216 protein-coding genes, 4 tRNA genes and 3 pseudogenes (2 of these 223 only partly in view) are annotated in these 227496 nt (G+C 63.7%); 131 read left to right on the plus strand and 92 right to left on the minus strand.

Translation table 11 applies throughout. The features are described from left to right. Positions 1 to 61 carry the beginning of a hypothetical protein gene (locus NLN62_RS36960; RefSeq protein ID WP_027523029.1) on the minus strand. The gene continues 689 nt to the left of window position 1, outside the view, so the window shows 61 of its 750 coding nt (coding positions 1–61); the start codon lies at positions 59 to 61; the stop codon falls past the left edge of the window. A 78-nt stretch (positions 62 to 139) separates the two neighbouring features. Continuing rightward, positions 140 to 991: a pantoate--beta-alanine ligase gene (gene panC / locus NLN62_RS36965; protein WP_027523028.1), complete on the minus strand. Its 852-nt coding sequence runs from the start codon at positions 989 to 991 to the stop codon at positions 140 to 142. Positions 992 to 1262: 271 nt separating this feature from the next. On the opposite strand from panC, the gene NLN62_RS36970 reads away from it, so the two are divergent. From NLN62_RS36970 to NLN62_RS36985, 4 genes are all read left to right on the plus strand, one after another. Next, positions 1263 to 2186, plus strand: a complete 924-nt coding sequence (locus NLN62_RS36970; RefSeq protein WP_027523027.1) for a division plane positioning ATPase MipZ — start codon at positions 1263 to 1265, stop codon at positions 2184 to 2186. Positions 2187 to 2514: 328 nt separating this feature from the next. Then, positions 2515 to 3375 carry an alpha/beta fold hydrolase gene (locus NLN62_RS36975; protein WP_027523026.1) on the plus strand — a complete coding sequence of 287 codons (861 nt, stop codon included), beginning with the start codon at positions 2515 to 2517 and terminating at the stop codon, positions 3373 to 3375. Positions 3376 to 3506: 131 nt separating this feature from the next. Further along, complete coding sequence (locus NLN62_RS36980) at positions 3507 to 4262, plus strand: hypothetical protein (RefSeq protein WP_027523025.1); 756 nt, start codon at positions 3507 to 3509, stop codon at positions 4260 to 4262. Positions 4263 to 4329: 67 nt separating this feature from the next. Continuing rightward, complete coding sequence (locus NLN62_RS36985; protein WP_027523024.1) at positions 4330 to 5055, plus strand: DnaJ domain-containing protein; 726 nt, start codon at positions 4330 to 4332, stop codon at positions 5053 to 5055. 223 nt (positions 5056 to 5278) lie between these two features. Here the strand turns inward: NLN62_RS36985 and NLN62_RS36990 are convergent, their stop codons facing one another. Next, the gene (locus NLN62_RS36990; protein WP_254112043.1) at positions 5279 to 7096 is read right to left on the minus strand and encodes a serine hydrolase; all 1818 of its coding nucleotides are present in this window, start codon (positions 7094 to 7096) and stop codon (positions 5279 to 5281) included. 437 nt (positions 7097 to 7533) lie between these two features. Here NLN62_RS36990 and NLN62_RS36995 point away from each other — a divergent pair, with 437 nt between their 5' ends. After that, complete coding sequence (locus NLN62_RS36995) at positions 7534 to 7872, plus strand: phasin family protein (RefSeq protein WP_027523022.1); 339 nt, start codon at positions 7534 to 7536, stop codon at positions 7870 to 7872. A gap of 75 nt (positions 7873 to 7947) precedes the next feature. Here NLN62_RS36995 and NLN62_RS37000 read toward each other — a convergent pair whose 3' ends face one another. Further along, positions 7948 to 8121 (minus strand): hypothetical protein, encoded by a 174-nt coding sequence (locus tag NLN62_RS37000; RefSeq protein ID WP_254112044.1) that lies wholly within the window; start codon positions 8119 to 8121, stop codon positions 7948 to 7950. A 507-nt stretch (positions 8122 to 8628) separates the two neighbouring features. On the opposite strand from NLN62_RS37000, the gene clpS reads away from it, so the two are divergent. Continuing rightward, positions 8629 to 8961: an ATP-dependent Clp protease adapter ClpS gene (gene clpS, locus NLN62_RS37005; RefSeq protein ID WP_027523020.1), complete on the plus strand. Its 333-nt coding sequence runs from the start codon at positions 8629 to 8631 to the stop codon at positions 8959 to 8961. 269 nt (positions 8962 to 9230) lie between these two features. Next, entirely contained in the window at positions 9231 to 11645 is a 2415-nt protein-coding gene (clpA, locus tag NLN62_RS37010) for an ATP-dependent Clp protease ATP-binding subunit ClpA (protein WP_027523019.1), read from the plus strand. A gap of 75 nt (positions 11646 to 11720) precedes the next feature. Here the strand turns inward: clpA and NLN62_RS37015 are convergent, their stop codons facing one another. The 7 genes from NLN62_RS37015 to NLN62_RS37045 form a co-directional block, all read right to left on the minus strand. Continuing rightward, complete coding sequence (locus NLN62_RS37015; RefSeq protein ID WP_254112046.1) at positions 11721 to 12320, minus strand: hypothetical protein; 600 nt, start codon at positions 12318 to 12320, stop codon at positions 11721 to 11723. 252 nt (positions 12321 to 12572) lie between these two features. Next, positions 12573 to 13022 carry a PEGA domain-containing protein gene (locus tag NLN62_RS37020; RefSeq protein WP_254112048.1) on the minus strand — a complete coding sequence of 150 codons (450 nt, stop codon included), beginning with the start codon at positions 13020 to 13022 and terminating at the stop codon, positions 12573 to 12575. Between the two features lie 258 nt (positions 13023 to 13280). Continuing rightward, on the minus strand, positions 13281 to 13619 hold the full coding sequence (locus NLN62_RS37025) for a cytochrome c (RefSeq protein WP_027523017.1): 339 nt from the start codon (positions 13617 to 13619) through the stop codon (positions 13281 to 13283). A gap of 5 nt (positions 13620 to 13624) precedes the next feature. Then, positions 13625 to 13786: a hypothetical protein gene (locus NLN62_RS37030; RefSeq protein ID WP_254112050.1), complete on the minus strand. Its 162-nt coding sequence runs from the start codon at positions 13784 to 13786 to the stop codon at positions 13625 to 13627. 106 nt (positions 13787 to 13892) lie between these two features. Further along, entirely contained in the window at positions 13893 to 14126 is a 234-nt protein-coding gene (locus NLN62_RS37035) for a hypothetical protein (RefSeq protein WP_156944287.1), read from the minus strand. Positions 14127 to 14253: 127 nt separating this feature from the next. Continuing rightward, positions 14254 to 15414 (minus strand): transporter substrate-binding domain-containing protein, encoded by a 1161-nt coding sequence (locus NLN62_RS37040; RefSeq protein WP_156944286.1) that lies wholly within the window; start codon positions 15412 to 15414, stop codon positions 14254 to 14256. Positions 15415 to 15489: 75 nt separating this feature from the next. Next, a complete protein-coding gene (locus tag NLN62_RS37045) occupies positions 15490 to 16446 on the minus strand; it encodes a helix-turn-helix domain-containing protein (protein WP_027523016.1) in 957 nt (318 codons plus the stop codon). Between the two features lie 190 nt (positions 16447 to 16636). Here NLN62_RS37045 and NLN62_RS37050 point away from each other — a divergent pair, with 190 nt between their 5' ends. Continuing rightward, positions 16637 to 17653 (plus strand): carbon-nitrogen hydrolase family protein, encoded by a 1017-nt coding sequence (locus tag NLN62_RS37050; RefSeq protein WP_027523015.1) that lies wholly within the window; start codon positions 16637 to 16639, stop codon positions 17651 to 17653. Between the two features lie 30 nt (positions 17654 to 17683). Here NLN62_RS37050 and NLN62_RS37055 read toward each other — a convergent pair whose 3' ends face one another. Continuing rightward, entirely contained in the window at positions 17684 to 18331 is a 648-nt protein-coding gene (locus tag NLN62_RS37055; protein WP_027523014.1) for an HAD family hydrolase, read from the minus strand. Positions 18332 to 18417: 86 nt separating this feature from the next. Between NLN62_RS37055 and NLN62_RS37060 the strand changes: the two genes are divergently transcribed. The 4 genes from NLN62_RS37060 to tsaA all read left to right on the plus strand — a co-directional run bounded on the left by NLN62_RS37060 (position 18418) and on the right by tsaA (position 21238). After that, complete coding sequence (locus NLN62_RS37060; protein WP_254112051.1) at positions 18418 to 19389, plus strand: transglycosylase SLT domain-containing protein; 972 nt, start codon at positions 18418 to 18420, stop codon at positions 19387 to 19389. Between the two features lie 244 nt (positions 19390 to 19633). After that, positions 19634 to 20374: an AzlC family ABC transporter permease gene (locus tag NLN62_RS37065; protein ID WP_254112052.1), complete on the plus strand. Its 741-nt coding sequence runs from the start codon at positions 19634 to 19636 to the stop codon at positions 20372 to 20374. Beyond that, on the plus strand, positions 20371 to 20715 hold the full coding sequence (locus tag NLN62_RS37070; RefSeq protein WP_254112053.1) for an AzlD domain-containing protein: 345 nt from the start codon (positions 20371 to 20373) through the stop codon (positions 20713 to 20715). Before NLN62_RS37065 ends, NLN62_RS37070 begins: the two co-directional genes overlap by 4 nt. A gap of 31 nt (positions 20716 to 20746) precedes the next feature. Next, positions 20747 to 21238: a tRNA (N6-threonylcarbamoyladenosine(37)-N6)-methyltransferase TrmO gene (gene tsaA, locus NLN62_RS37075; protein ID WP_027523010.1), complete on the plus strand. Its 492-nt coding sequence runs from the start codon at positions 20747 to 20749 to the stop codon at positions 21236 to 21238. Positions 21239 to 21346: 108 nt separating this feature from the next. On the opposite strand, the gene NLN62_RS37080 is transcribed toward tsaA, so the two are convergent. From NLN62_RS37080 to NLN62_RS37095, 4 genes are all read right to left on the minus strand, one after another. Further along, positions 21347 to 21775 carry an HIT family protein gene (locus tag NLN62_RS37080; RefSeq protein WP_254112054.1) on the minus strand — a complete coding sequence of 143 codons (429 nt, stop codon included), beginning with the start codon at positions 21773 to 21775 and terminating at the stop codon, positions 21347 to 21349. A 50-nt stretch (positions 21776 to 21825) separates the two neighbouring features. Beyond that, a complete protein-coding gene (locus tag NLN62_RS37085) occupies positions 21826 to 23067 on the minus strand; it encodes a GNAT family N-acetyltransferase (protein ID WP_254113812.1) in 1242 nt (413 codons plus the stop codon). Between the two features lie 233 nt (positions 23068 to 23300). Next, positions 23301 to 24047: a glycerophosphodiester phosphodiesterase gene (locus NLN62_RS37090; RefSeq protein ID WP_254112055.1), complete on the minus strand. Its 747-nt coding sequence runs from the start codon at positions 24045 to 24047 to the stop codon at positions 23301 to 23303. Between the two features lie 16 nt (positions 24048 to 24063). After that, positions 24064 to 24531, minus strand: a complete 468-nt coding sequence (locus NLN62_RS37095; protein WP_254112056.1) for a RidA family protein — start codon at positions 24529 to 24531, stop codon at positions 24064 to 24066. 248 nt (positions 24532 to 24779) lie between these two features. Between NLN62_RS37095 and NLN62_RS37100 the strand changes: the two genes are divergently transcribed. From NLN62_RS37100 to NLN62_RS37110, 3 genes are all read left to right on the plus strand, one after another. Then, positions 24780 to 25628, plus strand: coding sequence for a cell envelope integrity EipB family protein (locus tag NLN62_RS37100; protein ID WP_027523005.1), 849 nt, complete (start codon positions 24780 to 24782; stop codon positions 25626 to 25628). A 225-nt stretch (positions 25629 to 25853) separates the two neighbouring features. Further along, on the plus strand, positions 25854 to 26366 hold the full coding sequence (locus tag NLN62_RS37105; protein WP_371933066.1) for a dual specificity protein phosphatase family protein: 513 nt from the start codon (positions 25854 to 25856) through the stop codon (positions 26364 to 26366). 100 nt (positions 26367 to 26466) lie between these two features. After that, entirely contained in the window at positions 26467 to 26868 is a 402-nt protein-coding gene (locus tag NLN62_RS37110) for a RidA family protein (protein WP_254112058.1), read from the plus strand. 96 nt (positions 26869 to 26964) lie between these two features. Here NLN62_RS37110 and NLN62_RS37115 read toward each other — a convergent pair whose 3' ends face one another. From NLN62_RS37115 to NLN62_RS37125, 3 genes are all read right to left on the minus strand, one after another. After that, positions 26965 to 27372 (minus strand): ACT domain-containing protein, encoded by a 408-nt coding sequence (locus NLN62_RS37115; protein ID WP_027523003.1) that lies wholly within the window; start codon positions 27370 to 27372, stop codon positions 26965 to 26967. 232 nt (positions 27373 to 27604) lie between these two features. Continuing rightward, complete coding sequence (locus tag NLN62_RS37120) at positions 27605 to 28894, minus strand: DNA polymerase IV (RefSeq protein ID WP_027523002.1); 1290 nt, start codon at positions 28892 to 28894, stop codon at positions 27605 to 27607. Then, the gene (locus NLN62_RS37125) at positions 28891 to 29190 is read right to left on the minus strand and encodes a DUF3572 domain-containing protein (RefSeq protein WP_027523001.1); all 300 of its coding nucleotides are present in this window, start codon (positions 29188 to 29190) and stop codon (positions 28891 to 28893) included. The genes NLN62_RS37120 and NLN62_RS37125 overlap by 4 nt, the downstream gene beginning before the upstream one ends. A 231-nt stretch (positions 29191 to 29421) precedes the next feature. Here NLN62_RS37125 and NLN62_RS37130 point away from each other — a divergent pair, with 231 nt between their 5' ends. Then, positions 29422 to 29787 (plus strand): response regulator, encoded by a 366-nt coding sequence (locus tag NLN62_RS37130; protein ID WP_027523000.1) that lies wholly within the window; start codon positions 29422 to 29424, stop codon positions 29785 to 29787. A gap of 13 nt (positions 29788 to 29800) precedes the next feature. Further along, the gene (locus tag NLN62_RS37135; RefSeq protein WP_254112059.1) at positions 29801 to 31174 is read left to right on the plus strand and encodes a PleD family two-component system response regulator; all 1374 of its coding nucleotides are present in this window, start codon (positions 29801 to 29803) and stop codon (positions 31172 to 31174) included. On the opposite strand, the gene NLN62_RS37140 is transcribed toward NLN62_RS37135, so the two are convergent. After that, the gene (locus NLN62_RS37140) at positions 31162 to 31512 is read right to left on the minus strand and encodes a hypothetical protein (protein WP_254112060.1); all 351 of its coding nucleotides are present in this window, start codon (positions 31510 to 31512) and stop codon (positions 31162 to 31164) included. The two genes, NLN62_RS37135 and NLN62_RS37140, sit on opposite strands and share 13 nt — an antisense overlap. 392 nt (positions 31513 to 31904) lie before the next feature. Between NLN62_RS37140 and NLN62_RS37145 the strand changes: the two genes are divergently transcribed. The 4 genes from NLN62_RS37145 to NLN62_RS37160 all read left to right on the plus strand — a co-directional run bounded on the left by NLN62_RS37145 (position 31905) and on the right by NLN62_RS37160 (position 35778). After that, positions 31905 to 33302, plus strand: coding sequence for an ammonium transporter (locus tag NLN62_RS37145; protein WP_371260486.1), 1398 nt, complete (start codon positions 31905 to 31907; stop codon positions 33300 to 33302). 173 nt (positions 33303 to 33475) lie between these two features. Continuing rightward, positions 33476 to 33820, plus strand: coding sequence for a hypothetical protein (locus NLN62_RS37150; RefSeq protein WP_051389742.1), 345 nt, complete (start codon positions 33476 to 33478; stop codon positions 33818 to 33820). Continuing rightward, positions 33810 to 34925, plus strand: coding sequence for a DUF6745 domain-containing protein (locus NLN62_RS37155; protein WP_254112061.1), 1116 nt, complete (start codon positions 33810 to 33812; stop codon positions 34923 to 34925). The genes NLN62_RS37150 and NLN62_RS37155 overlap by 11 nt, the downstream gene beginning before the upstream one ends. Positions 34926 to 35301: 376 nt before the next feature. Next, a complete protein-coding gene (locus NLN62_RS37160) occupies positions 35302 to 35778 on the plus strand; it encodes a hypothetical protein (protein ID WP_027522994.1) in 477 nt (158 codons plus the stop codon). A gap of 196 nt (positions 35779 to 35974) precedes the next feature. On the opposite strand, the gene NLN62_RS37165 is transcribed toward NLN62_RS37160, so the two are convergent. From NLN62_RS37165 to NLN62_RS37185, 5 genes and pseudogenes are all read right to left on the minus strand, one after another. After that, positions 35975 to 36316: a hypothetical protein gene (locus tag NLN62_RS37165; RefSeq protein WP_027522993.1), complete on the minus strand. Its 342-nt coding sequence runs from the start codon at positions 36314 to 36316 to the stop codon at positions 35975 to 35977. 35 nt (positions 36317 to 36351) lie between these two features. Next, positions 36352 to 38801: pseudogene (locus NLN62_RS37170) on the minus strand (arylsulfatase). A gap of 333 nt (positions 38802 to 39134) precedes the next feature. Next, positions 39135 to 39344, minus strand: coding sequence for a hypothetical protein (locus tag NLN62_RS37175; protein ID WP_027522991.1), 210 nt, complete (start codon positions 39342 to 39344; stop codon positions 39135 to 39137). Next, positions 39341 to 39532 carry a hypothetical protein gene (locus NLN62_RS37180; RefSeq protein WP_254112062.1) on the minus strand — a complete coding sequence of 64 codons (192 nt, stop codon included), beginning with the start codon at positions 39530 to 39532 and terminating at the stop codon, positions 39341 to 39343. Before NLN62_RS37180 ends, NLN62_RS37175 begins: the two co-directional genes overlap by 4 nt. A 351-nt stretch (positions 39533 to 39883) precedes the next feature. Next, on the minus strand, positions 39884 to 40423 hold the full coding sequence (locus NLN62_RS37185; RefSeq protein ID WP_254112063.1) for a DUF2867 domain-containing protein: 540 nt from the start codon (positions 40421 to 40423) through the stop codon (positions 39884 to 39886). 312 nt (positions 40424 to 40735) lie between these two features. Between NLN62_RS37185 and NLN62_RS37190 the strand changes: the two genes are divergently transcribed. The 4 genes and pseudogenes from NLN62_RS37190 to NLN62_RS37205 all read left to right on the plus strand — a co-directional run. Continuing rightward, positions 40736 to 42088, plus strand: coding sequence for a PDZ domain-containing protein (locus tag NLN62_RS37190; RefSeq protein WP_254112064.1), 1353 nt, complete (start codon positions 40736 to 40738; stop codon positions 42086 to 42088). A gap of 360 nt (positions 42089 to 42448) precedes the next feature. Further along, positions 42449 to 43303: an ABC transporter substrate-binding protein gene (locus NLN62_RS37195; RefSeq protein WP_254112065.1), complete on the plus strand. Its 855-nt coding sequence runs from the start codon at positions 42449 to 42451 to the stop codon at positions 43301 to 43303. A gap of 37 nt (positions 43304 to 43340) precedes the next feature. Continuing rightward, a protein-coding gene (locus NLN62_RS37200) for an IS3 family transposase (protein WP_254095161.1) occupies positions 43341 to 44470 on the plus strand; the annotation gives its coding sequence in 2 pieces (ribosomal slippage) (positions 43341 to 43593 and positions 43593 to 44470; 1131 coding nt in all). A gap of 165 nt (positions 44471 to 44635) precedes the next feature. Then, positions 44636 to 44806, plus strand: a pseudogene (locus tag NLN62_RS37205) (ABC transporter substrate binding protein); the annotation flags it as partial. 147 nt (positions 44807 to 44953) lie between these two features. Here NLN62_RS37205 and NLN62_RS37210 read toward each other — a convergent pair. From NLN62_RS37210 to NLN62_RS37220, 3 genes are all read right to left on the minus strand, one after another. Next, positions 44954 to 45472, minus strand: a complete 519-nt coding sequence (locus tag NLN62_RS37210) for a hypothetical protein (RefSeq protein ID WP_254112066.1) — start codon at positions 45470 to 45472, stop codon at positions 44954 to 44956. A gap of 112 nt (positions 45473 to 45584) precedes the next feature. Beyond that, positions 45585 to 45752 (minus strand): 50S ribosomal protein L33, encoded by a 168-nt coding sequence (rpmG, locus tag NLN62_RS37215; RefSeq protein ID WP_027522986.1) that lies wholly within the window; start codon positions 45750 to 45752, stop codon positions 45585 to 45587. Between the two features lie 126 nt (positions 45753 to 45878). Then, positions 45879 to 47204 (minus strand): LLM class flavin-dependent oxidoreductase, encoded by a 1326-nt coding sequence (locus NLN62_RS37220; RefSeq protein ID WP_254112067.1) that lies wholly within the window; start codon positions 47202 to 47204, stop codon positions 45879 to 45881. Between the two features lie 294 nt (positions 47205 to 47498). Between NLN62_RS37220 and NLN62_RS37225 the strand changes: the two genes are divergently transcribed. Then, complete coding sequence (locus NLN62_RS37225) at positions 47499 to 48059, plus strand: hypothetical protein (protein WP_027522984.1); 561 nt, start codon at positions 47499 to 47501, stop codon at positions 48057 to 48059. Between the two features lies 1 nt (position 48060). On the opposite strand, the gene NLN62_RS37230 is transcribed toward NLN62_RS37225, so the two are convergent. Genes NLN62_RS37230 through topA form a run of 4 tightly spaced genes read right to left on the minus strand, consistent with a single transcriptional unit; the run spans position 48061 to position 54374 of the window. Next, positions 48061 to 48810, minus strand: a complete 750-nt coding sequence (locus NLN62_RS37230) for an NUDIX hydrolase (protein ID WP_254112068.1) — start codon at positions 48808 to 48810, stop codon at positions 48061 to 48063. A 32-nt stretch (positions 48811 to 48842) separates the two neighbouring features. After that, positions 48843 to 49283, minus strand: coding sequence for a DUF983 domain-containing protein (locus NLN62_RS37235; RefSeq protein WP_027522982.1), 441 nt, complete (start codon positions 49281 to 49283; stop codon positions 48843 to 48845). After that, positions 49271 to 51613 carry a ribonuclease R gene (gene rnr / locus NLN62_RS37240; RefSeq protein WP_254112069.1) on the minus strand — a complete coding sequence of 781 codons (2343 nt, stop codon included), beginning with the start codon at positions 51611 to 51613 and terminating at the stop codon, positions 49271 to 49273. The genes NLN62_RS37235 and rnr overlap by 13 nt, the downstream gene beginning before the upstream one ends. A 7-nt stretch (positions 51614 to 51620) precedes the next feature. Then, a complete protein-coding gene (gene topA / locus NLN62_RS37245; protein ID WP_254112070.1) occupies positions 51621 to 54374 on the minus strand; it encodes a type I DNA topoisomerase in 2754 nt (917 codons plus the stop codon). A gap of 227 nt (positions 54375 to 54601) precedes the next feature. Between topA and NLN62_RS37250 the strand changes: the two genes are divergently transcribed. Continuing rightward, positions 54602 to 54841: a hypothetical protein gene (locus NLN62_RS37250; RefSeq protein WP_027522979.1), complete on the plus strand. Its 240-nt coding sequence runs from the start codon at positions 54602 to 54604 to the stop codon at positions 54839 to 54841. 37 nt (positions 54842 to 54878) lie between these two features. Here NLN62_RS37250 and NLN62_RS37255 read toward each other — a convergent pair whose 3' ends face one another. Further along, the gene (locus NLN62_RS37255; protein ID WP_027522978.1) at positions 54879 to 55868 is read right to left on the minus strand and encodes a ketopantoate reductase family protein; all 990 of its coding nucleotides are present in this window, start codon (positions 55866 to 55868) and stop codon (positions 54879 to 54881) included. 270 nt (positions 55869 to 56138) lie between these two features. Continuing rightward, on the minus strand, positions 56139 to 57584 hold the full coding sequence (locus tag NLN62_RS37260) for an adenylate/guanylate cyclase domain-containing protein (protein WP_254112071.1): 1446 nt from the start codon (positions 57582 to 57584) through the stop codon (positions 56139 to 56141). 380 nt (positions 57585 to 57964) lie between these two features. Between NLN62_RS37260 and NLN62_RS53715 the strand changes: the two genes are divergently transcribed. Continuing rightward, positions 57965 to 59368, plus strand: a complete 1404-nt coding sequence (locus NLN62_RS53715; RefSeq protein WP_371933067.1) for an invasion associated locus B family protein — start codon at positions 57965 to 57967, stop codon at positions 59366 to 59368. Between the two features lie 82 nt (positions 59369 to 59450). Then, positions 59451 to 59909 (plus strand): OpgC domain-containing protein, encoded by a 459-nt coding sequence (opgC, locus tag NLN62_RS37275; protein ID WP_256576097.1) that lies wholly within the window; start codon positions 59451 to 59453, stop codon positions 59907 to 59909. A 94-nt stretch (positions 59910 to 60003) separates the two neighbouring features. On the opposite strand, the gene NLN62_RS37280 is transcribed toward opgC, so the two are convergent. Further along, positions 60004 to 60471, minus strand: a complete 468-nt coding sequence (locus NLN62_RS37280; RefSeq protein WP_254112072.1) for a helix-turn-helix domain-containing protein — start codon at positions 60469 to 60471, stop codon at positions 60004 to 60006. 105 nt (positions 60472 to 60576) lie between these two features. Here NLN62_RS37280 and NLN62_RS37285 point away from each other — a divergent pair, with 105 nt between their 5' ends. Both NLN62_RS37285 and NLN62_RS37290 read left to right on the plus strand, forming a co-directional pair. Beyond that, positions 60577 to 61350: an SDR family NAD(P)-dependent oxidoreductase gene (locus NLN62_RS37285; RefSeq protein WP_254113815.1), complete on the plus strand. Its 774-nt coding sequence runs from the start codon at positions 60577 to 60579 to the stop codon at positions 61348 to 61350. A 164-nt stretch (positions 61351 to 61514) separates the two neighbouring features. Further along, entirely contained in the window at positions 61515 to 61697 is a 183-nt protein-coding gene (locus NLN62_RS37290) for a hypothetical protein (protein ID WP_254112073.1), read from the plus strand. Between the two features lie 72 nt (positions 61698 to 61769). On the opposite strand, the gene NLN62_RS37295 is transcribed toward NLN62_RS37290, so the two are convergent. Next, positions 61770 to 62375: an FMN-dependent NADH-azoreductase gene (locus NLN62_RS37295; RefSeq protein ID WP_027522971.1), complete on the minus strand. Its 606-nt coding sequence runs from the start codon at positions 62373 to 62375 to the stop codon at positions 61770 to 61772. An 83-nt stretch (positions 62376 to 62458) separates the two neighbouring features. On the opposite strand from NLN62_RS37295, the gene NLN62_RS37300 reads away from it, so the two are divergent. Beyond that, positions 62459 to 62869, plus strand: coding sequence for a helix-turn-helix domain-containing protein (locus NLN62_RS37300; protein WP_027522970.1), 411 nt, complete (start codon positions 62459 to 62461; stop codon positions 62867 to 62869). Between the two features lie 133 nt (positions 62870 to 63002). Here NLN62_RS37300 and dprA read toward each other — a convergent pair whose 3' ends face one another. Further along, on the minus strand, positions 63003 to 64145 hold the full coding sequence (dprA, locus tag NLN62_RS37305) for a DNA-processing protein DprA (RefSeq protein ID WP_254112074.1): 1143 nt from the start codon (positions 64143 to 64145) through the stop codon (positions 63003 to 63005). Between the two features lie 91 nt (positions 64146 to 64236). Between dprA and NLN62_RS37310 the strand changes: the two genes are divergently transcribed. Then, positions 64237 to 65478, plus strand: coding sequence for an amidase (locus NLN62_RS37310; protein ID WP_254112075.1), 1242 nt, complete (start codon positions 64237 to 64239; stop codon positions 65476 to 65478). Here NLN62_RS37310 and NLN62_RS37315 read toward each other — a convergent pair. The 4 genes from NLN62_RS37315 to NLN62_RS37330 all read right to left on the minus strand — a co-directional run bounded on the left by NLN62_RS37315 (position 65470) and on the right by NLN62_RS37330 (position 69722). Further along, entirely contained in the window at positions 65470 to 66684 is a 1215-nt protein-coding gene (locus NLN62_RS37315; protein WP_254112076.1) for a patatin-like phospholipase family protein, read from the minus strand. The genes NLN62_RS37310 and NLN62_RS37315 overlap by 9 nt on opposite strands. 142 nt (positions 66685 to 66826) lie before the next feature. Beyond that, positions 66827 to 67423, minus strand: a complete 597-nt coding sequence (plsY, locus tag NLN62_RS37320; RefSeq protein WP_254112077.1) for a glycerol-3-phosphate 1-O-acyltransferase PlsY — start codon at positions 67421 to 67423, stop codon at positions 66827 to 66829. A gap of 38 nt (positions 67424 to 67461) precedes the next feature. Then, positions 67462 to 68763 carry a dihydroorotase gene (locus NLN62_RS37325; protein WP_254113816.1) on the minus strand — a complete coding sequence of 434 codons (1302 nt, stop codon included), beginning with the start codon at positions 68761 to 68763 and terminating at the stop codon, positions 67462 to 67464. 5 nt (positions 68764 to 68768) lie between these two features. After that, the gene (locus NLN62_RS37330; protein WP_027522965.1) at positions 68769 to 69722 is read right to left on the minus strand and encodes an aspartate carbamoyltransferase catalytic subunit; all 954 of its coding nucleotides are present in this window, start codon (positions 69720 to 69722) and stop codon (positions 68769 to 68771) included. Positions 69723 to 69938: 216 nt separating this feature from the next. On the opposite strand from NLN62_RS37330, the gene NLN62_RS37335 reads away from it, so the two are divergent. The 3 genes from NLN62_RS37335 to NLN62_RS37345 all read left to right on the plus strand — a co-directional run bounded on the left by NLN62_RS37335 (position 69939) and on the right by NLN62_RS37345 (position 73215). Continuing rightward, positions 69939 to 70688, plus strand: coding sequence for a M15 family metallopeptidase (locus tag NLN62_RS37335; protein WP_254112078.1), 750 nt, complete (start codon positions 69939 to 69941; stop codon positions 70686 to 70688). A gap of 20 nt (positions 70689 to 70708) precedes the next feature. Beyond that, positions 70709 to 72352 carry an acyl-CoA dehydrogenase family protein gene (locus NLN62_RS37340; protein ID WP_254112079.1) on the plus strand — a complete coding sequence of 548 codons (1644 nt, stop codon included), beginning with the start codon at positions 70709 to 70711 and terminating at the stop codon, positions 72350 to 72352. 92 nt (positions 72353 to 72444) lie between these two features. Further along, entirely contained in the window at positions 72445 to 73215 is a 771-nt protein-coding gene (locus NLN62_RS37345; protein ID WP_254112080.1) for a CPBP family intramembrane glutamic endopeptidase, read from the plus strand. 32 nt (positions 73216 to 73247) lie between these two features. Here the strand turns inward: NLN62_RS37345 and NLN62_RS37350 are convergent, their stop codons facing one another. Both NLN62_RS37350 and ruvX read right to left on the minus strand, forming a co-directional pair. Further along, positions 73248 to 74171, minus strand: coding sequence for an AEC family transporter (locus NLN62_RS37350; RefSeq protein ID WP_254112081.1), 924 nt, complete (start codon positions 74169 to 74171; stop codon positions 73248 to 73250). A 3-nt stretch (positions 74172 to 74174) separates the two neighbouring features. After that, positions 74175 to 74666, minus strand: a complete 492-nt coding sequence (gene ruvX, locus NLN62_RS37355; RefSeq protein WP_254112082.1) for a Holliday junction resolvase RuvX — start codon at positions 74664 to 74666, stop codon at positions 74175 to 74177. 47 nt (positions 74667 to 74713) lie between these two features. On the opposite strand from ruvX, the gene NLN62_RS37360 reads away from it, so the two are divergent. Next, a complete protein-coding gene (locus NLN62_RS37360) occupies positions 74714 to 74929 on the plus strand; it encodes a hypothetical protein (RefSeq protein ID WP_254112083.1) in 216 nt (71 codons plus the stop codon). Here NLN62_RS37360 and NLN62_RS37365 read toward each other — a convergent pair. Beyond that, positions 74916 to 75806, minus strand: a complete 891-nt coding sequence (locus NLN62_RS37365) for a LysR family transcriptional regulator (protein ID WP_254112084.1) — start codon at positions 75804 to 75806, stop codon at positions 74916 to 74918. The genes NLN62_RS37360 and NLN62_RS37365 overlap by 14 nt on opposite strands. Before the next feature lie 95 nt (positions 75807 to 75901). On the opposite strand from NLN62_RS37365, the gene NLN62_RS37370 reads away from it, so the two are divergent. The 6 genes from NLN62_RS37370 to NLN62_RS37395 all read left to right on the plus strand — a co-directional run bounded on the left by NLN62_RS37370 (position 75902) and on the right by NLN62_RS37395 (position 80461). Continuing rightward, positions 75902 to 76882 carry a nitronate monooxygenase family protein gene (locus NLN62_RS37370; protein ID WP_254112085.1) on the plus strand — a complete coding sequence of 327 codons (981 nt, stop codon included), beginning with the start codon at positions 75902 to 75904 and terminating at the stop codon, positions 76880 to 76882. A gap of 16 nt (positions 76883 to 76898) precedes the next feature. Further along, on the plus strand, positions 76899 to 77975 hold the full coding sequence (locus tag NLN62_RS37375; RefSeq protein ID WP_254112086.1) for a nitronate monooxygenase family protein: 1077 nt from the start codon (positions 76899 to 76901) through the stop codon (positions 77973 to 77975). A 194-nt stretch (positions 77976 to 78169) separates the two neighbouring features. Then, positions 78170 to 78457 (plus strand): Asp-tRNA(Asn)/Glu-tRNA(Gln) amidotransferase subunit GatC, encoded by a 288-nt coding sequence (gatC, locus tag NLN62_RS37380; protein ID WP_027522955.1) that lies wholly within the window; start codon positions 78170 to 78172, stop codon positions 78455 to 78457. Between the two features lie 20 nt (positions 78458 to 78477). Continuing rightward, positions 78478 to 78702, plus strand: a complete 225-nt coding sequence (locus NLN62_RS37385) for a hypothetical protein (protein ID WP_254112087.1) — start codon at positions 78478 to 78480, stop codon at positions 78700 to 78702. Further along, a complete protein-coding gene (gene gatA / locus NLN62_RS37390) occupies positions 78699 to 80174 on the plus strand; it encodes an Asp-tRNA(Asn)/Glu-tRNA(Gln) amidotransferase subunit GatA (RefSeq protein WP_254112088.1) in 1476 nt (491 codons plus the stop codon). Before NLN62_RS37385 ends, gatA begins: the two co-directional genes overlap by 4 nt. 2 nt (positions 80175 to 80176) lie before the next feature. Continuing rightward, a complete protein-coding gene (locus tag NLN62_RS37395) occupies positions 80177 to 80461 on the plus strand; it encodes a hypothetical protein (RefSeq protein ID WP_198031754.1) in 285 nt (94 codons plus the stop codon). Between the two features lie 34 nt (positions 80462 to 80495). Here NLN62_RS37395 and NLN62_RS37400 read toward each other — a convergent pair whose 3' ends face one another. Together NLN62_RS37400 and NLN62_RS37405 are read right to left on the minus strand one after the other, a co-directional pair. Next, complete coding sequence (locus NLN62_RS37400) at positions 80496 to 81140, minus strand: hypothetical protein (protein ID WP_027522951.1); 645 nt, start codon at positions 81138 to 81140, stop codon at positions 80496 to 80498. A gap of 23 nt (positions 81141 to 81163) precedes the next feature. Next, on the minus strand, positions 81164 to 81361 hold the full coding sequence (locus NLN62_RS37405) for a hypothetical protein (RefSeq protein ID WP_027522950.1): 198 nt from the start codon (positions 81359 to 81361) through the stop codon (positions 81164 to 81166). On the opposite strand from NLN62_RS37405, the gene gatB reads away from it, so the two are divergent. Further along, on the plus strand, positions 81360 to 82841 hold the full coding sequence (gene gatB / locus NLN62_RS37410; RefSeq protein ID WP_027522949.1) for an Asp-tRNA(Asn)/Glu-tRNA(Gln) amidotransferase subunit GatB: 1482 nt from the start codon (positions 81360 to 81362) through the stop codon (positions 82839 to 82841). The genes NLN62_RS37405 and gatB overlap by 2 nt on opposite strands. Positions 82842 to 84350: 1509 nt before the next feature. Beyond that, positions 84351 to 84617: a hypothetical protein gene (locus NLN62_RS37415; protein WP_254112089.1), complete on the plus strand. Its 267-nt coding sequence runs from the start codon at positions 84351 to 84353 to the stop codon at positions 84615 to 84617. Positions 84618 to 84687: 70 nt separating this feature from the next. Here the strand turns inward: NLN62_RS37415 and NLN62_RS37420 are convergent, their stop codons facing one another. Further along, complete coding sequence (locus tag NLN62_RS37420) at positions 84688 to 86697, minus strand: tetratricopeptide repeat protein (RefSeq protein ID WP_254112090.1); 2010 nt, start codon at positions 86695 to 86697, stop codon at positions 84688 to 84690. A 359-nt stretch (positions 86698 to 87056) separates the two neighbouring features. Between NLN62_RS37420 and NLN62_RS37425 the strand changes: the two genes are divergently transcribed. The 3 genes from NLN62_RS37425 (at position 87057) to NLN62_RS37435 (ending at position 89774) form a co-directional block, all read left to right on the plus strand. Beyond that, positions 87057 to 87150: transfer RNA gene (locus tag NLN62_RS37425), tRNA-Ser, on the plus strand. A 631-nt stretch (positions 87151 to 87781) separates the two neighbouring features. Next, the gene (locus NLN62_RS37430) at positions 87782 to 89326 is read left to right on the plus strand and encodes a porin (RefSeq protein WP_027522945.1); all 1545 of its coding nucleotides are present in this window, start codon (positions 87782 to 87784) and stop codon (positions 89324 to 89326) included. 133 nt (positions 89327 to 89459) lie between these two features. Further along, positions 89460 to 89774, plus strand: a complete 315-nt coding sequence (locus tag NLN62_RS37435) for a DUF3551 domain-containing protein (protein ID WP_371933068.1) — start codon at positions 89460 to 89462, stop codon at positions 89772 to 89774. A 75-nt stretch (positions 89775 to 89849) separates the two neighbouring features. On the opposite strand, the gene NLN62_RS37440 is transcribed toward NLN62_RS37435, so the two are convergent. Together NLN62_RS37440 and NLN62_RS37445 are read right to left on the minus strand one after the other, a co-directional pair. Further along, the gene (locus NLN62_RS37440; protein WP_254112091.1) at positions 89850 to 90122 is read right to left on the minus strand and encodes a DUF3551 domain-containing protein; all 273 of its coding nucleotides are present in this window, start codon (positions 90120 to 90122) and stop codon (positions 89850 to 89852) included. A 147-nt stretch (positions 90123 to 90269) separates the two neighbouring features. Further along, a complete protein-coding gene (locus NLN62_RS37445; RefSeq protein ID WP_254112092.1) occupies positions 90270 to 92663 on the minus strand; it encodes a transglycosylase SLT domain-containing protein in 2394 nt (797 codons plus the stop codon). Positions 92664 to 92944: 281 nt separating this feature from the next. Here NLN62_RS37445 and dapA point away from each other — a divergent pair, with 281 nt between their 5' ends. The 4 genes from dapA to NLN62_RS37465 are packed head-to-tail and all read left to right on the plus strand — an operon-like array spanning position 92945 to position 95424. Continuing rightward, on the plus strand, positions 92945 to 93835 hold the full coding sequence (gene dapA, locus NLN62_RS37450) for a 4-hydroxy-tetrahydrodipicolinate synthase (protein WP_027522941.1): 891 nt from the start codon (positions 92945 to 92947) through the stop codon (positions 93833 to 93835). Between the two features lie 52 nt (positions 93836 to 93887). Then, positions 93888 to 94304, plus strand: coding sequence for a large conductance mechanosensitive channel protein MscL (gene mscL, locus NLN62_RS37455; protein ID WP_027522940.1), 417 nt, complete (start codon positions 93888 to 93890; stop codon positions 94302 to 94304). Between the two features lie 60 nt (positions 94305 to 94364). Next, entirely contained in the window at positions 94365 to 94838 is a 474-nt protein-coding gene (gene smpB, locus NLN62_RS37460) for an SsrA-binding protein SmpB (protein ID WP_027522939.1), read from the plus strand. Positions 94839 to 94842: 4 nt separating this feature from the next. After that, positions 94843 to 95424, plus strand: coding sequence for a peroxiredoxin (locus tag NLN62_RS37465; protein WP_254112093.1), 582 nt, complete (start codon positions 94843 to 94845; stop codon positions 95422 to 95424). Here the strand turns inward: NLN62_RS37465 and NLN62_RS37470 are convergent. After that, positions 95421 to 96095, minus strand: coding sequence for a uracil-DNA glycosylase (locus NLN62_RS37470; RefSeq protein WP_027522937.1), 675 nt, complete (start codon positions 96093 to 96095; stop codon positions 95421 to 95423). The two genes, NLN62_RS37465 and NLN62_RS37470, sit on opposite strands and share 4 nt — an antisense overlap. Continuing rightward, on the minus strand, positions 96076 to 96720 hold the full coding sequence (locus NLN62_RS37475) for an NYN domain-containing protein (RefSeq protein ID WP_027522936.1): 645 nt from the start codon (positions 96718 to 96720) through the stop codon (positions 96076 to 96078). The genes NLN62_RS37470 and NLN62_RS37475 overlap by 20 nt, the downstream gene beginning before the upstream one ends. Before the next feature lie 326 nt (positions 96721 to 97046). On the opposite strand from NLN62_RS37475, the gene rpoZ reads away from it, so the two are divergent. The 11 genes from rpoZ (at position 97047) to parC (ending at position 108009) form a co-directional block, all read left to right on the plus strand. Next, the gene (gene rpoZ, locus NLN62_RS37480; protein ID WP_027522935.1) at positions 97047 to 97439 is read left to right on the plus strand and encodes a DNA-directed RNA polymerase subunit omega; all 393 of its coding nucleotides are present in this window, start codon (positions 97047 to 97049) and stop codon (positions 97437 to 97439) included. Positions 97440 to 97659: 220 nt separating this feature from the next. Further along, complete coding sequence (locus NLN62_RS37485) at positions 97660 to 99945, plus strand: bifunctional (p)ppGpp synthetase/guanosine-3',5'-bis(diphosphate) 3'-pyrophosphohydrolase (protein WP_027522934.1); 2286 nt, start codon at positions 97660 to 97662, stop codon at positions 99943 to 99945. Between the two features lie 39 nt (positions 99946 to 99984). After that, positions 99985 to 100737, plus strand: coding sequence for a pyridoxine 5'-phosphate synthase (locus NLN62_RS37490; protein WP_254112094.1), 753 nt, complete (start codon positions 99985 to 99987; stop codon positions 100735 to 100737). Further along, on the plus strand, positions 100734 to 101153 hold the full coding sequence (gene acpS / locus NLN62_RS37495) for a holo-ACP synthase (protein WP_254112095.1): 420 nt from the start codon (positions 100734 to 100736) through the stop codon (positions 101151 to 101153). The genes NLN62_RS37490 and acpS overlap by 4 nt, the downstream gene beginning before the upstream one ends. A 250-nt stretch (positions 101154 to 101403) precedes the next feature. Continuing rightward, the gene (lepB, locus tag NLN62_RS37500) at positions 101404 to 102165 is read left to right on the plus strand and encodes a signal peptidase I (RefSeq protein WP_027522931.1); all 762 of its coding nucleotides are present in this window, start codon (positions 101404 to 101406) and stop codon (positions 102163 to 102165) included. Beyond that, positions 102162 to 102977 carry a ribonuclease III gene (gene rnc, locus NLN62_RS37505; RefSeq protein ID WP_027522930.1) on the plus strand — a complete coding sequence of 272 codons (816 nt, stop codon included), beginning with the start codon at positions 102162 to 102164 and terminating at the stop codon, positions 102975 to 102977. The genes lepB and rnc overlap by 4 nt, the downstream gene beginning before the upstream one ends. Then, positions 102967 to 103893, plus strand: a complete 927-nt coding sequence (gene era, locus NLN62_RS37510) for a GTPase Era (protein WP_254112096.1) — start codon at positions 102967 to 102969, stop codon at positions 103891 to 103893. The genes rnc and era overlap by 11 nt, the downstream gene beginning before the upstream one ends. A 19-nt stretch (positions 103894 to 103912) precedes the next feature. Further along, positions 103913 to 104293, plus strand: a complete 381-nt coding sequence (locus tag NLN62_RS37515; RefSeq protein WP_254112097.1) for a hypothetical protein — start codon at positions 103913 to 103915, stop codon at positions 104291 to 104293. A gap of 148 nt (positions 104294 to 104441) precedes the next feature. Further along, positions 104442 to 105191, plus strand: coding sequence for a DNA repair protein RecO (gene recO, locus NLN62_RS37520; protein ID WP_254112098.1), 750 nt, complete (start codon positions 104442 to 104444; stop codon positions 105189 to 105191). A 92-nt stretch (positions 105192 to 105283) separates the two neighbouring features. Beyond that, positions 105284 to 105562, plus strand: a complete 279-nt coding sequence (locus NLN62_RS37525; RefSeq protein ID WP_027522926.1) for a hypothetical protein — start codon at positions 105284 to 105286, stop codon at positions 105560 to 105562. Positions 105563 to 105750: 188 nt separating this feature from the next. Continuing rightward, entirely contained in the window at positions 105751 to 108009 is a 2259-nt protein-coding gene (parC, locus tag NLN62_RS37530) for a DNA topoisomerase IV subunit A (RefSeq protein WP_254112099.1), read from the plus strand. A gap of 237 nt (positions 108010 to 108246) precedes the next feature. Here the strand turns inward: parC and NLN62_RS37535 are convergent, their stop codons facing one another. Continuing rightward, positions 108247 to 109050 carry a hypothetical protein gene (locus tag NLN62_RS37535; protein WP_254112100.1) on the minus strand — a complete coding sequence of 268 codons (804 nt, stop codon included), beginning with the start codon at positions 109048 to 109050 and terminating at the stop codon, positions 108247 to 108249. After that, positions 109034 to 110431 carry a hypothetical protein gene (locus tag NLN62_RS37540; RefSeq protein ID WP_254112101.1) on the minus strand — a complete coding sequence of 466 codons (1398 nt, stop codon included), beginning with the start codon at positions 110429 to 110431 and terminating at the stop codon, positions 109034 to 109036. The genes NLN62_RS37535 and NLN62_RS37540 overlap by 17 nt, the downstream gene beginning before the upstream one ends. 168 nt (positions 110432 to 110599) lie before the next feature. On the opposite strand from NLN62_RS37540, the gene NLN62_RS37545 reads away from it, so the two are divergent. From NLN62_RS37545 to NLN62_RS37555, 3 genes are all read left to right on the plus strand, one after another. Then, positions 110600 to 111025 carry a hypothetical protein gene (locus NLN62_RS37545; RefSeq protein WP_254113818.1) on the plus strand — a complete coding sequence of 142 codons (426 nt, stop codon included), beginning with the start codon at positions 110600 to 110602 and terminating at the stop codon, positions 111023 to 111025. Between the two features lie 114 nt (positions 111026 to 111139). Then, complete coding sequence (locus tag NLN62_RS37550) at positions 111140 to 112855, plus strand: SulP family inorganic anion transporter (protein ID WP_254112102.1); 1716 nt, start codon at positions 111140 to 111142, stop codon at positions 112853 to 112855. 490 nt (positions 112856 to 113345) lie between these two features. After that, entirely contained in the window at positions 113346 to 114155 is an 810-nt protein-coding gene (locus tag NLN62_RS37555; RefSeq protein WP_051389738.1) for a hypothetical protein, read from the plus strand. A 320-nt stretch (positions 114156 to 114475) separates the two neighbouring features. Here NLN62_RS37555 and chrA read toward each other — a convergent pair whose 3' ends face one another. Together chrA and NLN62_RS37565 are read right to left on the minus strand one after the other, a co-directional pair. After that, on the minus strand, positions 114476 to 115861 hold the full coding sequence (gene chrA / locus NLN62_RS37560; RefSeq protein ID WP_254112103.1) for a chromate efflux transporter: 1386 nt from the start codon (positions 115859 to 115861) through the stop codon (positions 114476 to 114478). Continuing rightward, positions 115861 to 116679, minus strand: coding sequence for a chromate resistance protein ChrB domain-containing protein (locus NLN62_RS37565; RefSeq protein ID WP_027522920.1), 819 nt, complete (start codon positions 116677 to 116679; stop codon positions 115861 to 115863). The genes chrA and NLN62_RS37565 overlap by 1 nt, the downstream gene beginning before the upstream one ends. Positions 116680 to 116882: 203 nt before the next feature. Here NLN62_RS37565 and dmeF point away from each other — a divergent pair, with 203 nt between their 5' ends. From dmeF to NLN62_RS37595, 6 genes are all read left to right on the plus strand, one after another. Further along, positions 116883 to 117845, plus strand: coding sequence for a CDF family Co(II)/Ni(II) efflux transporter DmeF (dmeF, locus tag NLN62_RS37570; protein ID WP_254112104.1), 963 nt, complete (start codon positions 116883 to 116885; stop codon positions 117843 to 117845). A 281-nt stretch (positions 117846 to 118126) separates the two neighbouring features. Then, a complete protein-coding gene (locus NLN62_RS37575) occupies positions 118127 to 119959 on the plus strand; it encodes an adenylate/guanylate cyclase domain-containing protein (RefSeq protein WP_254112105.1) in 1833 nt (610 codons plus the stop codon). A 39-nt stretch (positions 119960 to 119998) separates the two neighbouring features. Continuing rightward, entirely contained in the window at positions 119999 to 121144 is a 1146-nt protein-coding gene (locus NLN62_RS37580) for a phosphatase PAP2 family protein (protein ID WP_254112106.1), read from the plus strand. A gap of 39 nt (positions 121145 to 121183) precedes the next feature. Beyond that, positions 121184 to 123202, plus strand: coding sequence for a hypothetical protein (locus tag NLN62_RS37585; protein ID WP_254112107.1), 2019 nt, complete (start codon positions 121184 to 121186; stop codon positions 123200 to 123202). 246 nt (positions 123203 to 123448) lie between these two features. Further along, the gene (locus tag NLN62_RS37590) at positions 123449 to 124279 is read left to right on the plus strand and encodes an N-acyl homoserine lactonase family protein (RefSeq protein ID WP_254112108.1); all 831 of its coding nucleotides are present in this window, start codon (positions 123449 to 123451) and stop codon (positions 124277 to 124279) included. A gap of 122 nt (positions 124280 to 124401) precedes the next feature. Beyond that, a complete protein-coding gene (locus NLN62_RS37595) occupies positions 124402 to 125280 on the plus strand; it encodes a DMT family transporter (protein ID WP_254113819.1) in 879 nt (292 codons plus the stop codon). Here NLN62_RS37595 and NLN62_RS37600 read toward each other — a convergent pair whose 3' ends face one another. The 3 genes from NLN62_RS37600 to NLN62_RS37615 all read right to left on the minus strand — a co-directional run bounded on the left by NLN62_RS37600 (position 125281) and on the right by NLN62_RS37615 (position 127955). Next, a complete protein-coding gene (locus tag NLN62_RS37600) occupies positions 125281 to 125472 on the minus strand; it encodes a hypothetical protein (protein WP_027522914.1) in 192 nt (63 codons plus the stop codon). It abuts the gene before it with no gap. A gap of 41 nt (positions 125473 to 125513) precedes the next feature. Continuing rightward, on the minus strand, positions 125514 to 126671 hold the full coding sequence (locus NLN62_RS37605) for an MFS transporter (RefSeq protein WP_254113820.1): 1158 nt from the start codon (positions 126669 to 126671) through the stop codon (positions 125514 to 125516). 294 nt (positions 126672 to 126965) lie between these two features. Beyond that, entirely contained in the window at positions 126966 to 127955 is a 990-nt protein-coding gene (locus NLN62_RS37615; protein WP_254112109.1) for an AraC family transcriptional regulator, read from the minus strand. Between the two features lie 472 nt (positions 127956 to 128427). Between NLN62_RS37615 and NLN62_RS37620 the strand changes: the two genes are divergently transcribed. Next, a complete protein-coding gene (locus NLN62_RS37620; RefSeq protein ID WP_254112110.1) occupies positions 128428 to 131616 on the plus strand; it encodes an autotransporter domain-containing protein in 3189 nt (1062 codons plus the stop codon). On the opposite strand, the gene NLN62_RS37625 is transcribed toward NLN62_RS37620, so the two are convergent. Then, positions 131613 to 131873, minus strand: a complete 261-nt coding sequence (locus NLN62_RS37625; protein ID WP_254112111.1) for a hypothetical protein — start codon at positions 131871 to 131873, stop codon at positions 131613 to 131615. The genes NLN62_RS37620 and NLN62_RS37625 overlap by 4 nt on opposite strands. A gap of 7 nt (positions 131874 to 131880) precedes the next feature. Here NLN62_RS37625 and NLN62_RS37630 point away from each other — a divergent pair, with 7 nt between their 5' ends. Beyond that, positions 131881 to 132105 carry a hypothetical protein gene (locus tag NLN62_RS37630; RefSeq protein WP_254112112.1) on the plus strand — a complete coding sequence of 75 codons (225 nt, stop codon included), beginning with the start codon at positions 131881 to 131883 and terminating at the stop codon, positions 132103 to 132105. On the opposite strand, the gene NLN62_RS37635 is transcribed toward NLN62_RS37630, so the two are convergent. Beyond that, a complete protein-coding gene (locus NLN62_RS37635; protein ID WP_254112113.1) occupies positions 132094 to 132447 on the minus strand; it encodes a hypothetical protein in 354 nt (117 codons plus the stop codon). The two genes, NLN62_RS37630 and NLN62_RS37635, sit on opposite strands and share 12 nt — an antisense overlap. A gap of 78 nt (positions 132448 to 132525) precedes the next feature. On the opposite strand from NLN62_RS37635, the gene NLN62_RS37640 reads away from it, so the two are divergent. Next, positions 132526 to 133485, plus strand: coding sequence for a DUF3592 domain-containing protein (locus tag NLN62_RS37640; RefSeq protein WP_254112114.1), 960 nt, complete (start codon positions 132526 to 132528; stop codon positions 133483 to 133485). Between the two features lie 70 nt (positions 133486 to 133555). On the opposite strand, the gene NLN62_RS37645 is transcribed toward NLN62_RS37640, so the two are convergent. After that, positions 133556 to 134419: an AraC family transcriptional regulator gene (locus tag NLN62_RS37645; protein ID WP_254112115.1), complete on the minus strand. Its 864-nt coding sequence runs from the start codon at positions 134417 to 134419 to the stop codon at positions 133556 to 133558. A 446-nt stretch (positions 134420 to 134865) separates the two neighbouring features. Between NLN62_RS37645 and NLN62_RS37650 the strand changes: the two genes are divergently transcribed. Then, the gene (locus NLN62_RS37650) at positions 134866 to 135708 is read left to right on the plus strand and encodes an outer membrane protein (protein ID WP_156944279.1); all 843 of its coding nucleotides are present in this window, start codon (positions 134866 to 134868) and stop codon (positions 135706 to 135708) included. 139 nt (positions 135709 to 135847) lie between these two features. Beyond that, complete coding sequence (locus tag NLN62_RS37655) at positions 135848 to 137107, plus strand: adenylate/guanylate cyclase domain-containing protein (RefSeq protein ID WP_027522911.1); 1260 nt, start codon at positions 135848 to 135850, stop codon at positions 137105 to 137107. Positions 137108 to 137215: 108 nt separating this feature from the next. Here the strand turns inward: NLN62_RS37655 and NLN62_RS37660 are convergent, their stop codons facing one another. After that, on the minus strand, positions 137216 to 138460 hold the full coding sequence (locus NLN62_RS37660) for an MFS transporter (RefSeq protein ID WP_254112116.1): 1245 nt from the start codon (positions 138458 to 138460) through the stop codon (positions 137216 to 137218). Positions 138461 to 138628: 168 nt separating this feature from the next. Between NLN62_RS37660 and NLN62_RS37665 the strand changes: the two genes are divergently transcribed. From NLN62_RS37665 to NLN62_RS37685, 5 genes are all read left to right on the plus strand, one after another. Further along, positions 138629 to 139981: an Nramp family divalent metal transporter gene (locus NLN62_RS37665; RefSeq protein WP_027522909.1), complete on the plus strand. Its 1353-nt coding sequence runs from the start codon at positions 138629 to 138631 to the stop codon at positions 139979 to 139981. A 698-nt stretch (positions 139982 to 140679) separates the two neighbouring features. Further along, a complete protein-coding gene (locus NLN62_RS37670; RefSeq protein ID WP_256576030.1) occupies positions 140680 to 143835 on the plus strand; it encodes an adenylate/guanylate cyclase domain-containing protein in 3156 nt (1051 codons plus the stop codon). An 8-nt stretch (positions 143836 to 143843) separates the two neighbouring features. Then, entirely contained in the window at positions 143844 to 145115 is a 1272-nt protein-coding gene (locus NLN62_RS37675; protein ID WP_254112118.1) for a cytochrome P450, read from the plus strand. 18 nt (positions 145116 to 145133) lie between these two features. Beyond that, a complete protein-coding gene (locus NLN62_RS37680; RefSeq protein WP_027522905.1) occupies positions 145134 to 146945 on the plus strand; it encodes a hypothetical protein in 1812 nt (603 codons plus the stop codon). Then, positions 146942 to 148390, plus strand: a complete 1449-nt coding sequence (locus NLN62_RS37685; protein ID WP_027522904.1) for a Dyp-type peroxidase domain-containing protein — start codon at positions 146942 to 146944, stop codon at positions 148388 to 148390. The genes NLN62_RS37680 and NLN62_RS37685 overlap by 4 nt, the downstream gene beginning before the upstream one ends. Before the next feature lie 21 nt (positions 148391 to 148411). On the opposite strand, the gene NLN62_RS37690 is transcribed toward NLN62_RS37685, so the two are convergent. From NLN62_RS37690 to hemB, 3 genes are all read right to left on the minus strand, one after another. Beyond that, positions 148412 to 149188, minus strand: a complete 777-nt coding sequence (locus NLN62_RS37690) for an arginyltransferase (protein ID WP_027522903.1) — start codon at positions 149186 to 149188, stop codon at positions 148412 to 148414. Between the two features lie 105 nt (positions 149189 to 149293). Then, the gene (locus tag NLN62_RS37695) at positions 149294 to 149851 is read right to left on the minus strand and encodes an RDD family protein (protein ID WP_027522902.1); all 558 of its coding nucleotides are present in this window, start codon (positions 149849 to 149851) and stop codon (positions 149294 to 149296) included. A gap of 233 nt (positions 149852 to 150084) precedes the next feature. Further along, positions 150085 to 151155 (minus strand): porphobilinogen synthase, encoded by a 1071-nt coding sequence (hemB, locus tag NLN62_RS37700; protein ID WP_254112119.1) that lies wholly within the window; start codon positions 151153 to 151155, stop codon positions 150085 to 150087. 212 nt (positions 151156 to 151367) lie between these two features. On the opposite strand from hemB, the gene NLN62_RS37705 reads away from it, so the two are divergent. The 12 genes from NLN62_RS37705 (at position 151368) to NLN62_RS37760 (ending at position 162133) form a co-directional block, all read left to right on the plus strand. Further along, complete coding sequence (locus NLN62_RS37705; RefSeq protein WP_027522900.1) at positions 151368 to 151853, plus strand: DUF6163 family protein; 486 nt, start codon at positions 151368 to 151370, stop codon at positions 151851 to 151853. Between the two features lie 503 nt (positions 151854 to 152356). Beyond that, positions 152357 to 152875 (plus strand): transcriptional regulator LdtR, encoded by a 519-nt coding sequence (ldtR, locus tag NLN62_RS37710; protein ID WP_027522899.1) that lies wholly within the window; start codon positions 152357 to 152359, stop codon positions 152873 to 152875. A gap of 201 nt (positions 152876 to 153076) precedes the next feature. Then, positions 153077 to 153313 (plus strand): hypothetical protein, encoded by a 237-nt coding sequence (locus NLN62_RS37715; protein WP_254112120.1) that lies wholly within the window; start codon positions 153077 to 153079, stop codon positions 153311 to 153313. Between the two features lie 37 nt (positions 153314 to 153350). After that, positions 153351 to 153572 (plus strand): hypothetical protein, encoded by a 222-nt coding sequence (locus NLN62_RS37720; protein WP_027522897.1) that lies wholly within the window; start codon positions 153351 to 153353, stop codon positions 153570 to 153572. A 304-nt stretch (positions 153573 to 153876) separates the two neighbouring features. After that, complete coding sequence (glyA, locus tag NLN62_RS37725) at positions 153877 to 155175, plus strand: serine hydroxymethyltransferase (protein ID WP_027522896.1); 1299 nt, start codon at positions 153877 to 153879, stop codon at positions 155173 to 155175. Positions 155176 to 155192: 17 nt separating this feature from the next. Beyond that, positions 155193 to 155675: a transcriptional regulator NrdR gene (gene nrdR, locus NLN62_RS37730; protein WP_027522895.1), complete on the plus strand. Its 483-nt coding sequence runs from the start codon at positions 155193 to 155195 to the stop codon at positions 155673 to 155675. Continuing rightward, a complete protein-coding gene (gene ribD, locus NLN62_RS37735; RefSeq protein ID WP_254112121.1) occupies positions 155672 to 156820 on the plus strand; it encodes a bifunctional diaminohydroxyphosphoribosylaminopyrimidine deaminase/5-amino-6-(5-phosphoribosylamino)uracil reductase RibD in 1149 nt (382 codons plus the stop codon). Before nrdR ends, ribD begins: the two co-directional genes overlap by 4 nt. Then, positions 156821 to 157444: a riboflavin synthase gene (locus NLN62_RS37740; protein WP_027522893.1), complete on the plus strand. Its 624-nt coding sequence runs from the start codon at positions 156821 to 156823 to the stop codon at positions 157442 to 157444. It begins immediately after the preceding gene. Positions 157445 to 157633: 189 nt separating this feature from the next. Continuing rightward, positions 157634 to 158125, plus strand: a complete 492-nt coding sequence (ribH, locus tag NLN62_RS37745) for a 6,7-dimethyl-8-ribityllumazine synthase (protein ID WP_027522892.1) — start codon at positions 157634 to 157636, stop codon at positions 158123 to 158125. 3 nt (positions 158126 to 158128) lie between these two features. Then, positions 158129 to 158620 (plus strand): transcription antitermination factor NusB, encoded by a 492-nt coding sequence (gene nusB / locus NLN62_RS37750; RefSeq protein WP_027522891.1) that lies wholly within the window; start codon positions 158129 to 158131, stop codon positions 158618 to 158620. 174 nt (positions 158621 to 158794) lie between these two features. Then, the gene (gene thiL, locus NLN62_RS37755) at positions 158795 to 159793 is read left to right on the plus strand and encodes a thiamine-phosphate kinase (protein ID WP_027522890.1); all 999 of its coding nucleotides are present in this window, start codon (positions 158795 to 158797) and stop codon (positions 159791 to 159793) included. Positions 159794 to 160012: 219 nt separating this feature from the next. Next, positions 160013 to 162133: a sodium-translocating pyrophosphatase gene (locus NLN62_RS37760; protein ID WP_027522889.1), complete on the plus strand. Its 2121-nt coding sequence runs from the start codon at positions 160013 to 160015 to the stop codon at positions 162131 to 162133. Between the two features lie 153 nt (positions 162134 to 162286). Here the strand turns inward: NLN62_RS37760 and NLN62_RS37765 are convergent, their stop codons facing one another. Both NLN62_RS37765 and NLN62_RS37770 read right to left on the minus strand, forming a co-directional pair. Next, entirely contained in the window at positions 162287 to 163288 is a 1002-nt protein-coding gene (locus NLN62_RS37765) for a tripartite tricarboxylate transporter substrate binding protein (RefSeq protein ID WP_254112122.1), read from the minus strand. A 93-nt stretch (positions 163289 to 163381) separates the two neighbouring features. Beyond that, on the minus strand, positions 163382 to 163858 hold the full coding sequence (locus NLN62_RS37770) for an outer membrane protein assembly factor BamE (protein ID WP_254112123.1): 477 nt from the start codon (positions 163856 to 163858) through the stop codon (positions 163382 to 163384). A 98-nt stretch (positions 163859 to 163956) separates the two neighbouring features. On the opposite strand from NLN62_RS37770, the gene NLN62_RS37775 reads away from it, so the two are divergent. The 7 genes from NLN62_RS37775 (at position 163957) to NLN62_RS37805 (ending at position 168678) form a co-directional block, all read left to right on the plus strand. Then, positions 163957 to 164508, plus strand: coding sequence for a ubiquinol-cytochrome C chaperone family protein (locus NLN62_RS37775; protein WP_254112124.1), 552 nt, complete (start codon positions 163957 to 163959; stop codon positions 164506 to 164508). Further along, complete coding sequence (locus tag NLN62_RS37780) at positions 164505 to 165077, plus strand: DUF177 domain-containing protein (protein ID WP_027522885.1); 573 nt, start codon at positions 164505 to 164507, stop codon at positions 165075 to 165077. The genes NLN62_RS37775 and NLN62_RS37780 overlap by 4 nt, the downstream gene beginning before the upstream one ends. Before the next feature lie 311 nt (positions 165078 to 165388). Then, positions 165389 to 166450, plus strand: a complete 1062-nt coding sequence (gene plsX / locus NLN62_RS37785) for a phosphate acyltransferase PlsX (RefSeq protein ID WP_254112125.1) — start codon at positions 165389 to 165391, stop codon at positions 166448 to 166450. Continuing rightward, entirely contained in the window at positions 166447 to 167424 is a 978-nt protein-coding gene (locus tag NLN62_RS37790; protein WP_027522883.1) for a beta-ketoacyl-ACP synthase III, read from the plus strand. The genes plsX and NLN62_RS37790 overlap by 4 nt, the downstream gene beginning before the upstream one ends. Positions 167425 to 167563: 139 nt before the next feature. Further along, positions 167564 to 167905: an integration host factor subunit alpha gene (locus tag NLN62_RS37795; RefSeq protein ID WP_027522882.1), complete on the plus strand. Its 342-nt coding sequence runs from the start codon at positions 167564 to 167566 to the stop codon at positions 167903 to 167905. Between the two features lie 24 nt (positions 167906 to 167929). After that, a complete protein-coding gene (locus NLN62_RS37800) occupies positions 167930 to 168502 on the plus strand; it encodes a MerR family transcriptional regulator (RefSeq protein WP_027522881.1) in 573 nt (190 codons plus the stop codon). A gap of 98 nt (positions 168503 to 168600) precedes the next feature. Further along, positions 168601 to 168678: transfer RNA gene (locus NLN62_RS37805), tRNA-Pro, on the plus strand. A gap of 336 nt (positions 168679 to 169014) precedes the next feature. Here NLN62_RS37805 and NLN62_RS53065 read toward each other — a convergent pair. From NLN62_RS53065 to NLN62_RS37815, 3 genes are all read right to left on the minus strand, one after another. Next, complete coding sequence (locus NLN62_RS53065) at positions 169015 to 169146, minus strand: hypothetical protein (RefSeq protein ID WP_256576032.1); 132 nt, start codon at positions 169144 to 169146, stop codon at positions 169015 to 169017. A 34-nt stretch (positions 169147 to 169180) separates the two neighbouring features. Then, on the minus strand, positions 169181 to 172378 hold the full coding sequence (locus NLN62_RS37810) for an ABC transporter substrate-binding protein (RefSeq protein WP_254112126.1): 3198 nt from the start codon (positions 172376 to 172378) through the stop codon (positions 169181 to 169183). 891 nt (positions 172379 to 173269) lie between these two features. Further along, positions 173270 to 173509, minus strand: a complete 240-nt coding sequence (locus tag NLN62_RS37815) for a hypothetical protein (protein ID WP_027522876.1) — start codon at positions 173507 to 173509, stop codon at positions 173270 to 173272. 313 nt (positions 173510 to 173822) lie between these two features. On the opposite strand from NLN62_RS37815, the gene NLN62_RS37820 reads away from it, so the two are divergent. Then, positions 173823 to 174734, plus strand: a complete 912-nt coding sequence (locus NLN62_RS37820) for a dihydrodipicolinate synthase family protein (protein WP_254112127.1) — start codon at positions 173823 to 173825, stop codon at positions 174732 to 174734. Between the two features lie 150 nt (positions 174735 to 174884). Then, entirely contained in the window at positions 174885 to 175856 is a 972-nt protein-coding gene (locus tag NLN62_RS37825; protein ID WP_254112128.1) for an SDR family oxidoreductase, read from the plus strand. 141 nt (positions 175857 to 175997) lie between these two features. Here the strand turns inward: NLN62_RS37825 and NLN62_RS37830 are convergent, their stop codons facing one another. The 3 genes from NLN62_RS37830 to NLN62_RS37840 form a co-directional block, all read right to left on the minus strand. Further along, entirely contained in the window at positions 175998 to 176489 is a 492-nt protein-coding gene (locus NLN62_RS37830) for a GcrA family cell cycle regulator (RefSeq protein ID WP_254112129.1), read from the minus strand. Positions 176490 to 176559: 70 nt separating this feature from the next. Then, positions 176560 to 176757, minus strand: coding sequence for a hypothetical protein (locus NLN62_RS37835; protein ID WP_007603456.1), 198 nt, complete (start codon positions 176755 to 176757; stop codon positions 176560 to 176562). Positions 176758 to 176954: 197 nt separating this feature from the next. Continuing rightward, the gene (locus NLN62_RS37840; RefSeq protein ID WP_254112130.1) at positions 176955 to 177896 is read right to left on the minus strand and encodes an acetamidase/formamidase family protein; all 942 of its coding nucleotides are present in this window, start codon (positions 177894 to 177896) and stop codon (positions 176955 to 176957) included. A 156-nt stretch (positions 177897 to 178052) separates the two neighbouring features. Here NLN62_RS37840 and NLN62_RS37845 point away from each other — a divergent pair, with 156 nt between their 5' ends. The 3 genes from NLN62_RS37845 to NLN62_RS37855 all read left to right on the plus strand — a co-directional run bounded on the left by NLN62_RS37845 (position 178053) and on the right by NLN62_RS37855 (position 180969). Further along, positions 178053 to 178856, plus strand: coding sequence for a YdcF family protein (locus NLN62_RS37845; RefSeq protein ID WP_254113821.1), 804 nt, complete (start codon positions 178053 to 178055; stop codon positions 178854 to 178856). 40 nt (positions 178857 to 178896) lie between these two features. Then, positions 178897 to 179679, plus strand: coding sequence for a DUF169 domain-containing protein (locus NLN62_RS37850; RefSeq protein WP_254112131.1), 783 nt, complete (start codon positions 178897 to 178899; stop codon positions 179677 to 179679). A gap of 108 nt (positions 179680 to 179787) precedes the next feature. Further along, entirely contained in the window at positions 179788 to 180969 is a 1182-nt protein-coding gene (locus tag NLN62_RS37855) for a trans-acting enoyl reductase family protein (protein WP_254112132.1), read from the plus strand. A 109-nt stretch (positions 180970 to 181078) separates the two neighbouring features. Here NLN62_RS37855 and NLN62_RS37860 read toward each other — a convergent pair whose 3' ends face one another. Continuing rightward, positions 181079 to 182275 carry an FAD-dependent monooxygenase gene (locus NLN62_RS37860; RefSeq protein WP_254112133.1) on the minus strand — a complete coding sequence of 399 codons (1197 nt, stop codon included), beginning with the start codon at positions 182273 to 182275 and terminating at the stop codon, positions 181079 to 181081. A 148-nt stretch (positions 182276 to 182423) separates the two neighbouring features. Here NLN62_RS37860 and NLN62_RS37865 point away from each other — a divergent pair, with 148 nt between their 5' ends. Further along, the gene (locus tag NLN62_RS37865; protein WP_254113822.1) at positions 182424 to 182900 is read left to right on the plus strand and encodes a MarR family transcriptional regulator; all 477 of its coding nucleotides are present in this window, start codon (positions 182424 to 182426) and stop codon (positions 182898 to 182900) included. On the opposite strand, the gene NLN62_RS37870 is transcribed toward NLN62_RS37865, so the two are convergent. From NLN62_RS37870 to NLN62_RS37880, 3 genes are all read right to left on the minus strand, one after another. Further along, the gene (locus tag NLN62_RS37870; RefSeq protein WP_254112134.1) at positions 182869 to 184125 is read right to left on the minus strand and encodes an O-antigen ligase; all 1257 of its coding nucleotides are present in this window, start codon (positions 184123 to 184125) and stop codon (positions 182869 to 182871) included. The two genes, NLN62_RS37865 and NLN62_RS37870, sit on opposite strands and share 32 nt — an antisense overlap. A gap of 167 nt (positions 184126 to 184292) precedes the next feature. Further along, the gene (locus NLN62_RS37875; RefSeq protein ID WP_254112135.1) at positions 184293 to 185837 is read right to left on the minus strand and encodes an undecaprenyl-phosphate glucose phosphotransferase; all 1545 of its coding nucleotides are present in this window, start codon (positions 185835 to 185837) and stop codon (positions 184293 to 184295) included. Positions 185838 to 185960: 123 nt separating this feature from the next. Next, positions 185961 to 187094 carry a glycosyltransferase family 4 protein gene (locus NLN62_RS37880; protein WP_254112136.1) on the minus strand — a complete coding sequence of 378 codons (1134 nt, stop codon included), beginning with the start codon at positions 187092 to 187094 and terminating at the stop codon, positions 185961 to 185963. A gap of 199 nt (positions 187095 to 187293) precedes the next feature. Between NLN62_RS37880 and NLN62_RS37885 the strand changes: the two genes are divergently transcribed. Continuing rightward, positions 187294 to 189528, plus strand: coding sequence for an exopolysaccharide transport family protein (locus tag NLN62_RS37885; protein ID WP_254112137.1), 2235 nt, complete (start codon positions 187294 to 187296; stop codon positions 189526 to 189528). A 25-nt stretch (positions 189529 to 189553) separates the two neighbouring features. Here NLN62_RS37885 and NLN62_RS37890 read toward each other — a convergent pair whose 3' ends face one another. Then, a complete protein-coding gene (locus tag NLN62_RS37890; protein WP_254112138.1) occupies positions 189554 to 190741 on the minus strand; it encodes a GNAT family N-acetyltransferase in 1188 nt (395 codons plus the stop codon). Positions 190742 to 190873: 132 nt separating this feature from the next. Between NLN62_RS37890 and NLN62_RS37895 the strand changes: the two genes are divergently transcribed. Further along, complete coding sequence (locus tag NLN62_RS37895) at positions 190874 to 191926, plus strand: polysaccharide deacetylase family protein (RefSeq protein ID WP_254112139.1); 1053 nt, start codon at positions 190874 to 190876, stop codon at positions 191924 to 191926. A 74-nt stretch (positions 191927 to 192000) separates the two neighbouring features. On the opposite strand, the gene NLN62_RS37900 is transcribed toward NLN62_RS37895, so the two are convergent. Then, the gene (locus NLN62_RS37900; protein WP_027522860.1) at positions 192001 to 192210 is read right to left on the minus strand and encodes a DUF2842 domain-containing protein; all 210 of its coding nucleotides are present in this window, start codon (positions 192208 to 192210) and stop codon (positions 192001 to 192003) included. A 96-nt stretch (positions 192211 to 192306) separates the two neighbouring features. Here NLN62_RS37900 and NLN62_RS37905 point away from each other — a divergent pair, with 96 nt between their 5' ends. Continuing rightward, positions 192307 to 193389: a COX15/CtaA family protein gene (locus tag NLN62_RS37905; protein WP_254112140.1), complete on the plus strand. Its 1083-nt coding sequence runs from the start codon at positions 192307 to 192309 to the stop codon at positions 193387 to 193389. On the opposite strand, the gene NLN62_RS37910 is transcribed toward NLN62_RS37905, so the two are convergent. The 4 genes from NLN62_RS37910 to NLN62_RS37925 form a co-directional block, all read right to left on the minus strand. Continuing rightward, positions 193390 to 193785 (minus strand): hypothetical protein, encoded by a 396-nt coding sequence (locus NLN62_RS37910; RefSeq protein ID WP_027522858.1) that lies wholly within the window; start codon positions 193783 to 193785, stop codon positions 193390 to 193392. A gap of 187 nt (positions 193786 to 193972) precedes the next feature. Beyond that, on the minus strand, positions 193973 to 195253 hold the full coding sequence (locus NLN62_RS37915; protein ID WP_254112141.1) for an O-acetylhomoserine aminocarboxypropyltransferase: 1281 nt from the start codon (positions 195251 to 195253) through the stop codon (positions 193973 to 193975). A 152-nt stretch (positions 195254 to 195405) separates the two neighbouring features. Continuing rightward, entirely contained in the window at positions 195406 to 195990 is a 585-nt protein-coding gene (locus NLN62_RS37920; protein WP_254112142.1) for a CoA-binding protein, read from the minus strand. A gap of 100 nt (positions 195991 to 196090) precedes the next feature. Beyond that, complete coding sequence (locus NLN62_RS37925; RefSeq protein ID WP_027522855.1) at positions 196091 to 196915, minus strand: enoyl-CoA hydratase; 825 nt, start codon at positions 196913 to 196915, stop codon at positions 196091 to 196093. Positions 196916 to 196999: 84 nt separating this feature from the next. Here NLN62_RS37925 and NLN62_RS37930 point away from each other — a divergent pair, with 84 nt between their 5' ends. From NLN62_RS37930 to NLN62_RS37955, 6 genes are all read left to right on the plus strand, one after another. Beyond that, positions 197000 to 197428 (plus strand): PaaI family thioesterase, encoded by a 429-nt coding sequence (locus tag NLN62_RS37930; protein WP_027522854.1) that lies wholly within the window; start codon positions 197000 to 197002, stop codon positions 197426 to 197428. A 158-nt stretch (positions 197429 to 197586) separates the two neighbouring features. After that, on the plus strand, positions 197587 to 198051 hold the full coding sequence (gene rplM / locus NLN62_RS37935; RefSeq protein WP_027522853.1) for a 50S ribosomal protein L13: 465 nt from the start codon (positions 197587 to 197589) through the stop codon (positions 198049 to 198051). Between the two features lies 1 nt (position 198052). Continuing rightward, positions 198053 to 198529: a 30S ribosomal protein S9 gene (gene rpsI / locus NLN62_RS37940; RefSeq protein ID WP_027522852.1), complete on the plus strand. Its 477-nt coding sequence runs from the start codon at positions 198053 to 198055 to the stop codon at positions 198527 to 198529. 225 nt (positions 198530 to 198754) lie between these two features. Further along, entirely contained in the window at positions 198755 to 199969 is a 1215-nt protein-coding gene (locus NLN62_RS37945; protein ID WP_254112143.1) for a GGDEF domain-containing protein, read from the plus strand. A gap of 57 nt (positions 199970 to 200026) precedes the next feature. After that, entirely contained in the window at positions 200027 to 200263 is a 237-nt protein-coding gene (locus tag NLN62_RS37950) for a hypothetical protein (protein ID WP_254112144.1), read from the plus strand. Between the two features lie 98 nt (positions 200264 to 200361). After that, positions 200362 to 200661 carry an antibiotic biosynthesis monooxygenase gene (locus NLN62_RS37955; protein WP_027522849.1) on the plus strand — a complete coding sequence of 100 codons (300 nt, stop codon included), beginning with the start codon at positions 200362 to 200364 and terminating at the stop codon, positions 200659 to 200661. Between the two features lie 6 nt (positions 200662 to 200667). Here the strand turns inward: NLN62_RS37955 and NLN62_RS37960 are convergent, their stop codons facing one another. Then, complete coding sequence (locus NLN62_RS37960) at positions 200668 to 201798, minus strand: AI-2E family transporter (RefSeq protein WP_254112145.1); 1131 nt, start codon at positions 201796 to 201798, stop codon at positions 200668 to 200670. Between the two features lie 303 nt (positions 201799 to 202101). Here NLN62_RS37960 and NLN62_RS37965 point away from each other — a divergent pair, with 303 nt between their 5' ends. Together NLN62_RS37965 and NLN62_RS37970 are read left to right on the plus strand one after the other, a co-directional pair. Beyond that, a complete protein-coding gene (locus NLN62_RS37965) occupies positions 202102 to 202875 on the plus strand; it encodes a gamma-glutamyl-gamma-aminobutyrate hydrolase family protein (protein WP_254112146.1) in 774 nt (257 codons plus the stop codon). Between the two features lie 284 nt (positions 202876 to 203159). After that, a complete protein-coding gene (locus NLN62_RS37970; RefSeq protein WP_254112147.1) occupies positions 203160 to 203918 on the plus strand; it encodes a S9 family peptidase in 759 nt (252 codons plus the stop codon). 57 nt (positions 203919 to 203975) lie between these two features. Here NLN62_RS37970 and NLN62_RS37975 read toward each other — a convergent pair whose 3' ends face one another. The 4 genes from NLN62_RS37975 to NLN62_RS37990 all read right to left on the minus strand — a co-directional run bounded on the left by NLN62_RS37975 (position 203976) and on the right by NLN62_RS37990 (position 207088). Then, positions 203976 to 204545 (minus strand): hypothetical protein, encoded by a 570-nt coding sequence (locus NLN62_RS37975; RefSeq protein ID WP_254112148.1) that lies wholly within the window; start codon positions 204543 to 204545, stop codon positions 203976 to 203978. Between the two features lie 154 nt (positions 204546 to 204699). Then, a complete protein-coding gene (locus NLN62_RS37980) occupies positions 204700 to 205050 on the minus strand; it encodes a hypothetical protein (protein WP_254112149.1) in 351 nt (116 codons plus the stop codon). Between the two features lie 137 nt (positions 205051 to 205187). Beyond that, on the minus strand, positions 205188 to 206597 hold the full coding sequence (glnA, locus tag NLN62_RS37985; protein WP_027522845.1) for a type I glutamate--ammonia ligase: 1410 nt from the start codon (positions 206595 to 206597) through the stop codon (positions 205188 to 205190). A 152-nt stretch (positions 206598 to 206749) separates the two neighbouring features. After that, positions 206750 to 207088: a P-II family nitrogen regulator gene (locus NLN62_RS37990; RefSeq protein WP_007603495.1), complete on the minus strand. Its 339-nt coding sequence runs from the start codon at positions 207086 to 207088 to the stop codon at positions 206750 to 206752. Positions 207089 to 207467: 379 nt separating this feature from the next. On the opposite strand from NLN62_RS37990, the gene NLN62_RS37995 reads away from it, so the two are divergent. Together NLN62_RS37995 and NLN62_RS38000 are read left to right on the plus strand one after the other, a co-directional pair. Continuing rightward, a complete protein-coding gene (locus NLN62_RS37995; RefSeq protein WP_254112150.1) occupies positions 207468 to 208967 on the plus strand; it encodes an NAD(P)H-hydrate dehydratase in 1500 nt (499 codons plus the stop codon). Next, entirely contained in the window at positions 208967 to 209404 is a 438-nt protein-coding gene (locus tag NLN62_RS38000) for an N-acetyltransferase (RefSeq protein ID WP_254112151.1), read from the plus strand. The genes NLN62_RS37995 and NLN62_RS38000 overlap by 1 nt, the downstream gene beginning before the upstream one ends. Before the next feature lie 5 nt (positions 209405 to 209409). Here NLN62_RS38000 and NLN62_RS38005 read toward each other — a convergent pair whose 3' ends face one another. Beyond that, positions 209410 to 210714, minus strand: coding sequence for a multicopper oxidase family protein (locus NLN62_RS38005; RefSeq protein WP_254113823.1), 1305 nt, complete (start codon positions 210712 to 210714; stop codon positions 209410 to 209412). A gap of 155 nt (positions 210715 to 210869) precedes the next feature. Here NLN62_RS38005 and NLN62_RS38010 point away from each other — a divergent pair. The 7 genes from NLN62_RS38010 (at position 210870) to NLN62_RS38040 (ending at position 218467) form a co-directional block, all read left to right on the plus strand. Beyond that, positions 210870 to 210954: transfer RNA gene (locus NLN62_RS38010), tRNA-Leu, on the plus strand. Positions 210955 to 211133: 179 nt separating this feature from the next. Beyond that, on the plus strand, positions 211134 to 212495 hold the full coding sequence (gene tig, locus NLN62_RS38015) for a trigger factor (RefSeq protein ID WP_027522841.1): 1362 nt from the start codon (positions 211134 to 211136) through the stop codon (positions 212493 to 212495). Positions 212496 to 212763: 268 nt separating this feature from the next. Continuing rightward, on the plus strand, positions 212764 to 213399 hold the full coding sequence (locus NLN62_RS38020) for an ATP-dependent Clp protease proteolytic subunit (protein WP_027522840.1): 636 nt from the start codon (positions 212764 to 212766) through the stop codon (positions 213397 to 213399). Between the two features lie 448 nt (positions 213400 to 213847). Further along, on the plus strand, positions 213848 to 215119 hold the full coding sequence (gene clpX, locus NLN62_RS38025; protein WP_254095610.1) for an ATP-dependent Clp protease ATP-binding subunit ClpX: 1272 nt from the start codon (positions 213848 to 213850) through the stop codon (positions 215117 to 215119). Positions 215120 to 215439: 320 nt separating this feature from the next. Then, positions 215440 to 217863, plus strand: a complete 2424-nt coding sequence (gene lon, locus NLN62_RS38030; protein ID WP_027527445.1) for an endopeptidase La — start codon at positions 215440 to 215442, stop codon at positions 217861 to 217863. A gap of 59 nt (positions 217864 to 217922) precedes the next feature. Then, positions 217923 to 218327 carry a GFA family protein gene (locus tag NLN62_RS38035; RefSeq protein WP_027527444.1) on the plus strand — a complete coding sequence of 135 codons (405 nt, stop codon included), beginning with the start codon at positions 217923 to 217925 and terminating at the stop codon, positions 218325 to 218327. A gap of 63 nt (positions 218328 to 218390) precedes the next feature. Next, positions 218391 to 218467: transfer RNA gene (locus NLN62_RS38040), tRNA-Val, on the plus strand. Positions 218468 to 218587: 120 nt separating this feature from the next. Here the strand turns inward: NLN62_RS38040 and NLN62_RS38045 are convergent. Further along, a complete protein-coding gene (locus tag NLN62_RS38045; protein WP_027527443.1) occupies positions 218588 to 220450 on the minus strand; it encodes a caspase family protein in 1863 nt (620 codons plus the stop codon). Positions 220451 to 220867: 417 nt separating this feature from the next. On the opposite strand from NLN62_RS38045, the gene NLN62_RS38050 reads away from it, so the two are divergent. The 4 genes and pseudogenes from NLN62_RS38050 (at position 220868) to NLN62_RS38065 (ending at position 224261) form a co-directional block, all read left to right on the plus strand. Further along, complete coding sequence (locus NLN62_RS38050) at positions 220868 to 221059, plus strand: hypothetical protein (RefSeq protein ID WP_156944805.1); 192 nt, start codon at positions 220868 to 220870, stop codon at positions 221057 to 221059. A 290-nt stretch (positions 221060 to 221349) separates the two neighbouring features. Next, positions 221350 to 221847, plus strand: a complete 498-nt coding sequence (locus tag NLN62_RS38055; RefSeq protein ID WP_051390169.1) for a hypothetical protein — start codon at positions 221350 to 221352, stop codon at positions 221845 to 221847. A gap of 113 nt (positions 221848 to 221960) precedes the next feature. Next, positions 221961 to 223292: pseudogene (locus NLN62_RS38060) on the plus strand (cytochrome P450); the annotation flags it as partial. 108 nt (positions 223293 to 223400) lie between these two features. Then, positions 223401 to 224261 carry a class I SAM-dependent methyltransferase gene (locus NLN62_RS38065; RefSeq protein WP_027527447.1) on the plus strand — a complete coding sequence of 287 codons (861 nt, stop codon included), beginning with the start codon at positions 223401 to 223403 and terminating at the stop codon, positions 224259 to 224261. Between the two features lie 142 nt (positions 224262 to 224403). On the opposite strand, the gene NLN62_RS38070 is transcribed toward NLN62_RS38065, so the two are convergent. Together NLN62_RS38070 and NLN62_RS38075 are read right to left on the minus strand one after the other, a co-directional pair. Further along, a complete protein-coding gene (locus NLN62_RS38070) occupies positions 224404 to 225390 on the minus strand; it encodes a cation diffusion facilitator family transporter (protein WP_027527441.1) in 987 nt (328 codons plus the stop codon). A gap of 2 nt (positions 225391 to 225392) precedes the next feature. Beyond that, positions 225393 to 227496: the 3' portion of an efflux RND transporter permease subunit gene (locus NLN62_RS38075; RefSeq protein ID WP_254112152.1), read on the minus strand. The gene runs 1115 nt beyond the window's last position; only the last 2104 of its 3219 coding nucleotides appear in the window; the start codon falls outside the window, past its right edge — the gene reads right to left on this strand; it ends in the stop codon at positions 225393 to 225395.

A 227496-nucleotide genomic window follows, 5' to 3' on the forward strand; every position in this document is an offset into this window, starting at 1 on the left:
CGGCGCCGCTGGCGGCGAGCGCCAGCACACAGCTCGCGATGATCGTGCGGATGGATGACATGCCCCTGCCGGTCGGCTTTCCGTACTCGCGCCGATCATCCATGCGGGCGAGGGACCACGCAAGCGCAACCTGGGCGTCCTACACCGCGATATTGTCGATCAGGCGGGTGGTGCCGAGCCGGGCCGCCACCAGGATGCGCAGCGGCCCGTCCTTGCGCGAGGTGACCGGCGCCAGCGTCTCGGCATGGCGGGCTTCAAAATAGTCGAGCGCAAAGCCGGCCTTTTCGATCATCCGGGCGCCATCGGCCATCACCGGCCCGATCGCTTCGCCGGCGCGGATCCGCCCGGCGCTCTCCTTCATGGCGCGATAGAGGGTTGCGGCGCGCTGGCGCTCCTCGGCCGACAGATAGACGTTGCGCGAGGACATCGCGAGCCCGTCGCGCTCGCGCACCGTGCGCGAGCCAACCACCTTGATGCCGAGGTCGAGATCCCCGGCCATCTGCGTCACCACCCGCAACTGCTGAAAGTCCTTCTCGCCGAAGATCGCGACATCCGGGCGGCATTGCGTGAACAGCTTGCCGACGACGGTGGCGACGCCGCCGAAGAAATGCGGCCGGAAGCGGTCCTCGAGCCCGGCGAGCGCCGGTCCCTCCGGCACGATGCGGGTTGCAAAGCCATCCGGATACATCGCCTCGACCGTGGGGTGCCAGACGAGGTCGACGTCCTCCGCCGCAAGTTTCGCGATATCGGCGTTCCAGGTGCGCGGGTAGGCGCCGAAATCCTCGGTCGGCGCGAACTGCGTGGGATTGACGAAGATCGAGACGACGACCCGGCTCGCGCGTCGCCTGGCGAGGCGCACCAGCGACATATGCCCGTCATGGAGCGCACCCATCGTCGGCACCAGCGCGACCGTGGCCTTCCGCTTGCGAAGAGCATCGAGGCTGCGCCGCAGGGCAGGGACCGTGCGGGCGATCAGGGGGCTTCGTGGCATCTGGACTCTAGGCTCTGGAGATGCGGCTGATGCGGCGTTCCGCGGGCAGGGGCTAACCTTAACAAGCGGCACGGGTAGACGCCATGCACCTGCTGGAGTCAGAGAATGTTTCGCGTGAGCAACAATGTGGGCTCGACCAGAGACGCGAAACACGCGCGCGATTCATGCTTAAGAACGGCGCGTCGCGATTTGCATTTCCTGTCACGCATTTCACTTGACCGCAGACGCGGTCAACTTGAAGATAATTATTCGGGGCGTCGAGGATTCCTACATGCTTGTGCAGGCTAGCCAAGGCCAATTGGGCTCGGCGCACGTTGTCGTGCTCGGCAATGAGAAGGGTGGCTCCGGGAAATCCACCACTGCCCTGCATATCGCGGTCGCGTTGCTCAAGGCCGGCCAGCGCGTCGCCACCATCGACCTCGACTGCCGCCAGCAGAGCTTTACCCGCTACATCAACAACCGTTCCGCCTGGGCGCGCCGCACCGGCCTCGCCCTCGAGTTGCCGGTGCATCGCTGCATCAAGCTCGGGGAGACCATGCAGATCGCCGACAACGAGAACTCCGAGTTCCTGCAGTTCATGGAGGCGGTCTCGGCGGTCGAGAGCGACTTCGATTTCATCGTCATCGATACGCCAGGCACCGACAGCTACCTGATGCGGCTCGCGCATTCGATGGCGGACACGCTGGTCACCCCGATCAACGACAGCTTCCTCGACTTCGACGTGCTCGGCACCGTCGATCCCGCCAACTATGCGGTGACCGGCGAGAGTCATTATGCCGAGATGGTCCGCGACAGCCGCCGCAAGCGCCGCCAGCTCGACGGTTCGACTACCGACTGGATCGTCGTGCGCAACCGCCTGTCGATGCTGGGCTCACGCAACAAGCAGCTCGTCGCCGACGGGTTGAAGGAATTGTCGCTGCGGCTCGGTTTCCGCTATGTCGACGGCTTTGCCGAGCGTGTCGTCTACCGCGAATTTTTCCCGCGTGGCCTGACAGCCCTCGACGATATCGACGAAGCAACCCTCGGCATGCGGCCCAATCTCGGCCACGTCACCGCCCGCGAGGAGGTGACGAGCCTGCTCCGCCAGCTCAAGCTGCCGCTCGACGAGCGCGGACGACGCCGCGCCGCCAACCGCGCCGAATGGTTCAGCCAGGTCGACAAGCCGCTCGAGCTTCACGACATCCTCGGCGCCTGACCAGGCGCGGTACGCTGCTACTTCCACTCAAGATTTTTCGATCGAGCCGCCGGTTCCACGGGAACCGGGCGGGGCAATTGCGATTGAACCCTGCGCAGACAGGTTGCGTCTGAAGGACAATTGTACCTAACGTAGTGGTCCTGGAATACCGTGCCCACAAAACGAGTGCAGTGCACAATGAAAGGGCTGCCGGTTCACAATTTTTGGTCTTCCCGTCACGACGCTGTGACATATATTAAGGAATAACCGACAAGGGGCCCAAGAGCCTTCAAGCAACACGATTTCAACTGGGATTTCAGGCCAGAGAAGCCTGAGGCTGAGGACGAAAATGAAGCGTGGAATTGCCGTACTGGTTTCGGTCACCGCCCTTGCGGGCATCGCCTATTTCACGGCGAACAAGTGGGCCATCAAGCACGAGACCATCACCTTCTACGATGCCTCGCGCGACAACCGTCCGGTGCCGGTTGACATCGCTGTTCGTCGCGATCGCGAGATGCAGGCGAACGCTGGCTTGATCACGCTGCCGGTCGCAGTCCTCAATCACGGCAACACCGTCAAGAACACCGAGTACGGCTTCCTCTCCACCGTCTTCGCGATGCGCGGCTATCTCGTGATGAGCCCGCAGCATGACCTGCCGACCGATCCGCCCATGGTGACCAAGCCGGGCGAACTCTATGTCGGCCGCCTGCCGCAGATCCTGCGCGGCGTGGCCAACATCCATCTGGCGCTGCATGACATGAAGGCCGTCCAGCCCAATGCCGACTACGCCAGGGTGACGATGGTCGGCCATTCCATGGGCGGCGACATCTCGATGTATTTCGCTAAGCAGTATCCGGACGAGGTCAAGAAGGTCGTGACCCTCGATAACCTGCGCGTTCCGTTCGTCACTGCCGGCAAGTTCAAGATCCTGTCGTTCCGCTCGAAGGATCCACAGTTCAAGACCGATCCCGGTGTGCTCCCGACCGACGAGGAGTGCGAGAAGGCGGGCATCACCGTCGTGAAGACGGACTTCCAGCACAACGATATGCGCGACACCGGTCCGGATGACGCGAAGAACTCGATCCAGGGCATGCTCGACAAGTTCCTGGCCGACACCGACAGCGAAGTGGCGCCCGTCGATACCCTCAGCGCGCCGCCCAAGGTGCTCGAGCCCGGTCCGGTCGCTTTGATGAAGCCCGCCAAGAGCTGACGTTTTTCCGTCGACCTCCGAATTTTTGACCTGCCAGGCCTCCGCTGCTGACCGCCGCGGAGGCCTTTGCACATTGACCGATCACGGTGCGCTCGCCAAATATTGGCCGTGTAGTCCAGCGTGAGAGCAGGATGTCCGGCGAACCGACCAAACCACGCAGCGGCGATGCCGTGTCGGCGCGGGCCGAGAAAGACGGCAAGTTGCCGCAGGCCAAGACCTCCACCAGCGACGACATCGCGGCCTTCGTCGCCAAGGCGCGCGCGATGTCGCCCCATGCGCCGGGCGCGAAGGGCCGGTTGATTTTCGCGCTCGACGCCACGATGAGCCGGCAGCCGACCTGGGACATGGCCTGTGCGCTCCAGGCCGACATGTTCCGCGAGGCGGCGGCGCTCGGCAGCCTCGATATCCGGCTGGTCTACTACCGCGGCTTCAACGAGTGCCGTGCGACGGGATGGATCTCCGACAGCACCAGGCTCGCGAGCCTGATGAGCAAGATCGATTGCCGCGGCGGCGACACCCAGATCGGCAGGGTGCTTTCGGAGGCGCGGCGCGAAGCGGCATCCTCCGGCGTGCGCGCGGTGGTTTTCGTCGGCGACGCCATGGAGGAGCAGGTCGACGAACTCTGTGCCAAGGCGGGCGAACTCGGCATGCTCAAGGTCCCCGTCTTCATGTTTCAGGAAGGCCATGATGCGACGGCCGAGCAGGCCTTTCGCGAGATCGCACGGCTGACCGGCGGGGCCTGGTGCAGGTTCGATCCGGGCGCCGCGGCTCAACTGCGCGAACTCCTGCGCGCGGCAGCCGCCTACGCCGCCGGTGGCCGCGAGGCGCTGCTCAGGCTGGCCAAGACGACAAGCGGCGCGGCCAAGCTGATCGGGCAGATGAAGTGAGGCGCTGGCCGTCCACAACGAAGTCCGGCCGCATGCTTTTTGCGAGCGAGGCGACTATATTGCGCTCATGCCGACCCTGATCGCAGGCGCTGTCGCCGTCGTTACACTTTACCTGCTGCTGCAGATGTTCCGTTCCGCCAATCCGGCGGTGCTCGCGCGCGCCATCAAGGTCGGCGGCGGGGTCGTGGCGCTGGCGGTCGCGGCCTTCACGGGGCTGCGGGGCGAATTGGCGGTCGCGATCCCGCTCGGCATCTTCGGTGCCGGCCTGCTCGGCTGGACGCCGCTCGCGAACTCCAGCTTCGGCAATATCGGCGGGCTGTTCGGTGGCGCGACGCGCTCGCCCGGGCAGACCTCGCGCGTTCGCTCGCAATTTCTGGACATGCGGCTGGACCACGAGTCCGGCCAGCTTGCAGGCGAGATCGTCGCCGGGCCTTACGCCGGGCGTTCGCTCGACGAGTTCGATCTCGCCGCGCTGCTTGCGATGTGCCCCGCCTTCGATGCCGAGAGCGTCGCGTTACTTGAAAGCTATCTGGACCGCCGGTTTCCCGCCTGGCGTCAGAACGCGCAAGGAGATGCGGCAGGGCGGCAGAGCCGCGCGGCGCCGAGCGGCAAAATGACGGCGGAGGAGGCCTATCAGATCCTTGGCCTGCAGCCGGGAGCGGGGCGCGACGAGATCGGACGGGCCCACAAGACCCTGATGAAGAAACTGCATCCCGACCAGGGGGGCTCGACGTATCTCGCTGCCCGGGTAAACGAGGCCAAGGATACTCTGCTTCGCACGCATAACAGCTAACTCCGGCAACCAACGCTACAAACGCCCGTACCGCGTCAGCTCCGTATTGCTCTGTCTGCCGTCGCCCCGATGCCCGCCATTATCGGCGTGGTCGATCCCTTGAGCAAAATCTTAACCGTAAATCGTTGACGAGAGGTTGTTGCGAGACGGTCTTCGTGCCTGCCTGAAACGATAATGCCCGCGCATGAGGCGCGGGCATCGGACCGGATCGATTTGCTCGCCGTCAGTTGCGGACGGTGATGCAGGAGATTTCGGCCCGCTTCAGCGTGCGGCAGACGGCTTCCGCCTGATCGCGCTCCAGGCCGGCAAAGCGGGCGCGGAACAGCTTGCGATTGTCCTTGGCGACGACCTCGGTGAAGGGATCGGCCTTGCTGAGCAGGCCGCGGGCCGAACTGCGGGCGGCTTCGATGCGCTGCTGCGCCTCGTTCTCGCTCTCCAGCGCTCCGACCTGAACGATCCAGCCGCTGTGCGTGACCGGCCTGGTCGTTGCGCTCGTCTGGATCGGCTGCGGGGCCGGCTCGACCGAGGCGAGTTTTGCGGTAGGTGCGGGCGCGGACGCCGCAGCGCCGGAAGCCGGCAGGACACCGAGGATGCCGTTGCCGGTACCAAAGCCCGGCGGCTGCGGCGGCAGGTCGCTGCGGACCGCTTCAGGCTTGGCGATGACGTCCGGCTTGTTGACGATGTCGGCCTTGGCGACGACGGCGCCGGAGGTTTCCGCGACTTCGGCGCGCGCGGTGGAGATCGTGTTGGTGATCGGCGGGGCCGGTTGCGACGGGGCGGCGGACGCGACCTTCACGGCGCCGGCCTTGACCTGGACCGTCTTCACCTTGACCGGCTTCATCGGCTCGGACGAGCCCGGAATGATCGAGAGCGGCTGGCTCGAGATCACGCCATTGGTCAGCGGCGCGGGTTCGACCTTGGATTCGACTGCCTTGGGCTCCGGCTTGGCGGCCGGCGGCATCGCCGCGGTGGCGGCGGCAAGCGTGGCGAGGCGCGAGGCGGGCCGTGGCGCGGGCGCTTCGGGAGCGGGGGCGGAGGCCTGGACCTGCGGTGCCGCTCGCGCCGGTGTGTCGGAGGCGTCGGCGACGTCGGTGCTGGTGTCGGCGCCATTGCGCTCGGTGATGGCGGCCACGGTGCGGCTGCCCGCGCCCTTCTCGAGGTTCTCCGCGAGCAGGTTGCGCATGATGGCGTCGCGCGAGCCGCCGCTGCGGCCGCCCAGGACCACACCGACCAGGAAGCGGTTGCCGCGGTGAATCGAGCTCACGAGATTGAAGCCGGAGGCGCGGGTGTAGCCGGTCTTGATGCCGTCGACGCCCTCGACGCTGCCGAGCAGGTGATTGTGGCCCGTGATCGTCCGGCCACGGAAATTGAAGGCCGTGGTCGAGAAGTAGCGGTAGTAGCGTGGGAAGCGATCCTGGATCGCACGGCCAAGGGTGGCCTGGTCGCGCGCCGTCGTGTTCTGTTCGTCGTTGGGCAAGCCCGAGGCGTTGCGATAGACCGTCCTGGACATGCCGAGCGCGCGCGCCTTGCGCGTCATCATGCTGGCAAAATCGTCTTCGGTGCCGCCGATATATTCGGCGATGACGACTGCGGCGTCGTTGGCGGAACGGGTGACGAGGCCCTTGATCGCGTCCTCGACCCGGATGGTCTGGCCGGGGCGCAGGCCCAGCTTGGTGGGATCCTGATCGGCGGCGTGTTCGGACACCGGCATCTCGGTGTCGAGCTTGACCTTGCCGGACTCCAGACGCTCGAACAGCAGATAGAGCGTCATGATCTTGGTGAGCGAAGCGGGGTGACGAATTCCGTCGGGGCTCGTCGCTTGCAGCGTCGCGCCGGAATTGCCGTCGACGATGATCGAGGCGAATTGCGGGCTGTAGCTCTCGCCGGAGTCGCGATGCACGCGATGATGCGCATAGTGCCGGCCGCGGTGGCGGCGCGCTTCGGCAGCATCGCTGGTGAAGATGACCGCGGTGGTGACTGTAAGAAGCCCGAAGACTCCAGCCCGCGCCAAGCGCGAGGAAGACCAGTTCTTACGAAGCATGAAACCCCGTCCCCGTTTCTGACTTGATCACCGGCTCGTGAGGCAAAATTGTGCCCTCCAGATCCGGGACCATGACCTGCTTGAACCGCCAATCCGCCAGCGCTCATCGCCGGCAATCGAAGCTCAAGCCGCTGTTCTGGCTAAGGCGATGTTCGCAAACGGCTTTTGACCGCCTGTCGGAAGCTGAACACGTCCAGGGAATCAGGGTAGGGGCGCCCGGTTTCCAAAAGCTTAAGGAACCCTTGCGTAGATAGCCCGGAATCACTTCAAGTTGCATGTATTATTGTGCGTCGCACAAATATTCTTGACTTTTTTGTGCGTTGCACTAATTATGGGCAGCGTCAGGTGGCCCCAAGGAGAAATCCAAGGCTTGAGATATCCAAGGCTTGAAAAATCTAAGGCTTCCGGACGAGAGCCAGGGAAAAAAGGATTCCATGATGTTCAAGGTTGAAGACTTTCAGAACTACGGGAAAGAGCAGTTCGAGCAGTGCGTCGCCTCTGCGAGTTCGGTGCAGCACGGCCTCCAGGCGATCGCCAGCGCCTATGGCGACTACACCAAGAAGTCGTTCGAGGACACCAAGTCCTTCGTTGAGAAGCTTTCCGGCGTGAAGTCGCTGGACAAGGCGCTGGAAGCGCAGACCGATTTCGCGCGCTCCGCCTACGAGACCTTCGTTGCGGAATCGCAGAAGATCGCCGGCCTCTACAACGACCTCGCCAAGCAGGCGTTCAAGCCGGTCGAGACCATCGTCTCGAAGTTCACCCCGGCCGCTCACTAACTCTTCGTCAAGTCTTGGAATCGGAAAAGCCCGGCTGGTTCAGCCGGGCTTTTTTCGTGGACGCGTTTGCGGGGGCTATTGCGAGCCCCCGAGCTTGCCGAGCGCAATGCCGATCGTGTCGAAGTCGTCACGATCCGGGTCGAGCTCGTCAGCATGAAGAACTTGTTCGAGCGGCTCGCGCAGTTCTGCAGATGGTGTCAAATCGTCGTCGACTGGATTGTCGAGACCGTCGAGCTGTTGCTTGCGCACGTTGGCTTGATGGTCGCTGCGGTTCGTGACAGCGCCGGCGAGGCTTCGTCGGTGAAGAGCGCGCAATTGAGTGGTTGGTTAATTCGACCGTAGAAGACCGGACGTGCCGGCCTGCGAACTGGTCGCCGCGGGTCGACGTCGGGTTCCTGGTTGAGGGCGGAGAAACCTGCCGATCGGATTTTTTTGTCAAACGGGTCCGGATTGATTAACCTTGGTCAGGATCGCCAGGGACCGGGAATCGGGACCGCCGTGCGGCCGCATCGCTCCAGCCTCTGCACGCTTGCGGCGGGCCGGGGGCGGGCCCATATTCACCGTTGCCGTTCCGGTGAGGACCGGACCGGTCGGGAGCGGCGATCGAACAAGACGGCTCGCCTATGCGAGGCTCCGATGGCGGGGCAGCGCGGCGGGCTGCCATACGCTTCCGTGGGGATTTTGAACGCCTGTGCCATGCCGCAACTAACTTCCAGCCTCGATCTGCCCGCGTCAGCCGTCGCCTATGCTCCCCGGATGAGCAATGACGAGAACCGTTCTAATGGTCCGTCCGGCCCGAGCACCTCGGTCATCACCAAGGTCAAGCCCAAGACTAAGCGGCCCAACCTGTACCGGGTGCTGATCCTGAACGACGACTACACGCCGATGGAGTTCGTGGTTCTCGTGCTGGAGAAGTTCTTCAACAAGGACATCGAGGCAGCGACCAAGATCATGCTGCATGTCCACCATCACGGCATCGGCGAATGCGGCGTCTTCACCTACGAGATCGCCGAGACCAAGGTCACACAGGTGATGGACTTTGCCCGCAAGCACCAGCACCCGCTGCAATGCGTGATGGAAAAGAAGTAGGCGCGTCCCGAGTTACTGCGTGTTCTGACATTCGTGTCACCCCGTTCGTCATCCTCACGGCCGCCATGGCCGGCGAACTACGGGGAGTAGGGGGACTGGCGCCAACCCTGCCCAAATAGGAACGGGTTTTGCATCGAAAATACCGCGCGTGAGTCCAGTGTCGCGGAACCGATCTTTTGCCGCGATCTTGTATAACTATATGTGACAAAGGTTGTTGTTGCCTGACCGGGCGATGGCGATCATGATGGTGGGGGCCACAGAGGACGCGAATGCCGACTTTTTCTCAAAGCCTTGAACAATCCCTGCATCGTGCACTGGCGATCGCAAATGAGCGTCATCACCAATACGCGACGCTCGAACATTTGCTGTTGTCGCTGATCGATGACTCCGACGCAGCAGCCGTGATGCGGGCCTGCAGTGTCGATCTCGACAAGCTGCGCACCAGTCTCGTCAACTATCTTGAGACCGAATTCGAAAATCTGGTGACGGATGGCGCCGACGACGCCAAGCCGACGGCCGGTTTCCAGCGCGTGATCCAGCGCGCGGTGATTCATGTGCAGTCATCCGGTCGCGAGGAAGTGACCGGTGCGAACGTTCTGATCGCGATCTTCGCCGAGCGCGAGAGTCACGCCGCGTATTTCCTGCAAGAGCAGGACATGACGCGCTACGACGCGGTCAACTACATCAGCCACGGCATCGCCAAGCGGCCGGGCGTCTCGGAAGCGCGCCCCGTTCGCGGCGTCGACGAGGAGACCGAGACCAAGGGCAACGAGGACTCCAAGAAAAAGGGCGAGGCGCTCGAGACCTACTGCGTCAACCTCAACAAGAAGGCGCGCGACGGCAAGATCGATCCGGTGATCGGTCGCAATTCCGAGATCAATCGCGCCATCCAGGTGCTATGCCGCAGGCAGAAGAACAACCCGCTGTTCGTGGGCGAGGCCGGTGTCGGTAAGACCGCGATCGCGGAAGGCCTTGCAAAGCGCATCGTCGACAGCGAGGTGCCGGAGGTTCTGGCGGCTGCAACCGTGTTCTCGCTCGACATGGGCACGCTGCTCGCGGGCACGCGCTATCGCGGCGACTTCGAGGAACGCCTGAAGCAGGTGCTGAAGGAGCTCGAGGCGCATCCCAACGCCATCCTGTTCATCGACGAGATTCACACCGTGATCGGTGCGGGTGCGACGTCGGGCGGCGCGATGGATGCGTCGAACCTGCTCAAGCCGGCGCTCGCCTCGGGCACCATCCGCTGCATGGGCTCGACCACCTACAAGGAATACCGCCAGCATTTCGAGAAGGACCGCGCATTGGTGCGGCGCTTCCAGAAGATCGACATCAACGAGCCGACTGTCGAGGACGCGATCGCGATCCTCAAGGGGCTGAAGCCGTACTTCGAGGATTACCACCGGCTGAAATACACCAACGAGGCCATTGAGGCCGCGGTGCAGCTCTCCTCGCGCTACATCCACGATCGCAAGCTGCCGGACAAGGCGATCGACGTGATCGACGAATCCGGTGCGGCGCAGATGCTGGTTGCCGAGAACAAGCGCAAGAAGACGATCGGCATCAAGGAGATCGAGACCACGATCGCCTCGATGGCGCGGATCCCGCCGAAGAGCGTGTCGAAGGACGATGCCGAGGTGCTCAAGCATCTCGAGCAGACCCTGAAGCGCGTCGTGTTCGGCCAGGACAAGGCGATCGAGTCGCTGTCCGCCTCGATCAAGCTGGCGCGTGCCGGCCTGCGCGAGCCGGAGAAGCCGATCGGTTGCTACCTGTTCTCTGGTCCGACCGGGGTCGGCAAGACCGAGGTCGCAAAGCAGCTTGCCTCCAGCCTCGGCGTCGAGCTGTTGCGCTTCGACATGTCCGAATACATGGAGCGGCACACCGTGTCGCGCCTGATCGGCGCGCCTCCGGGCTATGTCGGCTTCGACCAGGGCGGCCTGCTCACCGACGGCGTCGACCAGCATCCGCATTGCGTGGTGCTGCTGGACGAGATCGAGAAGGCGCACCCCGATCTCTACAACGTGCTGCTCCAGATCATGGACCATGGCCGGCTCACCGATCACAACGGCAAGCAGGTCAACTTCCGCAACGTGATCCTGATCATGACCACGAACGCCGGCGCGGCCGATCTCGCCAAGCAGGCCTTCGGCTTTACACGCTCCAAGCGGGAAGGCGACGACCACGAGGCGATCAACCGGCAGTTCGCGCCGGAATTCCGCAACCGCCTCGATGCCATCGTCTCTTTCGCCCATCTCAATGCCGACGTGATCGGCATGGTGGTGGAGAAGTTCGTGCTCCAGCTCGAGGCGCAACTCGGCGACCGCGACGTTACGATCGAGCTGTCCGAGGAAGCCAAGGCCTGGCTTATCAAGCACGGCTATGACGAGCAGATGGGTGCGCGGCCGATGGCCCGCGTGATCCAGGAGCACATCAAGAAGCCGCTCGCCGACGAGGTGCTGTTCGGCAAGCTCAAGGGCGGTGGCCATGTCCGCGTCGTCCTGGTCAAGGACGAGGCCGACGCCGAGAAGGACAAGATCGGCTTCGAGTTCGTCGAGGGCCCGGTCACGCCGAAGCAGGAGAAGCTGCCCGGCGCCCGCAAGCGCCCGCCGTCAGGTAAGTCCAAGCCGGGTGGTCCCGGCGGCCCCTCCAAGGGGCCGACCTCCAAGGGACCGCTGGTCAAGGTTTGATAGGGAGCGTCATGAACTGAAAAAAGGCCGGCTGTGAAGCCGGCCTTTTTTGTTGCGAACGAGCGAGCGTCGCGCTCATATTTGGGGACGGGCCAGTGCAAGAAAGCCGGCTCGCCGTGTGGTTGCGGACTCGAGACCATCTGGCAAGAAGCTCAGCACCTCGTCCAACGTGTCATCAGATACGCTGCAGCGGCAAAACCGCCTGGCTGCGGCGAGCAGTTCCTCGCGCGACACGCCCTCATAGACCTGTCTCGTCGTCTCAAGCGCTGACTCGACCTCGGACGGAGAAAGCAACAAGTTTCCCATCTGCCCCGGCAATGCTTGGGCACGCTCAAAACCGAGCGCGTGCCAGAGGATACTGACGGTCGGATGACGGTCTGTGATCGCCATCCGGAAGACATGTTGTTCATTGACGAGGTCGTCCGGAAACGTGCCCATCGTCACCAACCCTCTTGCGAGCTGAACGAAGCCCGCGCGATTGAACGCGCGGAAAAATTCATGGACCCGCAGGACCAACTGGTCGCTCGCGTCCAGCCATGCTTCTTCCTCATATTCGGACGGATGCGCCCGCCAATCGTCGATCGCCTGCCATGCCTCCGCAGGCAACGCGCTCTTCGCCGCGGCCGCCGCAAAATGCGGCTGAATGCGTGCATGCTCGCGCTCGTCGACGAACAAACCGATCCACCAATATGCGAAGGCCACGCGTCACCCCAATGCAGTCTCTCGGATTGGCGCGTCAGATGGCCGATGGGTCGTGTTGCCAAGCGCCGGCCGTCTTCAGGACTGCGTGTTGGTCGCGGCTGGCGAGCGACCGGTTCACGTCAAATCGTCTTCGCGCTCGAGTTCATTGTTTGAGCACGGTCTCCGCGCAAACGCCTTCCGCGTTTGTCGCGAGGGAAAACCGCTTCGCACTTTCCGGATCATGCTTTATGTGCCGGCCTCCGGCGCCCGCTTTGGCCGCGGCTTGCGTGGGGTGGGCGGCGGAGGAGGAGCGGCCTTCGGCTGCATCGTGACGATGACGGGATTGGGCTTGTGGTCGGTCGCCGCGCCCGTGACCGCGTCGACGCCCATGCCCACGACACCTCCCAGCAGCAGATTGCCGGCGAAGCCGGCGGCTCCGGCCCCCGGTATGTCGCGTTGCAGCTGCACGACCTGCGACTCGTAGCCGGGCTTCTCGAAGGTAATGGAAATGTCGGCGTTGCGCTTGGCGACGACCGAGCATGGCGTGGTGCAGGTGGTCGGCACTTCAAGTCCGGAAACCACGGCCTCGACGCCAGATGGTGTTGATGAAATGGCGATATTTTCCGTCGTGCCGCGCGTCACCGACGCGCAGCCGCCCAGCATGACGCCGAGCGCCACAATTCCAAAGATACGCATGAAATGCCCCTAAATCCCCGCTGCAATCAAGCGCAACCAACGCGCGCGGGCAAGTGGCAGACACGCCAAATGGTTAAGCCACGCACAGGTTGTGCCGCGGACGCGCGGGGGGCGGCGCGCTAGTCCCCCTTCATTCGCTGCCGTCCTGAATCCGCGGGCGCTCCGCGCCACGGGCACCGGCGGGTGACAGTCTCAGGTTGGTCCGACCCGGGACAGTTCCAGCGCGAGCCCAATGCGCGTCCGGGCGCTGTGTCCGCGTTAGTTCGGCTTGCGCGGCTCCTGAATCGCCTTGAGATAGTTGACCACGGCCTCGGCATCGGCACGCTCGAAACGGAAGGTCGGCATGAAGCGGTGAATGCTGCTGTAGCCATCCTGCAGCCGCTGCACAAAGTCGGCGTCGTAGAGCTTGTTCTCGCCGAGGGTACGGAACGCCGGGGCTCGTCGGTTTCGGCTCGCGCCGGACGTGCCCACCGCGTGACAACGTGCGCACATCCTTTGCAGGAGAGCCTGGCCGTACTGCTGCTCGGCATCCAGCGCGTGGCTCGGCGTGGCGGACAGTGCGGCGACGATCGCAAGTAAGGGCAGCGATCGCTTCATGCGTCCTACCAGCGCGCCGTCGCCTTGCCGAGGACATAGAGCGCGATCAGACCCGCAGTCACCGCCGTCGAGAAGATCAGAACGTTGCGATCCCAATCGATCCGCTTTCCCTCCTCTCTGTTGAGGCTGAGGGCGGTAAACAGTGCCTTCATGGCAAACCGGCGCATCGGCGATCCTCGCTCATGGACGATGGCACGTCCGGCGAAGATCGGCTTGATGCACGTCAATGCGTCACGCGCATGCAACCGGGGGACCGGCTGCACGCGATGTCAGCTAGCCGCCCCAGTTCTTGTAGGGACTGTCATACGTTGCATCGGGTTGATAGCTCGGCGCGGAAAGATAGGGGGCCGGTGCCCGAGGCGGCGCATAGCCAAAACTCGACATGGGATCCCTGTACACGCGAGTGGCAGGGTCAACGGCATAGTGCCGGTGCGTGCGATGCGCCGGAGCGGCGTTGGCAGCACTCGATAGCGCGATCAGAAGGCTCAAGAGCAAGACGGGACGCATTGCGTTCTCCCCGGGTGGAACCTGATACCGACCTTAGGTGAGGTTCGCCTTGCGGCGCCGCAATCTCTCCCGGCTTCACGATCAGTCACATCGGCGGCATCGGGGGCGGCGCTGTGGCGTCATCGGCCTAGTGCTTGCCGAACCATTCCTCGTAAATCCGCTGATACGCATCGCTCTCGCGCAGCGCGAGAAGCGCCTCATTCACGTGCTTACGCAGCGGGCTGCCGGTCGGGAAAACGATGCCGTAGTCCTCCTTATGGAAGACGCTGCCGACGGTCCGCGCCGATCCCCTGCCGTCGTGAGTTGTGTAGTAAAGCAGCGCCGGTGAATCGAAGACGACCGCGTCGACCTCCTGATTCAGCAAGGCGCCGTAGAGGTCATCGATCTTCTCAAACTCACGGACCTGAGCCCTGACCTCGTTCAAATAGATGGTTGCCGTGCTTCCCCGTGTCGTGCCGACGATCTTGCCGACGAGATCCTGCGGACTGTTGATCGGTCCCCTGATCTGCTGGATCGTCAGCGATGCGGTGAGTTGCGCCGTATAGAACGCCACGAACACCACGCCCGTGAACATCCACAGCACGGCGACGATGCGAGCGATCCAGTGCCGGGGCATTTGATCCGCCTGGGTCGCCAGCGTGCCCGCGGCCCAGAACATCGCATGGAAGATTCCCGGAAAATACCGGCTGGTTGGAATGATCCCGTTGTGATGATGCCGCTCCACCAGGAAAATCAGATGCGCCGGTATGAGGATCAGGAGCAGCGCAATGCCAAGCCAGATCAGGAGAGTGCGGGAGAAGAACAGCTCCACGAACTCGAGCAGCGGATTCGGCTCGACATTGGCGGCGGTACCGCGCACCAGGATCTGTAGTCCCGAATTCAGGATCGGTTGCGAGAAGTCGAACCTGTTCTCGCGCTCGGATGTGATCGAGATGGCTGCGATTCCGAGATCTGCCCGCCCGCTTTCCACGGCGGCAAGCAATTCGCCAACGTCGGGCGTGATGACGTACTCGGTCTCGCGATGCAGTCGCTCCCCGATGCCGTTCCAGAGCTCGATGCTGAAGCCGCTCAGGGTGCCGTTCTTCTCGATGACCAAGGGAGGGACTATTCGGGTCGCGACCCGGAGCTTGGTGGTCCCTGGCTTGGTAGTCCCCTCCTGGGCCGTGGAGCAGGAGATGCAGGCAAATAGCGCCAATGCAAGCCCGAGGGCCGCGTTGCGCGCGAGCATCTGGAACAGCCGGACGGTCCCAGCACGAAAACGGACCGCAGGATTGGCGCGAGGCTTCAAATCGTTTCCCGGTTGTGCCCTCGTTGTCAGCGTGTGCTCCGCGGTCGTGTTGGTTGCTGCGAAACGGTGGCCAGTCTAGTGCGGCAATAGGCTCTGCCGGAAGTCGCGCGGCGACATTCCGAACTGCTCGCGGAAGACGCGGCCGAAATGCGAGAGGTCATTGAAGCCCCACGCGAACGCGATTTCGCCGACCTGACGGCCTGCGAGCGCGGGTGAGGCGAGATCGCGCCTGCATTGGGCAAGACGCTCCGCAAGCACATAGCGCTGGAACGAGGTGTGCTCCTGACTGAGGAGATCGTTGACATAGCGCGGCGAGATGCCAAGCGCGGCCGCGGTATCCGACAGCGTCAGATCGGGGTCAGTGAGATGACTGCGGATATGCGCCTTCAGCCGGTAGAGCAGGGCCGAGCGATGCGTCGAGGAGGGCGGCGCCGTCTTGCCGAGCCGGTCGCTCAGCACCATGGCGACGAGATCGACCGCCTGCTCGGAAAGCGCGACGGCATGCTGCGGATCGATCTGATCGGCGCTGTGGCAAAGCCTGAAGATGAAATCGTAGGCGAGCTTTTGCAGCGGTGCGTCGGAGCCGAACGAGATCGCCGTCAGCGCCTCGGTGGCTCCGAGGCGCCGCTGCAGCATCTCGCGCGGCACCTTGAAGATGGTCTGCGTGAAGGCGTGATCGAACTTCAACTCATACGGGCGCGTGGTGTCGTAGAGTGCGAACTCGCCGGGATGGATCACGGTCTCGCGGCCGTCCTGCACGACGCCGCCGACGCCCTGATTGCCAAGCGCGACGAGAACGAAGTCGAGATCCGAGCGGGCGATCCGCGACGGCGTGCGGAAGACGTGCTGGCGGTCCGAGCAGACATCCGAACAGACCGCGCGCCCAAGCGAAGCTTGCGTCACCGAGCCGCGGAAGGCGCTGCCGAGATCCGACTTGCAGTCGAGCTCGACGAAGACGTCGCAGACGATGTCCTGCCAGAGCGCCAGGCGCCGGTGCCCGGGGCTGCCGTCCGTCGTGAACTGGATGGTCATGCGCGGGCCTCCCTTTCACGAACTTGGATTGGCCCCCGCGCAGGGAAATTCGGTACCGCCGTCCCGGTCGAATTTTCATGCCGTGGCAGTCGAGCAGGCCTGGTCCAGCCGTGGCCCAATAGACTGCATCGGACGTCTGCCGCGATCAACCGGAAAGCGGCGCGTCCCAGTGGATCACGTGGAGGCGGGAATGGGCATCGAACATCCGAAATACAAAGTCGCGGTGGTGCAGGCGGCGCCGGCCTGGCTCGACCTCGACGCGTCCGTCGACAAGTCGATCGCGCTGATCGAGGAGGCCGCAAGAAAGGGTGCGAAGCTGATCGCTTTCCCGGAGGTGTTCATCCCCGGATACCCCTGGCATATCTGGCTGGATTCGCCGGCCTGGTCGATCGGCCGCGGCTTCGTGCAGCGCTATTTCGACAATTCGCTCGCCTACGACAGCCCGCAGGCGGAGAAGCTGCGGCAGGCCGTGCGCAAGGCTGGCCTGACCGCCGTCATCGGGCTTTCCGAGCGCGACGGCGGCAGCCTCTACATCGCGCAATGGCTGATCGGGCCAGATGGCGAGACCATTGCAAAGCGCCGCAAGCTGCGGCCGACCCATGCCGAGCGGACCGTCTATGGCGAGGGCGACGGCAGCGATCTTGCCGTCCACGACCGCCCCGACATCGGACGTCTCGGTGCGCTGTGCTGCTGGGAGCATCTCCAGCCGCTGTCGAAATATGCGATGTACGCCCAGAACGAGCAGGTGCATGTGGCGTCATGGCCGAGCTTCTCGCTCTACGATCCCTTCGCGCCCGCCTTGGGAGCGGAGGTCAACAACGCTGCCTCGCGCGTCTATGCGGTGGAGGGCTCCTGCTTCGTGCTTGCGCCCTGCGCAACCGTCTCGCAGGCGATGATCGATGAGCTCTGCGACCGCCCGGACAAGCATGCGCTGTTGCATGCCGGCGGCGGCTTTGCCGCGATCTACGGCCCCGACGGCAGCCAGATCGGCGACAAGCTGGCACCGGATCAGGAAGGGCTTCTGGTCGCCGAGATCGATCTCGGCGTCATTGGCGTCGCCAAGAATGCGGCCGATCCCGCCGGGCACTATTCGCGGCCCGACGTGACGCGGCTCTTGCTCAACAAGAAGCCGTATAAGCGGGTCGAGCAGTTCGCGTTGCCGGTCGACACCGTCGAGCCCGCGGACATCGCGGCGGCAGCGAGCTGACCAGGGATGCAGAGCGTCAGTGCCGGACGTTCAAGCGGCACGCGTCGTGCAGTAGGCAACCAGCTCGGGGTGGGCGGCGCAGATATGATGCGCGCCGGCGTCCCTGAGCTCGGTCTCGCTGCCATAGCCGTAGAGCACGCCGATCGCGGTCAAGCCGTTCTTGCGCGCGCCGACCACGTCGTGGCTGCGGTCGCCGATCATGATGGCCGCTTGCGGATCCACTTTCGCGGTGTCGAGGGCGTAGCGCAGGAGATCGCCCTTGTCGACGCGGGTGCCGTCGAGCTCGGATCCGAACACCTGCTCGAAATAACGCTTGAGGCCGAAATGATCGACGATGCGGCTCGCATAGACGACCGGTTTGCTGGTCGCCACGAACATGCGCGCGCCCGTCGCCGACAGCGTGGATAGAGTCTCCTCGATGCCGGAATACGCCTCGTTCTCGAACAGGCCGATATCGGCAAACCGCTCGCGATAGAGCAGCAGGGCCCGGTCGGCGAGCTCATCGGTTCCGGTGAGTTTTTTCAGGCTCGCATGCAGCGGCGGCCCGATACACCAGGTCAATTCGTCCTCGCTCGGGACGTGCTGTCCGAGCCGTTCCAGCGCATACTGGATCGAGCGGGTGATCCCGGGCTTCGGATCGGTCAGCGTGCCGTCGAGATCAAAATAGATTGTAGCCATTCCGCCCCGGCCTACGTTGATTATGCCGCCAGTTGCTAGTTCGCTTAGTCTCCGAGTTCAAGTCCGATATCGCCGGTACCATGCCGATGACACGAGCCCGATTTGCGCTCTGCCAGGCCGCCACCGCGCTGTTCCTGGTCGCGCCGGCAGCGGCATGGGACAATTCGCCCGCGAAGATCAATGTTGCCGTGCCGAGCGTCGAGGAGCTCGCGATGCCGCCGGGCAAGCCCGCCGAGGCGGCGCGCGAGAGCGATACACGGGAATCGATCTGCCTGATCATCGAGGCCGCCGCGCGCGACGCCAATCTGCCGCTGGAATTCTTCGCCCGCGTGATCTGGCAGGAGAGCCGGTTCCAGAGCGACGCGGTGGGGCCTGTGACGCGCAGCGGCGAGCGTGCGCAGGGTATCGCGCAGTTCATGCCGGGCACGGCGAGCGAGCGCGGGCTCCTTAATCCCTTCAATCCGGTGCAGGCGCTGCCGAAATCGGCTGAATTCCTCAACGAGCTGCGCAACCAGTTCGGCAATCTTGGTCTCGCGGCTGCTGCCTACAATGCCGGGCCGAGGCGGGTGCAGGAATGGCTCGCGGGCACCGGTCCGATGCCGGAGCAGACTCGCAACTACGTCTTCGCCATCACCGGGGCGACGGTCGACGCTTGGGCCAAGGCCGGCGCGACCGGCAAGGGGCCGCCGAATGCGCCGACGACGAGCTGTCGCGATCTGATGGCGCTCCTGAAGCGCGCGCCAAACCCGTTCGTCGCCGAGCTCGAGCAGCATGTGGAGCTTGCCGCCGCAAAAGTCTGGGGTGTGCAGCTCGCTGCAGGCTTCGACCGCAACAGGGCGCTGGCGATGTATTCCCGCGCCGTGACGCGCCTCAGCGCCGTGATCGGCGACCGCGATCCGAGCCTGCTGTCGTCCGTGATGCGCAGCCGCGGCACGCACGCCTTCTACCAGGTGCGCATCGGAGCCGATACGCGGCCAGAGGCGGATGATCTCTGCAACCGCATCCGCAAGGCGGGGGGCGCCTGCTTCGTACTGAAGAACCGGGGCGTGACGGGATAGGGGGTATCAACACCTGTCATTCCGGGGCGCCGCGAAGCGGCGAGCCCGGAATCCATAACCACCATCGTGAGTATGGATTCTCAGATGCGCAATTGCGCATCATAGCTCGCGCCCAAGGGGGCGCGCCCCGGAATGACGGCGTGTCAATGTGGCGCGCATGCCAGCCCAGCCTCGCGCTTTCTTGACGCGCGCCGCCCCATCCCCCGTTATGCAGGCACGATTCCTCTCCCGGCCAAGACCCCCCGTGGCGCTTCCTCCGCTCGATTCTCCTGAATGGCATAGTGCCTTTCGCGCCTTTGCGTGGGGGCTGTGCTCGATCACGCAGACCATCCTCACCATCGTGCTGTTCGTGACCTATCTGGGCATCGGGGCGCTGGCGCATGACACGCATTTCAGCCTGGCCTGGGCGCTGGCATCGACGCTGTTCGTCTGGGCGGGGCCGGCGCAGATCATCCTGATCACCACGCTCGGCTCCGGGGCGACCGTCATCCAGTCGGCGATCGCCGTGACTGTCAGCGCCATCCGCCTGTTTCCAATGGTGGTGTCGGTCCTGCCCTTGATGCGCACGCCGACGATAAAACGGCGCGAGCTGATCTTCGCGGCGCATCTCACCGCCGTGACGCTGTGGGTCGAATGCCACCGCTTCCTGCCGCAGGTGCCGCGCGAGCGGCGCATCGCCTTCGTTCACGGGCTCGGCTGCGGCCTGGTCTCGGTGTGCCTGACCGCCAACACGGTCGGCTATTTCCTCGCCGCCAACCTCACGCAGACGCTGGGCGCGGCGATCTTGCTGCTCACCCCGCTGTCGTTCCTGTTCTCGACCGCGCGCAACAGCCGCGAGATCGCTGACGTGGTCGCGCTGGTGCTCGGGCTCGTGCTCTATCCGCTGGCCGCGAAGATGAACAGCGGCCTCGACATCCTCGTTAGCGGCGTCGTGGCGGGCACCATCGCCTATGGCGTCCATTTCTGGCGAGAGGCGCGCGCATGAGTGGCTTTCTCGGCGACTGGCATGCGCTCGCCGTGCTGTTCGTCGCCGGCGTTATTCCCAACCAGATATGGCGCATGCTGGGCCTGTGGTTCGGCGGCGGCATCGACGAGGGCTCGGAGCTGTTGATCTGGGTGAGGGCGGTGGCGACCGCGATCCTGGCCGGCGTCATCGCCCAGATCGTGGTCCAGCCCCCGGGCGCGCTCGCCAGCGTGCCCGATGTCTTGCGGTATGGTGCGGTGGTCGCGGGCTTCGTCGTCTTCATGCTGACCCGCCGCTCGATCTTCGCCGGCGTCGTCACCGGCGAGCTGTTCATGCTGGCCGGCAAGTGGTGGCTGGGCTAAAACCGCCAGCGAACAGCAAGGAACAGACAAAATGGTTCGCGAAAATGAGCTCCGCGAAGGCGAGGTGGCGATCGAGCTGCCGGCGACGCAGGATGCCGGCCTCGTCTTCATCGGCCGGATCCGCACGCCCTGGACCTCGCGGCTGGAGACGCCGCGGCAGGGGCGGCATGACGGCCCGGTGTGCCGGCTGGAGATCTTCGAGCCCTTCGTGCCGGCGATCAAGGGCGTCGACTTCTACAGCAATCTCGAAGTGCTCTACTGGCTCGACCGGTCGCGCCGCGACATCATCCTGCAGAGCCCGAAGAACAACCAGAACACCCGCGGCACATTCTCGCTGCGCTCGCCGGTCAGGCCCAATCCGATCGGCACCTCGATCGTCAGGCTGGTGGGCATCGAGGGCAACACGATCCTGGTGCGCGGCCTCGACTGCATCGACAACACGCCACTGATCGACATCAAGCCGGACCGTTGCGAGTTCACACCACTGGCCGCGCCGCAGGCTGGGGATTTCGAGACGGAGTGAAGTCCTCTCCTCCGTCATTGCGAGGAGCGAAGCGACGAAGCAATCCAGAGTGTTTCCGCGGAGGCAGTCTGGATTGCTTCGCTTCGCTCGCAATGACGGGGGAAAGACCTAGCCCGCCTTCAGCGCCGCGATCAGCTGTGCCGCGTGTTCTTCCAGCGCCTTGCCGTCTTCCTTGCGGCTCGCGGGCGGCAGCAGTGCGACGCCGTCGTGGCGCGGCATCACGTGCATGTGCAGGTGAAACACGACCTGGCCGCCGGCCGGCTCGTTGAACTGCTGCACGGTGATGCCGTCGGCATCGAAGGCCTTCATCGCGGCGGCCGCGATCTTGTGCGCGCCACGCGCGACATGGGCGTAGTCGTCCGGCTTGACGTCGAGAATGTTGCGGGCCGGGGCTTTCGGGATGACGAGCGTATGGCCGGGCGAGCGCGGCATGATGTCGAGGAACGCGAGCACGTGCTCGTTCTCATAGACCTTGTAGCAGGGGAATTCGCCGCGCAGGATTTTCGCGAAGACATTGTTGGGATCGTAGGCGGTCATGCGGCTGCTCCTGAAGTTGCGGCCTTACTGTCATCACCTCTAAGAAGGCGTCAAGACGCCTCTTCGGCGCCTTTGCGGAACGGGCCCAACTCGGCAAGCTCGCGGCCGGCTTCCGCGACATACGCACGTTCGCGCTTGAGGTAATCGTCGATGGCACGGCGCAAGCCGGGGTCAGCGATGAAATGCGCCGAATGCGTCGTTCGCGGCAGGTAGCCGCGTGCGATCTTGTGGTCGCCCTGCGCGCCGGCCTCGACATGCATCAAGCCGTGTTTGATCGCAAAGTCGATCGCCTGGTAGTAGCAAACCTCGAAATGCAGGAACGGATGATGCTCGACCGCGCCCCAGTTGCGGCCGAACAGCGTGTCCGAGCCGATGAAGTTGATGGCGCCCGCGATCCAGCGGTGATTGCGGCGGGCCATCACCAGGACCACGTCGTCGCTCATGGTGTCGCCGATCAGCGAGAAGAATTCGCGGGTCAGGTATGGCCGGCCCCATTTGCGCGAGCCGGTCTCCATGTAGAAGTCGAAGAACGCGTCCCAGGCCTCCTCGGTGATGTCGCTGCCGGTGAGCCAGTGGATGCTGATGCCGGCTGCAAGTGCGTCGCGCCGCTCGCGCTTGATCGATTTGCGGTGGCGCGAATTGAGGGTGGCAAGGAAATCGTCGAAGGACGCAAAGCCATCGTTGTGCCAGTGGAATTGCTGGTCGGTCCGTTGCAGGAAGCCGTGCTCGGCGAGCAGCTTCCATTCGGCCTCGCGCGCGAAGGTGACGTGCACCGAGGAGGCCTTGCTCACACCGCACAGCGCGATCAGCCCGCTGGCCAGGGCAGAGGCGATGCGCTCGCGATCGACGCCATCGCGGATCAGAAGGCGCGGGCCGGTCGCCGGTGTGAAGGGAACCGAGACCTGCAGCTTCGGATAGTAGCGCCCGCCGGCGCGCTCATACGCATCCGCCCAGCCGCGGTCGAAGACGTACTCGCCTTGCGAATGCGATTTCAGATAGCAGGGCACGACGCCCGCGACGCGGCCATCGAGCCTGGCAACGAGATGCCGCGGTCCCCAGCCGGTGCGCGCCGTCGCTGAACCCGACTTCTCCGCCGCCGACAAAAAGGCGTGGGAGACGAATGGGTTATAGGACGGTGTTAAGAGTCGGGCGGAATCGCCTGGGAGCTCGGATGAGGTTCCTGCGCCATGTCCGTTGCAGGCCTTGCCGGGATTGGCGCAAGCGTCCCAGTCCTCCGGCGTCACTTCGCCAATGGATGGTACGGCCTCGAGCGTGATTTCGGATGATGCCATCGCGCCCAAGATCGTGCATTGCAGCAGCGACTTCAAGAGGCGGGAACTGACGCGGCGCGAATGCGGTGTCGAGGATGACACGCAATTCCATCCGCGAGTCGTCCTGGCGAAAGCCAGGACCCATTACCCCAAGGAGAAGTTGTGGCGCAGCGCCGCCAACCACCGGTTCTTCGCGCCAACTGCGTTCGGTGGTTATGGGTCCTGGCTTTCGCCAGGACGACATTTGGGGCGCCCTACGGCACGAACGCCTCAAAGATCATCTGATCCGCACACCGCGCAGCCCGCGTCCGCTGCTCGGGTGTGCGCACGGTCCAGCCGAGCAGGGCACAGCCGAAAGCGTTGCGCGCGATCCATGGCGCCGGCGCCGGCAGATCGTCGACCTTGAAGGCGACGAAATGCGGCTGGGTCTGAAAGCCGTGGCGCAAGTACAGCATGCTGTCGCGCTGGGCTTGTGTCAGCTTCGCCCAGTACTCGTCCTCATAGGTCCGCTGCGCGACGATGCCGCGTGGGCGCGAAGGCAACAGCTCGCGCAGCGCCAGCACCTGGTCCGGATCGAAGGACATGCCGACGGCCGGCCCGTCATAGGAGGCGAGCACCTCCGCCATCCGCTTCACGAGCTTGCGGTCGTCGCCAAAATGGCTCTTCACCTCGATCACAAGAGGAACCCGCCCGGCGACCATGGTGCAGAGGTCCGACAGCGACATCATCCGCTCGGACGTGTCCTTGAACTTGACGGCCCTGAGCTCAGCCGCGGTCTTCTCGATCAGCTCGCCGTTGCCCTCCGTGAGTCGACCGAGCGCATGGTCGTGATGCACCATGGCTTCGCCGTCGGCGGAGAGCTGGATATCGACCTCGATGGCGAAATTGCCTGCGATCGCAGCCTGCACCGCGCCCGGCATGTTCTCGACGATACCGCGTGAAATGTCATGCAGGCCGCGATGGGCGACCGGCCGCGCAGTCAGCCAATCCGGAGCACGCACGTCTCTTGCTCCCGGATCAGGCGACCTCGAACACGCCTTCGACCTCGACCGCGGCGTCCGCCGGGAGCGAGGCGACGCCGACGGTGGTGCGGGCATGGCGGCCCTTGTCGCCGAAGGCCGCGACCATCAGGTCGGAGGCGCCGTTCAGCACCTTCGGTCCGTCGACGAAATCCGGCGCCGAGTTGATGAAACCGCCGAGCCGCACCACGCGCACGATCTTGTCGAGGTCGCCGAGCGCCGCCTTGACTTGCGCCAGCAGGTTGATGGCACAGCCGCGCGCCGCCGCCGCGCCCTCTTCGATGGAGACGCCGGCGCCCAGCTTGCCCTTGGCGATCAGCTTGCCGGCCGGATCGAAGCAGACCTGACCGGAAACGAACAGGAGGTTGCCGGTCCGCACGAACGGCACGTAGTTGGCCACGGGGGTGGGGGCCTCGTGCAATTTGATGCCCTGTTCCGCCAGTTTCTGCTCGACCGTGCCCGCCATGTTCCGACCTCGATGTCATCTGGAAATTCTGTCCGGCCTCAAGCCGGCCAGCGCGCCTGTTTCGCCGATTGTGCAGTGACATGCAAGGCGGCGAGGCGGCGGCCCGGGCGCCCGGCAGGGTTGCATCTTTCCGAGGCAAGGCAGCGATTTTCTTGGGAAAAAGCGCAACTTTCCGTGAAGCGGCCGCAGTTGCGACGCAATGCGACGGTCATTAAAATGACGAATCTCGATTTCCCCAAGGAATATTCATGGTGCACCTTTTCCGGACGTCGCTCGGTGTCATGGCGCTCGCGGCTGTTGCTGTTGGTGCTTCCGGCGGGGCTGAGGCCGCGAATGGTCCTTTCCTCTCGCACCAGGCCCTGTACGAGCTGAGCCTGGCCAAGTCGCGCTCCAACTCGATCAACAGCGCGCGCGGTCGCATCCTCTACAATTTCGCCGGCAATTCCTGCGAGGGCTACACGTCGGAATTCCGCCAGGTTTCCGAGCTCGACAGCGGCGAGGGCAAGGTCACGCTCAGCGATCTCCGCTCCAATTCCTGGGAAGACGCGGCCGGCAAGAGCTATCGTTTCAAGATCGAGACGCGGATGAACGATACCGGCTCGAGCCAGGTCGACGGAACGGCCGAGCGCGATGGCGACCACATCAACGTCAAATTGAAGCTCCCGGTGCCGAAGAATTTCACGCTCGACGGCACGACTGTGTTTCCGACCGAGCAGATCCAGCGCATCATTGCCGCCGCCAAGGAGGGCAAATCGCTGCTCGAGCTCTCCGTCTATGACGGCTCCGACAATGGCGAGAAGGTCTACAACACGCTGACCGTGATCGGCCAGCCGATCACGGCCGATCGCGCAGCGTCCTCGCCCGATCCGTCGACGTCCGACGAGCACATGAAGTCGCTGACGCGCTGGCCGGTCACCGTCAGCTATTTCGACCGCGAAGCCCAGCAGAAAGAGGGCGAGCAGACGCCCGTCTACGCGATGTCGTTCGAGCTCTACGAAAACGGCGTCTCGCGCGCGCTGGTGCTCGACTACAATGATTTCGTGATTTCCGGCGCGCTCGGCAAGTTCGACGTCAAGGATACGAAGCCCTGTAATTGAGCTCTCGTGTCCCGGACGCGGCGCGGCGTGTAACGCTGCGACGCAGAGCCGGGACCCAGCCGCATGGGCCCCGGCTTAGCAGCGCACCACGCCGCGAATGGGCGGCGCGCTGCGCAGCATCCGGGGCAAGAGACCTTGGCGCACTCTATCCCCCCGTCATTGTGAGCAAAGCGAACCAAGTCAGCGACGCCATCGCAGGGTTGGCCCGCACCGATGAGGGTCTGAATGTCCCGATTATACTGGATTGAAGTTTGCGCTGCTGGACGCTTAGCGATCATGGCGCGTCCGCGCTCTGACGACTGGTTGGACGCGGAGGTCAACGAGTGGAAGCGCTCTGGCGTCGATGTCGTTGTAAGTCTTCTGGAGCACGAGGAGGTTTATGAGCTTGGGTTGCAGCATGAAGCCGAGCTTTGCCGTTCTAGCGGGATCGATTTCAAGTCCTTCCCGATTCCGGATCGCGGATTGCCTGATTCTCGGCGCGCGGCTTTGCAGCTAGCTGGCCCTCTGGCTGCCGGAATACGAGACGGTCGTTCGATAGCGATCCATTGCCGGGCAGGGATTGGCCGGTCTTCAGTCATTGCCGCATGTGTATTGATCTGTTTCGGGATCGAAGCGGAAGAGGCGCTTGCGTTGATCAGAGCCTCGCGAGGCGTGATCGTGCCGGACACCGATCAGCAGCGCGATTGGGTGGTGGGCTTCGGCGATACGCTACATGACGAGATGCGGCCCTGCGGATAGGCGAATGCAGTCACCGAGACTGTATTCGGAATTGCAGACTGGCCCAGAGCGTCAGCCCCGGCTACGCTCCCTCCCAATCACAAACGTCAGGGAGGCACCCATGCCCAAGATCGACCATCTCCGCCCGAGCGGCCTCCACCACAATCCGGCCTATTCGCACGTCGTCACGGCCTCCGGCGCGCGCACCATCTACATCTCAGGGCAGGTATCGACCGACGAGGAGGGCAGGATCGTCGGCGAAGGCGATCTCGCTGCGCAGACGACGCAGGTGATGCAGAACCTTGGCCTCGCGCTGAAAGCCGCCGGTGCGAGCTACGCCAACATCGTGAAGATCACCACCTTCGTGGTCGGCTACAAGCCCGAGCTGCGCCCCATCATCGGCAAGGCCCGCTCCGTCTTCTTCGAAGGCATGGAGCCGCCGGCCAGCACGCTCGTCGGCGTCACCGCGCTCGCGGCGCCGGAATGGCTGATCGAGATCGAGGCGGTGGCGGTTGCGGATTGATTTCGACCCGTAGGATGGGTTGAGCTCTTGCGAAACCCATCGTTCTCTTGTCGGACGAGATTGATCGGTTTCGCTTCGCTCGACCCATCCTACCGGTTACGGGTGCTTTGCGTTGGACATCCCCTGCAGAACGCCCAACGCTTCATCAGCCCTGTCATCGGGCACGAACAGGTGGTCGTGAAAGAAGGCCGAAACCGCATTCACGCTGATGCCGGCTTTGCCTAGCCGCGTCGTGATCGCAGCCAGGAACCCGACCGCTTCGAGCGAGGAATGAACCGTCAGGGTGATCAGGCGCGAGGCGAACGCGTGAGGAAGTCCTGCCGCTTCGGCCTCTTCACGCCGGATCACGAGCGTGGTGCCTTCCTGTTCACGAAACGTCAGCAGCGGGTTGATACCGGCCGGAATGCTCTCGTTTGGCGGGATCGTGCAGAACACGAAGGTGCCTTCCTGCATTTCCGGCTTCATGTCCCCCAACAGCGCATTGAGATCGCGTTCGCCTGTCACGGTTGTTTGCCTTTCACGAAATTCCAACAGCTCGATATCTGAGCGCGACATGCTTCCCCAAGGTCGTCCTGGCGAAAGCCAGGACCCATTACCCCAGGGAAAAGTTGCGGCGCTGAGCTGTCAACCGCGGGCCTCCGCCAAACCGAGGCCGGTGGTAATGGGTCCTGGCTTTCGCCAGGACGACATCGAGGGATTGGCCATCGGCTATTGTTAATGCGACAGCAGATGACTCTCACTCTTGCGCCTTCTCCGGCCCGTCATACGCAATGCCGCGGATCACCGCGGCGCTGCCGAACTTTTTGCGCAGGCCGTCGATGGCGCGTTCGGCGTGGGCGGCGCGGCGGTCGAGCATGTCGGTGTCATCGGCGGCCGAGCCCGTGCGCAGCGCGCTGACGCCGGCGCCCATCAGGCGGAAGGCGGTGCCGTCGATCTCCTTGGTCAGCATCTCGCGGCAGATCGAAAAGATCTTTGCCGCCAGCTGCGTCGGCGCATTGATCGATTGCGAGCGCGTGCGCTGGCGGAAGTCGGCGGTCTTCAGCTTCAGCGTGATGGTCGAGCCCGCAAGCTCGCTGCTCTTGAGCCGTGAAGAGGTCTTCTCGCAGAGTCGCCACAAGATCTTCTCCAGCGTCGCGAAGTCGCGGATGTCGGTCTCGAACGTGGTTTCGCTGGAAATCGTCTTGGCGCCGCGGTCCGGCTCGACGCGGCGATCGTCGATGCCGCGGGCGAGCCGCCAGAGTCTGCGGCCATCGCTCGGAAACTGCCGCATCAGCTCGATCTCGTCGGCCTTCTGCAGATCGGCGATGATGCGGAAACCGCGCTGAACAAGCCGCTCCTGCGTCGCCGGCCCGACGCCGAAGATGAAGCCGACCGGCCTCGAAGCCAGCATGAGGCGCGCTTCCTCCTGGTCGAGGGGCGCAAAGCCGCGCGGCTTGTCGAGATCGGAGGCGATCTTGGCCAGAAACTTGTTGCAGGAGAGCCCGACCGACACGGTGATACCGATGTCGCGCTCGACGTCGCGGGCAAAGCGCGCCAGCACCTTTGCCGGGATCATCCCGTGAGCGCGCTCGGTGCCGGAGAGGTCGAGGAAGGCCTCGTCGATCGACAGCGGCTCGACCAGAGGCGTCAGCGCCTGCATGGCGTGGCGTACCTCGCGACCGACGCGGACGTATTTCGCCATGTCTGGGCGGATCACGGTTGCATGCGGGCAGGCTTCCAACGCCCTATACATCGGCATGGCCGAGCGCACGCCAAACGTGCGCGCGATATAGCAGGCGGCCGACACCACGCCGCGCTTGCCGCCCCCGATGATCACAGGCTTGTCCGCTATGTCAGGATTGTCGCGCTTCTCGACCGTCGCGTAGAACGCGTCGCAGTCGATATGGGCGATCGTCAGCGCGGCGAGTGCGCGGTGGCGGACGAGGCGCGGGGAACCGCAGGCGGAACAGCGTCGCGCCGACATGCCCTGGTCGGCCAGACAATCCCGGCAGAAGCAGCGGGGCCCGGCCGCCTCAGGGGTGCTCACGGCACGTCGCGCTCCCAGTGCGGATCGCCCAGCACCTGACGAGCCGCGGCGATGTTGGTCGGATGGAGTTCCGAGGCGCTCGCAAAGGCCTTCACGGTTGCGTCATCGCGCAGCACGAAATCGAGCACGCTGATCAGGAAATTCGGGTCGGAGGCCGCGTTCCGCAGCGTCTCCGGGCCGATGCCTGTCTCGGCCAGAAACAGGCCCAGCCTTTCGGGATCGCTGGCGACGAAGGACAACGCCTGAATCGCAACGATTTCAGCTACTTCGCGGGGGTTTTGAACAGGCTTTTTCAAGCGGACGGTTTGCCTTTCCGTTAACTTTCGGTCTCTAATTTGGAATCATCATGCCCGAGTCTGGTGAGCTCAGACAAGCAACTGGAAACCAAATCGCGGAAAGTTGGCCCTCGGGTTTAACGAAACTAGAGCGAATCTGAGGCTAGTTTGAATCCAGTTTTCGAAGCGCCCGCGGAAGGCGCCTGAGGCGTAACATGTCGAACTGGTCTCCTGACAATGGGGAGGGACGGGATGGCTAAGACCGTCCTGATCGTGGAGGACAACGAGCTCAACATGAAGCTCTTCCGCGACCTGTTGGAGGCGCACGGCTATCAGACCTCGGGCACCAGCAATGGCTACGAGGCGCTCGATCTCGTTCGCAAGATGCGTCCCGATCTCGTGCTCATGGATATCCAGTTGCCGCAGGTGTCGGGGCTCGAGGTGACGCGCTGGATCAAGGACGATCCGGAGCTGCGCAACATTCCCGTCGTCGCAGTGACCGCATTCGCGATGAAGGGTGACGAAGAGCGCATACGCGAAGGTGGCTGCGAGGCGTATCTTTCCAAGCCGATCTCGGTCGGCAAGTTCATTGAGACGGTCCGGCGTTTTATCGGGTAGGGAGTGCATTTCAGTGTCCGCGCGTATCCTCGTCGTCGATGACGTCCCTGCCAACGTCAAAATGCTGGAAGCCCGCCTCTCCGCCGAATATTTCGATGTGATGACGGCCTCGAACGGCGCTGAGGCGCTGGCGATCTGCCTCCGCGCCGAGTGCGACATCATCCTGCTGGACGTCATGATGCCCGACATGGACGGGTTCGAGGTCTGCCGCCGCCTGAAGACCGATCCGCTGACGCACCACATTCCCGTCGTGATGGTGACCGCACTCGACAGCCCCGCCGACCGCATCCGCGGCCTGGAAGCGGGCGCCGACGATTTCCTCACCAAGCCCGTCTCGGACGTCGTGCTGATCGCGCGCGTGCGCTCGCTGACGCGGCTGAAGATGATGACGGACGAGCTGCGCATGCGTGCCATCACCTCGCTCGAGATCGGCGTGCAGGCGCCGGAGCGCAGCGCGGTGGCCGACACCGGGAAGGGCGGCCGCATCCTCCTGGTCGACGACCGCCAGTCCTCCTATGAACGGCTGGCGTCGCTGCTTGCCGCCGAGCACACCGTCGACGTCGAGCCCAATCCGACGGAGGCGCTGTTCCACGCCGCTGAGGGCAATTACGACCTGCTGATCGTCTCGCTCGACCTCAACAATTTCGATGGTTTGAGGCTGTGCAGCCAGGCGCGCTCGCTGGAGCGCACCCGCCACGTTCCGATCCTCGCCATTTCGGACGCCGAGAGCGGCACGCGGCTGCTCCGCGGGCTCGAGATCGGCGTCAATGACTATCTGCTCCGCCCCGTCGACAAGAACGAGCTGCTCGCGCGTGCGCGCACGCAGATCCGCCGCCGCCGCTACACCGATCATCTGCGCGACAACGTGCAGAACTCGATCGAGATGGCGATTACCGACGCGCTCACCGGCCTGCACAATCGCCGCTACATGGAGAGCCATCTGGCGACGCTCGCCGAGCAGGCCTCGACGCGCGGCAAGCCGCTGGCGCTGATGATTCTGGACATCGACTATTTCAAGTCGATCAACGACAATTACGGGCATGATGCCGGCGACGACGTCTTGCGCGAATTCGCGGTGCGCGTGCGCAAATCGATCCGCGGCATCGATCTCGCCTGTCGCTATGGCGGCGAGGAGTTCGTCATCGTGATGCCGGAGACCGATCTGCACGTTGCCGGCATGGTCGCCGAGCGCCTGCGCCGCTCGATCGCGGGCGAGCCGTTTTCCGTCCACAAGGGCACCAGGCGCATCGAGGTCACGATCTCGATCGGCCTGACCACGCTGGAGCAGAAGGGCGAGGCCGTCGCCGACGTGCTCAAGCGCGCCGACACCGCGCTCTATCGTGCCAAGCACGATGGCCGCAACCGCGTGGTCTCTCAGGCGGCGTGAGGCTGGAGGCGTGGTTCAGGGCAGGTGAGGGGCGCGCTGTTCTCGCCGCCCGCTCCGCTGGCATTCCGCGCGAAAGCGGGGAATCCAGTAGCGCGGCGTCTCCGTATCCAACGACCGTCTCTGGAATACTGGATCACCCGCTCCAGTGCGCAATTGCGCACAAGGCGGGTGATGATACCGTGCGATACGGCGGCGGCGCGCGCTTGCGCTGCTCCGCGCTCGGCTCCTACGACATGGCCTGGCGCATTGGCGTTGCGGTCGGGCTTGCCGCCGGCATCATCCAGTTCGCACTGCTCCGCCCCGATCGTTGCCGACGGTGTTGCAAACGGCGTAGGCATCGTCGGCTTCTGCCCATTTGTTGGGCGAAGCGCTGCTGCGTGAAGCAGCGTGCGTGGCGCCTGTCGCAAGGCAGCAAGCTGGAATCGATGCGCATTCAGTGGGTTGAGCGAGAAGCGTCGATGGCGTGAATTTTGCTTCTTCTTAACCCAGGAATTGGAACCGTCACTGACGCTTTCCGATCTGGCGACAAGGGAAAGGCCGATAAGCCATGAGGCTGGTCGCCGCCAGTCTCCAGCCATCGACGCTCGACGACCTCATCGCGCCGAGCCGCGAACATTGTGTCCCGAAAATCCGAGCTGATCACGCTGGCCCGATCGCGCCGGCGCGAACGCTCGTCTCGCGGGTTCCAGTCAAGGCAATTGCCGGAAGACATCTCTTGCGACTTGGGAGGATGACGATGGAATCAAGAATATCCACGCGCCAAAGGCTCGTGACATTGGTGGTCGCGCTGTTGGGAATTGCGCTGCTCTACCTCGCCCTCGGCGATGTTGCTCTTGCCGAGGACGCAGCGCCGCCGGCTTGCGGCGGCAAGATCCTCGAGAAGTGCACGCCCAATCCCGGCGACACCGCCTGGATGCTCACCTCCGTTGCACTGGTGCTGATGATGACGGTTCCGGGGCTTGGGCTGTTCTATGGCGGCATGGTGCGCAAGAAGAACGTCGGCGACACCGTGATGACGAGCTTTGCGGTGACGTGCCTCGTCACGATCCTGTTCGCGATCCTGACCTACAGCCTGGCCTTTCGCGCCGGCACGCCGTTTATCGGCGGGCTCGACCGTATGTTCCTGAAGGACATCCTGAGCGACATCGGCAAGGGCGGGATCGGCAATCCCAATCCGCTCGCGGCGACGATTCCCGAAAGCGTCTACATCTGCTTCCAGATGACGTTTGCCATCATCACGCCGGCGCTGATCGCAGGAGCCTTCGCCGAGCGGATGAAATTCTCCGCGATGCTCTGGTTCATCGGCCTGTGGGCGATCTTCGTCTATGCGCCGATCGCGCATTGGGTGTGGGGCCCTGACGGGATCTTCGCCTCCGGCAACGACGCCGCCTGGGTCAAGGTGCTCGATTTCGCCGGCGGGACCGTCGTGCATATCAATGCCGGCGTGGCGGGCCTGATGTGCGCCATCATGCTCGGCAAGCGCAAGGAGACAGGACCCGCCCACAACATGGTGCTGACCTTCATCGGCGCCTCGCTGCTCTGGGTCGGCTGGTTCGGCTTCAACGCGGGCTCGGCGGTGACGGCGGGCATGCAGGCCGGCATGGCGATGCTGGTGACGCAGATCGCAACGGCCGTTGCCGGCTTCACCTGGATGCTGGTCGAGTGGTCGCTCAAGGGCAAGCCGACGGTCGTCGGCATCTGCTCGGGCGCGGTCGCAGGCCTCGTCGCTATCACGCCCGCGTCCGGCTTCGTCGGCCCGATCGGCGCCTTCGTAATCGGCATTGCCGCCGGTGTGCTCTGCTACTGGGGATGCACCGGGCTGAAGGCCATGTTCAGCTATGATGACGCGCTCGATTGCTTCGGTGTTCACGCCGTCGGCGGTATCGTCGGCGCGCTGCTCACCGGCATCTTTGCCGTCGAGCAATATGGCGGCACCGCGGGCGCGCTGGAAGGCAATCCGGGCCAGTTCATCAACCAGTGCATCGGTGTCGCCACGGTGTTCGTCTATGACGCCGTCGTCAGCCTGATCATCCTCTATGTGGTCAAGCTGTTCGTCGGCCTGCGGGTGTCGGAGGATATGGAGCGCGATGGTCTCGATCTCGCGTTGCATGGCGAGGTCGTGCACTAGAGCATGATCCGGACGACAAACGCGGAACGCGTTTGCGCGGAGAGCATGCTCAAACAACAACCTAAAGCGCGATGGTGATTCAATCTCATCGCGCTTTGGATCGCCGGCAATAATAGCGAAGCAATCCGGGCATCCGCGTTGCCCGCGGATGCACCGGCACGGGAGAGGAAACGATGACCGAGATCTTTGCGCAAGGTGACCTGCTGATCGAGCGGGTACCCGATGTGGCGCCGTCGGGTATGCTTGCTGAAACCGCCGAGGGCGCGCCGCTGGTCCTGCTGGAGGGCGAAGCCACCGGACATTGTCATGCGATCCGCGAGCGCGTGACGCTGTTTCGTGACGACGATCTGGCGCGCGACATTCCGGCCGGGCTTTATATCGGGCATCTTCTGATCGGTGCGGCCTGTGCGCGGGTGACGCATGAGGAGCATGCGCCGCTGACGCTGCCGCGGGGGACCTACCGGGTGCGCCGCCAGCGCGAGCTCGGGCCACGCGATGCACGCGTCCTTGCCGACTGAACAGGCGCTGACGGCGGAGCAGACAGCGGCGCTGGGGGATTTTCGCGCGCGGTGGGTTGCCGTCCGGCGCTCGACGGTGCCTGCCGACCGCGGCGCGGCGGCGCAAGCGGTGCAGCTTGCCTATCATGCTGCCGAACTTGCGCCGCCAGCGCGCATCGTCTGGTGCGACAGCCCGCTTACGCTGGCCACGCTTGCCGGCCGGATGTCGCGCGACGACGGTCGCAACGTCCGCTCCCTTCTGGTCGATCGTCTGCGTCGAAAAGTCGATTCGCTGGTCGGAAGGCGGGTCCATCGGAAGGCGCTCGCCACTGTCGAGAGCGCCGTCAATCCCGCCGATCCCCTGGTCGCTGCCGCGACTGATGCGGTGATACGAAGCGTGCCGGAGCAGACTCTGTCCGTGCTGGGTCATCTTCGCCGCTACGGCCTGTCGTGGTCCGGCGTGCGCGAGGCGATGCTTGCACCACGGAGTTTTTCGTCCTGCGCGGTGGGGCCGCACGATTTGTCCTGGCTTGGCATCTACGATTATCTCCGCGAGGTGCTGGGCTTTCATGCCGAGACCGAGCCGCTGCGCGGACTGATGCAGCTTGCGACCAGTGTCGGCTGGTTGCAGCCGCATGAGCAGACCTGCTGGCTCGCGGAACGGCCGAACCGGTTGTGCGGTGACGCGCGCGACCGGTTGCATCACGCGAGCGGTCCAGCGCTGCGCTATCCGGACGGCTGGTCGGTCTGGGCCTGGCGCGGGGTGGAGGTGCCGCGCTGGATCATCGCGCACAGCGACAGAATCACGCTGGCCTCGATCGACGAGCAAGTGGATGTCCAGGTCCGCCGCTGCATGATCGAGATCATGACGCCGGAACGTTATATCGCGCTCGGCGGCGCCACCCGCATCGCCGAGGACGAGACCGGAATCCTGTGGCGGCGTAACTGGCTCGCCGCGGACGCCTGGGCCGCGGTGGAAGTCGTCAATGCCACGCCCGAGCCTGATGGCACGCGCCGGCATTTCTTCCTGCAGGTGCCGGCCAATCTGCGCACCGCACGCGAGGCGGTCGCCTGGACCTACGGCATGCGGACGGAGGCCTATGCGCAACTGGTCCAGAGGACATGAAAGGCTGGGGCGTGCGACGCCGTCGTCGATCAGGTCCGACGCGAGATCGCATCCGCCTGTCTTGCCAAGGCGGACGAGTGGAATGAGCCACCAGGCTTTGTTTCATTGTCCAAGCTTTTTTGCTCGGCGCGCTCGGCGACACGTGTCCCTGCGAAAGCGATGAGCAAGGAACTAACGCACATGATGTTGAGTCGATTGATCGCAGCGATAGCCTTTGGATGCGGTGCGCCTTGGATGATAAGGTAGCCGCGAGATAACTTATCGCGTCAAGATGACTGTCCGATGTTTTGGCCCAAAGCCATTTTGGGTTGTGCTAGTAATCGACTTCCCGCCAGAGCGGGACACTATCTTTTTCAGTTAATTTGGAGGGAAGATCATGCGAATACGCTACGCTTCCTATTTCTTATCAGCCGCGCTTGCCGCCGCAGCTTCGAACGCCTTCGCGGGTGAGGAGGTCCTCGAGTTCAAACTCGTCACTAAGCCGATCGACGTCAAGGTCTTAGAGGTCGCAAACGTCGAGGGACAGACGGTTGCGTCGGGCAAATTGTTTGGCGTCGCCGTCTTCAATGACGGCCGTATCGGGGTGAAAGAGTTCGTGAATACCTCGGACATGCTCAAAGGCTCGGGCTCCTTCTTCGGCTATAGCACTTACACGTTCGAGGAGGGTTCGATCACGGCGCGTTACAGCGGCTCGGCTAAGGACGGCAAGTCAAAGGGCGAGTATACGATCCTTTCGGGTACAGGTGCCTATGCGAACGCTACGGGCACAGGAACGATCGAAAGCGCGCCGAACCCGTTCAAGGGAGTCACCCTGTTAAACATCAAGCTGGTCGTTAAAACTCCCGGCACATAACAGCGTAACATCCGCAGGCTTCTGACAAGGAGGTTGACGGCTCGCGTCGGCGTTGGCGGCCAAATACAGTCGCGTCACCGCCGGTCGGTTGGCTGGATGTCTGCTTATCCGCTGATAGCGGCGGAATAGCAGACATCCCTCAAGCGCCGCTTGGGGCGCAAGCCGACATATCGAAACTACCCGATCTTGGGCATCTCTAGTTTGGGGCAAACCGAGCCCGACCAAGAAGGATCGACAGGACTGCATGAAACACGACGGCGGGCCAAAGAAGCACCCCCACAAACTCGCCCGCGAGAGCGACGTAACCCAAATACAGCGTTACGATTGAGCTATACGCGAGCATCCCGACGAGTGGCGTGGCTGGCCAGCAAGCTATTCCTAGAGCAATCAGGGCGATGCCGGTGACCCGCGCTATCGGTACTGCAACCCCGGCAAGTTGTTGACCGAGCAACATCTGGCCCACCAGAGACGGAGCAAGTAGCAATGCCAATCCTGTGGCAGCCTCGGCGACAGCAGCGAAAACCAGGATCTTTTTCATCGCGCCATTGCATTAATCGCGCTTGCGATAAGTTGCTAATTCTTACCCTGCGTTTGCGGCTCCGGTTCAAGCTTGAACGTCAGCTTGTTGATCTTGCCGGTGAACTTGAACGGAGGATCGTAGCGATACTCGATCAGTGCCAATCCGGTCCGCGTGTCCTGGCCGATGTCGAAGCTTTCATCCTCGGGGAAGGTGATCGGGGTGGTGTGCTCCATCGAATTCCGGGCCACTTCCTTGCCATCGACAGATAGCACGCCGGTACCGCCCTTGCCCAAACCTGGCTCAGCGGATTTGAAATCGACACGATGGTGTGTTTGCCAGCGGTCAATTCAGGCCCCTCCCACATCGTGCGCTTGAGATCGAGCAGGTTGTACAAGAACACCACCCTGCCGCGATCAAATCCGAACTCGCCTTTGCTCAGGAAAAGGCCGTAGCCGCCGAAGCGTCCGCCCTGCGTGACGATCATACCCTCCGCGCCACCCTCGGGGATGTCGACTTCGGCAGTGATGGTGTAGCTCTTGTCTAGGATGTTGGGCGCTGCGCTGGCCGGCGTGCCGATCAGTTCGCCCGAATAGGTAAAGACCGTGCGTCCTGCCGTGAGGCTCGGACGAGGCGTGTTCCAGCGAGTAAGCGTTGTGTTGTCGAGCGGCAGCACGTTGTACTTCTTCGCCTCGGCGTAGAAGGCATCCTGCATCTGCTTGAGCTTGTCCGGCATCTTGGTAGCAAGGTCATTAGACTGCGTCGGATCCTCCTGGACGTTGTAGAGCTCCCAATTGTATCCGGTGATCACGTTCGGTGGCGTCTTGGTGCTCAGCTCCCACGGGAGCGTCGCAGGCGTCGTGGTGGCCACCCATCCGTCCTGATAGATGGCGCGATTGCCGAGCATCTCGAAATATTGCGTGGTGTGCCGGGTGGGTGCGGCGGCGTTCGCATTGTCCCACGCGTACGCCATGCTCACGCCTTCAATCGGAATCTGCTTGATCCCGTTGAGGGTGTCGGGTTGCGGAATGCCGGTCGCCTCGAGGATGGTCGGCACGACGTCAATGACGTGATGGAATTGGCGGCGGATCCCGCCCAAATCCGTGATGTGGCCGGGCCAGGACATGACCACGCCCTGAGCCGTCCCGCCGAAGTGTGATGCCACCTGCTTCACCCACTTGAAGGGCGTGTCCATCGCCCAGGCCCATTCAGCCGCGTAATGCGGGAACGTCCGCTCCGATCCCCAGAACGGATACCAGAGGAACTGATCCTTCACCGGAACGGCAATGCCGTTGAAAGTCGTGAATTCATTCGGCGTTCCGTTGAGCATGCCCTCGGCACTCGCGCCGTTGTCGCCGCCGATGTAGATAATCAAGGTGTTGTCGAGTTCACCGAGGTCTTCGACGGCCTGGACGACCCGTCCGATCTCATGGTCGGCGTAGGCGAGATAGGCTCCATAGACGTCCGCTTGCTTGATGAAGAGCTTCTTCTCGTCCCAGCTCAGGGAGTCCCATTCAGGCAAATCTTTCGGCCAGGGGGTCAGCTTGGCATTCTCGGGCATGATCCCCAGCCGCTTCTGATTGGTAAAGATTTTCTCGCGGACCTTATTCCAGCCATCGTCGAAGAGATGCATGTCGCTGATCTTCTTCACCCACTCAGCAGTCGGGTGATGAGGCGCATGGGTCGCGCCCGGCACGTAGTAGACGAACCAGGGCTTGCCCGGAGCAATCTCCTTGAGTTGCTTAATGTGCTGGATCGCCTCGTCGGCCATCGCCGTCTCCAGGTTCCACCCGGGATTGTTGAGGAAGGGGTAGATGGCCGTCGTATTGCGGAACAGGTTCGGCTGCCACTGGCTCGCATCGCCACCGACAAAACCGTAGAAATAGTCGAAGCCCATACCATTCGGCCATTGATCGAACGGCCCTGCCTGGCTCGCCTGATAGAAGGGTGTGTTGTGGTCCTTGCCGAACCACGAGGTCGCATAACCGTTCGCCTTCAAGATGGTGCCGATCGTGCCTTTCTCGATCGGAATGATCGAGTCGTAACCTGGGAAACCTGTTGCGATTTCGCCAACGACGCCGAAGCCCACCGAGTGATGGTTGCGTCCCGTGATAATCGCGGCCCGCGTCGGCGAGCAAAGCGACGTCGAGTGGAAGTTGGTGTAGCGCAGTCCGGCCTGCGCGATGCGATCCATGGTTAGAGTGGGTATGACACCGCCAAAGGTGCCGGGTGCCCCAAAGCCCTGGTCATCGGTCATGATCAGCAGCACGTTGGGCGCACCCTTGGGAGGCACGACGCGCGGCGGCCACCAAGGCTTCGACTCCGAGGCACTCTCCTTGATCACCCCGCCGAATTTCGGGTCGGGCGGCGGGAGCTGGTTGCCGTCTATCGTGGTGGTGGCACTGGGCGATCCTGGAACGCCGGTGACCTGCTGAGCTGATGTTGAGACGCAACCGAGGGCGAAAAAAGTTGCTGCGACCGCAAGTACGCTGCGATGGATGCTCATGTCCAGCACTCCATTGCGGTAAGGCCAGCCAGAGCGTGTCATCGCCAGGATGACACCATTTGACCTAAATCAACGCGCCAGCTTTTAGTTGGTCCGGTTCCAATGTCCGAGATGGGTCAAAATGCGACGAACTCAGTGTGAGCAAATCTGGTCCGCTGTAACCCACTGACCGGACCTCGACGCGGCGTGCGGACACGTTGCCGATGGGCCACTTCCGGACTCATGCTCCGCAAACAAGAACTTACCCGATGATGGCCATTGAACGGTCCCAGTCAGGAACCGCAGCGGTCGTGGTTAAGCGGTTCAAAGCGTCTGGGGAGGCTGCTTCCCACCCTAAGCTCCCCTGCGATCCTGGTTGCCAATCACGCAGCGCCATGCCGCCAGGCGCTCTGCCGGATGCTGGTTCATCCACTCGGCGAGCTGTGGCGCGCCCATCAGGCAGGACTGCATCGAGATGTCGGCGAAGTCCGAGGTGGTGACGATCTGCTCGTGGCAATCTGTCGGAGAAGAGAGACTGCAGAGCACGGCGATGACCTTGATCACGACAGGGGACCCCCGTCGCTGCGATGGGCTTTGGTGCCGCTGACCGTATGACTCATCGATGCCTTGTCATGCTGCTCCTTGACCGGATCAGCCGCCGGGAAGATGCTGTCATATATCGCAAGGGCTTCTCGAACTAAGCGGGCTTGCTCGCGCTCAGACTTTGAGACAAATCGAATAATCTCGCCCATATTGAATGCTCCTGCTACTATCTGAGGGACCATTCCCTTTATGGCGAAGAATAGGCGCGGCCTTGCTATTCAATCTGTGATGCGTCTCACCATCCGCAGCGTGCTTTGAAAGACTTCGGCGAGCAAACTTCAATTTACTAAACGAGCCTACTGATCGCGAACGCAGCAACGAGAAACACTCCGATAATCAATGCTGGCATGACGTGATCTTCCTCCCTCTCATGTGAACAACGTCTGGCTCAAAGCACGCCAGTTCCTCCACTGCTCGTGTTGATATCGGAGGGCGGTTTCTCAATCTGTGACAGAAATCACGAGCGTCCCAGCAGTGGGCCGTAGGCGTCTAATGGCCGACTACAGCCAGTCGCGACCACCAAAGCATGCTGAAATCTTCATTGCTCTTGCCGCCTGTTCTAAACTGGCCCGCACAATCACGCGATGAAACGGTGCTATCGTCGTAAGATAGATACGCCCCAGTCGGTTATGGCAATGCACCACGGTACCCGCGACCAGCTCGCGCCCATTTGCTGCATCGGCGCGAAGTTGGATGGTGACGCGGAAGTCGAGATGCCAGTCATCCGCGCCCACTACCAACTCCGTCGCGCTCTTTGACAGCACCGGGAAGAAGCCGATAACCGGCCCACGCGCCGCTGCGGCAAGACCGACGGCGCGCGACGATTTGACGGCGACTGTCGCCATCGCCACATCGCGAACACGAGTGAGCGCACGAATCCACCACGCCTGTCGCTCGAGCGCGGCGCGTGCCAGCACCTCTAGATCATCGCTGGCCCCCGCCGGCAGTTGAATTGCAAAGGCGTCCAAAAGGTCCGCGCCCGCGTAAAGCGGCGCAAGCACGCTGTTGCTGGGCATGGGCACGGCGCGCGCTTTGGTCATGCGATTAGGTACCGGACGCTGGGAGGGGCGTCGCGCCGTTGGCGTTGCGGACGATCTTGCCGCCGTAGTCCTTTTTTATATCCACGTGCTCTGCATCGCAACAATCCTGCGGCGCACATGTCTCAGTTGGGTCACTCGCGACTGAGCCGGGCAGTTCTCGCTACCAATCGATGTTCGCTTCGGTCCCCGCCCGCATTTGTACAGAAGCAGCAAATGACGCGAGGGGCCAGAAGCTGACGCTGCCGCGATTGCGACAACTGCGTATCCTCCATATGCTGCCACGCTCCAAACTGCTTCTGCGAGGAGGTCGACGTGATCCGTAAGCACCTGACCGGATTGTTTGGCTCGCTCCTGCTATTTATGGCCTTGGGGGCCCCGGCGTCGGGTCTCGATCTTGGGCGGCGCATTACGGCCTCGCCGTTGCGGGCAGGCGTCGACTCGATTGGGCCCGGCGTGCTGGCCGAGCGCGTGATCGCCGGCTCGCCAGCCGCCCAAGCCGGCGTCGTCTCGGGCGATGTTGTGGTGTCCGTGGACGGTAAACCGCTCGGCGCAGTTGACGACTTCTTGCGAGCGGTCGGAGTGCACCGCGCCGGCGACACCGTTCCTGTGGAGCTGCGCCGCGCCGGCCAACCTCTCACACTTGCCATCAAGCTCGACGGCGTACCGTTCGAGACCGCTCCCGGCATTGATCTCACCTACGACGCCGTGGCGACACCGACCGGACTCCGGCGCACCATCATGACCTCGCCGCAAGCGCCTGCTGTCGGCCGGCGACCGGCTGTGCTGCTGATCGGCGGCATCGGCACTTACAGCGTCGACTATTCCTTCGATCCAGATCACGATGTCGCCGAGCCATACCGGCGCCTGCTCGCTGCCCTCACTCGCCGCGGCTTCGTCACCCTGCGAGTTGAGAAGAGCGGCGTCGGCGACAGCGAGGGTCCTCCGGCCAAGGAGGTCGATCTGGAAGGCGAGCTCGTCGGTTACATCGCCGGCCTGAAGATGCTCAAAGCACGGGCCGACGTCGACCCCGAGCGAGTCTTCATCCTCGGCCACAGCATCGGGAGCGTAGAAGCCCCAATGGCCGCAGCACGCGAGCCGGTGAGAGGCATCGTCGTCATGCAAGGCGTGGGTACCACATGGTTCGAGTACGAACTCGTCAACGTGCGCCGGCAGCTCGAACTCGAGGGGATTGCCCCGGCGGAGGTGGCCAAACGTATGGCGCTCAAGGAATGGGCGATGCATCGCCTGCTGATCGATGGTCAGCCACGCGCAGCGCTGCTCGCTGAACGGCCCGCCGCTGCCGCGATGATCAAGTATCCGGCTTCAGACGCCTACTTGCGCAACGTCGCCGCCCTGAATCTGCCGGCGTTGTGGGCCCCGCTCGACCTACCCGTGTTGGTGGTTTACGGGAATGCGGATTTCATCACCAGCGAGGCTGACAGCCGAGCGATCCTAGAGGACGTCAACCGCGCGCACCCCGGTCGCGGAGAGCTCCGGATTATCGACCACATGGATCACTACCTGACTGACGCTGCCGACCAAGCGACGAGCTTCAAGGCTCCGCGGGCGTGGGATCTAACGCCAGCTCGACATCCGGCTTACCAGGCAGCGGTCGAACCGGTCGTCGGTGATTGGCTGGTGGCCCAAGCAGGCCGAAGCGGTTGAGAAATAGCGAGGTCCGCTTCGGGTCTCGGCTGTGTGAAAACGCAACGGCGCTCAAACTTTGGAGAAAAGCATTCCTTCTGACACCGCTTCCGAGACCACGATGACGATACTGAGCTCTAGTGCTGCGTGATCTGAGAAGTAGATTCTCCACCGTTCGCCAAAGTTCGCGTTTTCACACAGCCAGGGTGGTAAAGCAGACACGCGGCACCGAACCCGGCAGGTCGCCTTGTTACCACCCACAAGAGACATCGCCCAGTAGCTGGCCGCTCCAAAAACCTTGCTGGAGGCCGTCCCTGCTGCTTTCCGATGTGTTAAGCTGCGTTGAGCGGGTTGTTGGTCGCCCCGGCCGGGGAGTTTGGCATGAAGCGACGCGACTTTATCACGGTGCTCGCTGGCGCTGCGATCTGGCCGCGCGCGGCGGAGGCTCAGAAGAAAATTCCGCGGGTCGCGTTCTTGACGACTGGCTCGCTTGAAATGCCCGAAACACGCGCGGGACTCAACGCCTTCTATCAAGGGTTACGCGAACACGGCTATATCGATGGTCAAAACATCATCGTGGAGGTCCGGGCGGCCAACTCAAAGGTTGAGCGGTATCCAGCCTTGGCGAGCGAACTTGTCGGTCTCAACATCGATCTAATCGTCGCAACGAACTCGCTTTCCGCCCGTGCTGTGCAACGAGTGACCACCACCATCCCGATTGTTGTGCCTGTGATGGGTGATCCTGTCGGAGACGGGCTTGTGGCCAGTCTCGCGCGACCCGGAGGGAACATCACCGGCTTGACGTTCCTCGGCCCGCAGCTTGTCCCAAAGCGCTTGGCCTTGCTCAAGGAAGCGCTCCCCGCGATTTCGCAGATAGCGATCTTGTGGCATCCCGGGGCATATGGCGAGCGCACGATGACCGACATGATGAAGGAAGCAGAGGAGGCGGCACGGACCCTCGGAGTACAGCTGCGACGTGTCGCTGTGCACGGCCCCGACGAGTTTCCTCGGGCATTTTCCTCAATTGCCGGAGAGCACGCCGAGGCTCTTCTCGTGTTTCCGAGTCCGATGCTCTACACCGAACGAAGACGCGTTGTTGATCTCGCAACAGAGCATCGGCTCCCCATAATGGCTATGGGTAAAGAGTTTGTGCAACTCGGGGGACTGATGTCTTATGGAGCAGACAGAGCTGGCTCCGCAAATTCGGACAGTAGCTTGAGTGGATTTTCTGCCTGAGAGCGGCGAGGCTTCTTGCCGCGAATCAGGAGCGAAGATGACGAAGAGGAGTCGCCGGACGCATTCTCCGGCATTCAAGGCAAAGGTGGCTTTGGCGGCCGTGAAGGGGGAGAAGACGTTGGCCGAGCTGGCGCAATTGTTTGATGTCCATCCGAACCAGATCACGACCTGGAAGACCCAACTCCTGGAAGGCGCCGCCGGAGTGTTTGGGCAGGACAACGGACCGGCCGAGGCGCCGGTCGATTTGAAGGCGTTACATGCCAAGATCGGCGAGCTTGCGTTGGAGAACGATTTTTTGTCCGGCGCGCTCACCAAGGCGGGCCTGCTGAGCGCAAAGCGATGATCGACCGCGACCATGATCTGTCTGTCGTGCGCCAGGCGAAGGTCCTGAACCTTGCCCGCAGTACGGTTTACTATGAACCTCGGCCGGTTTCGGCCGAGGACCTTGTCTTGATGCGCCGGCTCGATGAGCTGCACCTCGATTATCCCTTCGCAGGGGCGCGCATGCTGCGATCGCTGTTGCAGCGTGAGGGCATGCAGATTGGCCGCCGCCACGTCGCGACGCTGATGAAGCGCATGGGGATCGAGGCGATCTATCGCCGTCCGAACACGAGCAAGCCCGCACCGGGCCACAAGATCTACCCGTACCTATTGCGCGGATTGAAGATCGAGCGGCCGAACCAGGTCTGGGCAATGGACATCAGCTACATTCCGATGCGACGTGGATTCGTCTACCTCGCGGCGGTCGTCGATGTGTTCAGCCGACGGGTGTTGGTCCATCGCGTATCGATCACGATGGAGACGATATTCTGCGTCGAAGCGCTCCAGGAGGCGTTGGCGAAGCACGGCAGGCCCGAGATCTTCAACACGGATCAGGGTAGCCAGTTCACCAGCCTCGACTTCACCGGCGTGCTGCTGGACGCGAACATCGCCATCAGCATGGACGGCAAGGGTGCCTGGCGCGACAACGTGTTCGTCGAGCGGCTGTGGCGCACTGTCAAATACGAGGAAGTCTATCTGCGTGCTTACGACAGCGTGCTCGAGGCGCGAGCATCGATTTCCAAATATCTGGCGTTCTACAACCGAGGACGTCCTCACTCGAGCCTTGACGAACGCACGCCCGACGAGGCTTACTTCGGCGCGCAAACGATGGTGACGGCCGCATGATCGTCGCCAACGATTTTGCTGCGGCTCTGGTCGGGCTTACGCCCTCCCGACGCCACAGCAAAATCGTAAAGCCCCGCCTTCAGCATAACCCGGCAGGAATCCACTTAATTTTCGCGGGGCGCTGTCCAAACAACCGGGGCCAGCTCTGACATCAATGATTTCAACCGGCGCTGCGCTACCTACGTGGACAAAATCCTTAAGGGTGCCAAGCCAGCCGACCTGCCCGTCGAACAGCCCACCAAGTTTGATCTGTTCATAAACCTCAAGACTGCAAAGGCGCTTGGCCTCGAAATTCCTGCCTCATTGCTCGCCCGCGCCGACGAGGTGATTGAATAGGTTGAGGTCGCCCATTGGCCCATCAGCAACGTGTCCGCACGCCTCGTCGAGGTCCGGTCAGTGGGTTACAGCGGACCAGATTTGCTCACACTGGGTTCTTCGCATTTTGACCACCGAAAGCGGACATCACGGATTTATGGGTACACGCTAGCTACGGTAGTAGCGCCACATCCTCAGGAACGTGCGATGGATCATGTCGGGAGGCTGATCGAACGGCTCGACGTTGATTCGGACCATGTTGGTATGGCTCATCCGCCAGGGCAGGCGCATCAGCCAACGCCATGACGGCTGCTTGCGCCAGTCGGCGACCAGCGCGCTGGTGAGCGGCGCATTGAGCACGATTTGCAGCTCGTGCACGGTCATGGCGCGTTCGGCGATCTCGACGAGATCGATGCGCTCGATGGCGCGCCACCGGATCAGGCCGAAGGCCTGGATGAAGATGCCGTATTGATTGGCGCCGATGGTGGGACGGCCGGTCTCGAGCAGCGGAATGTTGTAGTAGGTGAAGCCGGCTGCAAGCGCTGCGAGCAGGAGCCAGTAGAGCGCGCCGGTGAGGAGGGCGGCGGTGCAGAAGATCGCAGCCAGCGCCGCCGTCACGTAGACGGGGAAATAGGTGTCGTCGCGGCCATAGGCGACCGAGTAGCCACCAACGTTTCCTTCGTCCATGGTTGCGCTCATGGACGCCAAGGCTACGACCAACGGCCGCAAATAAAAACGGCCGCAAATAAAAACGGGGCCCGCAAGGGACCCCGCCGAAGTCGTTCAGCGTTCCGCGATCTTACTTGATCTTGGCTTCCTTGAATTCGACGTGCTTGCGCGCGACCGGGTCGTACTTCTTCTTGACCAGCTTCTCGGTCATGGTGCGCGAATTCTTCTTGGCGACGTAGTAGAAGCCGGTGTCAGCCGAGGACACGAGCTTGACCTTGATGGTGACCGCTTTGGCCATGTTCAGAAACCTCGAATGGAATGGGATTTGAGGAGCCGGCCAAACGGCCCGCGTTGGCCGGCAACCTAGCCACAAACCGCCCAAAGTCAAGGTTTTGCGGCCAGAAACTCGCTCAAATCGGCCCGATTAACCCTCAAAGAACCGGTTTTTCGGCCGCGGCAGCCCCAGATTCTCCCTCAAAGTGGCCCCTTCGTACTCTTTCCGGAAAATCCCGCGCCGTTGCAGTTCCGGGACGACCTTGTCGACGAAATCGTCGAGGCCCGCGGGCAGGAACGGGAACATGATGTTGAATCCGTCAGAGCTGCGACTGAGGAGCCATTCCTCCATCTGGTCGGCGATGGTTTTCGCCGTGCCGACGAAGGACAGCCCGCCATAGCCGCCGACGCGCTGGGCGAGCTGGCGCACCGTGAGCTTGTCGCGCGCCGCGAGATCGACCATCCGCTGCCGGCCGCTCTTGCTGGCGTTGGTCTCGGGGATCGGCGGCAGCGGCCCGTCCGGGTCGAAGCCGCTCGTGTCCGTGCCTAGGATGACCGAGAGCGAGGCGATGGCGCTGTCGTAATGCACGCGGCTGTCGAGCAGGGCGCGCTTCTCCTTGGCTTCATCGACGCTATCGCCGACCACCACGAAAGCGCCCGGCAAGATCTTCAGATGCTCGGGATCGCGGCCGATCTTCTCCATGCGGCCCTTGATGTCGGCATAGAGCTTCTGCCCGTCGGCAAGGCTGCCGCCGCCGGTGAACACGGCTTCCGCGGTCTCCGCCGCGAGCTGCTTGCCGTCCTCGGACGCTCCGGCCTGCACGATCACCGGCCAGCCCTGGACGGGGCGGGCGATGTTCAGGGGACCACGTACCTTCAGATATTTGCCCTCGTGGTCGAGCACGTGCATCTTCGACGGCTCGAAGAACAGACCCTGTTCGACGTCGCGCACGAAGGCGTCGTCGGCGAAGGAATCCCAGAGGCCGGTGACGACATCATAGAATTCGCGGGCGCGCTTGTAGCGCTCGGCGTGCTCCATGTGATCGTCGAGACCGAAATTCAGCGCCGCGTCCGGATTCGAGGTGGTGACGATGTTCCAGCCCGCGCGGCCGCCGCTGAGATGGTCGAGCGAGGCAAAACGACGCGCGACATGATAGGGCTCGTCAAAGGTGGTCGAGCCCGTCGCGATCAGGCCGATGCGCTCGGTCACGGCGGCGAGCGCCGACAGAAGCGTGAACGGCTCGAACGACGTCACGGTGTGGCTACGCTTCAAGGCATTGATCGGCATGTTCAGCACGGCGAGGTGATCGGCCATGAAGAAAGCGTCGAACTTGCCCGCCTCGAGCTTCCTGATCAGCTGCTTGATGTGGCCGAAATTGAAATTGGCGTCGGGCCAGGCGCCGGGATAGCGCCAGGCGCCGGTGTGGATTGAGATCGGGCGCATGAACGCGCCGAGCTTGAGTTGCCGCTGTGCCATCGCCCGTGTCCATACTGGGTGTCGCTCGACATGACATAGGTGCGGCGCCCGCATGTGCCATCAGCCACGCGCAGAACAATTTTTTGTTTTTCGCTCCATACTCAGCATGGCCGTCATTCCGGGGCGCGCCCCTTGGCGCGAGCCCGGAATCCATACTCCCGATCGTGGTTATGGATTCCGGGCTCGCCGCTATGCGGCGCCCCGGAATGACGAGGGTGGAGAGCCATTGCCCTCGAACCTGTCAGCCGTCCCGGCCGACAAAGTCTTGTTTCCGCGAGACGAGAACCAATGCCTATGGCCGGCGCAACCATATTGGACGGCACAATCCGCATCGATCGGCCGATGCCCTGGATTGGCCGGCTGCTGTCGCTGCCACTGCTTGCGGCGAGTGGCTACCTGCTGTGGAACGTCGCTCTGGGGCTGCGACAGGACCTGTTCGGCTTCGGACGGCTGGCGGATGACTGGGTGCCTGTGCTGGTCTTTACGGGTCTCGGCGTTGCGGTCGGCATTCCCGGCCTCATCCTGCTGACATACCGCTATTTCATCATTCTGAACGATAAGCTGCGCCAGGTCATCATCACCAGGCAGTTTGGTCCGCTGAATTTCCGCTCATTGCGCAATCTGGCCGACTATAACCTGATCAGCATCACCGATGACTGCGATGCGGAGCTGACGATGTACGACGTCAATCTCTGCGGCAACAGGGACACCACGCCGATCACGCTGTCGAGCTTCACGTCGCGCGACGAGGCGAACAAGCTTGCGAACGAGCTCGGCCGAGCCCTCAAGCTCCCCGCGCGCGACTACGTCGGCACCGAGCCAGATGATACGGATCTCAGAGATCCGCAAGAATAGGTCAGCTCAAGATATCCTTCTGCATCTTGCCGCCGTAGAAATGGAAGAACGGCACCGGCGCGTCATGGCGGAGCGGGCCGGTGGCGAGCCGCCTGTCCAGCTCGTTGAGCACGTTCCGCGTCATCGGATGCAGGTCGGCGAGCGGCTGTGAGCCGAGCTCGACCCAGACCAGCTCGACCAGCTCGGCATCGGCATGCACGACGCCCTCGACGCGATGGGTGATGGCGGAGGCATCCGCGGTGAAGAAGCGCGTGTCGAAACGCTTGACGCGACCGGGCGGTGTGATCGCGCGCGCGATCAGGAACAGGCCGGAGGGATCAGGCAACAGTCCCGCATCCGCAAACGGCTTCCAGGGGCCGGCAAGCTTCGGCGCCTTGCCCTCGTGCTGACGCCCGAGGCAGAGACCGGTTTCCTCGCAGGCCTCGCGGATCGCGGCGATCGCAAGCGATTTTGCACGCGAGGCTTCCGTCTTCGGGCTGCCCTTGAACAGATTGGCCTGAAGCTCCGGCGTGATCGGCGCCGCGCAGGGCACGCGATAGTCGTCCTTGTCGACGCGGCCACCGGGGAAGACGAACTTGCCCGGCATGAACACCACCTTGTCGTGGCGCTTGCCGACCAGGACTTTTGGAACGGAGCCGCTGCGATCAACGAGGATCAGGGTGGCAGCATCCTTTGGCCGAAAATAAGGATGGTGGTCGGCTTCCTTTTCTTCGTGGACTTTTTCCGGTGCCGCTTGCGCCACGTCCGTCATCTCCAACCCCAAATTCTCTTCTTCATTGTTGTTTAGACCGGCGGAATACCATCCGGCGGATTGTCGTCAAAGCCGTGCATGCGCAGGGCCCATTGCAGGCCGACCACGGCGCCCTTGACCGGTTGCAGCAACGCGAGCGATGCGACGAAGGTGAAGGGCAGATAGGCGGCAAAGCTGATCCAGGCCGGCGTGGTGTAGTTGGTCTCGATCCAGAGGATCGTCGGCACCACGATGTGGCCGACGATGACGATCACGAGATAGGCGGGCAGGTCGTCGGCGCGATGCGGCGTGAAGTCGAGCCCGCAGGCCGAGCAGTTGTCGGCAGTTTTCAGGAACGCGCGGAACAGCTTGCCCTGGCCACAACGCGGGCAGCGACCGCGAAAGCCGCGCTTCATCGCATCCCAGACGTCGCGCTTCTCGACGAGGCCGGTCTCGCGCGTCCAGATCTTCGGCGCCGTGCTCATCGCTTCCATGCCTTGTTCTTTCCCTTGCCTTTCGCGCCCTTGCCCTTCTTTCCCTTGCCGGTCTGCCTCTCTGGCTTGCGCTTCTTCTCCGGACTGCGTCCGGGGCGCGCCTTCGCCGATTTGCGCTGCGGACGAACGTCTCTGCGGCCGCGCGGCGCGCTCTCGCCCGCCAACAACAGCTCGAAGCGCAGCGCGCCGGCAATGGGAGCAGCTTCTACCAGACGGACGTCGACGACATCACCCAGCTGGTGCATGGCACCGCTGCGCGAGCCGACGAGGGCGTGGCGGCCCTCGTCATAGTTGAAATACTCCGTGCCGAGGGATCGGATCGGGATCAGCCCGTCGGCGCCGGTGTCGTCGAGCTTGACGAACAGGCCGGCGCGCGTGACGCCGGAGACGCGGCCCTGGAACGTCGCGCCGATGCGATCGGCGAGATGATGCGCAATGAGCCGGTCGACGGTCTCGCGCTCGGCCTTCATCGCGCGCCGTTCGGTGACCGAAATATGCGCGGCGACTTCGCTTAAGGTTTCCGGGGTCTCGCTGTCGGGCAGCGCGCCTTCGCCCAGGCCCAGCGCGCGAACCAGCGCGCGGTGCACCACGAGGTCCGCGTAGCGGCGGATCGGCGAAGTGAAATGCGCGTAGCGGCGCAGGTTGAGGCCGAAGTGCCCATAATTTTCGGCTGAGTACTCGGCTTGCGCCTGTGCGCGCAGCACCACCTCGCTGACCAGCGGGTAGTAGTCGTGACCTTCGAGCTGGGCCAGCACGCGGTTGAACAGGGTCGGGCGCAGCGGGCCGCTCTTGGCAAAGGGAACGTCGAGCGTCTCCAGAAACTCCTGAAGCGCGTGGACCTTTTCCAGCGTCGGCTCGTCGTGCACGCGGTAGATCAGCGGCAGCGACTTCTTCTCCAGCATCTCTGCTGCCGCGACGTTGGCGAGGATCATGAACTCCTCGATCAGCCGGTGCGCGTCCAACCTTTCAGGCACGACAACGCGATCGACCGTGCCGTCGCTCTTCAACAGGATCTTGCGCTCGGGCAAATCCAGATTGAGCGGATCGCGCTCGTCGCGGGCGCGCTTGACGCAGGCGTAGGCGGCATAGAGCGGTTTGAGGATCGGATCGAGCAGGGGGCCGGTGGTGTCATCCGGCCGGCCGTCGATCGCGGCCTGCGCCTGCGCATAGTGCAGCTTTGCCGCCGAACGCATCAGGATGCGATGGAACGAGTGCGAGCGCTTGCGGCCGTCGGGGCCGATCACCATCCGCACGGCGAGGGCGCCGCGCGGCTCGCCCGGTACCAGCGAGCACAGATTGTTGGAGATCCGCTCCGGCAGCATCGGCACGACGCGGTCCGGGAAATAGACTGAGTTGCCGCGGTCGATCGCATCGCGGTCGAGCGCAGTGCTGGGGCGGACGTAGAAGCTCACATCCGCGATCGCGACATTGACGATGAAGCCGCCCTTGTTGTTGGGATCGGGATCGGCCTCCGCGTGCACCGCGTCGTCATGATCCTTGGCGTCAGGCGGATCGATGGTGACGAGCGGGACGTCGCGCCAGTCCTCGCGGCCCTTCAGGTTTGCCGGCTCCGCCGCTTCCGCCTCGCGCTCCGCGGCGGGAGAGAATTGCAGGGGGATATCGTGGGCGTAGATCGCGATCAGGCTGATCGCCTTCTCGGACTTGACCGAGCCGAGCTTCTCTTTCACCCGGCCCGAGGCCAGGCCAAAGCCGCGCGAGCGCACGATGTCGACGCTGACGAGGTCGCCATCCTCTGCGCCTTGCGTCTCGGTCTTCGCAATGTTGAGTTCACGGTCGGCGAACTTCTTGTCGACCGGCACGAGCCGTCCGCCGCCCTCGGGCAGGCTGCGGAAGACGCCGAGAATGCGGCTCTTGGCCTTGTCGATGACCTTGATGATGCGGCCCCGCCAGGCGGGACCTTCGGTCTCGTCGGAGCGCTCGATGCGAAGCAAGGCGCGGTCGCCGACGCCGGCCGCGGCGCCCGGCTTCGGCCGGCGCGGCATCTCGATGAGGATCTTCGGCGGTTCGCCGCTCTCGACCTCGTCCCATTCGGCGGGGGAGGCGATCAACTCGCCGTCGCTGTCGCGGCCGGTGATGTCGGCGAGCAGCGTCGGCGGCAGGCTGTCCGGCTCTGAAACCTTGTGGCGCTTTTTCTTGATGATTCCGTCGTCGGCGAGATCGCGCAGCATGCGCTTGAGCTCGACGCGATCGGCGTTCTTCAGGCCGAACTCGCGCGCTATTTCGCGAGTGCCGACCTTTCCTGGATTTGCCTTGATGAAGGCGACGATGGCGTTCCGATCAGGAAAGCCATGGTCATTCTTACGTTTCACTTAACCTCTAATTCTTGCCGGCACTCTTCTTGGCCGGTGCCTTGGCAGCGGCAGATCCCTTGGTCGGCGACGTCTTGGCGGTCGACGACACGGCTGCGCGTGCCTTGCTGGTTGATTCAGATTTCGTCTTGGCCGCGGTTTTTTTTGCGGCCGGTTTCTTTGCTGGCTTGGGCGCGTCCTCGCCCTCGGCGGTCTTTGCCGTGGTCTTGGTCGCCTTCGCCTTCTTTGCTTTGGCCTTGCCGCCGCTCTTTCCACCACCTTTGGCTGCGCGCTCGTCGATCAGCGCGATCGCCTGGGGCAGGGTGATCGCGTCCTTCTCGAACTCGGCGGGGATCGTGGCGTTGACGCCACCTGCCGTGACATAGGCGCCGTAACGGCCGCTCTTCACGGTGACGGTGCCGAGCGTCGGATGATCGCCGATCGCCTTGCCGGGATCGGCGCCGAAGCGGCGGCTCGGGCCCTTGGCGACCTTCTCCGCGATCAGCGTCACCGCGCGATTGAGACCGATGTCGAACACCTCGTCGCCGGCTTCAAGGCTGGCGTACGTCTTTTCGTGCTTCACGAACGGCCCGAAGCGGCCGAGGCCTGCGGTGATCGGCTGACCGGTCTCCGGATGCTTGCCGATCTCGCGCGGCAGCGACAGCAGTTTCAGCGCAAGCTCGAGCTCGACATCACCGGGCGAGGTGCCCTTCGGGATGCCGGCGCGCTTCGGCTTCTCGCCTTCCGCATAGTCCTTCTGCTCGCCGAGCTGGATGTAGGGCCCGAAGCGGCCGGCCTTGACCCAGACCTCGAAGCCGGTGTCGGGATCCTGGCCGAGCGAGCGGTCGGCGCTGGCTTCACCGTCCGCGGCGAGCTGGCGGGTGTAGCGGCACTCCGGATAGTTCGAGCAGCCGACGAAGGCGCCGAACTTGCCGGCCTTCAGGTTGAGCCTGCCGCTGCCGCAGCTCGGGCATTGCCTGACGTCGCCGCCATCGGCGCGGGCGGGGTAGATGTGCGGCCCGAGCATCTCGTCGAGCACATCGAGCACCTGCGCGACGCGCAGATCCTTGATCTCGTCGACGGCGCCGATGAAGTCGCGCCAAAAATCCTTCAGCACCTGCTGCCAGGAGATCTCGTTGTTGGAGATGCGGTCGAGCTGCTCCTCCAGACCGGCGGTGAAATCGTATTCGACGTAGCGGCTGAAGAAGCTCTCCAGGAACGCGACCACGACGCGGCCCTTGTCCTCGCCGTGCAGGCGCTTCTTCTCGAGCTTGACGTAGCCGCGGTCCTTCAGGACCTGGAGGATCGAGGCATAGGTCGAGGGCCGGCCGATGCCGAGCTCTTCCATGCGCTTGACCAGCGAGGCCTCCGAGAAGCGCGGCGGCGGCTCGGTGAAATGCTGCGTGACGGAGAGCGACTGCCGCTTGACGGCTTCGCCCTCGCTCATCGCGGGCAGGCGGCGGGAGTCCTCGTCCTCCTCGTCGTCGCGGCCTTCCTGGTAGAGCGCCAGGAAACCGTCGAACTTGATGACCTGGCCGGTGGCGCGCAGCTCCAGCGTGCGGGAGCCTGCCTTCGCCGTGATGTCGACGGTGGTGCGCTCGAGCTCGGCCGCTTCCATCTGGCTTGCGATGGTGCGCTTCCAGATCAGCTCGTAGAGCTTGGCCTGATCGGCATCGAGCTTGCGGGCCATGCTGGCGGGGCGGCGGGAGAGGTCGGTCGGGCGGATCGCTTCGTGCGCTTCCTGCGCGTTCTTGGCCTTGGTCTGGTACTGACGGGGGCTGTCCGGCACGTAGGCGTTGCCGTAGTCCTCGCCGATCACCTTGCGCGCCTGGGTGATCGCTTCGCCCGCGATCTGCACACCGTCGGTACGCATATAAGTAATGAGTCCGGTGGTCTCGCCACCGATGTCGATGCCCTCGTAGAGCCGTTGCGCGATCCGCATCGTGTGCGCGGGCGCAAAGCCGTATTTGCGGCTGGCTTCCTGCTGGAGGGTGGAGGTCGTGAAGGGCGCCTGCGGATTGCGTCGGGCCGGCTTGGCATCGACCGCAGTGACCGCGTAGGTGGCCAGTTCCAGCGCCTTCTTGAAGTCTTCCGCTTCCGCGCCGGTGCCGATGTCGAGCCGCTGGATCTTCTTGCCGTCGGCGCCGACCAGACGGGCCTCGAAGGCGTCGCCGCGCGGCGTCAGCAGGGTCGCGATCAGCGACCAGTATTCGCGGGCGACGAACTTCTCGATCTCGAGCTCGCGGTCGCAGACGAGGCGCAGCGCCACCGACTGCACGCGGCCGGCCGAGCGGGCGCCCGGCAGCTTTCGCCACAGCACGGGGGAGAGGGTGAAGCCGACCAGATAGTCCAGCGCGCGGCGCGCCATGTAGGCGTCGACCAGCGCACCGTCGATCTGGCGCGGATGCTTCATGGCCTCCGAGACCGCCTGCTTGGTGATGGCGTTGAACACCACGCGCTCGATCTTCTGGTCCTTCAGCGCGCGCTTCTCTTTCAGCACCTCAAGTACGTGCCAGGAGATCGCCTCGCCCTCGCGATCGGGGTCGGTGGCTAGAATCAGGCGCTCGGCGCCCTTCAGGGACTTGGCAATGTCATTGAGCCGGCCGGCCGCCTTGGGGTCGACCTCCCAGATCATCTTGAAATTTTCCTCCGGATCGACCGATCCGTTCTTCGCCGGCAAGTCGCGGACATGGCCGAACGAGGCCAGAACCTCGTAGGACGAGCCCAGATATTTGTTGATCGTCTTGGCTTTCGCCGGCGACTCCACAATGACGATATTCATGTAGTTCCAGTAACTTACGGGAGAAATTTAGGCCAAATTCGAAGGGACTCGGGTCGGCCGTTTCGACCCGAACATGGGTGGTGAGGCCGTCCCTGTCAAATCGAGGGCTGTTGAACGGGTCGAAAATGAGCAAAGTTTCATATCGGATAAGTTGTAAAATACCGCCTTGGAGTTGTGGCGCGGGGCGGCGTAGAATCGGAGATGGCTAAGGATTCGGATGGGGTCTGGTGACAAAACCAGCGAGGAAGCGGACGCAGGCCGTCTCGGCCGGAGCAAAGCGTTCGAGGAGCGAGGAACCGGGTGAGGGCGGGGCGGACGAGGCTGTCGCGTTCATCGCCGAGCAGGTGGTTCACCTGCGCCAGATCGCCGAACGCCACAAGCTCGACGTGCTGCATTATCTCCTCGGCATGACCCAGCTAGAGGCCGATGAGCACATCCGCCTGCGCAGCAAGCGCAAGCTGTCGTGAGGGGCCGAATCGAGGAATTCAGCGCTGCGCTAATAATCTAGACTTCTGTAGGATCACGCCTGAGTTGGTCGGCCGATCTTCGCGCAGTGGCTGCACGCCAGTCGATATGCCGTACGAGCGCCAGGATCGTACGAGTAACCGGGGCTGCTACGCCCCGCTCGTCTGCGCGGCGGACCACCGCGCCACATATCGCCTCGATCTCGGTGGGTCTACCTGCAATCACATCTTGAAGCATGGAAGGCTTATGATGGATGTGGTGTGCCAGCGCATCGGCCAACATCTCCTCCACATGCTGCCGCTCAACAGCAAAGCCGCAGGCGATCGCCGTGGTACAGACCTCCGAGACAATCTGAAAAGCCAACGCCCGCGTTTCCGGGTGAGCGCCGATTTGCCCCACCGCTGAGCCGGTGATTGCGCAAAGGCCGTTCAATGCGGCGTTGAACGCCACTTTTTCCCAAATCGCCGCTTCGGCATGTGGATCGATTACTGCATCGAGCCCGCTGCGCGCGAACAGGTCGGGTAGGAGGTCCAGTGTCGGCGAGGCTGGTTCGCCTGCCGCCGCAAGCCGGGCAACGCCGCGACCATGAGATTCGACGCGGCCCGGCCCCTTGAGATCGGCGGGGTAAGTTGTGATGCCGATCAGCACATTTTTGGGATCGGCGAACTCCGTGAGAACAAGCTTGTTATCGAGTCCGTTTTGCAGGCTCAATAACGCCGTGTTTGGGCCGATCGCGCTACGTATGGCGGTTAGTGCCTGTCTCGTGTGCATCGCCTTCGTGAAGACGATGACGAGGTCGTAGACCCCATTCACCTCCGAGGGAAATAGAACCGGGACGTGAATGCGGCGTTCGCCTGCGTCCGTCTTGAGGTTGAGGCCGTTCTTGCGGATCGATTCGACATGAGCGACGTCGAGGTCGAATAGGGTAACATTTGCTCCGCCCTCGAAGAGACTGCCCCCGAACAACGATCCCATTGCACCGGCTCCGAGAACGGCGATACGGAGTGACTGGTTGCTCTCGCCGGACATCGTTCCTCTTTTCATACTATCACACCGAGCATTTTCGCTTAGCCGCCGCCCGATCTTGACTTAGATCAAGCAGCAACGCGCGGCGCGGTGGCTATTCAACGCGTGCATCGCAGTAGCCAAAGTTCGCGCTTGGGGAATTGCGCGGAAGGCTCGGGTACTGACCAAACGACAATAAGGTCTGCCGTTCCCTAGCCGGCGAAAGAATCTTTCCGCGGTGACAGTCTGGATTGCTTCGCTGCACTCGCAATGACTGAGCAGGGCGGCCACGGTCTACATGTCCGTCACGCGATAGACGCACGCCGCTCCCTCGACTCCCCGAAGCGGTGCGTCGAACGCGACAACGTTGTGACCGGCGAGAACTTGACTTACCCCTGGTGCCGAATAGAGCGCTTCCGAAAGGCAAATCTCTCCGGCATCGGCCAGTGCCTGTACGCGCGCCGCAACATTCACGGTCTGCCCGAAATAGTCGAGGTTTTCGTTCAAGGTGACCGCGATCGAGGGGCCGCAATGGGCTCCGATCTTCAGGATGATGCTGGGATCGCCGTGCTCGGCATTGTAGCGCTCTATATCCGCCAGAATGTGCAGCGCAGCCGAGACGGCATCGGCAGGACGGGAGAACACGGCCATCACGGCGTCGCCGATCGTCTTGACGATGGCGCCCGAGTGTTCCTGCACGGTTGAGCCCAGCAGGGCAAAATGTTCGCGCACCAGCGCATAGGCATTGAGGTCGCCAAGCCGTTCGTACATGGCGGTCGATCCCTTCAGGTCCGTGAACAGCAAGGTCACCTGCCTGATGCCAAGGCCTTCCTTTTCATCGACGCGCTCCGACCGGAACAGTCGTCGGAAAGTCTGTCGGGCGAGCAGCATGCCGCCCGACAGATAGGGATCGAAGTCGAGGGCGGGCTTGACCGTCTGCGCCAGGATCTCGGGCGGCCAGTTGATCAGAAGCAAGGAGCCGCGTGTGGCAGAGCAATTCTCCACTTCAACGACCACCGGCCCGGGCGGCACGGCGGATGCGAGCGGAGAAAAACGGCGTCCATCATACTTGATTGACAAGCGCGCCGGAGCCGATGCGGGCTCGCCGACCACACTCACCGCGAAGCTGGCCTGCGTCTGCACATTGACCCCGGCGAGTGCGCCGGGGCCGAGTTCGACCATGAGCGACGTGGTGGAGCCGGGAGGCAGGAACGACATGCCGCGAACGAGACCGCGCAGAACGTCAAGAAAGCGGATCGGCTGACCCGGCAAGCGCCCATCGGTGAGAAAGCGGGCCTTCCAGTGAAAATCTTCGACCGAAAGCGACGCCAGATCGTGGAAGGGAAGCCTTCGGAGCTGCGGGGAGACCGTGAAAGTCACTTCGATGAAGTCATCGAGGTCTGTATCGCCGCTGACATCGCACAGACCGCAAACATAGTGGGTTTTCAGGGTTCGCAAGGCGCCGAAACTGTCGAGCACCATGCCGGACTGGGGACACACGACGTCCCAGCTCATGTCGAACAGACCGCTCCGCGCGGCATGAAGAAACAGGTCGATGCTCTCTGCTTCGCTGATGGCGCGGTCGCGCGCAAAGGAAAGCGGATTGACGCGATAAAGCGAGAGGTCGTCGCCACCCCGGATCAAGCTTTCGAATTTGGAGATGACGCGCGGGCTCCAAGACCGGGCCTGCTCGATTTCGGTCATCCTGCTTTCGAGGAGCCTCTCTTGAACGTGATGCATTTTCCCACCCAAGTCGTCGACGAGGTTGAACGGGATTTCACGTGTCGGCGAAGATGGCACCATCTTCCGACCGCCCGAGAGTAGCATAAACTCCGGGGACAAATGCATGCTTTGGAGTCGGGCCGGCGGTACTCCGGCCTCGCGGCGTGTTGTCCGAACTCGACGAGGCGCGGAGCCATTTCTCTGATGGGCCAACGGCAGAAGTCTGGTAGCCCTGCTGTGGCCCCGCCGAACGTTTGGGCTTGATCTATGTCAAAGGGCTCAAGGCACGGCTACTTAGCCTCGAAATGACCAATTGAGCGATGAAACGCCGATACGTTTCCTGCGCACGATGCTTCTGCTCCTTGCGGCAATTGATCTTTTGAGAACGGAGTACGAAGATGCTGAAGCGCCTTCTGATTGCTCTGACCTTGCTGGCATCTCTACCGGCTCTTTATTCCTCGGCCGTCGCGGAAGATGTTGCAGCAGCGCCAACAATCCAAGAGGAAATCTGGGCGCTCCCCTTCCCACTTCCTATGCTTGCCTTCGTGGTACGGCCGATCGGCGATGGTCCATTTCCTCTTGTGATCATGAATCACGGAATTGCGCTCGGCCTCCAGGAACGGACGATGTTCCCGACCATCGAGTACCGCGCGGCAGCGCGGTGGTTCGCGAGCCGCGGTTATTTTGTCATATCACCGGTGAGATACGGCGCCAGTAGCCTGGATGACAAAGATCAGGGGCTCTATGGAGCGGTCTTTGCGCACATCGGTACCTGCAACAACCCGAACTTCAAAGGCCCTGGACTTGCCATCGCCACCATGAACGAGTGGGTCATCGATTACATGAGCAAGAAGAAGGCGATTCAGCCCGGCAAGGTCGTCGTGGTTGGTCAGTCCGGCGGTGGATGGGGATCGATTGCTCTTGCGAGTCGGAACCCATCGTCAGTTCAAGCCGTCATTACCTTTGCGGCAGGACGTGGAGGCAGAGTAGATGGCAAACCGAACAACAACTGTGCTCCCGATAAACTCGTCGCAGCTACAAGCGAGTTTGGTCGTTCGGCACGAGTACCGATGCTATGGCTATACACAGAGAACGACACCTATTTCGGGCCAGAGCTGACGAAGCGGATGCATGACGCCTTCGTGGCGGCGGGAGGAAACGCCGAATATCACATGCTGCCAGCATTCGGAGGCGACGGCCATTTCATGATCGATTCCCCCGACGCAGTACCCATCTGGTCTCCGCTGGTAAGCCAATTTCTTGAGAAGCATTCAGCAACGAGCAGCGCGCAGCAACAAATGGGCAGCACCCGTTCTGGTGCGGAGTTACAGGCAAAAGCTCCGAGAGTGCGCCTACCTCAAACGATTCAATACTCGGCTTGGAGAAAGCTCTGTTTCAATTCCAGTGATGGGACTGCGATCTGCCGTACGACATCGACCGGTACCGACGATCTTGGTCAGGTCGTGACCAGAGTCGATCTGATCCGGCGCGCGGACGGCGCTGCTCGCTTGCAACTTTTCGTTCCACAAGGGGCGAACCTCCAAATGGGCGTCAAAGTCAGCGTGGATCAGGGGCTCTCGACTCAGATTCCCTTCAATTGGTGTCTGACCAACATCTGCATTGCGGCCGCGCCCGTGAACCCTGATCTCATCGCGAAGCTAGACTCCGGGAAGCAGTTGAAGCTCGAACTTGCGGACCTGAACTCCTCATCCATCGCGTTGACGCTATCGCTCGATCAATTTGGTACCGTTCGTAAGGGAGCACCCGCAGAGACATTTGACTTCGGCATGGATCAGGAATGAGCCGTTTTCGGGTGTCTTAAAAGAAAGCATTAGAGCCCGCCAACCGTAGCCGGTTCTTGGCTCGCGTCAGCTCGCGATCTATCTGGTTTTTGCTCTCATCCTGACGCTGGCGGCTTCCTTCGGAAGCGTCAGGCAGATCGTTCCAGACTGGCTGTTTGATGCCGTCAATCCGAACGACAAGACAAATCTTGCGCCTTACCGGGTCCTGCATTTCATCGTGATCGCATTGCTCGTGATCCGATTCATGCCAATGGATTGGAAGGGGCTGAAGAGCCCAATTTGCGATCCGTTGATCAAATGCGGTCAACAGTCCCTGCGGGTGTTCTGCGTCGGCATATTTCTCTCGTTCCTCGGCTATTTCCTGCTGACGATCAGTTCAGGAGCGCTGCTCACTCAAATCCTGATTAGCGCCGCGGGGGTCGGAATTCTATGCGCGTTGGCCTACTACGGCGACTGGTCGAAAAAGATCGACAAGATCATCAAGCGGCCACGCAAGGAAGCACCCATCGCGGGCAAGCCGGGTGAGAAAATGGTAGCTTGATTCTAACTATTGGATTGCTCAGTGGGCCGATCTTCTCTCGTCAGAGCCGGGCATGCTCTGACAAGCGGAGCGTTTCCAGAAAAGCTGACATCCGCTAACCTGCGCTCCGGCTCCGCCGCGGCCGCGCCTTGAGCGTGGTGTCGACGGCACTCAGCACCCGTCCATCCTCCGCGCGCAGCTCGAGCTTCTTCACCGGGCGGCCCTTGTCGCGATCGACCAGGATGGTCGCGATCTCCTCCGGGCGGTCGTCGAACTCCTCGCTCCATTGCCGGAGTGCGACCAGGACCGGGAAGATGCCGCGGCCCTTCGGCGTCAGCACATATTCAGAATAGGCGCTGCCGTCGGAGGCGGGGGCGATCTTCAGGATGCCGTGGTCGACGAGAGCGCGCAGCCGCGTGGCGAGGATGTTCTTGGCCATGCCGAGCTTGGCCTGGAACTCGCCGAAGCGACGCACGCCGAACAGCGCCTCGCGAATGATCAGGAGCGACCACCAGTCGCCGATCGCCTCCAGCGATCGCGCGATCGGGCAGGAGTCCCCCTCAAAGCTCGTTCGTTTCACCATCGTGCCGTTCCCATCGTGCGCCGATCACGCGCTTGTGTGGTTGCATTATAAAACTAGATGCCCTAGATGGCAATCCAGTTTCATTATGCAACCAAGGAGGCGAGCGTGAGACTGAAGGGCAAGACGGCATTCATCACCGGCGGCAATAGCGGCATCGGCCTTGCGACGGCAAAGCTGTTCGTGGCCGAGGGCGCCAAGGTCACTATCACAGGGCGCAACAAGGACACGCTGCAGGCTGCCGCGAAGGAACTCGGGGCCAGCGGTCTTGCGGTAGAAGCCGACATCAACGACGTCGCCGCGACCGAGAAGGCAATCGCGCGCGCGGTCGAGAAATTCGGCAAGCTCGACATCGTCTTCGCCAATGCCGGCATCCCCGGCAATACGCCGCTCGGTGGCACCACGCTGTCCGCCTTCGAGCAGGTGATCCGCACCAACATCACCTCGGTGTTCTTCACCGTGCAGGCGGCGCTGCCGCATCTCAATGACGGCGCCTCCATCATTCTCAATGGCTCGGTGATCTCGGTGCTCGGCAATCCCGGCTATTCCGCCTACGCCGCGAGCAAGGCCGGCGTGCGCTCGATGGCGCGCGTAATGGCGTCCGAACTGTCGCCGCGTGGAATCCGCGTCAACGTGGTGGCGCCGGGCGCGGCCCGCACGCCGATCTGGAAGGGCGCGGCGCCGACCGACGAGGCATTTGCCGCGTTGGAGAGCCGCATCGCCAGGACCACGCCGCTCGGCCGGATCGGTGAAGCAGATCACATTGCGAAGACGGTGCTGTTCCTCGCCTCCGATGATTCCGCGCATGTGCAGAGTGCCGAGATCTTCGTCGATGGTGGCGCGACCGGCTCGCCTGCGGGCGCTCCGATCTTTCGCGGTTGATCGATGAAGTGAAAATTGAACCGGCCTGGCGCGGTTGCGCCGGCCGGTTCCCTCATCCCTGAGACGTATTTCCAAAACAGTGCGTGATATGGTTGAACCTTGGCGTGCGGTGCACAGACATTTCTACGGGCAGGGGTCATAAGACCCATTTAAGGGAGCCCGTTATGCCGAAAGCCGCTCGCATTTTTTCGTCGATTTCAGCACCGCGTATTTACACCGAACGTTCCGCCATCCCCGCGAAGAAATCCGACACGCACGAGCTCGTTGCGGTCGCCTTGTTCTCCGGCATTGGATTGCTCATCTCGCTGGTCGCCGTCATCCTGGGCATTCAGGGGATGTGGTTTTAGCTTTGCGACAGATGCGCTGGTGCAGTTGCCGCCGCCCGCATGTGGCGGCGACAGATGGCGTTGGCGAGAAGCCTAGGCCGCGCGCAGGCTGGTCGCGGCCTGAAGCGCGCCTGCGATGGCCTTCTCGCGGTGGTCCGGTCCGACCTGGATGCCATCAGCGATAATGAATTCCGGGCTGATCCCGATGAAGCCAAACACGCTGCGCAGATAGGTTTCGAGGTGCTCCAGGGCAGCGAGCGGCGTGCCAGCGCCGTAATAGCCGCCGCGGGAGATCGCCACGATCACGCGCTTGCCGCCGGCAAGCCCTTCAGGTCCGGTGGCGCCGTACTGGAACGTCTTTCCTGCCACGATGATGCGATCGATCCAGGCCTTGAGCTGGCTCGGGATGGTGAAATTGTACATGGGCGCGCCGATCACGACGATGTCGGCGGCGAGGAATTCATCCAGCACGGTCTTGCTGGCGGCGAGGTCGGGCCCGAGTTCTGCCGGCGCCGGGCCGCCTTGCGCGGCGGCGAGATGCGATCCGGAGAGGTGCGCGAGCGGCACCTGGGTCAGGTCGCGATAAACAATCTCAGGGGACGGCGTGGCCTGGCGCAGCCGGTCGACGACGGCCGCCGAAACCTGCCGGCTGACGGAGTGGGGGCCGAGCACGCTTGAGTCGATGTGGAGGAGTTTCATTTGGGTCACCCATGGTATAGATTTGTAACCCGCACTACATGAGTGACTATCGAAATCCCCGCAAGAACGCACTTTTTTGAGCCATGGGCACATCTTTGAAACCGACACACAGCCATTTGCCCGCCTTGCCGGTGCCGCATCCCGACCATTCCGACTGCCGCGGCGTCGCCTCCATCCTTGCCCGGGTCGGCGACAAATGGAGCGTGTTCGTGATCATGATGCTCGGCGACGGGCCGAAGCGCTTCAATGAGCTCAAGCGCATGATCGCCGGCATCTCGCAGCGGATGCTGACCCTGACGCTGCGCGGGCTGGAGCGCGACGGGCTCGTCACGCGCACAATCTTTCCGACCATTCCCCCGCGCGTGGATTATGAACTGACCGATCTCGGCCGCGGGCTGGCTCGCCCGGTCGAGGCGCTCGGCATGTGGGCGAAGGCGCACCAGACGGAGATCGAGGCGGCGCGGGCGCGCTTCGACAAGCGCAATGAGGGCTGATCTGAGCTGTTGGGCTGAATCTCCTTTGGTTGGAGCGATTTAGCCCGGTTCACCTCGGGAGCGGCGAGAAGCCCTGCGACGCCCGCCCGTGGCGGGCTTTCTACTTTTGCATGGGGTTGTTTTCGATCTTTTTCTAGAGGAGCGAGACCAGACCACCGCCGTGGCGCTCCAGACGTCCCGCGAGTTCGAGCTCTAGAAGCACGGTGCGGACGATCGCAGGCGAGGCGCCGGACATCCGCACGAGATCGTCGATCGAGATCGGCACGGGGCCGAGCAGGCCGGTGATCTGATCCCGGTCTTGCCCTTGCGGATCGCTTTCAAACGGTTCGCTGTCAGGCTCGCCGGCCGGATGCATCACCGGCCGTTCCATGATCGGCTGCACCGCATTGATGATGTCGGCGGCTTCCGTCACGAGCGTTGCGCCCTGCTTGATCAGGTCATTGGTGCCGGCGGCGCGCGGATCGAGCGGCGAGCCCGGCACGGCAAAGACCTCGCGGCCCTGTTCGGCCGCCATGCGCGCGGTGATCAGCGAGCCCGAGCGCTGCGCCGCCTCGACCACGACCACGCCGAGCGAGGCGCCCGAGATCAGGCGGTTGCGGCGAGGAAAATCGCGGGCGCGCGGCGCGTGACCGAGCGGCATTTCGGAGATCGCAGCGCCGCTCTGGTCGATGATCGCGGCGAGCAGATCCTCATGCTCGGGTGGGTAGATGCAGTCATGGCCGCCGGCGAGCACTGCGACCGTGCCGGTTGCGATGCTCGTGCGATGTGCGGCCTGGTCGACGCCGCGGGCAAGGCCCGAGATGACCACGAAGCCGGCCTCGCCGAGCTCGCGTGCGAGCTGGCCTGCAAATTTGAGCCCGGCGCCGGAGGCATTGCGCGAGCCGACGATCGCTATCATCGGCCGCATCAAGGTTGCGGCGTCGCCGCGCACCGCCAGCAGCGGCGGCGCGTCGTCGATCGTCGCAAGGCGCGAGGGATAGCCGTCCTCGCCGGGCGCGAGCCAGCTCACGCCGCGTTTCCGGCTTGCCGCGAGCTCGGCCCTGGCCTCATCTGCGGAGCAGATGCGCCCCGACCGCGCCGCGCCGCCGCGCCGCGCAAGCTCGGGCAGCCGCTCCAGCGCCGCGCGTGCGCTACCAAAGTGATCGACCAGCGAGCGGAAGGTGCGCGGGCCGACATTGTCCGAGCGGATCAGACGCAAGCGGTCGATCCTGTCGGCCTCGGTGAGGGTTGTTGTGTTCGTGATAGCGTCCACGGTGTCTCCTTGCGCGCGCAGCATGGAACAACCTGGGCGCGTGGGCAACAGGGGGCCTGCGCTTGCGCGACCTCGTTCCGATGCTAAAAGCGCTTCCAACAAGAAGGATTTCGCCATGATCTCACTCGCCGACCTCCAGCGCCGCATCGAGAGGGGCGAGCTTTCGCCGGATGCCGCGATCGCGCAGTCGCTTGAGGCGATCGAGGCGCGGGAGAAGGATGTCCGGGCCTTCGTCTGTCACGCCAAATCGGCGAAGGCGCAAGGCTCGGGTCCGCTGCGCGGCATTGCGGTCGGCATCAAGGACATCGTCGACACCGCCGATTTCCCGACCGAGATGGGCTCGTCGATCTATCGTGACTGGCAGCCGCGCGCGGATGCACCGGTGGTGATGATGCTCAAGCGGGCCGGGGCCACCGTCATTGGCAAGACCACGACGACCGCCTTCGCCGCGAACGATCCGACCGTCACGCTCAATCCGCACAATCCCGGCCACACGCCGGGCGGCTCCTCCGCGGGCTCGGCGGCAGCCGTGGCTGCCGGCATGATCCCGCTCGCGCTCGGCACGCAGACCGGCGGCTCGGTGATCCGGCCCGCGGCCTATTGCGGCGTCGCGGCGATCAAGCCGTCGTTCCGGCTGCTGCCGACGGTAGGCGTAAAGTGCTTCTCCTGGGCGCTCGATACGGTCGGCCTGTTCGGTGCCGGCGTCGACGACGTCGCGCGCGGGCTGTTTGCGATGACCGGTCGTGCCGAATTCTCCGACATCAGCCCGGCGACCTCGCCGCGCATAGGCGTGGTCAGGCAGGAGTTCGCCGGTCCGGTCAAGCCCGCAGCCGAAGAGGGGCTCGCCGCCGCGATCAAGGCTGCGAAGCGCGCCGGCGCGAGCGTCGAGAGCGTCGACCTGCCGGAACTGGTGCGGGAGGCTTGGCGCATTCATCCGGTCATCCAGGTGTTCGAGGCGCATCGTGCGTTCGCCTGGGAGTTTTCCGAGTGTCACGACGAGATCGCGCCGATGCTGCGCGCGACCCTCGATGCGAGCGTCGGGGTCACGCCGCGCGAATATGACGAGGCGCGCCGGACTGGCCGCCGCGGTCGCCGCGAGCTCGGCGAAGTCTTTGAGGGTGTCGATGTGCTCTTGACCTATTCCGCGCCGGGCACCGCGCCAAAGGGGCTCTCATCGACCGGCGATCCCCGCTACAACCGGCTGTGGACGTTGATGGGCAATCCTTGCGTCAACGTGCCTGCGCTGAAGGTGGACGGCCTGCCGGTCGGCGTGCAGGTGATCGCGCGCTTCGGCAATGATGCGGGCGCGCTGGCCGCCGCGCGCTTCCTCGAGAACGCGCTCGCGGCGTCAAGCTAGCGCGGGCTCGGCAGGCGTGCGCTGAACGGACGGCTCGCTACGCGTCTCCTGCAGCAGCCAGCGGTCGGCAGCTGTGCGGCCGCTCCGGTGCAGCAGGCGAATGAAGCCGCGGCCAAGATCGGTCGATGAGCGCTGCGCCAGCCCCTCGATCTCGTCTTCCGCCGCGATCCTGAACAGGCGTAGCGCGGGTGCCGAGCCGGCGCGCGCCCATTCCACCGCGGCGAGCTCGGCGTTAAGCGCGGCGTTGGCCGCGATCTGGTCGAGCCTGCGGTCGATCGCAGCAAGCGTGATCGGCACGTAGCTGTCGCGCGAGGGCGTCACCTGGACGACCAGCACGTCGGACGCGCGCGACTCCTGCACCAGCCGCACCAGCGGCGGATTGCCGCCATAGCCGCCGTCCCAATAGGCCTCGCCGTCGATCTCGATGGCGCAATGCACCAACGGCGGACAGGTCGAGGCCAGCGCGACGTCGGCGGTGATCGCGTCGTTCGAAAACACCTGCAGGTGTCCATCGCGGATCCGTGTCGCTGCGACGAGAAGTTTCGGGCAGGCCTTGGCCTGCAGCGCCGCAAAATTGATGTCGCGCGACAGCGCTTGCCGCAGCGGATCGAGATCGAACGGATCGAACTGGCCGGAGCGCAGCGTCGGCCCGAATGCCACGGAGCTTCCTGCCGGCGAAAAGCCGCCGACCAGCATTAGTGAGCGGAACGAGGCCTCGTGCATCAGCCGTACCCAGAACCGCTCGAGGCGGGCCCGCGCGCCCTCGCGGCCGCCCTCGGCAAGGCCACAGGCGACCAGCAGCGCGTTGATGGCGCCGGCACTGGCGCCGCTGATGGTGTCGAATTCGATTCCCGGCTCTTCCAGCAGCCGCTCCAGCACGCCCCAGGTGAAAGCGGCAAAGGTGCCACCGCCCTGCAACGCCAGCGACAGCTTTCGCGGCGGCCAGGCGGTAGAGGGGCGCGCGTTCGTGATGGCGGGGGCAGGGGCCGGCCGTTCGATCGGCGGCGCTACGGGGGGCGCGATCTCTTCGCGGGCGGGCGGTGGTTTCGGAACGGGCGCCTCCGCGACGGGCGGTTCGGAGGCGCTTGACCAGATGTTCGTCAAAGAGAGCAGGCGGCTCGCAGCGGTGCCGCAAGCTTGCGCGGGCGCATCAGTGGCGCTGCGCTGAGTTAGTCGATCATGCGTAACGTCGGTCTTCTCATTCATCGGACGCAAACCGGATGACGCCATTGTCATCTCTGAGGATGACAGGCATGGAACTCCTTTGCCACTGTCAGCACAAGAGTTGCGAACAGGAATTGGAATATAATGCGGACGGCCTGCGTCGGTATCCGTACTTTTTCCGGACTCAGCCCTTTTGACCGATCCGGCCCTCGGTGCCCGACTGCAGCCGCTTGATGTTCTCGCGATGCATGTAGAACAACAGCAGTGTCAGCACCGCGAACAGCGAGGCGAGTGCGAGGTGGCCGAACCACCACAGGAAGATCGGCGTCACGAAGGCCGCCACCAGCGCCGAGAGCGAGGAGTAGCGGGTGGTGAAGGCGGTTGCGAGCCACAAGAGGCAGAAGAACAGCGCTCCCGGCCAGAACAGGCCGAGCAGGATGCCGATATAGACGGCAACGCCCTTGCCGCCTTTGAACTTGATCCAGACCGGGAAGAGATGGCCGAGAAAGGCGCCGAGGCCTGCCAGAATCGCTGCATCGGGCCCGGCGAGATAGCCCGCAACCACCACCGCAACCGTGCCCTTGAGTGCGTCGAGCAGTAGCGTCGCTGCCGCCAGTCCCTTGCGGCCGGTGCGCAGCACATTGGTGGCGCCGATATTGCCCGAGCCGATCGAGCGCAGGTCCTGCGTGCCTGCAAGGCGTGTCAGGACGAGCCCGAACGGGATCGAGCCCAGGAAATAGCCGACAAGGAATACAACTGGCAGGACAGCTTCAATTCCCATCGCCACATCTCCGTGTCCGGCGTATTTCCCGCGCATGATTAGACATGCTCGAACACCGTCCGTCCGCCGACGATGGTGCGCACCACGCGGCCCGAGAAGCGGGCTTCATCGAATGGCGTATTCTTGCAGGGCGATTTGAGGTCGGCGGGATCGAGCACCCAGGGCGTGTCGGCGTCGATCACGATGACGTCGGCCGGCGCGCCGGCGCGCAAGGTGCCACCGGGCAGGCCGAGCAGCTCGGCCGGCCGGGTCGACATCGCCCTGATCAGCGTCTTCAGTTCCATCTCGCCATTATGCACCAGCCGCAGGCCCGCCGACAGCATGGTCTCGAGGCCCACCGCGCCGGGAGCTGCTTCCGCGAACGGCAGCCGCTTGCCTTCGACGTCCTGCGGATTGTGGTCGGACATGATGACGTCGACGAGGCCAGAGCCGACGGCCGCAACCAGCGCCCGGCGGTCGTCCTCGGTGCGCAGCGGCGGCGACAGTTTCAGGAACGTCCGGTAAGGCCCGATATCGTTCTCGTTCAGTGCGAGATGGTTGATCGAGACCGAGGCGCTGACGGCAAGACCGGCGTCGCGGGCGCGCTTGAGAATATCGAGCGAGTCGATGCAGGAGAGCGAGGCCGCGTGATAGCGGCCGCCGGTCAGCGCGACGAGGCGCATGTCGCGCTCCAGCACCACGGCTTCCGCGGCGTTCGGGATGCCCATCAGGCCGAGGCGGGTCGCGAACTCGCCCTCGTTCATGACGCCTTCGCCGACGAGGTTGGGATCCTCGGTGTAATGCACGATCAACGCGTCGAAATCGCGCGCATAGGTGAGGGCGCGGCGCATCACCTGCGCATTGGTGACACTTCGGTCGCCGTCGCTGAAGGCGACCGCGCCGGCGGCTTTCAGGAGACCGAACTCGGTCATCTCCTCGCCGCGCATCCCCTTGGTCAGGGCGGCCATCGGCTGGATGTTGACGATCGCGGTGTCACGGGCCCGGCGCATCACGAAGTCGACGGTCGCCGAATTGTCGATGACGGGTAAGGTGTCCGGCTGGCAGATCACGGTGGTGATGCCGCCGGTCGCGGCCGCCTGGCTCGCGCTCGCAAAGGTCTCGCGATGACCGTAGCCCGGCTCGCCGGCAAAGGCGCGCATGTCGATCAGGCCAGGGGCCACGATCTTGCCGGAGCAGTTGACGATGTCGGTGCCCTCGGGGACGCCGGCCGCGCCGATGCCGCGGCGGGTCTCGCGGATCGTGCCGTCGGCGATCAGGACGTCGCCGATGCCGTCAAAATCCCTGGCGGGATCGACGACGCGGGCGTTGGCGAGCAGGATCGGGCGGCGGTCGGTTAGCATTGGCATCACGCGTTCGGCAGGTTACGGGCGAGCGCTTCCAGCACCGCCATGCGTACGGCGACGCCCATCTCCACCTGTTCGCGGATCAGGGACTGGGCGCCGTCGGCGACCGCTGTGTCGATCTCGACGCCGCGGTTCATGGGACCGGGATGCATCACCAGCGCATCGGGTTTGGCGTAGGCGAGCTTTTTCTGGTCGAGGCCGAAATAGTTGAAGTATTCGCTGGTGGACGGCACGAAGGAGCCGTTCATGCGCTCGCGCTGGAGCCGCAGCATCATGACGATATCAGCGCCTTCCAGGCCCTCGCGCATGTCGCGCGCAACTTCGACGCCCATCCGCTCAATGCCGGGCGGCAGCAGCGTGGACGGCCCGACGACGCGGACGCGGGCGCCCATGGTGTTGAGCAGGATGATGTTGGAGCGGGCGACGCGCGAATGCAGGACGTCGCCGCAGATCGCGATCACGAGGCCCTCGATCCGGCCCTTGTTGCGGCGGATGGTCAGCGCGTCCAGCAGCGCCTGCGTCGGATGCTCATGCGCGCCGTCGCCGGCATTGATCACGGAACCGTCAACCTTGCGGGCCAGAAGTTCCACCGCGCCGGAGGCGTGATGTCGCACCACCAGGATGTCCGGGTGCATGGCATTCAGCGTCACTGCGGTGTCGATCAGCGTCTCGCCCTTCTTCATGGAGGAGGAGGAGACCGACATGTTCATGACGTCGGCACCCATGCGTTTGCCGGCGATCTCGAACGAGGATTGGGTGCGGGTGGACGCCTCAAAGAACAGGTTCACTTGCGTCCGCCCACGCAGGACGGCGCGTTTCTTGTCCACCTGGCGGTTCACCTCGACATATTCTTCGGACAGGTCGAGGAGGCCGGTGATGTCGGCAGCGGAAAGGCCCTCGATGCCCAGCAGATGCCGGTGACCGAGGACGAAGGTCGATTTCGATGCAGGGGTCATTAAAAGCAGAGCTATAGGCGGGGATGGGTAAGGGGGCAAGGGCCAAAGGTAGGGAAGTGAGTTATCCCCTGATCAGTCTGATACACCGTCATTCCGGGATGGCGCGTCAGCGCCAGACCCGGAATCTCGAGATTCCGGGTTCGATGCTCCGGGCCGCGCTTTGCGCGGTCCCGTCGCATCGCCCCGGAATGACGACGGAAAGATGGGAAGTGCTCCGTGAAGCTGATCTTGATTGCAATTGTAACAATCGTCTCAATTTCCTTCGCCCACGCCCAATCGCTCCCCAGCGGCTTCGTGTACTTGCGCGACATCGATCCCACGATCATCCAGGACATCCGCTACGCGACCTCGAACAATTTCACCGGCCATCCGCTGAGCGGCTACGGCGCCGGCGAATGCGTGGTGAAGCGGGAGGTGGGGCTGCGGCTGAAGGCGATCCAGCAGGAGCTGGCCATCCAAAACCTCTCGCTGAAGATGTTCGATTGCTACCGCCCGGTGCGCGCGTCGCTCGATATGGTGGCATGGGCGCAGAACGGCCGCGAGCCGGCGGCCGAGCGACGCTACAATCCCAAGATTCCCAAGACCGAGCTGTTCCGGCTCGGCTACATCGCGAGCCGCTCGCAGCATTCCACGGGTGCGGCGCTCGATCTGACGCTCGTCGATCTCAGGGCTGACAACTCCGCCAAATATGATCCCGCCAGGTCCTACGCCGACTGCACGGCGCCGGTCGAGGCCCGGCCGCCCGAAGGCAGCGTCGACATGGGCACCGGCTATGACTGCACGGATGCGAAGGGCCATACCGCTGCACCGTCGATCACGGCCGATCAGCGCGCCTGGCGCAAGCGGCTGGTCGCTGTGATGGCCCGGCAAGGCTTTGTGAACTATTCGAAGGAGTGGTGGCATTTTTCCCTGCCGGGGGCGGGCGGGGCAGCCTATGATTTCCCGATCCAGCCGCGGCGGAACTGATTCCGGTCCGAGGACACGCCATGACCCAGCCGAGCTTCGCAACCCACGAGGTCTTCAACCAGTCGCCGCCTCTGGAGGACGTCGACCTGTTTGCAGCAGATCGCCCTCTGGTGGATGCAGTCAGGGCCAATGGCGGTGCTGCGGCGGAACAGGAGCTGTCGGCGTTCGGCCGGCATTGGGGCTCGGCGGCGATGGCCGAGCGCGGGCGCATCGCCAATGAGAACACGCCAAAGCTCCGCACCTTTGACGCCAAGGGCAACCGTCGCGACCAGGTCGAGTTTCATCCCGCCTATCACGAGTTGATGGCGCATAGCGCGCATGCCGGTGTGCACAATTCCACCTGGACTACGGACGGAAAGCCTGCCGGCGATGCGGCCGAGGTCATCCGCGCGGCAAAGTTCTACATTGCCTCACAGGTCGAGACCGGACATCTGTGCCCGATCACAATGACGCGCGCCTCTGTCGCGGCGCTTGCGATGCAGCCTGATCTGCTCGCGCGCGTGATGCCGGTGCTGTCGACGAAGAGCTACGATCCAAGCTTCGCGCCGTGGTGGGAGAAGCGCGGCATGACGCTCGGTATGGGCATGACGGAGAAGCAGGGCGGCACCGACGTACGCGCCAACATGACGCGCGCGGTGCGCGATGGGAACGCCTACCGCATCACCGGCCATAAATGGTTCATGTCGGCGCCGATGTGCGACGCCTTCCTCGTGCTGGCGCAGGCCGAGGGCGGGCTGACCTGTTTCTTCATGCCGCGCTTTGCGCCGGATGGTTCGGTCAACGCGATCCAGTTCCAGCGTCTCAAGGACAAGCTCGGCAACCGGTCCAATGCGTCCTCCGAGGTCGAGTTCGTCGGCGCCCATGCGGAAGCCGTCGGCGAGGAGGGCAAGGGCATCCGCACCATCATCCAGATGGTGCAGCTGACGCGGCAGGATTGCGCGATCGCCTCCGCCGGACTGATGCGTTCGGGGCTGGCGCAAGCGCTGCATCACGCGCGTCATCGCAGCGTGTTCCAAAAACATCTCGCCGATCAGCCGCTGATGCAGGCGGTGCTGTCGGACATGGCACTGCATGTCGAGGCGACGGTCGCTCTGGTGATGCGGCTTTGCCAGGCTTTCGACCGAGCGCACCAAGTCGCTCGTGAAGCAAACTACATGCGGCTGCTCACGCCCGCGATCAAATACTGGGTCTGCAAGAGCGCGCCGGCTTTCCTCTACGAGGCGATGGAGTGCCTCGGCGGCAATGGCTATGTCGAAGACGGCATCCTGGCGCGCCATTTTCGCGAATCCCCGGTGAATGCGATCTGGGAAGGCTCGGGCAATGTGATGTGCCTCGACGTGCTGCGCGCGCTGGCGCGTGAACCCGAGGCGGCCGCCCACGTGCTGATGCATCTCAGAGCCGAAACCAGCGGCCTTCCCGGTGTGGGTGATGCATTGGCCTTCATTGATAAGGCTTTCCGTCGGCAGGATTCCGAGCGGGTCGCGCGGCTAGCGGTTGAGAAGCTCGCACTGCTTGCAGCAACGGCCGCGCTCAACGTCGTGTCACGTCGGCACGCCGAATTGTTCGCCGCCACACGCCTCGCCACCAGTCACGCCAGCATGTATGGCGCGGTGGAGCTGGAGAGTGCCGACGTGCGAGCGCTGCTCGAGCGAGCGCTGCCTTGAAATGTTTTGTGTCGATCACTTGGTCTGTCGTTCCGGGTTCGATGCTGCGCATCGCCCCGGAATGACAGCGATCATCCAACGAAAGTCTCTTGATGGACACTCTCAATCCTGACCACCCCCCGCTGATCGTGACGCCCGCCGAGGTATCCCCGCGCGTCTGGAAATTCTGGGGCACGTCGCTGTGGGGGCTGTTCGTCTTCGCCGCGATGTTCGTCGGCCAGATCGGCACGGTCGTCTATCTCGTCGCGCATCGCGGCGGCCCGATCGACATGGCGTCCCTCGAGTCCGTCGGCCGCGATCCGCAGGCGCTGGCGCTGTCGGTGATCGCGGGCCTGCCGACCACGCTGGCCGCGGTGTGGCTGGCCATTCGCCTGAAGGGAGCTTCCTTCGCCGACTACCTCGCGCTGCGCTGGCCGTCCTGGTTGCAGATTCTGCTCGGTGTCGTCGGTCTCGTCCTGATCGTGGTGATCTGGGAGACGATGTCGCGTGCGCTGGGCCGCGAGGCGACGCCCGGCTTCATGACCGATCTCTTGAAATCGGGCCGCGACAAGGGTGCGGCGACGATGCTCGTGCTCTCTTTCAGCATTGCCGCGCCGATGTCCGAAGAGGTGATCGCGCGGGGCTTCCTCTATCGCGGCTGGTCAGAAAGCTTTCTGCGCGTGCCCGGCGCAATCATCCTGTCGTCGCTGGTCTGGACTGCCGTGCATCTCCAGTACGACATGTACTTCCTTGCCGAGGTGTTCTCCATCGGCTTGTGGTTCGGCTACATGCGCTACCGCGGCAATTCGTTGTGGCTCACGATCGTGCTCCATGCGCTGAACAATCTGACCGCGGTGGTGCTGACGATGTGGTTGGGGAGTTGAGGTTGCCGGCAATCGCGCGCCGATGATGGCGGCTAGGCCACCAGCGCGATCGCGATCGGCATCGTGACCGCCGCCAGAATCGTCTGCAGCGTGATGATCTGCGCTAGCAGCGGCGCATCGCCGCCCATCTGGCGGGCCAGCACATAGGCGCTGGGCGAGGTCGGCACCGCGGCGCAGACTGCGATGATCGCAAGGCTCGTTCCGGTCAGCCCGAACCATAGCGCCAGCAGAAGCGCGATCAAGGGCATCAGCACGAGCTTGAAGGCGACGCCGATGGCGGCGCCCATGCTCGGGCGGAACAGGCCATTGAGATGCAGGCCCGCGCCGGTGACGAGCAGGCCGATGGCAAGGGAAGAGCGGCTCAGCGCATCCGCGACCTCGTGCCAGATCTTTGGCAGCGGCAGGTGCAGGACGTTGACGAGCAGGCCGATCGCGCAGGCCCAGATCAGCGGGTTGCTCGCCACGGTCATGACGATAGCGCCGACGGATTGCTTGTTTGGCGAGGCATAGTGCGCGAGCACCGCGACGCTGAACACGTTGACCAGCGGAATGATCGCGACCATCGCGACGGAGGCGAGGGCGAGGCCGACATCGCCGAATAGATTGGCGGAGACTGACAGTGCGACATAGGTCTGCCAGCGGGTTGCACCCTGGAAGATCGAGGTGAAAGCGGGGCCGTCGATGTCGAGCCGTGCCAGGGCCGGCCGCAGTGCGAGGCACAGCAGCGACATCACGAGCGAGGATAGCAGCAGCGCGCCGCCGACGCCTGCGACCGGCACCTTGTCGAGGTCGGCCTTCACCAGCGTCTGGATCAGCAGCATCGGAAACAGCACGTAATAGGTCAGCCGCTCCAGCCCGTGCCATTGCGTGTCGAGCCGCATCAGGCTGTGTTTCAGCACCACGCCGAGCGCGATGAGAATGAAGACCGGCAGTAGTGCTGCAATCACCACCGCCATGGGTCAGTCCATCCCGGGTGCGTCGCGAAGATTGGCCAGACGATCGAGCGCGCCTTGCAGGATGAAGATCGCGGCGTGCTCGTCGATCACCTCGGCGCGTTTGGCGCGGCTGACGTCCATGCCAATCAGCTCGCGCTCGACCGCCGACGTCGAGAGACGTTCGTCCCACAGGCCGATCGGCAGTGCCGTGAGACCGGCGAGATTGCGGGCAAAGGCGCGGGTCGATTGTGCGCGCGGGCCCTCGCTGCCGTCCATGTTGATGGGAAGCCCGAGCACGAAGCCGACAGCCTTGCGCTCGGCGGCGATGGCGAGCAGGCGCGCGGCGTCCTGCTTGAATGCCTTGCGCTGGATTGTCTCGACGCCGGTCGCGAGCCGCCGGTCGGGATCGGAGACGGCAACGCCGATCGTCTTGGTACCGAGATCGAGCCCAATCAGCGCACCGCGCGCGGGCCAGTGGGTTGCAGCATCGACCAGAGGTAGGATAGGAGCCGGCATGGTGTTAGCGCATACCATGGCAAGCGCTGCGGAGTGAACCGAGAACAATGGATGCGCTGACCTTATTCGGCCTGTTCGCCGTGACGGCGATGCTGGTCTGTTATGCGCTGGAGGACCGCAGCCACTGGTTCGTGCTGCTGTTCGCCGCCTCCTGCGCGCTCGGCTCGGCCTACGGTATACTGCAGGGCGCCTGGCCGTTCGGCGTAGTCGAGGCGATCTGGGCGATCGTGGCGCTGCGGCGTTGGTCGCTCAGGCCGCGATGACCTCGTCATCCCTGTTCAGGCAGGACGCAAACCCCTGAAGCGCGCTGTACTGGTGGCCGGCGCTGCGCTGGATGAACAGCGTCTCGACCCCTGCGTAAGCCGGGCTCAGTGTGTGGATCGACACGCTGCCGATCATCGCGCTGCGCTCGACCACCGCACGTGGAAGCAGCGTCACGCCCATGTCGGCGGCGACGCAGCCGATCATGCCGTCGAGCGTGCCGAGCTCGAAGCGCGCCGCCGACGGCCAGCCGAACTCGACGAACATCTGCTCGAGGCGTTGCCGATAGGTGCAGCCGGTGCGGAACACCAGCGCGGTCGGGCCTGACTCCGGCGTGCCGGCGCGGAGCTCTTTGAGTGACGTCCAGCGGCGCGCGCTGACAAGCACCAGCTCTTCGCGGAAGGCGCTGACGGCGGTGAGCTCGGCATGCTCGATGGGAGCGGCGACGAAGGCGCCGTCGAGCGCACCATCGAGCACGGCGGCGACGAGATCGGCGGTGGTTGCAGTGCGCAGGCTCAGCCGCACGGCAGGGAAACGCCGGTGGAAATCCGCGAGCAGCGGTGGCAGGCGGACGGCGGCGGTTGTCTCCATTGAGCCGATCGCGAGCGGTCCCTTCGGCTCGCCATCATCGCGGGCGGCAAGGACGGCCTCGCGCGAAAGCGCCGCCATCCGCTGCGCGTAAGGCAAGAGCCGTTTGCCGGCGCCGGTCAGCGTCATGCCGCGGCTGTGGCGCTCGAACAACGGCGTGCCGATCTCGGCCTCCAGCGCCTTGATGCGCTGGGTGACGTTCGATTGCACGGTGTTGAGTTCTTCGGCGGCCCGGGTGATGCCGCCAGTGCGGGCGACCGCGGCGAAGGTCTTGATATCGCTGAGTTCCATGGTCTCGTTTCGTTTTTGAGATGGCAGCGTTCGCAAGAATTCAATTTTCGAGAATGCTATTCCCACTTAGTCTTGCTGTCCACACGGGAGGAGCCATGCCAATCACCACACCCCTGACCGCGCTGCTCGGTATTAAGCATCCGATCTTGCTTGCTCCGATGGACATCATCGCCGGCAGCAGCCTGGTGACGACGGTGAGCCGCGCCGGCGGCTTCGGCATTCTCGGCGGTGGCTATGGCGAAAGGGCTTGGCTGGAGCAGGAGACGGCGAAGCTGAAGGCGCTACGCGCGCCGTTCGGCATCGGCTTCATCACCTGGAGCCTCGCCAAGCGCCCCGAGCTTCTCGATGTTGCGCTCGCGGCGAAGCCCGGGGCGATCATGCTGTCGTTCGGCGATCCCGCGCCGTTTGCGCCGCAGATCAAGGCGGGCGGGGCGCGGCTGATCTGCCAGGTGCAGGACGAGGCCATGGCGCGACAGGCGCTCGATGCGGGGGCCGACGTTCTGATCGCGCAAGGCACCGAGGCAGGCGGCCATGGTGCATCCCGCACCACGATCGATCTCGTGCCTGGGATCGTCGATCTCGCGGCGGGTTGCGTGCCGGTGGTCGCGGCCGGCGGCATCGCCGACGGGCGCGGGCTCGCCGCCATGGTGATGCTGGGCGCAAGCGGCGTGCTGCTCGGTACGCGCTTTTATGCGAGCCGGGAGGCCGACGGTGCGGAGGAGGCGAAGCGGCGCATCTGTGATGCAACGAGCGGCTCGACTGTGCGCGGCATCATTTTCGATCTCTCCCGTAACAATGTCTGGCCGGCGCCGTTTACCGGGCGGTGCCTGATCAACGATCACGCCCGGCGCTGGATGGGCCGCGAGGTCGAATTGATGCAGAATGTCGCCAAGGTTGCGGCCGACTATGCCGCCGCAAAAGCGAGCGGCAATTTCGATGTCGCCGCTGTGATCGCGGGCGAGGCGGTTGGCCTGATCCATGATATTCCGCCGGCAGCCGAGATCGTCGAGCGGATCGCGGCAGAGGCGGAGCAGCTGCTCGCCGGCCGGCGCAACTCGGTCGCTTCCGCTGCTTAGAGAAGAGAGAACAACCATGTGGCCTGACCGTCGACTGATCGACCTCTTCAAGACCGAATTCCCGATCGTGCTGGCGCCGATGGCCGGCGTGATGGATGCGGAGCTGGTGATCGCGGCGGCGCAAGGCGGTGCGCTCGGCTCGCTGCCATGCGCGATGCTGTCGGCGGAGAAGGCGCGCGAGCAAGTCAATCTCATCCGCCAGCGGGTTACCGCGCCCGTGAACATGAACTTCTTCTGCCACAAGCCGCTCGAGCTTACGGCCGAGGCCGAAGCGCGCTGGAAGCAGCGTCTCGCGGGCTATTACAAGGAGCATGGTCTCGATCCGGCGGCGCCCATCAACGCTGCCAACCGCGCGCCATTCGATGCGGCGTTCTGCGAGGTCGTCGAGGAGCTGAAGCCGGAAGTCGTCAGTTTCCATTTCGGCCTGCCGGCGGAGGAACTGCTCAAGCGCGTCAAGGCGGCCGGCTGCCTCATCATCTCGTCGGCCACCACGGTCAAGGAGGCAGTCTGGCTCGAGCAGCGCGGTGTTGATGCGGTGATCGCGCAAGGAGCCGAGGCTGGCGGCCATCGCGGCATGTTCCTGACCGATGAGATCGCCGAGCAGCCCGGCACCTTCGCTCTGGTGCCGCAGCTCGTCGATGCAGTGAAGGTGCCGGTGATCGCGGCCGGCGGCATTGCGGATGGGCGCGGTATCGCGGCTGCCTTTGCGCTCGGTGCGGCCGGCGTGCAGATCGGCAGCGCCTATCTGCGCTGCCCGGAATCCAAGGTCAGCGCCGGTGGCCGCAAGGCGCTCGCCGAAGCGCGGGACGATTCCACCGTCATTACCAACGTGATGACCGGACGGCCCGCGCGCGGCGTGCAGAACCGTCTGATGCGTGAAGCCGGCCCGATTTCACCGGACGCGCCGGCCTTTCCCCATGCCGCGACCGCGCTGGGGCCTTTGAAGGCGGCGGCCGAGAAGCAGGGCAGGGTGGATTTCACGAATCTCTGGGCCGGACAGGCCATCGGCATGGGCCGCGAGATGCCCGCGGCCGAATTGACCCGGGAGCTGGCCAAATCCGCGCAGGCCCGCCTGAAAGCGCTGGCCGGCTAGGCGCGATGAGATCCGGGACGATCGTCATCGCGCTTTAGGTTATTGTTTGCGCATGATCTTTTCGGAAAACCGCTGCGCACTTTGCGCTAACGCGGCCCTTCGGGTCCGGATCATGCGCCCAGCGCCGGTTGCGGCGCAAAACCGGCCTCTGCTATACGGCAGAACAGGATTTCTGCCGTTCGAGGCCTTATATTATGTCCGTTGACGCCGCTACCGTCCGCCGCATCGCGCATCTGGCGCGCATTGCGGTTTCCGACGACGAGGTTCCGCATCTCCAGGGCGAGCTCAACGCCATGCTGGCCTTCGTCGAGCAGCTCTCGGAGGTCAATGTCGAGGGCGTCGATCCCATGACCTCGGTGACGCCGATGGAGATGAAGAAGCGCCAGGACGTCGTCAATGATGGTGAGATCGCCGATGATATCGTTGCCAATGCGCCGGCGACAGAAGGCCACTTCTTCCTGGTGCCGAAGGTCGTCGAGTGAAAAATTAGGACACGAGTCCGATGTGCCTGCTATGCGACGATGAGAAGGCCTATCAGGCCTATATGAACTATCTCGACGCGATGGAGCGGCAGGGCAAGGCTGCCGATCCCAACGTGGCCGCCAATGCCGTGCTCGACCAGCTCGAGGCGGCGGCGAATGCATCCGCCAAGAACAACGTTAAGCAAGACGACCCGGCCAACGACAAGACCCTGTCTCCGTTCTTCTGTAGCCCGATCAATAAATGACCAATTTGACATCGCTGACGCTCGCCGAGGCCCGCAAGGGTCTCGCCGACAAGACATTCACGTCGCTTGAGCTGACCGACGCGCATCTGAGTGCGATGGAAGCTGCACGCGCGCTCAACGCCTTCGTCCTGGATACGCCCGACCAGGCGCGCGCCATGGCGCGCGAAGCTGATAGCCAGATCGCCAAGGGCGATGCCGGCCCGCTCGCCGGCATTCCGCTCGGCATCAAGGACCTGTTTGCGACCAAGGGCGTGCGCACCACGGCCTGCTCGAAGATCCTCGGCAATTTCGTGCCGACCTACGAGTCGACCATCACCTCGCAGCTCTGGCGCGACGGTGCGGTGATGCTCGGCAAGCTCAACAATGATGAGTTCGCGATGGGCTCGTCGAACGAGACCTCCTGCTTCGGTCCCGTCGGCAATCCCTGGCGGCGCGAGGGCTCGAACACGACGCTGGTGCCTGGCGGCTCGTCCGGCGGCTCGGCCTCGGCCGTTGCGGCGCTGCTCTGCATGGGCGCGACCGCGACCGATACCGGCGGCTCGATCCGCCAGCCCGCAGCCTTCACCGCGACCGTCGGCATCAAGCCGACCTATGGCCGCTGCTCACGCTGGGGCATCGTCGCCTTTGCCTCCTCGCTCGATCAGGCCGGTCCGATCGCGCGCAGCGTGCGCGATTGTGCGATGCTGCTGCGCTCGATGGCGGGCCACGATCCGAAGGACACGACCTCCGTCGACATCGCCGTGCCGGACTATGAGGCCGCGGTCGGCAAGTCCGTGAAGGGCATGAAGATCGGCATTCCCAAGGAATACCGTCTCGACGGCATGCCTGCCGAGATCGAAAAGCTTTGGGAAGCGGGCGCGGCCTGGCTGAAGGCCGCCGGCGCCGAGCTTGTCGAGGTGTCGCTGCCGCACACCAAATACGCTTTGCCGGCCTACTACATCGTGGCGCCGGCGGAAGCCTCGTCGAACCTCGCGCGCTATGACGGCGTACGCTACGGCCTGCGCGAGCAGGGACGCAACATCATCGAGATGTACGAGAACACCCGCGCCGAAGGGTTTGGCGCCGAGGTGAAGCGGCGCGTCATGATCGGCACCTATGTGCTGTCGGCCGGCTATTACGACGCCTATTATCTGCGTGCGCAAAAAGTGCGCACCCTGATCAAGAAGGACTTTGAGGACTGTTTCGCCAGGGGCGTCGATGCGATCCTCACGCCGGCAACGCCGTCGGCCGCCTTCGGCATCGGCGAGAAGGGCGGCGCCGACCCGGTCGAGATGTACCTGAACGACATCTTCACGGTCACCGTGAACATGGCGGGCCTGCCCGGGATCGCCGTGCCCGCGGGCAAGGATGCGCAAGGTCTGCCGCTCGGCCTGCAATTGATCGGCCGGCCCTTCGATGAGGAGACGCTGTTCTCGCTCGGCGAGGTCATCGAGCAGGCGGCCGGCCGCTTCACGCCCGAGAGGTGGTGGTGAACATGGCGGCGTACATCGCCAGCCTCGAAGGCGCAGCGCCGGCGCCCGAACTCAGCGCGCCGCTCGCAGGGCTCTGGTGGGCCGCGAAGGGAGACTGGGACAAGGCGCACAAGATCGTCCAGGACGAGGACAGCCGCGACGCCGCCTGGGTGCACGCATACTTGCACCGCGTTGAAGGCGATCTCGGCAATGCCGGCTATTGGTACCGCCAGGCGGGCCAGCCGGCGGCGAAAGAATCATTGCAGGCGGAGTGGGAGCGGATCACTGCCACGCTGCTTAGATCGTGAGGTCGGTTCACCCGCAATGATATCTCGCGGCGCGCTATCTTAGCGTTCCTTTCGGCAGCAGATATTCGTGAACATGCGGACAGATATTGCCGAGGTTGCACCGCTCGGCCTTGATGAGCGGCTCCAACTGGGCAATCAGCGCCTTGGCATTGAAGACTTTCGGAGGAGCCGCCTCGACCGGTGCCGGCAGGAAGTGCACGTCGGCCTCGAGTCCGGGCTTGGGCCCCGCCGCCCCGCCGCCGGTGTAGATAAACACGCCGCCACGCGCGAGCCGGATCGGCTGATCCGATCGGCTGGCGAAATCGCCATGGTCCCAGATCCTGAAATCGGCAGTCTCCTGTGGTGACACCGGAATGCGGGTGCGCAGCGACGGCACTGCGCTGGCGAGGCGAGGGCCACGATCATTCGCCGGTGGTCGATGCATCACGAATTGAATGTCTGACAGGATTTCAAATCCAGCAAAGCCCTTTTCGATCGCCAGTTGGGCAGAACGATAGAGCCAATAGACCTGAACACTCTCGCGGGTGGTGTAACCATTGCCCTGGAAGCTCACGCGGAAGACGTCGGGCCTGAGCTCCTTGACGTCGGATCCACCGGTAAAGCCTTGTTGCTGATAAGGTGTCGAACAGGACACGAGAACGGCGGCCGAAGCCACCAAAATCAGGCTACGAAAGAACATGCATTGCCCCCTGCACGCAACTTCTACGGCGCATCGGGCGTCGGCGTCAATGCCTGAGGGAGCGGCGCCAAATGTGCACTGTGCAGGCCCGGCGCGGGCGGAATGCGCCAGCCGCCGTCGTCGGCCCATTGTCGCACCACGTTCTCCAGCTTGACTGGCGCGATCCGTTGCGCGAAGCCCAACCAACCCCGATATGGATTTGTCCGGACATCGAGACCCATGAACGCACCCGCCCCCCACAAGCTTCTCAAAGGCGCCACCGGCGACTGGGAGATCGTCATCGGCATGGAAATCCATGCGCAGGTGACGTCGAACTCAAAACTGTTCTCGGGCGCGTCCATCGCGTTCGGCGGCGAGCCGAACACGCACGTGTCGCTGATCGACGCGGCGATGCCCGGCATGCTGCCCGTCATCAATGAGGAATGCGTCAGGCAGGCTGTCCGGACCGGGCTCGGACTGAAGGCGAAGATCAATCTACGTTCGGTGTTCGACCGGAAAAACTATTTCTATCCCGACTTGCCGCAGGGTTATCAGATCAGCCAGTACAAGTCGCCGATCGTCGGCGAGGGCGAGGTGTTGGTCGAGCTCGACGGCGGCCGCAGCGTCAACGTCGGCATCGAGCGGCTGCACCTGGAGCAGGATGCCGGCAAGTTGTTGCACGACCAGTCGCCGACGATGTCCTATGTCGATCTCAACCGCTCCGGCGTGGCGCTGATGGAGATTGTCTCAAAACCGGACATCCGCGACGCCGAGCAGGCGAAGGCCTATGTCACCAAGCTGCGCTCGATCCTGCGCTATCTCGGCACCTGCGACGGCGACATGGAGAAGGGAAACCTGCGCGCCGACGTCAACGTCTCGGTGCGTCGTCCCGGCGGGCCGCTCGGCACCCGCTGCGAGATCAAGAATATGAACTCGATCAACTTCATTGGACAAGCGATCGAGTACGAGGCGCGGCGCCAGATCGAGATCCTCGAGGACGGCGGTGAGATCGACCAGGAGACACGGCTCTACGACCCCAACAAGGGCGAGACGCGCTCGATGCGGTCGAAGGAAGAGGCGCACGACTACCGCTACTTCCCCGATCCCGATCTCTTGCCGCTGGAATTCTCGCAAAGCTTCGTCGATGAGCTGAAGGCGAAGCTGCCCGAGCTGCCGGACCAAAAGAAGACGCGCTTCGTCGCCGACTTCGGCCTGTCGACCTATGATGCGAGCGTGCTCGTCGCCGAGCGCGAAAGCGCTGACTTCTACGAGACCGTGCTGGACAGGCTCGCCAATCGCACCCGCGACGGCAAGATGGCGGCGAATTGGGTGATCAACGAGCTGTTCGGCCGTCTCAACAAGGAGGGACGGGGCATTGCGGGCGCTCCCGTCGCCGCCGAGCAGCTTGCCGCGATCATCGACCTGATCGGCGAGGGCACGATCAGCGGAAAGATCGCCAAGGATCTGTTCGAGATCGTCTGGCAGGAGGGCGGCGATCCGCGCGCGCTCGTCGAAAGCCGCGGCATGAAGCAGGTCACCGACCTCTCGGCGATCGAGAAGGTGGTCGACGACATCATCGCGGCCAATCCCGACAAGGTCGCGCAGGTCAAGGACAAGCCGCAGGCGCTCGGCTGGTTCGTCGGCCAGGTGATGAAGTCGTCCGGCGGCAAGGCCAACCCGCAAGCGGTCAACGACCTGCTCAAGTCCAAGCTCGGCGTCTGACACGTTGCGGTGACGGCGCGTGTCGTCACCGCGATCCTGCCTTTGCGCATCCGTCGCGCACTCGGCGACACCAACGTCGCCTCGATCGCATCGTCCAAGCCCCACCGAATCGCCGTCTTCGATTCGTACAAACGGCAGCTTCGAGCACGCTCCGGCGAGCGATCGCGCCGTTAAGCATGAAAATATTTTCGTTGCCAAAATTCGCGACTCAGAGTCCGCGAAACACGCTTCGTGCGCCTTCGAACAAGACGCAACGCGCACCGCAGCATCGATCGCGCGCAACGTGCGAATGCGAAATGGGCTTGCAGCATAGAGTTTTCTTGCAATCGATGCTTTCGCCGGCGTCGGTGCGGCAGGCACTTTTCGCATAGACGATCGAACGACTCGTCAACCGCGTGCACGATGCGCGGAGTACTTGCGCGCTTCGCTGCGTCAACACTTCCTTAAGCGGGAAGATGTTTTTTTCGCCGTGTTGGTGTATTCGGGATGAAGTGCATTCGATCCCCGAATGCACGCAGCGATTAAAGCCATCTCACACATCGGAGGGCAACATGGCCAAGAAAGCGAAGAAGGCGAAGAAGGCGAAGAGCGCAGTGAAGAAGACTGCGAAGAAGACCCGCAAGGTCGCGAAGAAGAAGAAGTAACTTCGCTTCTGAAGTCGCCGGCCTCTCTGATGGCCGGCACGTCATCAGCGCCTTCTGCGATCTGGTTTGCCTCCGGCAGGACAGGTCTCAGTCAATCAGGCTCTGATCGGCGATAGAGGGTGTCGGCGAGACATCAGGTCAACGGTCGGATCGTCCTTCCTTGTCGAGCTTGCTCGTCAAGGTCCGGTCCGGCAGAAGAAACAAGTTTTCTTCGTTCGGTGCGGTTCGCCTTCAACGGCTCCGCAATTTCATGAGTAGCCTCGCGGCCAAAATGAAATCTGGTCCTGACGTGTTCGCCGACGCCCTCGTTCGAGTAGCCGGGATCCTCGCCGGCGTTTTCATTTCTCAAAATTTCAGATCCAAGACGCGACAGCGCAGCCGAACAGGCTCGCGATTGCCGTGGCCCGGCCGCGCCCACACTCCGGCGTCATCGCCACCTCCTTTGATGGAGTGTTGCGACGACCGGTTGAAACCGCCAAGTATTCCAGAGCCAGTGACGCATACGGAGAAGCCGCGGCGTACTGGATTCCTCGCCTTCGCGGGGAATGACAGCTCAGAATTTGGCTACGATCGTGCGCATCTCACCACGCGCGATGGTTATCATCGTCCGAAAATCCGGACGGTTAACCAAATCTGACGTATCGCAGAAGTACTTGAGAATCCGGAACTTCTTGCATTTTCGTGGCCGCGCCAGGTGGCCTCGCGTTTACGTCCCCTTCATCCCGATACTTAAACTGCCATTCAAATTTGCTCGCCAAGATCGCCCTCAACAAGCCGGCAAGAACGGCATGGGGACGAGTTGAACAGTTTGGATGGGAGCCGCGCTCTGGGGAACGAGGCGGCACAACAATAAAGGGGATGCGACATGTTTCAGGGGACTTTCGATCTGGAAACCGCGACGCCGGTCGAGGTGAGCGCCTTGTCAGACGTGCTGTTCGAGCGGGGCATGTATTGGGCGAGCGGCCGCTGCGGCCTCGTCGATCTCGTCGCCGCGCATAAGTGGTTCAACCTCGCGGCGCTGAAGGGCCGCAAGGACGCGATCGCACTTCGCCAGGAGGTCGCCGGGCAGATGTCGGATGCCGAGATCGCAGCCGCGCAGCGCGAGGCGAGGGCCTGGGCCACCGCGCATTGAGCGGTTCACTCCGCCGTACGGACCCGAACCTTGACCGATCGATGCGATTGCGCCAAGGCGACCATCAGATTTAGACGGCAAACGAGGCCGGCGCTTCGCCGGCGCAATGCCGGCGCCACATTTCACTGAAGGCCTTTTCGATGTGTCGTGTCATACCGACAGTATCAAAAAGAGGCCAAGTGGACCGATGCGTCGCCAGCTTGCTCTTGAGGGCGGTTCGAAGTTCGGAATCGTGCGCGATCCGAAGCGCCAAGCCCTCATATTCGTCCAGCGATCGCGTCACCAACTCGGGAAGGCCGACAGCATTCAGGAGACTGGCTGCAACTCGTCCCGGAAAGGCGGTGCCGAGGCAGGTCAGGACCGGTAAGCCAGCCCAAAGGGCGTCGCTGGCCGTGGTATGGGCGTTGTAGGGCAACGTGTCCAGGAATAGATCGGCCAGCTGGTGGCGCGCCAAGTGTTCGTCGATAGCGACGGGTGGGGCGAACACGATCCTCTCGGCGGCGATGCCGCGCGCTACGGCTTCACGCCTCAGGTTCTCCCTGGCGATCTGGCCCCCATCAAACAGCCAAAGGACGCTGCCGGCGGTCTTGGCAAGCAGCCTCATCCAGACATCGAACAGCAGAGGCGTGATCTTCAACGTCTTGTTGAACGCGCAGTAGACGAATGCATCGTCCGGCAGTCCGACCTCGCTCCGGGCAGGTGCATTTGGCAGGGGCGGTCGCCTGGCGTCGGTCACCTGATAGCTGTCGGGGAGATAGATCACCTTCTCGGCGTAATGCTTCTGCTCTCCTTCGGGAATGACGATCCGGTCGGCCATGATGTAGTCGATATATGACGCGCCCATCGTGCCGGGAAAGCCGAGATAGTTGACCTGCATGGGAGCCGGCCGGTGCGCGAGGATTTTCGGCCGCGCACCGGCGGTGAAGCCTCCAAGATCGACGAGGACCTCGATGTCGAGCTGGCGTATCAGCTTGACCACGTCCTCGTCGGTAAGATGTCTGACGTCTTCGAAGCGTTCGAATGCTGCCTTCAGGCGATTGCGCATGTTGCCGCCGTCATCCGGTCCGTAGGAGATGGCGCTTACGTCGAAGCGCTCGCGGTCGTGCTCCTCGAAAAGTCCGGCCATCAAAAGCGCGGTGGCGTGATTGCGAAAATCGGCAGACAGGTACGCGACCCGCAGCCGGGAAGCCGGTGACTGCGTTCTGGGTATCGCGGCACCTCGCTCCGGGGCGACGTTGGCGACATACGTCTTCGCACAGGTGAATTGGTGTGCCGGAGACGACGAGGCAACAAGGAAGGTGAGCGCGTCGATCGCCACGCCGGATTCGGCGGCTTCGTCCAAGGCGGCCTGTTCACGTTCGAAACTGCGCCAGTCGGCACGCTTCCGCCTGGAATCAACGAGCTTGCTCAACGCGAACGGGAAGGCCTTGTTTAGTGCGACCGTTCTTTCGAGCGCTTCGATCGCTTCGTCGTGTCGGCCCATTTCGGTAAGGACCTCAGACAAGACGAAATGATACTGTGGATTCGACGGTGCAAGCTCGATGGCACTTCGGTAGCTGTCATGCGCTTCGTCAAGCTGACCGAGCCGCTGGAACGCACTACCTCGGTTCAAGAAGGCTGCGCTCGATGGCGTGATCGCAATGGCGCGATCAAGTTCGGCGATCGCGCCGTGAAACTCCTTCCGTGCAATCAGGATCGCGCCGCGATTGAGATGCGCATCGGCGAAGTCCGGCGACAGGGCAATCGCTCTCGCAAGCCAAGCGAGCGCATCGTCTGTCTTGTCCAATGCACGCAGCACGTTGGCATAGTTGAAAAGAACGTCGGGATTGCCGGAGTCGATGCGGGCAGCCTTCTTGAGCAATGGCTCGGCGTCCGCAAAATTGCCGCGCTGGGCCTGCAACAGCCCCAGCATATGGAGCGCGGTGGGATGCGTTCTGCTTGCCCTCAGGATGGTCGTGTAGGCCCGTTCCGCATCCGTCAGATTGCCCGAACGGTGCGCCGCAATTGCCTGGTCCAGAATAGCCGACGAATGGAGTGAGGAGGGGGCCGAAGCTCCCTTGTTGCGGCTTTGCTGCGACATGTGAATGGGTTTCCGGACCGCGATGACGGGTCTGTGCTTTGGCGAACTGGGTGCAAAAAACTCTAGTCGCCTTTGCTGGAGAGAACAACGGCCGCGCCGCCCGCGCTTCAAGCCACGAAACTAACCGCGCTCGTGCCGAGATTTTGCGCGCGACAATATTCGTATTTATGATGGCCAACCGACGCGATGGCTACCCGCGCTGCGTGCTTGACGACGGCCGGCCGGCGCTCCGGACGTCAAGCCAGTCTCGACCCGTCCCCGCTTCGGTCGCTGTCAAAGCTTTCATGTGCAAAGAAACCCGTTAGCCTCGATTCTGCCGCTTGCGGCTCGCCGCGGGGTCGGGCATACCCGGCACAGCCGGAGACGTGGCCGAGTGGCTGAAGGCGGCGGTTTGCTAAACCGTTATAGGCTTGTAAAGGCCTATCGAGGGTTCGAATCCCTCCGTCTCCGCCAGCCGTGAACTCCGGCCCACCGCTTCAAATCACCCCACAATATATATGAGTCCAGGTAGGTCCGGCCGGCGGCAGCTCGCCCCCCACGGGAACTAGCACTCTGTCCTCGCTTGGCCCTGGGGGAACGGCCTCGCGTTAGTCAAAGACCAGTGCGCTCAGCGATCGAACGGCGCGGCGACGAGATCGTCCAGCCTCCGTTCCGAGTCGGCTGCCGATTCTTCGATTCCAGTGCGTCGCGACGTCGTCACAGACAGCAAGCGCTCGGTCCCCCTTCACGGAGGGAATTTTGACAGCATTTGGAGCCGCTGCAAAAAGAATATGGAAAACAAGTACTTACATGCGCGCCGTGATCACATCTGCGTGTTATTTGTGCAACACCCGTTGGAAAACGCGCTTTGTAGGGCCGGTTCGGAGCGTTCTTTTGTTGTGTGTGCAAGGTCGTTCGGTAATTCTGACCACGCGACGGAGGGGGGCATCCCGAGGTCGTCCCGTTTTAGGTGGTTCGCTTAAGTCCCTCGCGTTCATGCGGGTGTGTCCGAAGGCGCGAAGCGGCTAAGCGGTGTTTAAAGCGGGAATGGGAAATTGGCCATCCGGTCAGTGACCTTCCCTGAAGAGCAACTTGGAGGTTTAACATGAAGTTGGTTAAGAGCCTTTTGCTCGGCTCAGCGGCGGGTCTGATCGCCGTGGGCGGAGCGCAGGCAGCCGATCTCCCCGTGAAGGCCAAAGCGGTCGAATACGTGAAGATCTGCTCCCTGTACGGTGCCGGATTCTACTACATGCCGGGCACTGACACTTGCATCAAGTTCGGCGGCTATGTCCGCGCAGACACTGTGGTCGGCAGCAGCAACGACTATGCCTTTGCGACCGGTGCACCGGATGGCGCGCGTAACCGGCTGAGCAACTACTGGGCCAGCCGCGCTCGTATGGACTTCACGGTCGATACCCGCACCGCGACCGAATACGGCGTCGTGCGCACCTACGCGGACATGGTGTTCACCTGGACCGGTGGTTCTTATGTCGGCGCTGGCACGGTCGGCGGCACGACTGTTTACAACAGCACGACCGGTACCATTGGCGGCGCCTCGCTCGGTCTGTACCACGCGTTCATCCAGTTCGCTGGATTTACGTTTGGCCGCACGGTCTCGATCTTCGACGCTCCGTGGCAGAGCTATCCGGCTGGCGGTCCCGATACGTTGCCAGGCGGTTCCAACCACGTCACCGGCGTGAACCAGGTCGCTTACACGGCTGATTTCGGTCAGGGCATCACGGCTTCGGTGGCGTTGCAGGACCCCACAGTCTATGACCAGACGAACATCTGGAACCTGTCGTTCCCGGGTGGTGCGACGCCGAGCATCACACCCAACGGTACTGTCAGCTTCCTCACCGGTTACGGTGCGCCCACGATTGCCGGCACCCGTGTTCCGGATATCGTCGGTGCGGTCCGCGTTGACCAAGCTTGGGGTTTAGCCCAACTCTCCGTCGTGGGTCATGAGAATACCCCGGGTTACTACGGTACCAATGAGTCCACTGGTTCTCCCGGCACCAAGTTTGGCTGGGCGGTTCAGGGTTCGTTGTCGATCAAGAACATCCCGACCGGACCGGGCGACTCGATCAACTTGCAGGCCGTCTATACGGACGGTGCAACGCGCTATAACTTCCAGAGCTTGTTCCCGACCACCATCGCGATGTTTGGTGGCACGGGCGTGCCTGGTGCTTACCAGAGCCTCGGGTTTGCCGCCATTGCTGATGCGGTATTCACCGGCGGCAATGGCTTCGCGAATAGCAGTCTTGAAACGGTGAAGAGCTGGGGCTTCCGCGGTGGTTACACCCACAACTGGAGCCCGAACTGGGCGAGCGGCATCTACGGTGCCTATGGCGTGGTGGATTACGGCTCTCTCGCCACGAACACGATCTGCTTCTTCGCTCGGCAATCGCTTGGTCTGACCGGCAACTGCAACCCCGACTTCGCCGTTGCAGTGGTCGGTGCCAACGTGGTCTGGACCCCGGTCAAGAACCTCGCCTTCACCGCCGACGTCAACTGGACGCGTTTGGACCAGAGGTACTCGGGAACGGTGGACATCCAGCCGTCTGCCACGTTGCAAAAGCCACGCGCTTTGTATGAGCTGAGGGACCAGAACAGCGTTACCATGCTGCTCCGCGCTCAGCGCAACTTCTAAGATCGATCTCTCGACCGATCAGAGAACCCCGGCGGGCAACCGCCGGGGTTTTTCTTTGCGGGTGTTGCGGCGTATATTGGCTCGAACGTAACGGCTTCTTTCCGGTGAAAGGAGCGAAGCTGGAGATTCGACGGTGAGCAGTTGGACAATTCGGATGGCCGCGATGACGGGCGTGCTCGGCGCGGTGATCATGGCCGGCGCCACGATCCTCGCTCCTGCGCCAGCGATGGCCCAGCGATACGATCCCAGATATCCCGTCTGCCTCCAGAAGTGGGAGTGGGGCGGTAGCAGCACGATCTATTGCAGCTATCCCTCGTGGGAGGCGTGTAAGGCGGCCGCGGCGGGATTGTCGGCGATGTGCATGGACAATCCATATTGGTCCCAGCCGACCACAACAGGCGTTGTCCGCCCACCGGCACCCTCGGGTAGGCCCGTTCCGGTCAGGTGATGATGGAATTCGTGGCGCTTCGATTGCCGGCGCGGCTCGCAGGTCTCGCGGCGCGCTTGCGCGATCAATCAGGGATTACCGGGGGCCCTGCCATTCCCTGAATGCGTAGGTGGGATTGAGGCCGCAGGCGTCTATCGTGCCCGACGCCGTCGCCATGCATTGGCTGTAAGTGGCGAACGGGCAATTGCCTGGATACCCCCAGCGTCGTCCTTGCAGGCAATAGCGATCCTGCGCGACCGCCTGGGGAGCCGGATGGTGACGTTTCCTGGCGTGAGCCGTCGAGCTGCCGGCCGCAATACCTGACAGGATCAGGGCCATCGATATCACTGCGCAGATCACGCGAAACATGACACGCCTCCAGGTTCGTGCCGTCGACCAATCGATGTGCGGCGTTTCCAATTATAATGCCGCGCGAGTGGCTTGGTAGCTCTCCTTGAACCGCGCCTGGATTCGCAGAGGGCGGTAAGCCACGAGGCTCGATGCGGCGCTGACCAGCTACTCGACGCTGCCGCTCGTGCCTCTGTGCAGGTCAGCGTCGATTTGCAGCCGCGTTCCGCCGCCAAAGCGCGCGCGATAAACTTGAAGGTTCTCCATGATGCGCTGCACGTAGTTGCGCGTTTCGGAGAACGGGATCAGTTCGACCCAGTCGACTGCGTCGATCTTGGATTCGCGCGGATCGCCGTAGCGCTCGACCCACTTCTTCACGCTGCCGCGGCCGGCGTTATAGGCGGCGAAGGTCATGATGTAGGAGCCGCGGTAGTCCTCGAGCAGGCCGCCGAGCTCGGCCGCCCCAAGCGTGGCGTTGTAGACCGAATCGTTCTTCAACCGCGACAGGTCGTAGGTCGCGCCGTGTCGCTTGCAGACGTAGCGCGCAGCGTCCGGCGTCACCTGCATCAGCCCGTAGGCCTGCGCCGGCGACACCACCGCCGGATTGAACGCGCTTTCCTGCCGCGCGATCGCGTAGACGATGCTGCGCTCGACCTCGGGCCCGATCTGGCTGAACTGCGGGATGCCGTTGACCGGATAGGCGTAGAAGTCGAAGGGCAGCCCGCGGTTGAGCGCGGCCTTGCCGACCAGCAGCATGCCGCGGGCGTCGCTGTAGCGCTGGGTCAGCTCGCCGAGGCCGGCAAGCGCTTCGGGGTCGCCATTCTCCCCCATGTCGGCGAGCATCGGGACCGCGATCTCGCGCTCGTCGAGCTCGTAGAGCAGTTGCGCCGCGCGCACGATCTCCAGCCGCTCGGCGCCGCGGCCGCGCGGCGCGCTGTTGAGCTCGATCTGCGGCAGGCCGAGCTTTGCCCGCGCAAGCTGGCCATAGTAGCTCGTCGACTGCTCGGCCGCGCGGGCATAGGCGTTGCGCGCTTCCTGCTGGCGGCCCGTGGCTTCCGCCGCGCGGCCCTGCCAATAGCCGGCGCGCGCCAGCGTGGTCGGGTTGACGCTGCCGACGCCAATGCGGGCAAAATGCTGGGCTGCGGCCGCGGGATCATTGAGGAAGCGCAGCGCGATCCAGCCCGCGGTGAATTCCTGCTCGGTCTTGTAGATGTCGCGCGAGGGCAGGGCCGCGTCTCGCGCGATCAGATAGGCGCTGCGGAATTCCTCGGTGTCGATCATCTTGCGTGCGATCAGGCGCCGCTCGATCCACCATTCATCGAGATTGTAGAGCCGGTTCGGATCCTTCGGCGCCGACAGCATCAGTTGCGCGGCTTCCGCGAACTTCTCCTCGCGGCGCAGGAGCTGGATCTTGCTGAAGATGAAGCCGGGATCGCCGTGCAGTTCGTGCGGCACGGCTTCGAGCAGAGCGCGCGTGTTCGGCGCCTTCTTGTAGGAGGCGATGCGCGCCTTGGCGAGTGCCACATAGCCGGCGCCGAGCCGCTTGGCGGCGCGCAGCGCGGCCTCGTGCTCGCTGCCATAGAGCAGCGTGTCCATTCGCGCCTTCTGGTCGCCCGGCGTGAGCAGCGCGCCGAACTGGTCGAGCGCGTTGTTCTCCGTCTCCTCCGACATCGGGTCGCTGCGCCAGGCCTCGCGCACGAGGCGCTCGGCATTGGCGCGGTCGCCGCGCGCCAGCATCGCCCTGGCGAGCGAGAAGCGCCCCTTGGCGGAGACCGGGGATTCGTTCTCGAACCACGACCACGCGACGGAGTCTTCGCGCCGGTCGTCCCAGAGCGCGGCTTCGAGGCGGCGGCGCAGGAAGGTTTGCGACGGCCAGCTCGGATTGGCGCTGATGAAGGCACGGTAGCGCTCGACGCTGGCGCCATTGTCGTCGCTGCGCAGGATGATCCATTCGGCGAGTTTTCGCGCGACCGGATCCGAGATCGTGGCCGCGTTGTCGGTGGCATCACCCGGCCTGTGCTTGCGCACGAGCTCGATGACGTTCTCCAGCGTGTCCTTGTCGGCCTGCGAGGTTGATGAGGTCGCAGCGACCGCGGCCGGCGTCACGGGCTTGCGTGGTGCGGCATGCTGGCGGGTCGCAGGAGCCAGCACGGGTGCTGCGATCGGTTTGACGGCAGCCGGTGCGGTTGGTCTGACGGCAGCCGTCGCCGCCGGGACGGGTGCGGGTTTGGGGGACGAACCGTTGGCGGTCGGCTGTGATTTTGGCACAGGCACCCCGGCCGCAGGCTTGGGTTTGTCCTTTGCGGGTTCTTTGCCGGCATCCTTGACGGGTTTCTTCGCGGCATCCTTGGCCGGTGCGCCAGCCGTTCCCTTGCCAGCGCCGCCCTTGGCCGTGTCCTTGCCCGTTCCCTTATCCGTTCCCTTATCCGTTCCCTTGGCCGATCCTTTGGCTGGGCCCTTCGCGGTATCCTTGGCGGCTGGCTTCGCTGTGTCCTTGGTCCCGTCCGCGGTGGTCTCATTGGACTTGGCCAAGGCCGCGCAACCGACCGACAGCCCAGCCATCAGGCACACAACCAGACCGGCGGATCGCCATGTGGCATGGGAAAAGAAGGTCACGGAGTTTCGTTGCCCCGAATCGTTCAAGTGGCTCAAGACCTAGCTGTATTTGATTGAATATGCGGAAAAAATACCAACAGCCGCTTACCGCGGCCGTGTTTGGACCATCACCGCGGCAAAATCGCGGCCTAAACGGTGCGTCACCTGGGACCGGGCCTTTTACCGGCCCGTTAGACCCGATATGAAAGGGGCCTCTTTTCAGGCCAGCACGCGTACGGAGGAAGCCCATGGCAGCCAAGACGAAGTTCCGGGGATCGTTTACCGCCTTGGTCACGCCGTTCAAAAACGGCTCGCTGGACGAGGCTGCTTTCCGCTCGCTGGTCAATTGGCAGATCGCTGAGGGCACCCACGGCCTGGTTCCGGTCGGCACCACCGGCGAGAGCCCGACGCTCAGCCACGACGAGCACAAGAAGGTCGTCGAATGGTGCATCCAGGAGGCCAAGGGGCGGGTGCCCGTGATCGCAGGCGCCGGCTCCAACTCCACCAAGGAAGCCGTCGAGCTTGCCCAGCACGCCGAGAAGGCGGGCGCCAATGCCGTGCTGGTGGTGACGCCCTACTACAACAAGCCGACCCAGGAAGGGCTCTACCAGCACTTCAAGGCGATCAACGATGCGATTGGAATTCCGATCATCATCTACAACATCCCGCCGCGCTCGGTGATCGACATGTCGGTCGACACCATGAAGCGGCTGTGGGACTTGAAGAACATCGCCGGCGTCAAGGACGCCACCGCCAGCATGGTGCGGGTGTCGCAGCAGCGCGCCGCGATGGGCGAGGATTTCAACCAGCTCTCGGGCGAGGACGCGACCGTGCTCGGCTACATGGCGCATGGCGGCCATGGCTGCATCTCGGTGACATCAAATGTTGCGCCGCGCCTGTGCTCGGAATTCCACACCGCCTGGCAGAAGGGTGACCACGCAACCGCCTTAAAGTTGCACGACAAGTTGATGCCGCTGCACAACAACCTCTTCATCGAGAGCAATCCGGCTCCGATCAAATATGCGCTGTCGCTGCTCGGCAAGATGGACGAGACGCTGCGGCTGCCGATGGTGCCGGTGTCCGAGCCGACCCGCGTCGCGGTGCGCAGCGCCATGGTCCATGCCGGCCTGATCAACTGACGCCCTAGCCAATCGGGGAGCTTTCATGAGCGTCGAGGAAAAGGGCATGCAGATGCTCAAGGAGTTCCGCGAGTTTGCCATGAAAGGCAACGTCGTCGACCTCGCGGTCGGCGTCATCATCGGTGCGGCGTTCGGCGCCATCGTCAACTCGCTGGTCGGCGACGTCATCATGCCGATGATCGGCGCCGTCACCGGCGGGCTCGACTTCTCGAACTACTTTACGCCGCTGTCGAAGGCAGTCACCGCCGGCAATCTTGCGGATGCGAAAAAGCAGGGTGCCGTCTTGGCTTGGGGTAGCTTCCTCACGCTGACGATCAACTTCATCATCGTTGCCTTCGTGCTGTTCCTGGTGATCCGCGCCATGAACAAGTTGAAGCGCAAGGAGGAGGCCGCGCCTGCTGCTCCGCCGAAGCCTTCAGCCGAGGTTGAGCTGCTGACCGAGATCCGCGATCTCCTCAAGAAGTCTTGACGCGCGCGCTTCATCCAACCTGTTAGCGTTGACGCGCATCTCGATCTGGTAACCTGAGCCATGGCCGACAAGAACGAACGCCCCATCAAGGTTGTGGCGGAAAATCGCAAGGCGCGCTTCAATTACGCGATCGAGGACACGGTCGAGGCGGGCATTGCGCTGACCGGAACCGAGGTCAAGTCGATCCGCAACGGCAAGAGCACGATCGCGGAATCCTACGCGGATTCGAAGAACGGCGAGATCTGGCTGATCAACGCCAACATCCCCGAATATCTCCAGGCCAACCGCTTCAATCACGAGCCGAAGCGGCCGCGCAAGCTGCTGCTGCATCGAAAGCAGATCAACAAGCTGATCGGCGCGGTGGACCGCGAGGGCATGACGCTGATCCCGCTCAAGCTTTACTTCAACGAGCGCGGGCGGGCGAAGCTGCAGCTCGCGGTCGCCAAGGGCAAGAAGCTGCACGACAAGCGCGAGACCGTGAAGAAGCGCGACTGGGGCCGGGAGAAGGGCCGGCTGATGCGGGCGAGGGGATGAGGCGATGAACCAGAGAAACCTGCTCGAGGTCGACTGGAGCAAGATCCCGGCGCCGACAGACGATGGTGGCGCGACGCATCTGAAGGGCATGACGATCCCGCCGGTCAGCCTGCGCGCGACCGACGATACGTCAGTGACGCTGTCGGCGCTCCGCGGCCGCACCGTTGTCTTCGGCTATCCGCGCACAGGCGAGCCCGGCAAGATCGCGCTGGTCGACGACTGGGACATGATCCCCGGCGCGCGCGGCTGCACGCCGCAGACCTGCGCGTTCCGCGACCTCTTCGCCGAGTTGAAGGCAGCCGGCACGTCCCATGTGTTCGGGCTCTCGACCCAAAGCAACGACTACCAGACCGAGATGGCCTCGCGGCTGCATCTGCCGTTCCCGGTGCTCTCAGACGAGAAGCTCGAGCTGACCCGCGCACTCAATCTGCCGACGATGGAGGTTGCCGGGCTGACGTTGATCAAGCGGCTTGCGTTGATCATCGACGACGCGAAGATAACGCACGTATTCTATCCGGTGTTTCCGCCCGACCGAAACGCCGGCGACGTGCTGCACTGGCTGAAAGACCACCCAGTCAAGGTCTAGTCGAGGTCGGCTTTCACCTTAGCAAACACCTTGCGGAACATCTCCGGCGTGAGCACGCCGGTGTTCGTGTTGTAACGGGAGCAGTGATAACTGTCGTACAGCCGGAGCGCGCCCGCCTGGTGCACCGCGCCGTGACCGAACGGCGCCTGCGCACCCTTCAGGCCCAGCGGCTTGAGTACGGTATCGTGCGCAATTCGTCCGAGCGCGACGATGGCACGCAGGTTCGGCATCGTCTCGAGGTTGGCGGCGAGGAAGGTGCGGCACGTGTTGATCTCTGCCGGCAGCGGCTTGTTCTGCGGCGGCACGCAGTGCACCGCATTGGCGATCCGGCAGTCGACAAGCTTCAGGCCGTCGTCGGGCCGCGCCTGATAGGCCCCCTTGGCAAACCCGTATTCGATCAGCGTTGCGTAGAGCAGGTCGCCGGCATAGTCGCCCGTGAACGGGCGACCCGTGCGGTTGGCGCCCTGCATCCCCGGTGCGAGACCGACGATCAGCAGGCGCGCCTTGACGTCGCCGAAGGGCGCAACCGGCGCATTGTGCCAGGACGGCTCGCGCGCCCGGTTCGCCTCGCGAAAGGCAACCAGCCGTGGACAGAGCGGACAGTCACGGTCGGGTACGACGGTGGGGACCTGGCGGCTTGAACGGGCCGCCTCACTCCTCGAAGTCGTCATCGCCCCTCGGCGCCATCGTGGTCGCGCGCTGGAGGAACTGCGGGGCGTGATGACGTGCTTCGCGGTCGCCACGCTCGCGCGGAGCCGGGCGTTCGGACGGGTCGCGACCAAGCTTGGACTGGAGCTCGACGAGGTCGGTGAAGACGTCGGCTTGGCGGCGCAGCTCGTCGGCGATCATTGGCGGCTGGCTGGCGATGGTGGAGATGACGGTGACGCGGACACCGCGGCGCTGCACGGCTTCGACCAGGGAACGGAAATCGCCGTCACCGGAGAACAGCACCATCTGGTCGATGTGTTCGGCGAGTTCCATGGCATCCACCGCAAGCTCGATATCCATGTTGCCCTTGACCTTGCGGCGGCCGCTGGCGTCGATGAATTCCTTCGTGGCCTTGGTGACGACGGTGTAGCCGTTGTAGTCGAGCCAGTCGATCAGGGGACGTATCGAGGAGTATTCCTGATCCTCGATGATGGCGGTGTAGTAGAAAGCACGCAGAAGCGTCCCCCGGCTCTGGAATTCCTTCAGCAGGCGCTTGTAATCGATATCGAAACCCAACGTTTTTGCCGTCGCGTACAGATTGGCCCCATCGATGAAGAGCGCGATCTTGTTGGTTGGAGAAGGTGACATTCAGTTGCTCGCGTAGTGTTCGTGTTCAATCGTTTATTGTTGGCGCGACGGCAGCAATCCGCGCAGATCAAGAGGCTGCCAAAACCCGCCGAAACCGTAAATCCGGAGAAGTCGGGGCAAACCAAGGTATAGTTATGGCGGTCGGCCCGTCCGGTGCCGCCCTCCTTGGCGACCCGGGAAATGCCGATTCTAGCCCCAATGTGGGGTTAACCAAGGCGTTTGGCGAGACCAAATCACAAAATGATCTTGCGAAACCGCCCCGGCCTCTATAACTAGCCTGCATCATCCACATGTTTTGACCCACCCAAGAGCGGAGCGACAGTCTAATGGCTCGCGTCACCGTAGAAGATTGTATCGACAAGGTCGACAACCGGTTTGACCTCGTCCTGCTGGCCGCCCACCGCGCCCGCATGATTTCGTCCGGTTCACAACTAACGGTTGACCGGGATAACGACAAGAACCCCGTTGTCTCTTTGCGCGAAATTGCCGACCAGACCATTTCGCCGGAGGATCTGCGCGAGGAGCTGGTCCACTCCCTCCAGAAATTCGTCGAGGTGGATGAGCCTGAGCCCGATACCGTGCCTTTGATCGGTTCCGCTGGCGCCAGCGTCGATGCAGACGATACCGAGGTCGCTGTCGAACGCATGACGGAAGAGGAGCTCCTGAAGGGCCTCGAGGGCCTGGCGCCGCCGGAGGAGCAGCCCGAGGAGGACGAGTAATCGTTCTCGCGCCGCGCCGACGAAATTTTGATTTCATCAAAGGCCCGAACCCGCGTTCGGGCCTTTGCTTTTGTTGACCTTTTCGTGGTTACCATAGCGCTGGCAGAGCGCGCTTGCGAGCGCCGTTTCCGATTGTGTCGGACACGCGCACGATCGGCGCTAGGATGTATACAACGGGCCATTTCCTGGTTCGTTTGAAGGCAGGAAGACGCGGGCAGAGATGGTGTATCGGCGTCGTAAATTTACGCAGATGGAGGCCGCGACCGAGTCGGTCGCCGTGGCCCCGACTGCGCCGACGGCACGGCCCTCAAAGCCGCGGGCGCGCATGATGCGGCAATATGACCTCGTCGAGCGCGTCAGGTCCTACAACCCGAACACCAACGAAGACCTGCTGAACCGCGCCTATGTCTACGCCATGAAGGCGCACGGCTCGCAGACGCGCGCCTCGGGCGACCCCTACTTCTCCCATCCGCTCGAAGTGGCGGCGATCCTCACCGACCTGAAGCTCGACGACGCCACTATCGTGGCGGCGCTATTGCACGACACGATCGAGGACACCGAGGCGACCCGCGCCGAGATCGACCAGATCTTCGGCCCCGAGATCGGTGCGCTGGTCGAGGGCCTGACCAAGCTGAAGCGGCTGGAGCTGGTATCGCGCGAGGCCAAGCAGGCCGAGAACCTGCGCAAGCTCCTGCTGGCGATCGCGGACGACGTTCGCGTCCTCCTGGTCAAGCTCGCCGACCGCCTGCACAACATGCGCACGCTGGAATTCGTGCCGCCGGCATCGCGCCGCCGGATCGCCGAGGAGACGCTCGACATCTACGCGCCGCTGGCGGGCCGCATGGGTATGCAGGAGATGCGTGAGGAGCTGGAGGACCTGTCCTTCCGCACCCTCGATCCCGAAGCCTACAACGTGGTGATGCAGCGGCTCGATGCGCTGGCCGAGCGCAACCGCAACTTGATCGGCGAGATCGAGGCTCAGCTCTCGAACAATCTGCGCCACAGGGGCCTTGGCGCGCGCGTCTACGGTCGCCGCAAGAAGCCGTTCTCGATCTGGACCAAGATGGAGCGCAAGTCGGTCGGCTTCGAGCAATTGTCCGACATCTTCGGCTTCCGTGTCGTGGTCAACGACGTCGAGGCCTGCTACCGCGCGCTCGGCATCGTCCACACCACCTGGCCTGTCGTGCCCGGCCGTTTCAAGGACTACATCTCGACGCCCAAGCAGAACGACTATCGCTCGATCCACACCACGGTGATCGGCCCCGGCAACCAGCGCGTCGAGCTCCAGATCCGCACCGAGGAAATGGACCAGATCGCCGAGCGCGGCATCGCCGCGCACGTCTTCTACAAGGAGGGCGTCGGCTCGCCGACGGAGTTCCTGAAGCGCGAGTCCAATGCGTTTGCCTGGCTGCGCCATACCGTCGGAATTCTTTCCGAGAGCACCAATCCCGAGGAATTCCTCGAGCACACCAAGCTCGAACTGTTCCACGACCAGGTGTTCTGCTTCACCCCGAAGGGCAAGCTGATCGCGCTGCCGCGCCATGCCAATGTGATCGACTTTGCCTATGCGGTGCACACCGACGTCGGCAACAGCGCCGTGGGTTGCAAGATCAACGGCAAGTTCGCGCCGCTGTCCTCGGAGCTGCAGAACGGCGACGAGGTCGAGGTTCTGACCTCGGAGGCACAATCGGCGCCGCCATCGGCCTGGGAATCGCTTGCCGTAACCGGCAAGGCGCGCGCGGCGATCCGGCGTGCTACCCGTACCGCAGTCCGCGACCAATATGCCGGCCTCGGCCGGCGTATCGTCGAGCGCCTGTTCGAACGTGCCAAAATCGACTACGCCGACGACAAGCTGAAGGGGGCGCTGCCGCGCCTTGCCCGCTCCTCGATCGAGGACGTGATGGCGGCGGTCGGCCGAGGCGAGATCAAGGCCTCCGACGTCGCGCGGGCCATGTATCCCGACTACAAGGAAGAGCGGGTCGGGCGCTACGCCAAGAAGGGGCTGGCCGCCAAGCTCAAGGAGACCGTGGTGCCGGGGACGCCGCGCCCCCCGACCGCGATCCCGATCCGCGGCATCAATTCCGACCTGCCGGTGAAGTTCGCGCCGAACGGCGGCGCCGTGCCTGGCGACCGTATTGTCGGCATCGTCACGCCGGGCGAGGGCATCACCATCTATCCGATCCAGTCGCCGGCCCTGAAGGATTTCGAGGAGGAGCCGGAGCGCTGGCTCGACGTACGCTGGGACATCGAGGACACCACTCCGCAGCGCTTCCCGGCCCGCATCAAGGTCGAGAACGTCAACGAGCCCGGCGCGCTCGCGCAGATCGCGACCGTAATCGCCGAGCACGACGGCAACATCGACAATATCAGCATGCAGCGCCGCTCGCCGGATTTCACCGAGACGACCATCGATCTCGAGGTGTACGACCTGAAGCACCTGAGCGCGATCATAGCCCAGTTGCGCGCGAAGGCGGTCGTCGCGCGCGTCGAACGTGTTAATGGATAGGCCGAGTTTGCCTGTCCCTCCGACTACGTGAGCCTCGCCATGCCCGTTCCTCCGCTTCGCCTCGGCGTCAATGTCGACCATGTCGCGACCCTGCGTAACGCGCGGGGCGGCCGCAATCCCGATCCGGTGCGCGCTGCTTTGCTGGCGATCGAGGCCGGCGCCGATGGCATCACCGCACACTTGCGCGAAGATCGCCGGCATATCCGCGACGAGGACATGGCGCGACTGAAGGCAGAAATCTCCAAGCCTCTGAACTTCGAGATGGCGGCGACCGACGACATGATGCGCATCTCGCTCGCCACCAAGCCGCATGCGGTGTGCCTGGTGCCGGAGCGCCGCCAGGAGGTGACGACCGAAGGCGGGCTCGATGTGGTCGGACAGCACAATGCGCTCGCGCCTTTCATCGCTCGGCTGAACGACGCCGGCATCCGCGTGTCGCTGTTCATCGCCGCCGACCCCCAGCAGATCGAGATGGCGGCGCGGCTGCGCGCGCCGGTGATCGAGATCCACACCGGTGCCTGGTGCGACGCCGTCGTCGACGGACACACCGACAAGGCCGAGGCCGAATGGCAGCGCATCGTGGCCGGCGCCAGGCTGGCCCGCGCTGCAGGTCTCGAGGTCCACGCCGGCCACGGGCTCGATTATGCGACGGCGGAGAAGATCGCAGGCCTCCCCGAAATCATCGAGCTGAACATCGGCTATTACATGATCGGCGAGGCGCTGTTCGTCGGCCTTGCCGAAACGGTGCGCAGCATGCGCGCCGCGATGGACCGCGGCCGGAGCAGGGCATGATCATCGGCATCGGCTCCGACCTGATCGACATCACCCGCGTCGCCAAGGTGATCGAACGCCATGGCGAGCGCTTTCTCGACCGCATCTTCACCGAGGCCGAACGTGCCAAGGCGGAGCGCCGCGCCAAGAGCGAGAAGATGGTGGTCGCGACCTATGCCAAGCGCTTCGCCGCCAAGGAGGCCTGCTCCAAGGCGCTCGGGACCGGCATCAGGCGCGGCATCTGGTGGCGCGACATGGGGGTGGTCAACCTGCCCGGGGGGCGGCCGACCATGCAACTGACCGGCGGTGCGCTGGCCCGGTTGAACGCGCTGACGCCGGAGGGCTTCGAAGCGCGGATCGACCTGTCGATCACCGACGACTGGCCGCTCGCCCAGGCCTTCGTCGTCATTTCAGCGGTGCCGCTGGCGAAACCTTGATCTGTCGGCCGAAGAATTAAAGTAATATAATAAATTCAATGACTTATATATTGTTGATGCGCCCCTTGATTGCGTGGCTGCTGACAACCGTCTAAAAGTTCGCCGGCACAAATCAGCCGGGGCGAATTCGGCTTTACGCCGGAATTGGCCCCCACTATCAGAATCAGGACAATCTCCTTACGCCGCAAAGCGACGGGGCTATGCGCGGGAACGGGCGTTCCGTGACCGCGGGACCGGAATTGGGAAAGCAATGAGCGTGACTTCAGGAACCAAATCTGAGAGCGGCCTCGGCGAAACCGTCCGGGTCGTCATCCACGCTCTCCTGATCGCGCTGGTGATCCGCACCTTCCTGTTCCAGCCGTTCAATATTCCCTCCGGCTCGATGAAGGCGACGCTGCTCGTCGGCGATTACCTGTTCGTGTCGAAATATTCCTACGGCTATAGCCATTACTCGATCCCGTTCTCGCCGCCGCTGTTCTCGGGACGCGTCTTCGGCTCGGACCCGAACCGCGGCGACATCGTCGTCTTCCGTCTGCCCAAGGACGACACCACCGACTACATCAAGCGCGTGATCGGGCTGCCCGGCGACCGCGTCCAGATGAAGGAAGGGCTGCTCTACATCAACGACGTGCCGGTGCAGCGCGAACGCCTGAGCGACTTCGTCGGCGAAGACCCCTGCGGCTCGTCAGACGCCACCGCGCGGGTGAAGCGCTGGAAGGAGACGCTGCCGAACGGCGTCACCTATGAGACGCTCGACTGCGTCGACAACGGCTTCTACGACAACACCAACGTCTACACGGTGCCGGCCGGCCACTTCTTCATGATGGGCGACAACCGTGACAACTCGACCGACAGCCGCGTGCAGTCGGCGGTGGGCTACGTGCCGCAGGAGAACCTGATCGGCCGTGCCCAGATGATTTTCTTCTCCATCGCCGAAGGCGAGCACGCCTGGATGTTCTGGCGCTGGCCCTGGGCGGTGCGCTGGAACCGAATGTTCAAAATCGTCCGATGAAAGACGAAGCCAAGGACATCACAATCCAACCGATCGAGGCCGCTGCGAGCCCTGACGCCGAAGCTGCTCCCAAAGCTCCCGCAAAGAAGAAGCGGGCGAGGAGCGGCAAGGCCAAGGGCGCGAACGCGGCGCTCGAGGCGCGCATCGGGCACAATTTCGCCGATCCGAACCTGCTCATCCAGGCGATCACGCACGTCTCTGCCCTCAAGTCGGGACGCAAGCGCGGCGACAGCTACCAGCGGCTGGAATTCCTCGGCGACCATGTGCTCGGGCTCGTCGTGTCCGACATGCTCTATCACGCCTTCCCGAGCGCCGATGAAGGCGAGCTGTCCAAGCGGCTCGCCGAGCTCGTGCGCAAGGAGAGTTGCGCTGACGTTGCGAAGTTGCTTGGCCTCGTCGAGGACATCAAGCTCGGTAGTGTCGGTCCCGCCGCCGACGCCCGCTTGCGCAAATCCGTGCTCGGCGACATCTGCGAAGCCGTGATCGGTGCCATCTATCTCGACGGCGGGCATGCGGCCGCGGCCGAGTTCGTCAAGCGCAACTGGACCGAGCGCATGCACAAGCCGCGGCGGCCCCTGCGCGACCCCAAGACCGTGCTCCAGGAATGGGCGCAGGGGAAGGGCTTGCCGACGCCGGTCTATCGCGAGGTCGAGCGCACCGGGCCGCATCACGATCCGCAGTTCCGCGTCGCCGTGGATCTGCCGGGGCTGGCATCGGCGGAAGGCATCGGCGGCAGCAAGCGCGCGGCGGAGAAAGTGGCAGCTTCAGTGATGATCGAACGCGAAGGCGTTGGCGGCGGCAATGACGGCTGAAGCAAGTGGCGAGGCGCCTGCCGCGACGCGCTGCGGCTTCGTTGCGCTGATCGGTGCACCCAATGTCGGCAAGTCGACGCTGGTCAACGCGCTGGTCGGCGCCAAGGTCACGATCGTCTCGCGCAAGGTGCAGACGACGCGCGCGCTGATCCGCGGCATCGTCATCGAGAACAACGCGCAAATCATCCTGGTCGACACGCCCGGCATCTTCCTGCCGAAGCGAAGGCTCGACCGCGCCATGGTCTCCACCGCCTGGAGCGGCGCGCATGATGCCGACCTCGTCTGCGTGCTGCTCGACGCCAAGACCGGCATCGACGAAGAGGCCGAGGCGATCCTCACCAAGGCCGCGAGCGTCAATCACGAGAAGATCCTGGTGATCAACAAGGTCGACCTGGTCCAGCGCGAGAAGCTGCTGGCTCTGGCACAGGCCGCCAATGAGCGCATGCCGTTTGCCAGGACCTTCATGATCTCGGCGATCTCGGGCGACGGCGTCGACGACATTCGCACGACGCTTGCGGAGATGGTGCCGTCGGGTCCGTTCCTCTATCCCGAGGACCAGATGTCGGACGCGCCGATGCGGCAGCTTGCGGCCGAGATCACGCGCGAAAAGATCTATCAGAAGCTGCACCAGGAATTGCCCTACCAGTCCACGGTCGAGACCGACAAATGGGAGGAGCGCAAGGACAACTCGGTGCGCATCGAGCAGACGATCTTCGTCGAGCGCGAAAGCCAGCGCAAGATCGTGCTCGGCAAGGGCGGCGCCACCATCAAGTCGATCGGCGCGGACTCGCGCAAGGAGCTGATGCAGATCCTGGATGTGCCGGTGCATCTCTTCCTGTTCGTCAAGGTGCGCGAGAACTGGGGCGACGATCCCGACCGCTATCGGGAAATGGGCCTGGAATTCCCCAAAGAATGAACAAGAAGATGGGTTGGTGATGAGCGTGCCCCGCAACGTCCTGCGCTTCGAAGTGCTGCTCTATGCATCGCTGATGCTGGATGCGCTGTCGGTTGCGTTCCAGGACCGCACGCCGAACCCCGACATGACGGACCAGATGATCACGACCGCGACGCTGATCGCCGGCGGGATGATCCTGCTGCTGGTCTATTTCGTCTGGCTGGCGGCACAAAAGCGCAAGAACTGGCCGCGCTGGGTGCTGGCGGCGGCCCTCGTGCTGTCGGTGATCTCGCTTGCGCAGATCATCGGCGAGAAGGGCATCGAGCTCGACAGCGGCATCGAGATCGTGTCCTGCGTGCTGACGACGATCGGCTTGTATTTCTCCTTCACCGGCGACGCGCAGGGCTGGTTCAACGCCTAGAGATGCGTAGAGATGCGTAGGGTGGGCAATGGCGCGCTCTTCGCGCGCCGTGCCCACCGCAACTGGCCGTGTGTTGATTGATCAAATCGGTGGGCACGCTTCGCTTTGCCCACCCTACGGTCCCGCGAAATACGGTAAGCTCGTTGCCATGGAATGGACCGACGACGGCATCGTGCTGGGGGTGCGGCGGCATGGCGAGACCAGCGCCATCGTCGAGCTTCTGACGCGCGCCCACGGCCGGCATCTCGGGCTCGCGCGCGGCGGCGCCAGTTCGCGGATGCGGCCGCTACTCCAGCCTGGCAACAGCGTGCGCGCGGTGTGGCGGGCGCGGCTGGACGAGCATCTGGGCACCTATGCGATCGAGGGCCTGCGGTTGCGGGCTGCGGGGCTGCTTGCGTCCTCGCACGGCGTTTATGGCGTCACGCATCTTGCCTCGCTGGCGCGGCTGTTGCCCGAGCGCGATCCGCATGAGGAGATCTTTGCGCAGCTCGAGCACGCCCTCGATGACTTCGACGACATCGGCGGGGCGGCCGTGCACATCATCCATTTCGAGCTCGCGATGCTCGCCGAACTCGGCTTCGGCCTCGCGCTGGAGAATTGCGCGGTGACCGGCGAGACCACGGATCTGATCTACGTCTCGCCGAAATCCGGCGGCGCGGTGTCGCGCTCCGCCGGCGAGCCGTGGCGCGACCGGCTGTTGCGCCTGCCACCGTTCCTGCGGCAGGGCGAGGCGGCGAGCGAGCTCACGGACCAGGACCTTCAGGATGGCTTTCGGCTCACCGGCCTGTTCCTGCTCCGCCACGTGCTGGAGCCGCGCGGGCAGGGGCATTCGGACGCAAGAAGCGGCTTCCTCAATGCTCTGACGCGGCAGCAGGCGAGGGCGATCAGCTCGCCATGAGAGCGTCTCTGCTCTGCCCGATCGGCTATTGAAACCGGGAACCAAATCACGCTAACTGGGTTGGCCGGGGTGGTTCCACCGGGGACATCCAGATGATCAGAGGATTCGTGGTATCCGCCGCGCTGCTTGCGCTGGCGCCGGACGCAATGGCTGCTGAGCAGCAGCCCGGCCTGTTTCGCCGCGCCTCCTGCACCGTCGTGCGGTACTATGTTGCGAAATATTCGGCAGCCGCCGCGGAGACATGGGCGCGATCCCACGGCGCGACGGACGCGGAAATCGAGACTGCGCGCCGCTGTCTGGCCAATGCGCCGACGCAGGCCAAGGGCCCGCAAGCCACCCCGCCTGTGACCGCGGGCTGGGCCGGGCAATAGTAGCCGACAGGGAATCAATTGATCCTCGCCCGTTTTGCGTCCGCAATTTGCGATCCGAAGCGGCGGCGTAGCGCGAGCCCGATCCGAATCGGCCTGCAAATCCTTTTTCTGTGAGGAGGTTAGCCCGCCAAATCGAGCATTTTGATTCGCGGCTTGCCCGATTCACCGTCTCGGTTTAACGCCTCCCCATGGGAAAACGACAGGTACCGCCGGAGAAGCCGGCTGAAATCCACGAGGTGCCGCTACGCGATGCGCTCGAAGAGCGCTATCTCGCCTATGCGCTCTCCACCATCACGGGCCGCGCGCTGCCGGATGCGCGCGACGGTCTGAAGCCGGTGCACCGGCGCATCCTCTATGGCATGCGCCTGCTCAGGCTCGACCCGGGCGCCGGCTTCAAGAAATCGGCCAAGATCGTCGGCGACGTGATGGGCTCGTTCCATCCGCACGGCGACCAGGCGATCTACGACGCCATGGTACGTCTCGCGCAGGACTTCTCCTCGCGCTATCCGCTGGTCGACGGCCAGGGCAATTTCGGCAATATCGACGGCGATAACCCCGCCGCCTACCGCTACACCGAAGCCCGCATGACCGACGTCGCGCGGCTTCTGCTCGACGGCATCGACGAGGACGGCGTCGAATTCCGTGCCAATTACGACGGTCAGTCCAAGGAGCCGGTGGTCCTGCCCGGCGGCTTCCCGAACCTGCTCGCCAACGGCGCGCAGGGCATCGCGGTCGGCATGGCGACTTCGATCCCGCCGCACAATGCGGCCGAGCTTTGCGACGCGGCCCTGCATCTGATCGAAAAGCCCGATGCCAAGTCCAAGTCGCTCCTGAAGTGGGTGAAGGGCCCTGACTTCCCGACCGGCGGCATCATCGTCGATTCCAAGCAGGCGATTGCGGAGGCCTACACTACCGGCCGTGGCTCTTTCCGCGTCCGTTCCAAATGGGAGCAGGAGGAAGGCGCCCGCGGCACCTGGGTCGTCGTCGTCACGGAGATCCCGTGGCTGGTGCAGAAGTCGCGGCTGGTCGAGAAGATCGCCGAGTTGCTCGACCAGAAAAAGCTGCCTCTGGTTGGCGAGGTCCGCGACGAATCTGCAGAGGACGTCCGTCTCGTCATCGAGCCGAAGTCGAAGAACGTCGATCCCGCTTTGATGATGGAGTCGCTGTTCCGGCTGACCGAGCTCGAAAGCAAGATCCCGCTGAACCTGAACGTGCTGATCAAGGGCCGCATCCCCAAGGTTGTGGGGCTCGCGGAGTGCCTACGCGAATGGCTCGACCATCTGCGCGACGTGCTGATCCGCCGCTCCAACTTCCGCAAGAGCCAGATCGAGCACCGGCTCGAGGTCCTTGGCGGCCATTTGGTCGCCTATCTGAACCTCGACAAGGTGATCAAGATCATCCGCACCGAGGACGAGCCGAAGCCGGCGTTGATCAAGGCGTTCAAGCTCACCGAAATCCAGGCCGAAGCCATCCTCAACATGCGTTTGCGCAACTTGCGCAGGCTCGAGGAAATGGAGATCCGCAATGAGGACAGGGATCTGCGCAAGGAGTTGAAGGGTATCGAAGGCCTGCTCGCCTCCGAAACCGAGCAGTGGAAGAAGGTCGGCGAGCAGGTCGGCAAGGTCCGCGACATGTTCGGGCCCAAGACGCCGCTTGGCAAGCGCCGCACCGCCTTTGCTGACGCGCCGGAGCACGATCTCGCCGCGATCGAGGAAGCCTTCGTCGAGCGCGAGCCGGTCACGGTCGTCGTCTCCGACAAGGGCTGGATCCGGACGATGAAGGGCCATGTCGAGGATTTGTCGGGGCTTGCTTTCAAGCAGGATGACAAGCTCGGCTTTGCCTTCTTCGCCGAAACGACCTCGAAGCTCCTGCTGTTCGCGACCAACGGCAAGTTCTACTCGCTGGATGTTGCGAAGCTGCCGGGCGGCCGCGGCCATGGCGAGCCGATCCGGCTGTTCATTGATCTCGAGCAGGAGGCCGCGCCGGTCGCGCTGTTCGTCAACAAGGGCGGTCGCAAATTCCTGGTCGCAAGCCACGAGGGCCAGGGTTTTATCGTCAATGAGGACGATTGCGTCGGCACCACCAAGAAGGGCAAGCAGGTCCTCAACGTCGAGATGCCGAACGAGGCGCGCACGGTCACGGAAGTGCTCGGTGACACCATCGCCGTCATCGGCGAGAACCGCAAGATGCTGATCTTCCCGCTCGATCAGGTGCCGGAAATGGCCCGCGGCCGCGGCGTGCGGTTGCAGAAGTACAAGGACGGCGGTCTGTCCGACGTCGCCGTGTTCGACGCAAAGGCAGGGCTGACCTGGAAGGACTCTGCCGGCCGCGAGTTCAGCGCGACCATGAAGGAACTCGCCGAGTGGCAGGGCACCCGCGCCGACGCCGGCCGCCTGCCGCCGAAGGGCTTCCCGAAATCGAACAAGTTCGGGCGGGTGATCGGGTAGGGGCACAGCAGAGCTCTCAGACCACCGAGACCACCGTGATCGCCCGCGAAAGCGGGCGATCTGGTCTTGTAAAGGCGGTGGTGGGGTATGGCTGCGGTGCACCGAACCAAAATCTCGAAAACAACCCCATGCAAAGTAGCGCTCAAGTCGCCGGCAGGGTGCCCGGGGTGATGCTGGACGGATTGACACGTCGGGCAAATCAGGGGGCAATCGGCTCCCCGCGAGCGCCGTCAGGGGCTAACCGTCGACAAACGTCTTCCATTTGGCGAACTGCGACTGTCGCAGGCTCTTGCCTTCGTCCTCGAGTTCGGCAGCGCGGTTGGCCGCAGCAGTCATGGCCGTCGCGGCGCGATTGTAGCCGTCGGCCGTGGACTGGAACGGAAAGATGAACTGACCGTTCGCGACCTTGTAGACCCCGAACTCGCGGATCAGAAGCGCCACACATTTGTCGAAGGCATTGTAGTAGCCCGCCCGCGAGGCGAGCGCCTTGGAGGTGAGCGCGGTCCATGCCGCATGCTGCTCTTCGATCAGCGCCATGAAACCGGAGAGCCGCGCATCCCCGAGGTTCAGCGAACGCGCGTCGTTTTCGATCCTGTCACGCGTGGTCTTGATCGTCTCGGCGTACCGGGGCGCCAAACCTGCCGCATTGTTTTCCGCGGTCTTGAGATCGCGGCGCAGCCCGTCAAGGTCGCTGCGGCTCGACGCGCCGAGATCGCCGAGCTTCGGCAGCGGTTTCGGCTCGACCTCGCCCAGCAGCTTTCGCGCCGCGGCATCGATTTCCATCGCGTCGCTGTTTGCGAGCGCAAGCAGCCTGAGCAGCCTGTTCGAAGGATGCAGCTTGATGACCTGATCGAGCTGGTCGGCATCAGTCACGTCGCGCAAGGCGGTGCGGGTCTCCTCGGCGGAAACGACGGCCTGATACTTCGACAGATCGCCGGCGTAGTACATGGCGACGAAGCAAGTGATCAGGAGGAGGGACAGGAGCACAAGAATGATGACCGGTCGTCGCGGCCCGGCCTTCTGATCAGGAAACGATTCCACGGCGCAGATTCCCCCTCGAACACACCTTAGCGTCTTTCACCGGGGCGGAGGAGTCCGGGCGAGACGTGAGGCTATGCGGATACGTTGGCGGGCAGCCGACGCCGGGGGCGTCCTGCTCATGCGACGACCACCAGCGTGCCACAGCTTGAGCGACCTCGTCCCACAGCGGCGTCGGCAAATCCGGCACGGCGATCCTGACGACATAGCGATTGCTGATGGTGTCGTGGAACCACTCCGTCGCACCGAAATCAAAGCCAAAGCTTCCTGCGTGGCGAAGCGGCAATCCGACCCTGCCCAAGTCGCCCGACAGATCCACGGCGATCTGCCGCGCCTGCTGCTCGTTCATGCTTCGCTTTGGTGCCAGCGTCACGTAGAGCCCATGAGCGAAATGCAGCTCGGCCGATGAGCCGGGAAGCGCCGCTGCAAAATAGCGGGCTGTTCGCCGGCTGTTGCGAAGGATGGTTGCGACACGCCTGTCGGTCAGCATGCAGTAGGCTTCCGTCCCGACATAGGGCGGAAAATGCGCCGGCAGGGCCGCGCCGCCGAACAGCCGCACGGCATCACGCATTTCCGTCTTCAGATCGGTCAGCAATTGCCGGCCCTTCGTGGTCATCCGCCCGTCAGCGGCAATGAATGATGCAGAACCCAGACGGCCATATTCCAGGCCGAGGGAATCGAGCTTGGTGTGGCTGCGCACGAGGACGACGGGGATGTGCCGGCGGCGGGCCCAGCCGAGCACGCGCCGAATACGTCCCGAACCGGTCGAGAAGCATGTCGTGTCGAAGATGATGAGATCGAGCCCGCTCGCCTCGCAGCGCAGCGTCGCCTCGAAGGCGGCAGCCGGCGCGCAGGAGTCGAAGAGGAGAATTTTCGGCCGGCCCGCGAGAGGCGCGAGTTCACGGGGCGCCTGGTTCAGCGCCACGAGACGCAGATGTCGGGCATGGCGTTCAATCAACTCGATGGCCTCGCCATAGGAGCCGGGCAGGACCAGCATGTCTGCGTTCGGGATCACGCGGGCCGAGCCCAGCAGCAGCGCCGATATCGCTGCCATGCCTGACGACGTATAGATGGTCTCCGACATCGCGGCATCCTCGACGTTGTAGAACGGCGGACCGCGGACGTCGAGATCGGCGCGCTGGTAATCGTAGCTGAACTCGAACGGACCGGCGCGCAGCCGCCCCCAATGTGCCCAGTCGGTTTCCGTGCGCGCCCAGTCATGCAGGGCGTGTTCAGCCTTCAGCGCCGCAGCAAGGCGGAATTTCTGTTCAATCACCTCCACGACCGCAACCGGCTTTCGCAGGGCCAAGGGCTTCGCAAGGCAACCATTCAGTAATGCAAGTTCCTGGTGCTTCCGGTCGAGATACGCAGAGAGTGTTTCCATGGCGCGCCTTCGATGACCCCTATCAACGTTTCCGGTGGAGATCGGGTCCTAGGACGGTGGACGCAGTGCGCGTCCAACCAAAGCCCAATGGTGCCGGTGACAAATCGAGGCCGATACTGCGCTGCCGGAAAACCCGGCCCGGCACGGGAAAGAGGGGGTGTTCGGATGATGCCAGACAACGTCGCCCTGTTCGCCACGATCATCCTGCTGCTTCCGATGTTTTATCTGCTGCTGGCGGCGCCGGCCTTTCTGCTGGTGAGGCTGGACGTCCGACCTGTCGCGCTGCTCTTGCGCGCCATGTTCAACGGCTACTTCCTGACATTGGCCGTCGCCGGTGCCGTAGGCACGATTGCCGTTGCCGTGGACGGCCGCCCGGTCCTGGCCATAGGCGTCGGCTTGATCACGGCTCTCGCCGTGTGGTCGCGCCGCTGGTTCCTGCGGCAGATGGATGCCCGGATCAGTGACGGAGATGCCGGCGACACGGAGGCCGCGCGCCGACTCCGGCGGCTGCATTGGGGCGGCATGCTGGGCAATGCGATCCAGCTCGCCGTTGTCGTGGCCTGCATTCCCTATATCGCTATTGCGCCGACATGATCGGGCTTGGCGAACGCGACGCAACATGGTCGCGTAGGGCCACTGGCGGACCTTCGCTCGCGCAGCTAGAGTTGCGTGGCTTGCGCTCCGGCGTACCACTACTCGTAATCCGGCATGACTGACCGTCTGACGCGTATTGCACCCGGATTGATAAAACTTTTGTCCTACAGTTTTGCCGACGACTTTCGGCACGATCTGTTGGCGGGAATCTCTGTTGCCGCAGTAGCCTTGCCGGTCGCGATTGCCTACGCGCAGCTCGCGGGCTTCGATCCGGTCGTGGGGCTATATTCGAGCATTCTGCCGCTGATCGCGTACGCCATCTTCGGCACTTCGCGGCAAATGATCGTGAATCCCGATGCAGCCGTGTGCGCTATGGTCGCCGCCGCAGTAGCTCCGCTGGCGGGCGGCGATGTCGAACTGTACTGGTCGCTGTCGGTCGCAGTCACATTTCTGGCCGGCATGTTCTGCATTGGAGCGAGTTTCTTGCGGCTCGGTGCGCTGGCGGAATTTCTTTCCAAGCCAATCCTTGTCGGACTCTTGAACGGGGTCGCAATTTCCATTTGCCTGGGGCAGATCGGCAAGCTGCTCGGCTTTTCCATCGAATCCAAAAGGATTATTCCGCAACTGTTCGAAATCTTCGCCAAGCTTCCGGAGACGCAGGTTCCGACGTTGATCGTCGGAGCGGCAAGCCTGGCGATATTGTTTGGGCTGGCGCGCTGGGTACCGCGACTTCCGGCTGCACCGATCATATTGATCGCCGCCGGCGCCGCGGTCGCATTGTTCGGGTTGGACCGGTATGGAGTGGCTATTCTGGGGGCGGTTCCTGCGGGCCTGCCGCCGCTGCGATTGCCCAGATTTCCAACGGACGACATACCATCCCTGCTGGGCAGCGCGGCGGGGCTCGCTCTCGTGCTGTTTTCGAGTGGCATGTTGACAGCGCGCAGCTTTGCGTCGAAGGGCGGCTACGAGATCGACGCTGACCGTGAGCTGGCTGCATTTGGTGCAGCTAATCTCGCCTCCGCCTTGTCTCAGGGGTTCGCCGTGACCGGCGCTGACTCGCGCACAGCCGTGGCCGTTGCATCCGGCGGTCGCACCCAAGTGACTGGCCTGGTGGCGGCGGCGACAATCGCCGCAGTGTTGCTGTTTCTGACAGGGCCCTTGCGATATGTGCCGATTGCTGCGCTGGGCGCATTGCTCGTGTTCGCTTCGATTTCGCTGTTTGACACGCGTACGCTACGCGAAATCTGGAGCATCGATCGTAGCGAGGTCGTCCTGGCCGTGATCACCACGCTCGGAGTGGTCGCGCTGGGCGCCATCAACGGCATCCTCATCGCGGTGGGGTTGGCCCTGGTCCGCTTCGTCAAGTTGACCGCGCGGCCGAGGGACGAAGTCCTGGGAACGGTCGACGGACTCCCCGGTCTGCATTCGGTCGAGCGACATCCAGACGCCAGGACGTTTCCGGGGCTCGTGCTGTATCGCTTCGATGGCCCGCTTACCTTCTTCAATTCCGACTACTTCAAGGCGAGAGCGCTGACGGTGGCCGACGCCGCAGGCCCGGAGCTACGATGGTTTGTGATTGATGCAATTCCAGTCAGCCAGATCGACACGACCGGACTGTATGCACTTCGCGATTTGCGCGAACGGCTCGAAGCCCGCGGAACGTTCCTGATGCTAGCCGGGCGCAAGGCCGAGTTTCTCGAATGGTTTCGGGAGGCCGGTCTCTACCGGCCGGAACATGAGACGTGGATCCTTCCTACACTGCGCCAGGCCCTGAAGGCCTACCTGCGCGAGTCTCAACAAATCGCGCCGCTTAAGGAGGACGATTTGTGAAAGTCCGTCCTGGGTCACGCGCGCCTCTATCCGCATCGTCGTTGCTCTACGAATTCTGTAATCTCTATGCTCGGGCATTACGGCGCAAACGCCACAAGCCCAGCCACGTCAAGCGTGTACCCACAAATCTGTTGGCGTGACCTGACGATGGCTGCGTCTGCTCTAGCGACCAAGTTCGCGCGGCGGCGCACTTTGTCGCGAAGGGCCAGACTCGGACATCGCGACTCAGTTGATGGACGTCCGCTTTGCCCCACACAAGCTGACATATGACCGGTTCTGACGTAGGCGACGGAAATTCGCTAGGTGCAAATCGAAGTTGCTACGGCCGTGCCGACATTAACCATATGGGGGATCGCGCATTAAGGACCCCGACGGTTAGTGCGCCTTTAACGTTTTTGCACAAAAGGTAGACCCCCAGCGCGAGATCAATACGCAAGGCGAATGACGGCGGACATTCATCCTCTAGGAGGATTGTTTGAGGGCGCTTCTCATGATCGCGCTCGCGGCGACCTTGGTCGGCTGCAGCCGTCAACCACCACACCAGGCGGGTACAGTACCGTGCACTGACGAACGCCAGTTCGCCTGTTTTCCCAGAGCGGCGGCTCATCAGCCGATCGAATTCGCGTCATTCAAGACCGAAGCGCCGACAGAAACCAAACTCAAGAGCGAAAAGCCGCTGTCTCTTCGGGGCCGTGACAGGGCTTCCCGTTTCATCACCAAGAAAACAAAACCTGCAAGCATCAGAGCAAAAACTGAGCCTACGTCAACTCGCATCCCGCTCCGGCCTCCCTCATTGAGGACGCAACTCGAGCCGAAAAGCAAAGCCGCTGCGGATTTGGGTACGATAGGGCAATCCACTGTGGTTCTCTCTCCGAATTCCAAAAGCAGAACCTTGCAGGAGCAGGTGGCGGCTGCGACCGAGGTCGCAGAGCGAATGACGGATGCGGATTTGACAGCTCCACATGACGATGGCGAACCCGCGGACCTCCTGGTTGCCGTTGTAATGGCTCGTCCGGAGATCAAGTCGGTAGCCGATCTTGCGGGTAAAAATGTTGCGATGGATGAAAGGTATTCTGCATCCAGCGTTGATGTTTGGATCGGGTTTGTTGTGGCAGGAAGGGTCTCAATCAAAGTCAGTGCAGGACACACCGCGGCGATCGATCGGCTTAGCAATGGCGAGGTGACGGCTGCTGTGCTGGCCCTCGTGTCTGCGGACGCAGCGGACGGGTTTCCTGAAATCGCTGGCTTCAAGATTTTTCGCGTCCCGCTTTGGCCACATACCTTGAAGGCTCGGCCCTAACCGACGAGCGAAACGATCTTCAAAATCTGAGCCTCTGTTGCGAGTTCAGTTCACTCTCCTCGACCATAGGGAAGCGGCGGGCACGTCGGCTATGCAAACTCGGCAGGAAAGCAGCGGAACCGAACGACAAATGGGGGACACCAAGGGATTTGCCTTTGGGTCATTTTCGACCGATTGAGCAGGGAGTATCGCCCGGTTGATGTCCGCTTTGACCCGAAAGCGCGGTGGCGCGGGCCGAGGCCCGGAGCGTTGCGATTGGCTAGAGACTCAGCGACAGCGATGGCTGAGATCGCGGCCTGAAGCCGCGTCTCTCCTAGCTCCTAGATCAAACCCGCCAGCCGCAGCGCCACGCCGGCCGCGCACGATCCCGCCAGCACCGTCAGCATGCCGAGCTTGAAGCGAAAGATTGCCGTCGCGGCCGCGATCGAGAGCACGAGTGCCGCGATGTCGACGCTTGCAAGCACCGGCATGTCGAAGGACAGCGGAAATGCGTGCACCGGGACGGTCTCGCGGAACAGCGTGTGCAGCGCGAACCAGATCGAGAGGTTGAGGATCACGCCGACGACGGCCGCAGTGATCGCGCTGAGCGCGCCGGCGAGGCCTTTATTGCCGCGCAAGAGCTCGACATAGGGGGCCCCTAAGAAGATCCAGAGGAAGCAGGGCGTGAAGGTGACCCATGTCGCAAGCAGGCCCCCGAATGTGCCCGCGAGCATCGGCGACAGCCCGTTTGGATCACGGAAGGCGGCCATGAAGCCCACGAATTGCAGCACCATGATGAGGGGACCGGGCGTGGTCTCGGCCATGCCGAGACCGTCCAGCATCTCGCGCGCGCTGAGCCAGTGATAATGCTCCACCGCCTGCTGGGCGACATAGGCGAGCACCGCATAGGCACCGCCGAAGGTTACCAGCGCCATCTTCGAGAAGAACAGCGCGATCTGGCTGAACACGTTGGCCTGTCCGGACGCCGCGAGCAGAGCGATCACCGGCACGAGCCAGAGCGCGAGCCATAGCGCGCCGACGCGGATCGCACGCGCGGTGTTGGGGCGGACATGATCGGGAACGGCCTCGCCGAGCATGCTGTCGATCGCGGCGGTGTTGCTGCCATGGCCATGGGCCGAGGGCGCGAATTCCGGACGGCCGCTTCTTGCGCCGACATAGCCGATCACGCCGGCGGTGATGATGATGATCGGGAAGGGGACGGCGAAGAAGAAGATCGCGACGAAGGCTGCGGCCGCGAGCGCGATCATGATGCGGTTCTTCAGCGCGCGCTTGCCGACGCGCACAACGGCTTCGACGACGATGGCGAGCACCGCGGCCTTCAGGCCAAAGAACAGCGCCTCGACGAAACTGACATTGCCGAAGGCCGCATAGATGTAGCTCAGGCCCATGATGGCGATGATGCCGGGCAGGATGAACAGTCCGCCGGCCATCAACCCGCCGGCCGTCCGGTGCATCAGCCAGCCGATATAGGTCGCAAGCTGCTGCGCCTCCGGTCCCGGCAGCAGCATGCAGTAGTTCAGCGCATGCAGGAAACGGCCCTCGGAGATCCAGTTCTTCTCCTCGACCAGGATGCGGTGCATGACCGCGATCTGACCGGCCGGGCCGCCGAAGCTCAGGACGGCGACCCGAAGCCAGACGCGAAGGGCTTCGTTGAAGCTGATGCCGTGACCGGCATCAGCTCCTGCTTGGACATTGCGGGTATCCATCACGCCTTCACTTTGTTGGTCGGCCAGTTGTGGGTCTCGGTGGTGGCGTCGCGGCACCAGCGGTAGAAGGCATCGTAGAGCAGCATGCCGGCCTCGAGCTGCTCGAGGTCGTCATCATACATCCGCGACAGGCCGAGCGAGGCTGCGAGCAGGCCCGGAGCCTCCGGAGCAAGATCGGGCCGCGCGGTGTCGGCCCCACGCACCAGGGTTGCGAGCCGCTGCAAGGGCGGGGTCGCAAGCCCGAACTCCTCGACCATGACGTCGAAGGTGCAGAGCTGTCCGCGGTGGCTCCAGAACACATTTTCGATGTCGAAGGGCGCGGCATTGAAGCGTTCGCCGACGCCGACGACCTCGGAGGGCACCACGTACAGGAACACCGCATTGGGATCGACGAAGCGGCGGATCAGCCATGGGCAGGCGATGCGATCGACCTTCGGCCGTGCTCGCGTCACCCAGACGGTGCGACCCTTGGTATCCCGCTTCGGCAGCTTGGTGGTGTCGACAAGCGGCAGTTTTGCCGCCTTCCAGCCCTCGAAACCGCCTTCCAGCGTCTCGGCCTGCACGCCAAGCTGCCGCAGCCAGGCCGCGGTGCCCTGCGCGAGCTTTTCGCCGCGCAGGCAGGTGACGATCGCCGGGCGTCCGGCGAAGTCGGCACCCCAATCCGGAACCTTGTCGTGGCTGAGCTTGATGGAGCCGGGGATCAGCCGCCGGTCGGCGGCATAGTCCTCGTCGGTCCGGACGTCGATCAGGGCAGGGGCATTCGCGGTGCCGATCAGCCGGGCCAGCTTGTCAGAAGATATCGTCGTGAAAGTAGACATGATGCGTCCTCGTAAAGAGTGAACGGGACGCGATACTTGGGCATGTCGCCTCGTGGGGAGATCGCTCAAATCCCCATGAGCCGTATTACAGCGAAACCGCGAGTGCCTGTCAATCGCGGGTTTGACCGGCAATGAGCCTTAGAAAGTTCTGCTACCGGGGCCTATATTCCCGGCAAACGGATTCTTTCCCGGAGATATGTCCGATGCACTCACATTCCATCGAGCAATGGACGCACGAGCACGCATTCCTCGGCGACAAGCATGACGAGAACGAGCGGCGCACCTGGTTCGTGGTGGCGCTGACGCTGATCATGATGGTCGGCGAGATCGTCGCCGGCTCGCTGTTCGGCTCGATGGCGCTGCTCGCCGACGGCTGGCACATGGGAACGCATGCGGCGGCGCTCGGGATCGCGGCCTTCGCCTATCGCTTCGCGCGCCAGCACCTTGGCAATGCGCATTTCACTTTCGGCACCAGCAAGTTCGGCGATCTCGCCGCCTTTTCCAGCGCGATCATCCTGGGGCTGATCGCGGTCCAGATCGCCTATGAGAGCGTGCTGCGGCTGATCTCGCCGGTGCCGATCGTCTATGGCGAGGCGATCGCGGTGGCGGTGCTTGGCCTCTGTGTCAATCTCGTCAGCGCCTGGCTGCTGCGCGACAGCCATGATCACCACCATCACGGCCATGATCATGGCCACGCACATGTGCATGACGAGGACCACGACCATGATCATCACCATCATCATCAAGACCACAATCTCCGCGCCGCCTATATCCATGTCATGGCGGATGCGGCGACCTCGCTCTTGGCGATCGGCGCGCTCGTCGTCGCCATGTATTCAGGATGGGTGTGGGCCGATCCGGCCGTCGGCCTGATCGGCAGCGTGGTGATCGCGAGCTGGGCGTTCGGCCTGATCAAGGCCTCGGGCGCGGTGCTGCTCGACGTCAGGGCCGACGAGAAGCTGGAAAGGGTCATCCGCGCCCGCATGGAGGTGGGCGAGGACCGCGTCACCGATCTGCATCTCTGGCAGGTCGGGCCCGGCCACCGCGCCGTGCTGGTCTCGCTCGTCTCCGACAAGCCCAAGCAGCCCGCCGTGTACAAGAAGCGGTTGGCCGGATTGAAAGGGTTGAGCCACATCACTGTCGAAGTCGAGACCTGTCCGCACTAGCGCGGTCATGACTCCGGCATTGCCCGCATGGCGGGAATATTGTCATCCAATCATCTAAGGTTGTGTCGCTTCGTTACAGGCACGACCGTCTGATCTATTTCGCCATTCGTGATCTGCTTCATAGGATCGTGCTCGCGTGCGCGGTACTGATCTAAGTGCACTCGATGGTGCGGCATCCGTCACATTCACAACTGCCCGACAAGGAAACGGGAATCGTACTGGCCTGAGCGGCCATTGACCTGAGTCCAACCAGCGGAGGTCGGGCTCTCGGAGAGACAACCATGGGCCTCGTGCAGCATGACACAGTTGTCCTCTTGATCGATCTCGTGGAGTCGGTGCGGCTCATGCGGGAGCACGAGGCATCCGCAGTGCGTCGATGGGCGGACTTCGTCCATATCGCCACCGAACGGATCTTGCCGCGTTATCACGGCGTCTTCGTCAAGAGCCTCGGCGACGGCCTGATGGTCCGCTTCGAGACAGTGCCCGACGCCGTGAATGCCGCAGCCGAGATGCATCGGACCATCGCCGCCCTGAATGAGGGGCTCCCCGAGGATCAACACTTCCAACTTCGCGCAGGGATCAACGCCTCGTCCGCCTGGAGCGATGGCATCGACATTTATGGCACCGGCATCAACCTCGCGGCCCGGCTGGCCGCACTCGCAGGTCCCGGTGAAACGATTGCCAGTGCGTCTGCCCACGATCGACTGGCGGCGGCCCTCGCCGGCCTGGCAAAACCGGGTGAGACCATTGGCAGTGCAGCGGCGCGTGACGAGCTCACGCATGGGGTGGATGCGCTATGCGAAGATTTGGGAGAATGTATACTCAAGCACTTTGACAAACCGGTGCGTGCTTATCGTGTCGGTCCGGCAAGTCCGCACCCGAGCCTCGCGGCTCGGAGAGACTATGGAACTCCCATGGAGCCGACGATTGCCGTTATCCCCTTCGTTGCGCGGAATAATGCGCCGGAGCATATGGATGTCGGGAGTTTGATCGCGGACAGCGTGATCTGGCGGCTCTCGAGGTCGGCGAACCTGCGGGTGATCTCGCGCCTGTCGACGAACGTGTTCCGCGAGCACTTGAGTGATGTCGCGGAAGTTTCCGCGCATCTCGGCGCCACCTACATCCTCAGCGGTAGCTACGTGGTCGATGCAGGCCGGATGCTCGTGACGGCAGAGCTGGCGGCGGCGCGCACCAACCAGATCGTCTGGACCGATCGCCTGAGCGGCGAGATCGGCGACCTGCTACAGCCGGAAAGTGATCTCGCTCATCGCATCGCCGCTGCCGTGCATCAGTCGGTCTTCGATGCCGAGGTCGAGCATATCCTGACCCAGCCGCTGCCGACGCTCGAGAGCTATTCGCTGCTGCTTGGCAGCATCCGGCTGATGCACCGATCGAGCAAGGAGGAGTTCCTCCAGACGCGCAAGGTTCTTGATGAACTGATCAACCGGCACGGCCGCGTTGCCGCCCCGCGCGCCTGGCTCGCCAACTGGTTTATCCTGCGAGTGACGCGCGGCTGGTCCGAAGACCGCAAGCGTGAAGCCGCCGAGGCCTTGAGCGCCACTCACGCGGCGCTCGACCGCGATCCGTCCGATGCGCTCGCGCTTGCGACCGAAGGATTCGTCTACTGTCACCTGCTTAACGACCTCGACACAGCCCGCAAGCGCTGCGAGCAGGCCGTCGACGCCAACCCCAGCCACGCGCTGGGTTGGCTCTATCGCGGCACCGTCAACGCGTTCAAAGGCGAGGGCTCCGCCGCTGTGGCAGCGACACAGCGTGCGATGGAGCTGTCTCCGCTCGATCCGCAACGCTACTATTTCGAATCCCTCGGCGCTACGGCGCAACTTTCGGCACATCGGTATTCCGAGGCGGAAAAGCTGGCGCGATCGTCGCTCGTGCTCAATCGCATGCATCCGTCCACCTGGCGCGTTCTCACGATTGCGCTCGTCGCGCAGAACCGGATGGAGGAAGCGCGGAGAGCCTTGGGCAAGATGCGCGAGCTCGAGCCGGCATTGACCGTGGAACGCTACATCGCGCGCGCTCCCAACGCGCACCTCGAAACAGGCAGGCACTGGGCTCGCTGCCTGGAAATGGCAGGTTTGCCGGCAACAGGCTGACTCACTCATCGACTGACCAACTCAACAGGGAGGCAGGCAATGGCTCAACTAGGCGGAGCAGGAGGAGCAGGTGGTGCAGGTGGCGCAGGAGGAGCGGGCGGTGCCGGGGGCGCCGGTGGAGCGGGCGGGGCCGGAGGAGTAGGTGGCGCGGGCGGAGGCGTAATCGGTACGCTGGGCGACGTTTATGCCAACCCTGTCATGGTGGATGCGCTCATTCTCGAGCGAGAAGGGATCATCGTCGTTCCCGAACATTCGACGGCGCCACATTTCGACTACTACGCGCCGCAATTGCCAGGCATCGACAACCCGCTGCAGTTGGATCGCTGGGAGCCCTGGGTTCGTGCCTACATCGCCCTCGGCGAACTGCTGTACGGGATCAGCTTTGTGAAGGTGGGAACGGGAGTCGGCACCGGATTCCAGGTGTGGTCGTCCGGATATCTGATCGCAGATATCGAACGTCCGGCGCAGTTGACGTTCGAAAAGCAGATTCCGATGGTCCTCAGCTGGGCGGAGCTGCGCAACGAGAGGGCCACTGAAATCATGGCGCAGATCGATGCCCAGTACGCTTTCTGGTCGTCGATCGTCTATCTGCATCCCGACCGCACGAGACGCACATTCGAACTCATCAACATGGTGCTTCAGTTCTGCGTGTACGTGGAAATGCGCTTCAAGCACGCGCTCGCGTGCTGGCGTCCGGTCGAATACAACGCGCAGGTACAGCCGATGATCACGACGCCCGGCCACGGAACTTTCCCGATGGGGCACGCGACGCAGGCCTACGCGGTGGCTCATGTATTGCAGGCACTGCTCAACCTCGACCCGAATTACCCAACGGTGATCGCGCAGCTCCAACGTCAGGCGGCGCGCATCACGACCAATCGTGTCGTGGCGGGCGTTCATTTTCCGGTCGACAGCATGGCGGGGCGCATGTTGGGCGTGACCCTGGGCGAGTACTTTGTCGGACGCTGTCTCGGGTCCACAGCATCGACGAGCCGTACGTTCAATGCCAGCTATATCGACGGCCATCCCCACACGGACTTCAATCCGTTCAGCGCGGACCAGCAATTCTCGGCAAATAAGTTCTATTCCGAATCTTCGGACGGGCCCATCACACAGTCCCACATTTTGAATGAGCTTTGGGGAAAGGCTCAGGACGAGTGGACCTATTGGCACAAATTCCCCTAGGGCACGCTTCGTTCAGCACGTCAAAGTGGAGAGCGCTCCATGGCCGACATCGAATTGCCGAACTGCTTTGAACCCTACCTCCGCTATGCGATAGCGACAGACTTCAAGTACTTCGGGTCTTTCGACGAAGAGGGATTCAAGCTGTTCCTGCTGGTGGAGTTCATAGACGTCAAACATGCAGAGCAGTTTGGCGGGGAAATGGATGATCACAATCATCCCCATGACCCGCCAGGTATCGAATTCGGTCCGTCCGATCCGGCCTCTCGATTCACGACGATGCGAGGGTTCAAGGCGGCGGTTGGGCCCTCGACGTTTCAGAGCTGGATCGACCATGTTTCGAGAGTCGAACTGTCGCTGCCCGTGAAGCCGACTACGGCCGAGCTGGTCAAGCGGGCTGACCTGCGTGATCGTACGGCAAGCAAGTATCCGCCCACCGAGGTCCTGATCGGCCAGATTGACGACGGCTGTCCGTTCGCGGCGACGCGTTTTACCAAGTTCATCTCCAGCGTGGCGACCGGCACGCGTGTGCGGGGTATCTGGGACCAGAATCCTGGCCGAAATCCGATCTCGCCTGACCCCACCAAGGTGTTCGGCGAGTTCTTGACCGACTTCCACTACGGCCTCGAGTTCCGGCGCGATTCAGATCCGCCTGGCGCGGGCATACGACAGATCGGGCTGGACGAGTGGATCGAATTGCACACGACGAATACGGACCTCGTCGATGAAGATGACTGCTACGCCGACGCACATTTCAAGACCCTCAAGCGCCACCGTTCGCACGGCGGTCACGTCATGGATACGCTCGCGGGACGCGTTCCCGTCTCGTCACGCATCGGCCGCCAGGATCCACCAAGCTGGCAGCCGGACTCCGGTCCTGCGGCCACCGCGGACATCGTATTCGTTCAATTTTCGGAGGCGTGCCTCCGTGATGCGACGGGCGTATGGCTCAAGTCATATGTCGTGGATGGCATCTACTACATTCTGTCGTTCGTCGACCCGACGAAAACGAAGAACATAGTCGTCAATGTCAGCTATGGGCCGACGACCGGGCCACATGACGGCACGGCGGAGCTTGAGGACGCGCTGACGGACCTTGTCACGATATTCGACGGCACTCACGGAAAGCCGAAGCTCGACGTTTTCCTGGCCGTCGGCAACAGCTATCTGAGCGACGGCCACCTCTTTTTCGAGAACAAGACGACGCAGCCTGTTCATGCCGAATGGATATGGCGCATCCCGCCCGACAATTCGGTGCTGTGCTTTGCCGAGGTCTGGATGAGCGCGAGCGCTGCCAGCGGTGTCGTGGTGACATTGACTTCGCCCAGCGGCCTCATCTCGACATCCGTCACTGGCCCAATTCCGCCACCGCCCGGCATCCCATTTCCGTCCTACACCGGAGCGTACGCCCCCCGCACCTGGGGAAGTAACACGATGTGGCTTCTTACGATCGAGCCGACCATTGCCGGGCCAGGGTTCGTGCCGGAGCACGGAGATTGGACGATCAGAGTGGACTACATCGGTGTCAACGCGAACGTGCATGCCTATGTCGCGCGCACCGACCCGAATTTCGACGTGCACTCCGGCGCCAGGTCGTCTCGTTTTGTCGATCCACAATGGGAGGAGAGTCTCTCGGCCGAGGAGAGTCTCGAATACGCCGACGGGGAGTTCGACCTGACCGGATCGCGGATCAAGACCCACGGCACTCTCAACGGAATAGCGACTGCGCAGGAGCCGAGCGTACATGTCGCCGGTGGCTACATCCTGTCGAATGGGCGCAAATCATCCTATGCCTCGGCTGGGCCCGCTCGCGGCGGCCCTCGTGAGGGTCCCGACTACGTGCTGCCTTGCGATGAATCCTACGCTCTCCAGGGCATTCTTGGGGGTGGCAATCGGAGCGGTGGGGTTTTTCGCTTGATTGGCACGAGCGTGGCGGCCCCCCAACTCGCACGGCACTTTGCCAACGCGGATGGTGGCGTCGCCTTCCCGATGGCGACCGATGTTCCGACCGATCCATCGGAAGTCGAGAAACGTGGTGGTGGCGATCTGCCTCCACCATGATCGACCGATGGCTGGTTGAGCCTCATTGTCGCGGGCAGTCCTGACTGCTCGGGGGAGAGCCTTTCCCGCCTTGACGCCACGGCCGCGCCGCGATCCGACCGCCAGGATGGCGGTTACGATCATGCCGCCGATCGCGAGCCTCGCCGTATTCTGGCCGCCAACTGCCGACGACACTGGACTTTTCGGCTCCGCTCGGGGTTTGATTCCGAACTGCCAATTGGCAGCCTGCCGCATGGAAGGAACCCCATGATACTTCCGATCAAACTTGCTCTCGCAGCCGCCGTGCTAGTCCTGTCCGCTCATGCAGTCTCGGCTCAGTCGGAAAAGTCCGGCGTCGAAAAGCTCTACATCCTCAATTGCGGGGAGGGTGCCACCAGCGACGTGTCGCGCTGGACGCCGGGCATGAACGAAGGCAAGCCGATGGACTTCGTTGATAGCTGCTATCTCATCAAGCACAGCCAGGGCTGGTTCCTCTGGGATACCGGTGTGCCGGATGCGGTTGCATCGATGCCCAATGGCCTGGTTCCCTCCGACCCGAAAGCGACGGTCTGGCGCCGGCCGAAGACACTTCTCGCGCAACTCGAGCAGCTCGGCCTCAAGCCGAGCGACATCAAATGGATGGCGGTATCGCACACGCATCCCGACCACACCGGCAATGTCGAGATGTTTCCGCAGGCCGTCCTTCATGTTCAGAAGACTGAATACGAGTGGCCCGGCCCCAACAACGAGCCGCGCTTCAAGCCCTCGCATCCCGTCGTGCTGCTCGACGGCGACAAGGATTTGTTCGGCGACGGCAGCCTGACCATTCTCGCAACGCCCGGCCACACGCCGGGACACCAGTCGCTGCTGGTGAAACTGCCGAAGACCGGCGCGGTGGTGCTGTCCGGCGACGCCGTGCACTTCAAAAGCAACTGGGACAACCGCGTCGTGCCGAGCATGAACGTCAGCAAGGACCAGACGGTCGCCTCGATGCGGAAGATCGCCGACGTGCTTGCGAAGGAGAAAGCCCAACTCTGGATCAACCACGACAAGGCGCAGCGCGACAGCTTGAAGATGGCGCCGGAGTCTTACGACTGACATTGTCCGGGCGGCGGATCCCTCGAATGACAGCTGGGACTGCTGCCACGATGCTGTCAGCAGGGGGGTGCTAGCAATTCGTCCGACTGGCTTCGCTAAGGAGGCAGGCTTTGGAGGCAGCCTTGGGCGAATGGGCGGGCGTTGCGATCGCGCTTCTGTCCAGCAGCGTTGGCGGCACCGCGGCAGCGATCACGCGCTATCTTGTCGGTGGCGCTGATCCGATCCTGCTGGCGATCCTGCGCTGGGGAATCGGTTTCGCCTGCCTGCTGCCGGTTGCACTGCTGTTGCGCGTGCGGTGGCCCTCGCGGGACGACGTGCCGGCCGTGCTGCTGCTCGGCCTCAGCTTCTTTGGCCTGTTCTTCATCCTCTACAATATCGCGATCGCCTATACGACCGCGGCACGGGCCAGCCTCGCGCTCGCGACGTTGCCGCTTCACACCATGGTGGTCGGCGCGCTCCTTGGCGTCGAGCGCCTGACGGTGCGCAAGGCGCTCGGCGTCGGCGTTGCCGTGCTCGGCGTCGTGGCCGCCCTCGCGACGGGCCTCGCGCAAAGCCCACCCGGAGCCTGGCGCGGCGAGCTGATCATGGCCGCGGCCGTCTTCTGCATGGCCTTCTACAACGTGTTGTCACGCCCGCTGATGCAGCGCTCGAGCGCGCTCGGCTTCCTGACGGTCGGGATGGGGGCAGGGGCCATCGCGCTGGTGCTGGTCGGCCTTGTGCGCGGAAGCTTCGCGGCGCTCGATTACTTCACAACCGCGCAATGGGTCGCGGGGGTCTATCTCGGCATCGGCGGCGGTGCGCTTGCCTTCATCCTCTGGGTCAAGGCGCTCGAGCTTGCGACGCCGACGCGCGTTGCCAACACCATGACGGTCAACCCGATCGCTGCGGCCGCGCTCGCGGCGCTCCTGATCGGCGAGCCGATCACGCCCAATCTCCTGATTGGCCTCGTCGCCGTCTTCGCCGGCATCTGGATCGCCACCAGCGGGGCGAAGGCGGCCTGATCAGCTCCGCGGAGCCGTAACGGGCGGCGGTCCGCCCTCCGGCGCCTTCTTCGGCTTCAGGCTGCCCGCGTAGAACGATAGCAGGAACACCAGCACGACGGCGGCGAGATAGACGCCATAGGCCTGTGGCGGCGTGATCGCCCATCGCGCGATGCGCCTGAGTGCGCCTGAATTTCCGGTGTCGTCGGTCATGCCTTGCTTTTGCGCGAAAGCAGCCGCGAAGGGAAGGGGCTTCAAGAAGGCCGGCGTTCGGGGCGGACCAGGAACAGTGCCGCGAGTGCGGTGAGGCTCAGCGCCGAGGACACGATCAGGACCTTGCTGCCCATGACGTCGATCAAGAGGCCGAAGGCGAGCGGGGCAATGGCCTGCGCCATCCGCGCCGGCGCGCCGATGATGCCGAGCCGGTAGCCGTAATTCTTCGGCCCGAAGATCGCGAGCGGCAGCGTTCCGCGCGCGATGGTCAGAACGCCGTTGCCTGAGCCGTGGAGAAGCGCAAAGGCGCTCGCGCCGGCCGCGCCGAAGATGGCGATCACGGCCGCCCCGATCGGGTGGGTGATGCAGGCAAGCCGCGCCGACCACAGCGGATGCAAGCGGCTCAGAAAGCTCGCCTCGAGAACCCGCGCGCCGACTTGCGCCGGCCCGATCAGGGCGCCCGCGGCAATCGCCTCGACGGGCGTCGCGCCGGTGGCTTCAAGGATACGCGGGAAGTGCACCGCCATCGCGCCGGTGACGGTCCAGGCCGCGGCGAAGACGAAAGCCAGAAGGATCATGGTGCGGTCGAGCGGGATATGCGGCTTGACAGCCGTCGTCGCCGCCTCCCAGGCGCCCTTCACCTTCGGCAGCATCAGGAAGTTGAGCGGCAGGCCTATCAGGATGTGAGCGGCCGCCCAGGCAAAGCAGGTGTCGCGCCATCCGATATGCGAAAGCCCCCAGGCCGTCAGCGGCCAGCCGACGGTCGAGGCAAATCCGGCCACCAGCGTGATGCCGGTGATCGAGCCGCGCGCCTCGGCGCCGTAGATTCGCCCGAGCGCGGCGAAGGCGGCGTCATAGAGTCCGAGCGCCATGCCGACGCCGAGCACGAGCCAGGCGATCGCCATCACCGGGACGGAGGTGGAGAAGCCGAGCAGCACGAGGCCGCCAGCAATGGTCAGGTTCGAGGCCGCGAGCACCTGCCGTCCGCCGACGAGGTCGATCTGCCGCCCGATGCGTGGGCCGAGCATGGCCGAGATCACCAGGGAGGCGGAGAAGGCGCCGAAGATCCAGTTTGCGGAGACGCCGAGATCGCGCCCGATCGGATCGGCGAGGATGGCCGGCAGGTAGTAGCTCGAAGCCCAGGCCAGCGTCTGTGTGGTGCCGAGCGCCAGAATGATCGGAAGCTGTCGCTGGCTCATGTGCTTGCGTTGATCTTGGCGCTTCTGGTCGTCGCCGGCATCGGAATACATCAATCGGCTTTTGCCTCCGCGGCGCGGGCGGCGTCAACATCGCCCACGGCATATTCGATCTGCAAGGGGCGGGATGCTATCCGGGGCCTGCGAGGACGCCATCATGGCCGTCACCATCTATCACAACTGCGGTTTGCGGGACCTCGCGCAATTCGCTCGCCATGATCCGCAGGAGCGGCGTCGAGCCGGAGTTGATCGAATATCTCAAGGAGCCGCCGAGCCGCGCTCGCCAATTGTGCCTGGCTAGAACTGGCGGCGAACTCCACTCGGAGTGTCGCCAAAGCGGCGACGGAAGCTCCTGTTGAAGTGCGAGATGTCGCTGAAGCCCGACATCATGGCGATCTCGGCGATGGTGTGGTTGGCCAGGTGAGGCGCATTGAGGAGCCTTCTGGCATGCAGGAGGCGTTCCTCGGTAAGGTGCTCGGAGAATGTCTTTCCGGTTTCCTCGAGCAACACGCGAACATAGCGCTCCGAGATGCCGAGGCTGCGGCCGACCAGCTCCGCTGACAGCTCCTGGCGCGCCGCATTGTGCCTGATCGCGTTGATGACTGCCTTGAGGCGCGCGGCCTTGATCCCTCGACCTTCCAGCAGGGCCTCCGCATCGGAATGCGGTCCCAGAATCATCGCAACGAGGTCGGCGGTATGTTGGACATAGAGTGCGCGAAGATTCTGGTCCGATGAAAGCTCAACGTCGGCCCGACTGGCCAGCCAGCTTCTGAGCAGGCGCAAGGAGGGCGTGGCGGCAGAAATATGGAGCGCTGACCTCGACCAATCGGATTTCAACAGAGGGCGCACGAGCGTCCTGTCGATAAAAAGGAACTGGACGCGTGCGTCGTCTAAATACGTCGTGTGACCTTCGAGATCATTGCGGACGATGGCCGCATGGCCTGGCGCCACGTCAAAAGCCGAGGCTTGCTGTTCGACATGAAGGCTGCCGCGGTCGCAAATCTGTATCGTGATCCGATCGCTGTTGCGGCGAGCCTGACGTGCATTGGGGCCGCCCCGCACGTCGGACGCCTGAAGATCAATGGCAATGGCTCCGTCGAACAGGTCGGCTTGCACGGCACAGCGAAACTCGTCCGGCGATCGCGCAAGCCAGTCCACCTCCTCGACGGAGTTGACGGCATCGCGGAAGGCGTTCAAGCGATGCGCCGGTGCAACATTGTCGGTCGAGAATGAGAAACGCGTCGGCGGACCCAAAATCGGATCGGTTGCGCTTTTCCTTTCGGACATAGTGTCTCCAGCCGAATTTGCCACCGATCACGGAATTAGTCACGGCCGCCACCGGCAAATTCGGCCTCAAGACGTCGGCTCCCTCAAGCGAGGCAACCAGCATTAGTCGTTGTTTGTACGCCGGGGTTCATCGCCGTTGCAATGCCGTGTCGTCCAAGGCGCATGTGCCGTCAGGGCAAAGGCGGTCCCTTGGAATGTGCCTTCGGCACAACAGTCACCTCCATTTCCTTCTGAGTGCCGTGCCCGCGCAATGCGTGTGCTGCCTCATCCAAGACATCTCCGCGCGGGTCTGACATTTGCTGAAAAGAGACAGCGCCATGCGCCGCATCGGTTCTGTTTGAGCGCCGAGAATTCGAGGATTTCCATGATGCACGAGACGAGCCTTGATCTGATTGAGAGGTCGAGAAGGAGTCGGAGGCTCAGGACCAAATCGACAGTACAGCCCGGTCGAGGCACAGGTACGCAGCAGGCCATGACGGCGCGCCGCGCCAGATCGAGCTCAAGCACGTTCAAGCGACTGGCGCTGCTCTGTTCGACCGCGCTTGCTTCTGCTGCCTTCGTCGCAGCTCCGGCCTATGCTCAGTCCTGGACCGGCGCTGCATCCCCCGACTGGTTCAATGCCGCGAATTGGAGTCCGAACGGCGTGCCAACGGCTGGCGGAAACGTCAGCATCGATACGCAAACTCCCAATCCAGCGGTTGTCGACGTCGGCGGTCAGACCGTAACCGTGAATCAAGTTCTCGTCGGTCAATCCAACACGGGCACACTTACCATTCAGAAGGGCCAGGGCGGAGGCACACTCAAAGACACGGTCGGCATTATCGGCGATCTCGCAGGATCCAATGGCGCCGTCACGGTCCAAGGCGGCGCGACCTGGACCAACACCAACAGCCTATCCGTTGGATTTGGCGGGACCGGCACGCTGAACGTGGTCGGTCTGGTCAATGCTCCATCTGTTGTCGCAGGGGTGCTGGCAGGTTCCGCCGGGTTCGTGACCGTCGACGGCGGCTTTTTGAACGCAAACCAATTAGCTCTGATCGGCGGATTCGGCACCGGTACCCTCACGATCCAGAATGGTGGATCCGTCTTGAATAACTTGGGTATTGTCGGCGATTCCGCTGGAGCCTCCGGAGCAGTGGTCGTCACCGGCAGCGGCTCCACATGGAACAACGGCGATGTGACGATCGGCAATTTTGGCGCCGGCGCGCTCACGATTCAGAATGGCGCCGCCGTCAACAACAACAACGGCTTCGTCGCGGCCGGTGCCGGTTCGACCGGCACGGTGGTCGTCGACGCGGCGACTTGGAACAGCGCCGGCCAGCTCCATATCGGTGAAGGCGGCGCCGGCACGCTGACGATTCAGAACGGCGGCTCGGTGAGCAGCGTCTTCGGTGCCGTCGTGGGTTTCTTGGCGAACTCGTCCGGCACGGTCAACGTGACTGGCGCCGGATCCACATGGACGAACGGCTCGGGTCTTGAGGTTGGCGGCTTCGGCGCCGGCACGCTGACGATCCAGAATGGGGGCCTCGTCAGCAGCCAAGGCTCCGACCTCGGCTTTTTTGCTGGCTCGGTCGGAACCGTTCTCGTCGACAACGGGACCTGGACGATTAGCGGCACGTTGGCTGTCGGGGACCAGGGCTCCGGCATCCTAACCATTCAAAACGGTGGCACAGTCAATACTGGCTTCGCCGTTGTTGGCAGTAGCCCCGGATCGACGGGCTCCGTCCTGGTCAACAACGGCATCTTGAATAACAGCGGAACATTAGCTGTCGGCTTTTTAGGGGCCGGGACGCTGACGCTGCAAAATGGCGGCACGGTCAATACCGGCGCGGTTCAACTGGCGACCATGGCAGGCTCGACAGCGGTCCTTAATATCGGCGCAGATCCGGGGTCCGTCGCGACCGCACCGGGGACGCTCAACACGCCATCGATCACGATTGGTGCCGGAAACGCACAGATCAATTTCAACCACACGAGCACGAACTACGCTTTCGCTCCTGCCTTGAGCGGCAATGGCACCCTCAATCAATATGCCGGCACGACAATCCTGACCGGCGATTCCAGCGGCTTCACGGGATCAACCAATGTCGTCGGCGGAAAGCTGGTGGTGAACGGGTCGCTGGCCAATTCCGACGTGGTCATGACCGGCGGCATTGTCGGCGGCAACGGCACCGTCGGCACGCTGCTGGCTGGCGCGGGGGCCACCGTCGCGCCCGGCAACTCCATCGGCACGCTCAACGTCGTGGGCAATGCCACCTTCGCCGCCGGATCGATCTACCAGGTCGAGGCCAACGCAGCCGGTCAATCCGACAAGATCCTCGCCGGCGGCACCGCGACCATCAATGGCGGCACGGTGCAGGTGCTGGCGGGCGCCGGCAACTATGCGCTGTACACCACCTACACCATCCTGACCGCCACCGGCGGGCGCAGCGGCGCCTTCGATGCCGTAACCTCCAATCTCGCCTTCCTCGATCCGACGCTCTCCTACGATCCCAACAACGTCTATCTGACGCTGACCCGCAACAACACCGACTTCGCCGCGATCGGCCAGACCCGGAACCAGATCGCCACCGGCGGCGGCACCGAGAGCCTGGGTTACGGCAACACCATTTACAATGCCGTGCTCAACCTCTCCGCGACGCAGGCGCGGTACGCGTTCGACCAGCTCTCGGGCGAGGTGCATGCCTCGGCCAAGACCGCGCTGATCGAGGACAGCCGCTTCGTGCGCGAAGCTGCGGTGGACCGGCTGCGCGCCGCCTTCGATGCGGTCGGGGCGGTGCATTCGCCGGTGATGTCCTACGCCGCCGACGACAGGCTGGTGCCTGCGCCGGCCACCACCGATCGCGTCGCGGTCTGGGCGCGCGGCTTCGGCGCGTTCGGCCACTGGAATGGCGACGGCAATGCCGCCACGCTCAAGCGCGACACCGGCGGCTTGCTGGTCGGCGCGGATGGATGGGTGGATCGCTGGCGGGTCGGCCTGCTCGGCGGCTACAGCCGCACCACTTTCAACGTGAAGGACCGCAGCTCCTCCGGCACGAGCGACAACTATCATGTCGGCCTCTATGGCGGCACCCGCTGGGGCGATCTCGCCTTCCGGAGCGGCGCCGCCTACACCTGGCACGAGCTGTCCACTAGCCGGTCCGTGGTCTTCCCCGGCTTTGCCGATCGGCTGACCGCCAGCTACAACGCCGGCACCGCGCAGGTCTTCGGCGAGTTCGGTTACGGCCTCAAGGCGGGCCGCTTCGCACTCGAGCCCTTCGCCAATCTGGCCTATGTGAACCTCGCGACCGGCGGCTTCACCGAAAAGGGCGGTGCGGCGGCGCTGACCGGCTTCGGCTCGGATACCAGCACGACGTTCTCGACGCTGGGGCTGCGGGGTTCGACCGATGTTGCGCTTGGCGGCGTCGTCGGCACCGCGCGGGCCACGCTCGGCTGGCGGCATGCCTACGGCACCGTCTCGCCGCTGTCGACACTCGCGTTCGCCGGCAGCAGCCCGTTCACCATCGCGGGCGTGCCGATCGCGCGCGATGCCGCCGTCCTCGATGCCGGCCTCGATCTCAACCTCTCCGCGGCCGCGGTGCTCGGCGTCTCCTATGGCGGCCAGTTCGCTCCCGGCGTGCTCGATCAGACCGTCCGCGCCAACCTCACCGTCAAGTTCTAAGGAGCATTGCCGCCGCACACGACCGACAGGGTCACGGCGCTTGCACGCTGACGGCGAGGATGAGCATGGATCAAGACAGCGTCATTCGGCTCCGAGAAAGCTTCAAGAGGCATCTGCCCGTCGCCAACGAACTCGGCGACGTTTACGGGCGGTTGTTCGACGCGCATCCGCACCTGCGACCGATGTTTGCGGACGACATTCAATTGCACGCCAGAAGCCTGATGCAGACGCTGGCGCTCGTCGTTGGCAATCTTCATAAGATCGATGCGATCCTGTCTGCCGTATCCGACCTTGCGCAGCGTCACCGGGACAACCGTGATCGACGAGCACTATCTCGTGGCCTGCGACAGTCTCGTCTGGGTCCTGGAGCGGGGACTTGGCCACATCCTCACTTCTGACGAATGGGAGGCCTGGACAACGACTCTCGACACGCTGACGAATGTGATTGACCATCCGGTGGGGGTCGGTCAGTCAGGCTCAGCCGCCTGAGCTGTCCATCATGTAACTTCGAAAATACAGATCGAGTGCTATTGAGATAGCTGCGGCGAACAGAAACAAAATGCAAGCGCACATCAACTGTTTCTTTATCTCAACGCGGAAAGACAATAGCCCGAGGCTCAAGAACCAGACTCCCATCGCGATACTGAACCAGACGAAACAGTTGGCGAGAGTGTGCTCCGCGAAATCCAATTCGGACACGGATCTGTCCCTAAATCCAAACCATAGTATGTAATTCTCGAACAGCTGCTGGGAAATCGCAAACATCAGGCAAGCCAGCGCGAAAGAATAGAAGCGCTTTGCCTTCATCGTTTTCCATGTATCGGTGCTCACGGGTTAATTCCGAATCAGCGATCGCCACAATCGTTGCCGGAGATAATCTCCGGCAAGGAAGGATATAACATGCTGTCATTGATCCTCAACGGTTTCGTGGTCGCCGTCATAGCCATGCTGACCGCCGGTACGCTCATGAAGTTTCGCGAGGTTCGCGAGGTGGCCCGTTGGCCGAAGACTTCGGGACTGATCGTCAAATCGGGCTCGGAGTCTCGTAGCATAGTGACCCACATCGAGCCCGGTGGTCACTCCGATTCATCTCAGCGGCGCAGTCGTGCGACCACAGAGGTTCGCAATTTCGCTGCCGTCGCCTTCGACTACTCCGTCGGAGGCAGTCACTACACCGGCACGCGCATCAGCATCCGCGCCGATCCCGGCAATGTAGGAGTCGCCGAGACCCAGGCCCGCTATCCGGTCGGCAAAAAGATTGACGTCTACTACGATCCAGAAAATCCAAGACGATCGGTTCTGGAGCGCGACTTTCCGGATGGCGCTTTCCAGTTCATGGTTCTCCCAATCGTTTTCCTTGTTGCAGCGGACATCTTCGTCAATTTGAACGTGGGCCCGGTAGCGGGCTTCCTCACTGGCCTGGTCCCAGCCAAGCGCTTCGCTGGGGCGGCAGTGTCGCTTGGATTCATGGGCGTCTTCTTCCTCCTCTTCGCCGCCGTCCTATGGAGGAAAGTCGCCGAGGGGAACTCCTGGCTCGTTGTGGAGGCAGAAATCATCGATCCGAGCAGCAATCCTGAATTGTTGCTTGGAATCGATCGTTCGGATTCGTGGACCGTTTACCGATACAAAGTCGATGGTGTCGTCTACATCAGCGATAGTTCGAGCTTCGCGGACGCTGTGAAAGGCTATTTCGGCTCGACGCCGCCGCGGCGCACCGATCCGCGTGCAGGCCAGAAGATTGCCGTCTATGTCGATCCCATGAACCCTGCGCGCTCTGTCAGGAACCGTGGCTATGGCGGTGTCGTATTCCTCGTGTTCGTAGCAGCAGGTCTCCTCGGAGCCGCAGTTCATCTTGGTGGATTTGCCTGAGCAACCGGCCAATCCGTCATGAAGGCGCGGCCTCCGGTGGGGTCGTGAAGCAGACTCAAATTGCGCCTTGCTAGGGCAGGCTGCGAACTCCAGTCGGAGTGTCGCCGAAGCGACGACGGAAGCTCCTGTTGAAGTGCGAGATGTCGCTGAAACCCGACATCATGGCGATTTCGGCGATGGTGTGGTTGGTCAGGTGAGGCGCACTGAGGAGCCTTCTGGCATGCTGGAGGCGTTCCTCGGTCAGGTGTTCGGAGAATGTCTTCCCGGTTTCCTCGAGCAACACGCGAACGTAGCGCTCCGAGATGCCAAGGCTACGGCCGACCTGCTCGGCTGACAGCTCCGGGCGCACCGCATTGTGCCTGATCGCTTTGATGATTGCCTTGAGGCGCGCGGCCTTGATCCCTCGACCTTCCAGCAAGGCCTCCGCATCGGAATGCGGTCCCAGGATCATCGCCACGAGGTCGGCCGTATGTTGGACATAGAGTGCGCGAAGCGTCCGGTCCGATGAAAGCTCAACCTCGGCCCGGTTGGCCAGCCAGCTTCTGAGCAGGCGCAAGGAGGGCGTGGCAGGGATATGTAGCGCAGTTCTTGACCAATCGGATCTCAACAGGGGGCGCACGAGCGCCTTATCCATGTAAAGAAGCTGGATGCGCGCGTCCTGTGTAAAATCGATTTGACCTGCGAGATCATTGCGGACGATAGCCGCATGGCCCGGCGTCACGTCAAAAGCCGAGGCCTGCTGTTCGATGCGAAGGCTGCCGCGGTCGCAAATCTGTATCGTGACCCGATCGTCGCCGCGGCTGGCCTGCCGTGCGTTACGGCTGGCCCGCACATCGGACGTCTGAAAATCAATGGCAACGGCTCCGTCAAGCGGGTCGGCTTGCAGGGCACACTGAAACTCGTTCGGTGATCGTGCGAGCCAGTTCGCCTCCACGATGGAGTTGGCTGCGTCACGGAAGGAGTTCAAGCGGTGCGTCGCGGCAGCATTGTCGGTCGAGTACGAAAGTCGCGTCGGTGGACCCAAGATTGGACCGGTCCCGCTTTTCCTGTCGGACATCGTGTTTCCAGCCGAATTGGTCGCCGGTCACGGAAACACTCACGGCCGCCACCGGCGATTCGGCCTCCTTCAAGTGAAGCAACCAGCATTAGTCGTTGTTTGTACGCCGGGGTTCATCGCCCTTGCAATGCCGTGTCGTCCAAGGCGCCTGTGCCGTCAGGGCAAAGGCGGTCCCTTGCAATGTGCCTTCGGCACAACAGCCGTCTCCATTCTTTCTCAGTGCCGTGCCCGCGCAAACTGTGTGCTGCCCGGTCCAAGACATCTCCGCGGCGATCTGACATTTGCTGAGAGGAGACGGCGCCACGTGCCCGCACTGGCTCTCTTTGAGCGCCGAGAATTTGAGGGTTTCCAGGATGCACGAGTCGAGCCTTGATCTGATGAAGCGGTCCGGAAGAAGTCGGAGGCTAACGTTGCGATTTGCGCAACTTAAGGAGCTGTTGGTCGCGACCGGAGCCCTGGTAGCCGCGCTCTGCGCGGCGTCGACCGCCGAGGCGCAGTCCTCAAATTGGTCCGGGTTCTATCTCGGAGGAAACATCGGGGGAGCCTGGGGCTCGCAACGGACGGACGTGCAGGCTGCGGATTGGTTGTACGATCCACTCTTTCCACCATTCATCGCTTCCGCGGGCTCGTCGAAGAGTTCGCCGTCGAATTTTACTGGCGGTGCCCAAGCCGGGTGGAACTGGCAATCGCAGGGTTTCGTGTGGGGTCTCGAGGGCGATATCCGTGCGCTATCGCTCGCGAGCCACAGCGACACAGGTTACATCAAGGATCCCTATTTCCAGGCGGACTCGCGCTTCCTGGAGATGACAAAGATTGAGTGGCTCGCAACCCTGCGCGGCCGTGCCGGCATTCCGCTTGGAGGCGCGCTGCTATACGGCACCGCCGGGTTGGCGTTCGGCGCTGTCAAATCAACGTACAATTACAACGTGCTGTACTACGGATATGATTCGCATGGTGCCGCGTCGACGGTAGCGACCGGTTGGACGGCAGGCGCAGGAGTTGAGCTGCCCTTGAGCGCCAAATGGACGGTAGGAGTCCAATATCTCCGTTTCGATCTCGGCTCTGTAAATTATCAGTCGAAAGACAAGGCATCCTTCTATCACGAGAAGATTTCCGCCTCGATGCTTGGTGACCTTGTGACCGCAACTCTGAATTACAGGTTCTGAACGCGGCCGCGCCGGCTTGGAGCCGCCTGTATCCTTGGTGGAGGAGGATGGCGAGGTCGTCACGCGCAAGCCCTGAGACCTAAAGCCGTGAGGTCGACGTCTGCCTTTCGCTCGTCACGAATGCACGCCATAATGGCGTATGGAATTGACCTCCCGCCTTGCGTTGATCAACTGGCTGACCAGCCAGGGGCTCACCGGCCTGCCCGAGATCGAGATGCTCCGCGGCTTCTGCGAGCGCTGCCGCGCCGAGGGGATCGAGCTGTCGCGCGGGCTCGTCGTCATCGACACGCTGCACCCGATCTATGAGGGGCGCGCCTTCCGCTGGAGCGATGTGCCGAGCAATGAGAGCGACGTCGTCGAATATGGATCGACGGCGCAGGGCGATCCGGCCAAGAACTGGCGCCGCTCGGTGTTCTATCATCTGCTCGAGCACGGCGAGGACGAGATGCAGATCGATCTCGCGGACACCGCATCGCTCGACTTTTCGCAGATTGGCGAGCTCGCGGACAAAGGCCACCGGCATTTCCTCGCCTTCGTGCATCGCTTCGGCGAGAGCGGCGCGCTCGGCCAGATGGATTGCCTCTATTCCTACTGGACGACGCGGCGGCGCGAGGGCTTTGCCGAGAGCGAGCTCGCAGCGCTGCGCGATCTCGTGCCGGTGCTGGGGCTTACGATTAAGTCCGCCCAGCAGGTCGATATCGTGCGCACGCTCGGGCGCGTCTATCTCGGCCGTGATGCCTCGGAGCAGGTGCTGCGCGGGCGCATCTCGCGCGGCGTCACCGAGCGCATCAATGCCGTGCTCTGGTATTCGGATTTGCGCGGCTCGACCGGGATCAGCGAGAGCATCGGGCCCGACGAGATCATTCCGTTCCTCAACGATTATGCGCAGGCCGTGATCGATGCGATCCACGACGCCGGCGGCGACGTGCTGAAGCTGATCGGCGACGGCGTGCTAGCAATGTTCACAGGCGAGGACATGGCGGGCGCCCGTCGCGCGGCGCTTCGGGCCGAGCATCTTTTCCGCAAGAACATCGTGGCGCTGAACGCGAAGCGGGCCGCCGCCGGCCGCCCGATCACTTCGGCCTATATTGGCTTGCATGTCGGCGAGGTCTTCTACGGCAATATCGGCAGCGAGGACCGGCTCGATTTCACGGTGGTCGGGCCCACGGTCAACGAGGTCAGCCGCATCGCCTCGATGAGCCGCTCGGTCGATCGCGAGCTGCTCGCATCGGCGGAGTTTTACGCGGGGCTCGATGCGGCGGGCCGCCGCTATCTCGTCTCGACCGGCCGCTACGCACTGCGTGGCATCGGCCGCGCGCAGGATCTCTATACCCTCGATCCGGACATCGACACGAGCGAGCCGGTGACGGGCAGCTACGAACGGTATCTGGCGGGTTAGCGTCGGCGTCCCCAACACACTCCGTCATTGCGAGCACAGCGAAGCAATCCAGAGGCTTTCCGCGGGTGCATTCCTGGATTGCTTCGCTGCGCTCGCAATGACGAGCTGCTAGCAGCGCGCCGTCGCCTCGTCGCCGACCATCTCCGGCTGGCGGTCCAGCGCGACCGCCGGCGAGAGCCAGATCACCAGCGCCTGCACGGCGAAGATCGCGGCTGCGAGATAGAGGCACGCCTCTGCGCTATAAAAGCCGCCGACGATCGCGCCCAGCGCCGAGCCGAGCGGGCGTGCGCCATAGCTCATGATGTTGATGGCGGAGACGCGGCCGAGCAGGCGCGGCGGCGTCACCGATTGGCGCAGCGTGGTGGTCGAGATCACCCAGAGGATCGGGCCGACGCCGAGCAGGAAGAAGCTCAACGCCGCCAGCCATGCGGCAGGCACCAGCACCGTCAGCGCCATCACGAGGGCTGCAACGAATCCGGTCACCGGTCCAAGTCCGACCACCGTGCCGAAGGCGAGGCGCCGCATCACCCGCGTCGCTACCAATGCGCCGATCACCATGCCGACGCCATACATCGCCAGCACCACGCCGACGCCGGTCGCGGACAGGCCGAGATGACGCACCGCGTAAGGCACGAACACCGCAAGCTGGAGGAACCAGCCGGTGTTGAAGATGAACTGGGTGACGAACACCGGCCGCAACAGCGGGTGATGGAAGACGAACGCGGCGCCCTCGCGGATCTCCTGCAGCGGGTGCCGTCGCGGCACAGGTGCGCGCGCGGGCTCGTAGAGGCCGGCGAGCAGCACGACGGCGATCGCCGAAAGCGCGGCGGCGAAGCCGAAGGCTGGGCTTGCGCCGAGCCAGCCGACCAGCGCGCCGCCGAGCGCGGGACCGCTCGCAAACGCAATGGTGCGCGCAAGCTCAATCCGTGCATTCGCCGCGGGCAGGGCGTCGGCCTGCACCAGCGAGGGTACCAGCGCGGGCGCCGCCACGCTGTAGACGACGGTGCCGCAGACCGCGGCAAAGCCGAGTGCTGCGAGCAGCGGCAGGTTGAGCGCGCCGAGCGCAATCAGGATCACGATTGTCCCAAGCGCCGCAGCCCGCAGCGCCTCGGCTCCGGCCATCAGCGCGCGCCGCGAGATGCGGTCGGCGAGCAGGCCGGCCGGAATCGCAAACAGCACGAATGGCAGGGTGAGGGCGGTCTGGAGCAGGCCGGCCTGGCCTTCGGCGACGCCCAGCGCCAGCACCGCAACGATGGGGGCGGCGGCCAGTGCGATCTGTTCCGCCGATTGCGCCGCAAGATTGGACCAGGCGAGGCGGTTGAACGTATCCGGCAGGCTGGGGGTCGTTGACATCGGTCATTCCCTGAAAGTCGATCTAAAGGCCAGTATTCGCCCCCAATGACCGCCAAACCCACCCGCTTCCCGACAAGACCGGTCGCGGGACCTTCCGGGAACCAGCGCGGCTAGATGCAGTTGCAAATGAGTTGCAATAAGAGCCGAGTTCGGTATTCTCTTTGACCCATGGATGCCCGATCACCCGATCTGACCCCCGACGCAGCTGGCTGGCGCACTGACGCGCCCATCACCAAAAGCCTGGCTGAGGTGAACGGCACGGTCGCGATCCCCGCCGCCGCGGCGTGGTGGCGCCGGCTGCTCGCCTTTGTCGGCCCAGGCTATCTCGTTTCGGTCGGTTACATGGATCCCGGCAACTGGGCGACCGACCTCGCCGGCGGGTCGAAGTTTGGCTACACGCTGCTCTCGGTAATCCTGCTGTCGAACCTGATGGCGATCCTGCTCCAGTCGCTGGCGGCGCGGCTCGGCATCGTCACCGATCGTGATCTCGCGCAGGCCTGCCGCGCGACCTACTCGCCGGCGGTGAACTGGCTTTTGTGGCTCGCCTGCGAGGCCGCGATCATCGCCTGCGATCTCGCCGAGGTCATCGGCACGGCCATCGCGCTCAAGCTGCTGTTCGGCATCCCCCTGATCGGCGGTGCGCTGATCGCCGCGCTCGACGCCTTCCTGCTGCTGCTCCTGATGAACCGCGGCTTTCGTTTCCTCGAAGCCTTCGTGATGTCGCTGCTCGTCGTGATCGCAATCTGCTTCGCGATCCAGATCGCCGCGGCGGCGCCGCCGGTAGCGGAGGTGATCCGCGGATTTGCGCCGCGGACGGAGATCTTCACCAATCCCGAGATGCTCTACATCGCGATCGGCATCATCGGTGCCACCGTGATGCCGCATAATCTCTATCTGCACTCCTCGATCGTGCAGACCCGCGCCTATGAGCGGACCGACGAAGGCCGGCGCGAGGCGATCACATGGGCGACGACCGACTCCACGGTGGCGCTGATGCTGGCGCTCTTCATCAACGCCGCGATCCTGGTGGTCGCGGCCGCGACCTTCCACAAAACCGGCCATTCCGACGTCGCCGAGATCGGCCAGGCCTTCGAGCTGCTGTCGCCGCTGCTTGGACTTGGCATCGCCTCGACGCTGTTCGCAATCGCGCTGCTTGCTTCTGGTCTCAACTCCACGGTGACCGCGACACTCGCCGGCCAGATCGTGATGGAAGGCTTTTTGGACCTGCGCCTGCCGAGTTGGGCGCGCCGCCTGCTGACGCGCGGCGTTGCGATCATCCCGGTGATCGTCGTCACCGCGATCTATGGCGAACGCGGCACTGCCGATCTGCTGGTGTTCAGCCAGGTCGTACTGTCCATGCAGCTTCCGTTTGCGGTCATTCCGCTGGTGCGCTTCGTCTCCGATCGGCGCAAGATGGGCAAGTTCGCGATTTCCCGTAGTGTCGCCGCGATTGCCTGGATTGTCGCCGGCGTCATCGTTATCCTCAACCTTAAGTTGTTGTCCGATACTCTGTTCGGGTGAGGGCTGAGGACATCCTTTTCCGAGATCGATCGGTACGCAAACCCGGGGATACCGTCGTCCGCCACTCGAAAGTGCCCTCAAAAGGCGGGAAAATCGGAACGCATTCGGCCGTTGGACGGAATAATCGAGCTTTGCTTGCGGCCTGACGCCTGGTACCCCGGGCTTTTACGGATTCGTCCTTTTCAATTTTGGCTAGGCGCGTATAATGAATTCAATTTTTGATAGGGGCTCATAATGGCGTTGGTTATTTCAAGATGGTTTTTGCACGCCGCGAAATGATGCGCTGAGATGAGCGCGTCAACCGCGCTTCTCATCAGACATGATCGTCGGCAACGCGCGACTTCGATGGATGGGCGCAGGACGTTTGGTTTAGATCCATTGGTTTAGATCCATTGGGTTTGCTCCAAGGCGGCTGCCGTTCGAGTCAACATAGGCCTCGCGTCTCGAAGGGCAGGACGAAAGTTTGTTCGTTTCCATGAGGTGCCGGCATTTCGGAATTGGCACCTTCCGAACAAAGGTATGCCGCGCGAAGCGCATGTCGACGTCTTGATTGTTTTACCGGCGGGAAGACTTTTCGCCACGTTTGTCAGGCCCTCCCGCCACTCTGTTTGCGCGCAGGTTCACGTCCTCAAGCGAGACGATGATCATGCGGATGAGCGCCGGTTATTCGTTGAAGCCATTGATGAGTGCGTAGTGCCGTGACCAGGTGTCCTGCTTGCTCCGCCCGAGTTGAACTTGAGCACCGATTCTGCCCGCAATGCGGCGCCGGTCTTGGTGCAACGGAGCGCGAGCCGCGATCCGCTTCGCAACGTCCCAACTCGCGGGCGCAGCTGCTGACCGAAAACAAGCAGGTGAGCGTGCTGTTCGTCGACGTCTGCGACTCGACCTCATTGTTGCAGCACGCGGACCCCGAGGAATCCCGGAACTATCTCGGCCGAACGCTCGACCTGCTTGCCGACGCGGTCGAAACCTTTGGAGGCACCGTCAGCCAATTGCTGGGAGACGGCCTCGTTGCATTGTTCGGCGCTCCGCTGGCGCAGGAAGATCACGCCTTGCGGGCCTGCATGGCCGCTCTGAAGATGCAGAGGGCAACCATTCCCGGCCAGGAGGCGCAAGGCGTCGCCAGCCCGACGCTGCGCATCGGCATCAACTCGGGCGAGGTCCTGGTCGGGATCGTCGGACAGTACCAGTGGTCGCACTACGGTGCGGACGGCCAGACGATCCACATCGCGTCGCGGCTGGAGAAACTGGCGCCCCCGGGCGGCATCTTGATCAGCGCGGCGACGCAGCGCCTCGTCACACTGCAGATCGACACGCGGCCGGTCGGAATAAAGCCCGTGCGCGGATTGGCCGCCCCGATCGAACTTCACGAAGTCGTGGTCGAGACCGAAAGCTCGGCGGCCGCACCGTTGACGCGAAAGCAGCGCTGGGCACCGCTTATCGGGCGCCAGGAGCTGTTGCAGATTCTGGCGGGGGAGCTCGAAACCGTCAGGCAAGGCGCCATGCGGACGGTCGGGCTGCGCGGCGATGCCGGCGTCGGAAAGTCCCGTCTGATCGCCGATTGGACGGCCGCTCTCGCAGGCCACGGTGTGGACCTGTGCGTCGCGCAGGCGAGGGGTTATGCGAGCACGAGAGCCTACAGCACCGCGGCCGACCTGATCGCCAGTCTGCTGGAGTTGCCTCGTACGAGCGCGACCGACGTCAAGCAGGCGGCGATGCAGGCCTTGCTCGCAAAATGGCCGGCAGAAGGCGCCGACCATCTCGCGGCTTTGAGCGATCTGCTCGGGTTTGCTGCGCCCAATGAAGCTTGGCTGGCGCTCAATCCGGCGCAAAGGCGGCGCCGTATCGGCGAGGCGCTGCTGTGGCTCGTTCGCCAGCGCGTTCGGGCGGGCCCGTTCGTGCTCGTGCTCGAGGATGTGTTCCTGGCCGATCGCGACAGCCGGCGGCTGTTCGAGGCCTTGTTGCCCCGGCTCCAGGGGCTGCAGGTTCTGGTCTGCGTCAGCTACCGTCCGGATTTCGAGCATCAATGGGGACAGACGACGTGGTTCGCCGAGTACCTGGTCGAGCCCCTGCGGGACGGCGAGATGCTCGTCCTCGCGCGAGCCTTGCTCGGCGATGATCCTTCGGTGCTTGGGGTGACCAGCGAGCTGGTTCGTCGCGCCGACGGCAATCCCTTCTTCATGGAGCAACTGGTCATCACGCTGATCGATGACGGATCACTCGAGGGAACGCCGGGTGCCTACCGTTTGCAGCGCCCCCTCGGGGAGTTGCGGGTCCCGGGCTCCATCGCCGCCGTGATCGGCGCGCGGGTCGACAGGCTGCCGGATGCCGCGAAGTCGGCCCTGGAGGCGGCGAGTGTTCTCGGTGATCCCATCACGCGAGAGCTGATCGCAACCATGCAGGACGAAGACTTTGCGCGGACCGAGGAGCTGCTTGGTCTTTGCGTCTCGTCCGGCTTGCTGACGAGCCCCGATCCCACGGGGCGTTCGCTGGAGCAGCACGCTTTCGTGTTCCGTCATGCACTGGTCAGGGACGTCGTGCTCGGGGCGCTGACACGCGCCCGCCTCAAGGCGCTGCATCGGCTCGCCTTCCTCGCCTTGCTGTCGCAGCCCGGTGCGGAGGACGCCGATGCCGCGCCAGCTCTGGCCCATCACGCCTTCAAGGGCGAGGAATGGGAGCATGCGGCAAGATACGCCGTGAAGTCGATGGCGCGCGCCATCTCGCGCTCGGCCAATCAGGAAGCCCTGCAACTGTTCGAAATGGGCATTGAAGCGGCTCGCCGCGCCGGCGGCACGCGGACTGCGCAGGGCCTTGAACTTGCGCTCCGGCTGGAAGCCATCGGCGCCATGATGGCGCTCGGGCAGATCGACGAGATCTTCAGCAATATGGAGCGCGCCGAGGTCCTTGCCGCACAGTTGGACGACCAACCCGCGCGCGCATCGGTTTCGACGCAGACGGCGGTGTTTCTGTGGATGCGCGGACGCTTCGAACAGGGGCTGCGGCATGCCACGCACGGCCTGGAAGCGGCCCGCCTTGCCCAGCGTCGCCACATGGCGATGGCGGCGCATCAGGCGCGCCTCCTGCACTTTCACGCTCTCGGGCGGTATTCGGAGGCGGCCGCGGAAGGCCGCGTCCTGCTGGCCGACTACGCGCCCGAGTTAGCTGAGCACTACGTCCAACCCGGATGGGCTGTCATCCCCATCATCAACCTGTACGCGTTCCATGCCAGCACGCTATGGCGCCTTGGCGATTGCGAAGCCGGGCACGAGGTCTGCGCTCGCGCCTATGAGATTTTGTCCAAGGTCGATCATCCGTATTCGCGTCTGATAGTCGACACGGTCCAGGCACAGATCTGGGTCGAGGAGGAGGAACTCGACAGTGCGGAGGCCTTGATGCGCACGGCCGTGCAGCAATGCATCACGCACAAGGTGCCGACCACGCTGGCGGCTTGCTGCGGGGTGCTCGGCATTGCGCTTGCGCGCAATGGCAAGGCCTCCGAAGCAGTCTCGGTGCTGGAGAAGGGCTTCGCAGACCGCATCTACGACGCGGCCAATCCTTACGGCAGGACGTTCATGCGCGTCGGCCTCGGTATTGCCTATCGCGCTCTCGGACGGCTGGACGATGCGATCAGCACCGGACGCAAGGCAGTCGACCAGGCGGGCGAACAAAGCGGGCACCGGACGGAAGCCCTTTACGAACTGGCCGTGACGCTGCGGCGCGCGGGCGATGAGCCAGCGGCCGAAGCGTGCTTCGCACAGACCTCCGAGGCGGCGCGTCGTCTCGGCATGCCCTACTACCAGAAGCGGGCCGTTGCAGCGCTTGCAAAGCGACAAGAGGATTGGCACCCAGCATGAAACTCTCGATGTATGAACCCGATGCCTTGTCGCCGGGAGCCCGCAACTTCTCCTATGGTGCCTTTTGCTGGCTCAATCGTCACATCATCGTCCTGCGCGCGGTCGGCGCTGTGCTCAGGCGCTGGCCCTCGCTGGGCGGCAGCATGGTGGCCCGCGCCAGTGCCGTCAAAGGTGTCCTGACAAGGACGCGAAGCTTCTCCAACACGGCGCATGAGGCCAACATGGTCTCCGGGACCTATCTGATCGGCATGGATCCAGGTCCCACCTACGATTCCGACAGGGACCTGGTCCATCAGCGGTTGGCCGCTCTGAACGTTCCAGTCGACTCTGATGATGAGGCCAAGCGACGGATCAATACTGTGAGCCAACCCGGAGCGGGCGCTTTCGATCTGATTGATGATTACCTGATGTGGGTGGTGTTTCATGCCATGAGGCCCCTGTATGGAACGGCAACCGGCGCCGTGGTTGCGGGCTCGGCGGCCCCGGCCGCGGCCGCGCAGGGCAATGTCAATCAGGGCCTGCAACGACAGTACCTGCTGGAAATCCGATATGTCGCGGGGCAGCTCTTGGCTGGCAGCTTGGCGACATTAGGGGTTCGGCGGCGAGCGGAAACCTGCGGGGATGCGCTACAGGCGCGGATCGGTCGCCTAACCGGCCTCATCGGCACGGCGTGGGGTGTCACGAGCTCCACTGCGGACATTGAACGAAACGCGGTGGGCCTTGCCTGGATCTCGCATCCGGTCACGGTGCAGTCCGGAGCTCTTGCCGTGCAGGAGCTCCTGGAACGGCCGAAGGTCTACGAACAGCTACGATCGCAGGCCAAAAGTCTTGGCGCATCCGTCTGGACCGACGCCAATTTCCGCAACGTCGTGCGCGACCATGTGCTCGAGCTGATGCGCTTCCGTCCGATCTTTCCGCTCCTGGCGCGTGACGTGCCGCGGGATACCGAAGTCGAGACCGGCGCGCGACACAATGCCAAGTGTCCAGGCGGCGGGAAGGTCTCGCTCTTGTCGATCGCTGCCCTGTTCGATTCAACCGCGGTTCCTGACAGCGGCAAGTTTTGCCCGCATCGCAATTGGGGCAACGAACATGCCTTGCGGTATCTCATGTTCGGATATGGCTACCGGCAATGTCCTGCCAGGGACTACGCAGTCGAAATCCTGACGAGCGCGCTGATCGGCTTGCTGACCCTGCCCGGGCTGCAGCTGGCGCGCGGTGAAGGCAAGGCCATCGTGTACGACGGGCCGCTGATGTCGTGCATGCGTATGCGTATCCCGTAAGCGCGGAGAAGGACAGCCATGCTCGAGATTGTCCGGCAGCAGATGATCTGCATCGTTGCGCCAGGCTGGCCCGGCGGAGGCGAAATTCCAACGCCCGTTTCTGGCGCGCTGAATGACCTGTTCAAGGATGTCGCGGTAGTGCACTTCGCATCGATCGGGCTCCTGCCGGCCATGGCCGATGCAGCGGAGCAGCGGCCTTCGCTGATGCTCGAGCTTGCCGTCGAGGAGGGTCTCAGCCCATACGACCTGCTGTACCGGCTGATCTACCATTCCGGCGGCGCGATGTGGTCGCTCTTCGGCGGCATGTATTTCCCCAACGTCGAAGAGCCGACGGATCAGCAGAAGCAGCAATTGCTTGGCCGGCTGATGGAATGCCACAGCATCGCCGATGGCGCCTTCGTCGGCGCCCGCGACCGGTCGGTTCGGCAGATCCAGATGGAAGCGGAGCTGCTCAAGCAGACGCGAAACGAAGCGCGGACGCTGAAGCCGAAATACGGCAATGATCGCACCGCGTTCGCCCTGGCGCTGGCACGATGGGCATACACGAACCCCCGCTTCGAGTGGGCGGCCAAACCTGCACCGCGATCCTATTGGCGCGGGAAGGGCGCCGGCATCGGCGCGAAGCTCGCCTATCCAGTAAGCGCGCTCGTCCTCTGGTTCGTCGTGCTCTGGCTCGGCGGGGCGCTTCCGCGCGCCTACAACTGGTTCTTCGGCGAGCCGCATCCCGTCGTGCTGGCGATCGAGGACGCCGTGAGCAAGACGAGCAAATGTCTGCTGGCAATGAGTGGACATTTTCTGCTGGCGGTGTCGGTGATTGCATTTCTGGTCTGGCTGTTCCTGGTCCCGCTCCCGGCGCAATTCGTGTCCTGGAGACGCTGGTTGAAGAGCATTCAGCGCGAACTCGAACGGCCGACTGAGACGATCTCGTCGCTGTCTACCTATGTGGCCGGCTGGGTCATCGGCGTGCCGCTGCTCCTGGCCATCGCCGCGTGCGCCATAGCCTACACCCTCGCTCCTTTGGCCTACGCGCTGGTGCCGGAGTATATGGAACAGACCATCGAACCGAAGATACCGAAGCTTACTGGATTGGAACTCACCGAGATCGCCGTTGTCGCGATCATCGTGGTGCTCTGCATCGGCGCGCTGTTTTCCCGGCTCAATCGCCGGTTCACGACGCTGAGCGAAAGGTTCTTTCATCCACTCGAAGACGACGTTCCTCGCGCCCAGCAGATCCACCCGTCGATCGAGAGATGCGAGGCGCGAGAGGTCGACCGAATTCAGCACATGATCAGCCTGACGGACTTGTGCGGTCCGCAGGGGTGGAGCGCGTGGTGCATCCGGGCTTCCCTGCGCATCGTGACGTTCGCCGGACGGGTGTTTTTCACGCAGGGATGGCTGGGAGATGCGCCGGGCATCCATTTCGGCCACTGGCACATCATCGACAACGGTCGCCGCTTCCTGTTTTGCTCGAACTATGACGGCAATTTTGGCGGCTACCTCGACGACTTCATCAACGGCGCTTCCAGCGGAACGACGCTGGCATGGCGGTGGACGGAGCTGAACCCGCGCGTACCGGCGGTGGCCGGTCAGCCCGGCATTGCGCAGCCGCGCAGCTTCCCGCCGACGCGGTTTCTCATTTACCGGGGAGTGAAGTGCGAGCTGAAGTTCAAATCCTACGCGCGCGACAGCATGCTTCCGAATCTGTACCGCTTCGTGGCGTGCAACGCGACGATCGACGAGATCAATCTCGCCACTGGGCTGCGCGACGCCCTGTTCGGCGAGCGCAACGAGAAAAACGACGACCTGATTATGAGGGCCATCGAAACATGAAGTACGTGAAGCACGCGCCGCATCTTTCCAAGCAGAGACACGACATCCAGGGCATGCTGAAGAGCGGCTTCGGCTGGCTCAAATCCAGCCGCTTCTGGCTGCTGACGATCCGCGACGGCCGCGAGGATCAGGCCCGGGCATGGCTTGCACAACTCGCCAACAGCGGCCTGGTCGTCAGTGCCAAGCGCGTCGAGGAAGGCAAGGCGAAATCGGAAGCATCGATCAGCGAAGCGGTGGCGGTCGCTTTCAGTTTTTCAGGGCTGAAGAAGCTCGGCTGTTCCGAGGCCGAGACGCATCCGTTCCCGACTCCTTTCAGCAGCGGCATGGGGAGCGCGCTGCGCAAAGAGCTGTTGAGAGACACTTCGCGTGATCAATGGCGCTGGTCCGATGTTGAAGGCCACGACGGCTGCCAGACGGTCCATGTTCTCGTAGCGCAATGGTGGGTGCTCGACGAAGAATCACGAATGGAGGCTCCCGATCCAGATGTGTTCGTCATCAGGACCGTCGAAAACAATCCTTGCTCGTTCAAGAAGAAAGAAGACGGCAGACTGCGCGAGCCGTTCGGGTTTCGCGATGGCCTCGCGCAACCCGTGATCCGCGGCCTCAGAGAAGAGGGAGGCGCGTCGCGGAAGCAGGCCGAACGGGACGCCGGCCATTTCTATGAAGATCGTGTCGTCGAGCCCGGAGAATTCGTTCTGGGCTATCGCAACGAGTATGACGAACTCACTTACTGTCCCAATGTGAAGGAGTGGCCGCAGTCGGGAGACCGCTTCACGCTGAACGGAAGCTACCTGGCCGTGCGCCAGATCCAGCAGGATGTCGAGGCGTTCGAGGAGTTCAGGAAAGCGAACGGCCAGGGCATCTGCGAAAAGCTGATGGGACGTCGAATGGATGGCATGCCGCTCGGCTGGCAAGGCCCCCCGGGATCGGATTCGGCGGCCGACGCCTTCCGTTACCGTGTCGAGGATGCAAATGGCTTCGCTTGTCCGAAGGGGGCTCACATCCGTAGGTCCAACCCGCGCGATTCCCTGGGCATCGATGTGCAATCAAGCATCAAGTCATCCAAGCTGCACCGGCTGCTCCGCCGTGGACGGCCCTATCGCGAAGAGACCGACAGCGGCACGCGCGACGGCCTGTTCTTCATCGCGTGCAATGCGGATCTCGAGCGCCAGTTCGAGTTCATTCACCAGCGCTGGGTACAAAACCCAAGGTTCGGGACTCTCCACGACCAGGACGACCCCGTCGTCGGGTCGCTTCCTGACCCCAAAACGTTCACCATTCCCGGATTGCCGAGCGGCAGCGAAGTGACGCTGGCCTCGTTCACCAAGCCGCTCGGAGGCGGCTACTTCTTCCTGCCGGGGATCGCGGCGCTCAACTTCATCGTCAGACATCGCGCCGGCGCCAGGACGGCCGCGGCGCACCAGGCCGAAGCGGCAGTCCCCTGAGCGGCAAGACGTCGAAAGGGCCTAATCCTGCGGCTCTGACGCCGTGTCGCCTTGTGCGTCGACGCGCAGCCATCCGGAGGGTGCGAGGCGCTGCTGCGGCAGGAAGCGCGCCTTGTAGTCCATCTTCTTGGAGCCCTCGATCCAGTAGCCGAGATAGACGTAGGGCAGGCCCTGGCGCCGGGCGCGGGCAATGTGGTCGAGGATCATGAAGGTGCCGAGCGAGCGGCCGACCTGGCTCGGCTCAAAGAAGGAATAGACCATCGACAGCCCGTCGCTGAGCACGTCGGTCAGCGCCACCGCCAAGAGCTCCTCGCCGCGGCCGGTGATGCCGCTGTCGGGGCCGCGCTTGCGGTACTCGATGATGCGGGTCTCCACATGGCTGTCCTCGACCATCATGGCATAGTCGAGCACGGTCATGTCGGCCATGCCGCCATGGCGGTGTCGGGCGTCGAGATAGCCGCGGAACACCGAATACTGCTCGGAGGTCGGAACCGCGCTGCGCTGCTCGCCGATGATGTCGGCGTTGCGCGCCATCACCTTGCGGAAGTTGCGGGACGGGCGGAACTCGTTGGCGACCACCCGGACCGAGACGCAGGCCCGGCACTGGTCGCAGGCGGGCCTGTAGGCGATCGACTGGCTGCGGCGGAAGCCGCCATGGGTCAGGAGGTCGTTGAGGTCGCCGGCGCGGTCCCCCACGAGGTGCGTAAACACCTTGCGCTCATGCCGGCCCGGCAGGTACGGGCAGGGCGAGGGCGCCGTAAGGTAGAATTGGGGGGTGTCGCGCGAGTGCTGGGTCAAGGGACGTCGTAGGCCTCCGAAACAGGTATCAGCATCGCGCTACGGAGGCTCATGGTCAATCGGTCAGCTCACAAGGTGGTTTAGGAGGCGCTCTAGTAGGTTTCTCTAATAGGTTCTTGCCGTCTGCGGCACGGGCGAGCGGACCGAGTTGTTGATGACGACCGTTCCCAGCACGATGTCGTGCAACAGGCGCCGGCGGCCGTTGAACAGGCCGACGACGATCACGAACGGCGTCAGGAACGAGATCGACACCCAGAACAGCACCGCGTGCATGGCACCGAGCACGAAATAACCGGGTGCGCCGTACCAGGTGCGCAACTCCAGATCCATCACCCGCATGCCGATCGTCGCGGAATGCGGACCGCCGATGCAGGCGCCGTAATAGACCACGGCCCAGATCACCGAGGCCGGCCAGGCGAGCCAGAACAGCGCCCAGCCCAGACCAAGCGTGACGATGCCGAACACGGCGATGAAGATGTAGCCGAGGATTACCGGGACCGAGATCACGATGAGATCTATCAGGAAGGCGAATACCCGTCGGGTCGATACGCCACGGAACAGCTCCGGCTGGAGGTAGGGATCATAGGCATGCGGCGGAACCCCGCCGTCATTGCGCCGGGGACCCGAGTTAGGGCTCGAATTGCCCGAGTCCGAATACGACATGGTCCGTTCTCCGATCGGAAACACTCGTGGCTGCACATGGGATCAGGCCGTCCCGCTGCCAAGGCCGCGGCGATCAACAAGCGGAAATATTCCGGCGATTCGGGGGCAGTGATTGGACACTGTCATTTCGGGGCGATGCGTCAGCATCGAACTATGGTGCGCACTTGCGCACCTGAGAATCTCGAGATTCCGGGTTCGGTCCTGCGGACCGCCCCGGAATGACGGAAGTTGTATTAACTCTGCGCCTTGATCTTCTCTGCTGCCTTCGGCGCAAAATACGTCAGCATGCCGTCGGCGCCGGCGCGCTTGAAGGCGAGGAGGCTTTCCATCATCGCGCGCTCGCCGTCGAGCCAGCCATTGCCGGCAGCTGCCGCGATCATCGCGTATTCGCCGGAGACCTGGTAGGCGAAGGTCGGCATCGCAAAAGTGTCCTTCACCCGCCGCACGACGTCGAGATAGGGCATGCCGGGCTTCACCATCACCATGTCAGCGCCCTCGGCGATGTCGAGCTCGACCTCGCGAAGTGCTTCATCGGTGTTGGCGCTGTCCATCTGATACGTACGCTTGTCGCCTACAAGCGTCTTGGCCGAGCCGATGGCGTCGCGGAACGGGCCGTAGAAGGCAGAGGCGTATTTCGCCGCATAGGCCATGATCTGCACGTCGAGCAGGCCGGCACGGTCGAGCCCTTCACGGATCGCGCCGACGCGGCCGTCCATCATGTCGGAGGGCGCGATGATGTCGCAGCCGGCCTCCGCCTGCACCAGCGCCTGGCCCACGAGCACGGCGACCGTCTCGTCGTTCAGGATCCTGCCGTCCGCGATCAGGCCGTCGTGGCCATGGCTGGTGAAGGGATCCAGCGCGACGTCGCAGAGGATGCCGATGTCAGGGAATTCCTTCTTGATCGCGCGCACGGCCTGGCAGACGAGGTTGTCGGGATTGGTCGCTTCCGAGCCGTGCTCGTCGCGCAGCGAGGCTTCCGTGTAGGGAAACAGCGCGATGCAGGGGATCGTCAGCTTCATCGCGCGCTCGGCCTCACGCACCGCCTGGTCGACGCTGAGACGTTCGACGCCGGGCATCGAGGCAATCGCCTCGCGCTTGTTGCTGCCGTCGATCAGGAACAGCGGCCAGATCAAGTCGTCCGTGGTGAGCACGTTCTCGCGCACCAGGCGCCGCGCCCATTCCGCCTTGCGGTTGCGGCGCGGGCGGACGGTCAGATCCAAGCCCAGATCTCTGGCAGGGGTGGCGGTCGCGTTTCCGCGCGCTACCTCGCGCAATTCGATCGGACGTCCGTACTTGATCGCCATTGTAGGTATCTCCAGCGCGATGATTCATCATCGCGCTTAGTTGTTGTTTGGGCATGATCTTTTCGGAAAACCGCTGCAGACTTTTCCGGATCATGCCGAACTAGAATTATTCTTATACCAGCTCGCATGGTTCCCGTCACCGCGGCTTGACCTTCCGCAACCCGGTAGCAGACCGATTGATTTTGCCGGACGAAGCGGCCAGAAGGGGAGTCATGTCCGAGATCTCAACCCGCGATGCCGCCCGCGACGGCGCCAGGGACAACGGCAGAGACAGCGCAATGTCAGTGGCCGCGCTGTCGTCCGAGAGACCCGAGTCCGACGAGAACGTCTGGACGCGGCGGCTCGTGCTATTCCTGCGCGTGATGGCGCTGCTCTCGATCCTGAAGGGCCTCTATCACTGGGCGCAGGTGACGGGCTTCGTCGGCGGCGAGGACGATGCGTTCGAGAACCAGTCGATGGCCTGGCAGGCCGCAACCGTCTACTTCGCCGTGATCGAACTCGTCGCCGCCGTCGGCCTGTGGCTCGCGACGCCCTGGGGCGCGGTCGTGTGGCTCACGACGGTGGTGTCGATGGCGGTGATCGAATTGATGTTCCCCGGCATCTATGGCGGCAGCCTCATCGTGGTCGCGGTCGAAGCTTTCATGCTCGCCGCCTATCTCGCGCTCGCATGGATGGCCGCGCGCGAGCGCCCGCCATAGCAAAGCCAATTCTGGTTTTGCGCAGCCCATCCACGATCGGGTGCGGGGCGCATCTTTCCACAATTTCCACAATTGTCTGTCGGGCGTCCGAGTGCCGGCACTGCGCAGCAGCGTTGCACGCTGCAGCGCGTCAGGGACACGAGAGCGTGTTTTCGCGCGTCGATGGTTGATCGATGGTTGCCTCAAATTTGCGGCAAGTTTTCACGGATCCTGCGTGATCCGCCACAGCTCTTACGCTCCCGTTTCGAAACAGGGCAGGGCTGTTCTGGAATGCGACAAGTGGTGCGGACGGAGGGTGAACAGGACCTTGCCACCGTCAACAGAGGGTTGCGAAAAGTCCTTGTTGCACAGGCTTAATCCGCGATTCACTGTCTTAAATTCATGATCTCTTTATTCTCTTATTTAAGCTGATCTTCAAACGCCTCCCCTTAAGTTGCGGCTATCAGGCGGGACAAAAGTTTCGTCGAATAAGTGTCGACAAAAACGACAACAGGGGAAGTGTCATGATGAAAGCCGTCGCAACTGCGGCAGATACCGCAGAGCGCGTCGCCGGCCAGCAGGGCTCGGTGCAGTCGCTCTATCTGGAAGCTTTGACTCTGGTGGAGCGGCTGCATCGCCGCTTGCTCGACGTCATCAAGGATGAATTCGATCGTCGCGGCCGCGCCGACATCAACTCGGTGCAGGCGCTCTTGCTCTACAACATCGGCGACAAGGAGCTGACCGCAGGCGAGCTGCGCACGCGCGGCTACTATCTCGGCTCCAACGTCTCCTACAATCTGAAGAAGCTCGTCGAGCTCGGCTTCCTCGATCATCAGCGCTCGCGCGTTGATCGTCGCTCGGTGCGCATCCGTCTGACCCCGCAGGGCCAGGAAGTTCGCCGCATCGTCGACGCGCTCTACCAGAAGCACGTCAAGACGGTGGAGCAGGTCGGCGGCATCTCGGGCGAGGAGTTCTCCACGCTCAACAAGTCGCTGCATCGCCTCGAGCGGTTCTGGACCGACCAGATCCTGTATCGGCTCTGAGTTTATTCGGAGGGATCAAGGCCAAGCCGGCCCTAAACAAGACCGGCGTGCCTCCCGAACGTGCCTAAACTTCCCCGATCGCGCCGGCCCGGCTTTGCCCGGACCGGCGCGTTTTGTGTTTTTGCACCTGCGAAAAAAGCAGCGCCTTTGCGGAACCAGCCGCCGGCTCGCAGCTTATCCCCTTCAGATCGGAGGCGTGCGATGCTGGTCGAGCGTGGACTACAGACCATGAACGTGGAGATCGTGAGCGAGGCCTATGCCATCGCCGCGAACTATCTCCGCAGAGCTGGCGCGCTCCCCGATACGCTCGTCACCGATGAGCGGCTACTGAAGATCATCGTGCAGCTGTTCCAGCACGGCGAATTCAACAAGATCAGGCTGGCCAACAAGGCGATCGCGAAATTCGAGGCCGCGTTCGAGGCCGACGCGCTTGCCTGACAGCATTCCCCAAAATTCAGATCGAGCAGAGGATGCCATGGAAGCCGCCATCGACCGCATCATGAAGACCTATGACCTGCTCGCCAACCGCACCGCTGCGGCGAGCGAGGAGGCGAGGGCCAAGGTGACCAACTACCTCAATACGCTGGTTGAGGCGGGCGAGAAGGACACTCATCGGTTGACGGTCTGCGGCCTGACCTACCTGCGCCAGCTCGACGGCAGCATCGACCCGGTGAAGGCGGGTTATACCGGTTTGTGAGGAGAGGCGGCCAAGTCTATCTCAAAGCCGGAGGAACCGGCTGCCGGCGCCCCTCTGGGCGCCAAGCGGCGGGTGTGGCGGCGGCCGCCTGTTAACGCTCGGCGAGCGCCCGGCGCGGGCGATCCCGTACATCTGCGGGCCTCCAAATCCCCGCGATCCCCACCATATCTGGCATAATTGTCGCCCCGGACCCGCAAATGCTTGGCCGGACCGGGGCGATGTGGTAGATCGCGGCTGCTTCCAACCGTCACACAAGACCGACCGTAGCCCGCCAAAAAGGCTGCGGCGGTGGAGATATTCGCCGATGACTTCCGCCAAAACCGCCTCCGCGCCCGATTCGTTTTTTACGGCCTCGCTCGACAAGGCCGACCCGGAAATCGCCGCCGCCATCAAGGGCGAGCTCGGCCGTCAGCGCCACGAGATCGAGCTGATCGCCTCCGAGAACATCGTCAGCCGGGCCGTGCTGGAAGCGCAGGGTTCGGTGATGACCAACAAATACGCGGAAGGTTACCCCGGCGCGCGATACTATGGCGGTTGCGAATGGGTTGACGTTGCCGAGAACCTCGCGATCGATCGCGCCAAGCGGCTGTTCGGCGCCAATTTCGCCAACGTGCAGCCGAACTCCGGCAGCCAGATGAACCAGGCCGTGTTCCTGGCGCTGATGCAGCCCGGCGACACCTTCATGGGCCTTGATCTGGCCGCCGGCGGCCATCTCACCCACGGCTCGCCCGTCAACATGAGCGGCAAGTGGTTCAAGGCCGCGCACTACACGGTGCGACGCGAGGACCAGGTCATCGACATGGACGTGGTGGCCAAGCAGGCCGAAGAGATCAAGCCGAAGCTGATCATCGCCGGCGGCTCTGCCTATTCGCGCGCCTGGGACTTCAAGCGCTTCCGCGAGATCGCCGACAGCGTCGGTGCCTATCTGCTGGTCGACATGGCGCATTTCGCCGGCCTCGTTGCCGGTGGCGTGCATGCTTCTCCCGTGCCTCATGCGCACGTCACCACCACCACGACCCACAAGTCGCTGCGCGGACCGCGCGGCGGCCTGATCCTGTGGAATGACGAGACGCTCACCAAGAAGCTCAACTCGGCGATCTTCCCGGGTCTCCAGGGCGGGCCGCTGATGCACGTGATCGCGGCGAAGGCGGTGGCGTTCGCCGAGGCGCTGCGGCCGGATTTCAAGGTCTACGCCAAGAACGTCGTCGAGAATGCCAAGGCGCTCGCCGAAACGCTGCGCAGTCACGGGTTCGATATCGTCTCGGGCGGCACTGACAACCATCTGATGCTCGTTGACCTCAGGCCGAAGGGCCTGAAGGGCAACGTCTCGGAGAAGGCGCTGGTCCGCGCCGCCATCACCTGCAACAAGAACGGCATTCCCTTCGACCCCGAGAAGCCCTTCGTCACCTCCGGTTTGCGTCTTGGCACGCCGGCCGCGACGACCCGCGGTTTCGGCGTCGCTGAATTCCAGCAGGTCGGCGGCATGATCGCTGAAGTCCTGAACGCAATCGCGCAGTCGGACGACGGCAACGCGCCGCTGGTCGAGGCCGCGATCAAGGAACGCGTCAAGGCGCTCACCGATCGGTTCCCGATCTACCAGTAAGGGCGGATAACAAGCGGATGCGCTGTCCCAACTGCAACAGTCTCGATACGCAGGTTAAGGACTCGCGTCCGACCGAGGATTCGTCCGTGATCCGCAGGCGGCGCATCTGCGTCGCCTGCAATTTCCGCTTCACCACCTTCGAGCGCGTGCAGCTGCGCGAGCTCACCGTGATCAAGCGCAACGGCCGCCGCGTTCCGTTCGACCGCGACAAGCTGATGCGCTCGGTGCAGATCTCCTTGCGCAAGCGGCCGGTCGAGCCGGAGCGGGTGGAGAAGATGGTTTCTGCCATCGTGCGCGAGCTCGAGACCGCGGGCGAGGCCGAGATCTCCTCGGAGGTGATCGGCGAGACCGTGATGGAGCATCTGCGCACGCTCGACGACGTCGCCTATGTGCGCTTCGCCTCCGTCTACCGCAATTTCCGCGAGGCCAAGGATTTTGCCGACGTGCTCGGCGAGCTCTCCGGCGAGGAGGAAGCGCGGCTCGCCGCGATACGCAAATGATCTTCCGCATTCTGGAGGATCAGCTCGCGCAGAAGGCCCGTGAGTCCAAAGACGCTGATCGCCGCTTCATGCAGCTTGCGCTGGCGCTCGGCCGGCGCGGGCAGGGGCGCACCTGGCCGAACCCGTCCGTCGGCGCCGTCATCGTCAGGGATGGCGTGATCGTCGGCCGCGGCTGGACGCAACACGGCGGCCGCCCGCATGCCGAGCGCGAGGCGCTGCGACGCACGGGCGAGGCGGCCCGTGGCGCGACGCTCTACGTCACGCTCGAACCCTGCTCGCATTTCGGCAAGTCGCCGCCTTGCGCGGACGCCGTGATCGCGGCCGGCATCACGCGCGTGGTGGCGGCGATCGAGGATCCCAATCCGGAGGTCGCAGGACAAGGCCACGCGCGCTTGCGCGCCGCAGGCATCACCGTCGATGTCGGGCTCTGTGCTGTGGATGCTGCCTACGATCATGCCGGCCATTTCCGCCGTATCCGCCACAAGCGCCCGCATGTGATCCTGAAGCTTGCGGTCTCGCCCGACGACAAGATCGGGGCGGCCGGCGGCAAGCCGGTCGCGATCACGGGAGAGGCCGCGCGCAACCGCGTGCATCTCTTGCGAGCGCAGAGCGATGCCATCCTGGTCGGCATCGGCACGGTGCTTGCGGACGATCCGCTTCTGACCTGTCGCCTGCCGGGCATGGAAGCACGCTCCCCGGTGCGCATCGTGCTCGACCGGAGTTTACGCATTCCGTCGTCGAGCCAGCTCGTCCATTCCGCACGCGAGACGCCGCTGTGGGTGATCGGCTCCGAGCTCGCGGAAGCTGCCGCAGCCACGCGGCTCGGCGCGGCAGGCGTCCAGGTCATGCGCATGCCGCCCGACAGTACGCCGGGGCTCGATCTTCCTGCGGTGCTGCACGCGCTGGCCGAGAAGGACATCACGCGGCTGATGGTCGAGGGCGGCAGCCATGTGGCCTCGTCCTTCGTCGCGGCCGATCTGGTGGATGAGATCTGGCTGTTCCGCGGGACCGAAGCGATCGGCGCCGGCGGCGTCGATGCGCTCGATGCATTGCCCCTGTCGAAAATCACGCAGTCGCCCGCCTTCAAGGTTCATGCTAGCGAAACATTCGACAGAGATACTCTCACCATCTACGAGCGCGCTTAAATGTTCACCGGCATTGTCACTGATATCGGCGAGATCGTCGGCCTGACGCCGACGGCGCAGGGCCAGTTGCATCGGCTGCGCATTGCCTGCCGCTACGATCGTGCGACCATCGCCGATGGCGCCTCGATCGCCTGCAACGGCGTCTGCCTGACCGTGGTGGCTTCCGGCATCGAAGGCGGCAAAGACTCTGCTGAAAGGACTTGGTTCGATGTCGACGCCGCGGCGGAGACGCTGGCGCTGACGACGGCCAAGCACTGGAAAATTGGTACGAAGCTCAATCTCGAGCGCGCGCTGAAGATCGGTGACGAGCTCGGTGGCCATATTGTCGCAGGACATGCCGACGGGATCGCGACGCTTCTCAGTCGCGAGGACTTGCCCGACATGGCGCGGTTCGAGCTCAAGACCACGCGGGAGCTCGCGCGCTTCATCGCGACCAAGGGCTCGATCACCCTGGACGGCGTGTCCTTGACCATCAATACGGTCAAGGACGTGACCTTTTCGGTCCTGATCATCCCGCACACCCTCAGCGTCACAACCATCGGTGCCTGGCGCGCCGGGGACGAGGTCAATATCGAGGTCGATCTGATGGCCCGCTATGCGGCGCGACTGACCGAAATGACGTGACCGGCGGAGCCGGTCATTCCGGGATGGTCCGAAGGACCAGACCCGGAATCTCGGGATTCCGGGTTTGATGCTCCGGGCCGCGCTCCGCGGTCCCGTCGCATCGCCCCGGAATGACGGTCACTTTAAAACTTGGCTTAACCGCTTGCGGCGACTACATAACGCGCCGACCTCAGTAGAACGGATTGAACGATGGCAGACGCGCGGCGCGCACCCCTGAAGGACCAGACCGACATTTCCGGCGCGCGTGCGCTGATTGTCGAAGCGCGCTTCTATGACGATCTCCAGGATGCGCTTTTGGAAGGCGCGGTCGCCGAGCTGAAGGCGGCCGGCCTCACCCATGACGTGATTACGGTTCCCGGAGCGCTGGAAATCCCCGCAGCCGCGGCCATTGCGGTCGACGCTGCCGCGAGCAACGGGAAACCCTATGACGCCGTGATCGCGCTCGGCTGCGTGATCCGCGGCGACACCATCCATTTCGAGATCGTCTCGCAGGAATCCTCGCGCGCGCTGATGGATCTTGCCGTGGCGCGCAAGCTTCCGCTCGGCAACGGAATTCTCACAGTGAACACCGAAGAGCAGGCCTGGGCACGGGCGCGTGCCAGCGAGCTCAACAAGGGCGGCGATGCCGCGCGCGCGGCGCTTGCCATGCTGCGCATCAAGCGCCGCCTGGCGCGGGCCTGAGCCATGGCGGACACCAAGAAACAGCCCGGCGGGGCGGAAAAAAAGGCAAACCGGCGCGGCGCTGCGCGGCTCGCGGCCGTGCAGGCGCTCTACCAGATGGACATTGCGGGCGCCGGTATCAACGACATCTTCGCCGAGTTCGAGAGCCATTGGCTCGGCAACGAGGTCGAGGGCGAAAAATATCTGCCGGCGGAAGCGGCCTTCTTCCGCGACGTCGTCTCCGGCGTCGTGCGAGACCAGAAGAAGCTCGATCCCCTGATCGACGAGGCGCTGTCCAAGGGCTGGCCCCTGAAGCGCATCGAGGCGATCCTGCGCGCGGTGCTGCGGGCAGGGGCCTACGAGTTGGAGCATCGCAAGGACGTGCCGGGCCGGGTCGTGGTCTCCGAATATGTCGACGTCGCCAACGCCTTCGTCGATCGCGAGGAGACCGGCATGGTCAACGCGGTGCTCGACCAGATCGGCCGCCACTTTCGCGGCGACGAGTTCGGGCGGTAGCCAAAAGCGAAGGGGCGTCGAAGATGCAATGCGCCAGCCCCATATTCCGCTGTCATGCCCCGCGAAGGCGGGACATCCAGTACGCTGCGGCCCATCGATTCATCACGAACGTCTCTGGAATACTGGATCGCCCGGTCAAGCCGGGCGATGACAGTTGTGTGTGTGGATAGGCCGATGGCAAACGCGACAAATGTCTCCGGCGAAGACTCGCTCATCGCGCGCTATTTCAAGCCGCTGGCGACTGACCCCGGCGCGTTCGCTCTGGTCGATGATGCCGCCATCCTGAAATCCTCCGGCGAGGACATCGTCGTCACCACGGACGCCGTAGTCGAAGGCGTGCATTATCTCGCTAGCGACCCGCCCGGTACCATCGCCCGCAAGGCGTTGCGCGTGAACCTGTCCGACCTTGCGGCTAAGGGCGCGACGCCAGCGGGCTTCGTGCTGACGCTCGCACTCCGCAGCAAGGACGATGCCTGGCTGAAGCCTTTCGCCGATGCGCTGGGCGAGGACGCCAAGGGCTTCGCGTGCCCGCTGCTCGGCGGCGACACGGTCTCCACGCCCGGGCCGCAGATGATCTCGATCGCGGCCTTCGGCCGCGTACCGTCGGGGCGGATGGTCGGCCGCACCGGTGCCAAAGCCGGCGACCGCGTTATGGTGACCGGAACGATTGGCGATGCCGCACTTGGCCTCGAGGTGCTCAAGGGCGGTGCTGCGGCGAAGGCGCTGGCATCCGATTCGGCCGCACGGGATATCCTGGTCGCGCGCTACCGCATTCCGCAACCGCGCAATGTGCTGGCGCACGCCGTGCGCGACTGCGCGAGCGCTGCGATGGATGTCTCGGACGGGCTCGCCGGCGATCTCGTCAAGCTCTGTGCAGCCTCAGGCGTGTCAGCCGCGATCGATGCGGCCAGCGTGCCGCTGTCGGCGCCGGCCGCCGGCCTCGTTGCGCGCGGCGACGTCCGGATCGACGCGCTGCTGTCCGGTGGCGATGACTATGAGCTTCTGTGTGCTGTTCCTGAAGCGCGATGCGCCGATCTGATTGAAGCCGGGCGGGCGGCAGGCGTGGCCGTAACCGTCGTCGGAACGATAGTGCCGGGAAATGAGGCGCCGCGCTTCCTGGACGGCGCGGGCCGGGAACTGGTCCTCAAGCGGCTGTCCTATAGCCACTTCTAGCAATTTCCGCGAAACGGACGCCTACGACCTAAGGACCTGCGGAGATCGACGATTTTCGCGCCTCCGGCGTTGCACGGGCATGGCGATTTTGGCAAGGTCCCCGCCCATCGGGGCTGCTCCTTTTTTTGGGGAGGCGCGGTCCCGCTTTAAGGCGCCACTCCGTCACAACGGGAAAAAATCGGCGCTGGGGGTACATCAAGGATCTGAGGCAAAATTCACATGACAGCATTATGGTTGATAGTGCTCTGCGGAGTGCTCTCTGTCGTCTACGCGATCTGGGCGACGTCTTCGGTGTTGGGCGCGGATGCGGGGTCGCCGCGCATGCAAGAAATCGCCGGAGCGGTCCGTGAGGGCGCGCAGGCCTACCTGCGACGCCAGTACACGACGATCGGCATCGTCGGCATCGTCATCTTCCTGCTGCTTGCCTATTTCCTGGGTATCTACGTCGCCGTCGGCTTCGCCATCGGCGCCATCCTGTCGGGGGCAGCCGGCTTCATCGGCATGAACGTCTCGGTCCGCGCCAATGTGCGCACCGCGCAGGCTGCGACGACATCGCTCGCCGGCGGCCTCGAACTCGCCTTCAAGGCGGGCGCCATTACCGGCCTTCTGGTGGCGGGCCTCGCGCTCCTCGGCGTGACGCTCTATTTCGGCTTCCTGACCTATTCGCTGAAGCTTGCGCCCGACAGCCGTACCGTCGTCGACGCCATGGTGGCGCTCGGCTTCGGCGCCTCGCTGATCTCGATCTTCGCCCGTCTCGGCGGCGGCATCTTCACCAAGGGTGCGGACGTCGGCGGCGACCTCGTCGGCAAGGTCGAGGCCGGCATCCCCGAGGACGATCCGCGCAACCCGGCGACGATCGCCGACAACGTCGGTGACAACGTCGGCGACTGCGCCGGCATGGCCGCCGACCTGTTCGAGACCTACGCGGTGACCGCGGTCGCCACCATGGTTCTGGCGGCGATCTTCTTCGCCAAGACGCCGATCCTCGCCAGCATGATGACGCTGCCGCTCGCGATCGGCGGCATCTGCATCATCACCTCGATCATCGGCACCTTTTTCGTCAAGCTCGGGCCGAGCCAGTCGATCATGGGCGCGCTCTACAAGGGCCTGATCGCAACCGGCGTCCTGTCGCTGATCGGCATCGCCGGCGTGATCTACTACCTGATCGGCTTCGGCAAGCTCGAGGGCGTCGACTACACGGGCGCGGCGCTGTTCGAGTGCGGCGTCGTCGGTCTCGTCGTCACCGCGCTGATCATCTGGATCACCGAGTACTACACCGGTACAGACTATCGCCCGGTGAAGTCGATCGCCCAGGCCTCGGTGACCGGTCACGGCACCAACGTGATCCAGGGCCTCGCGGTCTCGATGGAGGCGACCGCGCTGCCCGCGATCGTCATCATCGCCGGCATCCTCGTCACCTACAGCCTTGCCGGACTGTTCGGCATCGCGATCGCGACCGCCACCATGCTGGCGCTCGCCGGCATGGTCGTCGCGCTCGACGCCTTCGGCCCCGTGACCGACAACGCCGGCGGCATCGCCGAGATGGCGGGTCTGCCCAAGGAGGTGCGCAAGTCGACCGACGCGCTCGATGCGGTCGGCAACACCACCAAGGCGGTGACCAAGGGTTACGCGATCGGTTCCGCCGGTCTCGGTGCGCTGGTGCTGTTCGCGGCCTACAACCAGGACCTCAAGTTCTTCGTTGCGGACTCCGCGAAGCATGCCTACTTCGCCGGCGTCAATCCGGACTTCTCGCTCAACAACCCCTATGTCGTGGTGGGCCTGCTGTTCGGCGGCCTGCTGCCGTATCTGTTCGGCGCGATGGGCATGACTGCGGTCGGCCGTGCGGCCGGCGCGATCGTCGAGGAGGTGCGGCGCCAGTTCCGCGAGAAGCCGGGCATCATGCAGGGCACCGACAAGCCGGACTACGGCAAGGCGGTCGACCTTTTGACCAAGGCGGCCATCAAGGAGATGATCATCCCCTCGCTCTTGCCGGTGCTGTCGCCGATCGTCGTCTACTTCGTGATCTACGCGATCGCGGGCGGGGGTGCTGCCGGCAAATCGGCGGCGTTCTCCGCCGTGGGCGCCATGCTGCTCGGCGTGATCGTGACGGGTCTGTTCGTCGCGATTTCGATGACCTCGGGCGGCGGTGCCTGGGACAACGCCAAGAAGTACATCGAGGACGGCCATTTCGGCGGCAAGGGCTCCGACGCCCACAAGTCCGCCGTGACCGGTGACACCGTCGGCGATCCCTACAAGGATACGGCGGGCCCCGCGGTCAACCCGATGATCAAGATCACCAACATCGTGGCCTTGCTGCTTCTGGCGATCCTCGCGCACTGAGTGGCGTCAACCGTACGACAAAACCCCGCGGCGCAAGCCGCGGGGTTTTTGTTTGAGCTTCTCACGTCACTCCGGGGCGGTCCGCATGACCGAACCCGGAATCTCGAGATTCCGGGTTCGATGCTTCGCATCGCCCCGGAATGACGCTGCATGTCACTGCACATCCATCTGCAAGCCTTCCTTCGCGATGATGCCTGCGAACTTTTTGGTCTCGGCATCGACGAAATCGGAAAACTGCTGCGGGGTGCCGTAGTCGGCGCGGGCGCCCATCGAGGCGATGTTCTTCCTGATGTCCTCGCGCGCGAGCATCGCCTTGACCTGCAAATTCAGCGCCTCGAGCACCGCTGCGGGCACGTTCTTCGGCAGGAAGACGCCGAACCAGGATGACACGTCGAAATTGGCCAGCTCCGGCGCGCTTTCGCGCATGGTCGGAAGGTTGGGTGCGAGCTCGCTGCGCTCCGGCGTGGTGACGCAGAGCCCGTTGAGCGTGCCGTTCTGCACCTGCGGCAGGCTCGGATAGAGGTTGTCGAACAGGATCTGGATGTCGCCGGCGAGCGCCGCCTGGAGTGCGGGACCCGCACCGCGGAACGGTATGTGCGTCATCTTCAGCCCGGTGAGCTGGAGAAACCAGGCGCCGGTGAGGTGAGGGCTCTGGCCGACGCCAGAAGAGGCGTAACTGAACTTGTCCGGATTGGCCTTGAGGAAGGCGATCAGCTCTCCGATCGACTTGATGCCGGTCTTCGGATGCGCCGAGACGATGTTCGGGATCCGGATCATGTTGGAGACAGCCTGGAGCTGGTCGACCTTGTAGCTGAGGTTCTTGAAGATGCTGTAGGCGATCGCGTTGGGGCCGGGATTGCCGATCAGGATGGTGTGGCCATCCGCTCTGGCGCGCGCGGCTTCCGCGGTGCCGATGGTACCGCCGCCGCCCGAGCGGTTCTCGACGACGGCCGACTGGCCCCAGGCGGCTTGCAGGTGCGCCGCGAGCAGCCGTCCCATGACGTCGGTCGAGCCGCCGGCGGCGGCCGGCACGATGATGCGAGTGTTCTCGGTGGGCTTCCAGTCCGCCAGGCTCGTGCGCGGCAGAATAACCGCCGTCGACAGCGCTGCCGCGCCGGTGAGCACGCGTCGGCGGGAAAACGATGTCCTGGTCACGAATCCACTCCCTGCTTTTGTTTTGCAGGGAGCGTAGGGAACGCTGGGCACCACCGCAAGCAGCGTGGAGCGGTGCGACGCCGCAGCCTGACCTCAGTTGAAGCTGAGCAACTTGAACAGCGGCGTGAGGTAGTTGAGCTCCTGGCCCGAGGTCGGCGTAGTGCGGCTGATGGAGTCGAAGATCTTGCCGTCCTGCAGGCCGTAATTCGCAAGCCGGCGCACGCGCCGGTTCTTGTCGAAGTAGATCGCGATCACGCGCTGGTCGACCACACTCTGGTTCATGAAGGCGACCGGACGCTCCGAGCGCTGAGAGATGTAATAGAACACCTCGCCGTCGAGCGTTGCGACGGTGGAGGGCGTGCCCATCACGATCAGCACCTGGTCCTGGCTCGCCCCGAGCGGAATCTGCTCGAGCGCACCGGGCGGCAGGATATAGCCCTTCTGGAACTGCTCGCCCGTGCAGGCGGCAAGCGCGATGCTGACGAGCGCGGCGGCGGCGACGGCGCGCCAGCGCGCGTAACGGCCGCTCGCCTTGGCTCCGCGGTGGCTGGTCTGGCTCGAATTGGTCATTCTCGGAACTATCCCGTCCCCTTGCGTCGCGCGAGGCGCTGAAGTACCGGGCAGACGCGGCGAGCGCAACCCGCGCGCGCACGCTTGTGGAACCCACAATGCTCTGGCCGTTCAAACACTTCAGGAAACCCCGGCTAGCCCCGCGCGGCACCATTGAGACCATCTATGGCATGATCGTGACGCAGGCGCGAGAACCCATGTTTTACCGGGACTTGGCCGTCCCGGACACGGTTAACGGCCGATTCGACCTGCTTCTCCTGCATTTGTGGCTCCTGCTGCGCCGGCTGCGGGCGGCTTCCGACGCCACCGAGCTGTCGCAGGCGCTGTTCGATCGCTTCTGCGAGGACATGGACGACAATCTGCGGGAGATGGGTATCGGGGATCAGACCGTCCCCAAGCGGATGCGGGCCTTTGGAGAGGCCTTTTATGGCCGGGCCCGGGCCTACGACCAGGCCATGGACGAAGGCGGCGAGGCGCTGGCATCGGCGATCGCCAGGAATATCTTGAACGGGACGGACGGCGCGCAGGCGCGGCGGCTTGCGGACTATGCCAGGGCCACGGAAGCTGATCTTGCCCGGACTGACCAGGGCGCGCTGCTGCGCGGTTCATTTGTATTTCCATCGCCGCCAGGGGAGCATGTGGCGCCATGACCAGACCAAATGCCGAACCCCAGACCGATCCGTGGCGCGTGCCGGTGATCGTGGCGCAGATCCCGGACACCGGCTTGCATCGGGAGATCGAGGCATCGAGCCGCGAGCGCGAGGCCATGGCCGAGGTTGCGGGTGTTCGCGAGGTCGTGTCCGCGAAGGCCTCTTTCGACGTGTCCCCGAAGAGCGGCGGGCGGGTTCATGTCACCGGCAACGTCCGGGCGCGGATCGGCCAGACCTGCGTGGTGACGCTCGACCCGGTCGAGAGCGAGATCGACGAGGAGATTGACCTGATGTTTGCTCCCGAGGCCGAGGTGCGGCGACTGGCTGACCTCATCGAGGAGGGGCAGGACAGCGACGACGCCGCGGAGGCGGTCCCGGAGCCGCCGGAGGCGATCATTGCCGGCGTCATCGACCTCGGCCGGCTGGCGACGGACGCCCTGTTTCTGGGCATCGACCCCTATCCGCGTAAACCGGGGGCGGTGTTCGAGGCCCAGGTGACGGCCCACGATCCCGAGGACCACCCCTTTGCGGCGTTGAAGGCGCTCCAGGACAAGCCCAAGCGCAAATGAGGCCAAATAACTGTGCGCCTCGGGCGGGCTCGCTTTGCGATGTGCATGAATGGTTTGCCTCGTCAGGTTGAAAGATTACGTGATCAGTTTGATTTCATGGAGTTTTTATCGCTTGGGCGGGGGGCGATCCGTGATCGCCCGGAATCCAAAAGACTGGGGGCAAGAGGTTGTTTCGGGGTGACAAAACGCTATTGTCGCGGCCCGGTCCGGGTGCGGTGTGGCGCCTGGCCGATCGCTGTTGATGATGGCGAACCCATTTCGCGGCCCCGCTAGTTTCTTAGACCGCACGAGATCAGGTTTCCGGGACGTTCATGCTAAGCAAGGTTCGAATCGCGCTTGACGCCATGGGAGGCGACGTCGGCGCCCCCGTCGTCATTCCCGGCGCCGCCATCTTGCTTGCCCGGCATCCCGATATCGAATTCCTGCTGGTCGGCGATCGCGCCAAGATCGAGCCCGAGCTCGACAAGCACCCCGCGCTGAAGGCCGCCTCCAGGATCATCCACACCGACGTCGCCGTCAGCATGGAGGAGAAGCCGAGCCAGGCGCTGCGGCGCGGGCGCAAGAAGGCCTCGATGTGGCTTGCGATCGAGGCTGTGAAGAAGGGCGAGGCGGACGTGGTGGTTTCCGCCGGCAATACCGGCGCCCTGGTTGCCATGGCGCGCTTCTGCCTGCGCATGCTGCCGGGTATCGATCGTCCAGCGCTCGCGGCGATCTGGCCGACCCTGCGCGGGGAATCGGTCGTGCTCGATCTCGGCGCGACCATCGGCGGCGATGCGCGTCATCTGGTGGCGCTCGCGGTGATGGGCGCGGCGATGGCGAGCGTCCACTTCAACCTCGCGCGTCCGAAGGTCGGTCTCCTCAACATCGGCGTCGAGGAGATGAAGGGGCATGAGGAGATCCGCGAGGCCGCCGAGATGCTGCGCACCATGAACCTGCCGCAACTCGACTATGTCGGCTTTGTCGAAGGCGACGGCATCGGCAAGGGCCTTGCCGACGTGATCGTCACCGAGGGCTTTTCCGGTAACATCGCACTCAAGGCCGCCGAGGGAACCTCGCGCCAGATGCTCGAAGTTCTGCGCAGTGCCATGGCATCGAGCTGGCTTTCGCGCATCGGCTATCTGTTCGCGCGCGGCGCCTTCCAGACGTTGCGCGAAAAGCTCGATCCGCGCAAATCCAACGGGAGCGTTCTGCTCGGCCTGAATGGCGTCGTGGTCAAGAGCCATGGCGGAACCGACGCTGAAGGCTTTGCCTATGCCGTCGATGTTGGTTATGAGATGGCTCGCTACGATCTCCTGACCAAGATCAATCAGATGCTCAACCGCGACGGTGGCGCGCTGACTTCAGTGCCGACCGCGCAGGAGGCTGTTTCGTGACTCAAATTCGATCGGTCGTGCTCGGCTGCGGCAGCTATTTGCCGGAGCGTGTCGTGACCAATGCCGAGTTGGCGGCCCGCATCGACACATCGGACGAGTGGATCGTGCAGCGCACGGGCATTCGCGAGCGTCACATCGCGGCCGACGACGAGTTCACCTCGCACCTTGCGATCAGGGCGGCGCGCGCGGCGCTCGCGCATGCCCGGCTCGATCCGCAGGCGATCGATCTGATCGTGCTCGCGACCTCGACGCCCGACAACACGTTTCCGGCGACCGCAGTCGCCGTCCAGCACGGGCTCGGCATCAACCATGGCGTGGCGTTCGACCTGCAGGCGGTCTGCTCCGGCTTCGTGTTCGCGCTCGCCACTGCCGACAACTTCCTGCGCACGGGCGCCTACAAGCGCGCGCTGGTGATCGGCGCGGAAACCTTCTCGCGTATCCTCGACTGGAACGACCGCGGCACCTGTGTGCTCTTCGGCGACGGCGCCGGCGCCATCGTGCTGGAAGCGCAGACGCAACCGGGGAAGACCTCCGACAGCGGCGTGCTGACCACGCATCTGCGTTCGGACGGCCGCCACAAGGCCAAGCTGTTCGTCGATGGGGGGCCCGGCTCGACCAGGACGGTCGGCCACCTGCGCATGGAAGGCAAGGAGGTGTTCAAGCACGCGGTCGGCATGATCACCGACGTGATCGTCGATGCCTTCAACGCCACCGGCATGACCGCCGAGGACATCAACTGGTTCATCCCGCATCAGGCCAATAAGCGAATCATCGATGCGTCCGCCCACAAGCTGCATATTGCGCCGCAGAAGGTGGTGCTCACCGTCGACAAGCACGGCAACACCTCGGCGGCCTCGATTCCGTTGGCGCTGTCGGTCGCGGTGAAGGACGGTCGGGTGAAGAAGGGCGACCTGCTGCTGCTGGAAGCGATGGGCGGCGGCTTCACCTGGGGTTCCGCACTCGTGCGCTGGTAGTAGAGCGCGATCGATAAAATTTTGCCGAGATTGCGGGCCATTTTGTTGCCGACTCAAGCGCGGAATGAGCGGGTTGACCGTTGTCTCGTAACCTCATAATTTTAGACGACAATTGTTCGCCGTCGGGTGGGGCAGGGCGATGACCGAGACTAGCAAAACCGTAACGCGAGTGGATCTCTGCGAGGCCGTCTATCAAAAGGTCGGCCTGTCGCGGACGGAATCGTCTGCCTTCGTGGAACTCGTGCTGAAGGAGATCACCGATTGCCTCGAGCGGGGCGAGACGGTGAAACTGTCCTCGTTCGGCTCCTTCATGGTGCGTAAGAAGGGCCAGCGTATCGGCCGCAATCCCAAGACCGGTACCGAAGTGCCGATCTCGCCGCGCCGGGTGATGGTGTTCAAGCCGTCCGCCATCCTGAAGCAGCGGATCAATTCGCAACACAAGGCCAATGGCGACGGCAGCAAGACTGAAGTGGAGGCGTAATCGCCTTCCGAAAGGATGAGGCCCTTGGACAAGGCGCCGGATGCGTTCCGCACCATCAGCGAGGTAGCGCAGGACCTCGACATCCCGCAGCACGTATTGCGGTTCTGGGAGACCCGCTTCTCCCAGATCAAGCCGATGAAGCGCAGCGGCGGCCGCCGCTACTACCGCCCCGACGACGTCGACCTGCTCAAGGGCATCCGCCGACTGCTCTACGGCGAGGGCTACACCATCCGGGGCGTGCAGCGGATCCTCAAGGAGCACGGCATCAAGTCGGTCCAGGGCCTCGCCGATTCGTCGGCCGCGGTCTCGTTCGGCGCGATCGAGGACGCGATCGGCCAGAGCCTGATGGAGACCGAGGAGGAACCCGAGATCCGCGGCGTCGCCGATACCGACGATGACGACTTCCAGGGCGAGGAGGAGGAAGGCATCGATTTCCGCTTCGCCGAGATCGACGACGAGGAAATCCTCACCACCTTCCGCAAGGGCCCGGCCGACCGGGCCGGCCCGAACCCGGCCGACCGGGAGCGGCTGGAGCGGGTGCTTCAGGACCTCGTCGCCTGCCGCGAACTGCTCGACGAGGCCCTCAAGGCCGGCTGAGCAAGGCGCATTCTGCGATTTCAGGGGGATGTTCCCGGTCGTCCGGGCGGTTCAGGCGCCTTGCGCAACGCGGCGATCCTAGCTATGGGAACGGCATTCGGAGCGTGGCGCAGCCCGGTTAGCGCACTAGTCTGGGAGACTAGGGGTCGGAGGTTCAAATCCTCTCGCTCCGACCATTTTTTCAACTGATCTGGCGGGCGGACTGATCGGGGGGCGTGGCACGGGCGCTCCTGCCCCTGATGCCTGCGTGACGATGGGGTGGGCGGCGGCTGCTGTGACCTGACAACAAAATGTCGAAAACAACCCCATGCAAAGTAGCTGACGGCGGGCGGTGCGGCGTTCTGATTATTTTCCGAAATCGGTTGCCCCGTCGGGCAAATCAGAGGCGATCATGTCATCATCGCAGGATGTGGGAGGTCGCTGAGCGCTCTTGTTGAAGAGGAAGCTCACTGGAGTTCGGGCCGTCTGCAGGGCGGTACGTCAGACCTCCGCCGAATCCGTTGCCATTCGGTTCAGTTTGAATTCGCCAATAATCGACGCCCGGCGCCTTTCGATCTGCCAACCGAATAGGGAAGCGCGTAGAACTGCGCGAGTTCTGCAGGGGCCTCGCCGTAGATTTCAAAGTGGGTTACCAGGCCGCTCATTCACCCGCTCCCTGAACTTCGTACGCACTGCAATTCAAGCAGTCGCTGCCGCGGTACACATCGCGATCAACGATCTGGCCAACGGGTCTCGCGGAAATGCCGACAAGATCTCCTCATAGCGCCGAGCTGCTTCATCGAAATTGCCTCTCTCAAATTGGCTCGATGCGGCCCACGTCATCTCACATAGCTTCTCGGACCCGACCGGCGCTGCCAGCTCGGGATCGTGGCTGTTCCTGATTCCGAGCAGCTCATAAATCATGAACTCGTGCTTGCGCCCCTTGACCTGAACCTTCCTGATGGGTCTGGCCACGATGTCGGATCTCACCGCCTTGACCACGCTGTCGCTGATACAGATCGTGGTGCCGAAGTTCTTGTTGATGCCTTCAAGCCTCGCCGCGACGTTGACCCCGTCGCCCATCACCGTGTAGCTCAGCCGCTCGCTCGAACCGACGTTGCCTACCAACACATCTGCGCAATGCAGTCCGATGCGGAGGTGCAGCGGGGGCCGCGCCTGCGCGCTCCAGTCCGCGTTGAGCTGTTGCATCCGCCGTGCGGCCCGCAATGCGCCGCAGCAGGCGCGCAGCACGTGGTCGTCGCGACGCGCGGGCGCACCCCAGAACGCCATGATGCCGTCGCCGATGAACTTGTCGACGGTACCGGACTCCTCCGCGATCGCCTGTGAGACGGCTTCGAAATAGACCGACAGTTGCGCCAGCAGATCGTTCGGAGTCATCCGCTCGGCAAGGCTGGAGAAATCCTGCAGATCAGCGAACAGCACGGTCATGAAGCGCTGTTCGACGCCGAGCGTCAGAGGAGTGCCGGTTTTGATCAACTCCCTGACAACATCCAGCGGCACAAACGAGGAGAACGACCGCAGCGAGGTCTCGAACAGTGACACGGCGTTTTGCAGCTCCTTGATCTCCCGGATCTTCGATATCGCTGGCGTGCCGGAGTGTGAGAATGTCAGGTCCTCGACCGATCGCAGTTCCCGCGACACGCCTTCGATCGGACGCGACAGCCGTCGCGCGAAGGCGTAGATCAGCAGCAACTCCATTCCCGTCAGCGCGGCGATCAGGACGATCATCTGACGGTTTGTTCGCTTCAGAGTGCCGACAAAATCGTCGGTTGGCGTCAGGATGATGATCTCCCAAGGCTGTCCGAAACTGCCTGGAAAGCGGGTGAAGGATGCGCTGATCTCCTCGCCGCTCCGCGCCGAGCGGAAGAAGAAGTCGTCACTGTTGTTCTCACTCTGCAGCCGAGACGCGTCACGCACGTCGTCGTCGGCGATCGTGTCCAGCTTGGCGAGTTCCGACCGGCCGTTGCTTATCTGCATGGCCTTACGCGGGTCGGGATAGGCAATGATCGTGCCTTTGGTTGGATTCGCGATGATCGTGGTGCTGTGGGGGCTCGCGCGGTGACTACTGAGAAACCGCGACAGTACGTCGAGCGTGATATTGGCAGACGCACAGCCGATGAACGTGCCGTCCTTTATGATCGGAGATCGGATGGAAATGATCGGATAGCCGGTGTCGGGATTGACCGACGGTTCCTCGACGATGAGGGCGCGCGCTTCCTTCGCGGCCTGGTACCCCCGCAGAGTCCTGATATCGATGATCTGCTCGACATCGTAACTGCCGACCACATGCGGCCATGTATCGAAGAACGTGCGATGCCGAATCCGTCGCGGTGAACCGGAGAAGCTGTCGATATAGCTGGAATGCCAGTTCGCCGACGGCGGGATCTTGGGATCGGAGCGCCTGCGATCGTCGTCCATGCGGGTCACGACGCGGTGATAGCCGTCTTCAAAGCTGACATAGGCCGCATCGATCTGCCGCGCCGAGGTGAGCGCCTGGTAGAGCAGATCTCGGCTCTCTTCCTTTTTAAAAACGTCCGGGTCCTCCGCGGCGACCGCCGCGAGCAGCGCGAGCGTGGCCGCAACCGGGTTGATGAGGTTCTCCGCGTCCTCAATGCTGGCCTGCTTGGTCTTTGCGACAACGTCATTCAGCGTCGCGTTGATCGCGGCAGCGTTCTGCCGATAGTTGTACACCAGGATAAAGATCAGCACGGGAATGCTGAGCAGGACGAACAACCCCGACATCACGGAGCTGAGCCGCATCGTGCCAAGCGCGCGCGCATTCCGGCGGTAGAGGGCCCACCCCAGCGCGCACACAAGACCCGTGGCGAGCAGAGCAGCCAAGAGTGGTACCTGCAGCGCCGCTGGCCATTCTCCGTCATCGGGAATGTAGATCAGCCCCTCCGGCAGATTTGCCTCGCTCGCCATGCCGAGATCAACATAGGCTTCGGCAATGGTCTTCCAGCGCACGCTGCTCTGATCGCCAATAGGTACCAAGCGCGGCTGGATCAGGAGTTCGGCCCGCGCCGCTTCAAACAGCAGCGCTTCACGGCTCTTCTGCGTGGAGTACTTGCGTTGGATCAGGTCGACGATTTCCTCCTTGTGGGCAAGAGCATATTCCCAGCCCTTCAGGCTGGCCGCGCGAAACGCCTTCACGCGCGCGGGATGCTCGGCCACCTGCTGTTTCGACGTGCAGAGGTTATCGCCGTAAAAATCGAACCCGTAGGCGCGGGGCGCGAACATCAGATATGGCGTGCCCAGCTTTTCAAGCGCGTAAGGTTCATTGGTGCTGTAGGCCACCATCGCGTCCGCCTTGCCACTGAGCAGATCGCTCGGATCGCCAGCATGAGCGACGCGCGGCAGGCTCGCGTAGTCGATGCCCTCGCGTTTCAGCATCGCTGCGATGTCGTCGCTGCCGGGGACATCCATCAGGCGATGCCCTTTCAATTCGGAGACCGCGCGGACGCCGGCGCGGTGTGGCACCAGGATGACGGCCGCGGAGTGCTGAAATATCACCCCGAGGACGACGTTGTTCGCGCGCTCGAGCGGGTTCACCAGAATGCTTGTCGTGCAGATGCCGAAATCCGCTGCGCCGGCCGCCACCGCCGCGCCGGCGTCGACGTCCGGGCCACCTTCGCGAAGCTCGACGTGAAGGCCGCCATCGCGATAGAAGCCCTTCTCGATCGCGGCGTAGTAGCCAGCGAATTGAAACTGGTGCTTCCATTTGAGCTGCAGCGATACCTGTTCGTGCGCGCTTACCGGAAATGCGAACAGAGGCGTGAAATGCAGCAAGGCGAAGCATGTCAGGAGGACGTGGCGCCAACGCGGGGTCGCGAGCTGTGCCGCGAACGCGCGTGACCTTGCGCCTGGGATACCCATGCCAGACCTCTACTCGTTACAAAGCGCGCGATTGGATTATCAGGGTACGGCGCCATCTAATGCGACGCCTCGATTTGTCATATTGATCGATATCAACACTCGTCGCTTGTTATTTTGCGGCATGACCTGTGATTTTGTGTCCCTGAAATTGTGGTTCTCCATAGGCTCCAGGCCGAGGTGCAACAGATGGAAGGGCAACAGCGTATTGGAACTTCCTCAGGTCTTGCGAGAAATGGGCCAGGATCCGGCGACAGTGATCGCAGGTGCGCAACTAAGTCGCTTTCATCGACGAGGTTCCTGATCAGCGCGGAAACATGCTCGGTTCGGTGCGCTCGACGATCCGCAGCACGCTCTTGCAGGTCGGACATTCATACGATCGAATTTCGTACCGCCCGGTGGCCGGTTCGCTTTGGACGAAGGTGCGTGGCTGATTGCACGCGGTGCAACGTGGCCCTTCGAAGTATCGATTGCGGTTCATTGCAGAACCCAAATCGCGACGTCAGGAAAGGTAACGGCCGCCCGCAATATCCGGGCGGCCACCGGGTCCAATATCAAGCGGCTGATCTCAGCCCCGGCGCGAGTACTGTAATCTCGAGGCGAGCCTGCAAACGGTTCGGTAGCCGACGTTCCCTGTCAGAACAGAGGGCGAGTTGCAGCCCGGCCACAGCACGTCCGCATCACAGTCGTTTTCGGGGCGGATGAACGCTTGTGATTTCAAGCGGCGGATAACAGTTCAATTTCCAAAAAATATACAACAATCAAAAGCTTGCCTCCGCTTGGAGGCTTGGGGCGGAGGTTGAAATCCTCGCTCCGACCATTTTCAGAACGTTTGGCAAGAGGTCGGCAAAAGCCGGTCCCTTGGGGCGTTTCCTCCCCTTTCGGGGCTGGGCCTTAGGCGTGGCCCTTGATCTCGTAGTGACCTGGCACACACTTGTAGCGTTCGATGCGCCAGTTGACGTGGTAGATCGGGTGCTCGCCCATCCATTTTGCGAGTTCGGCCTGCGCGCCCACTGCACACTGCATGAGCGAGATTTCGGGCGTCATGTTGCTGTCGGTGACGATTTCCTCGACGCAACTGCCCGAAGCTGCTGCGCCTAGCCGGCAGAGCACGGCCACGACGGTAATAAACATGCATTTCACCTCTTTGGTTGTTACACGCCACGAGGAGATGCAAGCGGGGTGCCACGCCCTGTGTCGACCGCGACACGATGGCTTGAAGACTCACCTCAGCTTTCGCCCCATTTGACGATTCGGATTGTAAAAAAATTCCCCTCAATCCGAAGCCGGACAAATACGGGGAACCGACGCTATGACCGAATAGGAGGGCTGCGTCCCGGTCGCGCCGCTTCCCGCCGCGACATCAACCGCTAGGCTACCGCTCGCGCGGATACTCGCCGGCAGAGCGGGACCGCTATCGGGAAGCAGGAAACGCGAGGGCCGAGAGATGAAGGTACGCCCGACCGGCGTGATACCGCCGATGACCACGCCATTCCGGGAGAACGGCGAGATCGACACTCAGCTCGTTGCGCCGCAGGTCGAATGGATGATCGCGGCCGGCGCGCATGGCGTTGCAGCCGGCGGCTCGACCGGCGAGGGGCACACGCTCGATCACGAGGAGTATCGCGATCTGGTGGCGGCGACGGTCGAAGCGGTGAAGGGCCGCGTTCCCGTAATCGCCGGCATCATCGTGGACTCGACGCGCGATGCGATCCGCCGCGGCAAGCTCGTGCGCGACATGAATGTCGCCGCCCTCCAGGTCACGCCGGTGCACTATCTGTTCAAGCCGCACGAGGACGCGATGGTCGCGCATTTCCGCGCCATGGCCGACGAGACCGGCATGCCCATCATCATCTACAACGTCGTGCCGTGGTCCTATCTCTCGCCGGCGCTGCTCACTCGCATCATGACCGAGGTGCCGCTGGTGGTCGGCGTCAAGCAGAGCGCGGGCGATCTGAAGCTGTTCGCCGACCTCATGATGATGGCGCCGGACAAGCTGATCTATAGCGCCGTCGATGCGCTGATGTATCCGTCCTACACGCTCGGCGCCCATGGCTCGATCGCGGCGATCCTGACCGCGGCGCCCCATGCCTCGGTCGAACTGTGGAATGCGGTGAAGGCGGGCGATCACCCTCGTGCGCTCGAGCTGCACAAGAAGCTGCTGACGCTGTGGAATGCGATCATCGCCGACAACCTTCCGGCCTGCACGCGCTACGCGCAGACGCTCCAGGGAATGCCAAAGACCTGGCCGCGCGCGCCGATGCCGGAGGCCTCGTTGACGCAAGCGGCCGCGATCCGCAAGGCTCTCGAGGGGCTGGGCGTGTTGCCGGGTGGACAGCGTTTCCAGGCGGCGGAATAGTTCGTCCGCCGAAATAATTCGCCGTCGTCGTGACGCAGCGCCGGCCTGCTTTACCGCAGGCGCGGCGCTGCTACACTTTGCGGCGGCCCCGTGAATTGTCCGTGATGGCCAACAAGACCAACAACCAGACCAAGCGAGGGGACCGAACCCATGAAGGACTTTTCCGGAAAGATCGCCGTCATCACCGGCGGGGGAACGGGGATGGGGCGCGAGCTCGCGCGCCAGCTCGTGGCCGAGGGCTGCAACGTTGCGATGTGCGACGTGTCGGAAGCCGCGATGGCCGAGACCAAGCGGCTGTGCGAGGTCGAGAAGCTGCCGCAGGGCCTGCGCGTCACCACCCACGTCGCCGACGTCGCGATCGAGGATCACCTCAAGCAGTTTCGCGACGAGCTCGCCGAGCAGCAGAAGACCGACAGGATCCACCTGCTGTTCAACAATGCCGGCATCGGCGGCGGTGGCAGCCTGTTCACCAACACGCGCGAGCAGTGGGAGCGCACCTTCAACATCTGCTGGGGCGGCGTCTATCTCGGCGTGCGTACCTTCCTGCCGATGCTGGTTGCTGCCGACGAGGCGCACATCATCAACACCGCGAGCGTCAACGGCTTCTGGGCCTCGATCGGCATGGGGCAGGCGCACACCGCCTACAGCTCGGCAAAATTCGCGGTGAAGGGCTTTACTGAGGCGCTGATCAATGATCTCCGCCTGCACGCGCCGCACGTCAAATGCTCGGTGGTGATGCCCGGTCACATCGGCACTTCGATCGTCTCCAACTCGCGCAAGGTGCAGAGCGGCGACGGCTCCGAGCGCCTCAATGCCGACGAGGTCGTGCTGACCCGCAAGCGCATGGTCGCGGCCGGCGTGCCGGACGCGGAGAAGATGTCGGACGAGGACATCCAGGCCGCCTTTGCCGAACGCGCCCGCAGCTTTCGCGAGGATGCGCCGACCACGGCCGCGCAGGCCGCGAAGATCATCCTCGACGGCGTCAAGGCCGGGAGGTGGCGCATCCTGGTCGGCGAGGACGCCGTGCGCCTCGATCAGCGCGTGCGCGCGACGCCGGACGAGGCCTATGACCGCGCCTTCTACGAGAGCTTTGCCCAGGAGGCCGGCTGGCGGCTGGGGTGAGGCGAGGGGCGGTATCGCCCATTCGATGTCGGCCCTGCGAAGCCATGGCATCCTTGCAGAAGCATTGTGTATCCAGGTTGCAGGTGTCGTGCCCCGGCTTGACCGGGGCACCCAGTACGTCGCCGGGCTTGTGCCCCTTCGTCAGCCGCGCATGAGACGCGCGCGTGAGTTTGGCCGGTAGGCGAGGCGCGCGTGGCCCGTGCAATAAGACTGGCCGTCGGGCGAGGCGTTGCCGCAGAAACAGAAGTCGTCCGCGCCTGGCGTCGAGATCGGCCAGCGGCAGCGGTTCTCGGTCAATTCCATAAGCGAGCAGCGGTTGGCCTCGTCGATCGGCACGTGGGCGAGCGGCGTCTCGGCCTCGATATCGATCGTGGAGAGCAATTCATATTGCAGCCTGCGGAGGGTCCGCAGGGCCCGCGCGGTGCTCTTGTCTGCGCTCCGCTCCTCCCGCTTCGGACCGCGCGTCAGGTTGAGGCGGCTGAGCTTGCCGATGACGGCATTGCGGCTGACGCCGATATCGGCGGCGATCTCGCGGCAGGACAGGCCGGCGTGAAAATGGCTTTTCAGAAGTTCGATGCGCTCAACGGTCCAGGTTGCAGCGGACGTTGGCGAGGTCGGTGAAACAGCAGGCATGTTGTGACGGTCCCAGGTTGCAAATCGACCACCCCGTCCGAAACCGACCGCGTTGCGCGCTCCCTAAGCCTCACGTCCTGCCATTGTCGCGGATCGACAAAAGTCCGTCCTTGATGGCGAGACGGATGCCTTCCTCAATCAATGTCCGCGCGACGCCGGGAACGCTGGTGCCGTGGGTGCCCTGTCTCACCAGTTTTTCGAGATACGTGATGGTCGAGAGCGCCAAGGTTACGGGGATGCGGTCAGTCTCGGCTTTTTCGGTGGCCATGACGCAAACGCTAGCCTCTTACTCGGGTACATAAAAGTAACGATTAAGAGTCTATTTAGAAACCGAGAGGAGTCAAATCCGGATCGAACCGGTGTCAGAGGCTATTGGAATCGCTGGAGAAATTCCGCGCGCCGGCGCGCCGCGCGGCTTTCACCGGCGACGGAGGTTGGATTGAGAGGGAAGGGCGGCGGCGTGCGCTAACCGTGCACGAGCGATTTCTCGATCATGCAATGGATGCCTTTTGAGCCGTTGACGGTCTGCGTCACCCGCAGATCCGCAGCCAGGCTGCACAGCGTATAGGCGTCCTCGCGTGACAGGTTTCGCTTCTCGCCCAGGAGCGCGATCATGTCGCGCAGCGCGCGCACCACGCATTGGTCGAGGTCCGGGTCCATCGCCATGGTCATGTAGTGCGAGGCTGTTTCGGCGCGCGGGTAGGCGAGCTGCATGTCCTTGCGCAGCGTGAGGCGGAAGCGGCCTTGCAGCGCGGTCTCGATCGCGGTGACGCAGACCTCGCCGTCGCCCTGCACGCCATGGCCGTCGCCGCAGGAGAACAGCGCGCCCGGCACGAACACCGGCAGATAGAGTGTGGCGCCTGGGCCAAGCTCCTTGTTGTCGAGATTGCCGCCCATCGCGCGCGGGATCAGCGAGGAGATGCGGCCCCAGGCCGGCGGCGGCGCCACGCCCATCACGCCGAAGAACGGTTTGAGCGGCAGGTCGAGGCCCCAGGGCATGCGGCCGACCATCCGCGTCAGATCGAGCGGGACGTTGAGAATGCGCGTCTCGTGGAAATCGTCGGGCAGGGTGCCCGAGAGCGGCTTGATCAGATTCCAGCCCCAATCCTGCCGCGGCGTGACGTCGAGAATATGGACCTCGAGCACGTCGCCGGGCTCGGCGCCGTTCACCGCGATCGGGCCGGTGAGAATGTGGCCGGGCAGCACGCGTTCGGACTTCGCATGAACCTCGAACAGCTCCGGCGGAATATGAAACTGCTTGCGGTCGGGCAGCACGTCCGGCCCGCCGCTGATGGTGTCGACCGTCACCTCGTCGCCGCTCTCGATGGTAAGGACCGGCTTCAGCTTCGCCTCGAAGAAGCCCCAATGGCAGGTTTCGGGGCTGGACTGCAGGTGGTGACGGGTCATGGGTCTGGTCCGATCGTTTGCGGGTGTTTTCATCAGGACTCGTCACTGCCGGGCTTGACCCGGCAATCCATCCTCTTTCAAGAAGATTTCTGAAGATGGATCGGCCCGTCAAGGTCCGCGCATCGATAGGCTCGATGATTCCAAAGCGAGGCTCCCCTGTTATTCGTCCTGTCCAAGACGCTCGGCGTCGCGCTATTGCCGATCAACTTCCTGGTCGAGCTCGGCATTCTCTCGCTCGTTCTGATGACGACGCGCTTTGCGCGAGCCGGCCGCAGGCTTGCGGTGACCGTGCTGGTCCTGCTGGCGCTCGTGGCGTTCTCGCCGCTTGGCAAGCTCCTGCTGTATCCCCTGGAACAGCGCTTTCCGCAGTGGGATGCCTCGCGCGGCGCGCCCGACGGCATCATCGTGCTCGGCGGCTCCGTCGATACCGACCTGTCGTCGGCGCATCAAACGCCGATCGTCGCCCATGCCGCCGATCGCATGCTGGCGCCGGCCGCGCTCGCACGGCGCTACCCGAATGCGCGCATCGTCTTCACCGGCGGCAATGCCAATCTGATCTCCACCGAGGCCAAGGAGGCCGACTACTCGGCGCCGATCCTGGAAGATCTCGGCATCGCCAAGGAGCGCCTGATCGTGGAGCGCAACTCGCGCAATACCTACGAGAACGCGATCTTCACCAAGCAGCTGGTTGCGCCGAAGCCGGGCGAGCGCTGGCTGCTGGTGACCTCGGCGTTCCACATGCCGCGCTCGATGGGGATCTTCCGCAAGGCCGGATTTGACGTCGAGGCCTACCCCGTGGACTTTCGGATGGGCGGCCGCGAGGACCTCTTCACCTTCACCAATATGGGCACCGATGGGATCATGCAAACCGATATCGCCATGCGCGAATGGATCGGGCTCGTCGCCTACCGCCTGATGGGCCGCACCGGCGAGTTGCTTCCCGGTCCGGCGAAGGATTAGAACGGGGGACATAAAAATCGTCGCGCCCCGGGAGGACGCCATGCAGCCAGAGAACGCTGAACCGATCGATCTCGCCGGCATTGTGGCCGACCTCAACGCGCTGCTGCGGCTGAAGACGACGGTGATCGGCATGAAGCTGTTTGCGCGCGCCGAGGACATGGAGGCGATCCCGAAGATCCGCCGGCCGAATGCGGTCCACACCACCGACCAGATCGTCAGCATGGCTTCGCGCCTCGGCTGGACCGTCGGCATCACCGCCGACGATCTCGTTGGCAGCCAGTGCCGCGCCGTGATTGGCCTTGCGCCGCAGGACGAGAAATGGCTTGCGGGCGAGAATTATGTCGGCGTGTGGCATGGCACGGCCGCGGACGCGCGCAAGCGCCAGGAGGCGCTCGACGTGGTGCCGTTCGGACAATACCAGGCGCTCGCGGTGAGCCCGCTGGCGAGCGGCCGCCTCGATCCGCCCGACATTTGCCTGGTCTACGCGACGCCGGGGCAGATGATCATCCTGATCAACGGGCTGCAATATACCGGCTACAGGAAGTTCGAATGGGGCGTGGTCGGCGAGACCGCCTGCGCGGATTCCTGGGGGCGGGCGCTCAAGACCGGCGAGCCCAGCCTGTCCTTGCCATGCTATGCCGAACGGCGCTATGGCGGCGTGCCGGACGAAGAGATGCTGATGGCGCTGAGCCCAGCGCATCTCGCCAAGGCGATCAAGGGCATGAAGGCGCTGGCAAAAAATGGCCTGCGCTATCCGATCCCGCCCTATGGAATTCAAAGCGACGTCCGTGCCGGCATGGGCGTGAGTTACGGAAAGAAGTAAATCGTCATTGCGAGCGAAGCGAAGCAATCCAGGATTTCACCGCGGAAACAGTCTGGATTGCTTCGTCGCTTGGCTCCTCGCAATGACGAAGCAAATTGAGGATGCAACATGAGTTCTTCGTCGAAATTCGACATCGTCGTTTATGGCGCGACCGGTTTCACCGGCCAGCTCGTCGCTGAATATCTGGCCGCGCATTACAAGGACGACAAGGCGCCGAAATGGGCGATGGCCGGCCGCAGCCTCGACAAGCTGAAATCCGTGCGCGATGCGATCGGCGCGTCGGTGGATACGCCGCTGATCGTCGCTGATGCCTCCGATCCGGCCTCGCTGAAGGCGATGGTCGCGCAGACGAAGTCGGTGATCACGACTGTCGGTCCGTATCAGTTCTATGGTGAAGAGCTGCTCGCCGCTTGCGTGGCAGCGGGCACGGACTATTTCGATCTCTGCGGCGAGCCGGTCTGGATGCGGCAGATGATCGACAAGTATGAGGCGGCGGCCAAGACGAGCGGCGCGCGCATCGTGTTCTCATGCGGCTATGATTCCGTTCCGTTCGAGCTCGGTACGTTCTTCGTGCAGGAAGAGGCCAAGCGTGTGCACGGTGCGCCTAGCTCGCGCGTGAAGGGGCGTGTGCGCGACATGCGCGGCACGCTGTCAGGCGGCACCGCGGCAAGTGCGAAGGCGACCTTCGATGCGGTCGCCAAGGACCTCAGCCTTGTCGCCATTCTCAACGATCACTTCGCGCTGACGCCCGGCTTCACCGGACCGAAGCAGCCGAAGGGCAACAGGGCGGCCTATGAGGAGGACCTGCAATCCTGGGCTGCGCCGTTCATGATGGCGCTGATCAACACGCGCAACGTCCATCGCTCCAACATGCTGATGGGCTTTCCGTACGGCCGCGAGTTCGTCTACGACGAGATGGTGCTGACCGGTCCCGGCGAGAAGGGCGAGGCCAATGCGAAGCGTGTAATGGCCGCCAACGCCGAGAAGACCGGCCCCAACGCGCCGAAGCCGGGCGAGGGGCCGTCGAAGGAGGAGCGAGAGAACGGTCTCTTCAATCTGCTCTACGTCGCGATCGCGCCCGACGGCCGCCAGGTCCGCGCCGGCGTCACCGGCGACCGCGATCCCGGCTACGGCTCGACCTCGAAGATGATTTCCGAATGTGCGATCTGCCTGCTGCGCGATACGCCGGATGTCCCAGGCGGCTTCTGGACGCCGGGCGCAGCGATGCAGCACAAGCTGATCAAGCGGCTGGTCGATCATGCCGGGCTGACGTTCAAGGTGGAAAGCTGACCGGGGATTGTAGGGTGGGCAAAGGCGCGAAGCGCCGTGCCCACCATCTCTCCGCGATTACAGAAGTGGTGGGCACGCTTCGCTTTGCCCACCCTACGGCAGCGTGCGTTTACGCCGCCCTCGCGTCATACGCATACATGAAATCCATGCTCCTGGAGCCGAGTGGCAGCAGCCATTTCAGCATCTGATCGCGGATGAAGGCGCCGGTCGCGGTGAACTCGCGTTTGCTGTTGCCATTGCGGCGGGCGATCGCGACGATTTTTTCGGCGCGGGGGCGGCGCTCGGCTTCAAAGTTCTGGAAGGTGGCGGTGAGCTCGTGTCCCTCCGCCATCAGCCGGCCGAGGCGAAGTGCGTCTTCCAGCGCGAGCGATGCGCCCTGGCCTGCATGCGGGCTCGTCGCATGCGCGGCGTCCCCGATCAGCAGCGAGCGCTTGCGCGACCATGTCGGAAGCGTCGCGACATCGAGCGTATCGGTGACCACGATATTTTCGACCGCCTCGATGATCGCGGGGATCGGATCGTGCCAGCCGCGATGGAAGTCGCGCAAGTGCTGCTTGAGCGTCGCCTGGTTCTGGGCGCGGAACATCGCCGCGTCCATGCCGTGGGCGGGCTGCGTGCTCCACCACATCACGCCGTCATTGGGATCGGAGCTGCAAAATCCGTAGCCGAAGAAGCCGCTCTGACCGAACGTGGTCTCGACGCGCTGTCCGATCGCGCGGCCGGCAAGCACCTTGCGCGGCACGAATCCGCCGAAGCCGATCAGGCCGGTGTTGAAAGGTTGCGGCCCGTCCGGCACGACCTGCCGGCGCGCCACCGAGTGCACGCCGTCCGCGCCGATCAGGAAGTCGCCTTCCGCGGTGGTGCCATCGGCGAAATAGGCGATGATCGGCTGGTCGCCGCGGTCCTCGATCTTGATCAGGCGCTTCTCGAAATAGAGCGAGACGCAGGAACACCAGGCCTTGTCGATCAGGATCTCGTTCAGCGTGGCGCGACAGATGTTCACCGCCGGCTGGCCGAAGCGCCGCTCCATGTCGCGGTTGATCGAGCCGAGCTTTTGACCGCCTTGCGAATAGAAGTCGAAGGAGTCGGCAATCGACCCGTGGCTGATCACCTCGCGCGCGAGCCCGATCTCGTCCATCACCTGCATGCCGTTCGGCGCGAGTTGCAGGCCGCCGCCGATTCCCTTGGAATAGGGCCACGCCTCGAAGATCTGAGCCTCGATGCCGGCGCGGCGGAGCAGGATTCCGGCGACGGGCCCGGCGATGCCGGCGCCGATGATGAGGGCCTTGCGGGGACGGTTGTGCATTGGCTTGCTCCCGACGTTGCGGTGGTGCTAGGAGAAATTACGGTCGCTAATTATCTTAGCGACTAAGATATATATCGATTAAGATATGAGGTCGGCCTTGTCAAGGACGAAGGCGCGTGCGGCGCTGTTGCAGGAGCTCGAGGAGGCGATGCGGCGGTCTTCCGCGCAGGGCGTGCTCTACGGCCAAACCGTTGCGAACGTTGCGGGAATTGCCAACTCCGACCTCGAATGCATGGACATCCTGTACCTCGAAGGTCGCGTCACTGCGGGCCGGCTCGCCGAGGTCACGGGCCTGACGACCGGCGCCATCACCGGCGTGGTCGACCGGCTCGAGAAGGCTGGGCTCGTGCGCCGCGAGCGGGATGAAAACGACCGCCGCAAGGTGTTCATCTCTGTCGTGCCGGAGACGGCCATGAAGATCGGCCAACTCTACGTGCCGATGCAGCAGGCGATGGAGAAGGTCTTCGGCGCCTATTCCGACGAGGAACTGCGCCTGCTGCTGCGCTTCGCCAATGAGGGCTACAAGGGGGTGCTCGCGGCGACCGAAGCGCTGAAGGGCCTTCTTGATACGCCGCCGGAAAAGCGTCCCGACCTCAAGCTGCGGAAGCTTCGTCGTCGGTCTTGATCTTGTAGGCCTGCGCGGCCGCGATCATGCCCCACATCACCCCCAGCATCATCCAGAAGTGCCGCCAGTGGTCGGTGTCGATGATGAAGCTCTCGCCGACGGTGCCGATGAAGGCGGAGAAGATCGCAAGATAGGCGCGCTGCCAGGGCACGCGGACGAAGACGTGGCGAAAGCCCGTGATCACGGTGGTGAAAACCAGCGCGGGATAGCAGATGCCGGAGAGCCAGCCACCAGACATGAAGGCGTTGAGATAGGAGTTGTGGGTATCTTCCGGGAAGTAGCGGTGGAATTGCAAGGGACCGATGCCGAACGGCCGGTCGAGCGCCATCTCCGCGCCGAGGATGTGGCGGCCGAAGCGGCCGAAGCGGCCTTCGTCGTAGCTCTGGTCGAAGCTCGCGCGCTGCTTGAACATCTCGGCGATGGAGTCGAACGAGAGCAGGATTGCGATCAGCGCCAGCCCCAGCGCGGCCGCAACCACGGCCATGACGATGATGCGCGAGCGCTGCGCATTGCTCGGGCTGGTCAACACCATCAGTGCCAGCATGAAGCCGGCGGTCAGGATCAGGCCGCCCCAGGCGGCACGCGAGAAGGCGAGCAGGATCGCAAGCGCCATGATGGCGAAGGCGATCGCGTTGCGGAACGCCTTGGCAAGCCGGTCGGAGACTACGCTCTGCAAGCAAAACAGCGCCGGCAGGATCAGGAACGCGCCGAGCACGTTCGGGTCCTTGAACGTGCCGCGCGCGCGCTCGTAGAGCGTCAGGAGGTCGTGGCCGCCGGGAACGACATTGAAGTAGCCGGCGATCGCCGAGGTTGACGCGACCATCGCGCCGACCACGAGGCCGCGGCGCAGCATGTCGAGCCGCGCCGCCGTATCCTCCGATGTGACCATGGCGAAGAACACCACCGTCACCGCCATGTACCAGGAGGTCGCGACCCAGCTTGCCACCTCGGACTGGCCGAGCAGCGGAATGGCGCTGACGCTGTAGCCGACATTGAGCAGGATCAGCAGCAGCACGAACGGCATGAACACGAGGCGGAGCCGCAGGCCGGTGGCGAAGAAGGTGACGGTCGCAAGCAGCGTCACGATCTCGTAGGGGCTCGGCTCGATGAAGACGACCGCACCGGAGGCGCCGACCAGCCACACTAGAGCGCGCTGCAAGGCCAGCACGCCGGGCGCAGCCGGTGCGGCTACGTTCATTCCCCCGGCCGTTGCCGCATACGCCATCACACGCTCACACGCTTACGCAGCTCATCGACACAACTTCCGCAGTCATGCCCCGCGAAGGCGGGGCATCCAGTACTCCGCGCCGTCAGTGGTGACGTCCGCTGCCGGTGATTACTGGATCGCCCGGTCAAGCCGGGCGATGACAGCTTGGTTTGGGCAATCCACCTTCAATACGCGTTCTCGTTCTTGGTCAGCAGCGAGATCGGCGTCTTCAGGAGGATGTAGAGGTCGAACAGCACCGACCAGTTCTCGATGTAGTAGAGGTCGAACTCGACGCGCTTCTGGATCTTCTCTTCGTTGTCGATCTCGCCGCGCCAGCCGTTGATCTGGGCCCAGCCGGTGATGCCCGGCTTGACGCGGTGGCGGGCGAAATAGCCATCGACGGCATCGTCGAACAGCCGGCTCTGGAGCTTGCCCTGGACGGCGTGCGGGCGCGGGCCGACGAGGGAGAGATTGCCGGAGAAGACCACGTTGAAGAGTTGCGGCAGCTCGTCGAGGCTGGTCTTGCGGATGAAGCGGCCGACACGCGTGACGCGCGGATCGTTTTTGGTGACGACCTTCGAGGCTGTCGGGTCAGCCTGATGGTGATACATCGAGCGGAATTTGTAGACGTCGATGCGCTCGTTGTTGAAGCCGAAGCGTTTTTGGCGGAACAGCACGGGGCCGGGGCTGTCGAGCTTCACCGCCAGCGCCACCAGGGCCATCACCGGAAGGGCCGCGAGCAGCGCGAGGCCGCCGACGATGCGGTCGAACAGCCATTTCATCACCAGGTCCCAGTCGGTGATCGGCGCCTCGAACACGTCGAGGGTAGGCACCTCGCCGAGATAGGAATAGGAGCGCGGACGGAAACGCAGCTTGTTGGTGTGCGCGGAGAGGCGGATGTCGACCGGCAGCACCCAGAGCTTCTTCAGCATCTCGAGGATGCGCGTCTCCGCCGAGATCGGCAGCGCGAACAGCACGAGATCGACGCGGGTGCGGCGGGCGAACTCGACGATGTCGTCGACCTTGCCGAGTTTCGGCGCGCCCGCGCAGGTGTCGAGCGCGCGACTGTCGTTGCGGTCGTCGAACACGCCGAGCACGTGGATGTCGGAGTCTTCCTGCACCTTCAGCGCCTCGACCAGCTCTTCGCCGTTGCGGTCGGAGCCGACGATGATGGTGCGGCGGTCGAGCCGGCCCTCGCGTGCCCAGGTGCGCACCAGCGTTCGCAGCGCCAGGCGCTCGGCGGCGAGCGCGGCGAGGCCAAGGGAGAAGAAGGCGGCGAGCCACAGCCGCGAAACTTCGCTGCCGAGCCTGGCGAAGAAGGAAATGCCGATGAACAGCAGGAACACGAACGACCAGGACGAGATCATCCGAGTCATCTGGCGGAGCTGACCGCGGAAGAGCTGGACCTGATACATGTCGGCGGCCTGGAAGCAGATCACGGCTGCCGCCGCGACGGCGCAGATCGCGGCGAGATATTCCCAGCGGAAGCCGGTCTGCGGCGTGACGTAGCCGAAGTAAAGTACCGTGCCGACGAGGCTGAGCAGGACAAAATCGGCGACGCGCACGAAGCCGGTGATCACGATCGGCGAATAGGCGCGGGCGACCTTCTGGTTGACGATCGCAAGTGCTGCCGGCGAAAGGCGGCGACGGCGTTCGACAAAGGGCTTCTCAACGGGTGCGGCTGCACTGGTCGCGGCGTCGAGCATCGAGCGTGCGTTGAGCTGTTCCACGGTCGTCCACGTCCATTCCTGAAACCCGCCGGACGCGCATTTAGGCGCGCGAAGCGCGGGAGTCCCCCTCGCTTTCGCTTATCGGACAAATCGGAAGAAATTCTAAAGCCGCCTTAAGGGTGGTTAATGATTGGCAAACGCGTCGCGGTAGCCGGCCAGCACGCCGTCCACCATCGCCTGCTGGGAGAAGTGCGCTGAGATCCGCTGACGCAACCTCGCCGCGCGCTGGGCGGTCGCCTGCGGATCGTCCAGCGCAGCCCCTATGGCCTCCGCCATGGCCTCGGCATTGCTGGGGGCGAACAGCGCGGAACTCTCGGCGTCGAAGATCTCGGGGATGCCGCCGACCTTCGCGGCGATCATGGGGATGCCGGCCGCACCGGCTTCGATCACGACATAGGGCATTGAATCGCCGCGCGAGGGAACGACCAGCAGCCGCCCCTTGGAGAAGCCGTAGCGTGCCTTGACGTGGCCGATGAAGCGGATCGAACCGGCGAGGCCAAGCTTCTCGACCTGCGCCTTCAGCGCCGCCATCTCCTCGCCGTCGCCGCCGAGTGTCAACGTGACGTTCCGACCCTGGGCGTGCAGGCGCGCCACCGCGTCGACCAGGAGGTCGGCGCCCTTGATGTGCCGGAACTCGCCGACATAGGCGAGGTCGGTCGCATCGTCGGCAGTGGCGACGGGCTCGAATTCCTCCGGCGTCACGCCGTTGAAGACGCAGCGCACCACGCCTTTGGGCTTGCCCACGATGCGCTGATAGGTGTCGCGGGCAAAGGCGCTTTCGAACAAAAACAGGTCGGTGCTGTTCGTCAGCGCCCGTTCAAGTCGCGCGTAAAACTCGCCCTTGAAGGTGTGCAGGGGATAGTGCAGCGAGCCGCCATGCGGGGTGTAGATGCGGATGGCGTCGCTCGAGCGCTGCCTGAGCCGCACGAAGGCGCCGGCCTTGGCGCCATGGCCATGCATCACATCCGGCTCGAGCTTTGCGATCAGGCGCCTCATGCGCAGCCACACCAGAAAGTCGTCGGGCGATGGTTCGCGGCGGATCGCCAGCCGATAGACGCCGAGCTTCAGGCGCGGTGCGATCTCGGCCAGCGCCTTCGCCGCGCGCTCGCCGCCGGTAAGATCGTCGGCGAGAATCCCGACATGATGTCCGCGATCGACCTGGCCGTTGGCGAGGTCGAGGATGTGGCGGAAGATGCCACCGACCGGGGCACGCACGGCGTGCAGGATGCGAAGCGGCTGGTCGACAGAGGGGGGCATGATCTGAACCAGCGCTCGCAGGCGATGACGGAGCAATCCACTGAATTATCGATCCCGATTAAGCGGCTTCATGGTTAACAAACGGTGTTCGCGCGTCGCGCTATGCACGCGTGCGGCGCGATTAACCCAGCGGCAACCATAATGGAGTGTAATCGCCTCGGTTGAGGTGGGCAGTGGCGTTGCCCTGCGGGAGTGTGCGATGCGTTTAGCGTTCTGGCGTGCCGGCAAGGACAAGGCCTTGATTGAACGGGCCTTGCACAAGCCCGAGCCGAGGGTCGCGGCCGCCGTCGCGCAGGCGGCGCAAGCCGAATCGGGCGACATCGATCTGCATGCGCTCGGTGCCGCGCTCAAGCGCAGGCGGGGCTTCATCATCGCGCCGACGATGCTGGCGCTGGTGCTCGCGCTCGCCGCTGTCAATCTGGTGACGCCCCGCTACAAGTCGGAAGCCCGCATCCTGATCGACGGGCGCGAGAACGTCTTCCTGCGTCCGACCAGCGACCGCAGCACCGAGGAGCGGCAGGCGCTCGATGCCGAGGCCGTCACCAGCCAGGTGCAGCTCGTGCTGTCGCGCGATCTGGCGCGCGAGATCATCAAGAAGAACAAGCTCGCGCAGCTGCCCGAATTCGACCCGGTCCTGCGCGGTATCTCGCCGCTGAAGTCGCTGGCCGGGCTGTTCGGGATCGGCCGCGATCCGTTCTCCATGACGCCGGAAGAGCGGGTGCTGGATGCCTATTACGACCGCCTGACCGCCTACGCGGTCGACAAGTCGCGCGTGATCGTCGTCGAATTCCAGTCGACCGATCCGGAACTCGCCGCGCGCGTCGCCAATTCGATCGCCGATGGCTATCTGGTGCTGCAACAGAGCGCGCGCCAGGAGCAGGCCAAGTCGGCCAGCGCGTGGCTGTCGGGCGAGATCGAGAACCTGCGCAAGAAGGTCTCGGAAGCCGAGGCCAAGGCAGAGGATTTTCGCTCCAAATCGTCGCTGTTCGTCGGCACCAACAACACCACGCTGTCGAACCAGCAGATGGGTGAGCTCAACACCCAGCTCAACAATGCGCGTGCGATGAAGGCCGATGCCGAAGCCAGGGCGCGGCTGATCCGCGAGATGCTCCAGAGCGGCAAGCCGATCGAGGCATCGGAGGTGCTGAATTCCGAGCTGATGCGCCGGCTGTCCGAGCAGCGGGTGACGCTGCGCGCGCAGCTCGCCGAGCAGTCCTCGACGCTGCTCGGAAATCATCCGCGCATCAAGGAATTGAAGGCGCAGATCGGCGATCTCGACACGCAGATCCGTGACGAGGCGGGCAAGATCTCGCGCTCGCTGGAGAATGACGCGCGGATCGCCGGCAGCCGCGTCGACAGCCTCACCGTTAGCCTCGAGCAGCTCAAGAAGCAGGCGACCTCGACCAACGGCCAGGACGTCCAGCTTCGTGCGCTGGAGCGTGAGGCCAAGGCGCAGCGCGACCTGCTCGAGACCTATCTGGCCAAATATCGCGAGGCCAATACCCGCGAGACCATCGACACCGCGCCCACCGAGGGGCGCGTCATCTCGCGCGCCATCGTTTCGAACACGATCGCCTATCCGAAAAAGCTGCCGATCGTGCTCATCGCCACGCTGACGACGCTGCTGCTCGGCACCGGCGTCGTCGTCACCGGCGAGCTCCTGCGCATGACGGCGCCGCGCGCCATCGCCGCGTTCACGCCGGCCTCTGCCACCTCGCGCGTTGCTGTTCGCAGTGAACCGGCCGTTGAATCCGAGCCCGTCGAGTCTGAGCCCGTCGTGAGCGAGCCGGCGCCGCTCCAGCCGGAGATGGCTTCCGACGCAGACATCACCGAGTTCGCCGAGATCGAACAGCTTGCCGACAGCCTGCGCCGCGCCGGCGACGCCGCGCGCAAGGTGGCGGTGCTCGGCACCGCGGCGGGCGAGAGCATCACGCTGACCGCGCTGACGCTGGCACGGCAACTGGCGCGCGACGCGCGGGTCGTGGTCGTCGATCTCGCCGCATCGTCGCCGACGATTTCGGCGATCTCGGCCGATCCCTCAGCCCCTGGCCTTGCCGAATTGATGCAGGGCGAGGCCTCGTTCGCGCAGATCATCACCAAGGACAAGCTCTCGCGCCTGCAACTGGTCGCGGGCGGTCGCCCGGGCTTCGACCGCAGCCTTCTGCAATCGCCGCGCGTGACGCTGGCGATCGACGCCTTGCTCCGCGTCTACGACCATGTGCTGCTCGACGCCGGTAGCGCCTCCGACCTGCCTGCCGAGCTGCTGACGACCAACGCCCGGGCCGTCGTGGTGCCGGACGCCGGCATGCCCATGGAGGCCTGCACCTCGATGTGCGAGCAGCTCAAGGCGGTCGGCTTCAGCGAGGTGACGATGCTGAAGAAGCCGGTGCAGCCGTCGGATGCGGTGGAAGCGCCGCGCGTGGTGGCGGCGTAGGCGGCAGCGTGCAAGGGGATAGGTTTTACCCGAACGCCCGGCGTAGTTTTCGCGCCAGGTCGAACAGCAGCTGGTTCTGCTTCACGAGGCGCTTGCCGTGGCTCAGCGATGACATCGCCATCGCTGCCAGCTTGCCGCGCGAGGTCAGCGGGACAAAGCTGTCAAAAATCTCTTCGTCGCTCTTGCAGAACAGGCGCTTGTAGTCGTCCGAGCCGATGCCGAGATCGAGCGCGTCATAGCCGGCTTCCGCGTAGCGGTCGATGATGTTGCGCATCAGGATCAGGCCGGGGCTGTAGCGCGCGTGCTCCGACATCGTGTAGGTGTTGAACATTATCGAGAAGCGGCGGCCGTCGGCGACGCCGGCGAAGATCGCGATCACCTCCTCGTCGCATTCAAGCGCATGGATGTCGATGACGCGGGCTTCACCGCGCCGCGCCAGGCAGGCCGAGCGGACGAACGCCTCGACGCCGGGCTCGGCGAACACGTTCGGCAGCTTCTGCTCCGCCATCCGCGCCGGCTTGACGCGGAAGAACCAGTCGAGCAGGCGCGTGATGTCGTCATCGGTGGTGGCGAGGTGATAGCGGTAGCCGGCGAGCGCCTTGAGTTTCTTTTCCTTGCTCTTCAGACGGCGACGGAAGGAGTTGCTGATGCGCGACTCCGGCGGGCCGCCCGGCGGCATCGCGAGCAGCGGGCAGCCGTTGATGGAATTTTGGCGCGGCAGAAGCGCGAACGGGTTTTGCTGGTCGCGCCAGCGCATCGGTTGCTGCGACAGTGCGAGCACGTCGACGCCGCCGCGCGTGCGTAGGGCCGCGAGCAGCGCGTCGAGGTCGGCGGTATTGGCGTGGCCGGCGAAATCGGCGTCCCACAAGCCCATGTTGAAGGTCGTATGCTTGCCGCCCATGAAGCAGGCGACGGTCACGCCATGGTTTTGCCGCGTGCACAATGGCAGCACGACGAGCGGCCGGCGCTCGGCATCGCGGGCAATGACGATGAGCGGCGCTGCGCCTTCGTGCTCGCCGGCGTGACGCTGCCAGGGGGCGAGCAGGTCGAAGCGCTGATAGGGTGTTGCGAGGTGGCCGATATTCTCCAGCGCGCGCCAGAGCGGTTCCGCCATGGCGAGATCGCTGACGATATCGATCTCGGCGATAAGGCTCGCTTTCAACCGCGCTGGCGCTTCTGCCGTCCGGCTTTGCATCGCCGCAGCCATGGTCATTCGCAAAACCTGTCGAGAAAACGGAAATAAGCGTAGTTCGGCCTGTGGCCGACCTTTGCAAAGAAATGTCAACAAAGAGTAAGGACAATGGAAAGGGGAACCGGCCGCTCGCCGGCTCGCAAAGGGTGGATCTTGGCCTCCGACGACCGATGGATGGAACGGCTGCGGCTGGAGCTGGCCTGGTTGACCGGCCAGCACCGGCTGCGCGGACGGAGCGCAGGCGGCGCGGGTGCGATCCTGCGGTTTCAACGCGTCAGGCCGCGCGGGCGCGCGCCATTCCAGCCGCTGCTTGCCAGCGAGATCACGCCAAAATTCCTCGACCGCGTGCTTCGCGCGCTGATGCGGTGGAAGTTCGACATCGTCAGCATGGATGAGGTCTGCCGGCGCGCGGTGACGCTGCCCGCGCGGCGGCGCTTCGTGGCGCTGACCTTCGATGGTGCGTACAAGGATCTCGCCACATTCGCCTATCCGGTGCTGTCGCGCCATGGCGTGCCCTTCACGGTCTACGTGCCGACCGCCTTTCCCGACGGCGTCGGCGAAGCCTGGTGGCTCGCGCTCGAACAGGTGATCGCGCGCGAGAGTCGCATCAGCCTGATGATGGGCGAGAAGGAGCAACGCTTCGTCGTCACCGAGCGTGCGGAGAAGCAGGCGCTGTTCACGCTGCTCGAAGACTGGCTCAGAACCTTGCCGCCGGCGGAGCTGTCGGCTGCGATCAACGATCTCTGCAAGCGCCATCGCGTCGATCTCGCCGCCGTCTCGCGCGAGGCGTGGATGGATTGGTCGGATCTTTCGAAGCTTGCAGCCGACCCGCTGGTGACGATCGGCAGCGCGACGGTGAATTATGCCGCGCTCGCCACCATGAAGGATACGGCAGCCTCCCGCGAGATGGCTATGGGCAAGGCGGTGGCGGAATCCGCGTTCCACCGCGAGATCGGACACTTTGCCTATCCGTTCGGCGACCGCATCTCGTTCCGGCGCAGCCACGTGGTGATGGCGGAGGAGGCGGGCTTTGCCAGCGCGGTGTCGACGATTGCTGGCATCGTCGACGTCGAGGGACGGACAAATCTGCGCGCGCTGCCGCGGATTTCCTGGGACGGCCGGCGCCGCTCGCTGCGGATGCTGCGCGTGCTCGTCTCGGGCGTGACGTTTCCGCCTGTGAAGCCGACGGGCAGCACGTCGTCTTGAGCTAAGTTCGATCCGGAAGGATGAGCGGACACCCGAGCTTGCTGCCGACAAACGCGCAAGCGCGTTTGCGTAGGCTAAGCCGGGTCGGGCCGCTGCATCCAGCTCACCACCGGCATTGCCGGTAGCACCCAGCCCATGCCGACCACGACGTAATAGATCGCCTGGCGCCAGCCGGATTCCGCGATCCACGGCAGCTGCGCCAGCACCATGCCGAGCAGCGCCCATGTCGCCGCCAGCACCAGGAGCGCGATGGTACCGAGGAACTTGCGGGTGCGGATCTTCATGGCGGGAGCTTGCGGCTTTTCGCGTAACTTGCGCTGCGGGAGCGGGGGACTATAAGGGGCGCGCAGCCTGGTTCAAGCATTGGTTTTCCGGCCGAAATGACCACGATATCAGCTTCCTCCGACCCGCATCGCGCCGTGCGCTGGTGGCTCATTTCCGTGGCTGCGCTGATCGCGCTGATGGTGCTGGTCGGCGGCGCGACACGCCTGACGGAGTCCGGGCTCTCGATCGTCGAATGGAAGCCGGTGACGGGCAGCGTGCCGCCGCTCACCGAGACGCAGTGGACCGAGGCCTTCGAGGCCTACAAGAAGATCCCGCAATATCGCCAGCTCAATGCCGGCATGAGCCTGTCGGACTTCAAGACCATCTTCTGGTGGGAATGGAGCCACCGGCTGCTCGGGCGCTTCATCGGCGTCGCGTATCTGTTGCCGTTCCTGTTCTTCCTGTGGCGCGGGGGTCTATCGAGCGAATTGAAACGGCGGCTGTGGCTGCTGTTCGGGCTCGGCGCGCTGCAAGGCGCGGTCGGCTGGTGGATGGTGGCCTCTGGCCTCTCGGAACGGGTCGAAGTGTCGCAGTATCGGTTGGCGACGCATCTGGTTCTGGCGCTGCTGATCTTCGCTGGCATCGTCTGGACCTTGCGGCGGCTCGGCGCGCGCCAGGGGATCGTTGTCTCAGTGCGACTGAAGTTCACGAGCGCAGTGCTCGTCGTCGTAACCTTCGTGCAGCTTTATCTCGGCGCGCTGGTGGCGGGCCTGCGGGCCGGGCGCGCCTACAACACCTGGCCCGAGATCGACGGCGCGTTCATCCCGTCGGGGGCGCGGCTGTGGTTCGAGACGCCGTGGTGGCGCAACCTGTTCGACAATGTGCTGACCGTGCAGTTCGAGCACCGCATGACGGCTTATGCGTTGTTCGCGCTGGCGTTGCTGCACGCGATCGATGCCGTGCGTTCGCGTGCAGGTACTGCTGCGAGCGGCGCCGTGTGGCTGTTTGCGGCGGTGAGCCTGCAGGCCGCGCTCGGCATCCTGACGCTGCTGAACCAGGTGCCGATGGGGCTCGCGCTCGCGCACCAGGCGGTCGCGATCCTCGTGCTGACGCTGGGCGTGATGCAGGCCGAGCGCCTTGCTGCGCGAAGGTCCACTGAGACTTACTCGCGCGTCGTTCCCGCGAGCCAAGCCGGCTGATCAGCAGTAGCCGTAGACGCCGCAGGCGTAGGGCAGCCGCCACCAGTAGCTGACCTGCGGGCCGCCGTAGTATGGACCCTGATAGTCGTAATCCCAGGGCCGGCCGTAATAGCCGGGCAGCGTATTCGAGCCTGGCAGGAGCGGGGTGCCCGGCAGATTGCGGATGTAGCTGCCGACGCCGTAGGCCGGCGAGATCAGCGCGTCCGGATCGGTCTCGACCCAGACCTGCGGCGGCTCCGCCGGCGCGATCGTGGTGCGGAATTTGTAATGTGGACGCGGCAGCCCCGGTGGCAATTGCTCGACGTGCCGCTTCTTCTGCACGACGACCTGGTCGGCCGCGAGTGCGCTCGTGACCATCAGCATCACGGCCAGAGGGGACATTATCCAGCGCAGCATGGTCGGCTCCGAATCAGGAAAGGCGATCCAGTATCTCAGTCTATGCCGGACGGAGCGTTAACGAGAGGCGCGTAAATTTCTGGGCCAGTCCTGAATAGTGTCCGTCATTCCGGGCGGTGCGAAGCACCGAACCCGGAATCTCGAGATTCCGGGTTCGCCTCTTCGAGGCGCCCCGGAATGACCAGCCTCAGGCGCCCAGGGCCTGCTCGAGGTCCGCGATCAGGTCCTCCTTGTCCTCGATGCCGATCGACAGGCGCACCACGTCGGGACCGGCGCCGGACTTCACCTTGGCGGCGTCGTCGAGCTGGCTGTGCGTGGTCGAGGCCGGGTGGATCACCAGCGAGCGGGTGTCGCCGACATTGGCCAGATGCGAGAACAGCGTCAGCTTCGACACCAGGCTGACGCCGGCGTCATAGCCTCCCTTGAGGCTGAAGGTGAACACCGCGCCCGCGCCCTTCGGCGCGTATTTGCGCGCGAGCTGGTTGTACCTGTCGCCGGCAAGGCCCGCATAGCTCACCGACGCCACGGCGGAATGGCCGGACAGGAATTCGGCGATAGCTTTCGCGTTGTCGCAGTGCTTCTGCATGCGCAGCGGCAGCGTCTCGATGCCGGTGAGAATGAGGAAGGCGTTGAACGGCGAGAGCGCAGGGCCGAGGTCGCGCAGGCCGAGGACGCGGCAGGCGATGGCGAAGGCGAAATTGCCGAAGGTCTCGTGCAGCTTGATGCCGTGATATTCAGGGCGCGGCTCCGAGAGCATGGGATATTTGCCGTCCTTCGACCAGTCGAAGGTACCGGCATCGACGATGACGCCGCCGATCGAGTTGCCGTGGCCGCCCAGAAACTTCGTCAAGGAGTGCACGACGATGTCGGCGCCGTGGTCGATCGGCTTGATCAGATAGGGCGTCGCCAGCGTGTTGTCGACGATCAGCGGCACGCCCGCCTTGCGGGCTACCGTGGAGATCGCCTCGATATCGGTAATGCTGCCGCCGGGATTGGCGATGGACTCGACGAAGATCGCCTTGGTACGCGGCGTCACCGCGCGCTCGAAGCTTGCGATGTCATCGGGATCGGCCCACACCACGTTCCAACCAAAGCTCTTGAACGAGTGGGTGAACTGGTTGATCGAGCCGCCATAGAGCTTTCGCGCGGCGATGAACTCGTCGCCGGGCTGGAGCAATTGCTGCATCACCACGACCTGGGCGGCGTGGCCCGAGGCGACCGCGAGCGCGGCGGTGCCGCCTTCGAGGGCTGCGACGCGCTCCTCCAGCACGGCGTTGGTGGGATTGCCGATGCGTGTATAGATGTTGCCGAATGACTGGAGGCCGAACAGCGAGGCGGCGTGGTCCGCGTCGTTGAAGACGAAAGAGGTCGTCTGATAAATCGGCGTTGCGCGCGCACCGGTCGTCGGATCGGGCTGTGCACCGGCATGCACGGCAAGGGTCGAAAATCCCGGAAGGCGATCGCTCATTCGTGGCGTCCTGTTCTTGGGTAGGCTGAAAAACGCGCGGCATGCTGATCGCGGCGATGGCCGGCGTCAAGGCGCTCGCGCGCACCTCGCCTTGTTCGAAACGGGCTTGCTTCGCTTTGTCGCGTTCGCGAAGCGAATCTTTCGCAGATGCGTCAGCTCTGCTCGATTTTGTTCTTGGCCGCGCGATCAGCCGCTGCGGTATTGCCGCCGCCGACACTCATGCGATTGAGTGACAATTGCATGCCTTGCGTCGGCGCGGGCGGGCGCTTGGAGCTGAGCGTGCGCGAATTGACGCCCATCCAGGATATTTCCGAGGACAGCCGCCCATATTCGATCTTGGGGCAGCGGTTCATCACGACCTTGATACCGGCGGCCTCGGCCTTCTCCGCGGCCGCGTCGTCGCGTGCCCCTAGCTGCATCCAGATCACCTTCGGCAGCGGATCGAGCTTCAAGGCTTCCTCCACCACGGGCATGATGTGGCTGGAGTTGCGGAAGATATCGATCATGTCGACGGGACGGCCGATATCGTGAAGCGAGGCGACGAAAGGCTTTCCGAGCAGCTCCTTGCCGACATGGCCGGGATTGACCGGGATCATGTCGTAGCCGCGCTGCGCCAGATATTTGAACGCAAAGTAGCTCGGCCGCACATTGACCGGCGAAGCGCCGACCATCGCGATCGACTTCACGCTGTTGAGGATGCCGCGGATGTAATTGTCGGGATAGGCGTCGTGATTCATTAGCTGTCTTTTTCTTGTCATTGCGAGGAGTGAAGCGACGAAGCAATCCAGTCTGTCGCTGGGATTTCTGGATTGCTTCGCTTCGCTCGCAATGACGGGGTTACTTATCTTCCCATTTCGGCTCGCGCTTTTCGATGAACGCGCCGATGCCTTCCTCGGCGTCGCGCGCCATCATGTTCTCGGTCATCACCTCCGCCGCATAGCGATAGGCATCGGCAAGGCTCATCTCGGCCTGGCGATAGAACGCCTCCTTGCCGAGCTTGACGGTGTAGGCGGATTTCAGCGCGACCTGTTCGGCGAGCGCAATCGCAGCATCGCGTTCGGTGCCGGCTGCGACCACACGGTTGACGAGGCCTATCTCGCGGGCGCGTGCGGCGGGGATCGGCTCGCCGGTCAGCAGCATTTCCATTGCTTGCTTGCGCGGCACGTTGCGCGACAGCGCCACCATCGGCGTCGAGCAGAACAGGCCGATGTCGACGCCGGGCGTGGCAAAGCTTGCGGCGTCGGATGCGATCGCAAGATCGCAGCTTGCGACGAGCTGGCAGCCGGCGGCGGTCGCAATCCCCTGGACGGCAGCGACCACGGGCTTGGGCAGGCGCACGATCGCCTGCATCATGGCGCTGCAGGCATTCATGATCTCGGCGAAATAGGCGCGGCCGCGATCGGGATCGCTGCGGCGCGCGGTCAATTCCTTCATGTCGTGGCCGGCGGAAAAGGCCGGGCCGTTGGCGGCGATGACGGCCGCGCGGATGCGCTTGTCCTCGGCAATCGCGTTGAAGCTCGCATGCAGCTGTCCGATCATCGCCTCCGACAGGCTGTTGCGCGCAGCGGGGCGGTTCAGCGTGAGCACGGCGACGCTGCCGACGATCTCGCGCAGCAGGATCGGCGGTTCCGGGGAGGGGGTGCGGGCGGGTTGGACGGACATTGACGCTTCCGTTTGGGATCTTGCAGTTGGATGACGCAGATAACTTAATGTAACAGGCAACGTGAAGCGAGGGTGAGAGGCGGCATGGCGTTAGCGAAAATGAGCGTGGCTGAGGTCGAGTACTTTCTCCGTGAGGAGTTTCCCCAGGCCTTCAGCGGCGACGACATCACCATCGAGAGCGCCGACGGACAGACCGCGCTGCTGCGCCAGCGCTATAGCGAAAGGATGCTGCGGCCGGGTGGAACCGTGTCGGGGCCGACGCTGATGGCGCTCGCCGATTTCGCCATGTACGTGGTGCTGCTGTCTGCGATCGGGCCGATCGGGCTCGCGGTCACCACCAATCTCAACATCAATTTCCTGCGCAAGGGCCTGCCCGGGCAGGACGTGCTGGCGGAGGCCCGGCTCCTGAAGCTCGGCAAGCGCCTGGCGGTCGGGGAGGTCAACCTGCTCTCGGGCACCTCGCCGGACCCGATTGCCCATGTCACCTCGACCTATTCCATTCCAAATGTTTGAAGTTTTCTGAGGTAATATAACACCATATTTGTAAGGTATTGATTTTTCTAAACTAATTTCTCTTATTGGGCATTGACCGGTGCGCGTCACTTCTCTAGAAACCGCGCAGTCCGGCGCGTCGTTCGCGCCGTCATCTCCCCGTCCACGGAAATTCAGATATGAAAACCTTTTCGGCAAAGCCCGCCGAGGTGACGAAGAAGTGGGTGCTGATCGACGCCAAGGGTCTGGTCGTCGGCCGCCTCGCCACCATCGTTGCCATGCGGCTGCGCGGCAAGCACCTCCCGACCTACACCCCGCACGTTGATTGCGGCGACAACGTCATCATCATCAACGCCCAGCACGCGGTGCTGACCGGTCGCAAGCGCGAGCAGAAGACCTATTACAAGCACACCGGCTATGTCGGCCACGTCAAGGAGCGCACCGCGCGCCAGATCCTCGAAGGCCGTCATCCCGAGCGCGTGCTCGAGAAGGCCGTCGAGCGCATGATCCCGCGTGGTCCGCTTGGTCGCGTCCAGATGGGTAACCTCCGCGTCTATGGCGGGGCCGATCATCCGCACGAGGCGCAGAGCCCGGAAAAGATCGACATCGCCAAGTTGAACCGCAAGAACACGAGGGCCGCATAACATGGCCGAATCCATCCAGTCGCTCGACCAGCTCTCGCAGCTCAAGACGGCCGCGCCCGACGCGCCCAAGCACGAGAAGAAGGTCGACAAGCTCAACCGCGCCTATGCCACCGGCAAGCGCAAGGACGCGGTCGCCCGCGTGTGGATCAAGCCGGGCGCCGGCAAGGTCACGGTCAACTCGCGCGAGGTCGAGGTCTATTTCGCCCGTCCCGTGCTGCGCATGATGATCGAGCAGCCGTTCTCCGTGGCCCAGCGTTCCGGCCAGTATGACGTGATCTGCACCGTCGCCGGCGGCGGTCTGTCCGGCCAGGCCGGCGCTGTCCGCCACGGCATCTCCAAGGCGCTGACGCATTTCGAGCCGGAGCTGCGGACCGTGCTCAAGAAGGGCGGCTTCCTGACCCGCGACTCCCGCGTGGTCGAGCGCAAGAAGTACGGCAAGGCAAAGGCCCGCCGGTCCTTCCAGTTCTCCAAGCGCTAATCGCTTCGATAAAATTCGTCGCGAAAGCGGCTTCAATGAAATGCAAAAGGGCGCCGAATTCGGCGCCCTTTTGTTGTTCGTTTGTATGCAAATTGAGCCGGTGTTTTTCCGAAAAGTTGCGTCTGCATGAAAACCTGAATGGAACCCGGCGGGACCTAGCGTCGCAGCTGGAAGGGCACGCGATCGGGCTGATCGCGTAATGGCTTGGTTTCAAAGGGGGCTGACATGATGTCGCTCGATAGCATCACGCTATACCTGGTTGCCACGATGGTAGCCGCACTGCTGGGTGCCATGATGGTGTTCTTCGGCAGGCAAGAGAAAAGTCCCGCGCTGAAATGGTGGGGCACGGCCTATCTGCTCGGCGCGGCTTCCGTCGCGCTGTGGACGGCCGCCGGCGACAAGCTCGGCGCGCAGCTCTATCTCGCGCTGAACGCCGTCGGCTTCGTCGCCTGCGGCATGGTCTGGAACGCCGCGCGCGTCTTCCACGGCCGCAAGCCGAACTGGCCCGGACTTCTGTTCGGTGCGCTCGGCTGGGCTGCCGCGGTGTCGCTGCTCGATCCGGCCGCCGCGACGCTGCGCATGTTGATCGGCGCCGGCATCGTCTCGGTCTACGCAGCGCTGACCGCTGGCGAGCTCTGGTCCGAGCGGCGCAAGAGCCTGCAACGGAGCTGGCCGGTCTACGCCGTGCCGATCATGCACGGCTGCGTGCTGATGATGCCGGTCCTGATCGGCGGCTTCCTGCGGCCGAACGATCCGCACTTCTCCAACAGCATCTGGGTCACCGTGTTCGCGGTCGAGCTCATTCTCTACGCCGTCGGCACCGTGTTCGTGATCTTCATGCTGGTGTCCGAGCGCACGGTGACCGCGCACAAGACCGCCGCGTCGATGGACCCGCTGACCGGCATGTTCAACCGGCGCGGATTTGCCGAAGCCTGCTCGCGCGTCATCGAGCGCGAGGCCAAGGCGGGGCGGCCGGTGACCGTCATGATCTTCGACATCGACCACTTCAAGTCGATCAACGATCGCTTCGGCCACCCCGCGGGCGACGAGATGCTCAAGCTGTTCTCGACGGTCGTGACCACCAATCTGCGCATCTCCGACCTGTCGGGCCGGATCGGCGGCGAGGAGTTCGCGGCGCTGTTGCCGTGCTCGCTGGAGGAGGGCGTGCTGGTCGCCGAGCGCGTGCGCGAGGCGTTCGAGACCTCGGGCATCGTCGTCGACGAGGGCCCGGTCGACACCACCGTCAGCATCGGCGTTGCCGGTGGTCCGGCCGGCACCGAGCTGGAGGTGCTGCTGGCTGCCGCCGACACCGCGCTCTACCAGGCCAAGCGTGGTGGCCGCAATCGCGTCGAGGCCGCTGAAGAGCTGCCGCTGTCGCTGGAGAACTGGCGCCGCCAGACTGCCGCGCGGCTCCCCGTGCCACGGCCTGCGACGGCTTAGGTTGCAAGCCGACTTGCGGTAAGGCGCTGTTTACCATCGACTCCTACCATCGTGGCCATGGAGTCGATCCGTCAACAGACCTCGCAAGCCGCTCTGGTGTCGCTCGAAGCGGCCGCGGCATCCGCGCGCGGCGGCTTCGGCTGCATCTTCTCGACATCGGACGAGTACGAGACCGCGCTGATCACCGAGCGCCGTGCCCAGGGCCGGTACGCGCAGAGCCGTGGTCTCTGGCCACTCATCCTCTTTACGGCCTGTGCGGCGGCGGTCGCAGGTACGGTCTTGTTGTTCGGCTGAGAGAGCCGGCCTCTTGATCGACCAGGGCGCCGTTTCGGCGCCTTTTTCTTTTCGGCCGTCTGCGCTAGATACGCCCTATCAACAAGAAGGGTGGAAACATGATCACCGAGATCGCGCAAATCGACGTCAAGCCGGGCACCGAGAAGGATTTCGAGGCGGCGGTGGCCAAGGCCAAGGCCGCGTTCGGCCGCTCCAAGGGCTTTCACGGTTTCGAGCTGCACAAGTCGATCGAGAAGCCGCAGCGCTACCGGTTGATGGTGAAGTGGGAGACCCTGGAGAACCACACCGTTGACTTCCGCGGCTCGGAGAACTTTGCCGAATGGCGCGGCCTGGTCGGCCAGTACTTTGCCGCACCGCCGGAGGTCGAGCACACCAACACGGTGGTGACGACGGCTTGAGCTGTCTCACGCCGCCGCGGCCGGCGTTTCATAACTCTTGAAATGATCGAGCAAAACCTTGGCGATGGCGACCAGCGGAAGCGCCAGCGCCAGGCCCCAGATGCCGAAGACGACGCCGAGCAGGATCTGGAACGCGAACAGTGTGGCGGGCGGAATGTCGAGCGCCTGCCGCTGGAGGATCGGCGTCAGCACGTAGCTCTCCATCGCGTGGACGCCGAGAAACAGGATCAGGGCGGAGAGCGCGGCGACCCAGCCTGACGCGATGCTTGCCAGCACCACGATCACGCCACCGATGATGGCGCCGACCGTCGGGATAAAGGCGAGGAGACCGGCCTGGATTCCCAGGATGAACGACCCGGGGATGCCGATGACGGCAAGCCCGATCCAGGTCACCACTCCGACCGCGAGCATGACGATGATCTGCGCGATCAGCCAGCGCTCCAGCGTCTCGCTGATGCGGTCGATGATGACAGTGGCACGTGAGCGATGCCTGGCCGGCGCGACGAACAGGAGCCCGTCGTGATAGACGCTGGGCTGCGCCGCGAAGGCAAGCCCCAGGAACAGCACGATGAAGAAGTTGCCGACGGCGCTGATCGTGCCGAGCAGCAGCTTGAGGGTCTGGCTCACGATCGCCCCGCCGCTGGAGGCCAGCGCACCGGCGCCGGGAAGGCCGCTGTGCGGGGGTGACGCGCTTGGCGCAGTTTCCGAGCCGGACGGCGTTGCGGTCGCGGAGGAGGCGTTGCCGATGTCGAAGAAGCTGGTATCGATGCCGTGGCTCTCGAGGAAGGCTTTGACGGTGACGAGCTGCGACTTGATGGTGTTGCTGAGCGCGGAGGCCTGCTCGGCGATGGTCGCGCCGCCGAGATAGGCCACACCCGCGAGCATCACCGCAAGCACCACGCAGACGATTGCAAGCCGTAGGGGATGTGGCAGGCCGACATGGCGCCCGAGCGCGTTGGTCAGCGCGTTGAGCCCGACGCCGAGCAGCATGCCCGTGAAGATCAGCAGCAACGTTGCGGCGAAATACCATGTGAAGATCAGCAGCGCTGCAAACAGCACGATACCGATACCGCCGACCGCAATCGCCCAGGCCAGATCGTTGCGGGTCCGGGATCGTTCATCTGCGGGGATCGTCACATGATGTCCTTTGCGCGGGCCGATGTGCACGGCACTCTTTCGCGAAATCCCGCCGCGGATCAAGCCGGGATCCGCGTGCCGGTTTGACGCGTCCGTGGCCTTAACTGGGCCCTGCGAATGGTCCCCTCGAGCCCCCGAGGTTCAGCCCGCGGGCACGGATGGGCGGTTGGGGCCTCAATTGCGCCTTCCCGTGAGGCATTCAGGCGAAATAGCATTGCGGTCCCGCGATCCCTTCGGTTGAAATTGTTCCATCCGAAGGGCATGTTTGGAGAATCTTCTTCGGCGGGGAGGTCGGAACGGGAGATGAAAAAGCCGGTCGTCGGCGTGATCGGGAATTCCCATCGCGTCGAAAATCGATTTCAGGTCCAGATGGTCGGGGAGCGAAACTTGCGCGCCGTGGCCGAGGTCTGCGGCGGCCTGCCGCTGATGTTCGCGGGCTCGGCAGACATCACCGACATCGGCGCGTTGCTCGATGTGGTCGACGGCATCGTGCTCACCGGCGCCCGCGCCAATGTCCATCCCACGCGCTTCAACGTCGATCCCTGCCAGAAGCACGAGCCTTACGACATCCATCGCGACGAGGTCGCGCTGGCGCTCTCGCTCGCCTGCGTCGCTCGTGGCATCCCGCTGTTTGGGATCTGCCGGGGCTTGCAAGAGATGAACGTCGCCTTCGGCGGCTCGCTGCACCCGGAGATCCGCGAATTACCCGGCCGCATGAACCACCGCATGCCCCGGCTTGAGAACGGCGAGATTCATCCCGATCCCACCGTCGTGTTCGCCGACCGCCACGAGGTCGAGCTCACCCCCGGCGGCGCCTTCGCCAAAATTCTCGGCTGCGAGAGGATCAAGGTCAATTCGCTGCACGGCCAGGGCATCCTGGAGCCGGGCAAGCGCGTGCTGATCGAAGGCGTCGCCGAGGACGGCACCATCGAGGCGATCCGCATCGCCGAGGCCCCAACCTTTGCGCTCGGCGTACAATGGCACGCCGAATACGACCCGCAGCGCAATCCGATCAACCGGAAAATCTTTCAGGCGTTCGGCGAGGCCCTCGTGGCGCGGCAGCGGGCGACGGCGTAGTCGGGCCCGCGCGGCGAGGGGAGTTTAGGGCAGGCCCGACCGACCCACCTTGTCATTGCGAGCGCAGCGAAGCAATCCAGAGTGTCACCGCGGAAAGATTCTGGATTGCTTCGCTGCATCAGCGAGGCTTGAAAGGTCCCGGCCGAACTCTTGGTCAAGCCATATCGATTGAAGTCTGCCTAGGCCTGCGCCGCCCCGTTACGCCCCTCCGACAAACGTCGGTTGGCCCTTGGCGAGATGCGCAAGATCGGCCAAGGTCCGATGTTGTGTTCGGAGAAACTTCCTTGTCGATAAAAATCGTTCGCCGATCTCTACAAGATATCGGATGGGGGTACAGTCCGTCTGGCGACGGCCCGTTTCCTGCGATCATGCTACTGCACGGTTCTGACGGCAGATGGTCCGGCTGGAGCTACAGAAATGCTGCGCTCTTTGCTGCCTGCGGCTTTCTCGCCATCCCATTTGGATATTCGAACGGGGGCAATAGCTGGAACGCGGGCAACATAGTCGATGTGTCGCTCGACAAGACGGCTGAAGCCTTGCTTGCCCTTCGATCGCACGAGCTTTCTGGAAACAAGATCGGGCTCTACGGAGTATCGCGCGGTGCCGAACACGCACTATTGCTGGTGTCACTAATGACGAGGGACCGCATGGCGGGACTTCCCGATGCAGTTGCCGTGCATAGTCCGCCTGACGTGATATGCGGAGCCTTCGATGCCAAGATGTGGCGAGATTCTGGAGACCCCGGATGGCAGCCATGGGATCCCGGGAAGCGAGCGTGGACTTGGCGAGGTTCGTCCAACGAGTTGCTTCCATCCATTCCAATCGAGATTGAACGTTTCGACGGCCCCATCTTCATCAGCCATGGCACGCAGGACAAGGTGTGGTCTGCTGAAATGACACGGCGTCTATCGGGTCGACTGATCTCGCACGGGCGTAACCCGGAAGTGCATCTTTATGAAGGCGAGGACCATGGACTCAGCAGCGATGGCGAAAATCGCCACTACGAGTTGCTGACGAAATTCTTCGTGCGCCACTTGGCCTAGAAGCGATGGCCGCAGCATGCAGGATGGAAAGGGCGACGCGAAACCCATCCTGCATGCTCATTCTGCCGAAGGCGATCGCGATAAACGGGAGCGTGCCAAAGATCCGAGTCCCCAGCCCGCAAGCGTCGCGATTAGCGGTCGCCTGATGTTGCGGAAGGCGTAGTAGGCGTTGTCTAACACGTCAGCGAGAGGCGGTGACGACATCAAGTCCAGCAGAAGATCGAGCTTGGAGAACAGGACCGGCGCAATAGCAAGCAACGCGAAGCCCGGGCCTAGCCTGGCGAAGAAGCTCAATGCCGCTACGAGCACCGTGGTGCCTGCGAGAAGGCCGTATATCGTCGCGGCGTTCAGATAGGAACCAATACCGAGGAAGCTGGCGAGCAGAAGGCCCCAGAACAAGCCGACGATCAGGAGCGGCGTGTTGTCCACCCGTGTGAAGAACGGCAGGTAACCCAGCATAAGATAAGCGAGGATCGACAGCGTCGGCCAAGCCGCGAAGAATCCACCATGCAACAATCCCCACGAGTGGAAGGTGGGCCAGCTCAGCAGGCCATAGACGTAACCCAGTGGAATCATCAGAAGGAAGCCCGCAAGAACCGAGATAACGATTCGAATGGTCGTTCGCATGGGGCGTCCAAATTCCGGGCGGGATCGCAACTGCGCGACACGCATCGCGCGCGATAGTAGCGTGTAGGATTGGTAGAGCGGAAGCGAAACCCATTATCCTCCCACGATCTGCGATGATGGATCTCGCAAGGGCTCTACCACCCTACGGACTGGACTACTTGCGGTACTGCGCCTTCAGGCTGCGCAAAGCATTGGCATAGTTGAATGCCGCGAGCTGGCACTCGGCGACGAACTGCTGCTTGACCACCGGCTGCTCCTCGTACTTCGTGCATTCCGCCACCAGTTGACCGATTGTCTTGTCGCGCTTGTACTGGCTGGTGCAGAACGCGATCACTTCGTTCTTCTCGGCCAGGCGCTCCTCGCCCTCGGCCTTCGAGGCATCGAGCCGTTGCATCCTCGCCTTGCAATCCTCTGCTGTGGACTTCGACGTCGTGCGCACACCGGCGAAAGCCGGGGCGGTCACGAGGGCGAGCAGCGAAACGCAGAGACGAGCGGACTTATTCATCGTTGATCTCCCCGGCTGAGCGAAAATGCCTCGCGACCGCGATAGGTTTCGTTCTACCCATCCCACCGATGATCGACCGCACAAACAAAAAGGCGCCCCTTGCGGAGCGCCTTTCGTTTGTCGTCGTCCGGGGCCGATCAGCCCGAGTAGTACATTTCGAACTCGACCGGGTGCGGGGTCATTTCGAAGCGCTCGACTTCGGTCATCTTCAGCTCGATGTAGCTGTCGATGAAGTCGTCGTCGAACACGCCGCCGGCCTTCAGGAAGGCACGGTCCTTGTCGAGGTTTTCGAGCGCCTCGCGGAGCGAGCCGCATACGGTCGGGATCTGCTTGAGTTCTTCCTTCGGAAGATCATAGAGATCCTTGTCCATCGCCGGGCCCGGATCGAGCTTGTTCTTCACGCCGTCGAGACCCGCCATCAGCATCGCGGCGAAGCCGAGATAGGGGTTGGCGAGCGGATCGGGGAAGCGCACCTCGACGCGCTTGGCCTTGGGCGAAGCCGTGTACGGGATACGGCAGGAGGCCGAGCGGTTGCGCGCGGAGTAGGCGAGCAGCACCGGCGCTTCATATCCCGGGACCAGGCGCTTGTAGGAGTTGGTCGTTGGGTTGGTGAAGGCGTTGATCGCCTTGGCGTGCTTGATGATGCCGGCGATGTAGGACAGGCAGGTCTCCGACAGGTCGGAATACTTGTTGCCCGCGAACACCGGCTTGCCGTCCTTCCAGATCGACTGGTGAACGTGCATGCCCGAGCCGTTGTCCCCGTACACCGGCTTCGGCATGAAAGTGGCGGTCTTGCCGTAGATGTGCGCGACCTGGTGGATGCAGTATTTGTAGATCTGCAGGTGGTCGGCCATCAGCGTCAGCGTGTCGAACTTCATGCCGAGCTCGTGCTGGGCGGAAGCGACCTCGTGGTGATGCTTTTCGACCTTCACGCCCATCTTGGCCATGGCGCCCAGCATCTCCGAGCGCATGTCCTGTACCGAATCCTGCGGCGGCACCGGGAAGTAGCCGGCCTTGGTGCGGATACGGTGGCCGAGATTGCCGCCCTCATATTCAGTGTCGGAGTTGGTGGGGAACTCCGCGGAGTCGAGCCGGAAACCGGTGCTGTAAGGCTGCGCCGAATAGCGCACGTCGTCGAACACGAAGAATTCGGCCTCGGGGCCGACATAGACGGCGTCGCCGATGCCCATCGACTTCACCATCGCTTCGGCCTTCTTGGCGATGCCGCGAGGATCGCGGTTGTAGGGCTCGCCGGTGGTCGGCTCGAGCACGTCACAGACGATGACCATGGTGGTCTCTGCGAAGAACGGATCGATCGTCGCGGTGACCGGATCGGGCATCAGGCACATGTCGGATTCGTTGATCGCCTTCCAGCCGGCGATCGAGGAACCGTCGAACATCTGGCCCTCGGCGAAGGTGTCCTCTTCGATCATGCCGACGTCGAAGGTCACGTGCTGCCACTTGCCGCGCGGATCGGTGAAACGGAGGTCGACGTATTTGACGTCGTTATCCTTGATCGCTTTCAGGACGTCTTTGGCGGTCTTCATGCATACCCCTTTTGGCTCTGCGGGTCGGTTTCCAGACTACGAGCGACGTTGTTCTCGCTTCTTGAGGCGCGCGAGTGCACAAACGACATCAGGCCGCCGAGGCGGCCTTATTTCTTAGGTAGATTGTCGCAAAATTCGGGATAGCACCCGGCTCAGATAGCGTCCAGCCCGGATTCGCCGGTTCGGATGCGGATCGCTTCTTCGATATTGGAGACGAAGATCTTGCCGTCGCCGATGCGCCCGGTCTGTGCCGCTCGGCGGATCGCGTCGATCGCGCGCTCGACCAGGTCGTCGCCGATCACGATTTCGATTTTGACCTTGGGCAGGAAGTCCACGATGTATTCTGCGCCGCGGTAAAGTTCGGCATGACCTTTCTGGCGTCCGAAGCCCTTGGCCTCGGTGACGGTAATGCCCTGCAGTCCGACTTCCTGGAGCGCCTCTTTCACCTCGTCGAGCTTGAATGGCTTGATGATGGCTTCGATTTTCTTCACTGCGCGCCTCCCGGCCTTTCGATCAAATAGCAACGTCTTCGTCAGGATGCGCTTTGTCTTCGCGCGAAGTTGTCCTCGCTGTCCCAAGCTGCCTGACCAGCCCGGGCGGCGGCCGGTCACACCCTGATGAATGCCAGTGAGCACGACGAACCGAAGCGGCTTCCTCGAAAGCAGGGTCTATGCCAAGTTGCAAATGCCCTGATTTTTGGAGCGTTATCAGCCTTTTAACGAGCATCTCGGATAGGTGGGACCAACCAGCCCAAAATAGCGAAGACTACGAAATAGGCAAACGGTTCAATCTATGTGCAGATTGTGGGTTTTGACCCGAGATCGGCGCGGAAACTGCCTGTTGAAAAGGCGTTTGTACCAGGGAAGTGGCATGGAAGTACTGACCAACGCTGAAATGCAGCGGGCCGACCAGCTCACCATCGCGGCCGGCACGCCCGGTTTCAAGCTGATGCTGAGCGCCGGACAGGCGGTCGCCGAAGCCGCGGCCGCGCTGGCGGAGGAGGGGCCGATCCTGATGGTCGCCGGTCCCGGCAACAATGGCGGCGACGGCTTTGTCGCCGCAGCCGAGCTCGCAGCCCAGGGGCGCGAGGTCTCCGTCATCCTGATGTGCGAGCGCGACCAGCTCCAGGGCGATGCGGCCTCCGCCGCGCGCGGCTGGAAGCATCCGCTCTTGCCGTTCAATCCGCAGGCGATCGGCAAGCCCGCGCTGATCATCGATGCGCTGTTCGGCGCCGGCCTCAGCCGTCCGCTCGAAGGCGAGGCGCGCGAGATGATCGAGGCGATCAACGCCAATGGCGCGCCGGTGCTGGCCGTCGATCTGCCGAGCGGCATCAACGGCACCAGCGCAAGCGTGATGGGCGTTGCGGTGAACGCCACGGAGACCATCACCTTCTTCCGCAAGAAGCCCGCGCATCTTCTGTTGCCCGGCCGGATCCATTGCGGCCGCGTGCGCGTCGCCGACATCGGCATCGGCAGCGAGGTGCTCGAAGAGATCAAGCCGCAGCTTTTCGAGAACGATCCGGACTTTTGGGGGGCGACTTTTCCGGTGCCGCGGATCGACGGCCACAAATACGCGCGAGGCCACGTGCTCGCGGTATCCGGTGATGCCGCAGCAACCGGCGCTGCGCGTCTTGCCGCACGTGGCGCACTGCGTGCCGGCGCAGGGCTCGTAACCCTGGCTAGCCCGCGCGATGCGCTCGCGATCAATGCGGGCGCGCTGACGGCGGTGATGGTCCGCCCGGTCGACACCGCGATCGAATTCGGCGAGCTCCTCTCCGACAAGCGCTACAATACCTGCATTATTGGTCCGGGCACCGGCACTGGGACGCGCACCTGCGACTTCGTCCATACCGCGCTCACGGAGCAACGGCATCTCGTGCTCGATGCGGATGCGCTGACGAGCTTTGCCGCCAATCCCGAACGGCTCTTTGAATCGATCAAGTCGTCGCACGACAGCGAGGTCGTGCTGACGCCGCATGAGGGCGAGTTTCCGCGCCTGTTCTCCGACCTCAGCAACAAGCATCCCGGCCGCTCAAAGCTCGAGCGCGTCCGTGCCGCCGCCGAGCGCTGCGGCGCAGTCGTGCTTCTGAAGGGACCGGACACCACCATTGCCGCGCCCGATGGCCGCGCCACCATCGCCGCCAACGCGCCGCCCTGGCTCGCGACGGCCGGTGCCGGCGACGTGCTCTCAGGCATCATCGCGGGCCTCCTGGCGCAGGGCGTGCCGGCCTTTGAGGCTGCGAGCATCGGTGTCTGGATGCATGGCGAGGCGGCGGGCGAAGCGGGCCCGGGACTGATCGCGGAGGACCTGACCGAGACGCTGCCGGCCGTGCACCGGCGGATCTATGATGCTTTGGGAGTGGAGTACTAGTGCTCAGACAGCTCGCGCTCGCTGATATGGACGCAGCTGCGCGGGTTCATCGCGTCGCCTTTGACCATGCGATGCCGTGGCTGGTCGGGCTGCACACGCCCGACGAGGACCGCTGGTTTTATCGCGAGCGGGTTTTCGCGACGTGCCGCCTGTGGGGGCGCATTGACGACCTCGCGTTGAGCGGAATCATCGCTTTCCGCGACGGCTGGATCGAACAACTCTACGTGCTGCCCGACGCGCAAGGTCACGGCGTCGGCAGCGAGTTGCTTCATGTCGCCAAGAGCGCCTTCGAACAGTTGCAGCTCTGGACCTTCCAGCGCAATGGCCGGGCTCGACGCTTCTATGAGTTCCGCGGGTTCGAGCTGGTCGAGGAGACCGACGGGACAAGGAATGAGGAGAAAGAGCCGGACGCTCGCTACGTCTGGAGGCGCCGGTAGGGCATTCACTCCACCGCGAACCAGCGCACGAGCCGTGGCGCGGCCCAATCGGTCGCGACGGACTCGATCAGCCAGCTTCTAGGGTAGGTCGCCGCGAACGCGATGCGCTGGGTTTGGCCCGGCTCGATTGCGAGCGTGTCGAGCCAGTACGGTTTCCAGCCGTCGTCGAGCCTGTCGAGCAGGCGGAAATGATGGCCATGCAGGTGGAAGGCGGTGGTGACGGGGGCAGAGTTCTTCAAGGCCAGCACGACAGTGCGACCGGTCTTGGCCCGAAAGGCGGGGGTGGAGGAGGCGGAGAAGCTTGCAGGGCGGGTCCAGCCGGCGTCAGGGGCGCCGAGCGCGACATCGAACCGCAAGCCGCCCTTCAGATCGAGCTGGACGGGAAGGTCATTCGAGGGGAGCGGTGGTGGCGGCAGGAGCGGCGCGCGCCGATCGAACCAGCCGGTGATCGCGAGGGTCCCGACCTGGCGCGCCTCCTTGCCGTCATGCAGCAGGAATGAGGCCGATGTGGCCGTATCCACAAATGCGTCGGCCCGCGCGCCGGGGGCGAGCACCAGCGCACCGTTGCGCGCCAGGAAGGGCTCGGCAGGCTGTCCGTCCATGGCCATCACGCGGACGTCGTGGTTTTCCAGTTTGATCGCCAGGACAGTACGTTGGGAGCCGTTGATAAAGCGCAGCCGCAGCCGCTGATTGCCAGAGGCTGAGAGCTCGAATGAAGTCCGCCCGTTGATGGTATAGAGCGGCGTCGTCTCTCTGGGATCGGTGCCCGGGGCGATCGCGGTCCCATCCGGCCGCAGGCGCCATTCCTCGATCAACAGCACTTCATCACGATCCACGGCGACTTGGTCGGCTTCCTCGACGATGATCGGGAGCGGCCGGACGGGCCGCTTCAGGCCCTCCTCGAGCAGGCTGAGGTCGGCCAGCAGGGCCCCGGCGTGAGGCATTGAAATAATTGATGTTTCCGTCACGCCTGGGCCCACAGGAGCGCGGCCCAGCAACGGCTCGGCAGCCGCCGCGCCGTCGAGGCCGTGCCAGACGGGGGCAACCGGGACAGGTAGATCGTTCCGCAAAGTCACTTCGCAGCGTTCGCCGCGCTTGAGACGGACGTCACGGGCAGTACTTGGCGCCACCAGCTCCCAGATCGGTGTAGCCGGCTGTCCCGGCCTTAGAGCCAGGGTCGCAGGCCGCGCCTGGAGTGGGAGGCGGGTGGCTGCCGGCGGCATCGCGCCGCCCCCGGCCAGACCCGCCGCCGAGGCCGCCAGGCCGGCCAAAACCTCGCGTCGGGTGGGGGCAAAAAATCGTTTCGTCATGAGGGCGATGCGGACCACGCCGCGCTGGATAAGTCCAGCCGTCGCGCCTATCTGAAGGGGGCGTCCACACGGCCATTTTTTTGCTGCGAACAGGCGGGCACATGCTATAAGCCCGGCCGCCCGCGGCATCGCGGCCGGTCTTGATGCAAATTCACGCGGGCGTGGCGGAACTGGTAGACGCGCTGGATTTAGGTTCCAGTGACGAAAGTTGTGGGGGTTCGAGTCCCTCCGCCCGCACCAAGCGCTTTCAGCGTTTGCACGGATTACTGCAGGACCTCGTTCCTCATGGACGTTTTGTCCCGAGGAGGTAGGTCCGATGAACCACCGGCGCAAAGGCGTTTTGCCCGCGCGCCGGATCGATTGATGACAAATGTCGCGGCGGCAAGCGCCGTGACGAAGCGAGAAGAAGATTGGACGCCATGCAGGTCACAGAGACCCTCTCGGAAGGATTGAAGCACGAGTTCAAGATCAGCGTTGCCGCGTCTGATCTCGATGCCAAGGCCGACGCCAAGCTCGTCGACCTCAAGGACAAGGTGCGCCTCAACGGCTTCCGTCCCGGCAAGGTGCCGGTGGCTCACCTGAAGAAGGTCTATGGCCGTTCGGTGATGGCCGAGACTATCGACCAGACCATTCGCGACACCAACACGCAGATCTTCCAGGAGCGTGGCTTCCGCCTTGCGACCGAGCCGAAGATCACCATGCCGACCGAGCAGAAAGAGGTCGAGGAATTGCTCTCCGGCAAGTCCGACCTGACCTACACGGTCGCGATCGAAGTGGTGCCGCCGATCCAGCTTGCCGACTTCAAGAGCTTCCAGGTCGAGAAGCCGGTCGCCGACGTCACCGACGTCGAGGTCGACGAGGCCATCAAGCGCATCGCCGACAACAACCGCGGCTACAGCGACAAGGGTGAGGGCGCCAAGGCGGCCTCCGGCGATCGCGTCACCGTCAGCTTCAAGGGCACCATCAACGGCGAAGCGTTCGAGGGCGGCACCGGCGAGGGCATTCAGGTCCAGATCGGCTCCAACACTTTCATCCCCGGCTTCGAGGATCAGCTCATCGGCATCGGCGCGGGCGAGACCCGCACGGTGAAGGCGTCGTTCCCGAAGAACTACATGAGCGAGAAGCTCGCGGGAAAAGACGCCGAGTTCGAGACCACCGCAACGCTGGTCGAGGCGCCGCAGGATACCAAGATCGACGACGAGTTTGCCAAGTCGCTCGGCCTTGAATCGCTGGACAAGCTGAAGGAAGCCGCGCGCGAGCGGCTGGTGGCCGAGTTCGCCACCACGACGCGTCAGCGCGTCAAGCGTGCGCTGCTCGATCGTCTCGACGAGGCGCATCGCTTCGATGCGCCTCCCTCGCTGATCGACGAGGAGTTCAATCTGATGTGGAACTCGGTCAAGGCCGAGATGGACTCTGCCGGCAAGACCTTTGCCGACGAGGACACCACCGAGGAGAAGGCGAGGGACGAGTATCGCAAGATCGCCGATCGCCGCGTGCGCCTCGGCCTCGTGCTGTCGGAGATCGGCGAGAAGAACAAGATCACCGTGACCGATGACGAGGTGGGTCGCGCAGTGATCGAGCGCGCGCGCCAGGTGCCGGGCCGTGAGAAGGAAGTCTGGGACTATTACCGCAACAATGCCAACGCGCTGGCCCAGCTTCGTGCACCGATCTATGAGGACAAGGTGGTCGACTTCATCCTCGAGCTCGCCAACGTGACCGAGAAGAAGGTCTCGCGCGAGGAGCTCTACAAGGATGACGAGGCGGACAAGACCGCCGCTTAGGGCTTCGCAAGAAAGCCGTCTGTTAAGGATGATCGGCGGAAGCGGGCGCGCTAGCCAAGTGGCCGGCTGGGCCTGTTTCCGCGAATCAGCTTCAACAGGTTTGTCGGATTAAGCCTTAATTCGCTCCGGGCTTGTGTGGAGCGAATTGGGCTATATCTGTCGCTACCTACCCAAGTCCTGCATCACGGGACGTCCATCCGAGCTCGGCAATTCCAGCCAAGACTGCCTTGCCGCAAGGATGTCCGCCTCCAAAGAACCTAGGTGACTCATGCGCGATCCGGTTGAAACCTACATGAACCTCGTGCCCATGGTGGTCGAGCAGACCAACCGTGGCGAGCGCGCCTACGACATCTTCTCGCGCCTGTTGAAAGAGCGCATCATCTTCGTGACCGGACCGGTCGAGGACGGCATGTCGACGCTGATCGTCGCGCAGCTTCTGTTCCTCGAAGCCGAGAATCCGAAGAAGGAAATCTCGATGTACATCAACTCGCCGGGTGGTGTGGTGACGTCGGGCCTTGCGATCTACGACACCATGCAGTTCATCCGCCCGCCGGTCTCCACGCTCTGCACGGGACAGGCGGCCTCGATGGGCTCGCTGCTGCTCGCCGCCGGCGAGAAGGACATGCGCTTCTCGCTGCCGAACGCGCGCATCATGGTGCACCAGCCCTCCGGCGGCTTCCAAGGCCAGGCCACCGACATCATGCTGCACGCGCAGGAAATCCTGAACCTGAAAAAGCGGCTCAACGAGATCTACGTCAAGCACACCGGTCAGACCTACAAGTCGATCGAGGATGCGCTGGAACGCGACAAGTTCCTCACGGCAAACGACGCCAAGGAATTTGGCCTTGTCGACAAGGTGATCGACAAGCGCGCCGAGGATCCGGCGCCGCCGAAAGCCCCGTAGCACTACCGATATGGTAACGGCGATCCCGGGGATTACTTGGGATCGTCAGGGCGGCCTTCACGTTAACGGCGCGTTCGCGCGGCGCAAAAAACAGGTTTGCGCCCTGCGACAGGCGAAAAGTTCCGCTTTCGTGCTGGTTCTTTCGTGGTAATCCGGCAACGCCCGCGTGATTTCGGTCAGTTCTCCCGTGCCAAGACGTGAAATCACGGTATTGTAACGGGCAGCCGGCGACCCCCGATTAGCGAATTCTTGATAGTCGGGTGACAGCATGGTTGGCTACGACTGATGGGCTAAGATCGCGGGAGAATCGAGTGACCGTGATTCGCACGGGATGTAACGCGTAGGGTCTTTTTTGGTACGGAATTTGCTCTATTTGAACTCTATGCCGGCTGTCGTGCCGGAATGGAGCGATCGAGCGGACGGGATCGAACCGCGGACGGAGACATGAATGAGTAAGGTCGGCACGAGCGACTCCAAGAACACGCTGTATTGCTCGTTCTGCGGCAAGAGCCAGCACGAAGTCCGCAAACTGATCGCGGGTCCCACGGTCTTCATCTGCGACGAGTGCGTCGAGCTCTGCATGGACATCATCCGTGAGGAGAACAAGTCCTCGCTGGTGAAGTCGCGCGACGGTATTCCGACGCCGAAGGAAATCTGCAAGGTGCTGGACGACTACGTGATCGGCCAGAGCCATGCGAAGAAGGTCCTGTCGGTCGCGGTGCACAATCACTACAAGCGCCTCAACCACCAGACCAAGCACAACGACGTCGAACTCGCGAAGTCGAACATCCTGCTGATCGGTCCGACCGGCTCGGGCAAGACGCTGCTCGCGCAGACGCTCGCCCGCATTCTGGACGTGCCCTTCACGATGGCCGACGCGACGACGCTGACCGAAGCCGGCTACGTCGGTGAGGACGTCGAGAACATCATCCTGAAGCTGCTCCAGGCCGCCGACTACAATGTCGAGCGCGCGCAGCGCGGCATCGTCTACATCGACGAGATCGACAAGATCAGCCGCAAGTCCGACAACCCCTCGATCACCCGCGACGTGTCGGGCGAGGGCGTGCAGCAGGCACTGCTGAAGATCATGGAAGGCACGGTGGCTTCGGTCCCGCCGCAGGGCGGCCGCAAGCATCCGCAGCAGGAGTTCCTGCAAGTGGACACCACCAACATCCTGTTCATCTGCGGCGGCGCCTTCTCGGGCCTCGAGAAGATCATCTCGGCGCGCGGCCGGTCGACCTCGATCGGCTTCGGTGCCTCGGTGATGGCACCGGAAGACCGCCGCACCGGCGAGATCTTCCGCCACGTCGAGCCCGAGGATCTCCTGAAGTACGGCCTCATCCCCGAGTTCGTCGGCCGTCTGCCGGTCGTTGCGACGCTCGAGGACCTCGACGAGACCTCGCTGAAGAAGATCCTGACCGATCCGAAGAATGCACTGGTCAAGCAGTACCAGCGCCTGTTCGAGATGGAGAACATCGAGCTGACCTTCGCCGACGAGGCGCTTGGCGCGGTTGCCCGCAAGGCGATCGAGCGCAAGACCGGCGCGCGCGGACTGCGCTCGATCCTCGAGGCGATCCTGCTCGAGACCATGTTCGATCTGCCGGGCCTGGAAGGTGTGGAAGAGGTCGTGATCTCCCGCGAGGTCGTGGAAGGCACGGCGCGCCCGCTCTACATCTACGCCGATCGCTCCGATCGCGCGGTTGAGAATGCCAGTGCCTGAACGGCGCTGGTCTGAGCCTTCGAACCTCTCGAATTGACGGCTGCGGAACGTGTATCCGCAGCCGGTGTTGCGTCGCTCGTCCCGCGTGCGTAAGCGCCGAATGGCGCGCATTTTTCAATGGCTTGACACCCCCCGGGTCGATAGCCACCTTAGTGTCAACGGCGAGCAGGAATTCTCTTCAAGATTCGCCTCACTTCGATCTGGCAAGGCCGGTCCAAGCTTAAGGGCCTACTGGTTTTGCGGATCACCTCGGCACCTTGTGGCGGTTGCGCTAGCTACAGCGGGCTGCGTGCAAGGGGGCAAAGCAAAAGGAAAAGGCCATGACCAGTCCCAAACCCCGGCCAACCATCGTTCACGGCGAGGCGCACGCTTATCCCGTGCTTCCGCTGCGCGATATCGTCGTCTTCCCGCACATGATCGTGCCGCTCTTCGTTGGTCGCGAGAAATCGATCCGCGCGCTCGAAGAGGTGATGAAGAACGACGCGCTGATCATGCTCGCGACGCAGAAGAACGCGTCCGACGATGATCCGGCGCCCGATGCGATTTACGAGACCGGTACGCTCGCCAGCGTGTTGCAGCTCCTGAAGCTTCCCGACGGCACCGTGAAGGTGCTGGTCGAAGGGCTCGAGCGCGCGCGCGTGGAGAAGTATACCGATCGCGCCGACTATTATGAAGCAACCGCCGTTGCGCTCGCCGACACCGATGCGAAATCGGTCGAGGCCGAAGCGCTGGCGCGCTCGGTCGTGTCCGACTTCGAGAGCTATGTGAAGCTCAACAAGAAGATCTCGGCCGAGGTCGTCGGCGTCGTGCAGGCGATCACCGATTTCGCCAAGCTCGCCGACACCGTTGCCTCGCATCTCGCGGTCAAGATCGCGGATCGCCAAGGAATCCTGGAGACGCTGTCCGTTACCTCGCGCCTGGAGAAGGTGCTGGGGCTGATGGAGAGCGAGATCTCGGTGCTGCAGGTCGAGAAGCGCATCCGCTCGCGCGTCAAGCGCCAGATGGAGAAGACCCAGCGCGAGTACTATCTCAACGAGCAGATGAAGGCGATTCAGAAGGAGCTCGGCGACGACGATGGTCGCGATGAGCTCGCTGATCTCGAAGAGAAGATCTCCAAGACCAAGCTGTCGAAGGAAGCGCGCGAGAAGGCGCAGCACGAGCTGAAGAAGCTGCGCCAGATGTCGCCGATGTCCGCGGAAGCGACGGTGGTGCGAAACTATCTGGATTGGCTGCTGTCGATCCCGTGGAACAAGAAGTCCAAGGTCAAGAAGGACCTGGAGGCCGCGCAAGCCGTTTTGGATGCCGATCACTACGGGCTCGAGAAGGTCAAGGACCGCATCGTCGAGTATCTTGCGGTGCAGTCGCGCGCCAATAAGCTCACGGGTCCGATCCTGTGCCTGGTCGGGCCTCCCGGCGTCGGCAAGACCTCGCTCGGCAAGTCGATCGCCAAGGCGACGGGGCGCGAATTCGTGCGCGTCTCGCTCGGCGGCGTGCGCGACGAGGCCGAGATCCGCGGTCATCGCCGCACCTATATCGGCTCGATGCCCGGCAAGATTATCCAGTCGATGCGCAAGGCGAAGTCGTCCAACCCGCTGTTTCTCTTGGACGAGATCGACAAGATGGGCGCCGATTTCCGCGGCGATCCGTCCTCGGCGCTGCTCGAGGTCCTGGACCCCGAGCAGAACGCGACCTTCAACGACCACTATCTCGAGGTCGACTACGATCTCTCCAACGTGATGTTCATCACGACCGCGAATACGCTCAATATTCCGGGGCCGCTGATGGACCGCATGGAGATCATCCGGATCGCGGGCTACACCGAGAACGAGAAGGTCGAGATTGCGCGCAAGCACCTGATCCCGAACGCGATCGCCAAGCATGGCCTCGATTCCAAGGAATGGTCGATCGACGACGACGCCTTGTTGCTGATGATCCGCCGCTATACCCGCGAAGCGGGCGTGCGTAATCTTGAGCGTGAGCTGTCGACACTCGCCCGCAAGGCGGTGAAGGAGCTGATGATCTCCAAGAAGAAGTCGGTCAAGGTCACCGAGAAGACTCTGGAAGAGTTCCTCGGCGTGCCGAAGTATCGCTTCGGCGAGATCGAGAGCGAGCCGCAGGTCGGCATCGTCACCGGCCTTGCCTGGACGGACGTCGGCGGCGAGCTCTTGACGATCGAAGGCGTCATGATGCCCGGCAAGGGCAAGATGACGGTCACGGGCAATCTGCGCGACGTGATGAAGGAGTCGATCTCGGCGGCGGCGTCCTATGTCCGCTCGCGGGCGATCAACTACGGCATCGAGCCGCCGCAGTTCGACCGGCGCGACATCCACGTGCACGTGCCGGAGGGCGCTACGCCCAAGGACGGCCCGTCCGCAGGCGTGGCGATGGCCACCGCGATCATCTCGGTCATGACCGGCATCCCGGTCCGCCACGATGTCGCGATGACCGGCGAGATCACGCTGCGCGGCCGCGTGCTGCCGATCGGCGGCCTGAAGGAGAAGCTCCTGGCTGCCGCCCGCGGCGGCATCAAGACGGTGCTGATCCCCGAGGACAACGCCAAGGATCTCACGGAGATTTCCGATGCGATCAAGGGCGGCATGGACATCGTCCCGGTCTCGCGGCTCGACGACGTCGTCGCCCGCGCGCTGGTGAAGAAGCCGGTGCCGATCGTCTGGGAAGAGGATACCAAGGTGACGGTGAAGCCGGACGGTGACGAAGCCGCCGGCGGCCTGACCGCTCACTGAGACCGCCAAAGATGTTAAAACGGCGCCTTCGGGCGCCGTTTTTGTTTCGGGAGCGCGGCATGCAGATCGACGGACAATGCCATTGCGGACGAGTCAGCTACGCGGCGGAGATCGATCCGGAGGCCGTCTCGGTGTGCCACTGCACCGATTGCCAGACGCTGACCGGGTCTCCCTTTCGGGTGACCGCGATCTGCTCCGGGCAAACCATCCGGCTGACCGGCGGAAAGCCCAGGGTCTATGGCAAGCGCGGCGACAACGGCCGGATGCGCTTCCAGCATTTCTGCGGCGACTGCGGCTCCCCGCTGTTCACCAGCGGCGAGGGCACGGAAGCCGACGATTGGGGCATCCGCTGGGGTAGCATCCGCCAGCGCGAGGCCTTGCGGCCCAGCCGCCAGATCTGGTGCCAATCGGCGGCGGTGTGGATCGACGCCGTGCCGGGGCTGCCGGGACGGCCGAGGGATTGATTGATATGCGTTGACGTTCGGCCCTTGCCCCTCCGGGGGGCCTGGGGCTAAAGAGGCGGCGAGGGGCGGTTAGCTCAGCTGGTTAGAGCATCTCGTTTACACCGAGAGGGTCCGCGGTTCGAATCCGTGACCGCCCACCAGCCTTCGCTCGCGCAGCGAGGCAGGCTGCCACGCCGAAGCCCAGCGGACGAGGAGGGCGGGCTTGTCGAGGCGAGCTACGGTGCCTGATCCGCAGAGGGGTCGCTCGTCTCTGCCGCCGCTCAGTTACACACTTCAATTTCCGGGACAGCCATGCCCCCATGTCCATACCTCGGGCCGCTAGAAAGCCGACAGCCAGACTTTACCGGCCGACAGCCCGCATTGTTACAAATCATTTGACCGGATGCAGACGGCTTCGCAGGTGCAGCTTCGATCTGTTTTCGCTCCGCGTCTCGCTTGTTGGCATCCTCGCGGGTTGCAACCGGCTTCTTGTCCTGAACCTTCTCGCATTCGTTGTCGTCGTTGATGCGATAACCGGCGCGGCACGTGATCTTCACGCAAGCGTCGCCGTCGGCCTTGAAGCCGTGGTCGCAGACCAGAGGGCAGACCCGTCCCTGCTTGGCCTTGATTGCGTCCAGTGCATCCAAGCTCGCAAGCTTTGCGTCGAACTTCGTTCCCGCATATTTGTTGAACAGCGTCAGCGAGCGTTGCGATGACGTATTCCAGTCGCCGTCCGCCGGCAACGCCAGACAGCCGACGCGGCGCAGTTCGGACTGCACCAGCTTCGCAGCCTCTTGCGGAGACAGGCTCGGCTGCGATGAGGTTGGTGCGACAGCCGCGACCTTCTGCGCGGTGTCGGCGATCTGCTGTTTCTCGGCAGCCTGCTTTTCGGCAGCCTGCTTGGCGGCCAGCTCGGCAGCGGCCTTGTCGCTCGCGAGCTTCTCGGCAAGTGCCTTCTCGGCCGCTTGCTTGTCGGCCAGCACCTTCGCCGCGGCGGCCTCGGCCTCCCTCCGGCGTTGCTCGGCTGCGGCCGCCTTGGCCGCCTCGGCCTGCTTGGCTTTCTCGGCGGCAAGCCGGGCGTCCTCGGCAGCCTTGGCGGCGGCCGCCTTCTCCTGCTCGGCCTTGTTGGCGCGCTCAGCGGCGAGCCGCGCCTTTGCCTCCTCAGCCTGGCGCGCCTTCTCGGCGGCAGCCGTGCGCGCCTCTTCGGCGGCGACGTTCTTCAATTGCGCGCGGGCGAGGCCCGCATAGAACCCGTCCGGATAAGCCTGCAAAAATGCTTCCCATGCGTCCCGGTTTCCCGCCTGGAGCGCCAGCTCATAGTCGCGGCGCACGCTGTCCTGGGGATTGGCTTGCGGGCCCGGCGCTGCTGCCGGCCTGGCCGGCACCAGCGGCACGTCGTCACCGCCCAGCGAGCCGTAGACATACGGCTCCTGCTTGTAGCCGGTGTTCTTGAGGACGTCGTCGCGCACGAAGCCGAAGGCCTTGCGTAGGTCGAGACCGGGCGTGGGGAGACGATCAACAAGGGCCGCCGCAAACGGGCTGTTTTTGGAATCACCGTCCGAGGCCGTCGAGCCGGCCTTCGCGGCGAAGGCGATCATGGTGTTCGGGCTGGTCGGCTCGACCTTGGCGAGCCCGCGTCCAATGGCGCGCGCGGCCACCGTGCGCTTCATGGTCTTGGCAAAGGGATTGTCGCGGCAGGCGTCCAATATGACGAGGCGAAGCTGCTTGGCGGGCTCGACCGCGAAGAGCGCCCGATCGAGCGCGACCGTCTCATCGAGCACGTCGCCGTCGGTTTCCAGCATCGCGTCGGTTGGGATCAAGTAGTTGGCCCCGTCCAATTCGATGCCGTGCCCCGCATAATAGATGACGGCGACCTCCGCATCGCGCGTTCTGCCAGCGAACTCGCGCAGCGCCCGGCGCATGTCCGCCGCGCTCACGTCAAGCCTGACATCGACCGCGTCGAACCCGGCCTTCTTGAACATACCGCCGACCAGGGTGGCATCGTTCACCGGATTGGTCAGCTTGGGTACGCTCTTGTAGGCGGAATTGCCGATCACCAGGGCGACGCGCTTTTCCGCGTGCGCCGATCCGCAGCCGAGACAGATTGCAACCAACCAAAATACAAAAATCCGAAACGCGCCCATTGCAGCCCCAAATCGCAATGCGAACAGAGTAGTCGGAGCATGGCATTGGCGCAAAGTCCCAATTGTGATCGACATCACATAAATCGGTGCGCTGGACGGCCAATATCCACATCAGGGTAAAAGGAGGAGTTTGCCAATGTTGGCGCTGCTAGAGCTGGTTTATCGGCGATATTGTCGCCGGGCTCGCTTGCTCGGGGCCTCTCGAATCTGGCGTGTTCACCTCTAGCGTGCGGGTTCATCTACGCCATTTCCTAAAACCCCCGCATGGCGGCAAACGCGCTTTGGCTCATAGCCCAGCGCGCCGGACGCCCAGAAAGGGCCCCCGACCGGTCCAAAATTGCCTTCGTTCGGTCATCTTTTCGATCTCCGCCCGAACCACCGTTCCAGCTCCCGTCATTAGCGTGGAGTATCGCCGTGATGAGTGATCTTCGCATCAAGCTGGAAAGGTACGAGTCCAAAGCCGCTCACTGCATGAAAGCAGCCCAAGAAGCGAGCGACCAGGCCGGAAAGGCTTTTTATGAGGAGCTTGCTCGCTACTATGACGAGCTGGCGGCGGACTTTCGCCGCGTTCTTGCGAAGCGAACAGGAGCCTCGCTGGCAGCCGAATGATCCAGGCTGGCGCGGGTCGGTGGTTCGGTCCTCTCACCGCTTATCACCGTCGGACGGCGTACCGCGCGCGTGACATTCATGAAGCTGCTCGCCGAGGTGATCGAAGAGGCTGCCGCTTGGCGGCCTCTTGTCATTTCGGCACCCGGGCTTTCCGACCAAGTTGCCAGAGATACTCCATCGGCCAAGCGGACATCACCCGCAGGCATAGTAAACCGTTCGTTAACTCGGGGCTGCTATCGTGCGTCTCGTTGTTCGGGCGGTGACCGCCCGACCGGCCGGGAGTAGCCATCATGCCCGTCGAGATGCTGACTTATGCCGAGCTAGGCGAGCGACTCAGGATATCGCCTGAGGCAGCCAGATCGCTGGTGAAGCGACACCGGTTTCCCCGGTCTCGCTCGAATGATGGAAAGACCCTGGTTCACGTCGATCTCACCGAAATCAGCCATTCGCCCATCACACGCACCTCCCAAGCTCCGGCCGGTCACCAGGTGGTCACCGCCCTCAAGGAGCACATTGCCACGTTGCAGGCCGATCTCCTGGAGATGAAGGCTATTGCCGGCAGCCATCGGTCCGACTTCGAGAGAGAGTGCAACCGCACGAACAAGCTGCTGGCCGAATTGCTCAAAGCCAACGTCGAAACTGTGGCAGCGCGCGAGAAGGCCGCGCATCTGGAGGGGAGGCTCTCGACGGTGAAGCAACCTTGGAGGCGACGGCTGGCCGAGGCGTTCACCCACATCCCTCTGGAAGCCATTCGCTGGAATATCGGTCGCACCGCTCGATCCAACTGACTGGGTAGTCGGGTACTCGGCCGTGGGCTTCCCACGTTGCCGCTGGACGCCGCCAGGAACTCCGGCGAGGCTGAGACTTTACTGCATATTGTTCCCGACTTTTTGCCAGTTCGATGCCTGTTTCCGTTTTGGGAGTTTCGGAGAGTTATTGCCCGCCGGCGCCCTGTCCGCCGGAAGAGCGGCTGCGGTTGTTTCCGCTGCTCGCGGCGCTCAAACGAAATCCGCTGGAATGCTGGAGTGCAGAATTCTTTCGCGAGCCGATCGCGAAGGTCAGGCTGCCCTTTACCGACGCCGTCCTCGTGCATGACCCGGCAGCCATCAAGCATGTGCTGGTCGACAATGCCGGCAACTACCGCAAGGACCCGATCCAGCGCCGCATTCTCGCCAGCGGTCTTGCCGATGGGCTGTTGAGCGTCGAGGGCCAGCGTTGGGAGATGCAACGGCGAGCGCTGGCGCCGCTGTTTGCGCGGCGCACGGTCACGTCCTTCACCTCCGCGATGCTGGCGGCGGCCGACCAGCTGGCGGAGAGATGGCGCACCCTGGGGCCGCGGACAACCGTCGACGTCGCGGCAGAGATGACGCTGATCACGCTGAACGTGCTCGCCTTGACCATCTTCTCGGACGGCATTGGTGGCGACTACGACGAATTCCGAGCTGCGATGAGCGCCTACTTTACGGTGATCGGCCGGATTGGCGCCTTCGATCTGCTCGGCCTGCCGCAATCCGTGCCGCGGCCCGGGCGCGGCCGTCTGCGTCGGACGATGGCCTATTTCGAAGGGATCATCGACCAGATCATCGCAACGCGGCAATTGCGGCTTGCCGGCCTCTCTGCGGGCGAGGCGCCTTCCGATCTCCTGACGCTGCTGCTCCGCGCGCTCGATCCTGCGACCGGGCGCGCGATGTCGCTCGCCGAGGTCAGATCGAACATCCTGGCCTTCCTGTCGGCGGGACATGAAACGACGGCCAACACGCTGGCCTGGTCGATGTTCCTCTTGTCACAAGCGCCGCATTGGCGTGCGCGTGTCCGCGAGGAGGCGGGGCGCGAACTGGCCGGGCCGGTCGAGGGGCTTGCGGAACGGCTGGTCGTGACCCGTGCCGTGGTCGAGGAGGCGCTGCGGCTCTACCCGCCCATCGCGGCGCTGAGCCGGATGGCCGAGGGGGCGGATACGCTCGGAGGCCTCAAGATCAAGCCGCGCTCCCTGATCGTGATCGCGCCTTACGTGCTGCATCGGCACCAGCTGTTGTGGCGGCAGCCCGACGCGTTCGATCCGTCGCGCTTCCTGACGGAGGCACGCGCGGCGATCCCGCGCTTTGCTTATCTGCCGTTCGGCAACGGGCCGCGCATCTGCATCGGGGCATCCTTCGCGCTCCAGGAGGCGACGATCGTGCTCGCGGCACTGGTGCATCGCTTCGACATGGAGCTGTTGCCGGACGCCAAAGTTTGGCCGTCGCAGAAAATTACGCTACGTCCTGCACACGGGCTGCCCATGCGTGTGACTGCGCGCAATTGCGAGGCGGAGGGCAGCTTGCCAATGGGAGACATAGAGGCCGTGATGGAATTGCCAAGCGGACACGCAGAGAACGCCGACCAGATCGCCTATTGGAACGGACCGGGCGGGCAGCGCTGGGCGGATCGCCATGCGGTGCAGGAGACGCTGCTCGGGCCGATTGCGGACATCCTGATCGACCGGGCGAAGCCGAAGCTGGGTGAACGCGTGCTGGATATCGGTTGCGGCTCCGGTGCGACCACCGTCGCATTTGCGAAGGCGGTGGCGCCGAATGGCTTTGCGCTCGGGCTCGACGTGTCCGAGCCGATGCTGTCGCAGGCGCAGGCGCTTTCGCCAAAGAACCTGCCGCTCGATTTCGTGCTGGCGGATGCAACAGTCTATCCGTTCGAGCCGGCGAGCTTCGATCTGCTCGCATCGCGCTTCGGCGTGATGTTCTTTGCCGACCCAATTGTCTCGTTCATCAACCTGCGCCGCGCGCTGAAACCTTCGGGGCGGCTCGCCTTCATCTGCTGGCGCGAGCCGCGCGAAAATCCCTGGATGATGACGCCGCTGATGGCGGTCTACAAACACGTGCCCAAGATGCCGCCGGTCGGTCCGGAGGACCCCGGTCCGTTCGCCTTTGCCTCGGAAGAGCGCGTGATGCGCATCCTGAAGGGCGCCGGCTTCGCGGACGTCGCCATGGAGCCGCATAACCTTGCGATGGACATCGCGATCGGTGGCGGGCTGGACGCGGCCGTCGACGGCTCTCTTCAAATCGGCCCCGCCAGCCGCGCGCTGCAAGGCCATCCGCCGGAGACCGTTGAGGCCGCCAAGGGCTCGATCCGCGAAGCGCTGGCGCCATTCGTCGAGGGGCAGTCGGTGGCGCTGCCGGGCGCGATCTGGATCGTGACGGCGAAGGCGGCGTAGCAACACGGCTTGTCCGTATTCGTCATTGCGAGCGTAGAGAAGCAATCCAGAATCTTTCCGCAGACACGGTCTGGATTGCTTCGCTGCGCTCGCAATGACGGTGGGGATGCGGGTGTGCCCGTTGCCTCCAGACGACGCGCCGTCACACCACGTTGTCGGGCGCCAGCGCGCAGCCATTGTCCTGGCCGGTCTCGATCTGGATCGTCGTATGGCCGATCCGGTGCGAGGTTTTCAGGAGCTGCGCGGTCTCCATCAGGAAGGCGTCGCCGGGGTGACCGCCCAGCATGACGAGGTGGCAGGTCAGCGCCGTCTCGGTGGTAGAGATCGGCCAGACGTGCAGGTCGTGAATATCGGAGACGCCGGGCCGCTGCATCAGCAAGGCTTTGATGGCGTCGAGGTCGGTGCCCCGCGGCGCGGCGGCCATCGACATGTCGATCGAGCTGCGCAAGAGGCCGGTCGTGCTCCAGAGGATGACGGCGCAGATCAAAAGGCTCGCCAGCGGATCGAGCCAGAGCCAGCCCGTCCACATGATCAGCGCCGCCGAGATGACCACGCCGAGCGAGACCGCCGCGTCTCCCGCCATGTGCAGGAACGCGCCCTGGATGTTGATGTCGTCCTTGCGGCCACTCGCGAACAGCATCGCGGTCGCGCCGTTGATGAGGATGCCGATGCCGGCGACGATCATCACCGTGACGCCGGCGACCGGCTCAGGCTCGCGCAGGCGCAGGATCGCCTCCCAGCCGATCGCGCCGGTCGCGACCAGGAGGAAGACGGCGTTCGCGAGGGCCGCAAGGATGGTCGAGGCGCGAAAGCCGTAGGTGAAGCGGCCCGTGGGCGCGCGCCTGGCCGCAACCGATGCACCCCAGGCCATGACGAGGCCGAGCACGTCGCTGAGATTATGGCTGGCGTCGGCGAGCAGGGCGGTGGAATTGGCGACGTAGCCGTAGACGCCTTGCGCGATGACGAGCGCGGTGTTCAGCGAGATGCCGATCGCAAACGCCCTGCCAAAACTTGCGGGCGCGTGGACATGCGCACCGTGGCCAAGGCCGTGGCTATGACCGTGGTCGTGCCCGGCATGGTCGTGGTGGTCATGGTGATGATGGCCGGCATGGTGGTCGTGCTTGTCCACGTCTACCGCTCCCCGGAATCGGCGTGCGCCAAATCAGAACCCATTTTAGGCGTTTCGCGGACGCCGTCACGACGGAACAGCACGTAGAGCGCCGGCAGGACCAGGAGCGTCAGCACGGTCGAGGAGATGATGCCGCCGATCACGACGGTCGCGAGCGGCCGCTGCACCTCGGCGCCGGCGCCGGTCGCAAGCGCCATAGGCACGAAGCCAAGCGAGGCGACCAGCGCGGTCATCAGCACCGGGCGCAGACGTGTCAGGGCGCCTTCGCGGACGGCCAAGACGAGAGGCTTGCCCTCGCTCCGCAGCCGCTCGATGAACGCGATGATGACGAGGCCGTTGAGCACGGCGACGCCGGACAGTGCAATGAAGCCGACGCCGGCGCTGATCGACAGCGGGATGCCGCGCATCAGCAGCGCCGCGATACCGCCCGTGAGCGCCAGCGGCACGCCGCTGAAGACCAGCAGCGCATCCGCCGCCGACCCCATGCTCATGAACAGCAGTAGGAACACCAGCAGCAGCGCCACCGGCACGACGATGGTCAGCCGCTTGGTCGCCGAGACAAGCTGCTCGAACTGGCCGCCCCAGCCGATCCAGTAGCCGGGCGGCAGCTTGACCTTCTGCGCAACAGCATCCTGCGCCTCGGTGACGAACGAGCCCAGATCGCGCTCGCGGACGTTGGCCGCGACCACGACGCGGCGCTTGCCGTTCTCACGACTGATCTGGTTGGGACCCGGCGCAATCTCTACGGCGGCCACCGAGGAGAGCGGTACGTAGCGTAGCGGCGCGCCGGTTGTGCCCGCCCATGCCGTCCTGGTCAGTGCCGCACCATCCGGTCCGGGCGGCAGGGAAATGGGAATGGCCTTGATCGCATCAAGGTTGGCACGCAGGTTTTCCGGCAGGCGAACGACGATATCGAAACGGCGATCGCCCTCGTAGAGCTTACCGGCAGGCTTCCCGCCGACCGCGATCTCGACGACGCTCTGCACGTCGCCGACGCTGAGGCCATAACGCGACAAGGCTTGACGGTCGAGCTTGACGGTGAGTATCGGCAGGCCCGCGACCTGCTCGGTCTTCAGATCGGCTACGCCATTGATACCGCGCAGGACGGACTGCACCTGCTGCGCAATTCCAAGCAGGATGTCGAGATCGTCGCCGAATATCTTGACGCCGACGTCGCTGCGTACGCCCGCGATGAGCTCGTTGAAGCGCATCTGGATCGGCTGCGTCATGCCGTAGCTCGAGCCCGGCAGCGTGTTGGCGACGCGATCGAGCTCCTCGACGACATCAGCCTTGGACTTGCCGGGGTCCGGCCATTGCTCCCTGGGCTTCAGCATGACGTAGGTATCGGCAGCGTTGGGCGGCATGGGATCGTTGGCGACCTCCGCGGTGCCGAGCTTGGAGAACACGGTGGCGACCTCGGGGACCTCTTTGAGCGCGCGCTCGAGCCGGAGCTGCATCTCCACGCTCTGCGTCAGGCTGGTGCCGGGGATCCGAAGCGTCTCGATCGTCACGTCTCCCTCATCAAGGCTGGGAATGAATTCGCCGCCCATCCGGGTTGCCGCAGCCAGGCTGCCGGCAACGACGAAGAAGCAGGCGAGGGCTACGCCGACACGGTGACGGATGACCCGGTCGAGAAGCGGAACGTAGATCCGCTTCGCCGCTCGCATGAAGATATTTTCTTTCTCCGAGACCTTGCCGCGGACCAGGATCGCGATCGCGGCAGGAACGAAGGTGACCGACAGCAGGGCCGCGCCGGCCAGCGCCATCAGCACCGTGAGCGCCATCGGCGTGAACATCTTGCCCTCGGTGCCGGTCAAGGTCAGGACCGGGAGATAGACCACGGCGATGATCAGCGTGCCGAACAGGCTCGGCTGGATCACCTCGCTGGCGCCCGCCCGGATCGTCTCGGTCCGCTCCGTGACCGACAGCAGACGACCGCGCGTGTGTTGTTCCTGCGCAAGCAGGCGGAGGCAGTTTTCGACGATGATGACGGCACCGTCGACAATGATGCCGAAATCGATTGCACCCAGACTCATCAGATTGGCGCTGACTTTGGCTCCGACCATGCCGGTGATCGTCAGCAGCATCGAGAGCGGAATGACGCAG

The organism is Bradyrhizobium sp. CCGUVB23 (assembly GCF_024199885.1).
Classification (GTDB): Bacteria; Pseudomonadota; Alphaproteobacteria; order Rhizobiales; family Xanthobacteraceae; genus Bradyrhizobium.

Bases quoted from the DNA above. Each gene is read 5' to 3' on its own strand.
- panC (WP_027523028.1), bottom strand. From the start codon at position 991: ATGCCACGAAGCCCCCTGATCGCCCGCACGGTCCCTGCCCTGCGGCGC.
- NLN62_RS36970 (WP_027523027.1), top strand. From the start codon at position 1,263: ATGCTTGTGCAGGCTAGCCAAGGCCAATTGGGCTCGGCGCACGTTGTC.
- NLN62_RS36975 (WP_027523026.1), top strand. From the start codon at position 2,515: ATGAAGCGTGGAATTGCCGTACTGGTTTCGGTCACCGCCCTTGCGGGC.
- NLN62_RS36980 (WP_027523025.1), top strand. From the start codon at position 3,507: ATGTCCGGCGAACCGACCAAACCACGCAGCGGCGATGCCGTGTCGGCG.
- NLN62_RS36985 (WP_027523024.1), top strand. From the start codon at position 4,330: ATGCCGACCCTGATCGCAGGCGCTGTCGCCGTCGTTACACTTTACCTG.
- NLN62_RS36990 (WP_254112043.1), bottom strand. From the start codon at position 7,096: ATGCTTCGTAAGAACTGGTCTTCCTCGCGCTTGGCGCGGGCTGGAGTC.
- NLN62_RS36995 (WP_027523022.1), top strand. From the start codon at position 7,534: ATGTTCAAGGTTGAAGACTTTCAGAACTACGGGAAAGAGCAGTTCGAG.
- clpS (WP_027523020.1), top strand. From the start codon at position 8,629: ATGAGCAATGACGAGAACCGTTCTAATGGTCCGTCCGGCCCGAGCACC.
- clpA (WP_027523019.1), top strand. From the start codon at position 9,231: ATGCCGACTTTTTCTCAAAGCCTTGAACAATCCCTGCATCGTGCACTG.
- NLN62_RS37020 (WP_254112048.1), bottom strand. From the start codon at position 13,022: ATGCGTATCTTTGGAATTGTGGCGCTCGGCGTCATGCTGGGCGGCTGC.
- NLN62_RS37025 (WP_027523017.1), bottom strand. From the start codon at position 13,619: ATGAAGCGATCGCTGCCCTTACTTGCGATCGTCGCCGCACTGTCCGCC.
- NLN62_RS37030 (WP_254112050.1), bottom strand. From the start codon at position 13,786: ATGCGCCGGTTTGCCATGAAGGCACTGTTTACCGCCCTCAGCCTCAAC.
- NLN62_RS37035 (WP_156944287.1), bottom strand. From the start codon at position 14,126: ATGCGTCCCGTCTTGCTCTTGAGCCTTCTGATCGCGCTATCGAGTGCT.
- NLN62_RS37045 (WP_027523016.1), bottom strand. From the start codon at position 16,446: ATGACCATCCAGTTCACGACGGACGGCAGCCCCGGGCACCGGCGCCTG.
- NLN62_RS37050 (WP_027523015.1), top strand. From the start codon at position 16,637: ATGGGCATCGAACATCCGAAATACAAAGTCGCGGTGGTGCAGGCGGCG.
- NLN62_RS37055 (WP_027523014.1), bottom strand. From the start codon at position 18,331: ATGGCTACAATCTATTTTGATCTCGACGGCACGCTGACCGATCCGAAG.
- NLN62_RS37060 (WP_254112051.1), top strand. From the start codon at position 18,418: ATGACACGAGCCCGATTTGCGCTCTGCCAGGCCGCCACCGCGCTGTTC.
- NLN62_RS37070 (WP_254112053.1), top strand. From the start codon at position 20,371: ATGAGTGGCTTTCTCGGCGACTGGCATGCGCTCGCCGTGCTGTTCGTC.
- tsaA (WP_027523010.1), top strand. From the start codon at position 20,747: ATGGTTCGCGAAAATGAGCTCCGCGAAGGCGAGGTGGCGATCGAGCTG.
- NLN62_RS37080 (WP_254112054.1), bottom strand. From the start codon at position 21,775: ATGACCGCCTACGATCCCAACAATGTCTTCGCGAAAATCCTGCGCGGC.
- NLN62_RS37085 (WP_254113812.1), bottom strand. From the start codon at position 23,067: ATGGCATCATCCGAAATCACGCTCGAGGCCGTACCATCCATTGGCGAA.
- NLN62_RS37095 (WP_254112056.1), bottom strand. From the start codon at position 24,531: ATGGCGGGCACGGTCGAGCAGAAACTGGCGGAACAGGGCATCAAATTG.
- NLN62_RS37100 (WP_027523005.1), top strand. From the start codon at position 24,780: ATGGTGCACCTTTTCCGGACGTCGCTCGGTGTCATGGCGCTCGCGGCT.
- NLN62_RS37105 (WP_371933066.1), top strand. From the start codon at position 25,854: ATGTCCCGATTATACTGGATTGAAGTTTGCGCTGCTGGACGCTTAGCG.
- NLN62_RS37110 (WP_254112058.1), top strand. From the start codon at position 26,467: ATGCCCAAGATCGACCATCTCCGCCCGAGCGGCCTCCACCACAATCCG.
- NLN62_RS37130 (WP_027523000.1), top strand. From the start codon at position 29,422: ATGGCTAAGACCGTCCTGATCGTGGAGGACAACGAGCTCAACATGAAG.
- NLN62_RS37140 (WP_254112060.1), bottom strand. From the start codon at position 31,512: ATGCCTACGCCGTTTGCAACACCGTCGGCAACGATCGGGGCGGAGCAG.
- NLN62_RS37145 (WP_371260486.1), top strand. From the start codon at position 31,905: ATGACGATGGAATCAAGAATATCCACGCGCCAAAGGCTCGTGACATTG.
- NLN62_RS37150 (WP_051389742.1), top strand. From the start codon at position 33,476: ATGACCGAGATCTTTGCGCAAGGTGACCTGCTGATCGAGCGGGTACCC.
- NLN62_RS37160 (WP_027522994.1), top strand. From the start codon at position 35,302: ATGCGAATACGCTACGCTTCCTATTTCTTATCAGCCGCGCTTGCCGCC.
- NLN62_RS37165 (WP_027522993.1), bottom strand. From the start codon at position 36,316: ATGAAAAAGATCCTGGTTTTCGCTGCTGTCGCCGAGGCTGCCACAGGA.
- NLN62_RS37180 (WP_254112062.1), bottom strand. From the start codon at position 39,532: ATGGGCGAGATTATTCGATTTGTCTCAAAGTCTGAGCGCGAGCAAGCC.
- NLN62_RS37185 (WP_254112063.1), bottom strand. From the start codon at position 40,423: ATGACCAAAGCGCGCGCCGTGCCCATGCCCAGCAACAGCGTGCTTGCG.
- NLN62_RS37195 (WP_254112065.1), top strand. From the start codon at position 42,449: ATGAAGCGACGCGACTTTATCACGGTGCTCGCTGGCGCTGCGATCTGG.
- NLN62_RS37210 (WP_254112066.1), bottom strand. From the start codon at position 45,472: ATGGACGAAGGAAACGTTGGTGGCTACTCGGTCGCCTATGGCCGCGAC.
- rpmG (WP_027522986.1), bottom strand. From the start codon at position 45,752: ATGGCCAAAGCGGTCACCATCAAGGTCAAGCTCGTGTCCTCGGCTGAC.
- NLN62_RS37220 (WP_254112067.1), bottom strand. From the start codon at position 47,204: ATGGCACAGCGGCAACTCAAGCTCGGCGCGTTCATGCGCCCGATCTCA.
- NLN62_RS37225 (WP_027522984.1), top strand. From the start codon at position 47,499: ATGGCCGGCGCAACCATATTGGACGGCACAATCCGCATCGATCGGCCG.
- NLN62_RS37230 (WP_254112068.1), bottom strand. From the start codon at position 48,810: ATGACGGACGTGGCGCAAGCGGCACCGGAAAAAGTCCACGAAGAAAAG.
- NLN62_RS37235 (WP_027522982.1), bottom strand. From the start codon at position 49,283: ATGGAAGCGATGAGCACGGCGCCGAAGATCTGGACGCGCGAGACCGGC.
- topA (WP_254112070.1), bottom strand. From the start codon at position 54,374: ATGAATATCGTCATTGTGGAGTCGCCGGCGAAAGCCAAGACGATCAAC.
- NLN62_RS37255 (WP_027522978.1), bottom strand. From the start codon at position 55,868: ATGTCCGGCGAGAGCAACCAGTCACTCCGTATCGCCGTTCTCGGAGCC.
- NLN62_RS37260 (WP_254112071.1), bottom strand. From the start codon at position 57,584: ATGCATCACGTTCAAGAGAGGCTCCTCGAAAGCAGGATGACCGAAATC.
- NLN62_RS53715 (WP_371933067.1), top strand. From the start codon at position 57,965: ATGCTGAAGCGCCTTCTGATTGCTCTGACCTTGCTGGCATCTCTACCG.
- NLN62_RS37280 (WP_254112072.1), bottom strand. From the start codon at position 60,471: ATGGTGAAACGAACGAGCTTTGAGGGGGACTCCTGCCCGATCGCGCGA.
- NLN62_RS37290 (WP_254112073.1), top strand. From the start codon at position 61,515: ATGCCGAAAGCCGCTCGCATTTTTTCGTCGATTTCAGCACCGCGTATT.
- NLN62_RS37295 (WP_027522971.1), bottom strand. From the start codon at position 62,375: ATGAAACTCCTCCACATCGACTCAAGCGTGCTCGGCCCCCACTCCGTC.
- NLN62_RS37300 (WP_027522970.1), top strand. From the start codon at position 62,459: ATGGGCACATCTTTGAAACCGACACACAGCCATTTGCCCGCCTTGCCG.
- dprA (WP_254112074.1), bottom strand. From the start codon at position 64,145: ATGCTGCGCGCGCAAGGAGACACCGTGGACGCTATCACGAACACAACA.
- NLN62_RS37310 (WP_254112075.1), top strand. From the start codon at position 64,237: ATGATCTCACTCGCCGACCTCCAGCGCCGCATCGAGAGGGGCGAGCTT.
- NLN62_RS37315 (WP_254112076.1), bottom strand. From the start codon at position 66,684: ATGAATGAGAAGACCGACGTTACGCATGATCGACTAACTCAGCGCAGC.
- plsY (WP_254112077.1), bottom strand. From the start codon at position 67,423: ATGGGAATTGAAGCTGTCCTGCCAGTTGTATTCCTTGTCGGCTATTTC.
- NLN62_RS37325 (WP_254113816.1), bottom strand. From the start codon at position 68,763: ATGCTAACCGACCGCCGCCCGATCCTGCTCGCCAACGCCCGCGTCGTC.
- NLN62_RS37330 (WP_027522965.1), bottom strand. From the start codon at position 69,722: ATGACCCCTGCATCGAAATCGACCTTCGTCCTCGGTCACCGGCATCTG.
- NLN62_RS37340 (WP_254112079.1), top strand. From the start codon at position 70,709: ATGACCCAGCCGAGCTTCGCAACCCACGAGGTCTTCAACCAGTCGCCG.
- NLN62_RS37345 (WP_254112080.1), top strand. From the start codon at position 72,445: ATGGACACTCTCAATCCTGACCACCCCCCGCTGATCGTGACGCCCGCC.
- NLN62_RS37350 (WP_254112081.1), bottom strand. From the start codon at position 74,171: ATGGCGGTGGTGATTGCAGCACTACTGCCGGTCTTCATTCTCATCGCG.
- ruvX (WP_254112082.1), bottom strand. From the start codon at position 74,666: ATGCCGGCTCCTATCCTACCTCTGGTCGATGCTGCAACCCACTGGCCC.
- NLN62_RS37360 (WP_254112083.1), top strand. From the start codon at position 74,714: ATGGATGCGCTGACCTTATTCGGCCTGTTCGCCGTGACGGCGATGCTG.
- NLN62_RS37365 (WP_254112084.1), bottom strand. From the start codon at position 75,806: ATGGAACTCAGCGATATCAAGACCTTCGCCGCGGTCGCCCGCACTGGC.
- NLN62_RS37370 (WP_254112085.1), top strand. From the start codon at position 75,902: ATGCCAATCACCACACCCCTGACCGCGCTGCTCGGTATTAAGCATCCG.
- NLN62_RS37375 (WP_254112086.1), top strand. From the start codon at position 76,899: ATGTGGCCTGACCGTCGACTGATCGACCTCTTCAAGACCGAATTCCCG.
- gatC (WP_027522955.1), top strand. From the start codon at position 78,170: ATGTCCGTTGACGCCGCTACCGTCCGCCGCATCGCGCATCTGGCGCGC.
- NLN62_RS37385 (WP_254112087.1), top strand. From the start codon at position 78,478: ATGTGCCTGCTATGCGACGATGAGAAGGCCTATCAGGCCTATATGAAC.
- gatA (WP_254112088.1), top strand. From the start codon at position 78,699: ATGACCAATTTGACATCGCTGACGCTCGCCGAGGCCCGCAAGGGTCTC.
- NLN62_RS37395 (WP_198031754.1), top strand. From the start codon at position 80,177: ATGGCGGCGTACATCGCCAGCCTCGAAGGCGCAGCGCCGGCGCCCGAA.
- NLN62_RS37400 (WP_027522951.1), bottom strand. From the start codon at position 81,140: ATGTTCTTTCGTAGCCTGATTTTGGTGGCTTCGGCCGCCGTTCTCGTG.
- gatB (WP_027522949.1), top strand. From the start codon at position 81,360: ATGAACGCACCCGCCCCCCACAAGCTTCTCAAAGGCGCCACCGGCGAC.
- NLN62_RS37405 (WP_027522950.1), bottom strand. From the start codon at position 81,361: ATGGGTCTCGATGTCCGGACAAATCCATATCGGGGTTGGTTGGGCTTC.
- NLN62_RS37415 (WP_254112089.1), top strand. From the start codon at position 84,351: ATGTTTCAGGGGACTTTCGATCTGGAAACCGCGACGCCGGTCGAGGTG.
- NLN62_RS37420 (WP_254112090.1), bottom strand. From the start codon at position 86,697: ATGTCGCAGCAAAGCCGCAACAAGGGAGCTTCGGCCCCCTCCTCACTC.
- NLN62_RS37430 (WP_027522945.1), top strand. From the start codon at position 87,782: ATGAAGTTGGTTAAGAGCCTTTTGCTCGGCTCAGCGGCGGGTCTGATC.
- NLN62_RS37440 (WP_254112091.1), bottom strand. From the start codon at position 90,122: ATGTTTCGCGTGATCTGCGCAGTGATATCGATGGCCCTGATCCTGTCA.
- NLN62_RS37445 (WP_254112092.1), bottom strand. From the start codon at position 92,663: ATGGCTGGGCTGTCGGTCGGTTGCGCGGCCTTGGCCAAGTCCAATGAG.
- dapA (WP_027522941.1), top strand. From the start codon at position 92,945: ATGGCAGCCAAGACGAAGTTCCGGGGATCGTTTACCGCCTTGGTCACG.
- mscL (WP_027522940.1), top strand. From the start codon at position 93,888: ATGCTCAAGGAGTTCCGCGAGTTTGCCATGAAAGGCAACGTCGTCGAC.
- smpB (WP_027522939.1), top strand. From the start codon at position 94,365: ATGGCCGACAAGAACGAACGCCCCATCAAGGTTGTGGCGGAAAATCGC.
- NLN62_RS37465 (WP_254112093.1), top strand. From the start codon at position 94,843: ATGAACCAGAGAAACCTGCTCGAGGTCGACTGGAGCAAGATCCCGGCG.
- NLN62_RS37470 (WP_027522937.1), bottom strand. From the start codon at position 96,095: ATGACGACTTCGAGGAGTGAGGCGGCCCGTTCAAGCCGCCAGGTCCCC.
- NLN62_RS37475 (WP_027522936.1), bottom strand. From the start codon at position 96,720: ATGTCACCTTCTCCAACCAACAAGATCGCGCTCTTCATCGATGGGGCC.
- rpoZ (WP_027522935.1), top strand. From the start codon at position 97,047: ATGGCTCGCGTCACCGTAGAAGATTGTATCGACAAGGTCGACAACCGG.
- NLN62_RS37485 (WP_027522934.1), top strand. From the start codon at position 97,660: ATGGTGTATCGGCGTCGTAAATTTACGCAGATGGAGGCCGCGACCGAG.
- NLN62_RS37490 (WP_254112094.1), top strand. From the start codon at position 99,985: ATGCCCGTTCCTCCGCTTCGCCTCGGCGTCAATGTCGACCATGTCGCG.
- acpS (WP_254112095.1), top strand. From the start codon at position 100,734: ATGATCATCGGCATCGGCTCCGACCTGATCGACATCACCCGCGTCGCC.
- lepB (WP_027522931.1), top strand. From the start codon at position 101,404: ATGAGCGTGACTTCAGGAACCAAATCTGAGAGCGGCCTCGGCGAAACC.
- rnc (WP_027522930.1), top strand. From the start codon at position 102,162: ATGAAAGACGAAGCCAAGGACATCACAATCCAACCGATCGAGGCCGCT.
- era (WP_254112096.1), top strand. From the start codon at position 102,967: ATGACGGCTGAAGCAAGTGGCGAGGCGCCTGCCGCGACGCGCTGCGGC.
- NLN62_RS37515 (WP_254112097.1), top strand. From the start codon at position 103,913: ATGAGCGTGCCCCGCAACGTCCTGCGCTTCGAAGTGCTGCTCTATGCA.
- recO (WP_254112098.1), top strand. From the start codon at position 104,442: ATGGAATGGACCGACGACGGCATCGTGCTGGGGGTGCGGCGGCATGGC.
- NLN62_RS37525 (WP_027522926.1), top strand. From the start codon at position 105,284: ATGATCAGAGGATTCGTGGTATCCGCCGCGCTGCTTGCGCTGGCGCCG.
- parC (WP_254112099.1), top strand. From the start codon at position 105,751: ATGGGAAAACGACAGGTACCGCCGGAGAAGCCGGCTGAAATCCACGAG.
- NLN62_RS37540 (WP_254112101.1), bottom strand. From the start codon at position 110,431: ATGGAAACACTCTCTGCGTATCTCGACCGGAAGCACCAGGAACTTGCA.
- NLN62_RS37545 (WP_254113818.1), top strand. From the start codon at position 110,600: ATGCCAGACAACGTCGCCCTGTTCGCCACGATCATCCTGCTGCTTCCG.
- NLN62_RS37550 (WP_254112102.1), top strand. From the start codon at position 111,140: ATGACTGACCGTCTGACGCGTATTGCACCCGGATTGATAAAACTTTTG.
- NLN62_RS37555 (WP_051389738.1), top strand. From the start codon at position 113,346: ATGATCGCGCTCGCGGCGACCTTGGTCGGCTGCAGCCGTCAACCACCA.
- chrA (WP_254112103.1), bottom strand. From the start codon at position 115,861: ATGGATACCCGCAATGTCCAAGCAGGAGCTGATGCCGGTCACGGCATC.
- NLN62_RS37565 (WP_027522920.1), bottom strand. From the start codon at position 116,679: ATGTCTACTTTCACGACGATATCTTCTGACAAGCTGGCCCGGCTGATC.
- dmeF (WP_254112104.1), top strand. From the start codon at position 116,883: ATGCACTCACATTCCATCGAGCAATGGACGCACGAGCACGCATTCCTC.
- NLN62_RS37575 (WP_254112105.1), top strand. From the start codon at position 118,127: ATGGGCCTCGTGCAGCATGACACAGTTGTCCTCTTGATCGATCTCGTG.
- NLN62_RS37580 (WP_254112106.1), top strand. From the start codon at position 119,999: ATGGCTCAACTAGGCGGAGCAGGAGGAGCAGGTGGTGCAGGTGGCGCA.
- NLN62_RS37585 (WP_254112107.1), top strand. From the start codon at position 121,184: ATGGCCGACATCGAATTGCCGAACTGCTTTGAACCCTACCTCCGCTAT.
- NLN62_RS37590 (WP_254112108.1), top strand. From the start codon at position 123,449: ATGATACTTCCGATCAAACTTGCTCTCGCAGCCGCCGTGCTAGTCCTG.
- NLN62_RS37600 (WP_027522914.1), bottom strand. From the start codon at position 125,472: ATGACCGACGACACCGGAAATTCAGGCGCACTCAGGCGCATCGCGCGA.
- NLN62_RS37605 (WP_254113820.1), bottom strand. From the start codon at position 126,671: ATGAGCCAGCGACAGCTTCCGATCATTCTGGCGCTCGGCACCACACAG.
- NLN62_RS37615 (WP_254112109.1), bottom strand. From the start codon at position 127,955: ATGTCCGAAAGGAAAAGCGCAACCGATCCGATTTTGGGTCCGCCGACG.
- NLN62_RS37620 (WP_254112110.1), top strand. From the start codon at position 128,428: ATGACGGCGCGCCGCGCCAGATCGAGCTCAAGCACGTTCAAGCGACTG.
- NLN62_RS37625 (WP_254112111.1), bottom strand. From the start codon at position 131,873: ATGAAGATTGCCAACGACGAGCGCCAGCGTCTGCATCAGGCTTCTGGC.
- NLN62_RS37630 (WP_254112112.1), top strand. From the start codon at position 131,881: ATGCGATCCTGTCTGCCGTATCCGACCTTGCGCAGCGTCACCGGGACA.
- NLN62_RS37655 (WP_027522911.1), top strand. From the start codon at position 135,848: ATGGAATTGACCTCCCGCCTTGCGTTGATCAACTGGCTGACCAGCCAG.
- NLN62_RS37660 (WP_254112116.1), bottom strand. From the start codon at position 138,460: ATGTCAACGACCCCCAGCCTGCCGGATACGTTCAACCGCCTCGCCTGG.
- NLN62_RS37665 (WP_027522909.1), top strand. From the start codon at position 138,629: ATGGATGCCCGATCACCCGATCTGACCCCCGACGCAGCTGGCTGGCGC.
- NLN62_RS37675 (WP_254112118.1), top strand. From the start codon at position 143,844: ATGTATGAACCCGATGCCTTGTCGCCGGGAGCCCGCAACTTCTCCTAT.
- NLN62_RS37680 (WP_027522905.1), top strand. From the start codon at position 145,134: ATGCTCGAGATTGTCCGGCAGCAGATGATCTGCATCGTTGCGCCAGGC.
- NLN62_RS37685 (WP_027522904.1), top strand. From the start codon at position 146,942: ATGAAGTACGTGAAGCACGCGCCGCATCTTTCCAAGCAGAGACACGAC.
- NLN62_RS37695 (WP_027522902.1), bottom strand. From the start codon at position 149,851: ATGTCGTATTCGGACTCGGGCAATTCGAGCCCTAACTCGGGTCCCCGG.
- hemB (WP_254112119.1), bottom strand. From the start codon at position 151,155: ATGGCGATCAAGTACGGACGTCCGATCGAATTGCGCGAGGTAGCGCGC.
- NLN62_RS37705 (WP_027522900.1), top strand. From the start codon at position 151,368: ATGTCCGAGATCTCAACCCGCGATGCCGCCCGCGACGGCGCCAGGGAC.
- ldtR (WP_027522899.1), top strand. From the start codon at position 152,357: ATGATGAAAGCCGTCGCAACTGCGGCAGATACCGCAGAGCGCGTCGCC.
- NLN62_RS37715 (WP_254112120.1), top strand. From the start codon at position 153,077: ATGCTGGTCGAGCGTGGACTACAGACCATGAACGTGGAGATCGTGAGC.
- NLN62_RS37720 (WP_027522897.1), top strand. From the start codon at position 153,351: ATGGAAGCCGCCATCGACCGCATCATGAAGACCTATGACCTGCTCGCC.
- glyA (WP_027522896.1), top strand. From the start codon at position 153,877: ATGACTTCCGCCAAAACCGCCTCCGCGCCCGATTCGTTTTTTACGGCC.
- nrdR (WP_027522895.1), top strand. From the start codon at position 155,193: ATGCGCTGTCCCAACTGCAACAGTCTCGATACGCAGGTTAAGGACTCG.
- ribD (WP_254112121.1), top strand. From the start codon at position 155,672: ATGATCTTCCGCATTCTGGAGGATCAGCTCGCGCAGAAGGCCCGTGAG.
- NLN62_RS37740 (WP_027522893.1), top strand. From the start codon at position 156,821: ATGTTCACCGGCATTGTCACTGATATCGGCGAGATCGTCGGCCTGACG.
- ribH (WP_027522892.1), top strand. From the start codon at position 157,634: ATGGCAGACGCGCGGCGCGCACCCCTGAAGGACCAGACCGACATTTCC.
- nusB (WP_027522891.1), top strand. From the start codon at position 158,129: ATGGCGGACACCAAGAAACAGCCCGGCGGGGCGGAAAAAAAGGCAAAC.
- thiL (WP_027522890.1), top strand. From the start codon at position 158,795: ATGGCAAACGCGACAAATGTCTCCGGCGAAGACTCGCTCATCGCGCGC.
- NLN62_RS37760 (WP_027522889.1), top strand. From the start codon at position 160,013: ATGACAGCATTATGGTTGATAGTGCTCTGCGGAGTGCTCTCTGTCGTC.
- NLN62_RS37770 (WP_254112123.1), bottom strand. From the start codon at position 163,858: ATGACCAATTCGAGCCAGACCAGCCACCGCGGAGCCAAGGCGAGCGGC.
- NLN62_RS37775 (WP_254112124.1), top strand. From the start codon at position 163,957: ATGCTCTGGCCGTTCAAACACTTCAGGAAACCCCGGCTAGCCCCGCGC.
- NLN62_RS37780 (WP_027522885.1), top strand. From the start codon at position 164,505: ATGACCAGACCAAATGCCGAACCCCAGACCGATCCGTGGCGCGTGCCG.
- plsX (WP_254112125.1), top strand. From the start codon at position 165,389: ATGCTAAGCAAGGTTCGAATCGCGCTTGACGCCATGGGAGGCGACGTC.
- NLN62_RS37795 (WP_027522882.1), top strand. From the start codon at position 167,564: ATGACCGAGACTAGCAAAACCGTAACGCGAGTGGATCTCTGCGAGGCC.
- NLN62_RS53065 (WP_256576032.1), bottom strand. From the start codon at position 169,146: ATGAGCGGCCTGGTAACCCACTTTGAAATCTACGGCGAGGCCCCTGCA.
- NLN62_RS37810 (WP_254112126.1), bottom strand. From the start codon at position 172,378: ATGGGTATCCCAGGCGCAAGGTCACGCGCGTTCGCGGCACAGCTCGCG.
- NLN62_RS37815 (WP_027522876.1), bottom strand. From the start codon at position 173,509: ATGTTTATTACCGTCGTGGCCGTGCTCTGCCGGCTAGGCGCAGCAGCT.
- NLN62_RS37820 (WP_254112127.1), top strand. From the start codon at position 173,823: ATGAAGGTACGCCCGACCGGCGTGATACCGCCGATGACCACGCCATTC.
- NLN62_RS37825 (WP_254112128.1), top strand. From the start codon at position 174,885: ATGAAGGACTTTTCCGGAAAGATCGCCGTCATCACCGGCGGGGGAACG.
- NLN62_RS37830 (WP_254112129.1), bottom strand. From the start codon at position 176,489: ATGCCTGCTGTTTCACCGACCTCGCCAACGTCCGCTGCAACCTGGACC.
- NLN62_RS37835 (WP_007603456.1), bottom strand. From the start codon at position 176,757: ATGGCCACCGAAAAAGCCGAGACTGACCGCATCCCCGTAACCTTGGCG.
- NLN62_RS37840 (WP_254112130.1), bottom strand. From the start codon at position 177,896: ATGACCCGTCACCACCTGCAGTCCAGCCCCGAAACCTGCCATTGGGGC.
- NLN62_RS37850 (WP_254112131.1), top strand. From the start codon at position 178,897: ATGCAGCCAGAGAACGCTGAACCGATCGATCTCGCCGGCATTGTGGCC.
- NLN62_RS37855 (WP_254112132.1), top strand. From the start codon at position 179,788: ATGAGTTCTTCGTCGAAATTCGACATCGTCGTTTATGGCGCGACCGGT.
- NLN62_RS37860 (WP_254112133.1), bottom strand. From the start codon at position 182,275: ATGCACAACCGTCCCCGCAAGGCCCTCATCATCGGCGCCGGCATCGCC.
- NLN62_RS37865 (WP_254113822.1), top strand. From the start codon at position 182,424: ATGCGGCGGTCTTCCGCGCAGGGCGTGCTCTACGGCCAAACCGTTGCG.
- NLN62_RS37870 (WP_254112134.1), bottom strand. From the start codon at position 184,125: ATGGCGTATGCGGCAACGGCCGGGGGAATGAACGTAGCCGCACCGGCT.
- NLN62_RS37880 (WP_254112136.1), bottom strand. From the start codon at position 187,094: ATGCCCCCCTCTGTCGACCAGCCGCTTCGCATCCTGCACGCCGTGCGT.
- NLN62_RS37885 (WP_254112137.1), top strand. From the start codon at position 187,294: ATGCGTTTAGCGTTCTGGCGTGCCGGCAAGGACAAGGCCTTGATTGAA.
- NLN62_RS37890 (WP_254112138.1), bottom strand. From the start codon at position 190,741: ATGACCATGGCTGCGGCGATGCAAAGCCGGACGGCAGAAGCGCCAGCG.
- NLN62_RS37900 (WP_027522860.1), bottom strand. From the start codon at position 192,210: ATGAAGATCCGCACCCGCAAGTTCCTCGGTACCATCGCGCTCCTGGTG.
- NLN62_RS37905 (WP_254112140.1), top strand. From the start codon at position 192,307: ATGACCACGATATCAGCTTCCTCCGACCCGCATCGCGCCGTGCGCTGG.
- NLN62_RS37910 (WP_027522858.1), bottom strand. From the start codon at position 193,785: ATGCTGCGCTGGATAATGTCCCCTCTGGCCGTGATGCTGATGGTCACG.
- NLN62_RS37915 (WP_254112141.1), bottom strand. From the start codon at position 195,253: ATGAGCGATCGCCTTCCGGGATTTTCGACCCTTGCCGTGCATGCCGGT.
- NLN62_RS37920 (WP_254112142.1), bottom strand. From the start codon at position 195,990: ATGAATCACGACGCCTATCCCGACAATTACATCCGCGGCATCCTCAAC.
- NLN62_RS37925 (WP_027522855.1), bottom strand. From the start codon at position 196,915: ATGTCCGTCCAACCCGCCCGCACCCCCTCCCCGGAACCGCCGATCCTG.
- NLN62_RS37930 (WP_027522854.1), top strand. From the start codon at position 197,000: ATGGCGTTAGCGAAAATGAGCGTGGCTGAGGTCGAGTACTTTCTCCGT.
- rplM (WP_027522853.1), top strand. From the start codon at position 197,587: ATGAAAACCTTTTCGGCAAAGCCCGCCGAGGTGACGAAGAAGTGGGTG.
- rpsI (WP_027522852.1), top strand. From the start codon at position 198,053: ATGGCCGAATCCATCCAGTCGCTCGACCAGCTCTCGCAGCTCAAGACG.
- NLN62_RS37945 (WP_254112143.1), top strand. From the start codon at position 198,755: ATGATGTCGCTCGATAGCATCACGCTATACCTGGTTGCCACGATGGTA.
- NLN62_RS37950 (WP_254112144.1), top strand. From the start codon at position 200,027: ATGGAGTCGATCCGTCAACAGACCTCGCAAGCCGCTCTGGTGTCGCTC.
- NLN62_RS37955 (WP_027522849.1), top strand. From the start codon at position 200,362: ATGATCACCGAGATCGCGCAAATCGACGTCAAGCCGGGCACCGAGAAG.
- NLN62_RS37965 (WP_254112146.1), top strand. From the start codon at position 202,102: ATGAAAAAGCCGGTCGTCGGCGTGATCGGGAATTCCCATCGCGTCGAA.
- NLN62_RS37975 (WP_254112148.1), bottom strand. From the start codon at position 204,545: ATGCGAACGACCATTCGAATCGTTATCTCGGTTCTTGCGGGCTTCCTT.
- NLN62_RS37980 (WP_254112149.1), bottom strand. From the start codon at position 205,050: ATGAATAAGTCCGCTCGTCTCTGCGTTTCGCTGCTCGCCCTCGTGACC.
- glnA (WP_027522845.1), bottom strand. From the start codon at position 206,597: ATGAAGACCGCCAAAGACGTCCTGAAAGCGATCAAGGATAACGACGTC.
- NLN62_RS37995 (WP_254112150.1), top strand. From the start codon at position 207,468: ATGGAAGTACTGACCAACGCTGAAATGCAGCGGGCCGACCAGCTCACC.
- NLN62_RS38005 (WP_254113823.1), bottom strand. From the start codon at position 210,714: ATGACGAAACGATTTTTTGCCCCCACCCGACGCGAGGTTTTGGCCGGC.
- tig (WP_027522841.1), top strand. From the start codon at position 211,134: ATGCAGGTCACAGAGACCCTCTCGGAAGGATTGAAGCACGAGTTCAAG.
- NLN62_RS38020 (WP_027522840.1), top strand. From the start codon at position 212,764: ATGCGCGATCCGGTTGAAACCTACATGAACCTCGTGCCCATGGTGGTC.
- clpX (WP_254095610.1), top strand. From the start codon at position 213,848: ATGAGTAAGGTCGGCACGAGCGACTCCAAGAACACGCTGTATTGCTCG.
- lon (WP_027527445.1), top strand. From the start codon at position 215,440: ATGACCAGTCCCAAACCCCGGCCAACCATCGTTCACGGCGAGGCGCAC.
- NLN62_RS38035 (WP_027527444.1), top strand. From the start codon at position 217,923: ATGCAGATCGACGGACAATGCCATTGCGGACGAGTCAGCTACGCGGCG.
- NLN62_RS38045 (WP_027527443.1), bottom strand. From the start codon at position 220,450: ATGGGCGCGTTTCGGATTTTTGTATTTTGGTTGGTTGCAATCTGTCTC.
- NLN62_RS38050 (WP_156944805.1), top strand. From the start codon at position 220,868: ATGAGTGATCTTCGCATCAAGCTGGAAAGGTACGAGTCCAAAGCCGCT.
- NLN62_RS38055 (WP_051390169.1), top strand. From the start codon at position 221,350: ATGCCCGTCGAGATGCTGACTTATGCCGAGCTAGGCGAGCGACTCAGG.
- NLN62_RS38065 (WP_027527447.1), top strand. From the start codon at position 223,401: ATGGAATTGCCAAGCGGACACGCAGAGAACGCCGACCAGATCGCCTAT.